Source organism: Rhodococcus sp. I2R (assembly GCF_020889545.1).
Taxonomy (GTDB): Bacteria; Actinomycetota; Actinomycetes; order Mycobacteriales; family Mycobacteriaceae; genus Rhodococcoides.
In genome coordinates, this window is sequence record NZ_JAHUTG010000002.1 from 54,922 (window position 1) to 280,732 (window position 225,811).

At 63.8% G+C, this 225,811-nt stretch carries 243 protein-coding genes and 4 tRNA genes (2 of these 247 running past the window's edge); 168 read left to right on the forward strand and 79 right to left on the reverse strand.

What is annotated here, in order from left to right:
- The 6 genes in view from mnhG to KVY23_RS01880 are tightly spaced (each overlapping or abutting the next) and all read right to left on the reverse strand, a layout consistent with a single transcriptional unit that may run on beyond the window.
- Nucleotides 1–252 carry the 5' portion of a monovalent cation/H(+) antiporter subunit G gene (gene mnhG, locus KVY23_RS01855; RefSeq protein ID WP_075838351.1) on the reverse strand. Its footprint begins 75 nt before the window's first position, so only the first 252 of its 327 coding nucleotides appear in the window; the start codon lies at nt 250–252; its stop codon lies beyond the left edge, outside the window.
- The gene (locus KVY23_RS01860; protein WP_075838350.1) at nt 249–506 is read right to left on the reverse strand and encodes a monovalent cation/H+ antiporter complex subunit F; all 258 of its coding nucleotides are present in this window, start codon (nt 504–506) and stop codon (nt 249–251) included. The genes mnhG and KVY23_RS01860 overlap by 4 nt, the downstream gene beginning before the upstream one ends.
- Nucleotides 503–1,219 carry a Na+/H+ antiporter subunit E gene (locus tag KVY23_RS01865; RefSeq protein ID WP_230555269.1) on the reverse strand — a complete coding sequence of 239 codons (717 nt, stop codon included), beginning with the start codon at nt 1,217–1,219 and terminating at the stop codon, nt 503–505. The genes KVY23_RS01860 and KVY23_RS01865 overlap by 4 nt, the downstream gene beginning before the upstream one ends.
- Entirely contained in the window at nt 1,219–2,844 is a 1,626-nt protein-coding gene (locus KVY23_RS01870; RefSeq protein WP_230555090.1) for a Na+/H+ antiporter subunit D, read from the reverse strand. Before KVY23_RS01870 ends, KVY23_RS01865 begins: the two co-directional genes overlap by 1 nt.
- Entirely contained in the window at nt 2,841–3,476 is a 636-nt protein-coding gene (locus tag KVY23_RS01875) for a Na(+)/H(+) antiporter subunit C (RefSeq protein WP_230555091.1), read from the reverse strand. The genes KVY23_RS01870 and KVY23_RS01875 overlap by 4 nt, the downstream gene beginning before the upstream one ends.
- The gene (locus KVY23_RS01880) at nt 3,473–6,316 is read right to left on the reverse strand and encodes a Na+/H+ antiporter subunit A (RefSeq protein ID WP_230555092.1); all 2,844 of its coding nucleotides are present in this window, start codon (nt 6,314–6,316) and stop codon (nt 3,473–3,475) included. Before KVY23_RS01880 ends, KVY23_RS01875 begins: the two co-directional genes overlap by 4 nt.
- Nucleotides 6,317–6,562: 246 nt before the next feature.
- On the opposite strand from KVY23_RS01880, the gene KVY23_RS01885 reads away from it, so the two are divergent.
- From KVY23_RS01885 to KVY23_RS01905, 5 genes are all read left to right on the forward strand, one after another.
- Complete coding sequence (locus KVY23_RS01885) at nt 6,563–6,904, forward strand: helix-turn-helix transcriptional regulator (protein ID WP_075838408.1); 342 nt, start codon at nt 6,563–6,565, stop codon at nt 6,902–6,904.
- The gene (locus tag KVY23_RS01890; protein ID WP_230555093.1) at nt 6,901–7,374 is read left to right on the forward strand and encodes an SRPBCC family protein; all 474 of its coding nucleotides are present in this window, start codon (nt 6,901–6,903) and stop codon (nt 7,372–7,374) included. The genes KVY23_RS01885 and KVY23_RS01890 overlap by 4 nt, the downstream gene beginning before the upstream one ends.
- Before the next feature lie 6 nt (nt 7,375–7,380).
- Nucleotides 7,381–7,785, forward strand: coding sequence for a VOC family protein (locus tag KVY23_RS01895; protein WP_230555094.1), 405 nt, complete (start codon nt 7,381–7,383; stop codon nt 7,783–7,785).
- Between the two features lie 47 nt (nt 7,786–7,832).
- The gene (locus KVY23_RS01900) at nt 7,833–8,186 is read left to right on the forward strand and encodes an NUDIX domain-containing protein (RefSeq protein WP_075838407.1); all 354 of its coding nucleotides are present in this window, start codon (nt 7,833–7,835) and stop codon (nt 8,184–8,186) included.
- Between the two features lie 72 nt (nt 8,187–8,258).
- The gene (locus KVY23_RS01905; protein ID WP_206509231.1) at nt 8,259–9,011 is read left to right on the forward strand and encodes an isocitrate lyase/phosphoenolpyruvate mutase family protein; all 753 of its coding nucleotides are present in this window, start codon (nt 8,259–8,261) and stop codon (nt 9,009–9,011) included.
- Between the two features lie 51 nt (nt 9,012–9,062).
- On the opposite strand, the gene KVY23_RS01910 is transcribed toward KVY23_RS01905, so the two are convergent.
- The 6 genes from KVY23_RS01910 to KVY23_RS01935 form a co-directional block, all read right to left on the reverse strand.
- Nucleotides 9,063–11,273, reverse strand: coding sequence for an AAA family ATPase (locus KVY23_RS01910; RefSeq protein ID WP_230555095.1), 2,211 nt, complete (start codon nt 11,271–11,273; stop codon nt 9,063–9,065).
- 30 nt (nt 11,274–11,303) lie between these two features.
- Nucleotides 11,304–12,164, reverse strand: coding sequence for a phosphatidylcholine/phosphatidylserine synthase (locus KVY23_RS01915; RefSeq protein WP_206509233.1), 861 nt, complete (start codon nt 12,162–12,164; stop codon nt 11,304–11,306).
- Between the two features lie 10 nt (nt 12,165–12,174).
- Entirely contained in the window at nt 12,175–12,891 is a 717-nt protein-coding gene (locus KVY23_RS01920; protein WP_075838406.1) for a phosphatidylserine decarboxylase, read from the reverse strand.
- Between the two features lie 126 nt (nt 12,892–13,017).
- On the reverse strand, nt 13,018–13,284 hold the full coding sequence (locus tag KVY23_RS01925; protein ID WP_075838346.1) for a GlsB/YeaQ/YmgE family stress response membrane protein: 267 nt from the start codon (nt 13,282–13,284) through the stop codon (nt 13,018–13,020).
- Between the two features lie 73 nt (nt 13,285–13,357).
- Nucleotides 13,358–13,819, reverse strand: a complete 462-nt coding sequence (locus tag KVY23_RS01930) for an SRPBCC family protein (RefSeq protein WP_075838405.1) — start codon at nt 13,817–13,819, stop codon at nt 13,358–13,360.
- 84 nt (nt 13,820–13,903) lie between these two features.
- Nucleotides 13,904–14,707, reverse strand: coding sequence for a DUF1206 domain-containing protein (locus KVY23_RS01935; protein ID WP_230555270.1), 804 nt, complete (start codon nt 14,705–14,707; stop codon nt 13,904–13,906).
- Nucleotides 14,708–15,082: 375 nt separating this feature from the next.
- Between KVY23_RS01935 and KVY23_RS01940 the strand changes: the two genes are divergently transcribed.
- The 5 genes from KVY23_RS01940 to KVY23_RS01960 are packed head-to-tail and all read left to right on the forward strand — an operon-like array spanning nt 15,083 to nt 19,572.
- The gene (locus tag KVY23_RS01940) at nt 15,083–16,738 is read left to right on the forward strand and encodes an FAD-dependent oxidoreductase (protein ID WP_230555096.1); all 1,656 of its coding nucleotides are present in this window, start codon (nt 15,083–15,085) and stop codon (nt 16,736–16,738) included.
- Nucleotides 16,735–18,168, forward strand: coding sequence for an ATP-binding protein (locus KVY23_RS01945; RefSeq protein WP_206509235.1), 1,434 nt, complete (start codon nt 16,735–16,737; stop codon nt 18,166–18,168). The genes KVY23_RS01940 and KVY23_RS01945 overlap by 4 nt, the downstream gene beginning before the upstream one ends.
- A complete protein-coding gene (locus KVY23_RS01950) occupies nt 18,165–18,515 on the forward strand; it encodes a UBP-type zinc finger domain-containing protein (protein WP_075838343.1) in 351 nt (116 codons plus the stop codon). The genes KVY23_RS01945 and KVY23_RS01950 overlap by 4 nt, the downstream gene beginning before the upstream one ends.
- Nucleotides 18,512–18,931, forward strand: coding sequence for a DUF1801 domain-containing protein (locus KVY23_RS01955; protein WP_230555097.1), 420 nt, complete (start codon nt 18,512–18,514; stop codon nt 18,929–18,931). The genes KVY23_RS01950 and KVY23_RS01955 overlap by 4 nt, the downstream gene beginning before the upstream one ends.
- Nucleotides 18,928–19,572 (forward strand): DJ-1/PfpI family protein, encoded by a 645-nt coding sequence (locus KVY23_RS01960; RefSeq protein WP_230555098.1) that lies wholly within the window; start codon nt 18,928–18,930, stop codon nt 19,570–19,572. The genes KVY23_RS01955 and KVY23_RS01960 overlap by 4 nt, the downstream gene beginning before the upstream one ends.
- Here KVY23_RS01960 and KVY23_RS01965 read toward each other — a convergent pair whose 3' ends face one another.
- Both KVY23_RS01965 and KVY23_RS01970 read right to left on the reverse strand, forming a co-directional pair.
- Entirely contained in the window at nt 19,573–21,363 is a 1,791-nt protein-coding gene (locus KVY23_RS01965; protein ID WP_230555271.1) for a BCCT family transporter, read from the reverse strand. It abuts the gene before it with no gap.
- A gap of 521 nt (nt 21,364–21,884) precedes the next feature.
- Nucleotides 21,885–22,103, reverse strand: coding sequence for a hypothetical protein (locus KVY23_RS01970; protein WP_230555099.1), 219 nt, complete (start codon nt 22,101–22,103; stop codon nt 21,885–21,887).
- Between KVY23_RS01970 and KVY23_RS01975 the strand changes: the two genes are divergently transcribed.
- The 18 genes from KVY23_RS01975 to KVY23_RS02060 all read left to right on the forward strand — a co-directional run bounded on the left by KVY23_RS01975 (nt 22,102) and on the right by KVY23_RS02060 (nt 41,804).
- On the forward strand, nt 22,102–22,275 hold the full coding sequence (locus KVY23_RS01975) for a hypothetical protein (protein ID WP_230555100.1): 174 nt from the start codon (nt 22,102–22,104) through the stop codon (nt 22,273–22,275). The two genes, KVY23_RS01970 and KVY23_RS01975, sit on opposite strands and share 2 nt — an antisense overlap.
- 233 nt (nt 22,276–22,508) lie before the next feature.
- On the forward strand, nt 22,509–24,134 hold the full coding sequence (gene groL / locus KVY23_RS01980) for a chaperonin GroEL (RefSeq protein WP_075838342.1): 1,626 nt from the start codon (nt 22,509–22,511) through the stop codon (nt 24,132–24,134).
- Nucleotides 24,135–24,373: 239 nt separating this feature from the next.
- Nucleotides 24,374–25,330 (forward strand): ACP S-malonyltransferase, encoded by a 957-nt coding sequence (fabD, locus tag KVY23_RS01985; protein WP_230555101.1) that lies wholly within the window; start codon nt 24,374–24,376, stop codon nt 25,328–25,330.
- Nucleotides 25,331–25,413: 83 nt separating this feature from the next.
- Entirely contained in the window at nt 25,414–26,940 is a 1,527-nt protein-coding gene (locus KVY23_RS01990; RefSeq protein ID WP_075838341.1) for an FAD-dependent monooxygenase, read from the forward strand.
- Nucleotides 26,941–26,949: 9 nt separating this feature from the next.
- On the forward strand, nt 26,950–27,279 hold the full coding sequence (locus tag KVY23_RS01995) for a TcmI family type II polyketide cyclase (RefSeq protein WP_230555102.1): 330 nt from the start codon (nt 26,950–26,952) through the stop codon (nt 27,277–27,279).
- On the forward strand, nt 27,276–28,547 hold the full coding sequence (locus KVY23_RS02000; RefSeq protein ID WP_230555103.1) for a beta-ketoacyl synthase: 1,272 nt from the start codon (nt 27,276–27,278) through the stop codon (nt 28,545–28,547). Before KVY23_RS01995 ends, KVY23_RS02000 begins: the two co-directional genes overlap by 4 nt.
- Complete coding sequence (locus tag KVY23_RS02005) at nt 28,544–29,755, forward strand: ketosynthase chain-length factor (RefSeq protein WP_230555104.1); 1,212 nt, start codon at nt 28,544–28,546, stop codon at nt 29,753–29,755. The genes KVY23_RS02000 and KVY23_RS02005 overlap by 4 nt, the downstream gene beginning before the upstream one ends.
- A gap of 31 nt (nt 29,756–29,786) precedes the next feature.
- A complete protein-coding gene (gene fabG, locus KVY23_RS02010; protein ID WP_230555105.1) occupies nt 29,787–30,863 on the forward strand; it encodes a 3-oxoacyl-ACP reductase FabG in 1,077 nt (358 codons plus the stop codon).
- Between the two features lie 25 nt (nt 30,864–30,888).
- Nucleotides 30,889–31,833: an aromatase/cyclase gene (locus KVY23_RS02015; RefSeq protein WP_230555106.1), complete on the forward strand. Its 945-nt coding sequence runs from the start codon at nt 30,889–30,891 to the stop codon at nt 31,831–31,833.
- Nucleotides 31,834–31,835: 2 nt separating this feature from the next.
- Nucleotides 31,836–33,245, forward strand: coding sequence for an FAD-dependent oxidoreductase (locus KVY23_RS02020; protein WP_230555107.1), 1,410 nt, complete (start codon nt 31,836–31,838; stop codon nt 33,243–33,245).
- Nucleotides 33,242–34,003, forward strand: coding sequence for an SDR family oxidoreductase (locus tag KVY23_RS02025; protein WP_187346709.1), 762 nt, complete (start codon nt 33,242–33,244; stop codon nt 34,001–34,003). Before KVY23_RS02020 ends, KVY23_RS02025 begins: the two co-directional genes overlap by 4 nt.
- Before the next feature lie 48 nt (nt 34,004–34,051).
- Nucleotides 34,052–35,485, forward strand: a complete 1,434-nt coding sequence (locus KVY23_RS02030; protein ID WP_230555108.1) for an MFS transporter — start codon at nt 34,052–34,054, stop codon at nt 35,483–35,485.
- On the forward strand, nt 35,482–36,063 hold the full coding sequence (locus tag KVY23_RS02035) for an NADPH-dependent FMN reductase (RefSeq protein WP_230555109.1): 582 nt from the start codon (nt 35,482–35,484) through the stop codon (nt 36,061–36,063). The genes KVY23_RS02030 and KVY23_RS02035 overlap by 4 nt, the downstream gene beginning before the upstream one ends.
- A gap of 3 nt (nt 36,064–36,066) precedes the next feature.
- Nucleotides 36,067–37,005, forward strand: coding sequence for an alpha/beta hydrolase (locus KVY23_RS02040; RefSeq protein ID WP_268994638.1), 939 nt, complete (start codon nt 36,067–36,069; stop codon nt 37,003–37,005).
- A gap of 196 nt (nt 37,006–37,201) precedes the next feature.
- Complete coding sequence (locus KVY23_RS02045; protein ID WP_230555111.1) at nt 37,202–38,527, forward strand: NDP-hexose 2,3-dehydratase family protein; 1,326 nt, start codon at nt 37,202–37,204, stop codon at nt 38,525–38,527.
- Nucleotides 38,524–39,507 (forward strand): NAD(P)-dependent oxidoreductase, encoded by a 984-nt coding sequence (locus tag KVY23_RS02050; protein WP_230555112.1) that lies wholly within the window; start codon nt 38,524–38,526, stop codon nt 39,505–39,507. Before KVY23_RS02045 ends, KVY23_RS02050 begins: the two co-directional genes overlap by 4 nt.
- A gap of 63 nt (nt 39,508–39,570) precedes the next feature.
- Nucleotides 39,571–40,716 (forward strand): glycosyltransferase, encoded by a 1,146-nt coding sequence (locus KVY23_RS02055; protein WP_075838331.1) that lies wholly within the window; start codon nt 39,571–39,573, stop codon nt 40,714–40,716.
- A 47-nt stretch (nt 40,717–40,763) separates the two neighbouring features.
- Nucleotides 40,764–41,804, forward strand: a complete 1,041-nt coding sequence (locus KVY23_RS02060; protein ID WP_230555113.1) for a glycosyltransferase — start codon at nt 40,764–40,766, stop codon at nt 41,802–41,804.
- 23 nt (nt 41,805–41,827) lie between these two features.
- On the opposite strand, the gene KVY23_RS02065 is transcribed toward KVY23_RS02060, so the two are convergent.
- A complete protein-coding gene (locus KVY23_RS02065) occupies nt 41,828–42,469 on the reverse strand; it encodes a TetR/AcrR family transcriptional regulator (protein WP_206509246.1) in 642 nt (213 codons plus the stop codon).
- A gap of 247 nt (nt 42,470–42,716) precedes the next feature.
- Here KVY23_RS02065 and KVY23_RS02070 point away from each other — a divergent pair, with 247 nt between their 5' ends.
- The 4 genes from KVY23_RS02070 (at nt 42,717) to KVY23_RS02085 (ending at nt 46,360) form a co-directional block, all read left to right on the forward strand.
- Entirely contained in the window at nt 42,717–43,478 is a 762-nt protein-coding gene (locus tag KVY23_RS02070; protein ID WP_230555114.1) for a response regulator transcription factor, read from the forward strand.
- A 205-nt stretch (nt 43,479–43,683) separates the two neighbouring features.
- Nucleotides 43,684–44,553, forward strand: a complete 870-nt coding sequence (gene rfbA / locus KVY23_RS02075; RefSeq protein WP_075838401.1) for a glucose-1-phosphate thymidylyltransferase RfbA — start codon at nt 43,684–43,686, stop codon at nt 44,551–44,553.
- Between the two features lie 65 nt (nt 44,554–44,618).
- Nucleotides 44,619–45,740, forward strand: coding sequence for a DegT/DnrJ/EryC1/StrS aminotransferase family protein (locus KVY23_RS02080; protein ID WP_230555115.1), 1,122 nt, complete (start codon nt 44,619–44,621; stop codon nt 45,738–45,740).
- Entirely contained in the window at nt 45,737–46,360 is a 624-nt protein-coding gene (locus KVY23_RS02085) for a dTDP-4-dehydrorhamnose 3,5-epimerase family protein (RefSeq protein ID WP_230555116.1), read from the forward strand. Before KVY23_RS02080 ends, KVY23_RS02085 begins: the two co-directional genes overlap by 4 nt.
- On the opposite strand, the gene KVY23_RS02090 is transcribed toward KVY23_RS02085, so the two are convergent.
- Nucleotides 46,357–46,923, reverse strand: coding sequence for a TetR/AcrR family transcriptional regulator (locus KVY23_RS02090; RefSeq protein ID WP_075838328.1), 567 nt, complete (start codon nt 46,921–46,923; stop codon nt 46,357–46,359). The genes KVY23_RS02085 and KVY23_RS02090 overlap by 4 nt on opposite strands.
- Nucleotides 46,924–47,029: 106 nt before the next feature.
- On the opposite strand from KVY23_RS02090, the gene KVY23_RS02095 reads away from it, so the two are divergent.
- Nucleotides 47,030–48,607 (forward strand): MFS transporter, encoded by a 1,578-nt coding sequence (locus KVY23_RS02095; protein WP_230555117.1) that lies wholly within the window; start codon nt 47,030–47,032, stop codon nt 48,605–48,607.
- The gene (locus KVY23_RS02100; RefSeq protein WP_230555118.1) at nt 48,604–49,071 is read left to right on the forward strand and encodes a hypothetical protein; all 468 of its coding nucleotides are present in this window, start codon (nt 48,604–48,606) and stop codon (nt 49,069–49,071) included. Before KVY23_RS02095 ends, KVY23_RS02100 begins: the two co-directional genes overlap by 4 nt.
- Nucleotides 49,072–49,168: 97 nt before the next feature.
- On the opposite strand, the gene KVY23_RS02105 is transcribed toward KVY23_RS02100, so the two are convergent.
- Nucleotides 49,169–49,987 (reverse strand): endonuclease domain-containing protein, encoded by an 819-nt coding sequence (locus KVY23_RS02105; RefSeq protein WP_230555119.1) that lies wholly within the window; start codon nt 49,985–49,987, stop codon nt 49,169–49,171.
- Between the two features lie 413 nt (nt 49,988–50,400).
- Between KVY23_RS02105 and KVY23_RS02110 the strand changes: the two genes are divergently transcribed.
- From KVY23_RS02110 to KVY23_RS02125, 4 genes are all read left to right on the forward strand, one after another.
- A complete protein-coding gene (locus KVY23_RS02110) occupies nt 50,401–51,348 on the forward strand; it encodes an ABC transporter ATP-binding protein (RefSeq protein WP_075838325.1) in 948 nt (315 codons plus the stop codon).
- A complete protein-coding gene (locus tag KVY23_RS02115) occupies nt 51,345–52,184 on the forward strand; it encodes an ABC transporter permease subunit (RefSeq protein WP_230555120.1) in 840 nt (279 codons plus the stop codon). Before KVY23_RS02110 ends, KVY23_RS02115 begins: the two co-directional genes overlap by 4 nt.
- Nucleotides 52,185–52,311: 127 nt before the next feature.
- On the forward strand, nt 52,312–52,527 hold the full coding sequence (locus KVY23_RS02120; RefSeq protein ID WP_230555121.1) for a hypothetical protein: 216 nt from the start codon (nt 52,312–52,314) through the stop codon (nt 52,525–52,527).
- Nucleotides 52,528–52,553: 26 nt separating this feature from the next.
- Nucleotides 52,554–53,066: a flavodoxin domain-containing protein gene (locus KVY23_RS02125; protein WP_230555122.1), complete on the forward strand. Its 513-nt coding sequence runs from the start codon at nt 52,554–52,556 to the stop codon at nt 53,064–53,066.
- Between the two features lie 3 nt (nt 53,067–53,069).
- Here the strand turns inward: KVY23_RS02125 and KVY23_RS02130 are convergent, their stop codons facing one another.
- On the reverse strand, nt 53,070–54,119 hold the full coding sequence (locus KVY23_RS02130) for an alpha/beta fold hydrolase (RefSeq protein WP_230555123.1): 1,050 nt from the start codon (nt 54,117–54,119) through the stop codon (nt 53,070–53,072).
- A gap of 109 nt (nt 54,120–54,228) precedes the next feature.
- On the opposite strand from KVY23_RS02130, the gene KVY23_RS02135 reads away from it, so the two are divergent.
- Both KVY23_RS02135 and ligD read left to right on the forward strand, forming a co-directional pair.
- Nucleotides 54,229–54,522, forward strand: coding sequence for a hypothetical protein (locus KVY23_RS02135; protein WP_230555124.1), 294 nt, complete (start codon nt 54,229–54,231; stop codon nt 54,520–54,522).
- Between the two features lie 58 nt (nt 54,523–54,580).
- Nucleotides 54,581–55,528, forward strand: coding sequence for a non-homologous end-joining DNA ligase (ligD, locus tag KVY23_RS02140; RefSeq protein ID WP_230555125.1), 948 nt, complete (start codon nt 54,581–54,583; stop codon nt 55,526–55,528).
- A gap of 74 nt (nt 55,529–55,602) precedes the next feature.
- On the opposite strand, the gene KVY23_RS02145 is transcribed toward ligD, so the two are convergent.
- Both KVY23_RS02145 and KVY23_RS02150 read right to left on the reverse strand, forming a co-directional pair.
- Entirely contained in the window at nt 55,603–56,010 is a 408-nt protein-coding gene (locus KVY23_RS02145; protein ID WP_230555126.1) for a nitroreductase/quinone reductase family protein, read from the reverse strand.
- 7 nt (nt 56,011–56,017) lie between these two features.
- Nucleotides 56,018–56,842, reverse strand: coding sequence for an SDR family oxidoreductase (locus KVY23_RS02150; RefSeq protein WP_075838318.1), 825 nt, complete (start codon nt 56,840–56,842; stop codon nt 56,018–56,020).
- Between the two features lie 179 nt (nt 56,843–57,021).
- Here KVY23_RS02150 and KVY23_RS02155 point away from each other — a divergent pair, with 179 nt between their 5' ends.
- Nucleotides 57,022–58,029: a diiron oxygenase gene (locus KVY23_RS02155; RefSeq protein ID WP_230555127.1), complete on the forward strand. Its 1,008-nt coding sequence runs from the start codon at nt 57,022–57,024 to the stop codon at nt 58,027–58,029.
- Nucleotides 58,030–58,037: 8 nt separating this feature from the next.
- Here KVY23_RS02155 and KVY23_RS02160 read toward each other — a convergent pair whose 3' ends face one another.
- Complete coding sequence (locus tag KVY23_RS02160; RefSeq protein ID WP_230555128.1) at nt 58,038–59,018, reverse strand: diiron oxygenase; 981 nt, start codon at nt 59,016–59,018, stop codon at nt 58,038–58,040.
- Nucleotides 59,015–59,365 carry a DUF4873 domain-containing protein gene (locus KVY23_RS02165; protein WP_230555129.1) on the reverse strand — a complete coding sequence of 117 codons (351 nt, stop codon included), beginning with the start codon at nt 59,363–59,365 and terminating at the stop codon, nt 59,015–59,017. Before KVY23_RS02165 ends, KVY23_RS02160 begins: the two co-directional genes overlap by 4 nt.
- A gap of 97 nt (nt 59,366–59,462) precedes the next feature.
- Here KVY23_RS02165 and KVY23_RS02170 point away from each other — a divergent pair, with 97 nt between their 5' ends.
- From KVY23_RS02170 to KVY23_RS02180, 3 genes are all read left to right on the forward strand, one after another.
- Nucleotides 59,463–60,533 (forward strand): ferredoxin--NADP reductase, encoded by a 1,071-nt coding sequence (locus tag KVY23_RS02170; RefSeq protein WP_230555130.1) that lies wholly within the window; start codon nt 59,463–59,465, stop codon nt 60,531–60,533.
- Between the two features lie 90 nt (nt 60,534–60,623).
- The gene (locus KVY23_RS02175) at nt 60,624–61,301 is read left to right on the forward strand and encodes a TetR/AcrR family transcriptional regulator (RefSeq protein WP_075838314.1); all 678 of its coding nucleotides are present in this window, start codon (nt 60,624–60,626) and stop codon (nt 61,299–61,301) included.
- 74 nt (nt 61,302–61,375) lie between these two features.
- On the forward strand, nt 61,376–61,945 hold the full coding sequence (locus KVY23_RS02180) for a hypothetical protein (RefSeq protein WP_230555131.1): 570 nt from the start codon (nt 61,376–61,378) through the stop codon (nt 61,943–61,945).
- 26 nt (nt 61,946–61,971) lie between these two features.
- Here the strand turns inward: KVY23_RS02180 and KVY23_RS02185 are convergent, their stop codons facing one another.
- Nucleotides 61,972–62,667, reverse strand: coding sequence for a FadR/GntR family transcriptional regulator (locus tag KVY23_RS02185; protein WP_230555132.1), 696 nt, complete (start codon nt 62,665–62,667; stop codon nt 61,972–61,974).
- A gap of 92 nt (nt 62,668–62,759) precedes the next feature.
- Here KVY23_RS02185 and aspA point away from each other — a divergent pair, with 92 nt between their 5' ends.
- Nucleotides 62,760–64,199: an aspartate ammonia-lyase gene (gene aspA, locus KVY23_RS02190; RefSeq protein WP_230555133.1), complete on the forward strand. Its 1,440-nt coding sequence runs from the start codon at nt 62,760–62,762 to the stop codon at nt 64,197–64,199.
- A 33-nt stretch (nt 64,200–64,232) separates the two neighbouring features.
- Complete coding sequence (locus tag KVY23_RS02195) at nt 64,233–65,090, forward strand: asparaginase (protein WP_230555134.1); 858 nt, start codon at nt 64,233–64,235, stop codon at nt 65,088–65,090.
- A gap of 72 nt (nt 65,091–65,162) precedes the next feature.
- Here KVY23_RS02195 and KVY23_RS02200 read toward each other — a convergent pair whose 3' ends face one another.
- Both KVY23_RS02200 and KVY23_RS02205 read right to left on the reverse strand, forming a co-directional pair.
- Nucleotides 65,163–65,702 (reverse strand): MOSC domain-containing protein, encoded by a 540-nt coding sequence (locus tag KVY23_RS02200; RefSeq protein WP_230555135.1) that lies wholly within the window; start codon nt 65,700–65,702, stop codon nt 65,163–65,165.
- Between the two features lie 2 nt (nt 65,703–65,704).
- Nucleotides 65,705–65,974: an MOSC N-terminal beta barrel domain-containing protein gene (locus KVY23_RS02205; protein ID WP_230555136.1), complete on the reverse strand. Its 270-nt coding sequence runs from the start codon at nt 65,972–65,974 to the stop codon at nt 65,705–65,707.
- 22 nt (nt 65,975–65,996) lie between these two features.
- Between KVY23_RS02205 and KVY23_RS02210 the strand changes: the two genes are divergently transcribed.
- Both KVY23_RS02210 and KVY23_RS02215 read left to right on the forward strand, forming a co-directional pair.
- Nucleotides 65,997–66,569: an isochorismatase family protein gene (locus tag KVY23_RS02210; RefSeq protein ID WP_230555137.1), complete on the forward strand. Its 573-nt coding sequence runs from the start codon at nt 65,997–65,999 to the stop codon at nt 66,567–66,569.
- A gap of 142 nt (nt 66,570–66,711) precedes the next feature.
- A complete protein-coding gene (locus tag KVY23_RS02215) occupies nt 66,712–68,106 on the forward strand; it encodes a glucose-6-phosphate dehydrogenase (NADP(+)) (protein WP_374108682.1) in 1,395 nt (464 codons plus the stop codon).
- 14 nt (nt 68,107–68,120) lie between these two features.
- On the opposite strand, the gene KVY23_RS02220 is transcribed toward KVY23_RS02215, so the two are convergent.
- Entirely contained in the window at nt 68,121–68,324 is a 204-nt protein-coding gene (locus KVY23_RS02220; RefSeq protein ID WP_075839150.1) for a PspC domain-containing protein, read from the reverse strand.
- Nucleotides 68,325–68,534: 210 nt separating this feature from the next.
- On the opposite strand from KVY23_RS02220, the gene KVY23_RS02225 reads away from it, so the two are divergent.
- From KVY23_RS02225 to KVY23_RS02235, 3 genes are all read left to right on the forward strand, one after another.
- Nucleotides 68,535–68,672, forward strand: a complete 138-nt coding sequence (locus tag KVY23_RS02225; RefSeq protein ID WP_230555139.1) for a hypothetical protein — start codon at nt 68,535–68,537, stop codon at nt 68,670–68,672.
- Nucleotides 68,673–68,800: 128 nt separating this feature from the next.
- Nucleotides 68,801–69,703, forward strand: a complete 903-nt coding sequence (gene ppk2, locus KVY23_RS02230) for a polyphosphate kinase 2 (RefSeq protein ID WP_230555140.1) — start codon at nt 68,801–68,803, stop codon at nt 69,701–69,703.
- Nucleotides 69,704–70,410: 707 nt separating this feature from the next.
- On the forward strand, nt 70,411–71,247 hold the full coding sequence (locus KVY23_RS02235; protein WP_230555141.1) for an alpha/beta fold hydrolase: 837 nt from the start codon (nt 70,411–70,413) through the stop codon (nt 71,245–71,247).
- On the opposite strand, the gene KVY23_RS02240 is transcribed toward KVY23_RS02235, so the two are convergent.
- Nucleotides 71,244–73,271, reverse strand: a complete 2,028-nt coding sequence (locus KVY23_RS02240) for a prolyl oligopeptidase family protein (RefSeq protein WP_230555142.1) — start codon at nt 73,269–73,271, stop codon at nt 71,244–71,246. The two genes, KVY23_RS02235 and KVY23_RS02240, sit on opposite strands and share 4 nt — an antisense overlap.
- Before the next feature lie 58 nt (nt 73,272–73,329).
- On the opposite strand from KVY23_RS02240, the gene KVY23_RS02245 reads away from it, so the two are divergent.
- The 13 genes from KVY23_RS02245 (at nt 73,330) to KVY23_RS02305 (ending at nt 85,148) form a co-directional block, all read left to right on the forward strand.
- Complete coding sequence (locus KVY23_RS02245) at nt 73,330–74,289, forward strand: dipeptidase (RefSeq protein WP_230555143.1); 960 nt, start codon at nt 73,330–73,332, stop codon at nt 74,287–74,289.
- Nucleotides 74,290–74,339: 50 nt separating this feature from the next.
- Nucleotides 74,340–75,743 (forward strand): dihydrolipoyl dehydrogenase, encoded by a 1,404-nt coding sequence (gene lpdA, locus KVY23_RS02250; protein ID WP_206509270.1) that lies wholly within the window; start codon nt 74,340–74,342, stop codon nt 75,741–75,743.
- A 118-nt stretch (nt 75,744–75,861) separates the two neighbouring features.
- Nucleotides 75,862–76,596, forward strand: a complete 735-nt coding sequence (locus tag KVY23_RS02255; RefSeq protein ID WP_230555144.1) for an HNH endonuclease signature motif containing protein — start codon at nt 75,862–75,864, stop codon at nt 76,594–76,596.
- A 153-nt stretch (nt 76,597–76,749) separates the two neighbouring features.
- The gene (locus KVY23_RS02260) at nt 76,750–77,565 is read left to right on the forward strand and encodes an ABC transporter permease (protein WP_206509959.1); all 816 of its coding nucleotides are present in this window, start codon (nt 76,750–76,752) and stop codon (nt 77,563–77,565) included.
- A gap of 6 nt (nt 77,566–77,571) precedes the next feature.
- On the forward strand, nt 77,572–78,444 hold the full coding sequence (locus KVY23_RS02265; protein WP_075839155.1) for an ABC transporter permease: 873 nt from the start codon (nt 77,572–77,574) through the stop codon (nt 78,442–78,444).
- 4 nt (nt 78,445–78,448) lie between these two features.
- Nucleotides 78,449–79,240 carry an MlaD family protein gene (locus tag KVY23_RS02270; RefSeq protein WP_230555145.1) on the forward strand — a complete coding sequence of 264 codons (792 nt, stop codon included), beginning with the start codon at nt 78,449–78,451 and terminating at the stop codon, nt 79,238–79,240.
- A 4-nt stretch (nt 79,241–79,244) separates the two neighbouring features.
- Nucleotides 79,245–79,493 (forward strand): hypothetical protein, encoded by a 249-nt coding sequence (locus KVY23_RS02275; RefSeq protein WP_230555146.1) that lies wholly within the window; start codon nt 79,245–79,247, stop codon nt 79,491–79,493.
- The gene (locus tag KVY23_RS02280; RefSeq protein ID WP_230555147.1) at nt 79,490–80,494 is read left to right on the forward strand and encodes an MlaD family protein; all 1,005 of its coding nucleotides are present in this window, start codon (nt 79,490–79,492) and stop codon (nt 80,492–80,494) included. The genes KVY23_RS02275 and KVY23_RS02280 overlap by 4 nt, the downstream gene beginning before the upstream one ends.
- On the forward strand, nt 80,491–81,504 hold the full coding sequence (locus KVY23_RS02285) for an MlaD family protein (protein ID WP_230555148.1): 1,014 nt from the start codon (nt 80,491–80,493) through the stop codon (nt 81,502–81,504). Before KVY23_RS02280 ends, KVY23_RS02285 begins: the two co-directional genes overlap by 4 nt.
- Nucleotides 81,504–82,610, forward strand: coding sequence for an MCE family protein (locus KVY23_RS02290; protein WP_230555149.1), 1,107 nt, complete (start codon nt 81,504–81,506; stop codon nt 82,608–82,610). Before KVY23_RS02285 ends, KVY23_RS02290 begins: the two co-directional genes overlap by 1 nt.
- Before the next feature lie 26 nt (nt 82,611–82,636).
- Nucleotides 82,637–83,659, forward strand: coding sequence for an MlaD family protein (locus tag KVY23_RS02295; RefSeq protein WP_230555150.1), 1,023 nt, complete (start codon nt 82,637–82,639; stop codon nt 83,657–83,659).
- Nucleotides 83,656–84,600, forward strand: coding sequence for an MlaD family protein (locus KVY23_RS02300; protein ID WP_230555151.1), 945 nt, complete (start codon nt 83,656–83,658; stop codon nt 84,598–84,600). The genes KVY23_RS02295 and KVY23_RS02300 overlap by 4 nt, the downstream gene beginning before the upstream one ends.
- A gap of 14 nt (nt 84,601–84,614) precedes the next feature.
- A complete protein-coding gene (locus tag KVY23_RS02305; protein WP_230555152.1) occupies nt 84,615–85,148 on the forward strand; it encodes a hypothetical protein in 534 nt (177 codons plus the stop codon).
- Here KVY23_RS02305 and KVY23_RS02310 read toward each other — a convergent pair.
- Nucleotides 85,130–86,281: a DUF4873 domain-containing protein gene (locus KVY23_RS02310; RefSeq protein WP_230555153.1), complete on the reverse strand. Its 1,152-nt coding sequence runs from the start codon at nt 86,279–86,281 to the stop codon at nt 85,130–85,132. The genes KVY23_RS02305 and KVY23_RS02310 overlap by 19 nt on opposite strands.
- Nucleotides 86,278–87,048: a TetR/AcrR family transcriptional regulator gene (locus tag KVY23_RS02315; RefSeq protein WP_230555154.1), complete on the reverse strand. Its 771-nt coding sequence runs from the start codon at nt 87,046–87,048 to the stop codon at nt 86,278–86,280. Before KVY23_RS02315 ends, KVY23_RS02310 begins: the two co-directional genes overlap by 4 nt.
- 147 nt (nt 87,049–87,195) lie before the next feature.
- Here KVY23_RS02315 and KVY23_RS02320 point away from each other — a divergent pair, with 147 nt between their 5' ends.
- The 4 genes from KVY23_RS02320 to KVY23_RS02335 are packed head-to-tail and all read left to right on the forward strand — an operon-like array spanning nt 87,196 to nt 91,404.
- On the forward strand, nt 87,196–88,158 hold the full coding sequence (locus KVY23_RS02320) for a diiron oxygenase (RefSeq protein ID WP_230555155.1): 963 nt from the start codon (nt 87,196–87,198) through the stop codon (nt 88,156–88,158).
- Nucleotides 88,155–89,018, forward strand: coding sequence for a diiron oxygenase (locus tag KVY23_RS02325; RefSeq protein ID WP_230555156.1), 864 nt, complete (start codon nt 88,155–88,157; stop codon nt 89,016–89,018). Before KVY23_RS02320 ends, KVY23_RS02325 begins: the two co-directional genes overlap by 4 nt.
- Nucleotides 89,015–90,556, forward strand: a complete 1,542-nt coding sequence (locus KVY23_RS02330; RefSeq protein ID WP_294635132.1) for an NAD(P)/FAD-dependent oxidoreductase — start codon at nt 89,015–89,017, stop codon at nt 90,554–90,556. The genes KVY23_RS02325 and KVY23_RS02330 overlap by 4 nt, the downstream gene beginning before the upstream one ends.
- Entirely contained in the window at nt 90,553–91,404 is an 852-nt protein-coding gene (locus tag KVY23_RS02335; RefSeq protein ID WP_230555157.1) for an SDR family oxidoreductase, read from the forward strand. Before KVY23_RS02330 ends, KVY23_RS02335 begins: the two co-directional genes overlap by 4 nt.
- 10 nt (nt 91,405–91,414) lie before the next feature.
- Here the strand turns inward: KVY23_RS02335 and KVY23_RS02340 are convergent, their stop codons facing one another.
- From KVY23_RS02340 to KVY23_RS02360, 5 genes are all read right to left on the reverse strand, one after another.
- Complete coding sequence (locus tag KVY23_RS02340) at nt 91,415–92,812, reverse strand: AarF/ABC1/UbiB kinase family protein (RefSeq protein WP_230555158.1); 1,398 nt, start codon at nt 92,810–92,812, stop codon at nt 91,415–91,417.
- A 35-nt stretch (nt 92,813–92,847) separates the two neighbouring features.
- Nucleotides 92,848–93,381: a carboxymuconolactone decarboxylase family protein gene (locus KVY23_RS02345; RefSeq protein WP_230555159.1), complete on the reverse strand. Its 534-nt coding sequence runs from the start codon at nt 93,379–93,381 to the stop codon at nt 92,848–92,850.
- A 68-nt stretch (nt 93,382–93,449) separates the two neighbouring features.
- The gene (locus KVY23_RS02350) at nt 93,450–94,274 is read right to left on the reverse strand and encodes an alpha/beta fold hydrolase (RefSeq protein WP_075839165.1); all 825 of its coding nucleotides are present in this window, start codon (nt 94,272–94,274) and stop codon (nt 93,450–93,452) included.
- A gap of 4 nt (nt 94,275–94,278) precedes the next feature.
- Nucleotides 94,279–94,884, reverse strand: coding sequence for a TetR/AcrR family transcriptional regulator (locus KVY23_RS02355; RefSeq protein WP_230555160.1), 606 nt, complete (start codon nt 94,882–94,884; stop codon nt 94,279–94,281).
- Nucleotides 94,881–96,668, reverse strand: a complete 1,788-nt coding sequence (locus KVY23_RS02360; RefSeq protein WP_230555161.1) for an amidohydrolase family protein — start codon at nt 96,666–96,668, stop codon at nt 94,881–94,883. The genes KVY23_RS02355 and KVY23_RS02360 overlap by 4 nt, the downstream gene beginning before the upstream one ends.
- A gap of 131 nt (nt 96,669–96,799) precedes the next feature.
- Here KVY23_RS02360 and KVY23_RS02365 point away from each other — a divergent pair, with 131 nt between their 5' ends.
- Nucleotides 96,800–97,756: an ABC transporter substrate-binding protein gene (locus tag KVY23_RS02365; protein ID WP_230555162.1), complete on the forward strand. Its 957-nt coding sequence runs from the start codon at nt 96,800–96,802 to the stop codon at nt 97,754–97,756.
- Here KVY23_RS02365 and KVY23_RS02370 read toward each other — a convergent pair.
- The 6 genes from KVY23_RS02370 to urtA form a co-directional block, all read right to left on the reverse strand.
- Entirely contained in the window at nt 97,753–98,427 is a 675-nt protein-coding gene (locus KVY23_RS02370; protein ID WP_230555163.1) for a GntR family transcriptional regulator, read from the reverse strand. The two genes, KVY23_RS02365 and KVY23_RS02370, sit on opposite strands and share 4 nt — an antisense overlap.
- Before the next feature lie 13 nt (nt 98,428–98,440).
- Complete coding sequence (urtE, locus tag KVY23_RS02375) at nt 98,441–99,133, reverse strand: urea ABC transporter ATP-binding subunit UrtE (protein ID WP_075839168.1); 693 nt, start codon at nt 99,131–99,133, stop codon at nt 98,441–98,443.
- Nucleotides 99,126–99,974, reverse strand: coding sequence for an urea ABC transporter ATP-binding protein UrtD (gene urtD, locus KVY23_RS02380; RefSeq protein WP_075839169.1), 849 nt, complete (start codon nt 99,972–99,974; stop codon nt 99,126–99,128). Before urtD ends, urtE begins: the two co-directional genes overlap by 8 nt.
- On the reverse strand, nt 99,971–101,062 hold the full coding sequence (gene urtC / locus KVY23_RS02385) for an urea ABC transporter permease subunit UrtC (RefSeq protein ID WP_206509287.1): 1,092 nt from the start codon (nt 101,060–101,062) through the stop codon (nt 99,971–99,973). Before urtC ends, urtD begins: the two co-directional genes overlap by 4 nt.
- A complete protein-coding gene (gene urtB, locus KVY23_RS02390) occupies nt 101,059–101,943 on the reverse strand; it encodes an urea ABC transporter permease subunit UrtB (protein ID WP_230555164.1) in 885 nt (294 codons plus the stop codon). The genes urtC and urtB overlap by 4 nt, the downstream gene beginning before the upstream one ends.
- Nucleotides 101,944–102,032: 89 nt before the next feature.
- Nucleotides 102,033–103,307, reverse strand: a complete 1,275-nt coding sequence (urtA, locus tag KVY23_RS02395) for an urea ABC transporter substrate-binding protein (RefSeq protein ID WP_230555165.1) — start codon at nt 103,305–103,307, stop codon at nt 102,033–102,035.
- A 220-nt stretch (nt 103,308–103,527) separates the two neighbouring features.
- Between urtA and KVY23_RS02400 the strand changes: the two genes are divergently transcribed.
- From KVY23_RS02400 to KVY23_RS02410, 3 genes are all read left to right on the forward strand, one after another.
- The gene (locus KVY23_RS02400) at nt 103,528–103,737 is read left to right on the forward strand and encodes a helix-turn-helix transcriptional regulator (protein WP_075839170.1); all 210 of its coding nucleotides are present in this window, start codon (nt 103,528–103,530) and stop codon (nt 103,735–103,737) included.
- 5 nt (nt 103,738–103,742) lie between these two features.
- Nucleotides 103,743–104,273 (forward strand): hypothetical protein, encoded by a 531-nt coding sequence (locus tag KVY23_RS02405; RefSeq protein ID WP_230555166.1) that lies wholly within the window; start codon nt 103,743–103,745, stop codon nt 104,271–104,273.
- A gap of 87 nt (nt 104,274–104,360) precedes the next feature.
- Nucleotides 104,361–105,407 (forward strand): MBL fold metallo-hydrolase, encoded by a 1,047-nt coding sequence (locus tag KVY23_RS02410; RefSeq protein WP_206509291.1) that lies wholly within the window; start codon nt 104,361–104,363, stop codon nt 105,405–105,407.
- On the opposite strand, the gene KVY23_RS02415 is transcribed toward KVY23_RS02410, so the two are convergent.
- Both KVY23_RS02415 and ramB read right to left on the reverse strand, forming a co-directional pair.
- Nucleotides 105,379–106,227 (reverse strand): hypothetical protein, encoded by an 849-nt coding sequence (locus tag KVY23_RS02415; protein ID WP_230555167.1) that lies wholly within the window; start codon nt 106,225–106,227, stop codon nt 105,379–105,381. The two genes, KVY23_RS02410 and KVY23_RS02415, sit on opposite strands and share 29 nt — an antisense overlap.
- Nucleotides 106,228–106,313: 86 nt before the next feature.
- On the reverse strand, nt 106,314–107,726 hold the full coding sequence (gene ramB, locus KVY23_RS02420; protein ID WP_230555168.1) for an acetate metabolism transcriptional regulator RamB: 1,413 nt from the start codon (nt 107,724–107,726) through the stop codon (nt 106,314–106,316).
- A 472-nt stretch (nt 107,727–108,198) separates the two neighbouring features.
- On the opposite strand from ramB, the gene aceA reads away from it, so the two are divergent.
- From aceA to KVY23_RS02440, 4 genes are all read left to right on the forward strand, one after another.
- Nucleotides 108,199–109,488 carry an isocitrate lyase gene (aceA, locus tag KVY23_RS02425; protein WP_206509294.1) on the forward strand — a complete coding sequence of 430 codons (1,290 nt, stop codon included), beginning with the start codon at nt 108,199–108,201 and terminating at the stop codon, nt 109,486–109,488.
- Nucleotides 109,489–109,654: 166 nt separating this feature from the next.
- The gene (locus KVY23_RS02430; protein ID WP_374108683.1) at nt 109,655–110,530 is read left to right on the forward strand and encodes a 3-hydroxybutyryl-CoA dehydrogenase; all 876 of its coding nucleotides are present in this window, start codon (nt 109,655–109,657) and stop codon (nt 110,528–110,530) included.
- Between the two features lie 122 nt (nt 110,531–110,652).
- Nucleotides 110,653–110,928, forward strand: a complete 276-nt coding sequence (locus KVY23_RS02435) for a hypothetical protein (protein WP_075839215.1) — start codon at nt 110,653–110,655, stop codon at nt 110,926–110,928.
- Between the two features lie 92 nt (nt 110,929–111,020).
- Nucleotides 111,021–112,061 (forward strand): NAD(P)-dependent alcohol dehydrogenase, encoded by a 1,041-nt coding sequence (locus KVY23_RS02440; RefSeq protein ID WP_206509296.1) that lies wholly within the window; start codon nt 111,021–111,023, stop codon nt 112,059–112,061.
- 34 nt (nt 112,062–112,095) lie between these two features.
- On the opposite strand, the gene KVY23_RS02445 is transcribed toward KVY23_RS02440, so the two are convergent.
- The 3 genes from KVY23_RS02445 to KVY23_RS02455 are packed head-to-tail and all read right to left on the reverse strand — an operon-like array spanning nt 112,096 to nt 115,255.
- Entirely contained in the window at nt 112,096–112,965 is an 870-nt protein-coding gene (locus tag KVY23_RS02445; RefSeq protein WP_206509297.1) for a polyphosphate kinase 2 family protein, read from the reverse strand.
- A 22-nt stretch (nt 112,966–112,987) separates the two neighbouring features.
- Nucleotides 112,988–114,211 carry a lipase family protein gene (locus tag KVY23_RS02450; protein WP_230555169.1) on the reverse strand — a complete coding sequence of 408 codons (1,224 nt, stop codon included), beginning with the start codon at nt 114,209–114,211 and terminating at the stop codon, nt 112,988–112,990.
- Nucleotides 114,212–114,268: 57 nt separating this feature from the next.
- Entirely contained in the window at nt 114,269–115,255 is a 987-nt protein-coding gene (locus KVY23_RS02455) for an iron-siderophore ABC transporter substrate-binding protein (protein WP_230555170.1), read from the reverse strand.
- Between the two features lie 82 nt (nt 115,256–115,337).
- Between KVY23_RS02455 and KVY23_RS02460 the strand changes: the two genes are divergently transcribed.
- Nucleotides 115,338–115,505, forward strand: a complete 168-nt coding sequence (locus KVY23_RS02460; RefSeq protein WP_158050636.1) for a hypothetical protein — start codon at nt 115,338–115,340, stop codon at nt 115,503–115,505.
- Here KVY23_RS02460 and KVY23_RS02465 read toward each other — a convergent pair.
- The gene (locus KVY23_RS02465) at nt 115,502–116,263 is read right to left on the reverse strand and encodes a TetR/AcrR family transcriptional regulator (RefSeq protein WP_230555171.1); all 762 of its coding nucleotides are present in this window, start codon (nt 116,261–116,263) and stop codon (nt 115,502–115,504) included. The genes KVY23_RS02460 and KVY23_RS02465 overlap by 4 nt on opposite strands.
- Before the next feature lie 128 nt (nt 116,264–116,391).
- Between KVY23_RS02465 and KVY23_RS02470 the strand changes: the two genes are divergently transcribed.
- The 5 genes from KVY23_RS02470 to KVY23_RS02490 all read left to right on the forward strand — a co-directional run bounded on the left by KVY23_RS02470 (nt 116,392) and on the right by KVY23_RS02490 (nt 120,473).
- A complete protein-coding gene (locus KVY23_RS02470; RefSeq protein ID WP_187346739.1) occupies nt 116,392–117,645 on the forward strand; it encodes a DUF445 domain-containing protein in 1,254 nt (417 codons plus the stop codon).
- Between the two features lie 106 nt (nt 117,646–117,751).
- Entirely contained in the window at nt 117,752–118,288 is a 537-nt protein-coding gene (locus tag KVY23_RS02475; protein ID WP_083667694.1) for a helix-turn-helix transcriptional regulator, read from the forward strand.
- Nucleotides 118,281–119,063 carry a heparin-binding hemagglutinin gene (locus KVY23_RS02480; RefSeq protein ID WP_230555172.1) on the forward strand — a complete coding sequence of 261 codons (783 nt, stop codon included), beginning with the start codon at nt 118,281–118,283 and terminating at the stop codon, nt 119,061–119,063. Before KVY23_RS02475 ends, KVY23_RS02480 begins: the two co-directional genes overlap by 8 nt.
- Before the next feature lie 88 nt (nt 119,064–119,151).
- Nucleotides 119,152–119,418, forward strand: a complete 267-nt coding sequence (locus tag KVY23_RS02485) for a DUF2516 family protein (protein WP_075839174.1) — start codon at nt 119,152–119,154, stop codon at nt 119,416–119,418.
- A 26-nt stretch (nt 119,419–119,444) separates the two neighbouring features.
- Nucleotides 119,445–120,473 (forward strand): alpha/beta fold hydrolase, encoded by a 1,029-nt coding sequence (locus KVY23_RS02490; RefSeq protein ID WP_075839175.1) that lies wholly within the window; start codon nt 119,445–119,447, stop codon nt 120,471–120,473.
- Between the two features lie 7 nt (nt 120,474–120,480).
- Here KVY23_RS02490 and purU read toward each other — a convergent pair whose 3' ends face one another.
- Both purU and KVY23_RS02500 read right to left on the reverse strand, forming a co-directional pair.
- Nucleotides 120,481–121,365 carry a formyltetrahydrofolate deformylase gene (gene purU / locus KVY23_RS02495; protein WP_230555173.1) on the reverse strand — a complete coding sequence of 295 codons (885 nt, stop codon included), beginning with the start codon at nt 121,363–121,365 and terminating at the stop codon, nt 120,481–120,483.
- 13 nt (nt 121,366–121,378) lie between these two features.
- Nucleotides 121,379–122,233, reverse strand: a complete 855-nt coding sequence (locus tag KVY23_RS02500; RefSeq protein ID WP_230555174.1) for a class I SAM-dependent methyltransferase — start codon at nt 122,231–122,233, stop codon at nt 121,379–121,381.
- Nucleotides 122,234–122,277: 44 nt separating this feature from the next.
- On the opposite strand from KVY23_RS02500, the gene deoC reads away from it, so the two are divergent.
- On the forward strand, nt 122,278–122,940 hold the full coding sequence (gene deoC, locus KVY23_RS02505; protein ID WP_206509303.1) for a deoxyribose-phosphate aldolase: 663 nt from the start codon (nt 122,278–122,280) through the stop codon (nt 122,938–122,940).
- Between the two features lie 103 nt (nt 122,941–123,043).
- Here deoC and KVY23_RS02510 read toward each other — a convergent pair whose 3' ends face one another.
- Complete coding sequence (locus tag KVY23_RS02510; protein ID WP_230555175.1) at nt 123,044–123,778, reverse strand: DUF2993 domain-containing protein; 735 nt, start codon at nt 123,776–123,778, stop codon at nt 123,044–123,046.
- A gap of 124 nt (nt 123,779–123,902) precedes the next feature.
- Here KVY23_RS02510 and KVY23_RS02515 point away from each other — a divergent pair, with 124 nt between their 5' ends.
- On the forward strand, nt 123,903–124,487 hold the full coding sequence (locus tag KVY23_RS02515) for a type IV toxin-antitoxin system AbiEi family antitoxin (protein ID WP_230555176.1): 585 nt from the start codon (nt 123,903–123,905) through the stop codon (nt 124,485–124,487).
- On the opposite strand, the gene KVY23_RS02520 is transcribed toward KVY23_RS02515, so the two are convergent.
- From KVY23_RS02520 to KVY23_RS02530, 3 genes are read right to left on the reverse strand one after another with little or no spacing between them, the layout of a single operon-like run.
- Complete coding sequence (locus KVY23_RS02520) at nt 124,484–125,290, reverse strand: class I SAM-dependent methyltransferase (RefSeq protein ID WP_374108685.1); 807 nt, start codon at nt 125,288–125,290, stop codon at nt 124,484–124,486. The two genes, KVY23_RS02515 and KVY23_RS02520, sit on opposite strands and share 4 nt — an antisense overlap.
- On the reverse strand, nt 125,265–125,768 hold the full coding sequence (locus KVY23_RS02525) for a DUF2505 domain-containing protein (RefSeq protein WP_075839179.1): 504 nt from the start codon (nt 125,766–125,768) through the stop codon (nt 125,265–125,267). The genes KVY23_RS02520 and KVY23_RS02525 overlap by 26 nt, the downstream gene beginning before the upstream one ends.
- Nucleotides 125,769–125,783: 15 nt before the next feature.
- Complete coding sequence (locus KVY23_RS02530; protein WP_206509304.1) at nt 125,784–126,290, reverse strand: DUF2505 domain-containing protein; 507 nt, start codon at nt 126,288–126,290, stop codon at nt 125,784–125,786.
- A gap of 56 nt (nt 126,291–126,346) precedes the next feature.
- Between KVY23_RS02530 and KVY23_RS02535 the strand changes: the two genes are divergently transcribed.
- From KVY23_RS02535 to KVY23_RS02545, 3 genes are all read left to right on the forward strand, one after another.
- Complete coding sequence (locus tag KVY23_RS02535) at nt 126,347–127,363, forward strand: UDP-N-acetylmuramate dehydrogenase (protein ID WP_230555177.1); 1,017 nt, start codon at nt 126,347–126,349, stop codon at nt 127,361–127,363.
- A gap of 92 nt (nt 127,364–127,455) precedes the next feature.
- Nucleotides 127,456–129,006, forward strand: a complete 1,551-nt coding sequence (locus KVY23_RS02540; RefSeq protein ID WP_230555178.1) for an MBL fold metallo-hydrolase — start codon at nt 127,456–127,458, stop codon at nt 129,004–129,006.
- A gap of 42 nt (nt 129,007–129,048) precedes the next feature.
- Nucleotides 129,049–130,251 (forward strand): Ig-like domain-containing protein, encoded by a 1,203-nt coding sequence (locus KVY23_RS02545; protein WP_230555179.1) that lies wholly within the window; start codon nt 129,049–129,051, stop codon nt 130,249–130,251.
- Nucleotides 130,252–130,353: 102 nt separating this feature from the next.
- Here the strand turns inward: KVY23_RS02545 and KVY23_RS02550 are convergent, their stop codons facing one another.
- Nucleotides 130,354–131,109, reverse strand: coding sequence for an SDR family NAD(P)-dependent oxidoreductase (locus KVY23_RS02550; RefSeq protein ID WP_230555180.1), 756 nt, complete (start codon nt 131,107–131,109; stop codon nt 130,354–130,356).
- 58 nt (nt 131,110–131,167) lie between these two features.
- Here KVY23_RS02550 and KVY23_RS02555 point away from each other — a divergent pair, with 58 nt between their 5' ends.
- From KVY23_RS02555 to KVY23_RS02595, 9 genes are all read left to right on the forward strand, one after another.
- On the forward strand, nt 131,168–131,692 hold the full coding sequence (locus tag KVY23_RS02555) for an alpha/beta fold hydrolase (protein WP_230555181.1): 525 nt from the start codon (nt 131,168–131,170) through the stop codon (nt 131,690–131,692).
- Entirely contained in the window at nt 131,635–132,006 is a 372-nt protein-coding gene (locus KVY23_RS02560; RefSeq protein WP_230555182.1) for an alpha/beta fold hydrolase, read from the forward strand. The genes KVY23_RS02555 and KVY23_RS02560 overlap by 58 nt, the downstream gene beginning before the upstream one ends.
- A 34-nt stretch (nt 132,007–132,040) precedes the next feature.
- A complete protein-coding gene (gene mshA, locus KVY23_RS02565; RefSeq protein ID WP_230555183.1) occupies nt 132,041–133,366 on the forward strand; it encodes a D-inositol-3-phosphate glycosyltransferase in 1,326 nt (441 codons plus the stop codon).
- Nucleotides 133,363–133,845, forward strand: a complete 483-nt coding sequence (locus KVY23_RS02570) for a YbjN domain-containing protein (protein WP_230555184.1) — start codon at nt 133,363–133,365, stop codon at nt 133,843–133,845. Before mshA ends, KVY23_RS02570 begins: the two co-directional genes overlap by 4 nt.
- Before the next feature lie 168 nt (nt 133,846–134,013).
- Nucleotides 134,014–135,123, forward strand: coding sequence for a BMP family protein (locus tag KVY23_RS02575; RefSeq protein ID WP_230555185.1), 1,110 nt, complete (start codon nt 134,014–134,016; stop codon nt 135,121–135,123).
- A 4-nt stretch (nt 135,124–135,127) separates the two neighbouring features.
- Nucleotides 135,128–136,627, forward strand: coding sequence for an ABC transporter ATP-binding protein (locus KVY23_RS02580; protein WP_230555186.1), 1,500 nt, complete (start codon nt 135,128–135,130; stop codon nt 136,625–136,627).
- Nucleotides 136,620–137,837 carry an ABC transporter permease gene (locus KVY23_RS02585; protein ID WP_230555187.1) on the forward strand — a complete coding sequence of 406 codons (1,218 nt, stop codon included), beginning with the start codon at nt 136,620–136,622 and terminating at the stop codon, nt 137,835–137,837. Before KVY23_RS02580 ends, KVY23_RS02585 begins: the two co-directional genes overlap by 8 nt.
- Nucleotides 137,834–139,123, forward strand: coding sequence for an ABC transporter permease (locus tag KVY23_RS02590; RefSeq protein ID WP_230555188.1), 1,290 nt, complete (start codon nt 137,834–137,836; stop codon nt 139,121–139,123). Before KVY23_RS02585 ends, KVY23_RS02590 begins: the two co-directional genes overlap by 4 nt.
- A 124-nt stretch (nt 139,124–139,247) precedes the next feature.
- Entirely contained in the window at nt 139,248–140,837 is a 1,590-nt protein-coding gene (locus KVY23_RS02595) for an AMP-binding protein (protein WP_230555189.1), read from the forward strand.
- 311 nt (nt 140,838–141,148) lie between these two features.
- Here the strand turns inward: KVY23_RS02595 and KVY23_RS02600 are convergent, their stop codons facing one another.
- Both KVY23_RS02600 and KVY23_RS02605 read right to left on the reverse strand, forming a co-directional pair.
- On the reverse strand, nt 141,149–141,535 hold the full coding sequence (locus tag KVY23_RS02600) for a type II toxin-antitoxin system VapC family toxin (RefSeq protein WP_075839185.1): 387 nt from the start codon (nt 141,533–141,535) through the stop codon (nt 141,149–141,151).
- Nucleotides 141,532–141,777: an AbrB/MazE/SpoVT family DNA-binding domain-containing protein gene (locus KVY23_RS02605; RefSeq protein ID WP_230555190.1), complete on the reverse strand. Its 246-nt coding sequence runs from the start codon at nt 141,775–141,777 to the stop codon at nt 141,532–141,534. Before KVY23_RS02605 ends, KVY23_RS02600 begins: the two co-directional genes overlap by 4 nt.
- A gap of 1,084 nt (nt 141,778–142,861) precedes the next feature.
- Between KVY23_RS02605 and KVY23_RS02610 the strand changes: the two genes are divergently transcribed.
- From KVY23_RS02610 to KVY23_RS02625, 4 genes are all read left to right on the forward strand, one after another.
- Nucleotides 142,862–144,010, forward strand: coding sequence for a low temperature requirement protein A (locus KVY23_RS02610; protein WP_230555276.1), 1,149 nt, complete (start codon nt 142,862–142,864; stop codon nt 144,008–144,010).
- Between the two features lie 37 nt (nt 144,011–144,047).
- Nucleotides 144,048–144,809, forward strand: a complete 762-nt coding sequence (locus KVY23_RS02615) for a phosphoglyceromutase (RefSeq protein WP_230555191.1) — start codon at nt 144,048–144,050, stop codon at nt 144,807–144,809.
- 117 nt (nt 144,810–144,926) lie between these two features.
- Entirely contained in the window at nt 144,927–146,102 is a 1,176-nt protein-coding gene (locus tag KVY23_RS02620) for a cell wall metabolism sensor histidine kinase WalK (protein WP_230555192.1), read from the forward strand.
- Between the two features lie 28 nt (nt 146,103–146,130).
- Nucleotides 146,131–146,820: a response regulator transcription factor gene (locus KVY23_RS02625; RefSeq protein ID WP_230555193.1), complete on the forward strand. Its 690-nt coding sequence runs from the start codon at nt 146,131–146,133 to the stop codon at nt 146,818–146,820.
- A gap of 19 nt (nt 146,821–146,839) precedes the next feature.
- Here KVY23_RS02625 and KVY23_RS02630 read toward each other — a convergent pair whose 3' ends face one another.
- Nucleotides 146,840–147,640: a hypothetical protein gene (locus KVY23_RS02630; protein ID WP_230555194.1), complete on the reverse strand. Its 801-nt coding sequence runs from the start codon at nt 147,638–147,640 to the stop codon at nt 146,840–146,842.
- A 33-nt stretch (nt 147,641–147,673) separates the two neighbouring features.
- On the opposite strand from KVY23_RS02630, the gene KVY23_RS02635 reads away from it, so the two are divergent.
- The 11 genes from KVY23_RS02635 to KVY23_RS02685 all read left to right on the forward strand — a co-directional run bounded on the left by KVY23_RS02635 (nt 147,674) and on the right by KVY23_RS02685 (nt 156,611).
- Complete coding sequence (locus KVY23_RS02635; RefSeq protein WP_230555195.1) at nt 147,674–148,627, forward strand: Ppx/GppA phosphatase family protein; 954 nt, start codon at nt 147,674–147,676, stop codon at nt 148,625–148,627.
- Complete coding sequence (locus KVY23_RS02640; protein ID WP_230555196.1) at nt 148,624–149,733, forward strand: hypothetical protein; 1,110 nt, start codon at nt 148,624–148,626, stop codon at nt 149,731–149,733. The genes KVY23_RS02635 and KVY23_RS02640 overlap by 4 nt, the downstream gene beginning before the upstream one ends.
- 4 nt (nt 149,734–149,737) lie before the next feature.
- Complete coding sequence (locus KVY23_RS02645) at nt 149,738–150,586, forward strand: sugar phosphate isomerase/epimerase (RefSeq protein WP_230555197.1); 849 nt, start codon at nt 149,738–149,740, stop codon at nt 150,584–150,586.
- Nucleotides 150,587–150,666: 80 nt separating this feature from the next.
- Complete coding sequence (locus KVY23_RS02650; protein ID WP_075839188.1) at nt 150,667–151,314, forward strand: MerR family transcriptional regulator; 648 nt, start codon at nt 150,667–150,669, stop codon at nt 151,312–151,314.
- Entirely contained in the window at nt 151,311–152,165 is an 855-nt protein-coding gene (locus KVY23_RS02655; protein ID WP_230555198.1) for a thioesterase family protein, read from the forward strand. Before KVY23_RS02650 ends, KVY23_RS02655 begins: the two co-directional genes overlap by 4 nt.
- 32 nt (nt 152,166–152,197) lie before the next feature.
- Complete coding sequence (proC, locus tag KVY23_RS02660; RefSeq protein WP_206509317.1) at nt 152,198–153,013, forward strand: pyrroline-5-carboxylate reductase; 816 nt, start codon at nt 152,198–152,200, stop codon at nt 153,011–153,013.
- Nucleotides 153,014–153,140: 127 nt separating this feature from the next.
- Nucleotides 153,141–153,377 (forward strand): helix-turn-helix domain-containing protein, encoded by a 237-nt coding sequence (locus KVY23_RS02665; RefSeq protein WP_075839221.1) that lies wholly within the window; start codon nt 153,141–153,143, stop codon nt 153,375–153,377.
- 211 nt (nt 153,378–153,588) lie between these two features.
- A complete protein-coding gene (locus KVY23_RS02670; RefSeq protein WP_003402602.1) occupies nt 153,589–153,690 on the forward strand; it encodes a 30S ribosomal protein bS22 in 102 nt (33 codons plus the stop codon).
- Nucleotides 153,691–153,931: 241 nt separating this feature from the next.
- Nucleotides 153,932–155,002, forward strand: a complete 1,071-nt coding sequence (locus KVY23_RS02675) for an NAD-dependent epimerase/dehydratase family protein (protein ID WP_230555277.1) — start codon at nt 153,932–153,934, stop codon at nt 155,000–155,002.
- Nucleotides 154,999–156,105, forward strand: coding sequence for a lysophospholipid acyltransferase family protein (locus tag KVY23_RS02680; protein ID WP_230555199.1), 1,107 nt, complete (start codon nt 154,999–155,001; stop codon nt 156,103–156,105). The genes KVY23_RS02675 and KVY23_RS02680 overlap by 4 nt, the downstream gene beginning before the upstream one ends.
- 17 nt (nt 156,106–156,122) lie before the next feature.
- On the forward strand, nt 156,123–156,611 hold the full coding sequence (locus tag KVY23_RS02685) for a GNAT family N-acetyltransferase (protein ID WP_230555200.1): 489 nt from the start codon (nt 156,123–156,125) through the stop codon (nt 156,609–156,611).
- Between the two features lie 20 nt (nt 156,612–156,631).
- On the opposite strand, the gene KVY23_RS02690 is transcribed toward KVY23_RS02685, so the two are convergent.
- Complete coding sequence (locus KVY23_RS02690; RefSeq protein WP_230555278.1) at nt 156,632–157,561, reverse strand: HAD family phosphatase; 930 nt, start codon at nt 157,559–157,561, stop codon at nt 156,632–156,634.
- Between the two features lie 257 nt (nt 157,562–157,818).
- On the opposite strand from KVY23_RS02690, the gene KVY23_RS02695 reads away from it, so the two are divergent.
- The 15 genes from KVY23_RS02695 to KVY23_RS02765 all read left to right on the forward strand — a co-directional run bounded on the left by KVY23_RS02695 (nt 157,819) and on the right by KVY23_RS02765 (nt 168,141).
- Nucleotides 157,819–158,100, forward strand: coding sequence for a glutaredoxin family protein (locus KVY23_RS02695; protein ID WP_230555201.1), 282 nt, complete (start codon nt 157,819–157,821; stop codon nt 158,098–158,100).
- Between the two features lie 154 nt (nt 158,101–158,254).
- Complete coding sequence (locus KVY23_RS02700) at nt 158,255–159,211, forward strand: redox-sensing transcriptional repressor Rex (protein WP_230555202.1); 957 nt, start codon at nt 158,255–158,257, stop codon at nt 159,209–159,211.
- The gene (locus tag KVY23_RS02705) at nt 159,208–160,590 is read left to right on the forward strand and encodes a glutamyl-tRNA reductase (RefSeq protein WP_230555203.1); all 1,383 of its coding nucleotides are present in this window, start codon (nt 159,208–159,210) and stop codon (nt 160,588–160,590) included. Before KVY23_RS02700 ends, KVY23_RS02705 begins: the two co-directional genes overlap by 4 nt.
- Nucleotides 160,587–161,591 (forward strand): hydroxymethylbilane synthase, encoded by a 1,005-nt coding sequence (gene hemC, locus KVY23_RS02710; protein ID WP_230555204.1) that lies wholly within the window; start codon nt 160,587–160,589, stop codon nt 161,589–161,591. The genes KVY23_RS02705 and hemC overlap by 4 nt, the downstream gene beginning before the upstream one ends.
- On the forward strand, nt 161,584–161,754 hold the full coding sequence (locus KVY23_RS02715; RefSeq protein WP_230555205.1) for a hypothetical protein: 171 nt from the start codon (nt 161,584–161,586) through the stop codon (nt 161,752–161,754). The genes hemC and KVY23_RS02715 overlap by 8 nt, the downstream gene beginning before the upstream one ends.
- Nucleotides 161,751–163,313: a bifunctional uroporphyrinogen-III C-methyltransferase/uroporphyrinogen-III synthase gene (locus tag KVY23_RS02720; protein WP_206509324.1), complete on the forward strand. Its 1,563-nt coding sequence runs from the start codon at nt 161,751–161,753 to the stop codon at nt 163,311–163,313. Before KVY23_RS02715 ends, KVY23_RS02720 begins: the two co-directional genes overlap by 4 nt.
- 73 nt (nt 163,314–163,386) lie before the next feature.
- Nucleotides 163,387–164,361, forward strand: coding sequence for a porphobilinogen synthase (gene hemB / locus KVY23_RS02725; protein WP_230555206.1), 975 nt, complete (start codon nt 163,387–163,389; stop codon nt 164,359–164,361).
- Nucleotides 164,358–164,960 (forward strand): hypothetical protein, encoded by a 603-nt coding sequence (locus KVY23_RS02730; RefSeq protein WP_230555207.1) that lies wholly within the window; start codon nt 164,358–164,360, stop codon nt 164,958–164,960. The genes hemB and KVY23_RS02730 overlap by 4 nt, the downstream gene beginning before the upstream one ends.
- A 108-nt stretch (nt 164,961–165,068) precedes the next feature.
- Nucleotides 165,069–165,245, forward strand: coding sequence for a hypothetical protein (locus KVY23_RS02735; protein ID WP_230555208.1), 177 nt, complete (start codon nt 165,069–165,071; stop codon nt 165,243–165,245).
- Nucleotides 165,246–165,321: 76 nt separating this feature from the next.
- Nucleotides 165,322–165,501 (forward strand): hypothetical protein, encoded by a 180-nt coding sequence (locus KVY23_RS02740; protein ID WP_230555209.1) that lies wholly within the window; start codon nt 165,322–165,324, stop codon nt 165,499–165,501.
- A gap of 190 nt (nt 165,502–165,691) precedes the next feature.
- Nucleotides 165,692–166,165, forward strand: coding sequence for a hypothetical protein (locus tag KVY23_RS02745; protein WP_230555210.1), 474 nt, complete (start codon nt 165,692–165,694; stop codon nt 166,163–166,165).
- Nucleotides 166,162–166,401 (forward strand): hypothetical protein, encoded by a 240-nt coding sequence (locus tag KVY23_RS02750; RefSeq protein WP_230555211.1) that lies wholly within the window; start codon nt 166,162–166,164, stop codon nt 166,399–166,401. The genes KVY23_RS02745 and KVY23_RS02750 overlap by 4 nt, the downstream gene beginning before the upstream one ends.
- 16 nt (nt 166,402–166,417) lie before the next feature.
- Entirely contained in the window at nt 166,418–166,699 is a 282-nt protein-coding gene (locus KVY23_RS02755; protein ID WP_075839222.1) for a metal-sensitive transcriptional regulator, read from the forward strand.
- Nucleotides 166,700–166,725: 26 nt separating this feature from the next.
- Nucleotides 166,726–166,938 carry a heavy-metal-associated domain-containing protein gene (locus KVY23_RS02760; protein ID WP_294636410.1) on the forward strand — a complete coding sequence of 71 codons (213 nt, stop codon included), beginning with the start codon at nt 166,726–166,728 and terminating at the stop codon, nt 166,936–166,938.
- 36 nt (nt 166,939–166,974) lie between these two features.
- Nucleotides 166,975–168,141: a sorbosone dehydrogenase family protein gene (locus tag KVY23_RS02765; protein WP_230555212.1), complete on the forward strand. Its 1,167-nt coding sequence runs from the start codon at nt 166,975–166,977 to the stop codon at nt 168,139–168,141.
- 11 nt (nt 168,142–168,152) lie between these two features.
- Here KVY23_RS02765 and KVY23_RS02770 read toward each other — a convergent pair whose 3' ends face one another.
- Nucleotides 168,153–170,117: an acyl-CoA dehydrogenase gene (locus KVY23_RS02770; RefSeq protein ID WP_230555213.1), complete on the reverse strand. Its 1,965-nt coding sequence runs from the start codon at nt 170,115–170,117 to the stop codon at nt 168,153–168,155.
- A 56-nt stretch (nt 170,118–170,173) separates the two neighbouring features.
- Nucleotides 170,174–170,380 (reverse strand): inositol 2-dehydrogenase, encoded by a 207-nt coding sequence (locus tag KVY23_RS02775; protein WP_075839198.1) that lies wholly within the window; start codon nt 170,378–170,380, stop codon nt 170,174–170,176.
- Between the two features lie 138 nt (nt 170,381–170,518).
- Between KVY23_RS02775 and KVY23_RS02780 the strand changes: the two genes are divergently transcribed.
- Nucleotides 170,519–170,986: a hypothetical protein gene (locus KVY23_RS02780; RefSeq protein ID WP_230555214.1), complete on the forward strand. Its 468-nt coding sequence runs from the start codon at nt 170,519–170,521 to the stop codon at nt 170,984–170,986.
- Nucleotides 170,987–171,126: 140 nt separating this feature from the next.
- Nucleotides 171,127–172,035 carry a potassium channel family protein gene (locus KVY23_RS02785; protein ID WP_230555215.1) on the forward strand — a complete coding sequence of 303 codons (909 nt, stop codon included), beginning with the start codon at nt 171,127–171,129 and terminating at the stop codon, nt 172,033–172,035.
- 6 nt (nt 172,036–172,041) lie between these two features.
- On the opposite strand, the gene nhaA is transcribed toward KVY23_RS02785, so the two are convergent.
- On the reverse strand, nt 172,042–173,361 hold the full coding sequence (gene nhaA, locus KVY23_RS02790) for a Na+/H+ antiporter NhaA (RefSeq protein WP_230555216.1): 1,320 nt from the start codon (nt 173,359–173,361) through the stop codon (nt 172,042–172,044).
- A 159-nt stretch (nt 173,362–173,520) separates the two neighbouring features.
- Nucleotides 173,521–174,579: a TrkA family potassium uptake protein gene (locus tag KVY23_RS02795; protein WP_230555217.1), complete on the reverse strand. Its 1,059-nt coding sequence runs from the start codon at nt 174,577–174,579 to the stop codon at nt 173,521–173,523.
- Nucleotides 174,580–174,829: 250 nt separating this feature from the next.
- On the opposite strand from KVY23_RS02795, the gene KVY23_RS02800 reads away from it, so the two are divergent.
- The 8 genes from KVY23_RS02800 (at nt 174,830) to KVY23_RS02835 (ending at nt 182,739) form a co-directional block, all read left to right on the forward strand.
- Nucleotides 174,830–175,285, forward strand: a complete 456-nt coding sequence (locus KVY23_RS02800) for a DUF1707 domain-containing protein (RefSeq protein WP_230555218.1) — start codon at nt 174,830–174,832, stop codon at nt 175,283–175,285.
- Nucleotides 175,286–175,337: 52 nt separating this feature from the next.
- Nucleotides 175,338–176,660: a glutamate-1-semialdehyde 2,1-aminomutase gene (hemL, locus tag KVY23_RS02805; RefSeq protein ID WP_230555219.1), complete on the forward strand. Its 1,323-nt coding sequence runs from the start codon at nt 175,338–175,340 to the stop codon at nt 176,658–176,660.
- Entirely contained in the window at nt 176,657–177,331 is a 675-nt protein-coding gene (locus tag KVY23_RS02810; protein ID WP_206509333.1) for a histidine phosphatase family protein, read from the forward strand. The genes hemL and KVY23_RS02810 overlap by 4 nt, the downstream gene beginning before the upstream one ends.
- Complete coding sequence (locus tag KVY23_RS02815; RefSeq protein WP_230555220.1) at nt 177,324–177,926, forward strand: TlpA disulfide reductase family protein; 603 nt, start codon at nt 177,324–177,326, stop codon at nt 177,924–177,926. Before KVY23_RS02810 ends, KVY23_RS02815 begins: the two co-directional genes overlap by 8 nt.
- A complete protein-coding gene (locus tag KVY23_RS02820; protein WP_206509335.1) occupies nt 177,923–178,759 on the forward strand; it encodes a cytochrome c biogenesis CcdA family protein in 837 nt (278 codons plus the stop codon). Before KVY23_RS02815 ends, KVY23_RS02820 begins: the two co-directional genes overlap by 4 nt.
- 13 nt (nt 178,760–178,772) lie before the next feature.
- A complete protein-coding gene (locus KVY23_RS02825; RefSeq protein WP_230555221.1) occupies nt 178,773–180,437 on the forward strand; it encodes a cytochrome c biogenesis protein ResB in 1,665 nt (554 codons plus the stop codon).
- Entirely contained in the window at nt 180,438–181,406 is a 969-nt protein-coding gene (gene ccsB / locus KVY23_RS02830; RefSeq protein ID WP_230555222.1) for a c-type cytochrome biogenesis protein CcsB, read from the forward strand.
- A gap of 70 nt (nt 181,407–181,476) precedes the next feature.
- Nucleotides 181,477–182,739 (forward strand): AAA family ATPase, encoded by a 1,263-nt coding sequence (locus KVY23_RS02835; RefSeq protein ID WP_230555223.1) that lies wholly within the window; start codon nt 181,477–181,479, stop codon nt 182,737–182,739.
- Between the two features lie 74 nt (nt 182,740–182,813).
- Here the strand turns inward: KVY23_RS02835 and KVY23_RS02840 are convergent, their stop codons facing one another.
- A complete protein-coding gene (locus tag KVY23_RS02840) occupies nt 182,814–183,014 on the reverse strand; it encodes a hypothetical protein (protein WP_230555224.1) in 201 nt (66 codons plus the stop codon).
- A 100-nt stretch (nt 183,015–183,114) separates the two neighbouring features.
- The gene (locus tag KVY23_RS02845) at nt 183,115–183,327 is read right to left on the reverse strand and encodes a BldC family transcriptional regulator (RefSeq protein ID WP_075839226.1); all 213 of its coding nucleotides are present in this window, start codon (nt 183,325–183,327) and stop codon (nt 183,115–183,117) included.
- A 252-nt stretch (nt 183,328–183,579) separates the two neighbouring features.
- Between KVY23_RS02845 and KVY23_RS02850 the strand changes: the two genes are divergently transcribed.
- Both KVY23_RS02850 and KVY23_RS02855 read left to right on the forward strand, forming a co-directional pair.
- On the forward strand, nt 183,580–183,900 hold the full coding sequence (locus KVY23_RS02850; protein WP_075839206.1) for a DUF4229 domain-containing protein: 321 nt from the start codon (nt 183,580–183,582) through the stop codon (nt 183,898–183,900).
- Nucleotides 183,900–184,997: a PLP-dependent cysteine synthase family protein gene (locus KVY23_RS02855; RefSeq protein WP_075839207.1), complete on the forward strand. Its 1,098-nt coding sequence runs from the start codon at nt 183,900–183,902 to the stop codon at nt 184,995–184,997. Before KVY23_RS02850 ends, KVY23_RS02855 begins: the two co-directional genes overlap by 1 nt.
- On the opposite strand, the gene KVY23_RS02860 is transcribed toward KVY23_RS02855, so the two are convergent.
- On the reverse strand, nt 184,994–185,314 hold the full coding sequence (locus KVY23_RS02860) for a hypothetical protein (protein WP_230555225.1): 321 nt from the start codon (nt 185,312–185,314) through the stop codon (nt 184,994–184,996). The genes KVY23_RS02855 and KVY23_RS02860 overlap by 4 nt on opposite strands.
- A 412-nt stretch (nt 185,315–185,726) precedes the next feature.
- Nucleotides 185,727–188,195 carry an aminopeptidase N gene (gene pepN / locus KVY23_RS02865; RefSeq protein WP_230555226.1) on the reverse strand — a complete coding sequence of 823 codons (2,469 nt, stop codon included), beginning with the start codon at nt 188,193–188,195 and terminating at the stop codon, nt 185,727–185,729.
- An 87-nt stretch (nt 188,196–188,282) separates the two neighbouring features.
- Here pepN and KVY23_RS02870 point away from each other — a divergent pair, with 87 nt between their 5' ends.
- From KVY23_RS02870 to KVY23_RS02880, 3 genes are read left to right on the forward strand one after another with little or no spacing between them, the layout of a single operon-like run.
- Nucleotides 188,283–188,492, forward strand: a complete 210-nt coding sequence (locus KVY23_RS02870) for a helix-turn-helix domain-containing protein (protein ID WP_075839209.1) — start codon at nt 188,283–188,285, stop codon at nt 188,490–188,492.
- A gap of 11 nt (nt 188,493–188,503) precedes the next feature.
- Nucleotides 188,504–189,043, forward strand: coding sequence for a Clp protease N-terminal domain-containing protein (locus tag KVY23_RS02875; RefSeq protein WP_075839210.1), 540 nt, complete (start codon nt 188,504–188,506; stop codon nt 189,041–189,043).
- 60 nt (nt 189,044–189,103) lie between these two features.
- A complete protein-coding gene (locus KVY23_RS02880; protein WP_075839211.1) occupies nt 189,104–189,484 on the forward strand; it encodes a phage holin family protein in 381 nt (126 codons plus the stop codon).
- On the opposite strand, the gene KVY23_RS02885 is transcribed toward KVY23_RS02880, so the two are convergent.
- The 4 genes from KVY23_RS02885 to menE all read right to left on the reverse strand — a co-directional run bounded on the left by KVY23_RS02885 (nt 189,481) and on the right by menE (nt 193,903).
- Nucleotides 189,481–190,350: a 1,4-dihydroxy-2-naphthoate polyprenyltransferase gene (locus tag KVY23_RS02885; protein ID WP_230555227.1), complete on the reverse strand. Its 870-nt coding sequence runs from the start codon at nt 190,348–190,350 to the stop codon at nt 189,481–189,483. The two genes, KVY23_RS02880 and KVY23_RS02885, sit on opposite strands and share 4 nt — an antisense overlap.
- A 49-nt stretch (nt 190,351–190,399) precedes the next feature.
- Nucleotides 190,400–191,731, reverse strand: coding sequence for a hypothetical protein (locus KVY23_RS02890; protein WP_230555228.1), 1,332 nt, complete (start codon nt 191,729–191,731; stop codon nt 190,400–190,402).
- A 183-nt stretch (nt 191,732–191,914) separates the two neighbouring features.
- A complete protein-coding gene (locus KVY23_RS02895) occupies nt 191,915–192,688 on the reverse strand; it encodes a PIG-L family deacetylase (RefSeq protein ID WP_230555229.1) in 774 nt (257 codons plus the stop codon).
- A gap of 48 nt (nt 192,689–192,736) precedes the next feature.
- A complete protein-coding gene (menE, locus tag KVY23_RS02900; RefSeq protein ID WP_230555230.1) occupies nt 192,737–193,903 on the reverse strand; it encodes an o-succinylbenzoate--CoA ligase in 1,167 nt (388 codons plus the stop codon).
- Nucleotides 193,904–193,942: 39 nt separating this feature from the next.
- Here menE and KVY23_RS02905 point away from each other — a divergent pair, with 39 nt between their 5' ends.
- Both KVY23_RS02905 and KVY23_RS02910 read left to right on the forward strand, forming a co-directional pair.
- Entirely contained in the window at nt 193,943–195,280 is a 1,338-nt protein-coding gene (locus tag KVY23_RS02905; protein WP_230555231.1) for a hypothetical protein, read from the forward strand.
- 106 nt (nt 195,281–195,386) lie between these two features.
- A complete protein-coding gene (locus tag KVY23_RS02910; RefSeq protein ID WP_230555232.1) occupies nt 195,387–196,703 on the forward strand; it encodes an EAL domain-containing protein in 1,317 nt (438 codons plus the stop codon).
- Nucleotides 196,704–196,708: 5 nt separating this feature from the next.
- Here KVY23_RS02910 and KVY23_RS02915 read toward each other — a convergent pair whose 3' ends face one another.
- The 3 genes from KVY23_RS02915 to KVY23_RS02925 form a co-directional block, all read right to left on the reverse strand.
- Nucleotides 196,709–197,095 (reverse strand): VOC family protein, encoded by a 387-nt coding sequence (locus KVY23_RS02915; RefSeq protein ID WP_075839263.1) that lies wholly within the window; start codon nt 197,093–197,095, stop codon nt 196,709–196,711.
- Between the two features lie 27 nt (nt 197,096–197,122).
- Entirely contained in the window at nt 197,123–198,157 is a 1,035-nt protein-coding gene (locus KVY23_RS02920; RefSeq protein WP_075839276.1) for a GGDEF domain-containing protein, read from the reverse strand.
- A 112-nt stretch (nt 198,158–198,269) separates the two neighbouring features.
- Complete coding sequence (locus KVY23_RS02925; RefSeq protein ID WP_230555233.1) at nt 198,270–199,187, reverse strand: 1,4-dihydroxy-2-naphthoyl-CoA synthase; 918 nt, start codon at nt 199,185–199,187, stop codon at nt 198,270–198,272.
- Between the two features lie 43 nt (nt 199,188–199,230).
- On the opposite strand from KVY23_RS02925, the gene KVY23_RS02930 reads away from it, so the two are divergent.
- Genes KVY23_RS02930 through KVY23_RS02940 form a run of 3 tightly spaced genes read left to right on the forward strand, consistent with a single transcriptional unit; the run spans nt 199,231 to nt 201,328 of the window.
- Nucleotides 199,231–199,860: a PaaI family thioesterase gene (locus tag KVY23_RS02930; protein ID WP_230555234.1), complete on the forward strand. Its 630-nt coding sequence runs from the start codon at nt 199,231–199,233 to the stop codon at nt 199,858–199,860.
- Nucleotides 199,857–200,828: an o-succinylbenzoate synthase gene (locus KVY23_RS02935; protein WP_294636429.1), complete on the forward strand. Its 972-nt coding sequence runs from the start codon at nt 199,857–199,859 to the stop codon at nt 200,826–200,828. Before KVY23_RS02930 ends, KVY23_RS02935 begins: the two co-directional genes overlap by 4 nt.
- Nucleotides 200,829–200,881: 53 nt before the next feature.
- Nucleotides 200,882–201,328, forward strand: a complete 447-nt coding sequence (locus KVY23_RS02940) for a hypothetical protein (RefSeq protein WP_206509348.1) — start codon at nt 200,882–200,884, stop codon at nt 201,326–201,328.
- Nucleotides 201,329–201,377: 49 nt separating this feature from the next.
- On the opposite strand, the gene KVY23_RS02945 is transcribed toward KVY23_RS02940, so the two are convergent.
- From KVY23_RS02945 to KVY23_RS02955, 3 genes are read right to left on the reverse strand one after another with little or no spacing between them, the layout of a single operon-like run.
- Complete coding sequence (locus KVY23_RS02945) at nt 201,378–202,796, reverse strand: DUF2252 domain-containing protein (RefSeq protein ID WP_075839262.1); 1,419 nt, start codon at nt 202,794–202,796, stop codon at nt 201,378–201,380.
- Nucleotides 202,797–202,831: 35 nt separating this feature from the next.
- A complete protein-coding gene (locus KVY23_RS02950) occupies nt 202,832–203,878 on the reverse strand; it encodes an AbrB family transcriptional regulator (RefSeq protein ID WP_230555235.1) in 1,047 nt (348 codons plus the stop codon).
- A complete protein-coding gene (locus KVY23_RS02955; RefSeq protein WP_075839261.1) occupies nt 203,875–204,471 on the reverse strand; it encodes a flavin reductase family protein in 597 nt (198 codons plus the stop codon). Before KVY23_RS02955 ends, KVY23_RS02950 begins: the two co-directional genes overlap by 4 nt.
- Before the next feature lie 89 nt (nt 204,472–204,560).
- Here KVY23_RS02955 and menD point away from each other — a divergent pair, with 89 nt between their 5' ends.
- Entirely contained in the window at nt 204,561–206,174 is a 1,614-nt protein-coding gene (menD, locus tag KVY23_RS02960; protein WP_230555236.1) for a 2-succinyl-5-enolpyruvyl-6-hydroxy-3-cyclohexene-1-carboxylic-acid synthase, read from the forward strand.
- Here menD and KVY23_RS02965 read toward each other — a convergent pair.
- Complete coding sequence (locus KVY23_RS02965) at nt 206,171–206,689, reverse strand: DUF2505 domain-containing protein (protein ID WP_075839260.1); 519 nt, start codon at nt 206,687–206,689, stop codon at nt 206,171–206,173. The genes menD and KVY23_RS02965 overlap by 4 nt on opposite strands.
- A 55-nt stretch (nt 206,690–206,744) precedes the next feature.
- Between KVY23_RS02965 and KVY23_RS02970 the strand changes: the two genes are divergently transcribed.
- The 3 genes from KVY23_RS02970 (at nt 206,745) to KVY23_RS02980 (ending at nt 209,148) form a co-directional block, all read left to right on the forward strand.
- Nucleotides 206,745–207,182, forward strand: coding sequence for a DUF3592 domain-containing protein (locus KVY23_RS02970; protein ID WP_374108684.1), 438 nt, complete (start codon nt 206,745–206,747; stop codon nt 207,180–207,182).
- A gap of 91 nt (nt 207,183–207,273) precedes the next feature.
- Nucleotides 207,274–208,422, forward strand: coding sequence for a glycosyltransferase family 1 protein (locus KVY23_RS02975; RefSeq protein ID WP_187346745.1), 1,149 nt, complete (start codon nt 207,274–207,276; stop codon nt 208,420–208,422).
- Nucleotides 208,423–208,458: 36 nt separating this feature from the next.
- Nucleotides 208,459–209,148, forward strand: a complete 690-nt coding sequence (locus KVY23_RS02980; protein ID WP_294636435.1) for a demethylmenaquinone methyltransferase — start codon at nt 208,459–208,461, stop codon at nt 209,146–209,148.
- 21 nt (nt 209,149–209,169) lie between these two features.
- Here the strand turns inward: KVY23_RS02980 and KVY23_RS02985 are convergent, their stop codons facing one another.
- Nucleotides 209,170–210,393, reverse strand: coding sequence for a geranylgeranyl reductase family protein (locus tag KVY23_RS02985; protein WP_075839258.1), 1,224 nt, complete (start codon nt 210,391–210,393; stop codon nt 209,170–209,172).
- Between the two features lie 152 nt (nt 210,394–210,545).
- On the opposite strand from KVY23_RS02985, the gene KVY23_RS02990 reads away from it, so the two are divergent.
- Nucleotides 210,546–211,565 (forward strand): polyprenyl synthetase family protein, encoded by a 1,020-nt coding sequence (locus KVY23_RS02990; RefSeq protein ID WP_230555237.1) that lies wholly within the window; start codon nt 210,546–210,548, stop codon nt 211,563–211,565.
- A gap of 92 nt (nt 211,566–211,657) precedes the next feature.
- Complete coding sequence (gene htpX, locus KVY23_RS02995) at nt 211,658–212,518, forward strand: zinc metalloprotease HtpX (protein ID WP_230555238.1); 861 nt, start codon at nt 211,658–211,660, stop codon at nt 212,516–212,518.
- Between the two features lie 68 nt (nt 212,519–212,586).
- Here htpX and KVY23_RS03000 read toward each other — a convergent pair whose 3' ends face one another.
- Complete coding sequence (locus tag KVY23_RS03000) at nt 212,587–213,087, reverse strand: YajQ family cyclic di-GMP-binding protein (RefSeq protein WP_075839257.1); 501 nt, start codon at nt 213,085–213,087, stop codon at nt 212,587–212,589.
- A gap of 154 nt (nt 213,088–213,241) precedes the next feature.
- Between KVY23_RS03000 and KVY23_RS03005 the strand changes: the two genes are divergently transcribed.
- The 11 genes from KVY23_RS03005 to rplA all read left to right on the forward strand — a co-directional run bounded on the left by KVY23_RS03005 (nt 213,242) and on the right by rplA (nt 218,044).
- Nucleotides 213,242–213,324: transfer RNA gene (locus KVY23_RS03005), tRNA-Tyr, on the forward strand.
- Nucleotides 213,325–213,477: 153 nt separating this feature from the next.
- Nucleotides 213,478–213,550 (forward strand) — tRNA-Thr (locus KVY23_RS03010).
- 63 nt (nt 213,551–213,613) lie between these two features.
- A tRNA-Met gene (locus KVY23_RS03015) sits at nt 213,614–213,686 on the forward strand.
- A gap of 60 nt (nt 213,687–213,746) precedes the next feature.
- Complete coding sequence (rpmG, locus tag KVY23_RS03020; protein ID WP_075839256.1) at nt 213,747–213,914, forward strand: 50S ribosomal protein L33; 168 nt, start codon at nt 213,747–213,749, stop codon at nt 213,912–213,914.
- 170 nt (nt 213,915–214,084) lie between these two features.
- A complete protein-coding gene (hadA, locus tag KVY23_RS03025) occupies nt 214,085–214,570 on the forward strand; it encodes a (3R)-hydroxyacyl-ACP dehydratase subunit HadA (RefSeq protein WP_187346746.1) in 486 nt (161 codons plus the stop codon).
- A complete protein-coding gene (gene hadB, locus KVY23_RS03030) occupies nt 214,557–214,982 on the forward strand; it encodes a (3R)-hydroxyacyl-ACP dehydratase subunit HadB (RefSeq protein ID WP_075839254.1) in 426 nt (141 codons plus the stop codon). Before hadA ends, hadB begins: the two co-directional genes overlap by 14 nt.
- 201 nt (nt 214,983–215,183) lie before the next feature.
- Nucleotides 215,184–215,256: transfer RNA gene (locus tag KVY23_RS03035), tRNA-Trp, on the forward strand.
- Nucleotides 215,257–215,324: 68 nt separating this feature from the next.
- Nucleotides 215,325–215,822: a preprotein translocase subunit SecE gene (gene secE / locus KVY23_RS03040; RefSeq protein WP_075839253.1), complete on the forward strand. Its 498-nt coding sequence runs from the start codon at nt 215,325–215,327 to the stop codon at nt 215,820–215,822.
- 66 nt (nt 215,823–215,888) lie between these two features.
- Nucleotides 215,889–216,716 carry a transcription termination/antitermination protein NusG gene (nusG, locus tag KVY23_RS03045; RefSeq protein WP_206509358.1) on the forward strand — a complete coding sequence of 276 codons (828 nt, stop codon included), beginning with the start codon at nt 215,889–215,891 and terminating at the stop codon, nt 216,714–216,716.
- A gap of 78 nt (nt 216,717–216,794) precedes the next feature.
- Nucleotides 216,795–217,229: a 50S ribosomal protein L11 gene (gene rplK / locus KVY23_RS03050; protein ID WP_075839252.1), complete on the forward strand. Its 435-nt coding sequence runs from the start codon at nt 216,795–216,797 to the stop codon at nt 217,227–217,229.
- A 92-nt stretch (nt 217,230–217,321) separates the two neighbouring features.
- The gene (gene rplA / locus KVY23_RS03055) at nt 217,322–218,044 is read left to right on the forward strand and encodes a 50S ribosomal protein L1 (protein ID WP_206509359.1); all 723 of its coding nucleotides are present in this window, start codon (nt 217,322–217,324) and stop codon (nt 218,042–218,044) included.
- A 57-nt stretch (nt 218,045–218,101) separates the two neighbouring features.
- On the opposite strand, the gene KVY23_RS03060 is transcribed toward rplA, so the two are convergent.
- Nucleotides 218,102–219,004 (reverse strand): alpha/beta fold hydrolase, encoded by a 903-nt coding sequence (locus KVY23_RS03060; RefSeq protein WP_230555239.1) that lies wholly within the window; start codon nt 219,002–219,004, stop codon nt 218,102–218,104.
- A 371-nt stretch (nt 219,005–219,375) separates the two neighbouring features.
- On the opposite strand from KVY23_RS03060, the gene KVY23_RS03065 reads away from it, so the two are divergent.
- The 5 genes from KVY23_RS03065 to rplJ form a co-directional block, all read left to right on the forward strand.
- Nucleotides 219,376–220,614 carry an SDR family oxidoreductase gene (locus KVY23_RS03065; protein ID WP_230555240.1) on the forward strand — a complete coding sequence of 413 codons (1,239 nt, stop codon included), beginning with the start codon at nt 219,376–219,378 and terminating at the stop codon, nt 220,612–220,614.
- 195 nt (nt 220,615–220,809) lie between these two features.
- On the forward strand, nt 220,810–221,553 hold the full coding sequence (locus KVY23_RS03070) for a phosphatidylserine decarboxylase (protein WP_230555241.1): 744 nt from the start codon (nt 220,810–220,812) through the stop codon (nt 221,551–221,553).
- A complete protein-coding gene (locus KVY23_RS03075; RefSeq protein WP_230555242.1) occupies nt 221,550–222,725 on the forward strand; it encodes a hypothetical protein in 1,176 nt (391 codons plus the stop codon). The genes KVY23_RS03070 and KVY23_RS03075 overlap by 4 nt, the downstream gene beginning before the upstream one ends.
- Nucleotides 222,722–224,980: an MMPL family transporter gene (locus KVY23_RS03080; protein ID WP_230555243.1), complete on the forward strand. Its 2,259-nt coding sequence runs from the start codon at nt 222,722–222,724 to the stop codon at nt 224,978–224,980. Before KVY23_RS03075 ends, KVY23_RS03080 begins: the two co-directional genes overlap by 4 nt.
- A gap of 353 nt (nt 224,981–225,333) precedes the next feature.
- Nucleotides 225,334–225,811, forward strand: partial view of a 50S ribosomal protein L10 gene (gene rplJ / locus KVY23_RS03085; protein ID WP_206509364.1) — the 5' portion only. 74 nt of this gene lie beyond the right edge of the window; 478 of the gene's 552 nt are visible here — the first part of the coding sequence; it begins with the start codon at nt 225,334–225,336; its stop codon lies beyond the right edge, outside the window.

A 225,811-nucleotide genomic window follows, 5' to 3' on the forward strand; every position in this document is an offset into this window, starting at 1 on the left:
GTGCGCGATGATGGGTGCGGTGGTCAGCGTGAATATGCCGACGAGTACCAACATCCAGATGTCGACGTTTCCGCGCAGCTGAATCACGGCGCCTGTCAGCACCAGGACCAGCCCGACTACCTGCGGTTTGGTAGCAGCGTGCATGCGCGAGAGTGTGTCGGCGAATCGAACGACCCCTACCGCTGCGGTGAAGGCGAAAACGGCACCCAGCAGTATGAACGTTCCTGAGATCACATCGAGAACTGTGTTCATTCGTCCTTCACTCTGAATCGCGCGACGCTGACAGAGCCGACGAAACTGATCAGCGACAGCGCAACGATGGCGGGCACGATGGTGGTGTCGAGGCTGTACACGGACCATACGGCCAGGCCGCACATCGCCACCGCCAGAATGGTGTCCATGGCGACGAGCCGATCCAGGGTGCCCGGACCGGCGAGCAGGCGGTAGGTGGTGATGACAGCGGCGGCGATCAGCAGTACCCCCGAGATTGCGAGTACGACAATCACGTCCAGTCTCCCTGTCGTTCGTCGTCGATCTTCTTGTCGTCGCGACGCTCCGGCGGTGCCTTCAGGTCTTCTCCGATCACCTCGGTGTCGATGATGGCATCGCCGACTGTGTCGTCGTCTGCTGTGTCATCGCTGTCCATTCCGTGGTGGCTTGCTTGGTCCTCGCCGTGACTGGAACTGGGGGCCCACTCGGCGTCACGTTCGAATGCGGCGATGAACAATCTTTCGAGGCGACGGACGGACCGGAAGAACGAATCGACGGCCTTCTGGCTTCCCATATCGAGCAAGTGGACGTAGATGAGCCTGCGGGTCTGGTCGATTTCCAGTACCAGTGTGCCGGGGAAGAGGTTGAGCCCGTCCACGAAGAGGGTGAGCACGAGATCGGACTTGATGGTGATGCGGAAACGAACCACGCCCGTGATCGGTGGCGCCTTGGGCCGGACCGCCAACCAGGCCACGTTGACGCTGGATTCGGCAGCCAGGTAGACGTAAAGCCCCACGAGCCGAACGAGCGACAACACATGGATTCGGCCCTGGACAGGCACCTTGGGCAGCGGCAGCAGCATCATGATCCCGAGCCCGATGACGATGCCGCCGAGAACGTTTGCCCAGCTCAGATTGCCCCACAGTAGGACCCAGACTGCCGTGAGCCAGATCAGTGTCCACAGTCTCAGCAGCAGGAAACGGTTGTTGAACACATCCTTGTTGAACATCACCGGCCCTCCGCAGCCTCGGAAGCGTCGCCGAGAAATCCGTCACCGCGGACGGCGTCGATGTACACCGACCGGTCACGCAGATCGGCTGCCGCGCGATCGCTGATGTCGATGATTCGGCCGGCGAACACGGTGAGGGACAAGCCGACGATCACCAGCCCGATCGTCGGGATGAGCATGAAGGCGGGCATTCGTCCGACGTCCTCGCGGTCGGCGAGCTGGATGTCGTTCGAATCGTCGAGCAGCGCCGACGGGGAGCTGTCGGCCAGGTCGCCCTCGGGGGCGTCGGCGCGTGCCCGCCAGAACGCCTTGGTCCACACGCGGGTGACGGCGTAGAGAGTCAACAGGCTGGTCACCGTACCGCCGGCGACGAGCATCCAGGCGAGCACGCTGCCGTCGGCGCTGCCGGCCTGCAGCAACGCAACTTTCCCGATGAAACCCGAGAACGGTGGGATACCGCCCAGATTCAGAGCCGGTACCAGGAACACGATGCCCAGGACCGGGCTGGCGGCGGCGAGTCCGCCGAGGCGCCGCAGCGAGGACGAGCCGGCTTGCCGTTCGATCAGTCCGACGACGAGGAAGAGGGTGGTCTGGACGATGATGTGGTGAGCGACGTAGTAGATGGCCCCGGACAGGCCCGCCTGCGTGGAGAGCGCGACACCGAACACCATGTAGCCGATGTGGCTGACGAGGGTGAACGAGAGCAGGCGCTTGATGTCGGTCTGCGCCAGCGAACCGAAGATGCCCACGAGCATCGTCAGCAGCCCGCACACCATCAGGACCTTGTCGAGGGAGCCGTCGGGGAACAGCAACGTGTGGGCCCGGATGATGGCGTAGACGCCGACTTTGGTCAGCAAGCCGGCGAACACCGCGGTGACGGGGGCGGGCGCGGTGGGGTAGGAGTCCGGCAACCACGTCGACAGTGGGAACACGGCCGCCTTGATGCCGAAGGCGACGAGTAGAACGGCGAAGATCGCAGTCCTGGTGCCCGTCGGAATGTCGTCGAGACGGGTGGCCAGGTGCGCAAGATTCAGTGTCCCCGTCGCACCGTAGATCAGACCGATGCCGGTGAGGAAGATGAGCGAGGACACCACCGAGACCATGACGTACGAGACGCCCGCCCGGACTCGGTCGGCGCTCGCCCCGAGTGTCAACAGCACGAACGACGCCACGAGCAGGACTTCGAATCCCACGTAGAGATTGAAGAGGTCACCTGCCAGGAACGCGTTGCTGACCCCTGCGGTCAATGCCAGGTACGTCGGCAGGAAGATCGATACGGGCTGGTTCTCGTTGCCGTCTCGAATGCCCTGACCGATCGAGTAGACCATGACGGCGAGCAGCACGATGGAGCTGACCACCAGCATCATGGCCGAGAGCCGGTCGACGACGAGCGAGATGCCGATCGGTGAATCCCAGCCGCCCACCTGGATGGCGGAGGCGCCGCCCCGGTCCGCGAGATACAGCAGCATCGAGGACACAGCGAGGACGGCGACGAGTGCCGTGATCGTGATGAGTCGCTGAGCGCGGGGTCGGCGGCCGAGGACGAGCGTCAATGCGGCGGCGAAGAGCGGAATCAGAACGGGTAGCGGCGTGAGGATGCTCAGGACGTCGGGGGAGACGGTCATGTTGTCTCTCCCCTCTTCTCTTCGCGATCGCTTTCGCGTTTCTCCCTGTCGGACATCTCCGCGTTGTCCAGGCCGTCGAGCCCGTGCAGTTCGTCCTCGTCGTCCTCGAAGTCACCGTCATGCAGATCCTCGTAGCATTCGAGGTCCTCGAGGTTCTTCAACTGCTCGATCGGGATGGGATTTCCTCGGGAGTCGAACGCATCTCCGCCGAAGCTGGGCTCACCGGTGACCGGGTCGTCGGAACGGTCTCGGTCGGGCGCCTCGGCCACGGAGCGTCGCCTGGAGACCTTGGTGTCCTCCGGGTCGTTCTCGATCGCGTCCTTGGTGTTGAGGGTGAACGAGCGGTAGGCGAGGGCGAGGACGAACGCCGCGATACCCATCGTGATGACGATCGCGGTGAGGATCACACCCTGCGCCAACGGGTCGGCCATCGTGTCGTGGATGGCGCTGTCCCGGCCGACGATCGGCGGGTTTCCTGGGGGACCACCGACCGTCATGATCAAGATGTTGACGCCGTTGCTGAACAACAACACTCCCAGCAACATCTTGGTGATCGAGCGTTCGAGCAGCAGGTAGACCCCGCACGCGACGAGCATGCCCGCCAAGGACAGCAGGCCGAGGTTCGCGGTCATCGGGACTTCACCTGAACATCCAACTCCGCCTGTGCGTCGAGACGAGCACCGAGGCTTCGGAGTACGTCGAGTACGAGACCGACCACGATGAGATACACACCGAAGTCGAAGAACAGGGCAGTGACCAGTTTGATGTCGCCGAGCAGCGGCAGCGTCACCTCGAGGGTGGCCGAGCTCAACACGGGCGCACCCAGGAACATCGAGGCCAGCGCTGTGCCGGAGGCGAAGACCAGTCCGATTCCGAGGATCTTGCCTGCATCGATGGGAACTGCCTCGCCGAGTTCGTAGCGACCGCCGGCCAGGTACCGCAGGACGAGCGCGAGACCGGCCGTCAACCCGCCTGCGAATCCGCCGCCCGGAGCGTTGTGCCCGGCGAAGAAGAAGTACACCGACAGCACCATGATCGTCGGGAACAGCAACCGAGTGGTGACTTCGAGGACGAGTGAGCGGTGTCGAGGATCGATGAGCTCGCCGCCGAGCAGCCACGTGGCGTCCGAGCTGCCGCCGTTGCCGGAGTCGGTGGCCGGGGCGTCGGACACACGCGGAGCGCTGCCGAACCGGCGGTTGCGGAATACCAGGCTCGCGACGCCGGTGGCGGCCACCAGCAGGACCGAGATTTCGCCGAGGGTGTCCCAGGCGCGGATGTCGACGAGTAGAACGTTGACGATGTTCTTGCCGTCGCCCAGTTCGTATGCGGCCTCGGGTAGGAGCAGCGATATCGGGTCGGTGTTGCGAACACTCATGGCGAAGACGCCGAGAACGGTGACGGTGACGCCGACCGCGATGGACAGCAGGGCTCGGGGTAGGCGGTAGCCCGCAGCTCCACGGTCGTCGACCTCGGCCGGCAATTTGCGTAGTACGAGAACGAAGATGACCAGGGTCAGTGTCTCGACCAACAACTGTGTGAGAGCCAGATCCGGGGCGCCGTGCAAGGCGAATATCACGCCACAGCCGTAGCCGGTCAACCCGACCAGAATCACGCTGGCGAGGCGGTTGCGCATCACCGTCGCGCCCAGCGCGCCGGCAATCATGATGCCCCCGACGATCAGTTGCAGCGGGGTCTCGAAGAAGACGAATTTCAGATCGGGCGCGCTGCTGGTGGCCAAGATCATCATCGGCAGCAGGACGAGTGTGGTGAGGATGATTCCCTGCGTCAGTGGCAGTGAGCCGCGCTGGGTGGTGCCGGTGATACGGATGGAGATGGTGTCCATGGCCTTGAGCACGGCGTCGTAGGCTCGGTCGGCGTTGCCGAGTGGTGGATGCTCGAAGTTGAGTCTGTTGACCACGCGATGCGCGATGAACAGCGCGACACCGCCGGTGACGACTACCGCCGACAGCGCGAGGGGCAGGTTGAAGCCGTGCCAGAGCGAGAGGTGGTACGGCGCCTGTCCGTAGGAGTCGACGGTGAACGTGTAGGGCTCGACGAGACGCCCCACCACCGGGGAGGCGACTCCGGCCACGGCGCCGAGAACGGCGAGGAACGCCGGGACGGCGAGAAACAGTGCGCCGGGGGCGTGCATCGAGGCCACGGCGGGACTCGGACGTTCGAGATGCTTGCGGCCGAAAGCGCCCCACACGAAACGAATGCTGTAGGTGACCGTCAGAATCGACCCGAGAACGAGGCCGGTGAGAACGAGGGCGCTGACCGCGGGAGCGAGGGCAGGGGTGTCGAGGACCGCAGAGAATGCGGTTTCCTTGCCGACGAACCCGAGGAACGGTGGCAGCCCGGCCATGCTCGCGGCGGCAAGGGCGGCGATGACCGCAAGGATCGGAGCCTTCTTTCCGAGGTGAGCGAGTTTGCGAATATCGCGGGTGCCCGTCGTGTGGTCGATGATGCCGACCACCATGAACAACGTCGCCTTGAACATCGCGTGCGCCAGCACCATCGTCAGGCCGGCCAGCATCGCTTTCTCGGTGCCGATGCCGACGAGAACCATCAGGAAGCCCAGCTGGCTGACCGTGCCGAAGGCGAGGACGAGTTTGAGGTCGAATGCGCGTAGGGCTCGCCAGCCGGCGATGATCATCGACAGCAGGCCGAGCGTGATGACGGTGGCGCGCCACGGTCCCGAGTCGGCAAAGCCCGGGGCCAGTCGGGCCACCAGATAGATGCCGGCCTTCACCATCGCCGCTGCATGGAGGTAGGCGCTGACCGGGGTCGGCGCGGCCATGGCGCCGGGGAGCCAGAAGTGCAGTGGCACGATCGCGGACTTGGACAGCGCGCCGATGAGGATGAGCACGATCGCCACACCGGGCAGCCAGCCGGAGGGCGCGTCGGCGATGACGTCGGAGAGGTTGTAGCTTCCCGCCGCCTGGCCCAGCACGATGATGCCGACAAGCATCGCCAGCCCGCCGGCGGTGGTGACCAGAAGTGCCTGTGTTGCCGCGCGGCGCGAGGAGGCGCGCTCGGCGTAATGGCCGACGAGGAGGAACGACAGGACTGTGGTGATCTCCCAGAAGATGTACAGCACCAGCATGTTGTCGCTGGTGATCAGGCCGAACATGGCGCCGGCGAACGCCACCATCTCGGCGGCGAACAGTCCGAGTCGGGGTTCGTCGTCCTCGAAGTAGCGCGCGCAGTAGAGGAGGATCAGGGCGCCGATGCCGAGGACCAGCAGGGACATGATGGCGGCGAGGGAGTCGAACCTCATGTCGATGTTCATCGACAGACCCGGGACCCACTCGATGCTCAGCGTCTGCTGGGTGTTCCAGTGCTCGACCACCCAGCCCAGGCTCACGAGCGGGACCAGAGCCAGCGCGAAGAAGGCGTTGCGGCCCCACCAGCGGACCAACATCGGCGCGCACAAAGCTGCCACCGTGTGCGCGATCAGGATGGCGAGCAAGGAAGGTACTCCGTCGTCTCTGTGATCGTGTCGTGCATGCGACACGGTGGTCGTCGGGGCGGCGTCGAGTGGGTGTAGGTGTGGGTGTGCTCGCGTGCCGGACACTCGGCCTTCGAGTGCAGGGTGAGTTCATCCTACTTCGGGTACATATTTCGTTGCGCACCGTGCGGTCGGAATCCATTGACCGGTGGGTGTGCCTGCTGCTACCGTTGTCAACACGTTGGTTGATAAAGGAGTTAGTTGATCATGAGCGACGAATCGAGCGTCGCTCGGCTGGATTCGGCGTTCATGGCTCTCGCCGACCCGGTCCGTCGGACAATCGTGGCGCGTTTGAGTCGTGGACCGCAGACCGTGAACGATCTGGCCGAGCCGTTCGAGATCAGCAAGCAAGCGGTCTCGCGGCATATCCAGGTGCTCGAGAAAGCAGGCCTGGTCACTCGCTCGCGTGACGCCCAGCGTCGACCCGTGCATCTCGACGCACGCCGGCTCGAGGAGCTGACCGCGTGGATCGACAAGTACCGAATCATCGCCGAACAGCAGTTCCGAAACCTCGACGAGCTGCTCACCACACAGGGAGAACAAAGATGAGTAATCCTGTCGACATCACAGCACCGGAGGGCCTCCCCTTCATCGACATGACGCGCGAGTTCGACGCGCCGGTCGACGCCGTCTTCCGGGCTCACCGGGACCCGGATCTGTTGAAGCAGTGGCTGGGCCCCAGCGGCTACGAAATGCGGATAGATATCTACGAGTTCCGCACGGGCGGTCGATACCGCTATGTGCACATCGACCCCGAGGGCTCCGAGTATGCGTTCAACGGGGTATTCCACGTGGTGCGCGAGAACGAGTTCGCGATCCAGACATTCGAGTTCGAAGGGTTCCCTGATTCTGTCAGCATCGAGTCGCTGACGTTCGTCGACCTGAACGGACGCACGCGTCTGGAAGCCCACAGTGTCTACCCCTCTGTCGAGGCGCGCGATGGAATGGTGCAGAGCGGGATGGAGCAGGGTGTGACCGAGGGATATCGAAGTCTCGACCGGATTCTCCAGGAGAGCTGACGGGCGATGGACTGGACTCTGGAAGTTGTCGTCGTTCCTGTGTCCGAACTCGATCGGGCAATCGAGTTCTACCGCGACAAGGTGGGCTTCGCGCTGGACCATCACACGGTGAACGAGCACATGAACTTTGCTCAGCTCACTCCGCGCGGATCGGGATGCTCCGTCGTGATCGGGACTTTGCCTGGGCAGCAGGAGATGGCGCCGGGGTCGCTTCGAGGTCTACAGCTCGTGGTGTCCGACGCCTATGCCGCCCGGGAGGAGTTGCTCGGCCGCGGCGTGGAGGCGAGCGAGATCGTCGTCGTAGATGAGCGTGATGGTGGCACCTTGTTCGGCTTCGCGGATCCGGACGGCAACACCTGGGCGGTTCAGCAGTTGAAGGTGCGGGCCGAGAAGCCACTGATCCCGAAGTGACCTCCGTGATTCGAACCGCAGGCCTGGCGTATGTGCGGGATCGTCGAATGATCCAGGCCAGGTCTGCGGGCAAGTCCGCGTTCTACATGGCCGGCGGCAAGATCGACCCCGGCGAGACTCCTGTCGACGCGCTGCACCGAGAGATTCGCGAGGAGCTCGACACCGGGGTGGTCGACGTCGAGCTGCTGGGCGTGTTCCGATGCCAAGCGTGGGGGCACGCCCCCGGCACTGCGCTCGAGCTTCATTGCTTTCGAGCGGAGATACTCTCCGAGCCCGCGCCGACCAGTGAGATTGCCGAGATTCGCTTCTTCACGCGGGATGAGTACGCGGCGATGCCGGACGTCGCCCCTGGCTCGTTGATGGTGTTCGACCGCATGAAAGAACTGGGCTTGATCGATTGACGTAGCGGCGGGCGCAGGTACGCTGGGGACTGCGAGAACGTACGTTCTCACAACCCGAGGTCAGGAGCACCTATGACGAGTTTGTCTCAGAAGGCCACCACCCTGCTCGAACTGCACAAGCCGGGCGCACCAGTCGTTCTGCCCACCGTGTGGGACGCATGGTCGGCAAATCTGGCGGTCTCGGCCGGATTCGCCGCACTCACCGTCGGGAGTCACCCCGTCTCGGACTCCATCGGCAAGCCCGACAACGAAGGCATCACCTTCGAGGAACTCCTCACGCGGATCTCCCAGATCAGTTCCGCCGTCGATGTACCACTTTCGGTCGACATCGAATCCGGCTACGGGCAGGAGCCGAGCCGGCTGATCGAGGGTTTGATCGCGGCTGGCGCCGTCGGTCTCAACATCGAGGACACCGTGCACAGTGAAGGTGGACGGCTCCGCGAGGCCCAGGAGCACGCGGACTTCGTCGGCGCACTGCGAACCGCCTCGGACGCGACCGACGTGCACGTGGTCGTCAACGCCCGCACGGACCTGTTCGTCAAGCAGGTCGGCGACGAGAGCGACCGTGTCGACCGTGCCATCGCCCGGCTGAAGCTTGCGGCGGAGGCAGGCGCCGACTCGCTGTACCCCGTGGGCTTCCACAGCGATGCGGACCACAAACGCCTGGCCGAGGAGCTTCCGCTGCCCATCAACGCCATCGCGGATCCGGCGAAGGGGGACCTGGCGCACTTCGCATCGTTGGGCGTGGGGCGCATCAGCTTCGGCCCGCTGCTGCAGGGCGCGCTCGCCAGCGAGGCCGACCGGCTGCTGGCCCGCTGGAAATAGGCGCCTCCGGCGCACGTGAGCGGAAATACATAGTGGGACACGTATTTCCGCTCACATGCGCGAAGCGCCCTCGCTGAACGCCTTCAGGTTCGCCACCTGCTCGGGATCGAGCGAGGGACGCACCGTGCGGCGCGCGGTCTCGACGTCCTCGGCGGTGACATCGGTGGCGTCCATCGACCTGCGCAGCGCCGTCAGTGCGGCCTCGCGGAGCAACGCGGCACAGTCCGCTGCCGAATAACCGTCGAGGTCGTCTGCCAGCGCATCCAGGTCGACATCCTCGGCCAGCGGAACGGACTTGCCCGACGCCTGGAGAATGGCCTTGCGTGCCTCGGCGTCCGGCGGTGGGACGAATACCAACCGCTCGAGACGACCGGGCCGCAGCAGCGCGGGATCGATCAGATCTGGCCTGTTGGTCGCGCCGAGCACGACGACATCGCGTAGCGGTTCGACGCCGTCCAATTCCGTCAGCAAGGACGCCACCACTCGGTCGCCGACGCCGGAGTCGGCACTCTGTCCACGCCGCGGCGCAAGCGCATCGACCTCGTCGAGAAAGATCAGTGACGGAGCGGAGTCTCGGGCGCGTTGGAACAATTCCCGCACGGCCTTCTCCGAGGAGCCGACCCACTTGTCCATCAGCTCAGCACCTTTGACGGCGTGCACGCTCAATTGACCGGAACTGGCGAGGGCGCGAACGAGGAACGTCTTGCCGCATCCGGGTGGTCCGTAGAGCAGCACCCCACGAGGCGGTTCGATACCCAAGCGCGCGAAGGAATCCGGGTGCCGTAGCGGCCACAGTACCGCCTCGGTGAGAGCCTGCTTAGTCTCGACCATGTCGCCCACATCGTCGAGCGTGATGCTTCCGATGGCGAGTTCCTCGCTACCCGAGCGTGAAAGCGGTCGAATCACGTCGAGGGCGCCCACTAGATCGTCCTGAATGATCTGTGGCTCCGATTTCCCGTTGCTCGCTCGCGTGGCGGCGCGCAGGGCAGATTCCCGAACGAGCGCGGCAAGGTCGGCCACCACGAAACCCGGTGTTCGCGAGGCGATCTCGCCGAGCGTGAGGTTGTCCGTCGGTGCTGTGCGAAGGAGATGTTCGAGGAACGCGGTGCGCCCTGCCCCGTCCGGTAGCGACAGCGTCAGCTCGCGGTCGCACAGATCCTGTGCGCGAAGTCTGGAGTCGGTCCCCTCCGGGTGGGCCGTGGTGGCCACGAAAGCGACCCCCGTGGTGTCGACGGCTCGCTGCAGCTGATCCAGCACCAGCGTCGACGCGGGTTCCGGGGTGACGGGCAGGAGGGCGTCGATGTCGGTGACCAGCAGGACGCCACCTCCGCTGAGGCGATCGACGGCCGAGGAGATGGCCTCCACACGTGCGGCGGCATCGAGCGCCCCGACCGAAGGCCCGTCGAGCTCGACGACCGACCTGCCTGCCAGCGCGGCGCGGGCCAGCGTCGACTTGCCGACTCCACCTGGACCGGTGACAAGCACACCGAGATGCGGTGAGGCGCCCAGTCTGGCCAGCAGCTCGGATTCGTCCAGAGCCAGACGTAGCCATTCGGAGAGTTTCTCCAGCTGCGCCGTCACCCCGACCAACTCGGTGGCGGGCACGGTCGGGGCAATCCGGCGTTCGACCGTCACACTGGGGACCCGCGCGCTGGGGGCTTTCGCACTGGGGGCTTTCGCACCGTGGTTGCCGTCGCCCCAGCCGACAGCCGAATTGGGCTGGACACTGACCGGACCGCCGGAGGGGTCGGTGGACGAGACCGTCAACAGTTCCGTCGTCCACGCCACACCGAACGTTCGCGAGAGTGCTTGAGTAGCGGCACTCGTGCTCGTTCCGGGGCCTAGGTCGCGGGGGAGCAGCGAGACCGTATCCCCGACGGTCAGTACCTTGCCGAGCAGGGCCTGCCGGAGGGTGGCGTCGGAGATGGACCCGGTGGCGAGCGCCGATCCCGCGATGGTGACAGTCCTCGCGCCCTGCACCGATACCGGCGTCACAGCGATCGAACCGTCCTCCTTGATACCGGCGTTGGACAGCGTCACGTCGTCGAGCAACGCTGTCCCGTGCGGTGTGTTCGCGGGAGCACGGCCTGCGACGGATGCGGTTCGCCGGCTGCCGACCAGCGCGATGGCATCCCATTCTCGAATGCCCAGTGCCGCCAGCACTTCGGGGTGTAGCCGCACGACACCCCGCCGGGCGTCGGCGGCGGAGGTGTTGAGTCGGGCGGTCAGTACCAGCTCCGGCCGGGAGGCGCTCTCGGTCATGATGGGCTCCGGGTCATGATGGGCTCCGGGTCATGATGGGCTCCGGGGACGACGGAGGCCGAGTCGGGCAGTGGACCGGCGCGGGCCGCGGGGTGCGCGGCGGATGGCGCGGCGTTCGGCCCGTCGCTCCGAGGGCTTGGCATCCCAGGTGTACGGGCGAGCGGCGACCCACCGCTGCGAGCGGACCGCGAACGGAATGTGCGCCAGGTAGACCGCTACCAGAACGATCAGAAGTATCAGCGGGTACGTGATCAGCGCAGCAGCCGTCAGCGCGACGAGAATGAGCAGGGCTGCTGCCATGCGCGGCGGTACCGACACCGTCTTGAGTGCCAGCGTCGGGATTCTGCTGACTGCAAGACCGGCCGCGAACAAGGTCCAGCCGGTCACCACGGGGAATGATGCCCACCAGCCGTCGCCCCACACCTGGAACGCGGCCATCGGGGTGAGGACGATCAGGGCACCTGCCGGCGCGGGTACTCCGGTGAAGAACTCGCTCGCGTACCCGGGGGAGTCGTCGACATCGAGCAGTGTGTTGAACCGGGCCAGCCGCAGGACGACCGCCACCGCGTACACGAGCGCGACGATCCAACCGAACTGTGATCCCTCCAGCAGTGTCACGTAGAGCACCAGGGCCGGCGCGACGCCGAAGGAGATCGCGTCGGCGAGCGAATCGAGTTCGGCACCGATCTTGCTGGTGGCGTCGAGCAGGCGAGCGATTCGGCCGTCGAGGGCATCGAGAATCGCTGCGGCTCCGATCATTGCCAGCGCGGTTCCCAGTTGGTCGTCGAGTGCGAATTTGACCGCGGAGAGGCCGGCGCACAGGGCGAGAATCGTCACCACCGACGGCAGTAGACGGACAGCCGCCGGTCGGCGTGATCGTCGCGTGATCATCGTGGCGCCTCTACCGAGGTAGTTCCGCGAGGACCGTCTCGGCGCCGATCGATCGTTGGCCACGCTCGACGAGCAGCGTGGTTCCGGCCGGAAAATACGTGTCGACGCGCGATCCGAAGCGGATGAGGCCGTATGTGTCACCGATGGAGAGGACGTCGCCGACCTTGGCATAGTTGATGATGCGACGTGCGATCAGACCGGCGATCTGGACGACCGCGACGTCGTGTCCCGTTGGAGTTCTGATGTGCATGCTGTTGCGCTCGTTGACCTCGCTGGCCTCGGCCAGGTCGGCGGACTTGAACTGACCCTTCCGATGCACTACCTCCACGACCTCACCGGCTACCGGTACGCGCTGGACGTGTACGTCCAGTACGGACAGAAAGATGCTGACGCGAGGGACCGCTTCGGTTCCTAGATCGAGTTCGGCCGGTGGGACGGCCGTGTCGACGAGTGTCACGAGTCCGTCCGCCGGTGCGACGACCACACCCGGGCGGTTGGGCGGTACGCGGTTGGGGTGCCTGAAGAACGTGGCGCATGCTCCTGCGGCGGTGAGTCCTGCGCGTCGAATCCACCGGTGCCGACGGCCGAGCAGGGCAACCGCCAGGGGTCCGGCGACGAAGGGCAGGCCTGCGGGGTGAAGCGGTGGAACGGCTTCCTTCACCAGTTCGGCGACGTGCGCGATGCCGGTGCGGGGAGGTTGACCGATCGGGGCTGGACGGCGTGCCACTGAGCTCCTCTTGTGAATCGCGGCGGACAGTATGGTCGAAAGAACAGCATGGTCCAACGAACACTGCCGGGGCTTCACACAGTACGTGAGAAGCCCCGGCAGTTGCCGAACGCGTGCGCCGGGAGATCAGACCTTCGATCGACCCATGACCATCTTCACGATCCACAGTAGAATGACAGCTCCTAGCAGGCAGGTCAGGAAGCTGAAGATGATTCCGCCGCCTTCGACGTCGAGGAAGGCGCTGAGCAGCCAACCACCGAGCAGGCCACCGACGATGCCGACGACGATGTTGAGGATGATGCCCATCTGAGCATCCGTTTTCATGATCTTGCTACCGATCCAACCGGCGAGGCCGCCGATGATGATCCAGCCGATGATTCCCAAGCCCAACATGTGGTGCCCCCTCTTATTGGTGTCGTTGATGACTCGAGGGGGATTGCCCGGAACTATCGAGGCGCAAACACCGTTATGCGTTTTCGCTTTCGGACTTGATGCGCTGGAGGGTCTTGTTCATGCCTTCCAGGAGCTCGACATCGAACTGCTCGGTTCCGCCGAGAACGTTCTTGACCAGGAATCCAGAGACCGCGCTGGTGCCGGTGGGCGCTTCGCGCTTTTCCACGACGGTGGTGCCGGTGCCGGTGGCGGACGGTGTGAGCGTGTAGGACCAGATCGTCTTGTTCTCGACGATCCGAAACGCAATGGCCTTGTTCGGCTGAAATTCCACGACCTTTGCAGTGGTCGGCCACACCAGCATGCCCTTGCGATTGATGTTCAGCGTGGTGGTGCCCTTGCGCACATCGCCGCCGAAGACCTTCATCTTCTTGCACTGAGGGCTCCACTCGCCCATGCGCTTGAGATCGGACACGACCTTCCACACCTGCTCCGGGGTGGCCTCGACATCGATGCTGGCTTCCAGGGTCTTGCTCACGTGCGCCTCCATTGGGGTTGTTTGCAACCGACCGTTACAGACATTTCGCCTGATCGTATAGGCATGCCCACAACCGATGCGGCACTACATCTGTGCGCGACGGGCCAGGACGAATGCGTACAGCCCGTACAGGCCGATCCCGACGCCGGCGAGAATCAGCAGAAACCGGCCGAACGGCTGGGCGCCGAGCGTCTTGATAGCGCCGTCGATGCCGGTGGCCTTACTGGGGTCGGAGGTGAACACAGCAGCGACGACGAGGCCCCCTGCGCCGATCAGCGCGATGCCCTTGGCGACGTATCCGGCGATGCCCAGCCGTTCCACCGATTTGCTCTGATGGCCTTCTAGGTCGTCGAGGAAGTTCTTGGAGACGCCCTTGTACACGTGGTAGCCGCCGACGCCGATGACAATGAGTCCGATGAGGACGAGCGCCGCCTTGCCGAAGCCGTTCTCCATGAGCCGTGCCGACATGCCGGCGTTCTGTTGCCCGCTGGACTCACCGGATCCGCTGGCGAACTGGAAGGTCGTCCACGTGAACGCGATGTACACCCCAGCGAGAGCCAGGGCCTTCAGTCGGTCCATCGCGCTGCCCGCATCTTGGTCCGTCTTCTTACCGATGACCGCTTCGATGATCCGCCACAGCGCGAGCGCTGCGAAAGCGACGACGGCGACCCACAGGGCGATCCTGCCTCCGGGTTGTGCGGCCAGGGTGCCGAGGGCACCGGATTGGTCTGCACTGCCGCTGTCGCCGAAGGCGAGACGGATCGCGATGTAGCCGATCAGGAGGTGCACGAGACCGGAGACGACATGCCCGCCTCGTGCGGCCTTCTCGAACAGGTCACTGTCTTGTGCGCGCTGGGCGGTATCGCCGGCCGATGAATTCACGTAGATCCCCGATGGTGGTGGTGTCCGGTATTCGTACCCGAATGCCTCGCCCGGGAAACACGTACCGCGCGCCTCCCCCCAAAGTGGTAACGGGAAGCGAACACTGGCGATAGTACGAACGAGGAACCAGACCACAACAAGTATGTGTTCGGAGTGATCGATCGTGAACATTCATTCGATCTTGCGTCGTCCCAGCTCGGAAGTGCCCCTGCTGGAAACCGCTCGAATGAGCGGCAGCCCTAGGAAGTGGCCCAGTGAGAAGCTCGAGCGACTCCTCACCCCCGGCGAAATCGAGATGATCAGGCGCGGGCAGGTCTGACACGCGCGGCTCGACTCCCGGAGTCATACTTGTGGGCAGGTAACGCTCGTCCGGGAGGGTCATTGAAGCCTGTCATTCTCAGTGTCGACGATGATCCGGGAGTATCCCGAGCCGTCGCCCGCGATCTTCGCCGTCACTATGGCGAGAACTACCGAATCATCCGTGCCGAATCGGGGCCGCAAGCCCTCGATGCCCTCAAGGAATTGAAGCTGCGCGGTCAGCCTGTGGCCGTGTTGCTGGCGGACTATCGCATGCCGCAGATGAACGGCATGGAGTTCCTCGAACAAGCGATGGACCTGTACCCCTATGCGCGAAGAGTGCTGCTGACCGCGTACGCCGACACCGACGCTGCAATCGACGCCATCAACGTCATCGACCTCGACTACTACCTGCTCAAGCCGTGGGATCCACCGGAGGAAAAGCTGTACCCGGTGTTGGACGCCCAGCTCGAGGCGTGGTGCTCCCAGGACCATCGTCCCGTCGAGGAAACCAGGATCATCGGCCACCGGTGGTCGGCGAGATCCTCGGAGGTGCGCGAGTTCCTGGCTCGCAACCAACTGCCCTATCGCTGGTACATGGCAGACGAACCGGAGGGCGCTCGGCTCCTCACCTCCGCCGGCGTCGAGGATTCCGCGTGTCCGGTGGTCGTCACCTCGGACGGCACCGCGCTCTGCGGCCCCACCGACGCGGAGCTGGCCCAGCGCCTGGGCCTGACCACGACGCCGTCGGACGAGTTCTACGATCTCGTCGTCATCGGCGGTGGCCCCGCCGGGCTCGGCGCTGCACTCTACGGCGCGTCGGAGGGCTTGCGCACGACGCTCATCGAGCGCACGGCGACTGGCGGGCAGGCCGGACAGAGTTCCCGGATCGAGAACTACCTCGGATTCCCCGACGGCGTCTCCGGGGCTCAGCTGGCCGAGCGGGCGCGTCGGCAAGCGCTCAAATTCGGCGCCGAGGTGGTGACGACCCAGGACGTGGTTGCGCTCGAGGCCAACGGATCGGCGAGGACGGTGCATTTCGCAGACGGTCGCACCATCGCCGCACACACGGTGATTCTCTCGACCGGTGTGGCGTACCGACAGCTGGCGACGCCGGGTATCGAGAACTTCACCGGCCGCGGCGTGTTCTACGGCTCGGCGATGACGGAGGCGGCTCGCTGCGCGGAGCAGGACGTCTACATAGTCGGCGGCGCCAACTCGGCCGGCCAGGCGGCGGTGTACCTGGCGCGCGGAGCGAAGTCGGTGACGATTCTGATTCGTGCACAGTCGCTCGAGGCGTCGATGTCGCACTACCTGATTCAGCAGATCGAGGAGCATCGAAAAATCACCGTGCGAACCTGCACCGAAGTGGTCGGGGTTGCGGGCGAGGATCACCTGGGGTCCATCACCGTCCGCGACAGGGCCACCGGCGCGGAGGAGACCATTGCCGCGCAGTACCTGTTCCTCTTCATCGGGGCCGCGCCGCGCACCGACTGGCTCGACGGCTTCCTCGTGCGCGACGAGCACGGGTTCGTCGTCACCGGACCCGATCTCGTCGTGGACGGCAAGGGGCCGGCCGGATGGGATCGTGACAGGCTGCCCCACCACCTCGAAACGAGCGTGCCCGGCGTGTTCGCTGCCGGTGACGTGCGCTCCGATTCGGCCAAGCGGGTGGCGTCGGCGGTGGGCGAGGGAGCGATGGCAGTGATGCTCGTGCACAGCTATCTGGCCAATCCATGAGTGCGCCGTGCAGTCCGGAAGAGTTGAGAACACTGTTCCTCTTCGAGAAACTCGACGACGAGCAGCTCGCGAGACTCTGCGCCGAGGGCAGTATCGAAACCATCGAGCCCGGGCCGGTGTACTCCGAGGGCGATCCGGCGAGGTGCTTCTACGTGTTGATCGAGGGCTCCCTGGTGTTGACGAAGCTCTCGGGCGGCGAGGACATCGTCATCAACCGAACCTCGCAGCGCGGCGTGTATGCGGGCGCGTGGCAGGCCTACCTACGTGATCGGGCGCCCCAGGTGTACCAGTCATCGATGCGCGTGAGCGCCACCTCGCGTTTCTTCGTGCTCGACGCCGACTGCTTCGCCTCGATCGTCTCCGAGTGGTTCCCGATGGCCCTGCATCTGCTGGACGGGTTGTTCTTCGGCAACCGCAACACCACGCAGCTCATCGATCAGCGAGAGCGACTGTTGGCTCTGGGATCCCTGTCCGCTGGTCTGACCCACGAGCTGAACAACCCCGCGGCTGCCGCGGTGCGGGCGACGTCGGCGCTGCGCGATCGTGTCGCACACATGCGCCACAAGCTGAAGATGATTGCGAACGGTTCGCTCGATCGGGCCTCGCTCACCTCCCTCGTCGGCCTGCAGGAAGAAGCCGTCGAACTCGTCGCGAAAGCTCCCAAGCTGACGCCGCTCGAGGCCTCGGACAGGGAGGACGAGCTCGGTGATTGGTTCGACGACCACGACATCGCAGGTGGATGGGATCTGGCTCCGACATTCGTGCAGGCGGGCCTGGATGTGGCATGGCTGAACAAGGTTGCCGCGACGGTCGACGAGTCGAGGACCCTCGAGGGCGCGGTTCGATGGCTCAGCTACACCGTCGAGACCGAGTTGTTGATGAACGAGATCGCCGATTCGACGACGCGGGTGTCGACCCTCGTCGGGGCGGCCAAACAGTATTCGCAGATGGATCGTGCGCCGTACCAAACCGTCGACCTGCGGGACCTGCTCGAGAGCACGCTGGTGATGTTGGCGCGCAAGATCGGCCCCGACGTCACCGTCGTCACCGAGTACGACCCGTCGCTGCCGCCGATCCCGGCATACGCGGCCGAGCTGAATCAGGTGTGGACCAATCTGATCGACAACGCGGTCCAGGCGATGGATGGTGCCGGCACGTTGACAGTGCGAACCTCGCTCGATCACGACACGGCCCAGGTGGACATCTGCGACACCGGACCCGGAGTGCCGGAGAGCATCCGAGGCCGAATCTTCGAACCGTTCTTCACCACGAAGCCCGTGGGCGAGGGAACCGGTCTGGGCCTGGACATCTCGTGGCGAATCGTCGTGACCAAACATCATGGTGAGCTGAACGTACGATCCGAGCCCGGTGACACCCGCTTCACTGTCAGACTGCCTATAGCGTCGGAATCAGCGCAGGAGGAATCATGAGCGAGGACATTCCCGGCATCGATGTCACCGCCGCGCCGTCGGGGCCCGGTTGCGCCGAATGCACAGCGACGAAGGGGTGGTGGTTTCACCTCCGCAGGTGCGCGCAGTGCGGGCACATAGGGTGCTGCGATTCCTCGCCGTCGCAACATGCCAGCCGACACGCCGAGAGCACGAGGCATCAGCTGATCAGAAGCTTCGAACCCGGTGAGAGCTGGTACTACAATTACGCGGACGAGCAGATGTACGACGGTCCCGAACTCGCACCGCCGCAGCATCATCCGCTCGACCAGCCGACGCCGGGGCCAGCTGGTCTCGTGCCCGCGAACTGGCAGCGTGAACTCAATTGAACGAGAACAAGACGCGTCCGACGGATGTCCCGGCCCAGGAGTTCCTCGCTGCCGTGGAGCATCCCGTTCGACGGGCCGACGGACTGGCCCTTGCCGAGATGATGGGTCGGGTCACCGGTGAACCCGCAGTGATGTGGGGCCCGACGATGGTTGGCTTCGGCACTTACCACTACCGGACCGGAAGCGGGCGGGAAGGCGACTACCTCGTCGTCGGATTCTCGCCGCGTAAATCGAATCTGTCGCTGTATGGGCTCACCTACGCACCGGAGTCGGAGGGGCTGCTCGAGCGGCTCGGAAAACACAAACGGGGAGCTGGATGCTTGTACGTCAACACCCTCGCTGACGTCGACTTCGGCGTTCTCGAAGAGCTGACCGCGGTGAACTACCCGCACATCGTCGAAAACATGAGCTCATGACACGGTCGGTGGGGATTCTGATGTTCGACGACGTCGAGGTGCTCGACGCGTGTGGGCCGTTCGAAGTTTTCTCGGTGGCCAACAGGGTGATTGTCAGGGACGGCGGGGAGCCCGCTTTCGACGTCGTCCTCGTCGGGATCGACGACAGTCCGGTCTGCGCTCGCGGTGGGATGCGAATCGAGGTCGATGGATCACTTGCGGACGGTAGGTACTTCGACATCGTGCTCGTTCCCGGGGGCGTCGTCGATGCTGTCACCGACAATGCCGCAGCCCTGGCGTGGATCGCACGACAGTCGAAGACGAGCGAGTTGACGGCGTCGGTGTGTACCGGCGCGTTCCTGCTCGCCGCCGCCGGTGTGCTGGATGAGCGGCCGGTGACCACGCACTGGGAGGATGTCGCCGAACTGCGTTCGCGCTGGCCCGAACTCGACGTCCGCGACGACGTCCGGTATCTCGATCAAGGCGATATTGCCACCTCGGCCGGCATCAGTGCCGGGCTCGATCTCGCGCTGCATCTGGTGCGGCGGTTCGTCGGGGCCGACGTTGCGACGCGCACCGCGCGCCAAATGGACTATCACTGGTCACCCGACCGACGAAAAAGGGCCCAGCCTGATCGGCCGGGCCCCTCCTCGTCGCTGTAGTTACTGCGAGTTGTTCTTCTGTGCTTGACCTTCTGCGGAGTCCGCGAACTCCGGGGTGTCGAAGGTCTCCCCGCCGAGCGGATCCACCGGAGCATTCTCGTGGGAGTACTCCACTTCCCCGGTCTTGGGGTCGACGGCCAGCGATTCGCTGGACACCTCGTGCACCGCCACCACCACGTGCTGACCATCCGGAGTCGCGAGACCGTCCGTCGAAGCGCTGAGTCCGGAGAACGTCGAAGAGATTCCGAATCGACGAGCCGGCTTGACGACCTCGTCGAGCGGAACGGGGGTTTCCCCGTTCGTGCTTTCGGTGTTCGGAGTGGTCGTCAAACGGATGTAGCGGGGTGTGGTGGCCACGTCGTAACGGAACGCCTTCAGTAGCGACACACACGCCAGCACCATGATGATCGAGAACGGCACTGCCGTGGCTATCGAGGCCGTCTGCAATGCCGTCAAAGATCCGGAACCGCCGACCAGCAGCAGGACTGCCGCCGCAGCGCCCTCCAGCGTGGTCCAGTAGATGCGAGTGATCTTCGGGGTTTCCAGATTTCCGCCGGACGCGAGAATGTCGATGACCAAGGACCCGGAGTCCGAGGAGGTGACGAAGAAGAACACCACGACCAGAATCGCGAGAACACTGGTGATAGTGGCCAGCGGCAAGCCGTCGAGCAGCTGGAAAAGACTCGTGTTGGTGCTCACTTCGCCGTCGACGAGCAGGTCCTGGTCGTCGCGCTGACGCAGGATGGCGGCGTCGCCGAAGATGGTGAACCACAGTGAACCGATGACGGTGGGAGCGAGCAGGACACCGAAGACGAATTCACGGATGGTGCGGCCACGTGAGATGCGGGCGATGAACATGCCGACGAAAGGTGCCCAGCTCATCCACCATCCCCAGTAGAAGATGGTCCACGCGCCTGCCCAACCGTCGTCGGCGAACGGTGCCGTGCGGAGCATGAGCTCGGGGAGCGCCTGAATGTAGCCGCCGAGGTTCTGCACCCACGACTGCATGAGGAACAGGGTGGGCCCGAGAATCAGCACGAACAGCGCGAGACTCGCCGCCATCGCCATGTTGATGTTGGACAGCCACTTCAGGCCCTTGGAGACACCGGTTACCACCGAGAATGTTGCCAACGCGGTGACGAACGCGATCAGAATGACCGTGACCCAGTTGTTGGTCTCGATCCAACCGAGGTATTCGAGGCCGGCAGAGATCTGTTGAACGCCGAATCCCAGCGAGGTCGCGACGCCGAAGAGGGTTCCGATGATGGCGACGGCGTCGATGGCGTGGCCGATGCCGCCCTCGATGCGCTTGCGCCCAAGTAGCGGTTCGAGAATCCACCGGACCGTCAGTGGCCGACCCTTGCGGTACGTCATGTACGCCATGCCGAGGCCGACGACGACATAGATGGCCCAAGCGTGCAGTCCCCAGTGGTACAGGGTGAGCTCCATGGCCTGATTCGCTGACGCGTCCGTGCTGCCCGCCACGCGACCGGCCTCGGGTGGATCGACGTAGTGCGAAAGCGGTTCGGCGACGCCGTAGAAGACGAGACCGATGCCCATACCCGCACTGAAAAGCATCGCGAACCAGGACAGGACCCCGAACTCGGGCTTCTCGTCGTCACGTCCGAGGCGGATGTTTCCGACCCGGCTGATGCCGCAGTAGAGCGCAAACGCGACGAAACCGGTCGCGCTGAGGATGTACCACCAGCCGACGCCATCGGTGATCGCGGAGTTCAGCGATTCGAATGCACCCTCGGCGGTACCGGCGAAGACGACGGCGAAACCGATCATGCCGAAAATGACGATCGACGCGGGAATGAACACGGGCTTTCTCAGCCCACCCCACGCCTTCTTCAATGCACTGGGTTCTGTGGAATTCACTGGCGCTTCCGTCCTCACAATTTTCGTATGCGAATTGTGGACGGCGGCCGATGCTGATCGCTACCGCGTCGGGCCGACCACATTCGGTTCTCGTGCTTCTTCTGTTTCTGGTCAAGTGCCGATAAGTACAGTAACCGAACTGCGCGCTACCGGTCGAACTGCTGGTTTCGACGCGAGTATTCGTACCGGGCTGCATTCGACGGATGTTCACTTGCGAGAATGCAATTCCGAATCGCCGGAGCAACACACACCCGATAAAATTCGTCTACGTATCGCAAACACTCGTCGTGGTGACCCTGGCTTTGGGTGCCCGCCGAGAACGTCGGGGTGGTCGGACCCATCACCTCGCTCGTCCGCAATCCTCGTAGTGGTCGGTGATCCGAAGCCGGGCGTCGAACGCGCCGAGGTTCGGCACTGGGCGGCCATCTGCATCATCGGTATGCCCCTTCACGCTCGCCTGCGTCCGCGCGGCCCAGCGCAGTGGTGGACCGCGGAAAGCGCTGCTGCTCGGTAGTGCGGCCGGCGCGCTGTTCGGCGTGGCGGCAGTGCTCACCAAGGGCGTGGTGCACCTGGTGTCGCGGGGCGTCGGTCCGCTGTTGACCTCCGTAGAGCTGTGCGCCTTGATCGTCGTTGCAGGCGTCGACAGTCATGGAACCCGTCGTCGCCTCGGCTCTCGGGTTCATGGTGCTGGGGGAGTACCTGGCCGCGGACCGTGACGCCACCGCCGTCTTGCTCGTCGCTCTGGTCGCGATGGTCGCGGCAACTGTGGCACTTGCGCGGTCCTCCGCTCGGAACGAGGCACCGGCGTCGATCGGCTCGTGACCGGCACCGCTTACCCGGTGAGTGTGCTCGACCTTGCACTCGGCATGGTCGAGTGCTAGAAATGCAGTTGGCACTCGCTTAGTGTGAGTGCCAGGTCGGGACGGTGAGGCTGGGAATCATCGACACCCCTGGTCGTCCGTCGCGGGCACCGAACTCGGCCGAGCAAGTGCAGATGAGCGACTGGAACACGGTCGCTCAAGCGTGTCACCCCCAATCCGGAGGATCACTTCGCAATGGCCAAGATCATCGCGTTCGACGAAGAGGCACGCCGTGGCCTCGAGCGAGGCCTCAATGCCCTCGCCGACGCAGTAAAGGTGACGTTGGGCCCCAAGGGTCGCAACGTCGTTCTCGAAAAGAAGTGGGGAGCTCCCACGATCACCAACGATGGTGTTTCCATCGCCAAGGAGATCGAGCTCGAAGATCCCTACGAGAAGATCGGTGCCGAGCTCGTCAAGGAGGTCGCCAAGAAGACCGACGACGTCGCAGGCGACGGCACCACCACCGCTACCGTTCTCGCTCAGGCACTGGTTCGTGAAGGCCTGCGCAACGTCGCGGCCGGCGCCAACCCGCTCGGCCTCAAGCGCGGCATCGAGCAGGCTGTTGCAGCTGTCACCGAGTCGCTGCTCAAGTCCGCCAAGGAGATCGACACCAAGGAGCAGATCGCTGCTACCGCTGGTATCTCCGCAGGCGACCCGTCCATCGGCGAGCTCATCGCCGAGGCAATGGACAAGGTCGGCAAAGAGGGCGTCATCACGGTCGAGGAGTCCAACACCTTCGGCCTGCAGCTCGAGCTCACCGAGGGCATGCGCTTCGACAAGGGCTACATCTCGGCGTACTTCGCCACCGATGCAGAGCGCCAGGAAGCCGTCCTCGAAGACGCCTACATCCTGCTCGTCAGCTCCAAGATCTCCACGGTCAAGGACCTGCTGCCGCTGCTCGAGAAGGTCATCCAGTCGGGCAAGCCGCTGCTGATCATCGCCGAGGACGTCGAGGGCGAAGCTCTCTCCACTCTCGTGGTGAACAAGATCCGCGGCACCTTCAAGTCCGTTGCCGTCAAGGCACCCGGATTCGGTGACCGTCGCAAGGCTCAGCTCGCCGACATCGCCATCCTCACCGGTGGCGAGGTCATCAGCGAAGAGGTCGGCCTCTCCTTGGAGACCGCCGGACTCGAACTGCTCGGCCAGGCACGCAAGGTCGTCATCACCAAGGACGAGACCACCATCGTCGAGGGCTCGGGCGACTCCGAGGCCATCGCCGGTCGCGTCAGCCAGATCCGCGCCGAGATCGAGAACTCCGATTCCGATTACGACCGCGAGAAGCTGCAGGAGCGCCTGGCCAAGCTGGCCGGTGGCGTTGCAGTCATCAAGGCCGGAGCAGCGACCGAGGTCGAGCTCAAGGAGCGCAAGCACCGCATCGAAGATGCAGTGCGTAACGCCAAGGCTGCCGTCGAAGAGGGCATCGTTGCCGGCGGTGGCGTCGCGCTGCTGCAGTCTGCGCCCGCACTCGACAACCTCAAGCTCGACGGTGACGAGGCAACCGGCGTGAACATCGTTCGCGTCGCGCTGTCCGCTCCGCTCAAGCAGATCGCATTCAACGCAGGCCTCGAGCCCGGCGTTGTTGCGGACAAGGTCTCCAACCTGCCCGCAGGTCACGGCCTCAACGCCGCGACCAACGAGTACGAGGACCTGCTCGCTGCAGGCATCAACGACCCGGTCAAGGTCACCCGCTCGGCGCTGCAGAACGCAGCGTCCATCGCGGCTCTGTTCCTCACCACCGAGGCCGTCGTCGCCGACAAGCCCGAGAAGGCCGGAGCGCCCGCAGGCGATCCGACCGGTGGCATGGGCGGCATGGACTTCTAGAGTCCATCTCTCTCGACAAGAGCCCGGTCCCTCTTCGGAGGGGCCGGGCTTTTTCGTGCGCACGTGTGAATTGCTCGAAAGTGTCTGGTAAAGCCTTGACACTCTCTTGCATTCCTTTGCATTCCTTTGAACATATCGCCGTTGACCGACCGTCCGTCACGTATGAAGCTTGGGTCCAAGCCCGACGGCAATGGTCGGAGTTGGTGACTCGTTCAAGCGCAATGCAAGAAGGACGCCGCATGAAATCAATAGCTTTTGTGTTCCCCGGTCAAGGATCGCAGCGTAGCGGAATGGGATCCGATCTTGTAGGAAATTTTGAAACCGCATCCAAGTGCTTCCGTTCTGCCGACGATATTTTGGGAATTCCGCTGTCTCGAATCTGCCTGAATGCAGACGCCGATGTTCTTCGTGACACTTCGATAACGCAACCTGCGGTGTTTGTCACGAGCATTGCGACGATGGCTGTGTTGCGAGAGCACGGGGTCGAGCCGTCGATCACGGCAGGTCATAGCCTGGGTGAGTTTGCAGCGTTGGTATGTGCAGGAACCATCTGCTGGACCGATGCCCTTCTGCTGGTGCGCCTTCGAGGTGAGCTTATGAGTCGGGTAGGTCGGCGCGAGCCGGGTGCCATGGCTGCGGTTGTCGGTCTCGGCATCGCGGATGTCGAGGCACTATGCGGCCAGATCCAAGCGGCAACATCGCAGGTTGTCGAGGTCGCAAACGATAACGCCCCTGGGCAAATCGTCGTTTCAGGACATATTGCAGCGGTAGAGAAGGTGTGCGAATCCGCGCTCGAATACGGAGCAGCAAAGACCATTCCGTTGAATGTCGGCGCTCCGTTTCACTGCTCGTTGATGGCAGATGTCGAGGAGGAATTCTCGGCAGCGTTGGATAGTGTCGATATGCACACACCGACTACGCAATTCGTATCGAGCGTTACCGCGCAAAGTGTATCCGACATCGTCGACGTCCGAAGAATTCTCACTAATCAATTGACCGCTCGAGTTCGTTGGACAGAGACTATGCGGACGCTCGAACGCCTCGGTGCAAGCTGTGCGCTCGAGGTCGGCCCGGGCCGTGTACTCAAGGGATTGAGCAAGAAAGCGACGCCGGAACTGCGTGTCGCGGCCACATCGACCTTGGGCGAACTGAACGACGTTCTGGCGAACGAACGGACCGACGCTGTCGTCGCCTGACTTGTTGTCTCGACTCTCATCCGTAGTAGAGCGCACCGATGTGACCTCTGCGAGTGCACTGCCATCGAAGCCAAGGAGGACGTATGGATGCTGAAGTAATCGTTGTCGGAGCTGGTCCGGCGGGTCTCATGCTTGCCGCCGAGTTGAGGCTTACCGGCGTGAATGTCATTCTATTGGAACGGCTTCCGAAAAGAACTGGAGAGTCGCGCGGACTGGGATTCACTGCGCGGACAATGGAAGTTTTCGATCAGCGTGGACTGCTACCGCGATTCGGAACCATCGAAGTGAGTACCCAAGGCCACTTCGGTGGAATCCCCTTGGATTTCGGCTTGCTCGAAGGGGCTCACCAAGCCGCGAAAACGGTGCCCCAGTCTGCAACTGAGACCGTCCTGGAGCAGTGGGCCGTTTCGCTGGGCGTGGACCTTCGACGAAATCACGAGGTGCTCGGTGTCTCTGACAAAGGTCTGTCGGTTCAGGTCGACGTCGCATCGCCGGACGGGGTCAAGACGCTGACAGCCGCATACTTGGTCGGATGCGATGGAGGGCGTAGCACCGTCCGGAAGGCGGCGGGATTCGATTTTCCCGGTACCGCATCGACGATGGAGATGTTCCTCGCCGACGTGACGGGACTCGACCTACAACCCCGCATGATCGGTGAAACCCTTCCCGGTGGAATGGTCATGGTTGGTTTGCTCCCCGAGGGTGTCACGCGGTTGATCGTGTGTGAGCGGGGTGCGCCGCCGCGCCGCCGCGAAACTCCGCCCAAGTATGACGAGGTGTCGTCAGCGTGGAAGCGTCTGACCGGTGATGACATCTCGCATGGAAATCCCGTGTGGGTCAGCTCGTTCGGCGATGCAACGAGGCAAGCCGCCGAGTACAGGCGGGGGCGAGTATTTCTGGCGGGTGACTCCGCACACATCCATCTGCCTGCAGGCGGTCAAGGAATGAACACGAGCATTCAAGACGCCGTGAACCTCGGATGGAAACTGGGTGCAGTAGCTTCGGGCCGTGCGCCGGAGCGACTACTCGACACCTATCACGACGAGCGCTGGCCGGTGGGAGAGCGACTCCTGAAAAACACTCGAGCACAGGGGACACTGTTTCTGAGCGGATCCGAGATGCAACCGCTGCGTGAGGTTCTCTCCGAACTCACCGCATACGACGATGTGACGCGTCACCTGGCCGGCATGGTCAGTGGGCTGGAGATCCGATACGACTCAGGTGGAGGGACCAACCCTCTGCTCGGGTACCGACTGCCTCCACTCGTCTTCGATGAGAGATCAGTGCCCGCGACGTCGACGGCCGCTTTGACAAGAGCACGCGGCGTGCTTTTCGACTTCGAGGACAACCCGGTACTCCAGAGGATCGCCCAGGGCTGGTCGGACCGCGTCGATGTCGTCACCGCAGCGATCGTCGAGCACCCCGCGTCATGGCCGACCAGCACGTCGGCCGTACTCGTCCGGCCCGACGGCTATGTGGCCTGGGCTGCGCCAGGAACGCATGCGGATCTGGCGATGTCCCTCGAACGGTGGTTCGGCCCGGCGCGTGAGCGCACTTCTCGCACCGATACCACGATCGACTCCAAGACCTCGGTCCTCACGAACAGATAGGAACCGCACATGCACAGCACTTTGATCGTCGCGCGTATGGACCCATCCGCGAATGTGGACGTCGCAAAGATCTTCGGCGAGTTCGACGAAGGGGATATGCCACACCTCATGGGAACCCGACGCCGTCAGCTATTCCACTACCGAGGGTTGTACTTCCACCTCCAGGACTTCGACGAGACGAACGGTCCGGAGCGGATAGAAACCGCCAAGTCCGATCCGAGATTCGTCACGATCAGCGAAGACCTGCGACCGCTGATCCAGGCGTATGACCCCTCATCGTGGAAGTCTCCTGCCGATGCAATGGCCACACGTTTCTACGACTGGGAGGCGAATCGGTGAGCCGACGGCGTGTAGTGATCACAGGCGTCGGGGTCATGGCGCCGGGTGGAATCGGTACCAAGAACTTCTGGCAACTGATCAGCGAAGGCAAGACCGCCACGCGTCCGATCGCATCTTTCGACGCATCGAACTTCCGGTCTCGTATCGCCGCTGAGATCGATTTCGAACCGAGCGAGCACGGACTCAGCAGCCGCGAGATCAGGCGAATGGACCGGGCCGCGCAGCTCGCTGTAGTTGCTACACGAGAAGCTATGGCAGACAGCGGTATCGAGCTCGACAAGCACGATCCCTACCGGGTCGGCGTATCCGTCGGAACCGCGGTCGGGGCGACGATGAGCCTCGAGGAGGAGTATCAGGTGGTCAGCGACTCGGGCCGTTTGGAGCTCGTGGACCATGACTACGCGGTACCGCATTTGTACGACTATCTGGTTCCCAGCTCGTTCGCGGCAGAAGTTGCCTGGTCCGTGCACGCGCAGGGGCCGACGACGGTGATCTCGACAGGATGCACTTCAGGGCTCGACTCGGTCGGCCATGCAGTCGACCTGCTGAGAGAGGGATCCGCGGACGTCATGATCGCCGGTGCGTGCGAGGCTCCTCTGTCTCCGATCACGCTCGCGTGTTTCGACGCTATCAAGGCCACAACCCCTCGAAACGACGACCCCGAACACGCGTCGCGTCCTTTCGACAACACTCGGAACGGCTTCGTGCTCGGTGAGGGAGCTGCCATGTTCGTTCTCGAAGAGTTGACCAGTGCTCAACGACGCGGCGCCAAGATCTACGCAGAGGTCGGTGGCTTCGGATCTCGTTGCAACGCTTTCCATATGACAGGTCTGCGACCCGACGGCGCCGAGATGGCCGCGGCCATCGGTGTTGCGCTGGACGAGGCCGGAACCGATGCCAGCGACATCGATTACATCAACGCTCACGGCTCGGGGACGAAACAGAACGATCGTCACGAGACGGCAGCATTCAAGCGTTCGCTCGGCGAACACGCCTACCGAACGCCGGTCAGTTCCATCAAGTCGATGATCGGGCACTCGCTCGGCGCGATCGGATCGATCGAGATCGCAGCATCGGTGTTGGCGATGGACAACAATGTCGTGCCTCCTACGGCCAACCTTCACACCGCCGATCCCGAATGTGATTTGGACTATGTCCCGATCACAGCCAGAGACTGGAAGACCGATTCCGTACTCACAGTCGGTAGCGGATTCGGCGGATTTCAGAGTGCGATGGTCCTCACCACTCCAGAAAGGGGTGTGGGATGAATAGCTCGACGGTAGTTACCGGTATCGGAGTGGCATCCCCCAACGGGCTTGGCACCCAACAGTACTGGGACGCTACTTGCAACGGTGCGAGTGGGATCGATCGGATCGCAAGCTTCGATGCGACCGGGTATCCTCTTCACCTCGCCGGTGAGGTCAGGCACTTCGAGGCCTCAGTGCATCTGCCGAGTCGGCTGCTTCCCCAGACCGACCGAATGACGCGGCTGGCGCTCACAGCGACCGATTGGGCGCTCCTTGACGCCGGAATCGAAGCAGACACATTCGACAGCTTGGACTTAGGAGTCGTGACGGCCGCGTCGGCGGGTGGTTTCGAATTCGGCCAGAACGAACTGAAGAAGCTTTGGAGCCAGGGGAATCAGCATGTCAGCGCCTATCAGTCGTTTGCTTGGTTCTACGCTGTCAACTCCGGTCAGATCTCCATCCGAAACAACATGCGGGGTCCGAGCGGCGTCGTCGTGAGTGATCAGTCAGGCGGGCTCGACGCTGTTGCCCACGCGCGGAGGCAAATTCGAAAAGGAACCAAGGCTGTCGTCACGGGTGGAATCGATGCGACGATCTGCCCTTGGGGCTGGGTAGCACTGCTTGCCAGCGGCAGACTCAGTACCAACCCCGACCCCGCAAGCGCGTACCTGCCATTCGACGCACGCGCCTGCGGCCACGTACCGGGAGAGGGCGGCGCCATCCTGGTCATCGAGGATGCACAGCAGGCGCGTGGCCGAGGTGCCCGAATATATGGCGAAATCGCTGGTTATGGAGCAACATTCGATGGAGTCGAACGGAAGGGTGGATCCGAGGGACTGATTCGCGCCATCGAGGTCGCACTTGCGGACGCGCACGTGTGCACCGACGACATCGATGTGGTGTTTGCCGACGCTGCCGGCGATCCGAGTCTTGATCGCAGTGAGGCAGACGCGTTGAAGCGACTGTTCGGTGAACGGGGAGTACCGGTTACGGCGCCCAAAACGATGACTGGGCGTCTGTACTCGGGCGGCGGGGCGCTGGACCTGGCAACCGCGTTGTTGTCCATATCCGAGGGCGTCGTGCCTCCTACGATCAATACCGAACTCGACTCGGAACTCGGACTCGACCTGGTGTCGGGATCAGCCAGAGCACAAGTTGTTCGACATGCACTCGTCCTTGCCCGCGGCCACCACGGCTTCAACTCCGCCGTCGTTGCCCGCGCAGCCTGATCATCCACACTCCACTAGGAAAGGCAGTTTCATGAGCACAGAGACCTTTACGCTCGACGATCTCAAGAGGATCCTTCTGGCCGGCGCGGGCGCCGACGAGACAGTGGATTTGGACAGTGAGATCCTCGACACCGAATTCGAACTCCTAGGGTACGAATCGCTTGCCTTGCTTGAAACTTGCGGCAGAATCGAACGCGAATACGGAATTTCGCTCGACGAGTCGCTCGTCGTGGAAGCTACGACCCCTCGCCTGCTCATCCAGGCAGTCAACGAACATCTCGACCGCGTCGGTCACAGTGCTGATCAGATCGCCTCGCCCAGGGCGTCGAGCGCGGCGTCACCGGTCGCCCTGGTATCGGGGGCGACGAGTGGAATCGGGCTCGCAATTGCGCGGTCACTCGCCGAGTCCGGGCATCGTGTCTTCATCGGGGCCAGATCGGCGGACAACGTCGCAGCGACGGTGAAGCAACTGAACGAGGATGGGCTCGATGTGGACGGAACCACTGTCGACGTCAGGTCTGGTCAGGACATCCACAACTTCGTTCAGGCAGCGGTCGACAGGTATGGATCCGTCGACGTGCTCGTCAACAATGCCGGCCGAAGTGGCGGCGGGGTCACTGCGGAAATCGACGACGAGTTGTGGGATGACGTCATCGACACCAATCTCAACAGCGTCTTCAGACTGACCAGGGAAGCGTTGAACACGGGCGGAATGCGTCACCGTGGGCGCGGACGGATCATCAACATCGCTTCGACGGCAGGCAAGCAGGGTGTCGTTCTAGGCGCACCGTACTCGGCGTCCAAGCATGGTGTGGTCGGGTTCACGAAGGCGCTCGGAAACGAGTTGGCACCTACCGGCATCACCGTTAATGCGGTGTGCCCCGGCTACGTGGAAACCCCGATGGCCGCTCGTGTCCGCCAAGGGTACGCAACCGCCTACGGCACCTCGGAGGCCGCCGTGATGGACAAGTTCACAGCCAAGATACCGCTGGGACGGTACTCGACTCCGGAAGAAGTCGCAGGCCTGGTCACTTACTTGAGCACCGACACAGCAGCTTCGATCACCGCACAGGCGATCAACGTGTGTGGCGGACTCGGCAACTTCTAGACCTCATTCTCCGAAAGGAACCACCATGGCACCGAACTCTGTGCACGAAGTAGAGCACACCATCGACATCGCGGCGCCGGCCGACGAGATCTACGGACTGATCGCCGACGTCGAGAACTGGCCTCGATTGTTCCCTCCGACGATCTTTGTCGAACTGCAGGATCAGTCGAACAGCGAACAGACCCTGCGAATCTGGGCATCTGCAAACGGCGAAGCCAAGACATGGAAGTCCCGGCGCACGTTGCACCCATCCGCCCGCCGGATCGCCTTCCGCCAGCTGGTCTCGACGCCACCTGTCGCCGCAATGGGCGGAGAATGGATCGTCGAGGCATCATCGGACACCACGTCGACGGTGCGACTGCTTCACGACTACCGAGCAGTCGACGACGATCCGGCGGGACTCGCGTGGATCTCTGAGGTCGTCGATCGGAACTCCCGATCGGAGCTTGCGGCGTTGAAGGCGAACTCGGAGTTGGTTGTGCACTCCGCTGATCTCGTGCTCGAATTCGAGGATTCGATCCAGATCGACGGTGCAGGCAAGGACGCTTTCGACTTCGTCAATGAAGCGCACCTCTGGGCCGAACGGCTGCCACACGTATCGAGCGTGCGCCTGGACGAACCGTCTGCTGGGCTCCAGACGTTGGAGATGGACACCACGGCTCAGGACGGCACGACTCACACAACCAAGTCGTTCAGGGTGTGCGTGCCATTCGAGCAAATCGTCTACAAACAAACCACATTGCCCGCGTTGATGAGTGTTCACACAGGCCGGTGGACCTTCGTAGAGAACGACGGCGGGGTGCGAGCAACCTCGCACCATACGGTCGTTCTTCGGGAGGAGAACTTCGCGCGGATCCTAGGTGCCGATGCCGGCGTCGAACAGGCACGAAAGTATGTACGAGATGCGTTGGGTGCCAACAGTCGGGCGACCCTCGGCCATGCGAAAGACTACGCCGAACGAGTTCGCTGAGTATGCGCACTACGCTCGAGGCTCGAGTCGTGATCGTCGGGGCCGGGCCTGTCGGACTCACATTGGCCGGCGAGCTTGGTCTGCGTGGGGTCGACGTCGTCGTACTCGAACGCCGTGAGGTACCGTCCACGGAATCCAGGGCATCGACGCTGCATGCACGCACCATGGAGCTTCTCGCCTTGCGCGGTCTCCTGGACGAGTTCGGCGAGCTTCCACACGAACCTCTCGGGCACTTTGGAGGTATCCCGCTCGATCTGAACCTGCCGAGTCCTTATGCAGGACAGTGGAAGGTTCCGCAAACTCGTACGACCGCAATTCTGCGATCGTGGGCCATCGATCTGGGTGCGGTTGTACTAGAGGGACATTCACTGTCCAAAGTGACCACGACGTCGTCGGGCATCGTGGTCCGGGTAGACAGCCGACACGGGTCGCGCAACCTACTGGCGTCGTATCTCGTCGGCTGCGACGGAGAGACCAGTACGACCGCACGACTGATGAACACCGAGTTCGCGGGCCGGTCCTCGGACCGGCAGCTGCATCGTGTGGATGTCACGGGAATCGACATTCGCAATCGAAAGTTCGAGCGTCTCACTTCGGGTTTGGCCATCGCAGCGAGGCGAGAAGACGTCACACGGGTGATGGTTCACGAGTTCGGATCCAACCCGGCCGACGGCCGCAGCGATTCCACGTTCGACGACATCGCTCGCATATGGAAGCGAGTGACCGGAGAGGATATCCGAAGCGCGAAGCCACAGTGGGTCAACAGCTTCGGCAACGCATCACAGCAGGCGAAGCAATACCGTTCTGGGCGGCTCTTCCTGGCAGGCGACGCCGCGCATCGGCAGATGCCGGTCGGTGGCCAGGCACTCAACCTCGGCATGCAGGATGCCTTCAATCTTGGGTGGAAGCTTGCGATGGCTGTGTGCGGCTCAGGTGACGAACGTCTGCTCGACAGCTACCACGACGAACGTCACGCTGTCGGAGCACGTGTGTTGGCAGGAATCGAGGCCCAGGCCTCGCTCTTGCTCGGCGGGCCCGAAATCGAACCCCTGCGTTCGATCTTCACTGCACTCCTCGAGACCGAATCAGTACAACAGCAGCTGGCCGCGACAATCAGCGGATTGGATATCGATTATCGCCGCGAGCGCAGTCCTGGGCAGTCCACAGTGTGCGGATCGCGAGTGCACCCCGACGTCGTTGCCTCCGATCCGAGAGCTGCGGACGATCTGCGCCAGGGCCGCGGCGCTGTCATCGACTTTCGACCCGATTGTTCTCCTCGATGGTGGCAGATCATCCGACCGGACGGTTACGAAGAGTGTGAAGGGATCGGATCTTCACCGTACTCGACATTCGAAGAATGGCACCGATTCACGCAGTTCGACAGAGAACCACAACGATTGGAGACTTCATGACTCGTCTACAGGGAAAGACCGCACTCGTCACCGGCGCAAGCCGCAATATCGGGCGGGCGATAGCGACTCGGCTCGCAGCCGACGGTGCGTTGGTCGCCGTCCACTGGTCGTCGGACGCCGATGCTGCTCTCGACACCGTCACGTCGATCGAAAAGAACGGTGGTCGAGCGTTCACAGTACGAGCAGACCTCGAAACGCCGGGCGCGATTCATCAACTTTTTTTCGAACTCGAACAGGGCCTGAAAGAGAGGACCGGATCCTCCAGCTTGGACATTCTCGTCAACAACGCCGGAGTGATGGGAGGTGTCTCGCCGGAGGACACCACTCCCGAACAATTCGACCGCCTCGTCGCCGTGAACGCCCGAGCCCCGTTCTTCATCCTGCAGCGGGCAACTACCAACCTCAACGACGGGGCGCGGGTGATCAACATCTCTTCAGGTTTGACTCGCGTCGCGAATCCGCAAGAAGTTGCGTATGCGATGACGAAGGGCGCCGTGGAGCAACTCACGATGCACATGGCCAAACATCTCGCGCCACGCGGTATCACTGTGAACAGTGTTGCGCCGGGGATCACGAGGAACGGAAATCCGGTATTCGGTATGCCCGAGGTCGTCGAACAGATGGCGTCGTTGTCTGCCTTCAATCGGGTCGGTGAGCCAGACGACATCGCTGATGCGGTGGCGTTCCTCGCTTCCGACGACGCTCGATGGATCACTGGCTCGACGCTGGACGCAAGTGGCGGGACCCTGCTGGGTTGATTCTCGAGCGACGACGCGAACCACTCCGAGCGACGACAAGGAGCGAGCGTGGACAGAACGATCGAAGTGTCGAAAGGTAGCTACAGCAGCGCAGTTCGACCTGCCGCCGCGTGGGGGTTGCTGGCGTTGCTTGCTGCGAACATGCTGATCGATGCGCTCGAAGTGTCCATCATGGTGGTCGCCATGCCGGTGATAGCCGAGGACCTCGGCTATCACCGTGTCACCGCTGTCTGGCTCGTCAGCGGGTTCGCGTGTGGGTTCGCCGGAGCATTGATGATCGGCGGTCGATTGGCCGAGAGGTTCGGTCGGCGACGGGTGTACCTACTTGCGCTCGTGCTGTTCGTCACGGTGTCGCTGGCGGGCAGCATCGTCGTAGATCCTGTGCTTCTGAGCGGTATTCGCGTGATCAAGGGAATGTGTGCTGCGCTCACTGCGCCTTTGGGTTCGGCCATCATCGCTACGACATTCGCGGACAAACGAGGACGTGACCGAGCACTGTCGATCTATGCATTCGCGGGCGGCTCCGGTTTCGCTGCCGGCTTGCTCGCGGCAGGCTTTCTGACTCTGCACGACTGGAGGCTGACGTTTCTGGTACCTGCGATCGTGGTGTCGGTGATTCTCGTCGCAGGGGCTCGGCTGATACCGAAGGACCCACGGCGCGGGCAGAATTCGATCAACCGATTTGCGCCCTTGGGTGCAGCAAGCGCCCTGTTCTTCGCACTCGCGGTGATTGCGGCAGTCTCAGCGATCAGTACAGCCGCGACCTACGGCTGGCGCGACCCTCGAACAGTGGTGTGTGTGGCCGTTGCAGTGCTTTTTGCGGGCGGGCTGGTTCGATCGGAGAGAAACAACGGGGAACCCCTGTATTTCTCACCGGCACTAGCCAACCGAACTCTGCTGAGCTCGATGGTCTGCGCGGCGGCGATGAACGGCACGAACCTTGCCTTGCTGGTGATCGTGACCATGCGGCTGCAATACGATCTCGGGTGGACTGCGCTACATGCAGCGCTTGCGGTGCTGCCTGCGAGTGTGCCACTGGTTCTGGCCGCACCCCTCTCGGGCATCCTGATCGCGAGGTTCGGAACCGCGCCACTGACGGCGGCCGGCATGATGTGCACTGGCAGCGCCGCACTGACATTCGCAGTTCCCGAAGCGCCGACCGACTACACAGTCGATGTACTTCCCGGGATGCTACTGCTCGGAGCTGGCTTCTCATTCGGATTTGCCGCGTTGAACTCTCGGGCGACAAGCACCGTCGACGACGCCCACAAGTCGGCGGCAGGAGGCCTGTATCAGACTGCAGTGCAATTGGCCGCTGCCTTCGTCCCGATGGCTGTTGCGCTGTGCTGGGTTGTCGACCAACAACTCGCTGCACGTGTAGCGATCGTCGTCGCACTCCTCGGAATCCTGTCCGCTTGTGTGGGCATCTGGATTTCGAGGGCCCCACTATCCGATGAAGACCGATCGAAGGAGCAACAATGACCGAGGGCACCATGCAATTGGCAGTCGTCTGCGCAAGTGTGCGGGACGGTCGGCTCGGACCGACGATCTCGGAGTGGTTCGTAGACCACGCGAAACAACGCGACGATCTCCAGGTTGACTACATCGACCTTGCCGACCATCCGTTGCCTTACCAAATTTCCGAGAATCCCTCGCCCGAGGATGCGCACGCACTCGAGCAGATCACCCCGAGGCTCGAGCGAGCAGACGCCTTTGTGCTGGTGACGCCAGAATACAACCATAGTTTCCCGGCGTCACTCAAGCACCTGATCGATTGGCATGGGACACAATGGCGCGCAAAGCCAGTCGGATTCGTCTCGTACGGCGGCATCGCGGGTGGTTTGCGTGCGGTGGAACAGCTGAGACCGGTGCTGGGCGAACTACACGCAGTAGCGCTGCGCGAAAGCGTCAGCTTTCCGATCGTCTGGAACAAGTTCGACGAGTCAGGGCAACCCGTTGACCCCACCGATGCCATCTCCGCGGCAGATAAGATGATCGAGCATCTTCTCTGGTGGGGACATGCATTACGCGAAGCTCGGCGAACCCCGCCGACGTGGTGAGAGATGATCGCGGGCGATAGCAAGCGGGGTGGTTCGCCGGACTACACGTCGACTCCTTCGGGGTGTGAATCGAATGACTCTCGTGTTCGAACGCTAGTGCTTGGCAATAGAATATCGGTCGGTGCAACGCTTCATGCGCCTGCCGGCGTCGTACCGCGCGCGGTGGTCGTCGCTGTCCACGGTGCAGGTATGACGGCGGACTATTTCGATGCTCGGTCCGAGCCTTCGTTGTCACTATGTGCGACAGCAACTCGGCTCGGGTACTCGGTACTGACGATCGACCGACCGGGATACGGTGCACACGCGGAACGTTATCCAGCGGGGCTATGCATGGACGACCAGGCGACCGCTATCGGCGAGGCCCTCGAGGACTTCGTGCGCAATCATCCGATCGGTGCAGGCTTGTTTCTACTCGCTCATTCCTACGGGGGAGCGGTTGCATTGACGATGGCGTCGAACGCTGGAGGCCCGTCCTTCATCGGTATCGACGTGTCCGGTATCGGCCACGAATTTGCAGTCGGCGCCGCACCTTTGGATCGTTCGCATGCAGATCTCGCGTGGCCGATGAACTGGGGGAAGCTGAGCTTCTATCCACCTCGAACCTTCACGTTCGCCGTCGGCATGGTAGCTGAGGTACCTGCGTGCGAGTTGGACGACATCGCCGGATGGCCTGAGCGCTTTTCGCTGGTTGCCGAGAGGATTGGCACGCCGGTGCGCTTCACGTTTGCCGAGTACGAACAGTGGTGGATTCACGACGACGATGCGCTTGATGTACTGCGTTCGCGTTTCGGTAGTTGTCGAGTATCGATCGACGTTCTACCGCAAACCGGCCACAACATCAGCCTGGGGTGGACCGCAGCGGCGTACCACCTCAAGGCGCTTGCATTTCTCGAGGAATGCCTCGGCGAACGTGCATCGAATTCGGGCTTGCGCACTGCTTGATGCAGGAATGAAAACTTCGCAGAATACTTGACACTTCTTGACATTGCGCTCTGTTGTGGTGGGCAAGAAGATGAATCAGACTCGACATAGCAGTCAACATGCAATTCGCTATCGGCGACGAGACCGCCACGCTGGATGTCCCTTCACAGTATCCGGATTCCGGCTGGTGGTCGGGCTCACAGACCGGAGGAGTTCAGTGTCAGAAAATCTTTCATCATTCTACGACTGGTTTTCCGAACGAAATATCAAGAATGACTATCACATCGATATTGCATCGCTGAGTGCGCTCGAAGGGTGGAAGGTCGATTCGGATGGTTCAGCCATTCGCCACCGGAGTGGCAAGTTCTTCTCGATCGAGGGACTGTCGGTCGAAACCCAGGAGATGGAGTCGCACTCCTGGTCTCAGCCCATCATCAACCAGCCCGAGATCGGAATTCTCGGGATCATCGTCACCAAAGTCGGCGATTCCTATCACTTCTTGATGCAGGCCAAAATGGAACCGGGAAACATCAATCTCATTCAGCTTTCACCGACGGTTCAAGCGACACGCAGCAACTACACGCGGGTGCACCGTGGGAGCGCAGTTCCTTTCCTTGAGCACTTCGTTGCCGCCCGTCCTGGCTCAGTCGTGTTCGATTCGTTGCAATCCGAACAGGGTTCCTGGTTTCTCGGAAAGCGGAACAGGAACATGATTGTCGAAGTTCCCGATCGGTTGCCCGCAGGTGAAGACTTCATTTGGTTGAGCTTCGAGCAGATAGCGGCTCTGCTCCGCGTGCCGAATCTGGTCAATATGGATTCACGTACAGTCCTGTCCGGGTTGCCGTTCCTCGCCATGGACGACAATTCCACCGACAGTTCAGCGGTCCACAGTCTCGGGGACCTGTTGAGCTGGTTCACCGAAGCCAAGTCGCGGCACCGCCTGGACCGGCGGACGGTACCACTGCACAGTCTCCCGGGGTGGGAATTCGACGGCGACAAGATCCTGCGTCCCGACGGGCGGCACTTCACCGTGATCGGCGTAGACGTTGCTGCCACCAATCGCGAGGTGGCACACTGGTCACAGCCCATGCTTCGACCGATAGGTCGCGGCGTGATCGCCTTCGTCGGAAGGTTGTTCCACGACGAGTTTCATATCCTGGTTCATGCTCGCACCGAGGCAGGGACAGCCGACGTGGTCGAGATGGGCCCGACTGTCGCGTGCATCCCCGCGAGCTACGAGAACCTTCCGAGGGCGGAGCGCCCACCGTTTCTGGACCTGGTGGAGCAGTCCGACACGGTGGATGTGTTGGTCGACGTCGTGCATTCCGAAGAGGGGGGACGCTTCTTCCACGCCGAGAGCCGCTATCTCGTCGTTGACGTGGGCGAGAGTATCGGACAACAGGTGCCCGAAAACTACTGCTGGATGACTGTCGAACAACTGACCGGCTTCGTTCGGTACAGCAACCACGTCAACGTCGCAGCGCGCTGCTTGTTGAGCTGCATGGCTGACGGAGTTGCCGAGCGAACCGCGGTGACGCGGTGACCGAACCTCAGGTAGGACGCGCAATAGTCCTCGGTGCGACCGGTTTTGTCGGCACCCACGTGTGCACCGCGCTTGTCGCATCGGGATACGAGGTCCTCGGAGTCGCGCGTGGAAGACCAGCTCGTGAATTTCCCTACACATTCCTCGAATTGGATGTCTCGGCAGCAGCTGCGAGCACCATCGGCGGAGTCGTGGATTCCTTCGAACCCGACCTGGTCGTCAATACAATCGGCAGCATCTGGGGGCGATCCGACGATCAGATGTGGTCTGCGGCCGCACAGCCGGTAGAGTCCCTGCTCGCCGGGCTGAGAAATGCCGATCACCGGCCATGGCTCGTCCACTTGGGTTCGGTACTCGAGTACGGGACGATCGGTGTGGGGGAGACGGCAAATGCACGTCGCGACGCAGCACGCCCGACGGGTGCATACGGCGAGGCAAAGCTTGCCGCGACGGAATCCATTCTCGATGCGGTTGTCGAAGGCCACATCGACGCAGTCGTTCTGCGAATCGCGAACGTATCCGGGCCGGGAGCGCCCAACATCAGTCTTCTCGGACAGGTCGCACGGCAACTTGCAGATGCAAAAGTCTCCGGCGTGCCTGCAACGATCACGCTTGATGCCCTTACGGCGCAACGTGATTACGTAGACGCGCGCGATGTCGCAGACGCGGTGGTCGCGGCGGCCCGGGTGCGCTTACCGGGTACGGTCCTCGACATCGGACGCGGCGAAGCAGTCGGCGTCAGGGAGATGGTCCGGATGCTCCTCGACATCAGCGGGGTCGACGCCGAACTTGCAGAGAGAGAACCCGCCACCTCTGGTGGAAGTCCGCGGTGGACACAAGTGGATATCGGCCCAGCGCGGGACCATCTGGGATGGGTCCCGACGAGGTCCATATACCGGTCGATCGAAGACTTCTGGTTGGACACCATCGCGAACATCGAGCGTCCGCATACCCACGCCGTCCATCCCACTCGAGCGTAACCGGAGGCGTGTGATCATCACCGAAACGTGCACACTCGAAGCGCTATCGAAGGGCGGGACTCCGTGAAGATTCTGTTCGCAGCACACTCCAGTCAAGCCAGTGCCTTCGCACTGGCACCACTTGCACGGGCAGCAAAAGACTCGGGACATCAAGTCGTCATGGCAGGTTCGATGCAGACGATCGATGCCATCACCTCGTCCGGACTGCCTGCATATCCCGTCACTGAACGTCCGCTGTCCGAGTTCATCCTTTTCGATCGTGATGGTGAACGTGTTCCGCCTGCATCGACCGACGTAGACATGGTATTCGGTGCCGGCCGGTTCTTCGGACGGTACGCGGCGACTGCATACCACTCGTTGAAGTCGCTTACGAAGACTTTCAGTCCTGATGTAGTGGTCGGGGGCAGCCTCTCCTTCGCAGCCCCCTTGATTGCAGCCCGGCTACAGGTGCCTTACGTTCGACAGACCTGGGACATGTACGAAATCGCGCCCTATATTCCAGGAGCGGAGGCTGAACTTGCGTCCGAAATGGCGGAACTCGAGCTTCGGAACCTCCCGGAACCGTCGACCACGTTGGATGTCTCTCCTGCCATGCTGCAAACACGGCATGACGATTCACCGCACAAGCCGTTGCGGTTCGTACCGTCGAATACGCAAACAGCGATCGAACCCTGGATGCTGACTGCTCCGGCGGGTCGAAAGCGTATCTGCGTCACGATGGGCAGCAGAGTAGAGACAACCGATACCTACGACACCAGTTTCAAGAAGCTCAGAGACCTCGTGAAAGCGTTGTCGCACTTGGACGCCGAACTTCTCGTCGCTGCACCTCGTGCGGTCGCCGATAGTGTTCGACACCTTATCCCACACGGTCACGCAGGATTCATACCTCTGGATTTCGTCGCTCCGTCCTGCGACGCGATCATTCATCATGCAGGCGGAGTCAGTACCTTGACTGCTCTCGACGCCGGAACCCCGCAGATTATGCTCCCAGATGCCGAGATCTGGCAACGTACCACCGATCGAATCGAGGCGTACGGCGCTGGCGTGTCGGTTCACCCTGGTCCCGACGTGGTGGATCGTGCGGTGGACGCGTGTGACCGGGTCTTGTCCGACAACTCGTATCGATCGGCGGCGCAGGAGTTTCAGGCACAGATTCGAGCGATGCCGACCCCTGCGGAACAGGTTGCCGAAATCGAGTTTCGACGATGAGGATTGCGTTAGCAGCGGTACCCGCTTACGGTCACGTCTACCCACTCATGCCTCTCGCTCTAGCATGCCGAGACTATGGGCACGACGTCGAGGTCGCCTGTGGACCTCCTTTCGCCGGTCGTCTACCCGTCCCGACCGTCGAGGGATTTCCGGACGAACTCACGCTGTCCGACGCCGAAAAATATGTCGCAGGGGTAGATCTCGATCCAGGGGATCCATTCGCGGCACCCCGGTGGATGTTCGGTGAGTACATCGGTTCGAGAACTCGTGCGGCTCTCCGGGAGATTTGGGCTAGGCGAAAACCTGATCTCGTGGTGTACGAAATGACCAACATCGGTGCCGGCGCTGCCGCGCAAGACCTGGGAATTCAAGCTATCCCCTTCGCTATCAGTCGTTGGGAAGGCTTTCCTGCACAATTGTTCGCCGACGCGAAAATCTCCCCCGAGGTCATGATCGATCCACTGCCACCTACCTGGCGCGGGGTGACTTCGGCGGGGTCACCCAGCCGACTGAATACTCGGACCGTTGCGTGGAGCGAACCCAATGGCGCCAGTCCATGGAGTCATTCCAGCGGCACTCGTCCAAGGGCCTACCTCACCATGGGGACAGTGTCGTTCGGCGCAGTCGATGCTCTACGCCAGGCGGTTCACGAGACCTCTGCTGCGGGCTTCGATGTTCTGGTGGCAGTGGGCCCCGGAGGCGATACCCGTGCACTCGATCCGGTTCCTGCATCGGTGCGCGTGCTGAAATTCGTAGATCAACCGAACGTTTTGGCAGGAGCGGATGTCGTAGTCCACCACGGTGGGACCGGAACGGTGCTCGGTGCATTGGCAGCGGCCATTCCGCAGGTTGTCATTCCACAGGCGGCCGATCAGTTCGCCAATGCAGCGCGAATAGATGAGCTCGGACTTGGCCGGTCGGTACCCGCCAAGTCACCCTCCGGTGCGATCGCCGCAGCTGTCGCCGATGTGCTCGCCGATACCCATGCCATTCGAAGGCTGGAGGAGATCGCGACCGAAATCGCGAATACCCACGGTCCCGAATCGACCTGTCACGAACTCGAGAAACTCGTAGACCGCAGCGAGTGAGACAAGACTTCACGCCATTGGAATCAGCGGGCTCCGCATCCGTGCAGGAACGTCCGGACCGCCGCTGCGACTGCGGCGGCGGTTTCCCCTTCCTCGTGCACGCTGCCGCAGTAGAAGGGCGGTATGGCCGCTGACGTCAACAGCGAGAAGTGCTGTGCAGCGGTATCGGAGTCGTCGATTTGCAGCAGGCCCTTGTCGTTCAAACGCTGGAAGTAGTGGGCGAGTTCCCGGCGAACCCTCATCGGCCCGGTTCGTAGCCACGCGTCGACCGTCGCTCGCGGAAGGTGTTTCGACTCAGCAGGCATCTGCAGGACAAGTGCGAAGTGGTCCTGGAATCGCGTCACCGTGGCGGACCACTCAGTGGCGAATGCCACGAACACCGCCTCGACGTCCGCGCCCGAGGCCAGACCACCGAGATGCCTGTCGATGAGCTCTACCTGAACGTCCGCGACTCGCGCGGCACTCTCGTGAATGGAGGCTCTGAACAACTCGGCCTTGTCCTCGAAGTGGTTGTAGATCGTGCGCGTCGACACCTTTGCTTCAGCAGAAATTGCGTCGAGTCCAGCTCTGCTGAAGCCTTCGCGGGCAAAGACGGCGAGTGCAGCGGTGAGGATCGCGTTTCGTTTGTCGATCAAGCCGCCTTTGGGGCGCGTGTTCGTGCTCATGCTGGTTTGATCCCTTCCACGGTTACTTCACCCGTGTTAGCCTACAACAACGGCCATGGCAAATAGCTGCATTTCATACTGTAATGCCTAGGCCGAGACCGAGCGGCGTTCCGCGCCGAGCGCCGCTCGCCGAGATTGCATCGGACCTTGGGCCGCCCGCTGCCGCGCGGCGCACGTGTATTTAGCGAGCAGTGACTTCCGGGACATTGAACTACTCAATCGAGGCGGGGAATAGATGCTGGACACGATGAGCGCCAAGGGAACATGGCACGGTAACGGTGTATCTGCGGCCGACATTCAGGTGTCGAACGTACTGATCGTCGAGAACGACCTCCCGCATACCGAGACGTTGGCGCGAGGTCTGGAACGGCACGGCCACAGGGTCACTTGCGTCGCCACGGGGGACGAGGCACTTCGTGCTCACGAGGATGCGTCCATTGTCCTGATGGACTTGGAACTACCGGATCTTGACGGGCTCGAGGTATGCCGAGGTATTCGATCTATCAGCGACGTTCCCCTTATCGCGCTCACCGCGCGTGAGACCGAGTTGGACTTGATTCTCGGTTTTCAAGCCGGCGTCGATGACTACTTGGTCAAGCCGTATCGCTTCCGTGAACTTCTCGCGAGAATGAACGCCGTCAGCCGCCGAGCCCAACATTCGTCACACCCGGCCGACCGTGTTATTACTCATGGGCCCCTTCATATTGAAGTACCCGCGCGTCAGGTATACCTCGATGGAAGACCGATCTCGATGACTCCCAAGGAATTCGATCTTCTTCATCTGCTCGCGTCGTCGCCCAGTTGCGTACTGGCGCGCAAGCAGATCATGCGTCGCGTCTGGGGTGACTGCTGGTCCCGGCGAACGCTCGACACACATGTCAGCAGTGTGCGCAGCAAGCTGGGGTCCGCCGATTGGATCATCACAGTTCGTGGCGTCGGCTTCCGGCTTGGCTACGACATCGCGAGTCGAAGCATGAACGATCGTAGTCTCGTTCGTGCTTCGACTTGAAAATAGTTGCATCACTGCATATCCACGGCTGTACGGACGATACCGAATCGGCGCGTTCTTGACGAAGTTTGACTTCGCCATGACACCGGCGGTCTTGTGTCGACACCGCAGCCCCGCGATGATTGTCGTGTGCGTCGGACTATCCCGAGGCACGAACACTTCGGTCATCGGAGTCGAATGGCGAAAAAGTGAGGACTCTGAAGTGATGAAAGGAATAATACTGGCGGGCGGAAGCGGAACACGGTTGCATCCGATAACCCTCTGCGTCTCCAAACAGCTTCTTCCCGTGTACGACAAACCGATGATCTACTATCCGCTGTCGGTGCTCATGCTTGCCGGTATCACCGATATTCAGATCATCACCACCCCTCGTGATCTACCGGCATTCGAAGGTTTGCTCGGCGACGGATCGCGCTACGGTCTCGCCATCTCCTATGTGGAGCAGGCCGAACCGAGGGGACTGGCTGACGCCTTTCTGCTGTCCGAACGCCATATCGGGCATGAATCCGTGATGCTAGTGTTGGGTGACAACATCTTTCACGGACCGGGGTTCAGTTCCACGCTGCAGAAGACGGCCAGCGGTGTCGATGGGTGCGTTCTGTTCGGATACCCCGTCCGTGACCCGCAGCGATACGGCGTGGCACAAGTCGACGACGTGGGAGCTCTGATCGATATCCAAGAAAAACCCACTGCGCCGCTGTCGAATATCGCAATCACCGGCCTCTACGCCTATGACAACGATGTAGTGGACATTGCGAAGACGCTGGAACCATCCGCTCGTGGGGAACTGGAAATTACCGACGTGAACCTCGCCTATCTGCGTGAAGGACGCGCGCAGCTGGTGGAGCTCGGCCGGGGATTCGTGTGGCTCGACACCGGAACGCATGAAAGCCTTATCGATGCAGGGCAATACGTCGAGACCCTCGAACGACGACAGGGGGTACGGATCGCATGTCTCGAGGAGATCGCGCTCCGAATGAACTTCATCGACAAGGACGAGTGCTATCGCCTGGGAGAGCAGCTCGCCAAGTCCCCCTACGGGCAATATGTCATGGACGTGGCTTCCGGACAGTGACGCCGGAGTTAGTCAGCTCTGAAGCACTACGAACTCGCCAACTCGAATTCAAGGAGTGAAGCCGAATGACAACGCGTGTATGGGATTATCTGCCCGAGTATGCCAAGGAACGAGACGATATCCTGGACGCTGTACATACCGTCTTCGAATCCGGTCGTTTGGTTCTTGGTGACAGCGTTAGCAGCTTCGAGGACGAATTTGCCCGATACCACGGCGCACCACACTGCACGGGAGTCGACAACGGCACCAACGCAGTGAAGCTCGCCCTGGAGGCAGTGGGTGTGGGTCCGGGTGACGAGGTGATCACGGTGTCCAACACCGCCGCACCGACGGTCGTGGCAGTCGTAGGCGCCGGTGCAGTCCCGGTGTTCGTCGACGTCCGCGAGCAGGACTTTCTGATGGACACCACTCAGGTCGAGGCTGCAATCACGCCAAAGACGAAAGCTATTCTGCCCGTGCATCTTTACGGTCAGTGCGTTGATATGGAATCGCTTCGAAGAATCGCCGACAAACACGATATCGCGATTGTGGAAGATTGTGCACAGGCGCATGGGGCGCGCTACAACGGAAGAATCGCCGGAACGATGTCGGCTGCGTCCGCGTTCTCCTTCTATCCGACCAAAGTCCTCGGCGCATACGGAGACGGCGGCGCCGTGGTCACCGCGGACTCCGAGGTCGACCGCGCACTGAAGCAACTCCGTTACTACGGGATGGAAAAGACCTACTACGTCGTTCGAAGCCCTGGGCACAATGCTCGACTCGACGAACTTCAAGCTGAGATACTGAGAAGAAAGCTCCATCGCCTCGACGACTACATCGCGGCGCGAAATTCGATCGCACGCCGCTACGCCGAAGAACTGGGTGACCTGGAAGGCCCGGGTGGACTACAGCTGCCGAAGACCAATGAGGGCAACAGTCACGTGTACTACGTATACGTCGCACGACACCCCCAGCGAGATGCCATACTCGACGCACTCGCAGACCGCGACATCTCACTCAACATCAGCTATCCGTGGCCGGTGCACACGATGAGCGGCTTTGCGCATCTCGGTTACGAATCCGGATCTCTACCCGTCACGGAAAAGCTCGCGACCGAAATCTTCTCGTTGCCGATGTATCCCTCGTTGTCCGAGTCCGAACAGGGAGGGGTCATCGCCGCCCTCAGGGAAGTGATCACAGGGCTGTGACCGCCGTCGGTCGGCGCCCTGTCCTCGGAACTCGGATCGACGGAGTCGAGGTGCTCCGAGCGGATGCCCACCACGACGAGCGAGGAAGCTTCGCCACCCAGTTCACTTCGACCGGCTTCGTCGAAAGAACAGGTCGCCCACTGTTTCCGGTCCGCGAGATAAGCCACAACGTGTCGATGCGTGGCGTACTGCGCGGGATTCACCACACCAGCGTGCTACCCGGCCGCGCAAAGTACGTCTATTGTCCGCGCGGCCACACCGAGCACTTTCTGGTCGATCTACGGACAGACTCGGCTACTTTCGGTGGCTGGCAGAGTGTGACGCTCACCGGAGCTGCAGCAGACGCGATCTACGTGCCGATTGGCGTCGGGCACGGCTTGCTCTCCTTGGAAGACAATTCTGTGGTCGGCTATCTGATGTCGGCGCCGTACAAGGTTGAGCAAGAGCAATCGGTGTCGGCACTCGATCCTCGCATCGGGCTACCGCTTCCCGTGAACAAAATGCAGTTCGCGCGGTCCGAACGCGACTGCGCCGCTCCGACGTTGGAGATGTCTCTCCAGAGTGGCCTTCTGCCGAACATGGAGCAGTGTCGCCGCGCGGAAAAGGGACTGTATGACTAATTCGCGATTCCCCGCATCAGGATTTCGAGACGGTAGTCCGCGCGAACTCCCTCGGGATCGTGGCCGTTCGCCCACGCGAGCGCGTTCGCGAGAACGAAAACGTCCTCGCCGACGACGTCGTCCCGTACGCGTCCTGTGGCGCGGACGCGCTTCAGTACGGCTTCGGTGAGATCCTCCAGTTCCCGACAGATCTCGCCGAGTGATCCGCCTCGCGAACTCGCAGCCAGCACACTGTCGGCCAGTCCGCCGTACGCACCCGAGTAGTCCGACAACAGCCGCACCCAGTCTCGGAGTACATCCGACGCGTCGTACGAGGGTGTGTTCAGGCGATCCACCGCACGTCGAAGCTCTTCGACGTGATCCTCGACGGCCGCGGCAATCAAGTCCGAACGCGTCGGGAAGTGGCGATAGAGCGTGCCGGGTCCGACGCCGGCTGATTTTGCAATGTCCTCGAGTGGGGCCTCCACTCCTCGATCGACGAACGCCCTCCGGGCCGCCTGAACGACGGCGTTTCGGTTGCGTACTGCGTCCGCTCTCAGCGGCCGGCCGGCCGGAGCGCTCATGAGTTTCTCCCTCAGCTGTTGACTTAAGCGGACGCTGCCTCCATATTATAAGCGGAGGGTGTCTCCGATTAATCCGGAGGAGGCATCCGCATAGAAGGAGTATGACATGAACGCACCTGCTTTCGGCACGAGCGAAAAGTCGGCAACCGGACATCCTGCGCGCTGGGCAGCGCTGGCGGTGCTGGTCGTGCCAGTCCTGCTCACCTCGATGGACTTTTCCGTGCTCTATCTCGCCATCCCGGTCATCACGGCTGACCTGGCCCCGACGAGTAGCCAAATGTTGTGGATACTCGATATCTATGGCTTCGTGCTCGCTGGCCTGCTGATCACGATGGGCAATCTCGGCGATAGGTTCGGTCGCCGAAAGATCCTGCTCATCGGCGCGGTGGTGTTCGGCGCGGCCTCGGTCTTGGCGGCATTCTCCACAAGCCCCGAGATGCTCATCGCTGCGCGCGCGCTGATGGGGCTCGGCGGTGCAACACTCATGCCGTCGACCCTGTCGTTGATCCGCAACATGTTCGAGGATCCGGGCGAGCGAGCAAAGGCGATCGGGGTCTGGACCGCAGCCTTCGCGGGCGGAGGGGCTCTCGGACCGGTCGCAGGCGGCGCGTTGCTGAACTTCTTCGACTGGGGTTCGGTGTTCCTGATCAACGTCCCGTTCCTGATCGGACTCCTTATTGCAGCCCCCATTCTCGTTCCCGAGTTCCGCAATCCGTCGTCTGCACGTTTCGACATCGCCGGAGCCACCTTGTCGATGGCTGCTGTTCTGCCAATCGTCTATGCAGCGAAACATGCCGCCGAAATCACGGGTTGGGACGTGAAGAGCTCGATCTCACTGGCGGCGGGGGCCGTATTCGCCGCGCTGTTCTTCGTACGCCAGAGATCGGCCACCGACCCACTCGTCGACACGACACTGTTCAAGAGCAGGCGCTTCGTCGGAGCCCTCGTGGCCGTGACACTCGGCATCATGGTGTTGCTCGGACCCAACATGTACCTCGCGCAGTACCTTCAGTTGGCACTCGGATTCAGCCCGCTCGGAGCCGCGCTGTGGATGATACCGATGACCATTGCAGCGATGGCCGGTTCGATGCTCGCACCGCAGCTGCGCGGATGGGTCGGCACCGCGTCGGCGATGAGCATCGGTTTCGTTGCGGCTGCCACCGGGCTGGGCGTAATCGCATTCACACCGGCGGCGGACGGCCTGTCCATCATCGTGGGCGGCGGCGTCGTGCTCGGCGCGGGAGTTACGACGGTCATGACCCTGGCAACCGACGCCATCGTCGCGGCCGCACCCCCGGATCGCGCAGGGGCGGCATCAGCGATCCAGGAGACCGGATCCGAATTCGGTGGCGCGTTGGGTATCGCGCTGATGGGCTCGATCGGAGCAACGGTGTACAAAACATCACTCGATCTGCCTGCAGATGTCCCCGCGATTGCTGAAGAGTCCTTCGCAAGTGCACGTGAGGTCTCGAGAAGTCTGCCCGAGGAGGTCGGAAATGCACTGTTCGAGAATGCTGCGGAAGCGTTCACATCCGGATTGTCGGTCGCCGCAACAGCAGGCTCCGTGGTGATGCTCGCACTCGCTGTCGTTGTACCGGTGTTGATGCGCGGCGAGGCGACTGACGCCGAATCCACGTCGGTTCGGGCCGACAGTAACTCGTACGCTAAGGAGTCCCACTCATGAGCAGCGATCAACCTCTCGGCTACTTGGTGAAGCAATTCGACAACGAATTGAACGACTATGTCGACACCGCTCTTCGAACAGAGCATGGGGTCGGCCGTGCACATTGGCAGGCGTTGCGGACCGCGTTCGGCGACCGCAAACTCCTGCTGTCCACGTTCACCAGCGAGGCGCGCACGTTCTACAGTGACGCGGAGTTGGCCGAGCTGCTGTCCTCGCTGACCGAGAACGGTTGGATCGATGTGGAGGGAGCAACGGACAGCGAGCGGATCATGGTCCTCACCGACCAGGGTGAAAAACTGCTGAATCGAATGATGCAGACACAGAATCGAACCATGCAAATTGCGACCGAGGGCGTCTCCGAAGCCGACTACGAGACCACCCGCACCACTCTGGATCGAATGGCGAGCAATCTGCACACTGCAAGCGCTGCGCTGTTGCGTCCCATGTCGGTAGAGATCGACTAGGCAGTCGGCGCTGATGTGCCTGTGGCCCGCGTGCCTGGGTGCACACAAGTCGGGTCCGCGGGGCCGGATGTGACGCTGCGGGGCAACTTGTGTGCACTCATGCACGGCGACTTCTCCGACGCTGTCGTACCACCGAAATTATCTCGTCCACGACTTCGTCCAAGTACGCCATCGCTGTCGCGGCCGAGTAGCGGAGGATGCGCCAACCGTCGGCGATCAACGCGTTCTGGCGTTTGCGATCGTTGTTGAACGGTTCGGGTTCGATGTGAAATTTGCGTCCGTCGATTTCGACGATCACCTTGGCGCGACGACACACCAGGTCCCCGTAGTATCGTCCGATCTTGGTGTTGATCTCGAGCCGGAAGTTGCGTGCTGTCAGTGCACGAGCGACGGCGCGCTCCGGTTCGGATCTGGTTTTCGGACAGCACGTGCGCAGTTGTTCGCGGACGGCGGCGATTCCGTGTCGACCGGAGGACTCCGCGCACATCTGTGCGACCGCGCGCCAGTTCACGCGTTGTCCGATTGCGGCGTCGAACAGCGCCTCGAGGTCTGGCCGCTTCATAGTTGTGGCGACCTCGATGAGGCAGTGCTCGATCGGGACCACCGGCAAGCCGTTCGTTCTCGCCTGCTTGGTCACTGTCCGTCGATGCAACCGAACCCATTGCGGGCCGCGGACCTGGGTACCCAGTGGCACTGTTGCTTCGACGAGTGCCGGTTCTTCGGTCAGACCCCACATCCAGGCGGCGCTCGCGTGACTGAGCACCGCAGTCGGCTTCCACAGCGTCAGCGCAGTGCAGCGGTCGAGATAGCTGGGCTCGGTGTCCGAATAGATCTGCGGAAGCACTCGATGAAACGAAGACAGAGCCCGACGGCTCAGGCCTGAATGCAGCAGCGACTCGCGTGTGTAGACCCCCATGCGAACACGATTGCAGGAAGTCGAGTTTCGGATCGAAATCTATCCACAGCCTGTGTACAACCGATCGGACTCGGTGGGTTTTGTGGTAGGGCGTGCGTGCGTGCGTGCACACAAATCGGGTCCGCGGGGCCGGATGTGACGCTACGAGGCGACTTGTGCGCACTCACGCACCCGCGAACAGACGACCAAGGTCCCTGATGGCGGTGCTTTTGTACCGCTGCGTCGAGCACGTCGCGGAAGGTCTGATGGTGGTCGGGCGAAACTCACGGCACCAGCAGCCGGGCAAAGGAAACGACGATGAGAGCTAGCGCAGGAAACGGAACTCGACCCACATTGGTAGGGAGATTCGAACTTTCGACGCTTTCCTGGTTCGAGCGAGTTGTCTACATCCTCATTCGAACCGCAGATTCGCGATGAACTATCCGATCGAGGTGCGCGCTCTGAGCAAGAGCTATGGGGACAAACTGGTGATCGACGACCTGTCGTTCGTCGTAGATCCAGGCGCCGTCACAGGATTTCTCGGACCCAACGGTTCGGGCAAGTCGACCACCATGCGACTGATCGTGGGGTTGGATCACCCCAGCGGTGGCAGCGCGAAAATCGGTGGCCTCGACTACGCGCATCTGAGTCGGCCACTGCTTACCGTCGGAACTCTGTTGGACTCCGAAGCCATCCATCCTGGCCGATCGGCATACAACCATCTCCTCTATCTTGCTCAGACACAGTCGATTGCGAACAAGCGCATCACGGAGGTTCTCGAGCTCGTCGGCCTGCGCGACGTCAGCGGCGAACGTACGGGTGGGTTCTCTCTCGGCATGCGGAAGCGACTGGGGATCGCCGCGGCACTACTCGGAGACCCGTCGGTGCTCATCTTGGACGAACCGATCAACGGGTTGGATCCGGAGGGCATCTACTGGATGCGCAATCTGATGAAGCACCTGGCGGGGGAGGGACGAACCGTGTTCGTCTCCAGCCACCTCATGGGCGAAATGGCGCAGACTGCAGATCATCTGGTCGTGATCGATCACGGCAGGTTGATCGCAGAATGCACCCCCAGTGAATTGATCGCCCGGAGTAGTCGGGCATCGGTGTTGGTGGCGTCCTCCGATTCGAAGAGACTTGCCGCGTCCATCGGGGCAGCCGGCGGACACTTCGAGGTTCGCGATCACGAGACGCTCACCGTGAGCGAACTTTCCGCACGCCGTATCGGCGAACTTGCCGCACAGCAGCAGATCGTGATCTATCAGCTGACGCCGCAGAAGGCATCGCTGGAGGAGGCCTTCATGTCACTCACACACTCCGATTCGGACGAGGACGACCAGCAGGTTGTCTCACACTCTCGCGGAGAGGCCATGGCATGAGCACCACCTCACCACCCGTCACAGCGACACCTGCCACGCACAGCCACCGTAGCGCCGATGTCGTCGGACTCTTGAAATCGGAATGGACGAAGCTGATATCGCTTCGCTCGACGATCGCGTCGCTGGTGTTGCTGGTAGTGCTCACCATAGGTTTCACGGTCCTGTTCACCTGGTTCACCGTGGCGTACTGGGACAACGTGGATCCCATCGCGCAAGCGCAGATCATTGCCGACCCGGCGCGGCAGATCCTCGGCGCTGGTTTTCTGCTGGGTCAATTAGCGGTCTGTGTGCTCGGTGTGCTGGTCGTGACCAGCGAATATGCCAGCGGAACGATCAGGGCCAGTCTCCTGGCGGTCCCCTCGCGCATACCGGTCCTCCTCGCAAAATCCGGCGTGTTCATGGTGGTCGTCTTCGTGGTCGGTCAGATCGCATCGTTTCCCACCTTCTTCTTCGGATCGGCGATCATGCGTTCTCGCGCGTCGGTGTCCCTGGGCGATCCAGGTGTCTTGCGCGCAGTGATCGGTGCGGGCTTGTATCTCGCATTGCTCGGGGTCATGGCTATCGCCGTCGGCGCAATCGTCCGGCACACGGCGGGAGCCATCACCGGCATTATCGGGTTCATTCTCGTGCTGGCCCCGTTGACGCAGCTGATCCCCGGCACCATCGGCAAGTACATTCAGGCATATCTACCCTCTCAGGCCGGGTCTCTCATCGCCTCTCCTCAACAGTCGCCCGATGACCTTCTGACCCCTTGGCAGGGTTTCGGGGTCGCGGCAATCTGGACGGTGCTGTTGCTTGCCCTCGCGGCGTGTCTGCTCCGACGCCGGGACGCGTGAGCAGGGACGGAGCGAGACCTTCGGCCGCCCGTATGGGCCACAAGTCCCTATCCCCCGGACGGTGGCGATCTGCAGACTGGACGCAACGGCAATTTCCCCGCACCTTTTCAGACAAGGACCATCCGGCATGGCACTCGTTCTCCCTCTCGTCATGTTCGCGGCGGTGTTCAGCTTCGGAGCACTCCGATTCGGCGCGCGTTCTGGAATCTGGGAACCGAGCGGCAGCATCGCCGGTCCCAGCACCTTGGAGGAGTTGTTCGCCGCGCGCTATGCCCGTGGGGACATCGATGACGTCCAGTACCGCAGAGCCGTGGACCGGCTGACGATGCAGCTCCACGGCTGAGAACTCCCATACGAGAGAAGAACATCATGCGAATCCTGATTGCCACAGCAAGCCGTCACGGTTCCACCCGCGAACTCGGGCACTGGTTGGGATCCGCGATAGCCGAAAGGCTGTACGGCGCAATGGATTCGGTGACGGTAGAGGTCCTCGACGCCGCTGACGTCGACGGCATCGCCGGATACGACGCCGTCATCATCGGAAGCGGAGTGTATATGGGCCGTTGGCTGCGGGAGGCGCGATCACTGGTCAAGCGAGAGCGCGTCGAACTCGAGAACAGGCCCGTGTGGTTGTTCTCCAGCGGGCCGATAGACGAGGAAACACCCTCAGCGACATCGTCGAAGTGGAATGAGGCTTCCTGGGCGATCGAGCATCGAGTATTCGGCGGGAAGCTCGATCGGTCGGAGCTGTCGAGGTTCGAGCGACTCGTGGTGAAGCTGATTCAAGCCGATGACGGAGACACCAGATCGCGCACCGACATCGACGAGTGGGCGGACGCGATCTGTGCCACCTTGTCAGCCTCGACCCCACAAGCGCGCTGAGCCTTACACGACACCGCCGAACTGGCGGAGTTCCTCGAGAATGGCCGGGACCTTCTGCATCAATGAAATGTGTCCCTCTCCGTCGACGAGGTGAGCTCGCGCCCCAGCGATGTTGGCGGCCAGCCACTCCACGTGTGCGAATGGCACCATGGTGTCCAGGCGGCCCTGCCACAGGGAGACTGGGACGCGGATCTCGCTCAGGTCGAACCCCCAAGGTCGGGTGTGGGTCAGGTCGTCGTCGCGCCACCCCACGATGCCCTGACGGCCGGCCGCATTGACCGAGGAGGCGAGGTACTCGGCGAGCTCCCCGGTCAGCGCGGCGCGGTCCACCGGCGGTGCCAGAGCACCCAATCCCTCCGCGACCTGCTCGGCGGTGACGGCGAAGAATCCCTTCCGGATATCCAGGAACGCCTCCAGCTCCTCGACACCAGCGAAGATCGCCGAGTATTCCGCGACGTTCTCCTCGGCCATGCCGTCACGGATGTCACCGTCGTACTCGGCGGCAGGAGCGATGCCGACGCAGCAGGCGGCCGCCAGGCACCGGTCCGGTAGCAGCGCTGCGCACGCGAGCGCGCGGGGTCCACCGCCGGACCAGCCGATCGTGAGAAAGTTGCCGACACCGAGGTGGTCGAGCACCGTCGCGGTGTCTGCGGCGTCGTCACCGACCTGCGCAGTGGTGGCGCCGTCGGAGCGCGGCGAGGACGCGCCGTACCCGGGGCGTGAGTAGGAGATGACCCGGAGCCCGTGCTCGGCCGCGGCGCGTTCCAGGGTCGGGAAAGGGACCGCGGCTTGCGGCGTGCCGTGATGGTAGACGAGTGGGAACCCGTCCTCCGGGCCCGCGTCGAGCACCTCGAGCGTGCGGTCGTTGCCGGCTTGAATGATGACCGTCCTGGCTCCGGGATCCCGCTTGCTCCGACGTCCGACAACTGAGTCACCGCCGGATGGAACGGCAGGTGCGCCGATACCGGGTGCGACAGCAGCTCTTGTCATGTGGTCCTCCGCAATTTCGATACCGATGCTCTCCCCGACGATCGAGCTATGTACGTCACTCATCCTCGACGCTGGCACCACCATGCATGTAGGGCCGAACGACATCGAAGTCGACAGCGGACGTGACTTTGGGCCCTATCGATGGGAGCGCGTTCGCGAACACGATGTAGCGATGGACGACGCACCTTCGGCGGGTGGGTTGCGCGTCACTGTTCGAGGAGAGGATGACATGGCCGGTTTCGATATCTCACGGTCGACGCCATTGGACGTTTTCGTCTCGCGCAGCACGATCGCCGACCTCCCAGCCGAGTGGTCCCGTCGAATGGAGTACGAACTAGCGTTGATGCGTAGCCCGCTGGCTGCGCAACTTCGCATCGTCGAACACCGAATTCAGTTGATGATGCGAGCGCAAGCGGTACGCAATCCACGAGATCTCGTCGCGACACCAGCGAAGCACCTCCGTTGAGGGAACCCCCAGCGCGGTCGAATGACCTTTTCGGACGCTTGCCCTAGGCTTTGCTGGCATGGCATCTCCGGCAGTCGAACTCGAGGTGGGCAAGCGCTCGGTGCGCATCTCCAACCCCGATCGGGTGTACTTCCCCGAGAGCGGGGCCACCAAGCTCGACCTGGTGAACTACTACCTCAGTGTCGGCGACGGAATCGTGCGCGCGCTGCGGGAACGCCCGTGCATGATGCACAGATTCCCCAAGGGGCTTGCCGGCGACAAGGTGCACCAGAAGCGCGTGCCGAACGGTGCGCCCCCGTGGCTCGAAACCGTGCGCGTCACGTTCCCGCGCTACAACCGCACCGCCGACGAACTGTGCGTCACCGAGTTGGCGCACGTTGCGTGGGCGGTGCAGATGTCGACCGTCGAGTTTCACCCGTGGAACTCGCGTCGCGCCGACGTCGAACGGCCCGACGAATGGCGCATCGACCTCGACCCCATGCCCGACTGCCCGTTCGACCGAGTGCGTCGCGTCGCGGGTGTGGTGAAAGAGGTGCTCGAGGATCTCGGCGCGGTCGGGTGGCCCAAGACGTCCGGCGGGCACGGACTGCACGTCTACGTACGCATCCGACCGGATCACGGCTTCAAGGACGTGCGCAGGGCAGCACTGGCTTTCGCGCGTGAAGTCGAGCGGCGGGCACCCGAGGACGTGACGACGACGTGGTGGCGCAAGGACCGTGACCCCACGAAATTGTTCGTCGACTACAACCAGAACGCCCGTGACCACACCATCGCCAGCGCCTACTCGGTGCGCGGAAACCATCAGGCCACCGTGTCCACCCCGATCTCCTGGGACGAGGTGGCGACTGTGGATCCGCACAAGTTCACGATCTTCACGGTGCCCAAGCGATTCGCCGAACTCGGCGACCTGCACGCGGGCATCGACGACGCCGTGTTCGCCCTGGACCAGCTGCTCGACTGGGCCGAGCGTGACGAGCGGGAAGGTCTCACGGAGCCGGAGGAGTGAGCGTCCAAGGTCCCTGACGTTTCGACTCCCGGCTGTTGGCGCTATCCCGATCAATCACTCTCTTTTCGCCGATGTCAACCGGTCGATCGCAATACGACCTGAATGCTCAGCAGATCGTCGCCCACGGCGCGGACCACGACCGACGCATTGCGTGAGATGGTCCGAAGCCGTCGCCGCGGGTCGTCGTCCGGTCGCAGTACCGCCCTACCGCTGCGCCAGACGTTCTTCACTCTGATGCGCACCTCGGGATTGGCCTGAATGTTCTTGACGTACTGACTGGCAGGGCCGTATTCGGACACGAACCAGTACTCGTCGCCGTCGAGGCGCCCGCTGACCGGAGTCGTGCGGGGTTCACCGCTCTTGCGGCCGACAGTTTCGATCAGGTGCGCCCTCGGAACGCGCCTGCTGATCGGATTGATCAGTGTCCGCTGAAGTGCAGTGATGACGCTTTTGCGGCTCACATTCCGTCTACCCGCCGACATGGAGTCGTCAACCCCTTCTGGTGGCGGCCGACAGAATCATGTCCGTGACCGCAGCCGGTGCGCAGGACGTCGCGAGCACCTGCGCACGGCTTGCGGCGTCGCAGCGGTAGCGTCGTCGCGGCCTACTCGAGGTCAGCGCGTGTTCGACGCTCTTGGCAACCTTGTCGGGATCCACCGCCAGCTTCTGCATGCGTGGCAATAGGCCACGCATGCGGGTCAATTGAGGCTCGTAGAGCTCACGGTGTTCGGCTGACATCGCGTCGGACACCGCGTCGAATTCTTCGACCACATTGGTCCACATATCGGTCCGCGTGGTGCCCGGCTGGATCAAGCTGACGTGAATCTTCCACGGTCGCAACTCGATACGCAGCGCATCGGTAAGCGCCTCGATGGCGAACTTCGAGGCGCAGTACGCCCCTGTCCCCGGTGTCGCCAGTAGCCCGCTGAGCGAGGAAATCATGACGATCCGTCCGCGGCTGGCGCGAATTCTCGGCAGCACCGCTTGCGTCAACCGCAGTGGGCCGGTGACATTGACGTCGAGCTGATCGGTGAAATCGTTCGGTGGCACCGTCTCCACCGGCCCCTGCAGCGCGATCCCCGCATTGTTGACCACTGCGTCGAGTCGGTCCGGAAGTACGTCGTCGAGGGCAGCGATGGAATCGGGTTCGGTGACATCGAGAAGAAGTGGATGAACACCGTCGATCTCGCCGAGCAGGTCCCGGTGCGACGCCGACCGCACTCCGGCATAGACGGTCGTTCCCGCTGCAGCAAGCCTGCGCGTGCAGGCGAGTCCGATTCCGCGCCCGGCCCCGCTGATCAGGACCGCGCTCATCCTGCGTACTCACTTCGGCAATGTGCGACGTTCATCGGGTTGGATTCCCTTTCGTCGATGGAACAGCGCACCCGCGATTGACAGATCGAACGCGCCGGTAGACGATTGCTACCGTCGGTATCAGATACCATTGGTTCCGACCTGTCAACCGCTGACGGACGCTCCCGGAGGGAGTCGGTATGACCACCCCGAACACGACAAACCAGCACGCACCGAGCCAGCACGCACTGAGCAGGGCCGGGGTTTCGACACTGACGCGAAAGTCCGTGGGAGACAGGGAGCAGACAGCTGAACGGCTTCTGCGCTCAACGGCCGATCGTGCGTACGACGGCGAGGTCGACATCGATTGGTCGGCGGACACCGTCCCCGGGGCGAAATGGGTGGCCGATCACAGGCACTCGCTCTACGGAACACGGCTATGGGACAGCTTGACCGAGGAGCAAAGACTGACGCTCGGTAAGCACGAGGCTGTGTCCGTGCTCAGTTACGGAATCATGGCCGAGCTGTTCTTGAGCATCATGCTCCTGCGTGGTGTGGTCGAGGGTGGGCGATTGACAACGGGGCACAGCCGGTACGCACTGGCCGAGGTGGCCGAGGAAACGCGTCACTCGACGATGTTCGGGCGCATCATCGACAAGACGGGATTACCTGCTGTGAAGCAACCGGCGGTGCTCGGCATCTTGTTGAACTTCGCTGGACTGCTGCCGCGGGGACCGTCGATCCGCGCGGGAACACTGCTCGTGGAGGAGGTTCTCGATCGAATGCAACGAGAGATGATGGACGACCCGCAAATCCAGCCACACCTTCGGCAGATGATGAAGATTCACGTTCTCGAGGAGGCGCGCCACATCACCTACGCGCGTGAAGAACTGGTTCGATCCATCGACGAACGGGGACCCCTGAGCAATGCCTTGCATCGTGTTCTCACTGCGATACAGGCAATCGTCGTGGTGCAGTCTCTCATCCACCCCTCGGTGTACCGCAGTGTCGGGATCTCACCCTTGCGAGGTTGGGCAACCGCGGTATCGAGCCCCCGATACCGCGATCGCGCCGTGTTCGCGTGCGAGCCGTTGATGCGTTACCTGCACGAAGTCGGAATGATCCGCGGCGTAGTCACAACGCGCCTGTACCGGCTTTCTCGTGCGCTACCTGCGGACCTCCTGGCGGAGGTCTCGGGACGCTCCTGATCGGGGAATCACCGCCCGCGCTCGCGCAGACCGCCGGCCCGAAGTACTAGCCCGGCGAGCTGCCCGTCGACAAGACCGTCCTCGTCGCAGATCGCAAGGTGCGGACCCAGGATCGTGGTGAGCCGACGCGCGCGCACCGCGCGCGCGGACGCAGCGGCTCGGGCGACTACCGGGTCCACACCTGCACTCACATAAGCCTCGTCGATGATCAACCGCCACCCGATCGAGACCACGAGTGATGCGTGCGCGGCCGAATGTGCCGTTCGCCGCGCCGAGCCGGTCCGTGAACGACCAGCAACCCCGGCATCGCCGAGTTCGGCGCGCGCGAAGCGCGTCACCCTGTCCGCGGAGCCCGCCTGAATTTCCAACAGGTATTTGCAGTGAGGTTGAACCTCGTCTCCGAAGGCCACGGCGGCGGACAGGCCGCCGAGCAACTGCGCGCTCAACAGCATCACCGACACCGCCAGAGTTCTACGTGGGAGCATCAACGAGTAGCGGGCAGGGAGGGTCGTTCGGCGACGACTCATCGCGGGTTCGACGCCGGTGGCGGCAATCACCCTGCTGTACATGGTGACGTTGCGTGCCAGGTCGTCGACTACGGTCAGGAGAAATCGGGCGCGATCGTCTGCGAGGACGCGATCTCGGGCAATCGTCTTGAACGCGATCATCGACGCAACCGAGTCCATTTGCATTGCCAGCGCGATCAATTCGACGAACTCGGCGGTGCGGAGAGTCCGCCGTTGGCCATCGGTCATCGCATCCCATACCGAGGTTCCGAACAGCGAGCAGAACTCGTCGGGCATCCATCGAAGGTCGGGGACGGGTGCACTGCCCCAATCGACGTCGAGGTCACCGTCGTACACGTCCTCGGCGGCCTCGAACAACAATCGCCTCGCCGCATCCTGCCGATCGGTGATACTGCGGCGCAAGCGAACAGCTCCACCGCCGACGACCTCCGGACGGCGAAAACCGTGGCTCGACTGGCTCATTGCTTCTCCTCGGCCGACAGGGCGGTGGGAACCTCGAACGGTGGCGTGCTCTTTCCCGTGACCCGCAATCGGTTCCATGGGTCGAGATCACCGAGCCAGGCATCTCGGGCGCTGTGAAGAGTTCGTATTCGCACGCGGATCCGCGGGGCGTCGCCCACCATCTCGATCAGAGCGGTGTTCTCCGATATCCGGCCGAACCAGCGGAACACGCCATCGATAGGTTCGCGGCGTCCTTTCAGTTCTACGTCCACCTCGATATCGCGCCCGTGAATGGTGACCACCGCTCGGCCGCGGTAGTGCGATCCGGCGTGATGGCTGCTGGGAAACATCTCGTGCGTCGACACCATCGACAACTCCTTCGCGTCGGCCCGCAACAGCGGGCGCGAACCGATGGTATGCGATACCGTGGGTTCGCAACAGTGGCGCACAGTAGACAGGGCGAACATGCACACATCCGTCCCCGGCGAGCCTGCCGGCGCTCCGCTACGACCCGACGTCCTGGAACTGACGGTGGTCGAGGTGGTGCAGGAGACCGAGGAGGCCGTGTCGATCGTGTTCGACGTGCCGGAGCGTTCCCTGGACACCTGCCGTTACCGACCAGGCCAATTCCTGACTCTGCGAGTGCCCAGCGAGCACGCGCCGGCGGCGCGGTGCTACTCACTGTCGAGTTCCCCGCACCTCGACGACCGTCTGGTGGTCACCGTGAAGCGCACAATCGGGGGCTACGCCTCGAATTGGCTGTGCAACAACGCCCGTCCCGGACTCACCCTTGCCTCCTTACCTCCTTCGGGTCGTTTCTCTCCCGGTTCGCTGGATGCGGATCTGCTGTTGATCGCGGCGGGCAGCGGAATCACCCCGCTCATGTCGATCCTCACCTCGGCCCTACTCGGCGGCTCCGCGACGGTGTACCTGTTCTTCGCGAACGCAGACCGCGGAACCGTCATTTTCGGTAGCGACCTCGACGACATGATGATCGAATTCCCGGACCGCCTGTTCGTCGACCATTGGCTCGAATCGGAGGACGGTCGTCCGACTGTCGACGCGCTGGTGCAGCGGCTCGGCGCCTATCACCGGTATGACGCGTTCGTCTGTGGGCCCGGCCCGTTCATGGACGTCGCGACTTCGGCGCTCGAACTGATCGGGACACCGCCGGGCCGCATTCATGTCGAGAGGTTTCGATCACTCTCGGGCGATCCGTTCGTCGACATCGATGCACGCTCCGACGCTGAAGCCACCGAACCCGCGGGACTGGAGATCGACCGGGGCGGCGAGAGAACAACCCTGCGTTGGCCGCGGAATCGGACATTGCTCGATGTCCTGCTGGGCCAAGGACTGAACGCACCGTACTCGTGCCGGGAGGGTGAGTGCAGCGCTTGCGCGGTCAGAGTGGTCGACGGCGAGGTCCGCATGATCCGCAACCAGACACTGGTGGATGCCGACATTCGGCTCGGACTGACGCTGGCGTGCCAAGCCCTCCCGGTTTCCGATCACGTCGGAATCGCGTTCGATCAGTGACGGTGCCGCCATTGGTATCGTCGACACCCCCGGAGTGACGAGCTTTGGGTGAACGCACAGTCTCGAATCGACAATTCAAGGAGCCGAGCAATGCCCGACGCTCGAACCGAACGCTGGGCCGAACACCGAGCGGCCGAACGCAGGCGCATCGTCGATGTTGCCAAGGATGCCATCGAGGACATCGGGCCGCAGCTGACGATGAACGAGATCGCTGCGCGGGCCTGCGTACCCAAGCCGGCGCTCTACCGATTCTTCGTCGACAAGTCCGAACTCATGCAGGCCGTGGCCGAGCGTGCGCGTGATGATGTGGTCGCCGAGCTCTTTCGACTGAGCGACACAACACCCGAAACATTGGGAGATCTTCTGGGCGCGGCCCTTTCTGGGTATGCGTCGCTGATCCAAACGTATCCCAATCTCAGCCGATACCTCTTCTTCGGCGTCGAGAATGCCGGGGCATACACGGCCGAGAACTCGCGGACGGTTGCTCATCTGATAGAGCCTCTTCTCACCGCCACCATTGCACCGGGCCAGCCCGATCACGATGTCGCGCTGCTTGCCTCCATGGTGGTCGGCGCTGTCACGGGCGCTGCCGCATGGTGGCTGGAGTCGTCGGATCCACGCATGGACACCGCCGCGTTCGTCGGAGAGATCATGCCGGTGATATCGGAGATGATCGTGTCCAGGGCGCGTCGGTCAGGATTGTCGATCGACCTCGACACACCGGTGCCGGACAGCTGGGACGCGCAGTTCCGGTCCGACGCCGTGTGATAGCGCCGATTCGGCACGCGGACTGCAGGTATGCGATACCCTCGGTTCCGGTTCGCTGATCCGGAGGGGGAGCAGTGGTTCGGTTCGACTGGATAGAGCGTATGGGCGTCCACTACGCCTACCATCAGAGTCTTCTCAATCGCGTGGTCCACTGGATATGCATCCCTATCGAACTCGGGGCCGTGCTGGGACTGCTGTCGGTTGTCGATGTGGGGCCCGTCGATGCGGGCCTCGTCGCCGTCGCGCTCATCGGCGCGCTGTACTGCACGGCGGAGCTGTTTCTCGGTCTGCTCTGGTCGGTGCAGCTCGTGGCCATCTGGTTCGTGGCCAGCACTTTGCTGGCCGACCTCGGTCTGTGGGCGATCGTCGCATCGAGCGCCGCGTTCGCCGTGACTTTCACGGTCCAGCTGGTACTCGGACATCGCATCGGCGAGAACGGCCGCGACGACACGGGCCGCAATCTGTCCTGCGCGAGCATGAGCAAGAACCCTGTACCGATCCTGCTCATCTTCTCCTATCACTTCGTCGAGGTTGCCCTCATTGCCGGATATCGGCCCACTGTTCGCGCTCGGGTCGACGATGCCACCCGCCGCGAGCTGGCTCGACTCGACGCTTCGAACGGTCACCCGAACTTCGCCTGCTGACCTTCTCGTTCAGGCTGGGGATGTCCTCAGCGCCGCAGGGATTCCACGGCCCCGCGGACGGCGTCGAGGTGGTCGGCCATTGCCCTCGCGGCGGCGTCGTAGTCGCCGGCGCGTATCTCGGCGACGATACGGTCGTGCTCGGCGTTGGATGCTCGTTGGCGTCGGGCGACGAGGTTGAGGGTTTCCGACTGACGGGTGAGCGCGCCGCGGATGTCGACGATGATGGCTTCGAAGACGCGGTTCTTGCTGGCCCGCGCGATTGCTGTGTGGAACTTTCCGTCGAGTAGTACCCAGGCGCGGTGGTCGTCCTCGATTCGCATCTGGTCGGCGAGGGATTCGAGCTCTTGGAGTTCGTCGTCGGTGCGTCGTTCGGCGGCCCAGCCGGCCGATGGGATCTCGACGTGGGGCCGGGCTTCGATGAGCTCGCGGGCGTCGTAGTTGCCGATGTCGAGGTCCGCGTTGATGCGGTCGCGGATCACGAATGTGCCTCTGCCCGTTTTTGTTTCGGTCAGGCCGAGGGCGGTGCACGAGCGTAGGGCCTCGCGGACGACGGATCGACTGACGCCGTGGCGGGTGGCCAGGGCGGCCTCGGCGGGAAGGCGTTCGCCGACTGCGATCCGACCGGAGACGATGGCGTCGCGGATGTCGGCGAAGACGGCTTCGGCGGCGCTCATTCTCGTTGCGGTCGGTTGACTGACCGCCCAGCTGTCCGACAGGTCCATGGCCTCATGGTGCCACGGGTTGACTCGCGACGGTGCATGGCTCACACTGAACCTGTCAGACAGCCGGACAGCTAGACAAACAGGAGCGCAACGTGGTCGATACCCGTGTCGAGATGGACCTTCTCGGCGAACGCGAGATCCCCAACGACGCGTACTGGGGTATTCACACCCTGCGCGCACTGGAGAACTTCCCGATCACCGGACGCCCCATCTCCACCAACGCCCACCTCGTCCGAGGTCTGGCCGCAGTCAAGTGGGCTGCAGCATCGGCGAACGAGGAACTCGGCATCCTCGACGCCACCCGCAGCGAGGCCATTCGTCGGGCATGCCAGGAGATCCTCGACGGACGCTGGCACGAACAATTCGTCGTCGACGTGGTGCAGGGCGGCGCAGGTACGTCCACCAACATGAACGCCAACGAGGTCATCGCCAACCGTGCGCTCGAGATCCTCGGCTACGAACACGGCGAGTACAGCCACCTGCACCCCAACGAGCACGTCAACGCCAGCCAGTCGACGAACGATGTCTACCCGACGGCCGTCAACATCGCGACGATCTACGCGGCGCACGAACTCATCGAATCGATGAAAATTCTGCGCGACGCCTTCCGCCGCAAGGCGAGGGAGTTCGCCACCGTCGTGAAGATGGGGCGCACGCAGCTGCAGGACGCGGTCCCGATGACGCTGGGCCAGGAGTTCGGCACCTACGCGATCATGATCGACGAGGATTGCTGCCGCCTCGACGAAGCAGCCCTGCTGGTACATGAAATCAACCTCGGCGCAACAGCTATCGGCACCGGGCTGAACGCCCCTGTCGGGTACACCGCGTCGGCGGTGGAACACCTGCGACGCAAGACCGGTCTGCCGCTCGTATCTGCCACCGACCTCATCGAGGCGACGCAGGACGTCGGGCAGTTCGTTCACCTCTCGGGTGTGCTCAAGCGTGTCGCAGTCAAGCTGTCCAAGATCTGCAACGATCTCCGGTTGCTGTCTTCCGGCCCACGCGCAGGGCTCAACGAAATCAACCTCCCAGCAGTGCAGGCCGGTTCCTCGATCATGCCGGGCAAGGTCAACCCCGTCATCCCCGAGGTACTCAACCAGGTCGCCTACGAGGTGATCGGCCACGACGTCACCATCACCATGGCGGCAGAAGCAGGGCAGCTGCAGCTCAACGCATTCGAGCCCATCATCGTCAAGTCGCTCTCGGACGGCATGGCCCACCTCGGTGCAGCCTGCCGCACCGTTGCGAGCCGGTGCGTGGACGGCATCACCGCCAACGTCGACCTACTCCGCGAGCGTGTCGAAAACTCGATCGGCCTCGTCACCGCGCTCAGCCCACACCTGGGGTATGTCGAGTCCACGGCGATAGCCAAGGAAGCACTGCTGACCGGGCGCAATGTCGTCGATCTGGTACTCGAGAAGGAGCTGCTCGGCCGCGTCGAACTCGACCGGTTGCTCAGCCCCGAGCATCTCGCCAACCTCAGGGTCGCTCCCACCGAGCATGCCGACGCCCCCGAAACCTCGACGCGGTAGCTCGACGATCCCGACAACGGCAGGGGAGATCACTTGTCCCACATCGTAATTCTGACCACAGGCGGAACCATCGCCAGTAGCCGCGACGCCCAAGGAATCAGTCGCCCAGGGAGCGGGCCGATGCCCCTGGAATTCGCCTCCGACATCGAGGTTCGGGAGGTGATGTCCAAGGACAGCTCGACATTCGATTTCGCGGACATGGACCGCATCGTCGACTCTGTGTCGAATGCGCTCGCAGACCCAGCGTGCTCGGGCGTCGTCGTCCTGCACGGCACCGACACGATGGAAGAGTCCGCTTTGCTCGTCGACCTTTTCCACGACGATCCGCGTCCCGTGGTGTTCACCGGAGCGCAGCGCACCTCTGATCACCCGGAGCCCGACGGGCCTGCGAACGTGAGCGCGGCGGTGGAAGCTGTCCGCGACGGAGGCAATCGCGGACGCGGTGTACTGGTGGCGTTCGGCGGAAGAATTCTGCAGGCCAGAGGCCTCGGCAAGGCGCACACCTCGAATCTGGATGCGTTCGTCAGTGCAGCCGAGCCTCGACGCGTCGTGCCGCGTGTGCGCATCGCCGGTGTCCGGGTCGATATCGTCGCGCTGTATCCGGGAGCGGACTCGGTGGCGATCGACGCGTACGTCACTGCGGGTGCGCAGGGAATCGTGCTCGAAGCAACAGGGTCCGGCAATACCAATGCCCAGGTCGTGGCAGCGGTGCGCGAGTGCAGTGTTCCCGTTGTCGTGACCACCCGGGTGCCGATGGGGCCGATTGGCCCCACCTATGGCGGCGGCGGAGGCGGAGCCGATCTCGTGCAGGCGGGTGCGGTGTTCTCGCCGTTGCTGAGGGCGGGCCAGGCGCGAATTGCGTTGGCGGTGCAGATCGCAGGGGGTGTCTGACGCTCCTCAACCTTTCGATTTTGACGGAATCCCGGAAGAATTCGAAGATTGTGGAGCGCCAGACACGGGTCCCTACAGTTCCGACGCGCCCCAGGTCTCCACATTGACCTCATCTCCGACCGAGAGCGTGCCTTCCTGGACAACTGAGAACTTGGCTCCGAAGGCGACACCTTTCTGTCGGGCTGTGCGGTATGTCGCCAGGATCTTCAAAGGTTCCGGCCCGTCGCGCTCACCTCGGCTCTGCTCGACGGTGGTCACCGGGCAGCAGATCGCGAGTTTGGTGTAGGCCAGCACGCTGTCGCCGACGGCGATCTCACGCACCAGATCCTCGGTGTGCGGTGACTCCCAGCCGGTGACGACGATGTTCGGCCGAAAGCGGTTCATCGGAAGTGCATGCCCCAGCCTGGAATTCAGTGCGTCCAATGTCGTGTCCGAGAGAATGTGCACCGCCGAGCTGTCTGCGAACCCTGCGGTTCCGGGCACGTGGCCGTCGGTGACGCGGTCGAACTCTGGGGGTACCGCCACCAGCCGAGAGTGCTCACCGATGAGCTTGCTCAACCACGCTGCGACGTCCTCGCCCTGATCGATCCCGCGCAGCGGTCGCCGGAACATCGTCACTCCTCGGCGTCGGAACGGAGGTCGATGTGCGCGGACACCATGCCGAACTCGGGATGCTCGAGCGTGATCTTGTCACCGTCGATGTTCGGGCGGATCAACGCCAAAACGGGGTCGCTCCGTTGGCTGCGGAAGCTCCGGTTCTCGTCGACGATCATGAAGGCACGATCGTGCTCGATTCCCCTCGAGGTCATCCGCGCCGTGCGCAGTGAACGCCCGGCGCATCCCTTGATCGGATAGCACACGAGTTCCGATACCGTCGCGCTCACAGAGGCGAGGATACTGGGACCCATGACACGTGCACTTCTGGTAGTCGATGTACAGAACGATTTCACCGAGGGCGGCGCGCTCGGGATAGAGGGCGGCGGCGAGGTCGCGCGCAAGGTCAGCGTGCTGCTGGCAAAGGAAGGCGACGAGTACGACCTCGTTGTTTCTTCACGTGACTGGCACGACGGTGACAACGACAACGGTGGCCACTTCGCCGTCGACGAGGCGCCCGACTTCGACACGACATGGCCGGTGCACTGCGTCGCCGGTACGAAGGGCGCCGAGTATCACCCGGACTACGTCACCGGCGCGGTAGACGTGCACGTCTACAAGGGGCAGGGAAAGCCGTCGTATTCGGCGTTTCAGGGCATCACCGACGAGGGGATCACTTTGCCGGAGGTGCTCCGTCGCAACGAGGTGACCGATATCGACCTCGTCGGGCTCGCGACGGACTTCTGCGTCAAGGCCTCGGGTCTCGACGCGTTGTCTCTGGGCCTGAACGTGCGGATCCTCACCGCCATGGTCGCGGGGGTGGCGGCGGAGTCCTCGGACGCGTCGCTGAGCGAGTTGCGGGCGGCCGGAGCCACGCTGATCTAGGCGTCGATCGTCGTGGTGATCGAGGTGACCGAGGGTGCGGTGGGGGTGCTGCCGATCCCGAATATCTCACCGTGGAACCGTCACCTTTCCATCACTCCGACTGTAGCCACGGGCAACGGCGGGGCGGTGCATGATGGATTTCATGGCGACTCTGCAACCCACGATCTTCGTTCTGTTCGGCGCTACCGGTGACCTCGCGAAGCGGATGGTCCTGCCGTCGTTCTATCAACTCTTCGTCGAAGGACTACTCCCGGAGAAGTGGCTGCTGATCGGCAACGGCCGACACCAGACCTCCGACGACGAGTTTCGTGATCACGTGCAGTCGTCGATCGAGGATTTCGGTTCCGATCTCGGTGACGAAAAGTGGGACGGGTTCGCAGAGCGACTCCGGTTCGCCGGAAACGGCTTCACTCCCGAGGACGCGGGTGATCTCCCCGGTGTGGTCGAGGCGGGTCGCAAGGAGATCGGCGACGCCCAGCTCGTGCACTATCTCGCGCTTCCGCCGAGCACCTTCGTCGAATACACCACAGCTCTCGGTGCGCACGGGCTCGCCGACGGTGCCCGGGTGGTGTACGAGAAGCCGTTCGGCACGTCGCAGAACGCGTTCGAGGAGCTCGACAGAGTGGTGCACGACGTGCTCGACGAGAAGCAGGTCTATCGCATCGACCACTTCCTCGGAAAGGAAGCGACACAGAACCTGCATGTGCTGCGTTTCGCGAACGGAATGATCAGCGGCATCTGGAACGCCGAGCACATCGAGCAGGTGCAGATCGATGTGCCCGAGACCCTCGACATCGACGACCGAGCCGAGTTCTACGACGCAACCGGTGCCGTGCTGGACATGCTCGTCACGCACCTTTTCCAGGTGGCCGCGGAGATAGCGATGGAAACGCCTGCCTCGCTGGGTGCCGATGATCTGCAGTCGGCGCGCGAAACGGTCATCGGGTGCTTCCGCCCCATCGATACCTCCGAGGTGGTTCTGGGCCAGTACGACGGCTACCGTGACGTGGACGGGGTGGCTGAAAACTCGATCGTCGATACCTTCGTCGCCGCCAAGCTGTGGGTCGACACCGACCGGTGGCGCGGCGTCCCTTTTCTGCTGCGCACCGGCAAGATGTTGGGCGTGGGCGCACAGCGCGTCTCGCTCGTGTTCCGCAAGCCTACGAGCAGCCCGCTCACCGATCTCCCGCATGACGGAACGGTGCTCTCGTTCGATCTGTCCGGGAACGGCGAGATCGACGTCGCGATGACGGTGAAGGAGCCTGGCCCGGCTTTCGACCTGTCGGTCGGTCACCTGTCCCTACCGCTGCGGTCCGTGCCCGACGCCGAGCCCCTGTCGCCGTATTCGAGACTGATTCTCGACGTGTTGAGCGGGGACCGTTCGCTTTTCACCAGGCCGGACGGGCTCGCGCGGGTGTGGGAGGTTGCCGCGCCGTTGCTGAACGACCCACCCGAGGTCCAGTCATACGAACCGGGATCGATGGGACCGCAGGGGGCCGACAAGCTCGCTGCCCCCTGCGGATGGTTGGTGCGCTGACCCGTGCACGGGTATCACCCACGCAGGGGCATCAGCATCCATGCTGCGAGGTAGACGAGGGCTACGGTTCCGAACGAGATGACGGCGCCGATCACGGTGAGAACGCGGACGAGGTTGACGTCGATGTCGAAGTAGTCTGCGACGCCACCGCATACACCGGCGACGATCTTCTCGGTATCGGAACGAACGAATTCTTTGGGCGAGTCTGTGAATGTCATGGAAGAGAGTGTGCTGGTCCGACACGGGTCGGCACATCGGGACAAACCCTGGTTTCTACCCTGATACGAAAAGTCGCGGCTGGCAGGTAAATCCGGTGGTAACAGTCGTATGGACTTTTTTGGTTGAATCGTGGATTGCCATGTCGCCGTGCCGATAACGTTCGGCCTGACAAATCGGCGTGACAACTGTAGTTGGAAGGGACACCCCCCATGTTTCTCGATCTCATTGGCGACATCATCACTGGAGACCTCCTCGGCGGCCTCTTCGACGGCCTCCTGGACGGCGTGCTGGACGGGCTGCTCGACTCGCTGTCCGCTGACAGCACCGGAAGCTTCGGCTCCAGCTAGAGCACGCACTCGAAGGCCCTCCCCAGCTCGGTTCACGCCGTGCCGCGGAGGGCCTTCGGCTGTGTCGGGGCATCCAGCGTTCACCGGATCGTCACCAACTGGTTCCCCCTCGGCGCTAACTTCGGTTCATGACGCACGAATCTGTTTTCCTGGGTACCTCTGTCGACCTCACGGACACGGCAGGCTTCGTCGTCGACGACAGTGACGACGATGATCCCATCCTGCTCAGGGCGTCGGATGGCCACATCGTCGACACCTGGCGCGAGGGCTACCCCTACCAGGAGCGGATGTCGCGCGAAGAGTACGAAATGCAGAAGCGCCTACTACAGATCGAACTCCTCAAGCTCCAGATGTGGACCAAGGAAACCGGTCGCCGTCACGTGGTCGTCTTCGAGGGCCGTGACGCTGCGGGTAAGGGTGGCACGATCAAAAGATTCACCGAGCACATGAATCCGCGAGGTGCACGTGTGGTTGCACTGGAGAAGCCGTCGGAGCGGGAATCGACTGAATGGTATTTTCAGCGTTATATCCAGCACCTGCCTGCCGCTGGGGAAATCGTGCTATTCGACCGCTCCTGGTACAACAGGGCGGGGGTGGAGCGGGTGATGGGGTTCTGCACCGACGAGCAGCACGCGCATTTCGTTCGACAGGCGCCCCTGTTCGAACAAATGCTTGTCGACGACGGAATCAGCCTCACCAAATTCTGGTTCTCGGTCTCGCAACTCGAGCAGAGAACCCGCTTTGCGATCCGTCAGGTCGATCCGGTGCGGCAGTGGAAGTTGTCGCCGATGGATCTGGCGTCCCTCGACAAGTGGGACGCCTACACCGCCGCCAAAGAAGAGAACTTTCGGGCCACCGATACCGAGGTAGCGCCGTGGACGATCGTCAAGAGCAACGACAAGAAGCGCGCCCGCATCAACGCGATGCGCTTTGTACTCAACAAATTCGATTACACCAACAAGGACCCCGAAATTGTGGGAGAAACCGACCCGTTGCTCGTGGGGCGGGCAATTGACGTGATCGGCGAGTAGTATCTCTTGATTGTCCGGCAATTGAACTGTTATTCCGAATTTTTCCCACACAATGTTTAACCTGCTATTCAACGGGCCGCACGTCATCTCGGTGACTCATGAGGTATGAACGAACGTGGGCCGTGTTCCGATCGGCTCACTTCCACAACTGAGGAGATTTCATGGGTTCTGCAGCCGAGTTGTTCAGTGACATCGTTTCCGGCGTTCTAGACGGCCTCGTCGACGCGATCGTCGACCAGATCGTCGGTGCATTCACCTCCGGCAGCGCTTCCTGATCCGACGATTCACCCGCGGCGTCGGGGGCCGCGGTGAATCGCTTGTTTTCTGAGGCACAAAGCAAGTTTCTTGTTTATTTGTTCGATAGGAGCAATCGGTCTTTTATTGGGCTAACTATAGCCAGGGCGTATTTCGGTTTGATATCAATGAAGCGGCAGTGATTGATCCACTCTTTTCACTGCAATTGCCAGTGGCAATCGACCGCAATCTCACAAGGAGTTACGCCCATGTTTTCTTCCAGTGAACTCGACACCAATATCCTCGCCCTCCTCGCGATGCTCTTTTCGGGAAGCGCGGACGCCCCGGAGGTATAAATACCACGTTGTCGACACCGGCCGCATCCGAACTTTTCGGTTGCGGCCGGTGCCGTCCGGGGAGGCGGCGGTGGGCCTGGTGCCCGGCGCCGCAGCAAACGTCCTAGTCTTTGCCTGGTGCAGACCGTTCCCATTCAGATGCCCGACGGGACCACCGTTCCGGTCTCGCTCTTCGAATCGGCGGAGCCGAGGTCGGACATTCCGGTGATCGTCGTGTTCCCCGGGCTAGGCATCCCCGCCGGCTACTACCAGTTGTTGGCGAAATCCCTCAATGAGCGCGGCTTCCACATCGCGATTGCCGAACTCCGCGGCCAGGGCGACAGCAGGCCCCGCCCCAGCAGTTCCAGCGCTTACGGCTACCAGGAACTGGTCTCGGTCGATTTTCCCGCAGTCTTCGAGGTGGTTCGCGAGAATTTTCCCGACGCGACGCCATACGCACTGGGTCACAGCATGGGCGGCCAGCTGGCCTCGCTCTATGCTTCGCGGATTCGTGGACGCCTGGGCGGACTGATTCTGGTGGCGTCCGGTTCGCCGTACCATCGTGGTTTCGGTGTCGCACGTGGCGCATCCCTGTTCGTCGGTGCGGCTGCGATGTCGTTGACCAGCAGCATCGCAGGATTCTGGCCCGGCGATCGCATCGATATCGGCGGTTTCGGACGGCAATCCAAGGTACTTATCGACGACTGGTCCCGGTTCGCTCGCTCGGGCAAGATCGAGCCGGTCGGTGCAGACATGGACTACGAGGAGCGCATCGCCAGACTGAAGCTACCGATACTGGCCATCACCCTCGCCGGCGACGATCTCGCGCCGAAGGCATCGATGCAGAATCTGCTGAAGAAGTTTCCCCGCGCCGACATCACCACCCGACATCTCGACGAGCCCCGAGGCCACAACGACTGGGTGCGGATGCCGAAAGCGGTCGTCGACGAGATCGAGACCTGGTTCAAACGCTAGCCGAGCTTCTGCCGAAGAAACTGGAAGGCCAGCGCTGACTTGAAGGCCAGCTGCGCATTGTCGGCCGCCCCGCCGTGCCCTCCCTCGATGTTCTCGAAGTAGCGGACGTCCTGACCGACTTCCTCGAGCCGCGCTGCCATCTTGCGTGCGTGGCCGGGATGGACTCGATCGTCCCGAGTGGAGGTCGTGATCAGGATCGGCGGATACCTCCGCTCCTCAGGGCCCACGATGTTCTGGTACGGCGAGTACTTCGCGATGAACTCCCATTCGTTCGGGTCGTCGGGGTCGCCGTACTCCGCCACCCACGAAGCTCCAGCCAGCAGCAGGTGATAGCGCCTCATGTCCAGCAACGGCACCTGGCAGACGAGCGCACCGAACAGTTCGGGGTACTTGGTGGCCATGATTCCCATGAGCAGGCCGCCGTTGCTGCCACCCTGAGCGCCCAACTGCTCGGCGGTGGTGATCCCGCGAGCGACGAGGTCACGAGCCACAGCCGCGAAATCCTCGTGCACCCTGTGCCGTCCGGCTCGGAGTACCTGTGTGTGCCACTCCGGCCCGTATTCTCCGCCGCCGCGGATGTTCGCGACGACGTAGGTTCCGCCGCGCTCGAGCCACGCGAGCCCGGTCGCCCCGCTGTACGACGGGGTCAGTGAGATCTCGAAGCCGCCGTAGCCGTACATCAGGGTGGGGCCGGGAGTGGAGTTCTCCTGGCTCACGACGAAGTAGGGGATCGCCGTGCCGTCGTCCGACGTAGCGAAATGCTGTGTGACGGTGAGCCCGTCGGTGTCGAAGAATGCGGGGGCCTGCTTGAGTGCCTCGACCTCGCCACCGACCGTGCCGAACAGGAGGGTCGCCGGAGTCAGGTAGCCGCTGGAGGAGAGGAAGTACTCGTCGCCGTTTTCCTCCGAGTCCGTTCCGACGATTTCGATGGAGGTGAGTTCGGGCAGGCCGGTGAGAGGCTGGTCGCTCCAGGCATCGGAACTCGGTGTGAGAACTCGGAGTTCGGTCTTGACATCGACGAGTGTGACGACGAGTAAGTGGTTCTCGGTCCACGCGAACTGATGTAGCGAGCGGTGTGCGTCGGGCTCGAACAACACCGTGATCTCCCGCTCACCTGCCATGAAACGATCGAAGTCGGTGGCGAGGAGCGCTCCTGCCGGATAGGTCTTCTCGCCGACGGCCCACTCCGTCATCGTCCGGACGAGCAGCCACTGCCGGTTGACCGATGTGGTCGCGTCGGTCGGGGTCTCGACCAGGGTGAGTGCGTCGCCGTCGAGGAAATACAACTCGGCGTTGTAGAAGTCGGTGGCGCGCTGGACGAAGTCGCGTTCGAACCCGGGGGTGCGGTCGTGCCACGCGGAGATCGAGATATCGCCGGTCTCCCCCTCGTAGACCACCGCCGCCTCCGACAGTGGGGTGCCGCGCTGCCACCGTTTGGCGATACGTGGGTAGCCGGAATCGGTGAGTGACCCTTCGCCGAAATCCGTTCCGATGTAGACGGCGTCCGGGCCTGCGTAACCGATGTCGGTCTTGGCCTCGGGGACGTGGAAGCCGCCGTCGGCAGGGGCGCGGAAGGTGCGCTTGGTGAGATCGAACTCGCGCACCACGGTGGCGTCGGCGCCGCCGCGGGAGAGCGTGACCAACGCAGTCTCCTGAGCCGGCCGCAATACCTGAGCGCCGCTCCACACCCAGTTCTCGCCCTCGGCCGCGGCGATCACGTCGAGGTCGAGGAGTACATCCCACTCCGGCGAGTCCTTGCGGTACTCGTCCATCGTGGTGCGGCGCCACAGGCCGCGAACGTGTGAGGCGTCGCGCCAGAAGTTGTAGAGATACTCACCGCGCCGACGGGCGTAGGGGATACGCGCGTCGGTGTCGAGTACCTCCCGGATGCGGGATTCGATGTCGTCGAACTCGTCGCCAGCCAGTTCCGCAGTGGTAGCAGCATTGCGGGTGCGGACCCAGTCGAGGGCACGGTCGTCGGTGACCTCTTCGAGCCACAGGTACGGATCGCCGGTATTACTCATGCACTATTTCTACCCTCGCGGGTACTGTGCCGAGATGACCGGATAGAGGGGGCGGGAAGTGAAGTTGTGGGAACAGCATTGCTGCCTGCCGTTGTTGCCGTCGGCGAACATCTCGGAGCTGGCTCGCTACCCGTCGGGTAGTCACGTGTCTGTCAATGTGGGCTACTCGCCGCATTCCAATGCGGAGGCCACCGCCATGTGTGCGGATTTCCGCCGAAAGGCGATTGCCGACGGGCGATTCAGGATGGTCGACGACAATCCGAACGACAATCCGAACGACGACTCGATCACGCTCGCTTTCGACCTGGAGGACTCGGGGCCGGTCGAGGGTGATCTGGCGAACGTCGAGTACTTCCACGGCTTGGGCGTGAGGTCGATGCTGCCCACCTACAACTTCGCGAACGCAGCCGGGTGCGGGTGCCTCGACACCGACGACACCGGGCTGACGGCCTATGGACGAGACCTCGTCGCGGAGATGAACCGCGTGGGAATGCTCGTCGACGGTTCGCACTGCTCGGTCCGTACGGGCCTCGATCTTGCATCGACGACGAAGGCGCCGATGATCTTCAGCCACTCCAACTTCGCTGCGCTATGGCAGCATCCGCGCAACATCACCGATGAGCAGGCTCGTGAATGCGCGCGCACGGGCGGCGTCGTAGGCGTCAACGGTGTGGGAATCTTTCTCGGTGTCAACGGCGCGACGGACGCCGACGCGCGGGTGCGGGCCATGGCCGACCACATCGAATACGGGGTCGAGTTGCTCGGAATCGAACATGTCGGTATCGGCTCGGACTATTCGTTCGATCATGAGGATTTCAACGCCGAACTCGCCGCGCACCCGGAGGCATTTTCGGAGGAATACACACGCTATGGCCCGCTGCAGTGGGTGCCGCCGGAAGATGTCGCTACGTTGCCGTCCGTGCTGTCCGATCGAGGGTTCGACGGCGATGCGATCGCGGCGATTCACGGCGGCAACTTTCGGCGGGTGAACCGGATCGCGGAGGCTACCGGCGGGTAAGACGGACCATCGCGAGACAGTGTCCGGGCACGCGACTACCCTGGGTCAACGTGACCTCACACTATGACGTCGTTGTCCTCGGAGCCGGTCCCGGTGGTTATGTCGCTGCTATCCGCGCGGCACAACTCGGGCTGAGCACCGCCATCATCGAGAAGAAGTATTGGGGTGGTGTGTGCCTGAACGTCGGCTGCATTCCCTCGAAGGCTCTCCTCCGCAATGCCGAGCTGGCGCACCTGTTCACCAAAGAGGCGAAGCTCTTCGGCATCTCGGGTGAGGCGTCCTTCGACTTCGGCGCAGCGTTCGATCGCAGCCGCAAGGTTGCCGACGGCCGCGTCAAGGGCATTCACTTCTTGATGAAGAAGAACAAGATCCCCGAGTACGACGGGACGGGCACGTTCACCGACGCCAACACCATCGAGGTCGAGCTCAGCAAGGGCGGCACCGAGACGCTCACCTTCGACAACGCGATCATCTCGACGGGTAGCACCACCAAGCTGCTTCCGGGCACCGAGCTGAGCAAGAACGTCGTCACCTACGAAGAGCAGATCATGACCCGGGAGCTACCCGGATCGATCCTCATCGTCGGTGCAGGCGCAATCGGCATGGAGTTCGGCTATGTCCTGAAGAACTACGGTGTCGACGTCACCATTGTCGAGTTCCTCGACCGCGCGCTTCCCAACGAGGACGCGGACATCTCGAAGGAAATCGAGAAGCAGTACAAGAAGCTCGGCGTCAAGGTCATGACCGGCGCCGCCGTACAGAGCATCGACGACGACGGCTCCAAGGTCACCGTCGCGATCAAGAACAACAAGTCGGGCGAGACCGAGACGGTCACCGTCGACAAGGTCATGCAGTCCGTCGGCTTCGCACCGCGTGTCGAAGGCTTCGGCCTCGAGACGACGGGCGTCGAGCTCACCGACCGCGGCGCCATCGGCATCACCAACACGATGCAGACCAACGTCCCGCACATCTACGCCGTCGGTGACGTTACGGCCAAGCTGCAGCTCGCGCACGTCGCCGAAGCAATGGGCGTCGTCGCCGCGGAGACCATCGCCGGTGCCGAGACCATGCCGATCGACGATTACCGCATGATGCCTCGTGCGACGTTCTGCCAGCCGCAGGTTGCGAGCTTCGGTCTGACCGAGCAGCAAGCCAAGGACGAGGGCCGCGATATCAAGGTGGCAACCTTCCCGTTCGCGGCCAACGGAAAGGCGCACGGTCTCGGCGACGCCACCGGGTTCGTCAAGCTGATCGCGGACGCCAAGTACGGCGAGCTCATCGGTGGCCATCTCATCGGACCCGATGTGTCGGAGCTGTTGCCCGAGCTCACCCTCGCGCAGAAGTGGGATCTCACCGTCAACGAGTTGGCCCGCAACGTGCACACGCACCCGACGCTGTCGGAGGCCTTGCAGGAAGCCATCCACGGCCTCGCAGGGCACATGATCAACTTCTGACGATCCTGCACCCGTTTCGGCGGCGGTGACCACCTCGGTGGTTGCCGCCGCTTTTTTTCGCTATCGACATCGAACTGGTGTTCGAGTTTTTGTCGGTGGGTCGGTTAGTGTTGACTGCATGCTTTCGGGGGATGGCGTTGCAGGAGTGACCGAGACGGCTGATGCAGTCTCGGGGCATGCGGCTGGGCTGACGATCGAGTCCGCGTTTCTGGAGCGGGTTGTGGCCGCGCTCGAGGAACAGGTGGAGGTGCTGGGGCGTATCCAGACGGTGGGCGCGTCGAATGCAGACCGGCGGGCGCTGTTGGTGCGGTGCGAGGCGGTGAGCCGGTCGCTGTTCGGTCTCTCGCATACCTGGATTGCAGATCTGTTGGCGCAGAACGGGTTGGAGGTGATCGAGGGACCGGCGAAGCAGTCGCTGGCCACGTTGCTGAATCTGTCGCCGACGCGGGCTGGTCAACGGTTGCGGCTATCGGAGCAATTCGGCGAACGTACCGCGGTGGCCGGTGAGCGCCTGGATCCGGTGTTGCCGCGGACTGCCGCCGCCGCTGACGACGGAGTCCTCGACGAGGAGCATCATCACCACATCGACGAGTGGGCCGACGGTGGTGGCACCGATATCGAAGCGTTGACCTTCGGGTGCGATGTGCATCATCGGTTGATCGGGCCGCGGGAGCGCGATTGGGCGACGACCAAGGCGGGTTCGGGTCATCGGTACGCGGGGCGCACTCTCTGGCATCCCCCGGTCACGCTCGATCCCGCTCGCCGCGGACGGGTCAACCATTTTCACCACCCGAACGAGTACATCTATCCGGCGGAAAACGGGCCAAATCCGACATCTGAAAAGGGACCTTGACCTGCGGAAACCGATGATCCCAACAGTGGATCGGATATCTGTGAGGATTCATAAGCCCTGATCGGGCGCGAACGTACAAATCGGTTCGTTCGAGCTGATAGCTTCCCCTACGCCGCACGAGGGGCGCGGCAGAAGGGGATGGTTGTGGCAGGCATGTCGATGCGGACCTCGGTCCCGGCGCGTATCAGCGGTGGTGTTCTCGGTGGTCTGCGTGTGTTCGGGCAGACGCTCGAACTCGGTGCGGCGGCGTTCCTGCATCTGTTCCGCGACATCGTGGCACTGCGGCACCCGTGGCGAGACACCGTCGATCAGGCGTGGTTCGTGGTCACCGTTACCGTCGTTCCCGCGGTACTCGTCTCCATTCCGTTCGGCGTCATCGTCTCTGTCCAGGTCGGCAGTCTCACCAACCAGATCGGCGCCACCTCCATCGCAGGCGCAGCCGGCGGTTTGGGCGTGATCCGCCAGGGCGCACCGATCGTCTCCGCACTTCTGCTGGGCGGTGCCGCCGGAGCAGCGATCGCGGCCGATCTCGGCGCGCGCACCATCCGCGACGAAATCGACGCCCTGCGCACGATGGGTATCGATCCGGTTCGTCGGCTCGTCGTACCGCGGTTGGCTGCGATCCTCATCGTCGCCCCCTTCCTGTGCATCCTCGTCATCTTCATGGGCCTGGCCTCGGGATATGCGATCAACGTCGCGTTCCAGGCGGGCACACCTGGCAGCTACATCAGTTCGTTCGCATCGTTCGCCTCGGTCGGTGACCTCGTCGTCGCGCTGGTCAAGACCCAGATATTCGGCGTCATCGTCGTCATCATCGCCTGCCACCGGGGGCTTGGCGCGACGCACGGCCCGCGCGGGGTGGCCAATGCCGTCAACGCGGCAGTCGTACTCGGCGTCGTCGCGGCGTTCACGGTCAACGTCGTCATCACGCAACTGGTCGCGATGTTCATGCCCCAGAAGCTGGGCTGACCGGCCATGGCGACTCCATCGACCTACACGTTGCCCGGCACGGCCAGGCTCACTCGCGGGGTGCGCCGGGTAGCACGTATCCCCGGTGACCTGCTCGAGATGCTCGGGCATCAACTGACATTCTGTCTGAAGGTTCTGGGCGCGATTCCGCACACCGTGCGGTCGTATCAGCGTCAGACGACGTTGATTCTCACCGACATGATCTGGGGCAACGGCCGGCTGATCGTCGGGGGCGGGACGGTGTCGGTACTCGTCGTACTGGGTGTGGCCGTCGGCGCCTCGATCGGTATCGAGGGCTACAACTCACTGGGCACGGTCGGGATGGAACCACTGACCGGATTCGTCTCCGCCTACGCGAGCACCCGCGAGTTGGCTCCGATGATCGCGGCCATCGGATTCGCCGCCCAGGCAGGCTGCAGAATGACCGCCGAGATCGGAGCCATGCGGATCTCGGAGGAGATCGACGCTCTCGAAGCGCAGGGGATACAACCGATCCCCTTCGTCGTCACCACGCGCGTCATTGCGGGATTGGTGACGATAGTTCCGCTGTACCTGCTGACGCTCATTCTCAGCTATGTCTCCTGCGCAGTCGTGGTGAGCGTGGTGAGTGGACAGTCGGCGGGAACGTACGACCACTATTTCAGCGCATTCCTTCAGCCCATCGACGTGCTGTATTCGCTGCTGAAGGCGGCGGTCTTCGTGGTGACGATCATCCTCGTCCACGGCTATCAGGGGTACTACGCCACCGGCGGTCCCGAAGGGGTCGGCCGGGCGTCGGGTCGGGCTATCCGCGCCAGTCTCATCGCCGTGGTGATCCTGGACATGATCTTGACGCTCGTTCTGTGGGGCTTCGATTCCGGCATCAGGATTTCGGGGTAGGGGAATGGCTGTCTTCGAGGATCTTTCCGGCCGCTCGGCCGGCCGCGCCACCCTGAGATCGAGGGGGATCGTCGTCGCGGCTCTGATCGTGGTGATCGCGGCCGTGCTCACCGCGTATGCGCGCGGAATATTCGATCCGACATTCGATCTCACGATCGACGCATCCGCCGTCGGCGACGGACTCACAGCGGGTGCCGACGTGAAGTTTCGGGGCGTCGCGATCGGCACAGTCTCCGAGATAGACACCGTCGGGTTCGACCGACAGAAGCTGGAGCTGAAGATCGATCCGCGCCAGGCCGGTGAACTGACCGACACGATGCAGGCCCAGTTCTCCTCCTCCAACGTGTTCGGTTCCACCGCGGTGGAATTGGTGTCCGACGGCACCGGCAGCCCGCTGGCCGACGGTGCCACGCTCACGATCGGCCCGGGTGCGCGCGGAGCCACAGTCACCGGAGTGTTCCGGCGGGTGGCCGAACTGACCGAGGTGCTCGACTCCGATCAGGTCCAGGATCTGCTGGATCGCCTGGCCGACACCTCCGTCGACACCAGCCGGAACCTCGAGCCCTACTTCGACACCATGCAGATGTTGGCGGACAACCAGATCGACACCACCGCCTGGAAGCTGCACCGGGGGGGCCGAAATGGGGGACGGACTCGACGATCTCGTCCCGCCGCTGCTCGATCTGATCACCGGTGTCGTCGACAAGAGCGCCTACTTCGAAGCCGAGGAGGATCGAACCCGGACGCTCCGGGCGATCGACGGACTCAGCAACCGCCTGCTCATACCGATCGGTGACCTGTTGAAAACCAGCAATGCCGATTTGACGACGCTGTTGTCCACGGTGCTGGATCTGCTGGTCCCCATCACTGCCTCGCTCGGTACGCTCGCGCCGAGCTACGAGCGCGTTCCCGACGTGATCGACGGAATCTCTGACGCGTTCCCGCTGGTCGACGGATCACCGCAACTTCAGCTCGACGTCATCGTGCGGACCATGCCGAACATGGCCGGGCCGGTGGCCGCATACGTCGCCGAAGGGCAGCGACGATGATCAAAGTCGCTGCGACACTGACCAAGTTGGCGGTGTTCTTCGTGGTCACGGGTCTGTGTGCGGTGGTGATCGTGACTGCTCTGCGCACGCCGGTGCCCGGCCCCACCTCGTCGTACGCGGCCGAGTTCGACGACGTGTCAGGGCTCTACGTCGGCGACGATGTCCGAATGTCCGGGGTGCAGATCGGCAAGGTCACGGGGGTGGATCTGGACGGGGCGATCGCACATGTGTCCTTCTCGATATCCGACGGTCGGCCGGTGTTCGCCACCACCCAGGCCGCTGTTCGGTACCAAAACCTGCTCGGGCAGCGGTACGTCGAGTTGGTTCAGACAACCGAACCGGGACCGACACTCTCTGCAGGGGAGACGATTGCGCGAGAGCAGACGATTCCGTCGTTCGACATCTCCGAGCTGTTCCGGGGCTTCCAACCGATCTTCGACACACTCGATACGGCGGAGGTCAATCTGTTCGCGGAGAACATACTCCGGATGGTCCAGGGCGACGGCAGTGGTCTTGCCCCTGTCGTGCGAGATATCGACCGCATCGCCGACTTCGCTGTCCAGCGCGAGGCGATCATCGGACTGCTCATCGACAATCTCGGTCAGATCTCGACGACGATCGGTGGAAAGTCGGCGGCCGTTGCCGATCTCATCGAGCAACTGACCAGTCTGGTATCGCGGCTCAGTACTCAGATGGAAGGGGTGCTCGGCGCGCTGGATCACGCCAACTACGGACTCGGGCCGCTGGTCGGGATCGCTGAGCAGCTGCGCGACGCCTACGACGAGGGGTACATGCCCATCGACGGACTGTTGCGGCGCTCGCTGCCACAGACCGAACAGGTCACCGAAATCCTCGCTCTGACACCTGGATTGCTGACCGGATTGAACAGCAGCATTCCCGAGCCGGGTGCACAGACGTACTCGTGCAGTCGCGGAAGTCAGGAGATTCCTGGAATCGGACAGATAGTGCTGGGCAATCAGAAGCTGGTGGTGTGCCGATGATCGGGCGTGTAGTGCGCAAGGGTGTCCGCGACGAACAGTCGGAGAACAAGGCGCACTTGTTCTGGGGCACGGTCGGGGTGGCCGTCACCCTCGTGTTCGTGCTGGTTGCGGGGGCGCTCTACGCGATGCCGTTCGGTGAACGCACCTACACCGCCGACTTCGCGTCCGCGGCGGGAATGCGACCCGGGGACGAGGTGCGCATCGCGGGTATCGGCGTCGGTTCGGTGCGCTCGGTAGAACTCGCTGCCGATCACGTCGATATCGAATTCGGTGTTCGCAGCGATGTTTTCGTCGGCGATGCATCCACGTTGACCGTGAAGTTGTTGACACCTATCGGCGGGCACTACATCATGCTCGATCCGGTGGGTGATTCCGAACTCGGCTCGGCGAACATCCCGCGCGAACGTACACGGGTTCCCTACGAGTTGTCCGAGGTGATCGAGACGGCAACGCCGCTGGTGCGCGATATCGACGGCGACACCTTGCGTCGAACCGTCGCGGAAGTCGACCTTGCGCTGAGTGCACAGCCCGAGTCGACGCGGGCGATCGTGGACGACCTCACCTCGCTGACCGACGTGATCGCGCAACGGTCGGACCAGCTCGAGCGTGGCCTGACGGTGTCCGACGAATACGTCGGGGCGCTGGCCGCAGACCGATTGATGCTCACCGAACTGGTACGTCAACTCGGGACGCTGACCGAGGGATTCGGCAACAAACGTGACGATGTGGTCCGGGCGTTCAACCTTCTGGGGCGACTGTTTCTGCTGTTCCACCGGCCGGTCATGGCATTCGAGGAAGGGCTGGAGCCGTCGATCGTGCAATTGGAAGAAATCACGCAGAAGCTCTTCGCCCGGCTCGGCGATTTCGATGGCGCGATCACCCTGATGAAAGAGAGTTCGGACCAGCTAGCTTCGCTGCTCGCCGGAGGTGAAGGCCCTGTGATCGACCAATCACAGAGCACTGTCACCGATCTAGGGATTTGTATCCCGGTGCCGGGAGGGCCGTGCTGATGAGACGAAGTATCGTCACCGCGCTGTCGGTGCTGACGATCGTGGCCGTAGCCGGGACGGCAGCCTCGGCGACCGGTGTGATGGACATACGCACACGCACGTCCAGCGTCTGCGCCGAATTCACGGACACTGTCGGTCTATACGAGGGCAATTCGGTGACGATGCTCGGCGTCGAGGTCGGCACGGTGACCCGGATCGAAAGCGCGGACACCTCGGTGGTGGTCACCATGGACGTCGACGACACCGTCACGTTGCCCGCCGATGTCGGGGCAGTGACGCTGTCGGGCTCGATCGTCACCGACCGGCGCGTCGAATTCACTCGGCCGTACACAGGTGGGCCGAGCTTCGACCGTGCGAGTTGCATCCCGCTGGAGCGGACGAGAACTCCGCTCGGAATCAGTGAAACGCTCGATGCAGTGGAGCAACTCGCCTCGGATCTGCTGGGGCCGCCCGATGAGGACGGACAGCACGCCGAGGTCCTCGGCGATACGCTACGCGCAGTGGATGGCTCCTTTCAGGGTTCGGGCGCCCAGCTGAATGCTGCGCTCGAGCAGCTGGCGGAGCTGGTGGGCGAGCCTGCAGACCGCGATACGACCGTACGGCGGCTGATCGACAACCTCGACGGGCTCATCGAGACGTTCGCGGTGAGCTGGCCCGCCGTCGCGAAGCTACTCGACAACCTTACGGCCGGGATGATCACACTCTCGGAGTTCACCCAGGAGTTCGCGAGCGCGGTGCTGCTGACCGTCGACTTCCTACCCCCGCTCACTCGCACCATCGAGAAGTACGACGAGAAGGTCTACGGCGCGCTCGATCAGCTGATGCCGATCGTCGAAGTCGCACTCGGGCGGGTCGGTGACATCAAGGACATTCTCGAACAGGTTCCGAGCGTCAGCGAAAACCTGATGACGATGTACGACAGTGATCTGCGAAGTGGCCGATTGATCTACCGTCCACCGCAATTCGAGATAGACACCAACTCGCCGAACGAGGTGTGTGCTCTCCTGAACATGTACTCGCCGACCTGCTCGGCGGACCAACAGCGAGGCGATGTCATCGATGTCGGACTCGTGCAGCTGATTCTCGGATCGGCAGGCTGGCGATGAGGCGCGTGGCAGCCGCGGTGTGCTGCGTGGCCGTGTGCTCCGTGGCGGTGCTCGCCGGATGCAGTGTCGAGGCGGTGGAGCTACCCGTCCCGGGCAGCTACGTCTCGGGTGAGAGTTATTCGATCGACATCGAATTCGCAAGTGTGCTGAACCTACCGAGCAAGGCCAAGGTAGTCGTCGGTGGCGTTGACGCGGGAATTCTGGACACGGTGGAGTTGGTGGGAACCACGGCGGTGGCGACGGTGGATCTCGCTGCCGCGGTGCGTCTGCCGAAGAACACCGTCGCTGAACTCAGGCAATCGACGATCCTCGGAGAAATCTACATATCGTTGCTGCCGCCCCCGGGTCCCGAAACAGGTTCTGACGCAGGTTCCGACAGCGACACCGATCTACTTCGGGACGGGGACGTCATTCCCCTCGCGCGAACGAAACCAGCCGACAACGTCGAGGACGTCCTGCGCGGTCTGTCCAACGTGGTGACCGGAGGCCACTACGTGCAACTACAGGAGGCGGTCGGCAACGTCAATGCCGCTGTGCCCTCCGATCCTCGAGACTTCGACACGGTCAACACGGCAGCGCGGGCGGCACTGACCGATATCGCCGACAACACCGCTGAGATCGACCGGATACTCGCTGCGGCAGAGGGAGTGTCCAACTCCATCGTCGAGCGTCAGGCCGGCGTCGATCGCATTCTCACCGTCGGGCCGCAGCGGGCAGGTGGACTGTCGGAGGTGCTCTTCAGCGTCGTCAACCTCATTTTCGCGCTCGGCTACATGTCCGAGAACATCGGCGACGTGCTGGGTCCACCGTACGAGGAGCTCAGCGATGCCATCGGTATCCTCGCGCCCGCCCTGGTCACCATCGGCAGCGCAGATTCGACCGTTCCGATGAACGTGGAGAAAGTCAACGCGCTGCTGCGCGATCGGCTCGTCCCGTACTTCCAATCGGTCCCGAATGTGGCCGTGCGTTCGGTGTCGGCGGATCAGGGCGCAGTCGCGCGAGCCGACGAGATGATCGGAATCCTCCGTGGGATAGGGATAGTCAAGTGAAGCCGTCGACAGCGCTTTCCCTCGTCGCGCTCGTGGTTCTGACCCTTGCCGGAGTCGGGTACCTGACCGTCGGGGTGCTCGACATGGATCCGCGGCGAACGACGCACCACGTGACCGTCCGCATGGATACCTCGGGTGGATTGATGGATTCCTCGGCGGTGACCTCACGCGGTATGCACGTCGGATCCGTCGAGCGAATCTCGGTCACGCCCGGAGGTTTGGAGGCTCGTATCGCCCTCGATGCCGGGCATCCCGTAGCGGTCGACTCCGATGTGTACATCGCCAACCTGTCTGCGGCAGGAGAGCAATACATCGATATTCGTCCACGGACCGCCGGCGGCCCGTATCTCACCGACGGCGACGTGATCGAATCGGATCGTGTCATCGCGGCAGCAACGGTGAGCGAGGCACTCGCGATGGGTGACGCACTCGCCGCGCAACTGGACGCGAACGCGCTGACCTCGCTCGCCGCGACCGCGACCGAGGCGGTCGAGGGTCGTGACAGCGATATCGATCGACTCGTCGAAACCTTCGGCTATCTGGCGGCCACGCTGCGCGACAAGAGCACCGAGATCGAGAACCTGTACGACAACGCCCAGCAGGTGGGGCGCGACGGATACGGCTACGGACCGGTGCTGACCGAATCCGCTCCCAAGGTCGGCGCAACGGGCGCCGGAGTGGCCGAACTGCTCGAGTCCTTCAACAAGTTCTCCTACGTGGCCTCGGATGTCTGGGTTTCCCCGCTCGGTCCTCTCGTCGAGAAGATCGACGGCTATCTCACCCCGGTCACCCCGGACATGGCGCTGATCGCCGCACTGCTGAAGCCGTACACCGAGCCCATCAAACCCCTACGCTTCGACGCAGGTTCGATCGTCGACGTGCTGAACACCGTGTTTCCGCCCGGAGGGCCGGCCAAGCTCTCGGTGGAGATACCGAACTGAACGGAGCACCCCTCATGACCGTCGAGACACCAACCGAAGCCACCCCCACCGCTCGCACGCGGCCGCCGCTGCTGCTGGGAATCATCGCGCTCGTCGCTGTGGTGCTGGCCGTCGTATTCGGATTTCTGTGGCGCGCCGCGGCGAGCGACCTCGCTTCGGCGCAGGCTCAGGAGCGAGATCGGCAGATCGCAATCAACACCGCTACCGATTACGCTGCGCGGTCGCTGACGTACGACTATCGCGATCTCGACGCCTTCTTCGAGGGTGTCGACGAAGGGGCCTCGCAGGGCTTGCGTGATCGGTACGACGGTGTGCGCGATGCGCTGACGACCATCATGACCGAATCGCAAGTGGTCGCGACCGGTGAAGTGCTTTCCGCCGCAGTCGATTCCGAAGGTGGAGGCGAATACAAAGTGACGGTGTTCGCGCAGCAGAGCACGCAGAACGTGCAGCAGCCCGATGCCGGTGCGGTTCCGAACCTGCTCACCGTGACGGTGACCGATCAGGACGGGTTGTGGACCGTCAGCGACTACGGACCGAAGGCCTGACCGGTCGCGGGTTCGGTTGCAGGTTCGGTTGCGGGTTTGGTTGCACTGACGAACTGCGCCAGCCCTCGGATCTCCTGTTCGATCTCTGCCATCCCGGCGCTCGCGAAGATGGACGGAAAGGTGTCTCTGTCGAACATCGCGACTCCGATCCGCCTCGAGCCGGCCCGCAGCAACCTCCGCACCGGCGCGGTTTCGCGGCCATAGCTCGTCATGATCGCGATTCGGCCTCCCGGACGTAGGACTCGCAGGAGTTCCTGTGTCACGGCGAAGGGTTCGGGGACCAGGTAGAGCGCGGCGTAGCAGCACACGGCGTCGAATGTGCCGTCGGCGAACGGGAGTGCTCGAGCATCTCCGCGGGCGTAAGCGGCGTGCGGGCCACGATTGTCGCGGACGGCACGCAGAATCATCGGCTCGGAGATGTCGAAACCGAGCGCGACGCCGTCTCCGGACAGATGGGTGGACAGATGCTTGGTGAAATTGCCCGGTCCGGAGGCTACATCGAGGACGGTCGTATCGCCGGACAGTCGCAGATCGGCGACGGCTTTGTCGCGCTCGGCCGTCATCGACAGCCCGCCGAGGCCCATCATCGCGACCCCGGCAGGGCGCCAGAGCTTTTCGTAGATGGAAGCCACGACGCGGTTGTTCATCGCTCGGCTCGCTGCGGTGGGAGACGGAGCCGGGGTGCCTCCGAGCAGCTCCGCGTAACCGCGGGACAGCTCGACAGATGCGCGGGCGTCGGGTTCCATCAGCGCAACTGCTCGGTCCAGGGCATCGGCTGCGTCCGAGACGGGAGCTGTTCCAGCGTCGGTCTCGCCGCTGTCGCCATCGACGGGGTAGGGCGGCATTCCGGCACCCTGAAGCCGGTACCGACCCCAGAAATCGACTTCGCTTACGGTGACAGCGCCCTCGCCGGACTCGGTTCGCAGAGTGCCCGAACGGTTGCGCCCGCCGCATTCCGCCATGAACGCATCCAACTCGTCGTGCGGTCGGATTCGCCCGTACCACCGGTAGCGTCCGTCGATGGGCTGTGAATGCCCCCGCAGATCGACTTCGACGTCGAACCGAGCCGGAGGCGTCGCGAAGGTCAGCCTCGCGTCGCCTCGAAAATCGGGCTTTCCCGACAGATCGCTCACAAGTGCTGCTCTCCTTCTGTTCGCGAGAACGCGGTGTGCATGGGTTGGTCAGTGTCCACGGTGACGCCTGCGAGTGCGCACGAGGAGTTCATCAGGCCACGTATCAACGAGGCGACATAGGCAGTGAAGGTGTCGATGGGCATTGCCGGTTCGGAGTGTGCCGAGTCGCCCAGCCACCAGTCGGTAGCCGAGGCGACGGCACCGAACGCGGAATAGGACACCATTTCGACTGCCGCGCCGTCCAATTCTCGTGCGCTGGTGGCATCTGCGAACAGATGCGCAAGCCGACTCGCGGCCAGGCGCGCGGACGCGAGCGTCGGGTCCGGTCTCGCATGCCTGTCGGTCGCGCGCTGGGTGAAATGACTGTGCACCAGAAATCGGAACAGGTTGGGGTGTTCGGCCACGATGACTGCGTACTCGCCCGTTCCCTGTTCGACGAGAGCTGATACCGAATCCTCGAAGAGGTTCACGCTGAGCAGTATTCGGTCCCACAGCATGTTCTGTACGTGATCGACGATGGCCGCGTACAGGTCGGTCTTGGCGGCGAAGTGTCGATAGAGTTTGGGCTTGGAGGCACCCGCAGATTTCGCGATATCGCCCATGCTGACATCTGGGCCGAACTGCTCGATGGCGGTGAGTGCGGCTTCGACAAAGCTCTGGCGCACCGCGAGTCGGTGTTCGCGCCATCTCTCGCTGCGGGCGTCGACCCGCGGTAGAGACGACTCGGCATGGTTGTTGGGGTTGACATGCTCGGTGACCTGAACCACACTTCGATAGTACCCATTACCGCTGGTACTGGCTACCGCGGGTTTCGGGTACCGGTCGGTGCGTTCTTCGGGCGTTGTCGGTAGTTTGTGGTTCGGGAATTGGGGGATTTCGGTGCAGCACATCGGCGATCACGAGGGGGATCTGTCATGAATCCGGTGGAGGCCGCACGGCCCGTTCTCACGACGCAGGACGCCGTCACCGTCAGGGCGCGAACGGTCGGCCCACGGGACAAGACGGCTCGGCGTCTGCTGAAGTCCACCGCGGACAAGTTCTACGACGCCGAGGTGGACATCGACTGGGACGCGTCAGTGGTGGAGGGCAAGAAGTGGCTTCCCGATCATCGAATCTCGCTCTACGAAACCTCGCTGTGGAACAAACTCGATGAGGAGCAGCGACGAGAACTCGGCCGACACGAGATCGTCAGCATCCTCTCGTTCGGGATCTATGCCGAGGGGTTCTTGAGCACGAGCCTGTTGCGAGTGTTCGGGATGGGATCGCTGTCGGACCACTCGCTGTATTCGATCGCCGAGGTGGGCGAGGAATCCCGGCACTCGATCATGTTCGGGAAGCTCATCGAAAAGGCGGGTATCGAGCCCTACCTACTGCCGAAGTTCTCGTTGACTCTGGTCAAGCTCGGGCAGTTCCTTCCGATCGGTCCGGCCACGTACGGCGCGACTTTGCTGATCGAAGAGGTGCTCGACCGCGCGCAGCGCGAAATCCAGAACGATCCGGAGATGCAACCGCACCTGCGCCAGCTGATGCGTATCCACGTGGTGGAGGAATCTCGGCACATCACCTACGCGCGCGAGGAACTCGTACGCGGCATGCGGTCGATGAATCGATTCAATCGGGCGCTACACCGGGTGATTCTTGCAGCGATCGCGAATGTCGCCTATCCCTCTCTCGTCAATCCCCGGGTCTATCGAGCAGTCGGCATCAACCCGATTCGAGGCAGCCTCACTGCGATGTTCAGCACCACGTACAAGAACAACGTGCAGTTCATGTCGGAACCGATGGTGAGGTTCTTCGCTGACGCCGGCATGTGCGAGGGCTTCGTGACCCGCAGATTGTGGCGGATGACCCGCGCGATGCCGGACGACCTCCTATGAGTTCACGTGCGGCACGAGTCCACTTCGATCCGCACGTCGATATCGACTGGGATGCACCCTGGCAATTCGAGATGTTCGCGTTGCCGCCCACGTCGGTGTCGTTGTACGGCACACGCAGGTGGAGGAAGCTGACGCCGGAGCAGCAGCGGACCCTCGCGCTGCACGAGGCCGTCAGTGGGTGGAGCACGCTCGCGTACCTCTCTGCGATTCTCACGAGCAACGAACTCCGGCGAGCGGCTGAAGAGGGGCTGAACAGCGCAGCATCGAGAAGTGCGCTGCTCGAGGTTGCGCGCGGATCTCGGGCGACAATCACCTTCGGTCGGCTCGTGCGGGCCACCGGGCTGGAGCCGTACAAACCGCCGCGCGGCACCGAGACGGCTGCCAAATTGTTGGCTTTTCTGCCGCTGGGCTCGGCGTCGTATGCCTCGACGCTGCTGGTGGAGGAGACGTTCATCCGTGGCATCGAGAGCGTCGTCGAGGACCCGGACATCGAACCGCACGTGCGTCAGGCGGTCAAGATATATCGATTCGAGTCCGAGGAGCGGTTGAGCTACGCACGATCGGAAGTCGCTGCCGCGCAGTCGAGATCGGGACGGATCGAGCGGGCCTGCAATAGAGTGCTGCTTGCCCTCCTCGCAAACGTCATACTTCGGTTGAACCTCTCGCCCGCGGTGTATCGCTCGGTTGGGTTCTCGCCCGTGCGGGGGCTGATCGCGTCGAGGCGAGTGCGCCGCAACCGCAGGATCGACACGGCCGCGCCGGTCGTCGAATTCCTCGATTCGGTGAATCTGCTCGACGGCATGATCACCTCGTCATTGTGGACGCTCACCGGCGTTGCGTCCGAAAGGAAGAGTTCGTGACGGTACATCGCACCGGGATCCTCGTCATCGGGGCAGGATTCTCCGGACTGGGCATGGCAATTCAGCTTCGCAAGCGAGGGCGCACCGACTTCCTCGTGCTCGAGCGGTCGCAGGCGCTCGGTGGTACGTGGCGCGAGAACACCTACCCAGGTTGCGCCTGCGACGTCCCGTCGCATATGTACTCGTTCTCCTTCGAACCCAATCCGGACTGGTCGCAGATGTGGGCGCAGCAACCTGAGATCAAGAGCTACCTCGACGGGTTGGGGGAGAAGTACCGGCTCGAGGAGAACATCAGGTTCGGTGTCGAATGCGTCGGTGGGTACTGGGACGAAGCGCAGTTGCAATGGCACATTCGTACCGCCGACGGCGATGAGTACATCGCGCAGTTTCTGGTCTCCGGCATCGGGGCCCTGCACATTCCGAATGTTCCGGAGTTGAACGGTATCGACTCGTTCGCCGGTGAGACCTTTCACTCGGCCCGCTGGAACCACGACGTCGATCTGACAGGCAAGAAGGTCGCCGTCATCGGAACCGGCGCCAGTGCAGTGCAGTTCGTTCCCCGCATCGTCGACACGGTCGGAGAACTGCAGCTCTATCAGCGCACACCCGCCTGGGTGCTGCCTCGCAGCAACTACTCCATACCGGGCCCGGTGCGGCGGATGTTTCGTCGGGTACCGCTTCTGCGCAGGGCATTCCGCACCTCGGTGTACCTGTCGGCCGAGTGGCTCGCTGTTGGCTTGAACGGTCACGTGAATCTGCTGCGTCCGATGGAATACGCCGCACGCAAGTACATCGAACGCGAAGTGAAGGACCCAGTTCTTCGACGCAAACTGCTGCCCGACTATCGAATCGGGTGCAAGCGAATCCTAGGTTCGGACTCCTACTATGCTGCGCTCGCTCGTTCCACTGCCGAGGTGATCACCGACGGGATCGAGGAGATTCGAACGGGATCGATCGTCGGGTCCGATGGAACCGAACGCGATGTCGATGTGATCGTCTACGCCACCGGCTTTCACGTGACGGACGGGTTCGAGTCGATGAATGTGGCCGGGATCGGAGGCCGTGAACTGGTCGCGCACTGGCAAGAGAACGGGATCGAGACGTATCTCGGTATCGCGACTGCCGGCTTCCCCAACGCCTTCTTCCTCCTCGGCCCCAACACCGCCCTGGGACACAACTCGGTGGTGTTCATGATCGAACAACAGATTCGGTACGTGTTGGAGGCGATCGAGTTCGTCGAGGCTGGGGCGGCCGGTGCACTGACCGTGCGTCCGCAGGTTCAGCGCCAGTTCACCTCCGACATCGCGCGCAAGCTGTCCAAGGGAGTGTGGTCCACCGGCGGCTGCACCAGCTGGTACCTCGATTCGCACGGGGTGAACCGAACCGTGTGGCCGGGCTTCACCTGGCAGTACTGGTTGCGAACCAGGCGTTTCGTCCCGTCGGAGTACGAGTTTCTGTTTCCCACACGCGTCGGGCGCCCGGTGGGCGACGCGCCGGACGCCGACTCACTCGTCGAATCGAAGGAAGTGTCCGCATGAAGAACTTCGACGACAAGGTGGCCGTGGTCACCGGCGCCGGGTCGGGAATCGGCCGCGCGCTGGCTCTGGATCTCGCGGGTCGGGGCGCGTATCTGGCCATCTCCGACGTTCATCCCGCCGGCCTTGCCGAGACGCATGCGCTCTGCGAGCAAGCCGGTGCCCGCACGGTGTCGTTCGAACTCGACGTATCCGATCGGGCTGCCGTTCACCGGCACGCCGATGCGGTGCTCGCCGAGTTCGGCCGAGTGAACCTGGTCATCAACAACGCGGGGGTCGCTCTCGGTGCCGACATCGTGGACATGACGTGGGACGACTTCGAGTGGGTCATGAACGTCGACTTCTGGGGCGTCGCCAACGGAACCAAAGCATTTCTCCCCGCGCTGATCGAATCCGGTGATGGTCACGTGGTGAACATCTCCAGCGTGTTCGGATTGATGGGGATCCCTGGCCAGAGCGCATACAACTCGGCGAAGTTCGCAGTGCGCGGCTTCACGGAGGCGTTGCGTCAAGAAATGAAGATCGCTCGTCATCGCGTCGGTGTCAGCTGCGTGCACCCCGGAGGTATCAAGACCAATATCGTCGCCAACGCACGCGGTATGCAGGACCTCGGCGATCGCGACGAGGTCACACGGCGTTTCGAACAGATCGCGATGACCACACCCGCCAAGGCGGCGCAGGTCATCCTCGCCGGTGTGGAGCGAAACAAAGCCAGGATTCTCATCGGCCCCGACGCGAGGGGATTCGATCTCCTGCCGCGCATCGTCGGCCCGCGGTATCAGGACCTACTGACACCGCTCTACCGGGCGGGGCGTTCGGCCCAAAGCAAGATGGGTGTGGGCGAGCGGTAGAGGGCTCGGCTCACCGATTCCGTGCGTGCGCGAGCCACGCTTGCTCGTCCGCGCCGATGGCGGTTGTCGGGGGGTCTCCGTAGATCCATTCGCGTGCGATGCGATGCCAGTTCGCGGTCGCTTTCAGTTGGCCGAGCACTCCGAAGGTCAAGAAGTCGGCGCGCCGCGAGAAGAGGTGCTCCGGCGGCAGGTACTGACTCTTCATACCGGCGAATCGACCACCCCGTGGATTCACTGCGAGCAGCAGTCCGCTGGTCGCGAGCGACGGTGTGACCGTGAGCATTCGGTCCACCAGGTTCCACTCCGACGCTGCAAAGGTGTACTCGAGGCACTCGTCGGCGGTGACACCGGCATCCGGATCGACGATGCCGCGGGCGATCATCGCCGCCAGCAGATCCTCGCCCCGCTCCTCGGCTGCAGCGCGCAGACAGTCGATCTCGAACTCGACGTGTTCGTGCAGCATTCGGTTGTACAGTCCGAAGTCGATGAAAGCCACTCGGCCGTCCTCGCAGAGAAGCACGTTGCCCGGGTGCGGGTCTCCGCAGAACTCGTCGAACCTGTACAGCGAACCCACATAGAAGCGGTAGATGATCTCACCGATCCGATCGCGTTCGCCGGCGTCGAGATCCCGGATCGAGTCGAAGCGGCGACCTTGGACGAATTCCGTCACGAGAACGCGTGGGGTGCACACGTCGAGGATGGCGTCGGGGACGAAAATGGACGGATGGCCGGCGAATCGCTGCGCCAAGATGCGTTGCGTACGAGCCTCTTCCGTGTAGTCGAGTTCTCGTTCGAAGTGAATGCGGAGTTCGTCGATGAGTGCGGGAGCGGAGAACGACGGCATGGATGACCGCCAGAACTTGAGGAACAGCGCGAGATTCTTCATATCGGATTCGATCGCGAGGTCCACGCCCGGGTACTGCACTTTCACCGCCACCTCGCGTCCATCGTGCAAGATCGCTCGATACACTTGGCCGATCGATGCAGCCGCGATCGGTGTCTCGTCGAACCGCGCGAAAAGCTGGTCGATCGAGCGGCCGAGATCTTTCTCCACGACCCACCTCATCGACTCGAAGTCGACGTCCGGTGCTCGGTCGCGCAGTGCGGCGAGTTTGTTCTGGAAACGCTCACGGTGCTGCTCGGGGACCAACGCCAAGTCGAGCACCGACAGCATCTGCCCGATCTTCATGGCGGCGCCCTTCATACCGCCGAGAACGTTGACGAGTTGATCCGCGGCCTGAATCGAGGACTTCTCGGCCAGCAGTGATCGCATTTCCTCGGAACGAGAGACCATCGACATCCGCGTCCCGGCGGTGCGAAGTGCCGCACTTGCAGCTGCTCGACCCAATCGGCTCCCGCGTGCGATGCGCGAGGTCGGAATGGGGCGACTGCGGGGGCGTTCGGGCACCTTCGGCTCCGCTTTCGTGGCAGGGTGGGGTGGGCCTAGAAGTCACGCTCGATGCGCAATGTTGCGATGGTGGTGGCCAGAGAGTCGTATTGGCCTACCAAGAGCAGGAATTCGATCAGTTGACGATCGTCGAACTCGCCCGCCAGCGCTGCCCAGGTCGCATCGGACAGGTTCTTGGTGTCCATCAGTTCGTCGGTCGCCGTCAGGATTTTGCGATGCCGCGGCGTCAGTCCGGGGGCCTGCGGGCCCTGCTTCACCTGCGCCAGGAGCTCCTCGGTGACACCGAAGCGGGCGCCGATCCTACGGTGATGGTCCATCTCGTATCCGCAATCGCGCAGGTAGGCAACGCGGTTGATGATCAGCTCCGTTTCCTTGCGAGAGATGCGTCCCCCCGGCATGAGTTTGCCGCTGTAGAACAGCCAGCCGCGGAACAGTCCTCGGGTCCGGCCCAGCGTGCTGAACAGATGTGCATCGGGGGTTCCGGCGACCTTCGACAGTATTCGGCACAGAACCCAATTGATCGGACCGAGTTGGCTGAACGAACCGGACGGGATACGTGGTGTGCTCATCCGAGCGACGCTACCTGCGTGCGCTCGCACACACCAGGACCCGCGCACATACCAGGAAGATGTGACGGTCAGGAGTACGAGAGCACGAGCGCGGCCGCATCGCCCGGGTGGGTGTACGGCCACCAGTGCTCGGCATCGACCCGAGTGACGCGCAGACGCGGAATCCAGCGATCCAAATCCTCCGCAAGATGTTCGGACAGAAAACGGTCACGGCGGGGAACGACGACGGTGGTGGGCACCTCGCACCTGGGGGCAGGGCCGGCAGTGAGGCGCCGCAGGATGTTCGCGCGGTACAGAGCGACACCGCGTTGCTGATCGGCCGGATCGGGTACCGGTGCGTCCTCGTTGCCGAGCGAGGAGAACAGGTGCGGGACGCGGCCACGCAGCACGGGAACGTGAAATCCCCAGATGTACCAGGAGCGTCCGAGTTGTGTTGCGAGCGAGGGCCATCGGGTGGGGCGTAGCAGCCAGGACCGGGACAGTTCGCGCATGTGATCGAGGCTCGGTCCGGACACCGACACGTACGAGGCGAATGCCTGTGCTGCCCGCGGCGAGGCCATCGCCTCCCACATCTGCACCGAACCCCAGTCGTGCGCGAGCACGTGGACCGGGCCGGCGCGGTCGGGAATCGAGTCCACCACGGCGAACGCGTCGGCCGCCAAACGCTCGATCGAGTAGTTCGACAGACCGTCGTCGACGACGGTCTCACCTCCGCCTCGTGTGTCGTAGGCGATGATGCGGGCTCGATCGCCGAACTCTGCGATCAAGGGGTCGAAGACGTGGTGGTCGTCGGGATACCCGTGCACCAGCAACACGGTCGCGTCGGCGCTGCGATTGCCGTATTCGAACACCGCGATTCTTGCGCCCGGGGCTTCTACGATCCAGTCAGCCATTGCTTTACACTGCCTCGATTCGAGTGTGGACGGTTCCGACGCGGAGCATGTGTGCAATCATCTCGAGCCGCATGTCCTCCTGTTCGGGCTGGGGATGGACGACGGCTGCGAGCGCCTCTCCGTCGAGCAGATGGACGACGGAGAAGATGACGGTATCGAGCTGGCGCGGATCGATGGCTGCGGCCACAGGCAACGTTCGGGCGAGTTCTGCTATCTGCGCGTGATATCGAACGGTGAACGGGATGAGTCGCTCTCGTAGCTCGGCGTCACTACGGGCGGCTATCAGCAACTCGTACCAGGCGCCGTTGATCGGAGCGCGACACGCGGCGCGGAGCAAGGTGAGGCACTGCTCGATCGACGCACCCCCGAAGGCGGTGATCCCGGCGCGAAACTCGGAGAACTGGCGCCTGCGGACCTCGTCGGCGGCCGCGACGAGGAGGTCGAGTCGGGTGGCGAAGTGGCGGAACAGTGCACCGGAGGACAGTCCAGCGCGGGAAACGACTTCACTGACCGTTGTTGCTGCATAACCTTTTTCGCACAACGAATCGATGGTGGCGTCGAGCAGCTTGCCGATTGTCTGCTCTCGGCGCTGCTGTTGGGTTCGGCTCACGCGCGAACCCGGCGCCGGGGAGTGCTCGGTACACCCGCGCGTAGGAAGCTGCCCGCGCGCTCCGAGACCCCGAACCACGGCGCGAACACACCGTCGCGGTAGACGATGCGACCGGCGACGAGCGTGGCCGTGACGGCGCGATCGTTGCGATTGACCATTCGGCTCAGGCCGCCGAACTCTGGCATGGTCTCCTCCCGGTAGGCGGTGACCTCGTCGGTCAGCCCGCTCGGGTCGACGACGACGATGTCTGCGCGATCACCGACCCGCAGGTGGCCCGCGTCCACGCCGTAGAAATCGGCGAGTTCGGCGCTGAGCTTGTGCACCGCCGTCGCCACGCTCATGAACGGTCGACGGTCGCACTCGGCCTCGTGCACGCGGTGCAGCAGCCTGATGCCGAAGTTGTAGAACGCCATGTTGCGCAGATGCGCGCCCGCGTCGGAGAAGCCGACGGTGACGCCGGGGGAGTTGATCAGCTTGTCCATCTTCCGCTTGCGGTGGTTGGCGATCGTGGTGTGCCAGCGAAACTTCCGGCCGTGCTCGACCACGAGGTCCAGGAAAGCGTCGACGACGTGGATGCCTCTTTCAGCGGCGACCTCGGCGACGTTCTTACCCACCACCGACGCGTCGGGACACTCGGTGATCTGGGCGTCGGCGAAATCCCGGTGCCAGACGCGGGAGCTGAACTTCTTCTCGAAATCGGCGCGGAACCACCGGCGATACGCCTCATCGGACAACAGTTCGTTGCGGCCGAGTTCCTCCCGCAGATGCAGGGCGGCTCGGCCGGAACCGAACTCCTCGAAGACGACGAGATCGATGCCGTCGGAGTACACATCGAACGTCGTGGGCAGGTGCTGCCAGCGGAACAATCCCCGACCGGGGCCGTTCACCAGTCGCGCGAGCGGCCCGAAAACATGGTGAATCCAGGGTGATGCCTTGGGGTCGGCCGCAGCGAGCAGTGAGACCTTGAGCGGGGATCGACCCAGTCCCGTCGTCGCGGCGAGGAAGAACGCCATGTCGTACTTGGTGTTGAGATTGGGGATGCTCTGCAGGAGGCGGCCGCGTCGGCGCAGGATCTTGTGCAGCGCACGAAACTCCGACCACCGCGCGTACGAGGACGGGAGCGAACGGGAGCGGTACCGATCGCCGTCGAGCTTGTCCCACGGATTGGTCATCGTGGACATGCCGAGCAGGCCGGCGTCGAGGGCCGAGTTCAGCGCGTCGGCCATCGCCTTCGATTCCTCGCGCGTCGGCTTCTGGCTCCGGTCGGTCGACCGGTCGAGGCCCATGACGTGGGCTCGCAGATCGGAATGCCCGACGAGCGCGGCGATATTGGGGCCCAGCGGTAGACGTTCGAGCGCGTCGATGTACTCGTCCGGACCCGACCATGTCTTGTGCGTGTCGACGGCTTTGAGGACGTGGTCGCGTGGCAATGCCTCGACGCGGCTGAACAGGTCGGCGATGTCCACGGGTGTCGAATACAACGTCGAGAGCGAGCAGTTGCCCAGGAGCACGGTGGTGACCCCGTGTCTGACGGATTCTTCGAGGCCGGGGCCGACCAGAACCTCGGCGTCGTAATGGGTGTGGACGTCGACGAAGCCGGGCATCACCCACCGCCCGGTCGCGTCGACAACCTCGGTCGAGGCCGAGATCTCGAGCGGGTCGGTGGACACGGCGCGCACGACGCCGTCGGCGATGCCGACATCGGCGCGGACTCCGGGACCCCCGCTCCCGTCGTAGACCGTCCCACCAGTCAGTACTACGTCGTAAGAACCGTCAGCGCGCATGTGACCTCCATCACCGTCTACGTCGAAGGCTAACTTAGAGAGTGGTTGCTCGCAATGTTCGACGCCCCAGAATCCGGTCGACTGTGGTTAGGCTAACCTCTTCATGTATCGGTCCTAGAAAGAGGTAAAACATGGTGAAGCCGAAAGAATGCACCTCCGTCCTGCTGCTGACCTGCGCGATCGCCGTGACTGCCTCGGCCTGCTCGACGGACACCGAACCGGTCTCGACCACTGCAGACGAGAGCACGCGCATCGTCGAGCACGCACGCGGTACCGCCGAGATATCCACGTCGCCGCTCCGAGTCGTCACCCTCGAGCCCGTCGAACTGGACACCAGCGTTGCGCTCGGAGTCATACCCGTCGGCACGGCCGTACTGAGCGAAGCCGCCGGAGTGCCGTCGTATCTGGGGAGCGAGGCGGCTGCCATCGAGACCGTCGGGACGGTGCCCGAGCCGCGTATCGAGTCGATCGCAGCGCTGCAACCGGACCTGATTCTGGGTACCGAAACGCGTCACGCGGACTACTACGAGCAGCTCGCCGCCATCGCTCCGACGGTGTTCATGGCCTCGCAGTCCGATCCGTGGCAGGACAACGTTCGCCTCGTGGGAAGCGCCCTCGGACGCGAGGATCGAGCCGAGGAATTGCTCGACGAATACGAGAACCGCTGCGATGAGATCGCCGAAAAATACGACACACAGGGCAAGACGGCGCAACTGATTCGCCCGCGCGCGGATGTCTTCACCCTGTACGGACCGCTCTCCTTCGCCGGCAGCACCCTCGAATGCGCAGGATTCGACACCCCGGCGCGCCCGGAATGGGATGAGGAGATCTCGGTCGACCTGTCACCCGAGCTCGTCGGCGAAGCGAGGGCCGACTTGGTTGTCGTAACGACGACCAATCCGGCTGACCCGTCGGCGATTCCGGCCTCGATCACCGCGAACGCGACCCTGCTGCCCAACCCGTACGCGGTGGACCAGTCTTTCTGGATCACCGGGGTCGGGCCCATGGGCGGGCAAACCGTGCTGGACGATATCGACCGCATCCTGGCAGGTGGCGCCCTGACAGAGAGCGAAGCCAGCACGGGCTAGGCGCGCACTGCGCCGGCCATGGAGGCGGCCTGCATCGCACGGGCAATGACCCGATCGCGCGAGGCGTCGATGTGCTCGAGCAAGGCGGCCAAGGCTTGCTCCAGGTTCCCCTCGATCAGCGACTCGCCGATCGCGATGTGCTCGTCGACGAGTGTGCGGATGGCCTCCTCGGTGGTCGGGCCGAGGACTCGCACCGGGCGGATCTTCGCGTTCACCGTTCGCAGTGCGTCGCAGAGCGCTGTGTTGCCCGAGGCTGCGAGGAGAGTTGTGTGAAACTGTTCGTCCATCTGAACTATCTCGCTCTCGTCCGGCAGCAACTCTCGTGCCCGGCGCCAAGTCTCCAGTTCGACGGTGATGGACGCGGTATCGTGGCGCAACGTCGAATCCTCGATGGCCCGGGCGATTCCGCGTAGTTCGAGAGTGCGACGCAGCTCGTACAGATCTGCTAGGTCGTCCACCCGTGGCCGGTACGGGTGCACACCGTCCTCGCCGCGCACGACGAGTCCGTCGGCTTCGAGTCGGGCGAGCGCCTCACGCACCGGAGTGCGTGAGACGCCGTACAGCTCGGCCAGTCGCTCTTCCCCGAGGCGTTCGGTGGCCGTGATGGCGCCGGAGATGATGTCTCGGCGCAACGATGTGTAGACCTTCTCGCGAAGGTCGGTGCGCGCCATGGGTTTCGGTCTATCAGATCGCCATGGCAGCGCGTACATCGGCCTCGGATTCGGAACCACCGGTTCCGCTGGAGGTGATCCGTCCGGCTTCGAGAATGTAGTAGTTCTGTGCCGATTCGAGCGCGAACCCGATGTGCTGCTCGACCAGCAGCACGCCGAGTCCGCCGCGCCGGGTCAGATCGAGAATGGTGCGTTCGATCTCGGCGACGACGGAGGGCTGAATGCCCTCGGTCGGCTCGTCGAGAATGAGCATCCTCGGTTCGGTGATGAGCGCCCGCGCGATCGCGAGCTGCTGGCGCTGACCACCGGAGAGCAGGCCGGCGCGTCGGGTCAGCAGTTCCTTCAACGCAGGAAAGAGGTCGAGTGCCTCGTCGATCAGCGCTTTTCCACGCTTGCGGCCGTCGGCGACGACCTGCAGGTTCTCAGCGGTGGTGAGCTGGCCGAAGGACTGCTGGCCCTGCGGGACATAGGCGAGCCCCCGAGAAACGCGGGCGCTCGGTCGCAGCGAGCTGACATCTTCACCGTCGAAGAGCACCTTGCCGGAGGTGACGGAGAGCAGTCCGACGGCAGCCCGCAGCAACGTGGTCTTGCCGGCGCCGTTGTGGCCCATCACAGCGGCTACCCCGTCGGCCGGGACGGTCAGTGACGCGCCGTGGATGACTTCGCTGCGGCCGTAACCGGTGCGTACGTCGACAAGTTCAAGCATTGCTCTCTCCTCGTGGTGTGGCGTCTCCCGCTTCGGCGACCTGATCGAGTTCTTCTCCTGCTGCGGCAGTTCCCAGGTACACCTCCTGGACCTTCGGATCCGCCTGCACTTCGGCGACGGTGCCCTCCGACAGGATGCGTCCACCGGCCAGAACCGTCACCGAGGTGGCGAAAGCCCGCATGAAATCCATGTCGTGTTCGACGACCACAACTGTTCGCTCCCCGCCGATTCGGCGCAGCAGCTCACCCGTCTCCTCGCGCTCCTCGTGGCTCATCCCGGCGACCGGCTCGTCGAGCAGGAGCACATCGGCGTTCTGCACGAGCAGCATTCCGATCTCGAGCCACTGCTTCTGACCGTGCGCGAGGATGCCTGCAGGCTTGTCGCGCTCGGCCGTCAAACCGATCGTCTCCAATGCCTCCTCGATCTCGGCACTGACCGTTTTCCTCTTGCGGAGCATCGTCATCACCGATCGACCGGCACCGGCGGCGATGTCGAGATTCTGGAGCACCGAGAGCTGCTCGAAAATGCTTGCGGTCTGGAAGGTTCGACCCACCCCGAGACGAGCGATCTTGTGAACCTTCTTGCCGAGCAACTCGACACCGGATTTGGTGACCGATCCGGTGGCGGGTACGAGGCCGGTGATGGCGTCGATCAGCGTCGTCTTGCCGGCACCGTTGGGGCCGATGAGAAACCGAAGGTCGCCCTGCATCAGCGTGAGGTTCACATCGGTGTTGGCTTTGAATCCGTCGAAGCTGACGGTGAGCCCGCGGACCTCGAGGTACTGACTCGACATTCCGGCGTTTCCACCGAAGGTGGGTTGGTGGCTGTCGGTGTGAATCATTTGACCAGCTCTTTCTCGTCGACATCGACCACGTCACCGGCATCGTCTGCCGATTTCTTGCGTCGCCGCAGCGCGAACAGACCGGCGACACCCGCCGGGAAGAATCCGACGACGACGATGAACAGCAGACCCTGCGCGTATGTCCACCCGGACGGGAACTGCTCGGACAAGGTGGTCTGCGCCCAGGCGACACCGAGTGCGCCGAGGACAGGGCCGAGCAGCGTGGTGCGCCCGCCGATGGCGACACCGATCAGGAAGGCGATCGAGGGGACGATGCCGACGTCGTTGGGGGAGACGATACCGACGATCGGCACGAACAGAGCCCCGGCGAGGCCGGCGAAGAACGCCGCGGTGACGTAGGCGACGACCTTGACGTTGGCGGGGTCGTAGCCGAGGAACCTGACGCGCTCCTCCTGATCTCGAACAGCCACCAGCAGTTCGCCGTAGCGCGAGTACATCAGCTGGCGGGTGATGGCGACGACGGCCAGCAGCACACCGGCGGCGATGAAGAACAGCATCTGCTTGTTGGCGGGGTCGTTGAGGTTGAATCCGAAGAAGGTGCGGAACCGGTTGAGTCCGTTGGATCCTCCGGTCGTCTGCTGGCCGATGAGCAGGATCGCGAAGGCAGCGGCGAGCGCCTGGCTGAGGATGGCGAAGTAGGCACCCTTGACGCGTCGCTTGAACACCCCGAGCCCCAGCACCAGCGCGACGAGGCCCGGCACGAACAGAATTCCGACGATGGTCACGAACGGAGAGGTGAACGGCACCCAGTACGAGGGCAACTCGCGGATACCGGCGATGGACATGAAATCCGGAACGTCGTCGCCCGCTATCTCTGCGTCGGCGATCTTGAGGTGCATCGCCATCATGTAGGCGCCTAGCCCGAAGAAGACACCCTGACCGAGCGTGAGCATTCCGCCTCGGCCCCAGGCCAGACCGATGCCGACCGCGACGATGGCGTAGCAGATGAATTTGCCTAGCAGGCTCAACCGGAAATCGCTGAGGACGGCGGGTGCGACGGCGAACAGGAGGATGGCGGCGACCGCGAACCCGAGCCACGCCCCATATTTCTGGACGACGGTACTCATACCAAACTCCTTGTCTTGACCGCGAACAGGCCTTGCGGGCGGGCTTGGAGGAAGATCACGATGAGGACGAACACGATGACCTTCGCGATCGATGCGGTCGTGCTGTACTCGATGAACGAGTTCAGGATGCCGAGTGCGAATGCGGCGATGACTGCGCCCTTGATCTGTCCGAGGCCGCCGACGACGACGACGAGGAAGGCGTCGATCAGGTAGCTCTGGCCGACGGTGGAACTGGTCGACCCGATGAGTGTCAGTGCGACTCCGGCGACTCCGGCGAGTCCGGAGCCGATGAAGAACGTCGAGATGTCGGTCCTGCGACTCGAGATGCCTGAGGTTTCGGCGAGATCGCGGTTCTGCACCACAGCGCGGATGCGTCGACCCATCGGACTCTTCTTGAGCGCGACCGACAGTGCGATGACGCAGATGATCGCGAGTACGAGGATGAAGATGCGGGTCTTGGGGACGACGGCACCGAGGATGTCGACGCCGCCCGTCAACCAAGCGGGGGAGACGACGTTGACCGCCGGCGCCCCGAAGATGTCTCGGGCCAGCTGTTGCAGTACGAGTCCGACGCCGAACGTGACGAGCAGAGTGTCCAGCGGTCGGTGGTACATCCGCTGGATGAGGGTGACCTCGAGCAGGACGCCCATGGCGCCGCCGACGAGGAATCCGACGATCAGCGAGATGAACAGTGAGGCTCCGCCGGTGGAGAGAACCTGCTGCACGACGTACGCGGTGTACGACCCGGCCATGATGAACTCACCGTGGGCCATGTTGACGACGCCCATCTGACCGAACGTCAGCGACAGGCCCAGAGCGGCGAGCAAGAGGATCGATCCGATACTCAGGCCGGTGAACAGCTGCCCGACTACGACATCCATATAAGGCTCCTTCTAGGCGGCTGCGCCACATGTGAGTGGAAATACATAGCGGGCTATGTATTTCCACTCACATGCGCGGAGCGCCTGGGTCAGTTGAGGTCGTCGGCCCAGTCGTAGGTTTCGAGGAACGGATCGGGCTCGATCGGTGCCGGCGACTCCCAGATGGTGTAGATCAGACCGTCGGGGCGGATCTCACCGATACGCGCGGTCTTGGTGATGTGGTGATTGTCGCCGTCGATGGTCACTTCGCCTTCCGGTGCTGCGAAGCTGACGCCGTCTGCGGCTGCCTGAATGTCACTGACTGCGAACGAGTCCGCCTTCTCGACGGTGTTCTTCCACAGGTAGACCGAGGTGTACGCGGCCTCCATCGGATCCGATGTGGGCTTGTTCTCGCCGTACTTCGCCTTGTAGGCGGCGACGAATGCGGCGTTCTCCGGAGTGTCGACGGTCTGGTAGTAGTTCCAGGAGGTGAGCTGGCCGGCGATGTTCTCCGCACCGATGCCTGCAACCTCTTCCTCGGCGATCGACACCGAGATCACCGGCATGTCCGCAGCATTGAGGCCGGCGTTGGTGTACTCGCGGAAGAACGCGACATTGGAATCGCCGTTGAGGGTGTTGAACACGGCGTCGGCGTCTGCTGCGCGCACCTTGTTGATGATGGTGGAGAAGTCGGTGGAGCCGAGTGGGGTGTAGTCCTCGCCGAGGATCTCGATGCCGTTGGCCTCGGCGTACGCCTTGATCTCGCGGTTGGCGGTCTGAGGGAAGACGTAGTCGCTACCGACCAGATACAGCGAGGTGACGCCCTGTTCCTTGAGGTAGTCCAGGGCGGGAATGATCTGCTGGTTGGTTGTCGCACCGGTGTAGAAGATGTTCTCCGATGCTTCGAGGCCCTCGTACTGCACGGGGTAGTACAGCAGCGCGTCGTTGTCCTCGAAAACCGGGAGCATCGCCTTGCGCGAGGAGGAAGTCCAGCCGCCGAACACCGCTGCGACACAGTCGCTGCTGATCAGCTTCTCCGCCTTCTCGGCGAATACGGTCGGCTCCGACGCGCCGTCCTCGGCGACGACCTCGATCTGCTTGCCGTTGACTCCGCCGGAGGCGTTGATCTCCTCGACGGCCAGTGCGATCGAATCACGCACTGTTACTTCGCTGATGGCCATCGTGCCGGAGAGGGAGTTGAGCGATCCGACCTTGATGGTGTCACCGGAGGTGTCTACGCAGGACTCGACGGCACTTGCGCCGTCACCGGTGTCGGTGTCACCGGCACGGCTACCGCACGCGGTGAGTGCCAAACCGACCATTGCCAGTGCAGCTGGGGCAACCAGCGCACGAGTAGCAAACTTGCTGGAGGGAAAAGCAGGCATCTTTGACGCCCTTTCGCTTGTATACGGACCTGTATTCGCGATTGCAGACATTAAGGGCCGGTTATTGCGTAAATGTGTTGTGCGGTGACAAGTTCGTTTCGAGGATTACCAGTGTGTAAACACCCCAGGTCGGCCCGGTTTGTCGGGTTCGTGCTGGAACGGTGCTGAAAGAATGACAACCCTGCTTGACTTTTGGTGGCAAGTCGGCTTGACTTTTCCCATGCGCGACGCACCGAGGACCAACAAGGTGCGCGACTACCGCAAAGCCGCGCGGCTCACACAGGCGGAACTGGGCAAGGCGTGCGGAGTCAGCAGGCAGAGCATCGTTTCGGTGGAGGGTGGCGACTATGCGCCGAGCGTCTACCTCGGCCTGAAACTTGCGAAAGCACTGGGCACCACTGTCGAAATACTGTTCGCAGGCGAGGAGTGACGAGCATGAGTACCTTCACCAAAGCAATGCGCTTCGTCGGAGATCTGGACGACGAGTTCTACCACGACGAGCGTCAGCGAGACGTCTGGAACGAGGCCTCGGCCATAGGGTTTCAGCTGTTCCTCTGGTGCTCTCTGATTGCCGGGGCGGTTCTTCCGTGGGTCGCCGGGGTCCCCGGAAGTTACACGGCCCTCGGAATACTCCTGGTCCTACTGACGATCAGCTGGATCGTCACGGCGTACACCAAGAGTCGCGGCGTGGACATGCAGACCTCGCAGAAACTGATACGGCCGAGACTGTTCCTGTACCTGGGGCTCTACTTCACCGCAGCTATCGGCATAGTGGTGACGCTGGTCTTCTCCGATGCAGATGGAAGCGTCCGGTCGCCGACGATCGTCGGCATGGTTTTCGGTGCAATTCTCGGGCTGGCGTGCGCCGCATACGGTATCGCCCGCAGCAAACGCCTCGCGCGCGAGGACGAGATCGAGGCCGAGAACCTCGAACGGAGCGAACTGCTCGAACGGAACGGGGAGTGAGTGGCACGAGTGCCCGCGCTGGTGGATGTCACTATTCCGCTCGAGAACGAGGAAATCTGACAGCCCAGTCCAGTACGGTCGCCTCTCATGGGGAGAGGCGCAAAGTACACAGAGACCGGACCGACGCAGATCGGTGACAACGTTTGGGCGTTCATGTGGGAGCCCGGAAGCTGGGGGGAGACCAACACCGGGGTGCTCGTGGACCCCGGCGCGGCCACGATGGTGCTCGACACCGTGTGGGATACGGTCCGGGCCGAGCAGATCGCCGCTGAGACCGCCGAGCTGGTGGGTGACGCACCGATCACCGAGGTGATCAACACTCACTCCGACGGAGATCACTGGTGGGGCAACGACACCGTTCCCGCCGACGCCCGAATCACGACGAGCGCTGCATCTCTGCATGCGATGAAGGAGGAGACGCCGCCCGCGGGTGTCGACGCGTTCGCCACGCTCGGTTCGTTGGTCAGGCGAGTACCGGGTCCGGTCGGTGCGATGGGTGGCTACATGAACAGGATTCGCGGTGGGGCCGCATTTCCGCGCACGCGTCCGCGACTGCCCGATCACACCTTCGAGTCGACCGAGACGATCACCGTCGGGCACCGGGACGTGCAGCTTCGATTCCTCGGCCCGGCCCACACCGAGGGCGATCTGATCGCCCACGTGCCCGATTGCGGCGTGGTATTCACCGGCGACCTGCTGTTCATCGAGTCGACGCCGGTATTGTGGTTCGGCCCGCTGGGCAACTGGATCGATGCCCTGAACCACCTGATATCGCTCGACGCGGCCGTGTATCTGCCCGGTCATGGTCCGCAGTGCGGGGTTGCCGAGATTCGGGAACTCCGCGAGTACTGGCTGTGGGTCGATGCCGCCGGCAGGGAACAGTACAAGGCGGGTGTCGGGTCGGCGACCGCGGCACGGAACATGCTGTCCTCGCCCGAGTTTCGACGCTTTGCGCACTGGGATTCGCCGGAACGGCTGGTACTGAGCATGTCCACGTTGTACCGCCTGTGGCACGGTGAACCGGCCGCACCACCCACACTCGCTCGAAGAGCAAAAGCGTTCGCCGACGCCGGTTCACTGCTGCGGGCGGGCGGACCGACAGGCGTCAGGTTGCGGCGTGGCTACGGGCGCTGACGCGTCGGACCACGGCGAAGGCGATCAGACCGGCCACCACAAGTGCGACGCCGAGCCACACCGGACCGGAATCGGTGATCAGTAGGGCCGCGCCGACGATTCCGACGAACGTGGGGAACCAGGCGAAGAGATCGATGAGCGGTAGCGGCGGGTCCGTCGGTATCCCCGCCGCCATCTCGGCCTTGTTCGGCGCCACATCGGGGTACCACTCGGTGAACGCGACGGCGAACAGCATCGCGCCGATCTGCAGAATCCAACCGGTCCAGAAGTTGTCCGAGGAGTGCAGGACGATGATGCCGAACAGGCCCACGGTCGCCGAGAACGAGAAAGCCAACGCCCACGCGAGCGTGATCCGGTAGTTGACTGTCAAGAAGAGCGGGTTGTCCCACATCTCCGGGTCGACCTGTTCCTTCGCATACTCCAGGGTGAACGGATTGCGCAGCAGTATCGAGCCGAACGCGAAGACCACCAGTGTGATGTTGGTCATCTCGCCGGACCACAACTCCATCCACGAGATGACCTCGGCAGATGCGAACAGGCCGATGGCGGCGATGATGGCGAAGTAGGCCACGTCGAACAGTTCCATCGCCTTGATCCTGGGGCGCCCGGTTCGATCGGTCGGCTTGCTTCGCTTCGCCCGCCGCTGGTGCCCGAGCACGAGGAACAGCAGCGCCATGCCCAGCGAGATGCTCGCCGCCTCTTCGAAGCGACCCGGGCCGACGATCAGCGACATCGCTATCCACGGCGCAAGCCCCGAGAGCGGAGATTCGACAAACGCATCGATCAGGCTGCGCCTGGGGGTGGCACTCTCGTCGGCCATGCAATCGATCCTGCATCCACGGAGGCGTCCGAGTAAACAACCCGACAGGGTGAAATCCGACAGGGTGAGATCTGCGGGTGCGGGGGTCAGCGGACCAGATACGGAGACACCGAACTGCGGTGCTCGTCGATGTCCAGATCCTTGCCGAGGGGCGGGAAGGCGCGCTGCGGACAGTTCGAACGCTCGCAGACGCGACAGCCCGCGCCGATGGGGGTGGCCACCGCGGCGCCGTGCACGTCCAAGCCGTCGGCATAGACGAGCCGGCCGGCATGCCGGATCTCGCAGCCCAGACCGATCGCGAACGTCTTGCCCGGCTGGCCGTAGCGCGCCGCGCGACGCTCGACGGTTCGGGCGATCCAGAGGTAGCTGCGTCCGTCGGGCATCTCGGCGATCTGGGTCATGATCTTGCCGGGATAGGCGAAGGTCTCGTAGACGTTCCACAGCGGACAGGTGCCGCCACTCGACGAGAAGTGGAACCCCGTCGCCGATTGCCGCTTCGACATGTTGCCGGCCCGATCGACACGGACGAAAGAGAACGGGACGCCTCGCAGTGCGGGGCGCTGGAGGGTCGAGAGTCGATGACAGATGGTTTCGTAGCTGACGGAGAAGAACGCGGATAGACGTTCGATGTCGTAGCGGTACTCCTCGGCCACATCGTGGAACTGGTGATACGGCAGCACCGTGGCAGCGGCGAAGTAGTTGGCGAAGCCGAGAACGGCGAGCTTTCTGGATGCTTCGCTCGTGAATGCGCCCTCCGCGACCATCGTGTCCAGGAGGTCTGCGCACTCCAGGTAGGCGAGTTCGGCTGCGAACCTGAACACCCGTTGTCCACCCGAGAGATGCGGCGAGATCTCCAACAGGCGCGTCTCGGGATCGAAGCGATGCAGCACGTTCTCACCGAGATCGATCCGGTGCACGATCTGCACCTCATGCACCGTCTGCAATCGCTTGGCGATCTCGCCGGCCACATCGGCGCGATGAAACCGGATGCGAGAGGTGAGCTCCTCCGCCGCTGTATCCAACTCGTGCAGGTAGTTCTGGCGCTGGTAGAAGTAGTCGCGGACTTCCTCGTGCGGCTTGGAAATCGAGCCACTTCCGCTGCCGTCGCTGAAGCGTTCCTCCGTCGCGGCGGCCAGCTGAGCGGTGGTGTTTCGGTAGCGGCGATGCATGTTGACCATCGCTCGCGCCAACTGCGGATGGGACGAGACCATCTGTGCGATCTCGTGTGCATCGGCGGCGATGCCCAAGTCCTGGTCGAGCGCGACCTCGCGGAGTTCGGCGACCAGGCGCGTGTCGTCCTCGGAGGAGAAGAAGGAGGTGTCGACGCCGAACACCTCGGAGATGCGCAGAAGCACCGGGACCGTCAGCGGGCGCACGTCGTGCTCGATCTGATTGAGATAGCTGGCCGAAATCTCGAGCCGTCCAGCGAGCGCAACCTGGCTCATCTTGCGTTCGGTGCGTAGCTGCCGCAACCGCGCACCGACGAAGGTCTTCGACATGCGCACAGGTTACGCCTGCGAAGAAGGGGCTTAACAGCGTTCGCGTCGGGCACCGCGGCGACTCTCCCGCTCGCAGTCGAGCGTCGGCAAATCAGGTGTGACCCGGGGCGCGAACCAAAGTGATTGCTGTCACAGCGCCTTGGCTATCTTGCTCGATTCAGACGTTTTTACAGGAAACTCGAGGGGGTCAAAAAGACCGTATGACCCGTTTACGAAATCCCCGTCACGAACTGCGGATTCACCCTACTGGCGAGTAGTGATGCTGTCCGATCCGAGAGGTTGCGGCCTCACAAAAATTAGCAACGTTAGCAAGGTGCGGTGAAAACCTAGCCGAGATTGGCACTAGCAACAGGTAGACGGGCCTTTTTCGTTGTGTCATTGTTTTGAAGAACACCCGCAGGGCCTGGCAACGGTGTGAAGAATTTCCGCAGCGAGCCGGCCGATCAGATCAGAAAAAGATACGGAGCTGACGATGTCGACCACCGGCACACCGAAGACCACCGAAGAGATCCAGAAGGATTGGGACACCAACCCCCGCTGGAACGGCGTGACACGCAACTACACCGCCGAGCAGGTTTCGAAGCTGCAGGGCACTGTCGTCGAAGAGGCAACACTTGCTCGTCGCGGCTCGGAGATCCTGTGGGATCTCGTCAACAACGAGGACTACATCAACTCGCTCGGAGCCCTCACCGGTAACCAGGCAGTTCAGCAGGTCCGCGCCGGTCTGCGCGCCATCTACCTCTCCGGCTGGCAGGTCGCCGGCGATGCCAACCTCTCGGGCCACACGTACCCGGACCAGAGCCTCTACCCGGCCAACTCGGTGCCGTCCGTCGTGCGCCGCATCAACAACGCGCTGCTGCGCGCCGACGAGATCGCCAAGGTCGAGGGCGACACGTCCGTGCAGAACTGGCTCGCTCCCGTCGTCGCCGACGCCGAGGCCGGCTTCGGTGGCGCTCTCAACGCATACGAGCTGCAGAAGGCCATGATCGCTGCCGGCGCTGCCGGCGTGCACTGGGAAGACCAGCTCGCGTCGGAGAAGAAGTGCGGCCACCTCGGCGGCAAGGTCCTCATCCCGACCCAGCAGCACATCCGTACCCTGACCTCGGCTCGCCTGGCGTCCGACGTCGCCGACGTTCCGTCGGTCATCATCGCCCGCACGGACGCCGAGGCCGCAACCCTCATCACCTCCGATGTCGACGACCGTGACAAGGAATTCCTCGACGGCACCCGCACGGCCGAGGGCTTCTTCGGCGTCAAGAACGGCATCGAGCCCTGCATCGCCCGCGCCAAGGCATACGCGCCGTACGCCGACCTCATCTGGATGGAGACCGGTGTTCCCGATCTCGAGGTCGCCAAGCGGTTCGCCGAGTCGGTTCGCAGCGAGTTCCCCGACCAGCTGCTCGCCTACAACTGCTCGCCTTCGTTCAACTGGAAGGCGCACCTGGACGACGCGACCATCGCGAAGTTCCAGAAGGAGCTCGGCGCCATGGGCTTCAAGTTCCAGTTCATCACCCTTGCCGGCTTCCACTCGCTCAACTACGGCATGTTCGACCTGGCACACGGCTACGCCCGCGAGGGCATGACCGCCTTCGTCGACCTGCAGGAGCGCGAGTTCAAGGCAGCCGAAGAGCGCGGCTTCACCGCCATCAAGCACCAGCGTGAGGTCGGTGCAGGCTACTTCGACCGCATCGCCACCACGGTCGACCCGAACACGTCGACGGCTGCTCTGAAGGGCTCCACCGAAGAGGGTCAGTTCCACTAAGCTGTTCCGCCTCCTTCGGATCTATCAGCGCACTAGTCAGGCGGCCCCAGCGTTTCGCTGCGGGCCGCCTGACTCGTATGACGCCGGCTCTGGGCGTTCCCCCGGCAGAGTCCCCCCATCTCACCTGAAGCTGTTGCCCAGCAACATGACTGAAAAGGAGTGTGCCGTGACGGTTGAGCGAGTAGGCGTCGTCGGCGCCGGGCAGATGGGCGCCGGCATAGCCGAGGTCTGCGCCCGCGCGCATGTCGACGTGCTGGTCTACGAGCAAACACGTGAGCTGACGACCGCAGGACGCGCACGCGTCCTTCGGTCGCTGGACCGCGGCGTGAGCAGCGGCAAGATCACCGAGCGCGAACGTGAGCAAGCCGCCTGGCGGTTGCGCTTCACCTGCGATCTCGGCGACTTCGCCGACCGTCAACTCGTGGTCGAGGCAGTGTCGGAGGACGAGAAGATCAAGGCCGAGATCTTCGCCGAGCTCGACACGGTGGTCACGGATCCGAACGCGGTGCTCGCCTCGAACACCTCCTCCATTCCGATCATGAAATTGGGAATCGCGACGACGGCGCCGGAGCGCGTCGTCGGACTGCATTTCTTCAATCCGGTGCCGGTGCTCCCACTCGTCGAGCTCGTCACCACACTCAAGACCAGTGACGCGGTATCCGCGCGCGCCGAGACGTTCGCCGGCGACGTGCTCGGAAAGCAGGTAGTTCGATCTGCGGACCGTTCGGGTTTCGTGGTCAATGCACTGCTCGTGCCGTATCTACTCTCCGCCATACGCATGGTCGAGTCCGGTTTCGCCACGAAGGAAGACGTCGACAAGGCAACGGTGCTCGGGCTTGCGCACCCCATGGGTCCGTTGGCGCTGGCAGACCTCGTCGGACTCGACACGGTCAAATCCATTGCGGACTCGATGTACGCCGAATTCAAGGAACCGCTGTTCTCGGCGCCGCCTCTGCTGCTGCGGATGGTCGAGGCCAATCTGGTCGGAAAGAAGTCCGGGGCGGGCTTCTACCAGTACGAGAACGGTCGCATCGCGAGATAGGGCGCAAGACAAGACAATGCGTGCATGTGGCGCGCGTCGGTACTGGCAACTCGAACCGTTACTGCGTAGCTTGGGTTCAGCGGCGCGACGGTGCGCCGACGAGCGGAACAGGGGACTCATCGGTGAGTACGTCGAAGAAGTCGGGTGGATTCCTCCCGAAGGCCTTTGGAATCGGTTTGGGAGTAACGGGCGCGGCGCACTTCGTCGTTCCGGAAGCGTTCGAGGGCATCACCAAGCTCCCGTTCCCCGAGGACACCAAGGACTGGATCAGCCGTAACGGCGCGACAGAGATCGCCGTGGGCGCGGCCATCGCCTACCCGAAGACTCGCAAGATCGGTCTCCTCGGGCTCGGTGCCTACCTCGGATGGTTGGGATTCAACGTCGCCCGCAACAGTTGAACTGTTGAATGAAACTCCTCTGAGATGGGAATAGGCAGCTCACGAGGATCCGGAGCTTGCCAGGCGAACAATGCGTGGGTAGCAATGTAGGCATGACTTCAGCTACCGCATACACAGCGACCGCACCGGACGCGCCGCTCGAGAAGGTCACCATCGAGCGGCGCGAGCTCGGTGCGAAGGACGTCCTCATCGAGGTCAAGTTCGCGGGCATCTGCCACTCCGACATCCACACCGCACGCAACGAGTGGGGCGGCACGACCTACCCCGTCGTTCCCGGCCACGAGATCGCCGGAATCGTCGCCGAGGTCGGCTCCGAGGTCACCAAGCACAAGGTCGGCGACCGCGTCGGTGTCGGCTGCTTCGTCGACTCCTGCGGTGAATGCGAAGCCTGCCTCGCCGGTGAGGAGCAGTACTGCTTCAAAGGTGTGACGCAGACGTACAACTCCAGGCTGGCGGACGGCACCACCACCCAGGGTGGGTATTCCACTCACATCGTCGTCACGGAGGGCTTCGTACTCTCGATTCCCGAGGGCATCGAGCTCGACGTAGCTGCTCCACTGCTGTGCGCTGGCATCACGCTGTACTCGCCGCTCAAGCACTGGGGCGCCGGACCCGGCAAGAAGGTCGCCATCATCGGCATGGGTGGACTCGGCCACGTCGGCGTCAGGATTGCACATGCACTCGGCGCCGAGGTGACCGTCCTCAGCCAGAGCCTCAGCAAGGAAGCGGACGGCAAGCGCCTCGGCGCGGATCACTACTACGCCACCTCCGATCGGGAGACGTTCAGGAAGCTCCGCGGCCGGTTCGACCTCATCATCAACACCGTCTCGGCCGAGATCGACATGGACAAGCACATGTCACTGCTCGCGATCAACGGCTCGCTCGTCATCCTCGGACTGCCGTCCGAACCCATCAAGGTGCGCGGCTTCAGCCTGGCGGCGAATCGCCGCAGTCTCGCCGGTTCCATGGTCGGCGGCATCGCGCAGACGCAGGAGATGCTCGACTTCTGCGCCGAGCACAAGATCGGCGCCGAGATCGAGACCATTGCGGCGGACCAGATCAACGAAGCCTACGAGCGTGTGCTGAAAAGCGATGTGCGCTACCGGTTCGTGATCGACGCGCAGACCTTCTAGACCCGCACGCCAGTGGCAGCGCCGCCCCGAGTGTCTAACTCTCGGCGAGTCGCTGCTTCTCCCGTTCGACGTCGAAACTCGCAGTCGGCCAATCCAGAGCCAACCGTTCGAGAGCCTCGATCAACAGCTCCGCGACCGCGAGCCTGCTATACCACTTGTTGTTGGCCGGGATGATGTGCCAGGGCGCGTAGTCGGTGCTGGTGCGGTCGATGACACGCTGATAAGCAGCCTTGTACTCGGCGAGGAACGCTCGCTCGGAGACATCGCTGGGATCGTACTTCCAGTGCTTCTCCGGGCGATTCAGGCGATCCTGTAGCCGCGACCGCTGCTCCTCGGCGGACACGAACAGGGCAACTTTGATGATGAGGGTGCCCTCGTCGACAAGTTCCTTCTCGAAGGCGTTGATCTCGTCGAAACGCTCCTCCCACACCGCGCGGGGGACCAGGTCGTGCACGGCAACGACCAGCACGTCCTCGTAGTGCGAGCGATCGAAAACACCGATTCGACCACCGCGAGGGAGTGCTTTGCGGATCCGCCACAGAAAGTGGTGCTGCTTTTCTTCCTTCGACGGCACACCGAAGGATGCGAGATCGACGCCCTGTGGATCGACCATGCCGATCACGTGGCGAACGATGCCGCCTTTGCCGGCGGTGTCCATTCCCTGCAGCACGAGCAGGATCGACCGAAGGTCCCCGGAACGCCCGTGCGCGTAGAGCATCTCCTGGAGGTCGGACAATCTGGCGCCGCGTTCGGCGAGCAGTTCCTCACCGTCGGTCTTGTCGCCTTCGAACCCGGGGGTGGCGGCGTAGTCGATATCGGTGACGCGGGTGTCGGCGGTTGCCCTCAGTACCTCCACCGCAGGTGAGGACCACAGCTTCTCGCTCTTTTTCGATGTGTCGGCCATGACTTCAGACCATAACCGCCGCTCAGCAGTTGTTCGGTGAAGGCGCACCCGCGAATCGGTCGGCGATCCAGTTCTCGAGCAGGGGGCCGGGGTCGACCGAGTGTCCTTGACCTTCGAGTTCGACTCGGAGGACGGTGTCGCCGAGTTCGCATGCGCGTCCGAGTGCGTCCTCGGTCCATGCCGGTCGCACGATGTCGTCAGCGTCTCCGTAGACGGCAAGGATCGGTGCCGACGAAGGGGCTTTGGGCAGTGCGTAGTCCTGCAACCGCATGGTGAGTTGGCCGGCTGCTTCGGTGTCCGTTGCAGTGGTGTCGCCGGCGTCGATTCGCCCGGCCACCGCTGAGCGAGCCGCAATCCCTTCGGGGCCGCAGGAGCCGAGTTCCGCGGAGCGCTCGCCGAGCAATCCGTGCAAATGTTCGGATGGTTCGATCGACGGATCGACGGCGGCCGCACCCTCGACGATGACCGGATACAGCGCCTGCTGCCCACCGGAAAGCGTCGAGGTCTGGGCCAGCGCGACGACGGGCGAGACGTCCAGCGCGGGCGCGAGAACTGCCGTTCCCAGAAGTTCGAGGCCATCGCCGTAGAGGTCGTTGTATTCGTTCGCGGCCCACGCTGCATGTCCGCCCTGAGACGTTCCGGCAGCAACCCATCGTGTGGACAGACTCGGGTCCAGGTTGCGGGCGCCGCGTATGGAATCGATGACGTTGAATCCAGCGGTCCGCGGCTCCAGGTAGGGATGCGGTGGGGAGTCGACGCTGCTGCTCAATCCCTGATAGTCGGTGTAGACCACGGCATATCCCTGCTGCAGCAGGAACGAGACCGCACCGGCGTCACCGGCCAGCTCGCTCGACTCCGTCGGTGCGCAGCCGGGGGTGATGCCGACGGTGCCGTGCGCGTAGGCGACGACGTGGTGACCCTCTGCGGGCGCGGGGTCACCGGGCACGAACAGGGCGCCGGTGACCTTCGTGGATTCACCGGTGACGCCGGATATCGAGTTGTAGACGAAAGTGGCGGCGACGGTGCCGTCGGGGAAGTCGTTCGGATCGAACTCGGTGTCGGTCGAGGTCGACACTATAGATCCGCGCGCCGCGACGGCCTCGTCGGTGGCCGTGGGTGGTGACGTCGAGTAGGCGGGTGCTGTCGTGTCGGTGGCGCAGGCACCGAGCGCGGCGCAGATGACGACCGATGCGCTCGCAACAGCCGTCGTAGTTCCTCGGGATCGTCCACGCGTAAGGGCTTGCACGTCGAGAATCAAAGCACGTCGAGAATCAAAGCACCTCGGGCCAAGCGCGACCGCTGGCTACTGCAGCGGCGTTGCGAACAGTGGAACAGCGTTCTCGATCGCGTACAGGGTCCCCGGAACCGAGGCACTGGAGAACGCGTTGCTGAGAACCTGATCGTCGAGGACCACCAGTCGGCCATCGAGCGCGCTGGGGAGATTCTGGATGGAGGGATCGCCTTCGATGACCTCGGCGGTGTCGCCGATCGGGAACATGACAGTCAGGTCGGCGTCGAGCACGGACGCATTCTCCGCCGACAGATTCACCGAGAATCGGCCTTCCTGCGCGAGTTCCTGGATCTCGGCGTCGTTGACGAATCCGAGTCGCTTCATGAAATCGACCCGTACGTCTCCGTCGACGTAGGCGCCGAGCTGGCCGCTGTACACGGTGCCGACGGCGACGGTCTTGTCGGCGAATTGTGGGTTGGCCTGCACCGCTGCATCGAAGGCCGCGTCGGTCTCGTCGATGAGCCGGCGGCCCTCGTCCACCTTGCCCAGTGCTTGGGCAACGAGCTCGGTCTGGCCGTCCCAGCTGGTGCCGTAGGCAATGTCGGTGCCCTCGGGTGCGGCGACGGTGGGAGCGATCTCGGAGAGCTCGTCGTAGATGTCCTGCTCGTTGCTACTGCGGGTCCACAGGATGAGATCGGGCGCGAGCGCCGCCACCGATTCCATCGAGATCTCGTTGGTGCCGATGATCGTCGGGGGTGTGTCGTAGGAATCCTCGACCCACGGGCCGAGGCCGTCGCCGCCGACACCGAGCCAGTCGCTCGCGCCGACCGGCTGCACGCCGAGCGCGAGCGCGGTTTCGGCGTCGGACCAACCGAGTGCGACGACTCGCTGCGGGTCCTCGGGCACGGTCACCTCGCCGAAGATCGTGCTGACGGTGGCACCCCCGGGCGATGCGGAGTCGGTATCGGAAGCCGAGTCCGAGCTGGTGCACGCGGACACGGTCAGTGCGGCGACGAGGGCCAGACCTGGGACGAGAATCGAGAGACGGGATTTGCGCATAGGTAAAGCTAACCTATGTCGGCGGTTTTGGGGAACCTGTGCGCTGCCTGCAGAGCGGGTTCTCGTGAGTAGGCTCGGATGTATGGCAGCCGACTACACAGAACCCAGCCCGGAAACATCGATCGAGGATCGGCTCGAGGCCACCCGCGAGGAGTCCGACGAACCGCTGTCGATTCCCACGGAAGCTGATCCCGCCGACGTCGTCGAACAGCACATCGAGGTCCCCATCGACCCCGAGGACGAGCGCTAGTCTGCCGTCCCCGGCTCTTGGCTTGCCCGTTCCTCGCGCGCCTGTTCGTCGACGAGCGGGTGGGGCTGAGAGTTGAACTTCGCGGGTGAGCCGTTTGCCATCGCCACGCCGTGGATTCCGCCCCAGGTCATCATGCTGAGGTAGTCGATGAGGTCCTCGGCCGACATCGACTTGTTCGATATCCACCAGTGCGTTGCCAGCTGGACGGCGCCGACGATCGCAAACGCCCACGGCACCGAACCACCCGAATCCATCTGACGGGCGCGCAGGCGCTCACCGAGCACGGTGGCGAGCAGTTCCGCGATCATGCGTTCGGATTCGGCGACGACGTCCCGGTTGCTGTTGGCGTTGTTCGACATCACGTAGAGGTAGACCTCGGGGTCGGTGGCGACCGTCTCGACGTATGCGGTGATGACCGCTCGGGTGAGGCTGTACTCGTCGAGCTGCTCCGAGATGGCGAGGTAGATCCGCGGCGCCAGGGTCGTCTCGACATACCGGCTCATCGTTGCGGTCGTCAGATCGCTCTTGTCGGTGAAGTAGCGGTAGAGAACCGTCTTGGAAATACCGATCTCCGACGCGATCTCGTCCATCCCGATGTCACGGCCGCGCAGCCGAATTGCTGCGAGGGTGCCGTCGACGAGTTCCTCGCGACGCGCGATCTTGTGCTCGCGCCAGCGCCGTTTCCGTCCGTCCGGCTTCTCCGTCTTGGCCTCCGACTTCGTGTCGCTCGTGCCCTCTGATGTTGCATTACTTGCCACGTGTGCCCGCCGTATCCCATCGTCGACTGCTCCGTGGATCAGCTTAGGCGTCCGCAGCCTCGCTCGCGCGCAGCGCGTCGGGCGGTGGAGGGGCTCGCGGGCGCAGGCACAATGGCGGTGTGCAACTGATGAATTTCGACGACGCCACCAAGCGGCGCGATCTCCGCAAGATGAAACTCGTCGCGACAGGGTTCCTCGCATTCGCAACGGCTGTCTATTTCTTCTGCCGTTGGCAGGAGTCGCAGGGCGCAGGCGAGTGGGTCAGTTACGTGCGCGCGTCCGCGGAGGCCGGGATGATCGGTGGACTCGCGGACTGGTTCGCGGTGACAGCTCTGTTCAAGCACCCCTTGGGCATTCCGATTCCGCACACCGCGATCATCAGAAAGAAGAAGGATCAGCTCGGGACGAGCCTCGGATCGTTCGTGGGCGACAACTTCCTCGCGCCCGACGTGGTGTCGGAGAAGGTGCAGTCGGCGCAGATTCCGCTGCGCTTGGGCACGTGGCTGGCCGAACCTCGCAATGCCGAACGCGTTGCCGCCGAATCGTCGACGCTGTTGCACGGAGTTGTCGGCGTGCTCAACGACGAGGACATCACGCAGGTGATCGACAACACCATCGTGCGCAGGCTCGCCGATCCGCAGTGGGGGCCGCCCATCGGACGGGTGCTCGACGAGTTGATCAAGGAGAACCGGCAGCTCCCGCTGATCGACATGCTCGCCGAACGCGCGCACCAGTGGGCGCTGAGCAGTCAGGACACCATCGACCGCGTCATCTCCCGTGACTCGCCGACGTGGTCGCCGAAGTTCGTCGACACACTCCTCGGCGAGAAGATCTACAAGGAGATCGTCGAATTCACGTGGAAGGTCCGCTCGAACCCGCAGCACGAACTGAGATTGGCCGCCAACAAGTTCCTCGTCGACTATGCCCACGATCTGCAGCACGATCCGGCAACCATCGAGAAGGCCGAATCGCTCAAGTCGCAGATCATGGGCCGCGAGGAGATCACCAGCCTCGCCGCCGCGACGTGGAAGGTAGCCAAGCGACTCATCACCGAATCGGTGGACGACCCGTCGAGCACCTTGCGGGTGAAGATCAAGGAGAACGTCGAGAGCTGGGGCGCGCGTATCCGTGACGATGACGTACTGCGCGACAAGGTCGACGGTTGGCTGCTCGGCGGCGCTCGGTACGTGGCGGCGAACTACGCCGACGAGATCACCACGATCATCACCGACACGGTCGCCCGCTGGGACGCCGAGGAAGCGAGCAGCAAGATCGAGCTGCAGGTGGGTCGGGATCTGCAGTTCATCCGTATCAACGGCACAGTCGTCGGCGCCCTGGCGGGTCTGACGATCTACACGGTGTCCGATCTGATCTTCGGGTAGCCGGAGACCAGCGCTAGCAGAGTGCTTGCTATAGCTAGCACCCTTCGGTATCGTCTTGCCCGTACGCCGGAACCGCAAGTTTCGAGATACGGATCGAGTGGTGAGCATGACCCCAAAAGACGATGATCAGATCGACAGTCAGGGGATAGTCGCCAAAGTGTCCGAGGCAACGGAGGTCGTAGCCGAGGCGAGTGATCTCGTCGCGAGTGTCGTGACCACTGCGGCGTCGGATATCGGCAGTTACATCCGCAGCCAACGCGAGGCTGCCCAGGTTTCGATGCGGCAACTCGCGACGAGGGCGGGGGTGAGCAACCCGTATTTGAGCCAGATAGAGCGCGGGTTGCGGAAGCCATCCGCAGAGGTGCTCACGCAGATCGCCAAGGGTCTGCGAATGTCCTCGGAAGCGTTGTACGTACGGGCCGGGTTCTTGGAAGAACGTCCGCACGGTCCAGTTCGAGATGCCTTGCTCGGCGACACAGAGATCACCGAACGACAGAAGCACGTGCTGATGGAGATCTACGACTCGTTCCGTCGTGAAAACGAGCAGACGCAGAACACGGCCGAGACCACACCGCCGGTGTCGGCACCGCAAGATGTCAGCAGCGAACCGCCAATCACTCATCAGGAGTTTTTCCATGACTGACCCCAAGAACTTCGACAACGTCCGGACACCCATCTACGCAGCCGTCGGCGCCGGTGACGCGGTCGTGCAGGCAGTGGCCGACGTCGTCGCGCAGGTGCGTTCGCGCGCCGAGACCCGCGGCGGTGAGGTGACCGAGCGTGTCGATACCGCTCGCGCTCGCATCGCCGACCTGTCCGAGGACGTCACCGAGGGTGTCGAATCCCTTCGCGAGCGGTTGACCGCTCTGCCCGCCGAGCTGCCCGACGAGATCGCCGACCTCCGTGAGCGTTTCACCCCCGAGGAACTGCGCAAGGTTGCCGAGGCATACCTGAAGGTCGCATCGGACCTGTACACCTCGCTCGCAGAGCGCGGCGAAGAAACAGTCGAGCGCATCCGGCGTACACCTGCCATCGAAGAAGGCCTCGAGCGCGCCAATGCGGCAGCAAACGACGTCGTCGATCTGACCGAGCAGGCACTGGGCACCGTGGCGTCGCAGACCCGCGCAGTCGGCGAGCGCGCCGCAGCACTTGCAGGCGTGGCGTCGGACAAGGTTCGCGAGTCCGCTGAAGAGTTCGCCGACGAGATCGACGAGGCCGGCGAGGACGCCAAGGAAGCAGCCACCTCGGCCTCGGACAAGGTCAGCGGCCAGGCGGGCAAGGTCGAGTCCAAGACCCGCGGCACCGACAGTTCGCCCATCAAGAAGGCCGCACCGGCCAAGAAGGCCACACCGGCACCGGCTGCGAAGAAGACCGCCGCTCCGGCCAAGAAAGCACCGGCGAAGAAGACCACTCGCTGAACGTGAGCTTCACGGCCCCTGCACCTCACAGTGCGGGGGCCGTTTTGCGTAGTATGGGGTCGTGCAAACCGTCTACAGCGCGCAGGCCATGGCTTTCTGGATACTGCAGCTCATCTCGCTTGTCGGCGCTGTCATAGCGTTGTTCCACGCTGTGCGTCAGCGTTCCGACGCGTTTCCCGCAGTCGGCAAACTCACCAAGCCGGCCTGGCTGGGAATCCTGGGCGTGGCCACACTACTTATGATCGTCGGACCAGGAATCATCTTCCTGTGGGTCATCGGCGTCGTCGCGGTATGTGTCTACCTGGTCGACGTACGACCTAAGGTCGACGCGATTCAACGCGGCCCACGCTGGTAAACCGACCCAACCAAGGAGAGATATACGTGGTCACACGGAGAGCAGCACGGGGAGCACTTCTCGGAATCGGAGGGCTGGCAGCCACGGCGGGAGTCGGGGCGTTCATGCTCCGCCGCCGGCAGCAGCGGTCCTTCACCAAGACCACCGAGGCCCCGCGCAACGCTCTGCTGTCTGCGCCCACGCACGACGCCCGCCTGGTACCGGTCGTCACCGACGACGGTGCCGAACTGCACGTGCGCGTGTACGGTGATCCCGAGGGGCAGCCGATCGTGTTCAGCCACGGTTGGACGTGTTCGGCCGACTACTGGATTCCGCAGATCAACGCGTTCGCCGAGAACTACCAGGTGATCGTCTACGACCAGCGCGGCCATGGTCGTAGCGACGTCGGGACACGGCCGTTGGGGCCGGACGTACTCGCCGACGACCTCGCCGACGTCCTCGCCGCCACGGTGCGCGAGAGCAACAAAGCCGTCCTCGTCGGACACAGCATGGGTGGCATGTCGATCATGGCCTGGGCGGGCCGCTACCCGGACCAGGTCGATCTCCTCGTCAGTGCCGTGCTGCTGGCGAGCACGGCGACGGACTCCTTGGTCAGGGAAACGACGGTGATCCCGCTACCGCAGCGCTTCCCGCGGGTGCCGGTGCCTGTAGGACGCCGGCTCCTGGGTTCTGCGGTGCCGCTGCGACCGTCATCGGTGACCCGTCAGGCAATCAAGTACGTGTCCATGGCTCCGGGTTCGACACAGGCCGAGGTCGCGTTCTGCGAGAAGATCGTGCTCGAGTGCAAACCGCAGACCCGCGGCATCTGGGGCGCGGCACTGACCGATCTCGACATCTACGAGGCCCTGGCGAACATGAGTGTGCCCACGTCGGTGCTCGTCGGGTCCGCCGACCGCCTAACGCCCCCCGTGCACGCCCGCAAGCTCGCGCAGGCGCTGGACGCGCACGATCACCTGAGCAAGCTCATCGAGATCCCCGGCATCGGGCACATGACCTCGGTCGAGGCCATCGACGAGTTCAACACCGAGGTTGCCCGGCTTCGCGGCTTGGGCTGAGGCCGCATCAGCTGAAGACGACGGTCTTGCTTCCGTGTACGAGGACTCGGTCTTCGAGGTGCCAGCGCAACCCGCGTGAGAGCACCAGCTTTTCGATGTCACGCCCCTGACGGACCATGTCGGCGACCTCGTCGGCGTGATCGACACGAATGACGTCCTGCTCGATGATGGGCCCGGCGTCCAGTTCGGCCGTGACGTAGTGGCACGTTGCGCCGATGAGTTTGACGCCGCGTGCGAACGCCTGGTGGTAGGGCCGCGCACCGACGAACGACGGCAGGAAGCTGTGGTGGATGTTCAGTGCGCGTCCGGACCAGTGTTTGCACAGCTCCTCGGGGAGGACCTGCATGAACCGTGCGAGGACAACCGCGTGCGGGTCGTAGGAATCGACGAGGGAGCGTACTTCGTCGAATGCCGGCGCGCGTTCGGCCGGATCCTTCGCGAATTCGACGTGGTGGAACTGGATTCCGTGCGCGGAGGCAACGGGTTCGAGCGACTTGTGGTTACCGATCACCGCCGAGATCTCCGCGGGCAGCTCCCCGCCTGCAGCCCGTCCCAGCAGGTCGTGGAGGCAGTGGGCCTCCTTGCTGACGAGCACCACCACACGCTTCTTCTCCCCTGAATCGTGCAGTGACCACTCGGTATCCGGGCCGATGTCCGCGGCGACGGGCTCGAACCTCGAACGCAACTCGTCGATGCTCATGCCCACGGATGAGGCGCGCACCGCTTGGCGGGTGAAGAACCAACCTGTGTCCGGGTCGGCGTGGTACGCCGCTTCGACGATCCAGCCACCGATATCGGCCAGAAATGTCGAGATCCTGGCCACGATGCCGGTGCGGTCGGGGCATCCCAGGGACAGAACGTAGCGGTGGTCGTCGGCGATACCTGAACTCATGACGCCGATTCTCTCAGGACGCCCGTTCGCCTGTTGCGACCAGTGTCGTGGCGTCGACGAAATCCACACCGCGGGCGGTCAGCAGTTCGAGGAACCGGACTCGGATCGACTCTCGGGTGGCGTCGTCGTACCCGCTGAGCCCGCCGCGGAAACCGCTGCCCAGGATGAGATTCCAGGCGAAGTCCGCGGTGACGGGAATGAAATTGGACAGCTCGCTCACCTGTACCGAGGTGCACCCGGCGTGCTCGAGCCAGGTACTCAGCCTGGCGGGTGTCTCCACGCGCCTGATGGGATGGCGCTGGTAGTCCTCCGCGGAGAGCGGGCCGTGATGAGCATGAGTTTCCGGACTGCGTGCGGATGCGAACTCTTCGACGACCTCGAAGAATGCCCGCCCGAATTCTTCGAGTGCGCCCTTGCGCCACACTGTCACCCCGACTCGGCCACCGGGCCGAACCAGGCCCACCAGGCGTGCGAAGTCCGCTTCCATATCGGGGAGGAAGAAAATGCCGTACGAGCAGGCCAACGCGTCGTACCCGTCGCCAATGGCGTCCGGCGCCTCCCATTCCGTTGCGTCGGCGCACACGAAGTCGATGTTGCGCAGCGCGGACGCCGCCGCCTTCGCGCGGCCCAGCTCGAGGAGATCGTCGGCGAGATCGATTGCATGCACGACGCCGCTGGGCCCGACGGCCCGCCCCGCAGGTAGCGCCGACGCACCCGACCCGGCACAGGCGTCGAGCACCGATTGCCCTGTGGTGAGACCAAGCGCGAATGTCAGGGCCTGCCCAGCAGGGCCCCACACGACTGGAGTGACAGCGTCGAAATACTCGCTCGTGGACTGGAATGTCTCGGCGATACGGGAATCGGACATAACCGCTGAGCTTAGCCGCGGCGGGCCTGTGATTGGGTGGTCACATGTCACTCACACGGGGCGCCCTGGCCCGCATGGTCGATCACACACTCCTCAAGCCGGAAGCGACACCGCAGGACGTCACCGCGCTCATCGAGGAGGGACTCGCTCTCGGTGTCCTCGCGGTCTGCGTCTCGCCGTCGATGTTGCCGGTGCGGGCCGGCGGACTCGTCGTCGCAGCGGTGGCGGGATTCCCGTCGGGCAAACATCATTCGCTTGTCAAGGGTGCCGAAGCGAGACTTGCAGTGGATCAGGGAGCCAACGAGGTCGACATGGTGATCGACGTCGGAGCTGCGGTCGCCGGTGACTACAACGCCGTGCTGTCCGACATCCTCACCGTGCGTGAGGCGATGGGCCCGACCGCCGTTCTGAAGGTCATCATCGAGTCGGCCGCGCTGACCGACGAGGCGATCGTCGAAACGTGTCTGGCTGCGGAGAAGGCGGGCGCCGACTTCGTCAAGACGTCCACGGGCTTCCACCCGGCGGGCGGGGCGAGCGTCGAGGCGGTCCGGCTCATGGCCGACACAGTCGGTGGCAGGCTCGGGGTCAAGGCCAGCGGCGGCATCCGCACCACGGATGCCGCCCTGGCGATGATCGAGGCGGGTGCTACCCGGTTGGGGCTGTCCGGCAGCCGAGCTGTGCTCGCGGGAGTGGAGCCTGCGGAATGACCCATTTGGTCGAGGGAGTGGAGCCTGCGGAATGACCCATTTGGTCGAGGGAGTGGAGCCTGCGGAATGACCCATTTCCAAGTGCTATCGGGCTAGATTTCGCTCAGGCGAGCAGACCGCAGCCCTCGGGTGCCTCCACCGTCTGATCGGCTTGTCGCGGCGGAATCACGTACGCGCCGCCTTCGAGTTGCAGCTCGATTCCGGTGTCGGTGACCGTGAGGGATGTCGGTGTCATGTCGAGTGGATACTGCTGCAGGCTGTCGGACAGGATTCCGACGATGCTGTCGACGAGGTCCGTCGGGATGCCGAGGCCGAGGATCGATGCATCGACTGTCCGGACGTCGACGCGATCTCCGGCGACCGTCGGTTCGACGGTGAGCTGCGCGAGGCCGCCGATCGCGAAGGAGAGCGTCCCCGTGGATGCGTCGGAGGTGACGTCGGAGACGAGGCCGCCGATGCCCTGTGATTGCAGCGTTGCCGCGATTCCTTCGGTGGACCATGCGATGTCGGCGTTCGAGCTGCCGATGGTGCCGCCGGACTCTGCCGATTGCTCGAGATCGACGTCCTCGACCTCCGCGCTGACCGTCATGTCGACGGCGGGGCCGAACCGCGCGTCGTTGCTGTCGAGGGTGACCGAGGAGACCTGCTTGTCGACGAGGGAGATCAGGATCGGTTTCCAGCCCAATCCGACCTCGACTTCGCTGCCCAGTTCGTTCTCGAGTTGGCCGGCGAGGCAGGACTTGATCTGTTGACGGACGTAGAGTTCTCCGCCCAGCAGTGCGGCGACGAGGACGAGAACCACCAGAACCGCGATCATGGGAGCTTTGCGACGAGTCATTCGTGGCAGTCTTCCCGATAAGTCTGAAAGAGCTCTGTGAATCTCGAATCGTCGGAGCGTCGCCGCCGAAACGACCTGCCCAATTATTGTGATGTGTAACACATTGTGTCGTATTCTGGTCTGCATGAGTTCGACACGGTCGACCGAGCAGTTGCACCGGCTGGCGACGAGCCAGGACGGCTACTTCACCACCGAACAGGCGGGGGAATTGGGCTTCGATCAGGCTGGTGTGCACGCCAGTCTGATCGCGGGTGATTGGACCCGGGTGGAGCGCAATCTGTATCGCCTCGCCGGGTGGCCGCACAGTGACCTCGAGAAGTTCGCGATGTGGTGTGCGTGGTTCGGCGGTGAGGCTGTGATTTCGCACCAGAGTGCGGCCGAACTCCATGGGTTCGGACATCTGCACCCGCAGTTCGTGCACGTGTCCGCCCACACGAATCTGCGCCTGACCGATACGCGACTGGCAGTGCATCGATTGCAGCTCAGTGCGCGCGACGTGGAGTCGACGGGGACCTTTCGAATCACAACTCCGGTTCGAACGGTCCTCGATCTTGCCGCCGGGGGAATTTCGCAGGTGACCCTCGACGAGGTGGTCGGTGACGCCGTAGCCATCGGGCGGGCCGACGCCGGGCTGCTCTACACCGAGGCGGTGAGCTGCCCCGAACGTGTCGCGGAACGGGTGGAGCTGGCTCTGTCTGCCTGTACCTAGCGCTCGGTGCGAGGTTGCACGACCGACCAGGGAACGGTGAGGACGTTGTCGCGTTGGGTTCGGCGCGGCACCACCGCGGGGGTACCGGTGGCCGCCAGCTGCTTCAGTGCGGCCCGCCATCGCAGTCGGGGGCCGAACGGTGCCAGCGGCGCAGCGTTGGACCAAGCGCGGTCCGCGGACTGCAGCAGAGCGTGAATGTTCTCGCCCGGGACGTTGCGGTGGATGAGTGCCTTGGGTAGGCGCTCCGCGATGTCCGACGGGGTATGCACGGTGAACGGGTCCCACGCCAGCGTCAGTGAGATCGGCCCGGAGGCGTCGAGCAGAATCCACGCGCACCGACGCCCGAGCTCGTCGCAGGTGCCGTCTACCAGCAGCCCGCCGGGGGCCAGCCCGGAAAGGATGCGCGACCAGGCGTCGGGGACTGCATCCTCGGGGTACTGCCGCAGGACGTTGAACGCGCGGACGAGATTCGGGCGCAGGCCGCCAAGTTCGAAACCGCCGCGGGCGAAAGTGACGTTCTCGGTGGACGGGACCACCCGTGCCGGATCGATCTCGAGGCCCGTGACACGCAGGTCCGGCCGGATCGTCCTGAGCCTGCGCGCCAGTTCCAGGGTGGTGTCGGGCCGGGCCCCGTAGCCGAGATCGACGACGTGGGGATCGTCGGCACGTGCGAGGGCCTGCCGAATCTGCGGGCTGTGCACGAGCCAGCGATCGCTGCGTCGCAGCCTGTTGATACCGGTGGTCCCGCGAGTGATAGTGCCGACCGGTCGCGAAAAGTCAGGCGTTCTTTTCAAGCCAATCAGCCGTCACTTCACCCTCGCCGCGCCAGAGGTCTCGAAGGTTGACGAGCATGAGCTGTTCGAGTTTTCCACCGATGAAGGGGAGAAACACCTTCGCCTCGGAGGAGGTGCGCAGCGTCGACCCGGTCGCGGTGGGGAAAAGCGAGGTGACGCCCTTGAGGCTGCCGGGCCCGGCAGGGATGGAGGCGTCGTAATGCCCGGTCGTTTCCTCGGAGTACGAGTCGATGTGGACGTTGCGAGTGATGATCATGTCCTTCTTCATCACCGTCTGCGCGATGTCCGGCAGTTCGGTCTTGGGAATGATGTGGTGCATCACGACGTCGATTCCCGACTCACCGACCTCGAAGCTGATGAGCTCGTTGTGGGAGTACTTCTTCATCTCCTCGATGCGAGCGTCCCAGTGATCGCGGCTGGACAACGCGGCGTACACCTGTTCGGTCGAGTAGGTGAACCGGGCTGAGTAGTTCATTCGGCGCGCCATAGTGAGCCAGGTTACCTACCCGAGGTTCTTCGCAATCCAGTTGCCCGTGAAGTCGTGCTCGGAGTCGATGAGCTCGAGAACCTGCTCGCTGATCATGGCCTCGATCTTCCCACCGAAAATGGGCACCTTGACCTCGGTGGTGCCGGAGAGCGACATCGTCGCCGACGCCTCGTTACCCACGAGCAGGGTGGTGCCGAAGATGACAGCAGGCGCACCCTCGACCGTTGCGCCGAACTTGCCTTCCGCGCGATTGCCGCCGAGCGGACCCCAGGACTCGGTGCGCTCGATGACCAGCGGACCCTTCTTGAACGCGGTGACCGCGGCGGGCAGTTCTTCCTCCGGGACCGATTGCGACATGACGATGCTGATGGTCCCGTTGAGCGCGGTCACGCTGAGCAGTTTGGCGTCCGGGCCGCCGATCTCGACGATGCGGTCTATCCAGTACTGCTCGGACACGAGCGCGGCGTGCACCTTGTGGACGGGTGCGGGAACGGGCGCGCTGTGCGCGATGGGACGAGGCATACGCGCAGGGTACCGGTGGCTCCGACCTACTCGGATCACCGGTAGGCTGGGCCCCCGTGCCCACCGCAATCTCCGAGCTCACCACGATGCGTGTAGGCGGCCCGGCCCGCGAGTTCGCCGTCGCGAAAACGTCCGACGAGTTGGTATCGCTCGTCCGCGCCGCCGACGCAGCGCACACGCCTGTGCTGTTGATCGGAGGCGGTTCCAATCTGGTCGTCGCCGACACCGGTTTCGACGGCCTGGTGATCAAGGTGGAGACCTCTGGCACACGGATCGACGGTGATTCGATGTGGGTGGCCGCCGGCGAACCGTGGGATCCCGTGGTCGCTGCCTCCCTCGACGAGGGGCTCGCCGGCCTCGAAGCGCTCTCCGGCATTCCCGGTCTGACCGGAGCGACGCCGGTGCAGAACGTCGGTGCCTACGGGACCGTCACCTCCGATGTGCTGCGTGAGCTCACCGTGTACGACCGTGAGAGCGGCCGCATCGAGGTGTGGGGGCCCGATCGATGTGGGTTCGGGCTGCATCGGCAGTCGGTGTTCAAGCATTCGATGCGCTACGTCATTCTCGACACGACGATGGCACTGCGCCGCTCGACGGTTTCGGACCCCGTTCGGTACGCGGGTCTGGCGGATCGCCTGGGGGTGACCATCGGGGACACCGTGCCGGCGAAAGATGTTCGCGAGGCAGTTCTCGACCTGCGTGGACAGAAGGGCATGGTCCTCGACGCGGCCGATCACGACACCTGGAGCGTCGGGTCGTTCTTTCTCAACCCGGTTCTCGCCGAGGTTCCGGAGAAGGCATCGCGAGCTCCGCAGTATCCGGACCCGTCGGGCATCAAGATCCACGCGGCCTGGCTCATCCAGAACGCCGGTTTCGCGCACGGTTTCGGAACCGAGTTCGGCAACGGCACGGTTGCGCTGTCGACCAAGCACGTGCTGGCCGTCACCAATCGGGGCGGAGCGAGCACGGCCGACGTCATGGCCCTGGCCTCGCACATCCGCGACGGTGTGCGGGCCGAGTTCGGAATCACCTTGGTTCCGGAATGCGATTTGGTCGGCTGCTCGCTGACCTGAGTCGGTCGGTGGGCCTACCATCGAAATTTATGTATGTGAGTGGAAATACATACAGGGCTATGTAAAACCACTCACAGATGAGGAGAAGTTCTGTGCAGGTAACAAGCGTCGGGCACGCTGGATTTCACATCGAGACCGCAGCGGGCAGCATTCTGTGCGACCCCTGGGTCAATCCGGCCTACTTCACCTCGTGGTTCCCGTTCCCCGACAACTCGCAGCTCGACTGGGACACCCTCGGCAACTGCGACTACCTGTACGTCTCGCACCTGCACAAAGATCATTTCGATCCGAAACACCTGGCCGAGTTCATCGACAAGGACACGACAGTGCTGTTGCCGGATTACCCGGTCCCGGATTTGAAGCGCGAACTCGAAAAGCTCGGGTTTCACAAGTTCTTCGAAACGACCGACTCGGTCAAGCACCGCCTATCGGGGCCCAAGGGCGATCTCGACATCATGATCATCGCGCTGCGAGCGCCCGCCGACGGCCCCATCGGAGACTCCGGTCTGGTTGTCTCCGACGGCAAGACCGTCGCCTTCAACATGAACGATGCGCGGCCGGTGGACCTGGACGTGCTCACCGAGCAATTCGGTCACGTCGACGTGCACATGCTGCAGTACTCGGGCGCTATCTGGTACCCGATGGTCTACGACATGGTCGAACGCGCGAAGAAGTCGTTCGGTGAGCAGAAGCGCCAGCGCGGGATGGACCGCGCACGGCAATACATCGATCAGATCGGTGCGACGTGGGTGATTCCGTCGGCCGGCCCGCCTTGCTTCCTCGACGACGAACTTCGGTTCCTCAACGACGTCTACGAGGACCCGGCGAACATCTTCCCGGATCAGATGGTCTTCCTCGACCAGATGCGTCGCAACGGTGATGACCGTGGACTGCTGATGATGCCCGGCACCACGTCGACCTTCGACGGTAGCGAGCTGCTCTCGCACGAGCACCCGCTGCCCGTCGCGGAGGTCGAGGCTATCTTCACCACCGGAAAAGCCGACTACATCGAGGCGTACGCGCAGCGCCAAGCCGACGTGATCGCGGCCGAGAAGGCAGCCTGGGCCCCTGCCGAGGGTGAGCCGCTGCTCGAGCCGCTGCGGGAGCTGTTCGAGCCGATCATGGCGCAGACCGATCAGATCTGCGACGGCATCGGCTATCCCGTCGCGCTGATGCTCGGCGCGGAGACCGTCGTGCTCGATTTCCCGAAGCGCATGGTGCGCGAACCCATCGCCAACGAACGGTTCCGATACAGCTTCACCATCGCCCCCGAACTGGTTCGCACCGTGGTGCGTGACGGAGAACCCGACTGGGTCAACACGATCTTCCTCTCGACGCGGTTCCGCGCTCGCCGTGTGGGCGGCTACAACGAGTTCCTCTACACGTTCTTCAAATGCTTGACCGACGAGCGCATCGCCTACGCGGACGGTTGGTTCGCCGAGGCACACGACGACACCGCGACCATCGTCAAGGACGGCTGGGAGATTCAGCGTCGCTGCCCGCACCTGAAGGCGGACCTGTCGAAGTTCGGGATCATCGAGGGCAACAAACTCACCTGCAACCTCCACGGTTGGGATTGGAACCTCGACACCGGACGGTGCCTGACCTCCAAGGGGCACGAACTGCGGTCGTCGAAGGTGTGAGAAATGTTCTCGATTGAGGCTCACTGATTCTCCGCAGGTACCTTGGAACACGTGTATGCGCAGGTAGAACGGACAAAGCGGACTCGTTGGTTGTTGCTGGCGGCGATCGCGGCGGTGGCAGCTCTGATCGCCGGGTGCACCATCGGCGATGGCGGCACGTCCCCGGGTGGCGCAGGCCCGAGCGCTGAGGCGTCTCCCGTGGCCGTGGTAACCCAGAACCCGGCAGCCGGAGCCGTCGACGTCGGCCCCGTCGCCCCGATCTCGGTGACGGTGACAGACGGAACATTGCGTGAGATCGCGCTCACCAATCCCGACGGCAAGCTCGTGCAGGGAGAGTTGGCACCGGAGCAGGCGTCGTACACCATCACCGAACCCCTCGGGTACGGCTCGATGTACACCTGGACCGGCACCGCCGTCGGCACCGACGGCAAGACCGTCCCGGTGGACGGCAGCTTCACCACGGTCACTCCTGAGAGCCGCAGCTCGGTGAGCACCAACATCGGCGACGGTCAGGAAGTGGGGATCGCGGCGCCGATCATCCTGAAGTTCGACTCCGCGATCGAGGACAAGGCTGCCGTCGAGCAGGCGTTGACGGTGACCACCAACCCGCCGACGCCCGGCGCGTGGGCCTGGCTCCCCGACGACGGCGGCTCGCGAGTGCACTGGCGGCCGACGAACTACTGGGCGCCGGGCACGACGGTGTCGGTGGTCGCGAAACTGTACGGCGTCGATTACGGCGGCGGGGTGTACGGCGCTGACGATGTGACGCTGGACTTCTCGATCGGCCGCAGTCAGGTAGTCATCGCCGACGCCACGAGTCATCGCATGCTGGTGGTCCGTGACGGTCAGACGATCTTGGACATCCCGGTCAGCTACGGCGAGGGCAACGAGGACCGCAACGTCACTCGGAGCGGCATTCACGTGGTGACCGAGAAGCACGAGGATTTTCTGATGTCGAACCCGCCGTACTACGAGAACGTGCGTGAACGCTGGGCCGTCCGTATCTCCAACAACGGCGAGTTCATTCACGCGAACCCGTTGACGACGGGGGTGCAGGGCGCCTCCAACGTCACCAACGGGTGCATCAATCTCTCCGACGCCGATGCCCAGGAGTATTTCCAGACTGCGCTGTACGGCGACCCGGTGGAAGTGTCCGGAACTCGGATCGACCTGTCCGCGGCCGACGGCGACCTCTACGACTGGGCCATCGACTGGCCGACGTGGGAGTCGATGTCGGCGTTGTAGGCGCTTCGCGCATGTGCGTGGAATTACACTGCGAACCTGGGTCACTACGCAGGCTGCGCTCCCGCCCTCTATGTATTTCCACGCACATGCGCCGCTAGGCGCCTACCCTCGGGCGAAGCGCCCCGGACCGGCCTGATCGCGCGGCTTGATGACGATCTGGTCCAGGTTGACGTGCGAGGGCCGGGAAGCGACGAAGCCGATGACCTCGGCGATATCGCTCGCCACGAGCGGGGTGATGCCCTGGTAGACCGCCCCGGCCTTGGACTCGTCCCCATCGAAGCGCACCAGTGAGAACTCGGTCTCCACGGCGCCAGGCGCAATTTCTGTCAGCCGAACGGGCTTGCCGAGCAGTTCGCCGCGCAGCGTCCGGTGCAGCACCGCCTGCGCGTGCTTGGCGGAGGTGTAGCCCGAGCCGTTGTCGTACGCCTCGAACGCGGCCACCGACGTCACCGTCACGATGAGTCCGTCACCGGAGTCGATGAGCTTGGGCAGCAGCGCCTTGGTCACGCGCAGCGTGCCGAGCACGTTGGTCTCCCACATCCAGCGCCAGTCGTCGAGATCTGCATCGATGACGGGAGCGAGACCCTTGGCGCCGCCGGCATTGTTGATCAAAACGTGCACCCGAGGAATGACGGAGGTGAAGGCTGCCACCGAATCCTCGTCGGTGACGTCGAGTTGCAGAGCGGTGCCGCCGATCTCGTCGGCAAGCTTTTCGAGCCGGTCGACGCGACGGGCACCGATGACGACGTGGTAGCCCTGCTCGGCAAGCTGGCGAGCGGTGGCCTCGCCGATGCCCGAGCTGGCTCCGGTGACGACGGCTATGCGGGCGTCGGGGGAGATTTGTTCTGACAATGCCATGTCGAAGATCTTAGTCCCGGCTGCAGATGCGCCGGGGTCACCGTCCATCATGAACGTCATGGCACAAACAGGACCGGTACGGCAGGCGCAGGGCATCGACGGGGCGAACGTCGTCTACCGAGTATCGGGCGATCCATCTCACCGGCCGCTGGTGCTGGTGCACGGATGGGCGCAGTCTTCGGCATGTTGGGGCGATGGACTCCTCGCCGAATTGGCGACGAGGTTCCGCGTGATTGCGGTGGATCTTCGTGGGCACGGCTACTCCGATGCGCCGGAAAGCGGATACGCGGACTCCGCGATCTGGGCCGGCGACGTGCATGCAGTGTTGACCGCGGAGGACATCACCGCCGACGCAGTACTGCTCGGCTGGTCCTACGGCGGCCTCGTCATCTGCGCGACTACCTCGCCGAGCACGGAACCGACGCGGTGGCGGGTCTGGTGTTGGTCGGTGCCATCACCAGCATCGGCCGCGGCGAGGCCGGGGGACGCGTCGGCACAGCCATGCGCGCGGCGATCCCCGGGGCGATGGCCGAGGAGCCGCGTACCGCGATCAAGGCGCTCGGCAGCTTCGGGCTCGCGCTGACCGGCCCGGTAGAGGGAAAGGGTGCGCAGGCACAGGCCCTGTTCGGCGCCACACTGTCCACGGCTCCCCGTGTTCGCGCAGCCTTGTTCGATCGCACGGCCTCGCACGACGACGTGTTGAGCGCGCTGGACGTGCCGACGCTCGTGCTGCACGGCACCGAGGACACCGTCGTCGACGTCGCTGCCGGACGGCACGCTGCCTCGCTGATCCCGCAGGTCACCGAGTCGTACTGGGAGGGCGTCGACCACGGTCCGTTCGTCGCCGACCCCGACCGCTTCGCGCGTGAGGTATCGGACTTCGTCGAGGGGCTGTGAACGTCCGTAGGGTGGGAGAGTGCAGACTGGAACGGTGAGTGATCGCCAGTTGAACCGGGTCGCGGTGCTGTCTTTGCATACCTCCCCGCTGGCCCAGCCCGGGATGGGGGATGCGGGCGGGATGAACGTCTACGTTCTCCAGAGCGCGAAAGAACTGGCCAGACGCGGTATCGAGGTGGAGATCTTCACCCGCGCCACGTCCTCGTCGGACGAGCCGGTGCGCGAGGCAGCCCCCGGCGTTCTGGTGCGCAATATCGTGGCCGGCCCCTTCGAGGGCCTCGAGAAACAGGATCTGCCGACGCAACTCTGTGCGTTCGCTGCGGGCGTTCTCCGCGAGGAAGCGCGCCATGCCACCGGTTACTACGACATCATCCATTCGCACTACTGGCTCTCGGGCCAGGTCGGTTGGTTGGCTCGCGATCGGTGGGGCGTGCCGCTGGTACACACGGCCCACACACTCGCAGCCGTGAAGAACGCGTCTCTCGCAGTAGGGGACGCCCCGGAACCGGCAGCACGGCAGATCGGTGAGCAGCAGGTCGTCGCCGAAGCGGACCGCCTCATCGCCAACACCGCCGAAGAGGCGAAGCAGCTCATCGAGATCTACGGCGCGTTGCCCGATGCCATCGACGTCGTCGCACCGGGCGCCGACCTGAGTCGGTACCGTCCCGGAGACAAGCTCGCTGCCCGCGCCGAATTCGGCATCGATCCGCGCGAGACCGTCGTGGCGTTCGTCGGCCGAATCCAACCGTTGAAGGCGCCCGACGTGCTGCTGCGCGCCGCCGCGGAACTGCTCGTGCGTGAGCCGGGCATACCGCTGCGTGTCCTTGTCGTCGGAGGACCGTCGGGAAGTGGTCTCGACCGGCCTGACAGTCTCATCGAACTCGCCGCCGAGCTGGGCATCACTGCGCGCGTGACGTTCTTGCCGCCGCAGCCGTCCGAGAAGCTGGTGCAGATCTACCGGGCCGCCGATGTGGTGGCTGTCCCCAGCTACAACGAGTCGTTCGGGCTTGTCGCCATCGAAGCCCAGGCGAGCGGTACCCCGGTGATCGCGGCCGATGTCGGCGGGCTCGGCGTGGCCGTACGGTCGCGCGAGACCGGGGTGCTGGTTCAGGGCCATCGAACCGAGGATTGGGCAACGGCATTGTCGGCGATGGTTCGCGACCGCGAAGCTTTGGCCCGGATGGCTTCCGCTGCAACCGAACACGCCGCGGACTTCTCCTGGGAGCACACCGCCGAGGGCCTTATCGGAAGCTACCGTGCCGCGAAATCCCATTTCGACCGGCATGAGGCGCCGAGTGAATTCTCGCCTCGGCGCACGCGCGGTCTTTCGAAGCTACGACGAAAAGGAGTCACTGCATGAGCGAGACTGTCACACTCATCGACTCGATTTTGAGCGAACGTGAGCTCGATTACCAACGTAAAGGCGAGAACTCGTTCGTAGTCGAATTGCCCGGCGAGCGCAAACTGAAGACGACGACGATGCTGACAGTCGGCCATCACGGAGTCCGCATCGAGGCGTTCGTGTGCCGCAAACCCGACGAGAACTTCGAGGGTGTCTACCGGTACCTGCTCCGACGCAATCGCAGGCTCTACGGCGTCCACTACACCATCGACAAGGTCGGCGACATCTATCTCGTCGGACGCCTGTCGCTGCATGCGGTGACAGGTGACGAAATCGACCGCATCCTCGGGCAGGTGCTCGAGGCCGCCGACGGCGACTTCAACATGCTGCTCGAACTCGGTTTCGCCGAGTCCATCAAACGGGAATGGGCCTGGCGCGTGTCCCGCGGTGAATCTCTGGCCAACCTCCAGGCATTCGAGCATCTCATTCCTTCGTGAGCTGAAAATATGCGGACATCCCGGGCTGGGGGTAGCGTCCGCACTCAGAGAAAACTGGTCGCGCACGAATACGGCTCGTTCACGAGGCGGGTAAACCCATCTGCACAACACCTGTCTGTACAACACCTGTTCTGTACAACACCTGTCTGTACAACACTGGAGGAACTCTTGACCGTCACCCGTCTACAGAGTCGGACGTTGTTCTCCCGGAAGGTGACGGTGAGCGGAATTGCCTCGCTCGGTGCACTCGCACTTGTCGCAAGCTGCGGTTCGGCACCCGAGGACAGTGAATCCGGAGCCGAGACCACGGCTTCCTCAGACTTCAAGCCGTGCATGGTCTCCGACGCCGGCGGGTTCGACGACAAATCCTTCAACCAGCTCAGCTTCGAAGGTCTGACCGAGGCCTCCGACGCATTGGGGGTCGAGCCGATCACGGTCGAGTCCGCTTCTCCGACGGACTACAACCCCAACATCTCCAACCTGATCGATCAGGGCTGCTCACTGATCCTTACGGTCGGTTTCGATCTCGCCGACGCGACGAAGGCTGCGGCAGAGGCCAACTCGGACATCGACTTCGCGATCATCGACGATGCCAGCATCGACCTTCCCAACGTCAAGCCGCTCACCTACGACGCCGCGCAGTCCGCGTTCCTCGTGGGTTATGCAGCGGCCAGCTACTCCGAGACCGGTGTGGTGGGAACGTTCGGTGGCGCCCAGCTCCCGACGGTCACCATCTTCATGGACGGATTCGCCGACGGCGTCGCTTACTTCAACGAGAGCAAGGGCGAGGACGTTCGCGTCATCGGTTGGGACGTCGCAGCCCAGAACGGTTCGTTCACCGGCGGATTCGAGGCCAACGCCGTCGCGAAGAACACAGCGCAGGCGCTCATCGATCAGAACGCCGACGTGGTGTTCCCGGTCGGCGGGCCTATCTATCAGAGTGCGGCGCAGGCGATTCGCGACTCCTCGCGTCCAGTCGCGCTGATCGGCGCGGACGCCGATGTCTTCGAATCCGACCCGTCGGTGGGCGACCTCGTGCTCACCTCGGCGATGAAGGGTCTGAAGGAGAGCGTCGACGAGGTGGTGACCACCTCGGGCAGCGACGAGTTCGACAACTCGCCCTACGTCGGCACACTCGAGAACGAAGGCGTCGGTATCGCCCCGTTCCACGATTTCGAGTCGAGGGTGGACCCGGCACTGCAGGACGAGCTGGACGAGATCGAAGCCGGCATCATCGACGGTTCCATCACCGTCGAGTCGCCCTCTTCACCCAGCTGAGTACATGAAGCTCGAACTGCGGGGCATCACCAAGCGGTTCGGATCTCTCGTCGCCAACGATTCGATCGATCTAGTGGTGGAATCGGGCGAGATCCACTGTTTGCTCGGTGAGAACGGTGCCGGCAAGTCGACGTTGATGAATGTTCTCAGCGGCCTCTATCGGGCCGAGGAGGGCGAGATTCTTCTCGACGGGGTGCAGCAGCATTTCGCCGGCCCGGGAGATGCGATGACCGCCGGAATCGGCATGGTGCATCAGCACTTCATGCTGATTCCGGTGTTCACGGTCGCGGAGAACATCATCCTCGGCCACGAGACGACCCGTGCAGGTGGCCGGCTCGATCTCGACGCGGCTCGAAAGTTGGTGCGGGAGATATCTGCCCGGTTCGGGTTCGAGCTCGATCCCGACGCCAAGGTCGAGGATCTCCCCGTCGGCGTGCAGCAGCGCGTCGAGATCATCAAGGCCATCGGACGCGACGCTGAAGTGCTGGTGTTCGACGAGCCCACCGCGGTACTCACCCCGCAGGAAACCGACGACCTCATGGCAATCATGCGTGAGCTGGCCGAGTCGGGCACCACCATCGTCTTCATCACGCACAAACTGCGTGAAGTGCGTGAGGTGGCCGATCGGATCACCGTGATCCGGCTCGGCAAGGTGGTCGGCGAAGCGGAACCGTCCGCGAGCAACGCCGAACTCGCGGCGCTGATGGTCGGACGCGACGTGCAGCTCACGGTGTCGAAGGAACCGGCGCAACCCGGCGGGACAGCACTCGAGGTCCGGAACCTGACGGTGTTCGACTCGAACGGGCACAAGGTGGTCGATGATGTCAGCTTCGACGTGCACGCCGGGGAAATTCTCGCCATCGCCGGTGTGCAGGGCAACGGCCAGAGCGAACTGGTCGAGGCCCTTCTCGGCGCTCGCAAACAGGTGACCGGTGACATCGTTCTCGACGGCAACTCGCTCGTCGGGTCCTCGGTGCACGAAGTGCTTCGGGCGGGCGTCGGCTTCGTCCCCGAGGACCGCAAGACCCAGGGCCTCGTCGGCGAATTCTCGATCGCCGAGAACCTGATGTTGGACAGATCGACAGGTGAGCCTTTCGTGCGGCACGGGGCTATCCAACGGGAGACCCTCGATACGTTCGCTGTGGAGAAGGTGCAGGAGTTCGACGTCCGCGCCCCCGGAATCGACACCGCGGTGGGTCGGCTGTCTGGTGGAAATCAGCAGAAGGTGGTACTCGCCCGCGAACTGAGCCGAGAGCTGAGGCTGTTCGTGGCCTCGCAACCGACCCGCGGAATCGACGTCGGATCGATCGAATTCGTACACAAGCGGATCGTCGCGACCCGGGACTCGGGTGTCCCGGTCATCGTGGTGTCCAGCGAACTCGACGAGGTCGCGGCCCTCGCCGACCGCATTGCCGTCATGTACCGGGGGACCATCGTCGGCATCGTGCCGGCTCAGACGTCCCGCGAGGTTCTCGGAATGATGATGGGTGGAGAACATGACTGAGCCTCAGCCGTCGCGAGCACACAAGGTTCTGAGGCAGATCGTCACCGGCAACGCCATCATCTCCGTGCTCGCGGTGCTGCTCGCGGTACTCGTCGGCGCCGTCCTCATCGCGGTTACCGACGAGCAGGTGCAGGAGAGCGCTGGCTACTTCTTCTCGCGACCGTCGGACATGCTTCTCGCCGTGTGGGATTCGGTATCGGGCGCCTATTCGTCCCTTTTCCAGGGGGCGGTGTACAACTTCCGCCGGCCAGGGTTCGAGAACGGCATCCGGCCGCTGATGGAGACGCTGACATTCGCGACGCCGCTGATCGTGGCCGGACTCGGTGTGGCACTGGCATTTCGGGTCGGCATGTTCAACATCGGCGGACGCGGGCAGATGCTCATCGCGGCAGCATGTGCGGGCTGGGTCGGATTCACCTTCCAACTGCCCGCCGGGCTGCACCTCGTCCTCGCGATCGCCGCGGGCGTCATCGGCGGCGCCGTGTGGGGCGGTATCGCCGGACTTCTCAAGGCGCGCACCGGCGCCCACGAGGTGATTGTGACGATCATGCTGAACTACATCGGCTTCTACCTCGTCGCCTACCTGCTGCGGACGCCGGGAGCCCTTCAAGCCCCTGGCCAGAACAATCCGAAGACCCCGGGGATGGAATCGACGGCGGTGTTTCCGAAGCTCTTCGGCGACCAGTACAACCTCCATCTCGGTTTCGTCCTCGTGATTTTCGCGACGGTGGGTGTGTGGTGGCTGCTGGAGCGATCAGCACTCGGCTTCCGCTTCCGCGCCGTCGGGGAGAACCCCGAGGCGTCGAAGATCGCCGGTATCGACGTCAACCGCATGTACTTGTACGCGATGGTGCTTTCGGGCGCGCTGGTCGGACTCGCCGGAGTTGCGCAGGTGCTCGGCACGGTAACGACGGGGTTCGGAGCCGACATCGACGCCGGAATCGGATTCGACGCCATCACCGTGGCACTGCTGGGCCGATCCAAGCCGTGGGGAGTGTTCTTCGCGGGCATCCTGTTCGGCGGGTTCAAGGCAGGCGGCTTCGCGATGCAGGCGGCCGAAGGCATCCCGATCGACATCGTGCTCGTGGTGCAGTCGGTCATCGTGCTCTTCATTGCTGCCCCGCCACTCGTTCGCGCGGTGTTTCGGTTGTCACCACCGGGCGCCGGCAGTGCCGGCCGGCCCGAGACCGCGAAGGTAGGCGCGCTGTGACCGCCGTCGACAATCACACCGAGAACCATCCTGCCGCGCACAGCGAGGCATCGGCCCCCGCTCGTAGCTGGAAGGTTCCCGGCGTCCTCGGCGTCGTGACGCTGTTGGCTCTGGTTCTGTTCGTGCTCCGCGCCGAGTCGGGTACCACCACCTTTGATCTCGCCACCGGCACCGACTTCGTGACATTGCCCGCGGTGGGTGTCCCGACGCGCGCGACGGGCATCGTGCTGGTGGTGCTGCTGGCGATCATCACCGTGTACGCGGGAGTGAACGTGTTTCGGCGTGTGTCCACACCCGTATGGCTGCTGGCCGTGTACGGCGTGCTGTTCGTGTTCGGGTTCCTCACCTGGGCCGCGGCGGGGGCCACTATCCCAGTGCCGGGACTGCTGATCGGAGCCGTCGCTCTGAGCACCCCGTTGATCTTCGGGGCGATGGGCGGGGTGATCTCCGAGCGCGTCGGAGTCATCAACATCGCCATCGAAGGGCAGCTGCTCTCCGGCGCCTTCGTCAGCGCCGTGGTGGCGTCGGTGACCGGATCCACCTACGTCGCACTGCTCGCCGCCCTGATCGCAGGAGCACTGACCGCCTTGCTGCTCGCGATGTTCTCCATCAAGTACTTCGTCAACCAGGTCATCGTCGGCGTCGTGCTCAACGTGCTGATCGTGGGATTGACGAGTTTCCTCTACTCGGTGGTGTTGACGAAGAATTCCGAGACCCTCAACTCTCCACCGCGATTCGGGCGCATCGACATCCCGGTCCTCTCGCAGATCCCCGTCATCGGACCAGTTCTGTTTCAGCAGACGTTGATCGTCTACCTGATGTACATCGCGGTCGCACTGGTGTGGTTCGGTCTCTTCCGCAGCAAGTGGGGATTGCGGCTGCGTGCCGTGGGTGAGCACCCGCAGGCAGCCGACACCGTCGGTATCAATGTGGTGCGCACCAGATTCTGGAACGTCTGCCTCGCCGGAGCGATCGCGGGGCTCGGCGGCGCGTACTTCACCCTCGGCTCGGTCGGATCCTTCGGCAAGGAAATGACAGCCGGTGCGGGCTACATCGCACTCGCCGCTGTCATCTTCGGACGCTGGGACCCGGTGCGAGCGACGTTGGCGGCCTTGCTGTTCGGGTTCGCGTCCAACCTGCAGAACGTGCTGGGCATCATCGGATCACCGGTGCCGAGCGAGTTCATGCTGATGCTTCCGTACGTGGTGACGATCTTCGCCGTCGCAGGCTTGGTGGGGCATGTGCGCGCCCCGGCAGCTGCGGGCAAACCCTACGTGAAATCGTAACTTCTGCCCTGGTTCGGCCGGGGGTGAAAGGGAACTGACCGGCAGGTAGGTAGGTGCCTGTCCGGTGTGATGGCTTTCACTGTAAGGTTTCACCATATTGCCGCTGCATGTTCGAAGGAGAGTAATGAGCTTCAACAGCCCCTTCCCCGATGTCGAGATTCCGAACCTGAGTATCTACGACTACCTGTTCGGGTCCATCGCAGATTCCGATCTTGCCAAGCCCGCACTGATCGACGGCACCTCGGGCGCGGTCACGACGTACGAGACTCTGATCGGGCAGATCAACGCAATCGCCGGCGCCCTCGCTGCCCGTGGGCTCGAGCTGGGCGACGTGGTGGGGCTGCATTCGCCGAACGTCCCGGCGTTCGCTTCGGTATTGCACGGCATTCTGCGTGCCGGCGGCACCGCGACGACCATCAACGCTCTCTACACGGCTGAGGACATCGCCAAGCAGCTCACCGGTTCGGGGGCGAAGTTCCTCTTCACCGTCTCACCGCTGTACCCGCAGGCCAAGGCCGCGGCAGAAAAGGCCGGCATTGCCGACGACCACGTCATCGTGCTCGACGGCGCCGAGGGACACCCCAATCTGCGTGATCTGCTCACCCAGGGTGCACCGGCACCGGAGGTGACATTCGACCCCGCAACCCAGATCGCCGTCCTCCCGTACTCCTCGGGAACCACCGGCGTCCCCAAGGGCGTCATCCTCACGCACCGCAACCTAGTCGCAAACATCGCGCAGATGGAACCGCGGGTCGGCATCGACTCCGACGACGCGGTTCTCGCGCTGCTGCCCTTCTTCCACATCTACGGCCTGACCGTGCTGCTCAACATCGCGCTCAAACTGCGTGCGCGTCTGGTGACCATGCCGAAGTTCGATCTGGCCGAATTCCTGCGCATCATCCAGGACCAGAAGCTCACCTACCTGTTCATCGCGCCGCCGGTCGCGCTTGCACTCGCAAAGCACCCGCTCATCGACCAGTACGACCTCTCCAGCGTCCACACCGTCTTCTCCGGTGCCGCGCCTCTCGACGAGGAACTGGGCAAAGCCGTCGCGACGCGGCTGAACACCCGGGTGCGTCAGGGCTACGGAATGAGCGAACTCAGCCCCGTCAGTCATGCCATCCCGTTCGACCGCGACGATATTCCCCTCAGTTCGGTCGGTCTGCCGTTGGCCAACACCGTCAACAAGCTCGTCGATCCGGCGACCGAGGCCGAGATCGACCTCCCCACCGAAGGCCTGTCCGAGCCGGGCGAGCTCTGGGTGAAGGGACCGAACGTCATGGCGGGCTACCTCAACAACCCCACCGCGACGGCAGAGACCCTCGACGACGACGGATTCCTGCACACCGGCGACATCGCCGTCGTGGACTCCGAGGGCGTCGTCTACATCGTCGACAGGCTCAAGGAACTCATCAAGTACAAGGGCTACCAGGTTCCGCCCGCGGAGCTCGAGGCGTTGCTGCTCACGCACCCCGACATCGCCGACGCTGCCGTGATCGGCGTCCATGACGAGGACGGTGAGGAAGTGCCCAAGGCGTTCGTCGTGCTGCAGGACAACGCCTCGCTCGATGAGGCGGCCGTGATGGCATTCGTCTCCGAGCGCGTCTCGCCGCACAAGAAGGTCCGCAAGGTCGAGTTCATCGCGACCGTGCCGAAGTCGGCCGCAGGCAAGATTCTTCGAAAGGATCTGCGCGCCGCAGAAGCCGGCAAGTAGATCTTTCTCGACGCGGCCCCCTTCCCGACAATCGGGAAGGGGGCCGTTGTCGTCGGATGGGCGCCTCGGTGACACCGATTCCGCGACAATTTTGATCGACTGGAACAGTGCCCGGTTCAAGGATAAGCCGCCGCACTGAGCGCGGGTGCGGGCGTAACCTTGGTTCCAAACCGACGCACAGGAGGGGCGATGAGGAACCCTGACACGCCAACTGTCCGAGTCTCCGACTACCCGCAGCTGCGCGCAATCTCGTGGCACGTGGGGGATGCAACCGAGATGCCCGAGTCTTATTGTCAGTCAGTGCTTCTGGGCTAGCGGATCAGCTTGACCTCGAGCGGAAGGTCGAGGTCCGCCCATGCGCGATCGGCCGTCAGTACGACTGGCGGCCGACTCCGAGCCGCCAAGGCAAGTGCGCATCGGTCTCCCAGTGACAGTGACTTGCCGCCATCGACGGCGCGGAGCGCCGCGACGACCGCCGCATCGGCTTCGTCCAACGGAACGATCTCGACCCCAGACGCGCGCAGAGCGCTTGTCACCGCCGACACGTCGCCGCCGACGTCGACGACCTTGCCCAAGACCTCGGCGAGATTCGCCGACGACATGGTCGTGCCGCCAGTCGACATGGCCTGTTCGACGACATCCGCCCCAGGTTCGTCGTTGAGAACAGCGAGCACCGCCGAGGCGTCCAGAATGGTCACCGATCGGCCTGGGCCTCACTGATTCGCTCGGCCAGCAATTCCTCGACCAGTGATCGCCCGTTCGAATGGTCCGCGAGCATTCCGCGCATCGAGCGTGCGGCATCGGATGGGCGCTCGACGATCAACCTCGTGCCCACTCGCTGAACCGACAGCACGTCGCCTTCGCTGAGACCCAACTCGGCCCGAAGATCGGCAGGTACGACGAACCTGCCTTGCTTTCCCAACGTCACCGTGACACTCATGAGAAAAGTATGCCATCATGTGCCGAAGTGTGCCATGCGCGTCGAGCAAAGTGCTTCGAGCGCGTCGGATGGATCGGCTACGATCGGTTCGATTTCACGGGGGTGGAAATGGGGCGACCGGGGGAGTCCGCGCGGACGTACCACGTACCAGCGGCGGGACGTGATGGGTCCGGCAACATCAGCGTCGAGCTCCGCGTTCTGGCGGACGGTCGGCTCGCGCTGCCGATTTACACATCGGAACAATGACATCCGAGTGGGCATCGGACTGGAGTTCGACAGATCTACCGCCTCGGCCCAATCCGGTGTCGGGTGAGCCTCGCCCCCCAGCAGCGCCCCGATCAGTATCTGTTTCGCGAAAGACACCGACCATCCCTCCTCGGAAGCCACACCCCGAACCGCCTGGGTACGGTCCGCTCGAAAAGGGAACTCTGAACCAGTGGTTCGCCGCCGGAGCGGAATGGTTGCAGGTGAAGGACGTCTGGGTTGAAATCTACGATTTGGTGCGGATTTCGGCCGGGACCAATGGCGCGGATCGCGCGATCGGGTTGGAAGATTCGGGTGGGCGATCGATTCATGCGGTCAGCCTGAAAAGAATTCAGGGCCATCCGGCGATGTGGGACCTGGTGTACAACGGCATATTGCATTCTGTGGCGTCGGGGAAGTGTGATATTCCGCCGGGGGCGCGGAAGTTGTTGCAGATTCCGCGTGGGGTGGGGCGGCAGGGCACGCCCGAGCGTGGGGCGCGTTTGGCGAGTGTGTTGTTCGGTGTTTTGGCTGTTGCTCTCGGTTGCTGTTCGTCTGGCATGTCGTCGAGAATGGGATGGGCCTGTTCTTCGTTCTGCTGGGGTTGTTCATCATCGGGGTTGGTGCGTTCATCGCGTACCGGCATGCCCAGATTTGGGATGAGGAGCGGCGGATTCGTCGGGAATCTGTATTTGACGTGTGACACTGGTGAACCGACTCGGAGTCGCTCCACCCGACTGGACCGACAAGATTCGCACAACACGCGACAACTGCGCCGAAGGTGTTTATCGTCTGCGTCGTGAACTCAACCACGTCGAACACGCGTTTTCGTCTGATACCGATGCGTCCGCGCGACCCCGAGGAGCAGGGGCGATCCGCGAGCCCGCTGGAGCTGTTCTTCGACCTCGTCATCGTGATCGCGGTCGCTACCGCCGCGGTCGAGCTGCACCATGCACTCACCGAAAACCACATAGTCGACGGCCTGCTGAGCTACATGTTGGTGTTCTTCGCCATCTGGTGGGCATGGATGAACTTCACGTGGTTCGCCACCTCGTTCGACACCGACGACTGGCTCTACCGCGTCCTGACGGTCGTTCAGATGGCGGGTGTGCTCGTCCTGGCCGCCGGTATCGGGCCGGCGTTCACCGATTCGAACTTCGTCATCGTGGTTGTCGGTTACGTCGTCATGCGTTTCGCGATGGTCACACAGTGGCTGCGCGCATCGAGATCGCCGGAGCACAAGAAGACTGCATTGACCTACGCGGCCGGCATTGCGGGCGTGCAGGTGCTGTGGTTGCTGTGGCTTCTGATTCCGGAAGGTCCGGCACAGATTCTGGGATTCGTCGTCCTCGCCCTCGTCGAACTCTCCGTTCCGGTCATCGCGGAGAGAAAGGGTACGACTCCCTGGCACGCGCATCACATCACCGAGCGGTACGGCCTGTTCACGATCATCCTTCTCGGTGAGAGCCTGCTCGCATCTGCGAATGTCATCATCGAAGCTCTGCGCGGCGATACGGCCCTCCTTCCTCTGATCACACTGGCGGTCCTTGCTCTAGTGGTGACAGCAGGTCTGTGGTGGATCTACTTCTGGCCACCGCATCACGCAGCGATCTCGGACCTGGGCAGTTCGCTCAAATACGGATACGCGCACTACTTCATATTCGCCGCAGCGGGCGCCTTCTCGGCCGGCGTCGAGGTGGAGATCGATGTACTCACCGATCACAGCCAGCTCGGGGACCTGGCGGCGTCGTTCACGGTGACCGTTCCGATCGCCATCTTCGTCCTCGGCGTCTGGTACATCGCCATCAAGGACAACGCGGACCGCGTCGTCAACACGGTCGTTCCTGTCGGCGCGGTCTTGGTACTCCTCGATCCGCTCATCCCGATTCCCTTCGCGCTGACAGCCATCGTCATCACACTCATCGTCGTCGTGCTCGTGGTTCGCCAGCCGACGACCGATGCGCACGCCGCTGCGACGCAGCCCGGCTGAGAAGGAAGACGACCCGGCCACGTGAGAAACTTTCCCCATGAGTATCGGAACTTTGATCCTGCTTCGTCACGGCGAGAGCGAATGGAATGCGTCCAACCAGTTCACCGGGTGGGTCGACGTCCGCCTCACCGAGAAGGGTGAGGCGGAGGGTAAGCGAGCCGGTGTGTTGCTCGCCGAGGCGGGTGTGCTGCCCGACGTGCTGTACACCTCGCTGCTGCGGCGTGCGATCAACACCGCGAACCTGGCACTCGACGCTGCTGACCGGCACTGGATCCCCGTCGTCCGGGACTGGCGTCTCAACGAGCGTCACTACGGTGCGCTGCAGGGTCTGAACAAGGCCGAGACCAAGGACAAGTTCGGCGACGAGCAGTTCATGCTGTGGCGTCGCAGTTACGACACCCCTCCGCCCACCATCGAGGCAGGCTCGGAGTACAGCCAGGACGCCGACCCGCGCTACGCGGATCTGCCCGCAGTCCCGCTCACCGAATGCCTGAAGGATGTCGTCGACCGCCTCATCCCGTATTTCGAGGATGCCATCGTCGCGGACTTGAAGGCGGGCAAGAACGTCATCGTCGCGGCCCACGGCAACTCGCTGCGTGCGCTGGTGAAGTACCTCGACGAGATCTCCGACGCCGATATCGCCGGCCTGAACATCCCGACGGGCATCCCGCTGCAGTACGACTTCACCGAGGGCGGCGCAGGCGGCAAGCTCGTCCCGTCGAACCCCGGCGGCACCTACCTCGACCCGGAGGCCGCAGCAGCCGGCGCGGCGGCGGTGGCGAACCAGGGCGCCAAGTAGGGGTTCCGCCCAACTTCAGGTGAACGCTCGAAGAACACTGCCGACGGGGACTATGACCACCAGGGAAATGCCTGCACCCTGCGTATGTGAGCTGTCCATCGAACGTACGATTCCGGTGTGAGTGTTGCATCGGCCGTACTACTGGCTATCGCCGCCGCCTTCGGGGGATACCTCGTCGGCAGTGTTCTTATCCCGTACCTCGCAACACGGCATTCCGAGCGGCGTCAGGCGTCCTCGGGTCTGACGATGTCGCAGGTCCTGGACCTGATCATCCTGGCTTCGGAAAGCGGGATCGCCGTTGTCGACCGGCACCACGACGTGGTGCTGTCCAACCCCCGCGCCGAGGAACTCGGTCTGGTGCACAACCGACTCATCGAGGATCGCGCCTGGGAGGCTGCGCAGAAGGTTCTCGCCGACGGGCATCCGGTCGAGGTGGACATCAGTTCGAGAGATGTACGTCTGACCACCAGCCGGGATCGGATGGCGGTGCGATGCGTGGCACGGATGCTGAGCAAACAGGACGAACGCTTCGTGGTGCTTTTCGCCGACGACGATTCGGAACAGGTCCGGATGGAAGCGACCCGTCGCGATTTCGTCGCCAACGTCAGCCACGAACTGAAGACGCCAGTAGGCGCGATGAGCCTGCTCGCCGAAGCGTTGCTCGAATCAGCCGAGGACCCGGTCTCCGTCAGACATTTCGGTGGAAAGGTCGTCGCCGAGTCCAAGCGCCTGGGCAACATGGTGACAGAACTGATCGCACTCTCGAGACTGCAAGGTGCCGAGAAGCTGCCCGATCTCGAAGTCGTCGATGTCGACACAGTCGTCAACGAGGCCCTCGATCGATCGAAACTCGCGGCCGAGAACGCCGGCATCACGGTCACTACCGACCATCCCAGCGGCCTGGAGGTGCTGGGGGACCAGGCGCTCCTGGTCACCGCGCTCGCCAACCTCATCCAGAATGCCATCGCGTATTCCTCGGATGGGTCTCCGGTTTCTGTCAGCCGCGCGCTCCGCGGGGAATTCGTCGCGTTCGCCGTCACCGACCGGGGCATCGGCATCGCCAAAGAGGACCAGGAGCGGGTCTTCGAACGATTCTTCCGGGTGGACAAAGCACGCTCGAGGGCCACGGGTGGCACCGGCCTAGGGCTCGCCATCGCGAAACACGTCGCAGCCAACCACAACGGGACCATCTCGCTGTGGAGCAAGCTCGGCACCGGATCCACTTTCACTCTGCAGATTCCTGCGTATTTCGAAGAAGACGACCTCGCGTCGTCAGAAGGAGAACAACAGTGACACGAACTTCGGCGACCGGAGAACTGCAGTGACCAACGTGTTGATCGTCGAAGACGAAGAGTCGTTGGCAGATCCCCTTGCCTTTCTGTTGCGAAAGGAGGGGTTCGAAGCCACCATCGTCGGCGACGGGCCGTCGGCGCTCGCCGAGTTCGATCGCGCCGGAGCGGATATCGTCCTCCTCGATCTGATGCTCCCCGGTATGAGCGGAACCGACGTCTGCAAGCAGCTACGTGCCCGCTCTGGCGTTCCTGTGATCATGGTGACCGCACGCGACAGCGAAATCGACAAGGTCGTCGGTCTCGAACTCGGCGCGGATGACTACGTCACCAAGCCGTACTCGGCGCGTGAACTCATCGCCCGTATCCGCGCAGTGCTGCGGCGGGGCAGCGACGCCGAACTCGATGGCGTGGCCGATTCCGGTGTGTTGGAAGCTGGACCGGTTCGGATGGACGTCGAACGGCATGTGGTGATGGTCGACTCCAAGCAGATCACTTTGCCGCTCAAGGAGTTCGACCTCCTCGAGTACCTGCTCCGGAACTCGGGTCGCGTGCTGACGCGTGGGCAGTTGATCGATCGAGTGTGGGGCGCCGATTACGTCGGCGACACCAAGACCCTCGACGTGCACGTCAAGCGGCTCCGCTCGAAGATCGAGTCCGACCCAGCGAAGCCGGAGCACCTCGTGACTGTCCGCGGGTTGGGCTACAAACTGGAGGGTTAGGCACATGCGGCGAAGCCGCTTACTTGGTGCGCTGGGCCTCGCGGGTAGCAGGGTGGACAGCGATGAGCCCGAGCCCGCGTCGACGCTTGCACAACGATGCCAACTCGTCGTAAGCCGCTCTGCCGAGTAGCTCCGTCAGCTCCGGCTTGTACGACTCGAACACCTGCTTGCTGCCGACATGGGCATCAGGGGAACCCGAGCAGTACCAGTCAAGATCGTGGCCGCCCTCGCCCCATCCTCGGCGGTCGTATTCGCCGATGGTGGTCTTGAGGATCTCCGTGCCGTCCGGCCGGGTCACCCAGTCCTGGGTTCGGCGGATCGGCAGCTGCCAGCACACGTCGGGCTTGACCTCGAGCGGCTCGATGCCCTTCCGCAGAGCCATCGAGTGCAGCGCGCAGCCGATTCCGCCGGCAAACCCGGGACGGTTCTGGAAGATGCACGCACCCTTGTAGCGACGTGTCCGGAGCGACTGCTCGTCGTCGAGATCGTCGTACTCGACGTATCCCTTCTTGCCCAGCCCCTTGGGCATCAGCTGCCAGTCCTCGGCGGTGAGCATCTTGACGGACGCGTCGAGTTTCTTCTTGTCGTCGTCGTCGGAGAGGAAGGCGCCGTGCGAGCAGCATCCGTCGTCGGGACGTCCCTCGACGGTGCCCTGGCAGGCAAGTGTGCCGAACACACACGTCCAATTCGACAGCAGCCATGTCAGGTCCGCCGAAATGATGTGCTCGGAGTTGTCCGGATCGGGGAACTCCACCCATTCTCGGGGGAAGTTCAGTTCTACCTCTGAAGCGAACGTCTGCGCTTTACCACCTGCTGTCACAAGAGACGACGCTAGACCCAGTACCGTGGACCTGTGCGATTAGGGGTGCTCGACGTCGGAAGCAACACAGTGCATCTGTTGGTGGTCGATGCCCACCGAGGTGGGCATCCCACACCCATGAGCTCTTCGAAGGCCACATTGCGGCTGTCGGAGAACACCGATGCTGCCGGCAACATCACCCGTGCAGGTGCAGACCGCCTGGTGGGCGAGGTCGGTGACTTCGCCACGATCGCCAGAAAGTCCGGTTGTGAAGAGCTGATGGCGTTCGCGACCTCGGCGGTACGTGACGCACACAACAGTGACGCAGTTTTGGAGCGCGTGGGAACCGAGACGGGGGTGACCCTGCAGACGTTGTCGGGCGTTGACGAGGCCCGTCTGACGTTCCTCGCAGTTCGGCGTTGGTATGGGTGGAGCGCCGGGCGCATTCTCAATCTCGACATCGGCGGCGGGTCTCTCGAACTCACCTCGGGCAGCGATGAGGACCCCGATGCCGCGTTTTCGCTTCAGCTCGGTGCAGGCCGCCTGACCAGGGACTGGCTCGACGCCGACCCGCCCGGCAAGCGACGCGTCGCGGTGCTGCGGGATTGGCTCGACGCCGAGCTCGCGACGCCGGCGAAGGAGATCTTGTCGGCGGGTGATCCGGATCGCGCTGTGGGCACGTCCAAGACATTCCGGTCGCTCGCGAGACTGACCGGTGCCGCCCCGTCGGCCGCCGGCCCGAGAGTGACCAGAACGCTGACGGCGGACGGTTTGCGGCAACTCATTGCGTTCATTTCGCGGATGACGGCCTCGGACCGTGCAGAATTGGAAGGAGTCAGCGCCGACCGCTCGCCGCAATTGGTGGCCGGGGCGCTGGTGGCGGAAGCGAGTATGCGAGCGCTGTCGATCGATACGATCGAGATCTGCCCGTGGGCGCTGAGGGAAGGTTTGATTTTGCGGAAGCTGGACACTGAATCGGACAGCGATCTGGTGGTGCGTTCGACATGACCGAGAACAACTCCAACCCGGAGGACTCCGGGCAGATTTCCGTTGCCGAGTTGTTGGCGCGTAACGGTCAGAAGACGACTGCCGCCAGTTCGGGTGGACGTCGCAGGCGTGGCGTCAAGGGTGGAATCTCGGTCGCCGAGTTGACCGGTGAAATCCCGGTGGTTCGAGCCGATCCAGCCTCGGACGAGGCGCCGGTGATCGCCGATCCCGCACCCAAGGCCGCACCCAAGGCCGCGCCGAAGGCTGGGCAGTCGCCCGTTACCGGGTCCACTGGATTCAGCGAGCCCGAGTTGTTGTCGGGCTCGACGACGGCGGCAGGTGACCTGCTGAATCAGTCGCACGATCAGACCGAGCAGCGTGCCGCGGCGCAGCGTCCCGTCCCCGCGGCCACGCGCCGTGGGCCGGACGAGAAGCCCGAGCGTTCACCCCGTAGTACGGGGTTCGTACCGCGGCCGCGTACTCAGCGGACCGATGTGAGCAAGGAAACGGAAGTTGGCCGGGCGCCCGATCAGGCGGAATCGGCTGGCCCCGAGTCGGTGAAGACCGAGTCGCCGAAGACCGAGTCGCCGAAGGCGGAGTCACCGAAGACCGAGAGCCTCGAGATCGAGAAGCCGGCGGTCGCGGTCTCGGCGGACGCCGACGATGCTGCCACCACAATCGCTCCTGCCGCCACGATCGCCCCCGCCCCCGCCCCCGCCCCCGCCCCCGCCGCCGAAAGCGACAGCGACAGCGAGGACAAGACCGCCGACGACGCCACTGCCGTTGTCGAAGCCGTCACGGATCCCGAACCCGAAGCCGAACCGGAAGCAGAGAAATCGGACGGTAGCCGGGCGGGCAGGAAGGATGCCGTCAAGCAGTGGCTCGCGCTGCTGGGCCAGGGTGTGATCGCGGTTGTCGTGGGCGCGCTGCTCTTCAAGGGTTTCGAGCGACTCTGGGACATGCTGCCTTGGGTCGCGTTGATTCTGGCCGTCCTGGTGATCGTCGGGCTGGTTGCAATGGTGCGAATTCTGCGTCGGACCGACGACATGTTCAGCATGGTGATTGCGATCGTCGTCGGCGTGTTCGTCACCCTGGGGCCGTTGGCGTTCCAGTTGAGCACAGGCTGATCGGGTGGCGAACAAGGATGGTCGCGTTGCGGTAGGGCTGTCCACGGCCTCGGTATATCCGCAGAACACCGAGGCCGCTTTTCGCTACGCCGCAGAACTCGGATACGACGGTGTCGAGTTGATGGTGTGGGCGGAGTCGGTCAGTCAGGATGTCGGCGCAGTCGCCGCGATGGCGCGCAAGTTCGGTGTTCCGGTCCAGGCCATCCATGCGCCCTGTCTGCTGATCTCGCAGCGAGTGTGGGGTGCCGATCCGGCCGCGAAGCTCGAACGGTCGGTGCAGGCGGCCGAGAAGCTCGGTGCGGGCACTGTCGTCATTCATCCACCGTTTCGGTGGCAGAAGAAGTACGCCGAAGGCTTCGGCGAGCAGGTAGCGGAGCTCGAGGACCGGTCGGATGTCGTCGTGGCCGTCGAGAACATGTTCCCCATGCGCGCCGACCGATTCTTCGGGCGAAAGGAGGGATCGGCGGCGAGGTTGCGCAAACGAGGCGGCCCGGGTGCGGCAGTGTCCGCTTTCGCGCCGTCCTACGACCCGACCGATTCCGGTCACGCCCACTACACGCTCGACCTCTCGCACACCGCAACCGCGGGTTCGGATGCGGTGGAGATGATGAACCGCATGGGCGACGGGTTGGCCCACCTGCATCTCGCGGACGGTAGGGGAGCGTCGGTGGACGAGCACCTCATACCCGGCCACGGCAATCAGCCGTGCGCCGAGGTGTGTACGGAGCTGAAGCGACGTGGATTCACCGGGCAAGCAGTGGTCGAGATCAACACTCAGAACGCGCGCACGCTCGCCGAGCGCGCGTCGATGCTCGGGCAGGCTCTGGCTTTTGCTCGGGAGTATTTGAACTGACGCTTGGCGGGGCACGTTCTTCGATGCGCTAAAGTCTTTCGGATACCTTCGCTATCCAATTTGGCCGTCAGGGGGCTTGCATGCGCGTATCCGAGCTCGTTGCCGAATCCGGCGTTCCTCTCGCGACCGTCAAGTACTACCTACGCGAGGGTCTGCTCATGCCCGGCGTAGCCACCAGCGCGACGCAGGCGAGCTACGGCGACGCGCACCTCGAACGACTGGCGCTGATCAAGGCACTCGCAGGAGCCGGTCTGCCGATCGACCGCATTCGAACCGTGCTCGCGCTGATCGAGCACCCCGAATGCTCGCTGTTCGAGTCTCTGGGCCGCGCCATCGCAGCGCTGCCGCCCTACCTCGACGAGGCGACGTCGGCGGAGTTCCCGCGGGCAGAAGCGGCGCTCGACAAGCTCGGTCAGGTGTTCGACCCGCGGTTCGTCGCGGTGGCACAACTCGAGCGAGCTCTCCGGGCGGCAGAGGATGTGGGTATCCCCATGACGGACGAGCGGCTCGAGGTGTACGGGCGACACATCCGCGGTATCGCCGAGTACGACCTCGCGCTGATGCCTGCGAGCGTCGAGGACGCCGTCCCGTACGCCGTCCTCGGCACGGCCATCTACGAGCCGATCATCACCGCGTTGCGACGCCTGGCCCACCAGGACATCGCATCTCCTTCCAATCACCCCCACGACCACCCTCATGACGAGGTCGACGAAAGGCACGAGCAATGACCAGCCCCTTCCGCGCCGCCACGACAGTGCAGACGGTCGAGCGAACCGAGCTGGAAGGCTCCTATTCAGCCGTCATCGGCTCCACCTGGACCATCGGATCCAAGGTGCACGGTGGGACCATGCTCGCCGTCTGCGCTGCAGCCGCGAAAGCACAACTCGGTGAAGGCGCCGACGACGCTGCATCAGACGCCGCAGTACAGCCTCTCGCAGTCAGCGTCACGTACCTCAATGCGCCCGACCCAGGTGAGGTGGCGCTGACCGCCATCGTCCGCAAGCGGGGCAAGCGGGTCTCGCACGTCGATGTCGAAATGACCCAGGGGGAGCGCGTCGCAGTCCGGGCCGTGGTCACACTCGGACGGCCGGATGTCGAGACCCCGCGGCACGAGGTTGCCTCCTCGCTTGCATCCATGCCCGCGGAACCGCCCGCCGACGCCCACGTGATCGGCGGCGACCATCCGATGGCGTCGGTTGTGCACGTCTCCCAGGGCTGCGACATGAGAATCGATCCATCGTCCGCGCACTTCCTGTCGGGCCGCCACGGCGAACTCGAGGTGCGGATGTGGGTGCGCCCGTACGCCGGGGATTCCGCCGATCCGGATACCGCCGTGTACTTCGCGCTGATGACCGGCGACATCTCGGCGCCGGTAACGATGAACCGCGGGATGTTCGGGTGGGCGCCGACGGTGCAGCTGACGACCTATCTACGCAAGCTGCCTGCTCCCGGCTGGCTTCGTGTCGCGGCCAGCAGCACGCTCATCGGCGACACCTGGTTCGAGGAGGACCATCTTGTTCTCGACTCGACCGGTGCGGTCGTCGTGCAGAGTCGACAGCTGGCGATGGTGCCGAGGTAGCGCCAGCCGGAGCCACATCTAGGCTTGGGCGCATGACGAGAATTGCTGTAATCGGAGGCGGACGAATCGGCGAGGCGCTCATCGCCGGACTGCTCGAATCGGGACATGCCGTGCGCGACCTGGTGGTGGCCGAGAAGTACCAGTCGCGCGCCGCCGAGTTGGCGTCGACCTTCGGAATTCTGACGGCGAGCATCGCGGATGCAGCAGAGAACGCCGATGTCATCGTCGTGGCAGTCAAGCCCAGCGACGTCGATTCCGTCGTCACCGAAATTGCCAAGATCGACCTGGACGGAGAGCAGGAGCAGCTGATCGTGTCCCTCGCCGCGGGTGTTCCGACATCGAAGTTCGAGCCGAAGCTGCCCGCGGGCTTCCCCGTGGTCCGGGTCATGCCGAACACCCCGATGCTCGTGGGCGAGGGCGTCAGCGTTCTTGCGCCCGGGAAGTACGCCAAGGCCGAACACATCGAACTCGTGCGGACGATTCTGTCCTCGGTCGGCAAGGTGGTGACGGTGAAGGAGCATCAGCTCGACGCGGTTACCGCGGTCTCGGGTTCAGGACCGGCCTATTTCTTCCTCGTCGCGGAGGCCATGATCGACGCCGGTGTTGCGCTCGGGCTCAGGCGCGATATCGCCTCGGCGCTCGTCGTGCAGACGATGATCGGCTCCGGCGTGATGATGGATCGCTCCGATGAGACTCCGACCGAGCTTCGGTATGCCGTGACGTCCCCGGGTGGGACCACCGCCGCTGCGGTCCGAAAACTGGAACAAAACGGGCTCCGAACAGCGTTTTTCGATGCTTTGGATGCCGCGAAGGCCCGGTCTACTGAGATGGGCGTCACAGCAGAATAAAAATTCAATTGCCTACACCCGTCGCAGTAACCCCATTGGTCCCGCTAAGCTCATAGGTAGCACGTGCGTGTCTGTTCGGCAGGAGGGGAAGCCTGCCGCGCGAGACGTGCCGGAGGTAAGTGGATTGATGGCGCCTGCAAACAAGTCGTCCAAGGGTTCGTCCCCGGACGGTCAGCCAGCGATAGCTGGAACGCAATTCCTCACAGTGGCCGAAGTGGCATCGCTGATGAGGGTGTCCAAGATGACTGTGTACCGCCTGGTGCACAGCGGAGAATTGCCCGCGGTACGAGTGGGTCGATCGTTTCGTGTACACGCCAAGGCTGTGCACGACTACCTCGAGACCTCGTACTTCGACGCGGGCTGAGTAGCGCACAGATAACGACGAGCGAAGTCGAGCCGGTTTCGTGGATCGCTGTCCGCCCCGGTAGGGTGGTACTTCGTCGTGCCGAACATCAGGCGTGCTCGAACCTCGTCGTCGTCGGCGTTCGAGTCGAGCGAAGTGCGAGGCTGCCAGGTAGGCGTACGCAACTTCGCGTGCGCGAAAACGCTAGAGAAGAACGTGAGGAACACCCGCTATGGGTTCAGTGATCAAGAAGCGTCGCAAGCGCATGTCGAAGAAGAAGCACCGCAAGCTGCTTCGTCGCACGAGGGTCCAGCGCAGGAAACTCGGCAAATAGAGCTACTCGGCCGGTAGGGCCGTTTCGGCCACCGTGCCATTTCGAAAAGTCCGTCACCCTTGGTGGTGACGGACTTTTCGTGTCTCTGCGACCAGATGTATCTGTGGTCTTGTATACGCACATATCCTTCCTGCACAGAGTGCCTTTTCGAGTCCGCTCGCATCTCGGTGGTATTCCAGTAAGCTGCAGTTTGCGGCCATCTACGGGGGTGTGAGTGAACTCGAACGAGCGGGGCGTGGCGGTGCCTCAAGTCGTCCTGGTGACGGGAGCCAGCCGCTTTTTGGGCGGCTACCTCGTTACCCGGTTGGCTCAGAACCCGGCCATCGAACGGGTCATCGCTGTGGACTCCGTTTCACCGAGCAAGGATCTCCTGCGCCGCATGGGCCGAGCAGAATTCGTTCGTGCAGACATCCGCAATCCCCTGATCGGCAAGGTCATCAGAAATGCAGGCGTCGACACGGTCGTGCACGCTGCCACCATCACCAAACCGCCGAGGTCCGGTGGCCGCGCCACGATGAAGGATCTCAACGTCATCGGTGCGATGCAGCTGTTCGCGGTGTGCCAGAAGGCGCCCACGGTGCGCAAGGTGGTCCTGCGGTCCTCGTCGTCGGTGTACGGATGCAGCGCCAAGGATCCGGCCAAGTTCACCGAGGAAATGAGTGCCCGACGCCCACCGTCGGGAGCTTTCGCACGCGACACCATCGACATCGAGGGCTATATCCGCGGCATGGGACGTCGTCGACCGGACATCGCTGTCTCGATTCTGCGCATGGCGCCCCTGATCGGGCCGCGGCTCAACGGGACGATTTCTCGCTATATGACGTCTCCGTTGATCCCCAGCATCGTGGGCCGCGACGCCCGCATGCAGTTGCTGCACGAGGAGGATGCGCTCGCCGCGCTCGAGCGGGCAACCGTCAGCGGGCCCGCGGGCACGTTCAACGTCGGCGCCGACGGCACCATCATGCTGTCCCAGGCCATCCGCAGAGCAGGACGTATCGAAGTACCGGTCCCGTTCGCCCTGTTCAAGAGCGTCGGCAGAGCCTTGATGGGCGGGATGATGCGCGAGTTCACCACCGAACAGTTGGACTACTTCCACTTCGGCTGCGGCCTGGACACCACTCGTATGAGATCGGATCTCGGGTTCGAACCCCGATGGACCACCGTTCAGGCCTTCGACGACTTCGTGCGCGGAGCTGCGCTTCGCCCGGTGCTGCGCACCGAGTGGATCGACTCGGTGGAGAGCCGCATGCTCTCGGCTGTCGACGCGACCGCAGGACTCGCATCCGCTGCGACATCAGGACGGAAGAGGTGAACGAGGTGGCGAAGGTGATTCCATTGCACGGCACCGGTTCCGGTCGCCCCCGTCCCGACCGCAAGGCTGCCGACCACAAGCGTTCCGACCAGAAGCGTTCCCACCAGAACGGTGACGACCGGAGCAACGCGGACGCGAGCCGAAGTAGGCATCCGTCCTCGTTCGCGGAGCCGACGCAGCTGATCCCGCCGACGGGGACGGCGTCGGACATCACTGCGTCGCCTGCATCGGCAGATCCCTCTCAGGTCGATGCGGTGAAGGCCAAGATCGTCGAGCAGATCGCCGGCACGGCGGAGTTTCTCCGACGCAGACTTGCCGGCGACTACACCGTCGACGAGTTCGGCTACGACCCGCACTTCGCCGATGCGGTGTGGCTGCCGCTGCTTCGCCCGCTGTTCGACACGTGGTTCAGGGTCGAAGTCAAAGGTGTCGAGAACATCCCGAACGACGGCGGCGCACTCGTCGTCGCCAATCATGCGGGAGTGATACCCGTCGACGCACTGATGACGTCCGTTGCTGTCCGCGATCACCATCCGGCGAATCGTCCACTTCGAATGTTGGCCGCCGACATGGCATTCGAGATGCCCGGCGTCGGTACCATCGCGCGCAAAGCCGGGCACACGCTGGCCTGCAACCCTGATGCCGAGCGTCTGCTTCGGATGGGCGAACTCGCTGCGGTATTCCCGGAGGGGTTCAAGGGGATCGGTAAACCGTTCAGTGAGAGATACAAGCTGCAGCGGTTCGGCCGTGGCGGCTTCGTGTCCGCGGCCTTGAAGACCGGCGCGCCCATCATTCCGTGTTCCATCGTCGGCTCCGAGGAGATCTACCCGAAGATCGGCGACATCACTCCGCTCGCCAGATTGATGGGGATGCCCTACTTCCCGGTGACACCGTTCTTCCCGCACCTCGGTCCGCTCGGACTGATCCCGCTCCCGTCGAAGTGGTACATCGAGTTCGGCAAACCCATCCATACCGACTCCTACGATGCGCAGGCATCCGAGGACCCGATGGTGCTGTTCGAGCTCACCGACCATGTGCGCGAAACCATCCAGCACACCCTGTACCGACTGTTGGCCAAGCGCCGCAACGTCTTCCTCGGCTGAGAGGTAACCTGGCGACGGTGCTGATTCGAGACACCGTCACCGAGGACCTGCCTGCGATCCTCGACATCCACAACGACGCCATCAGGAACACGACGGCGATCTGGGACGAGACCGAGGTCGGCCTCGACGAACGGATGGAGTGGCTGAACGGACGCCTACGTTCCGGTCATCCTGTGTTGACGGCAGTGGTCGACGGCCACGTCGCGGGATATGCCTCGTACGCGCAGTGGCGTCCGAAAAGCGGCTACCGGCTCACCGTCGAGCATTCGGTGTATGTCGCCCCGGGATTTCACCGACGTGGCATCGCCAGCGCGTTGCTGACGGAGTTGATCGAGCGTGCGAGGTCTGCGGGCATCCACGCGCTCGTCGGTGTCATCGAATCGCGCAACACCACGTCCATTGCGCTGCACGAGAAACTCGGATTCGTCACCGTCGGTCAGATGCCCGAGGTGGGTATCAAATTCGGCCGCTGGCTCGACCTGACGCTGATGCAGCGCACCCTCTGACTCGCGAGAAGCTCCGGTGGTCAGGAAGCCCGGCGCCGACCCAATACAGCTGCGAGCCCGCCGCCGACTGCCCCGAGAGCCAATGCCGTCGGTACGCCGATCTTGGCTGCCTTTCGGCCGGTGCGGAAGTCGCGGATTTCCCAGCCGCGGTTCTTGGCGAGTTCACGCAGATCCGCGTCGGGGTTGACGGCCACGGCCGTGCCCACCAGCGAGAGCATTGGCACGTCGTTGTGGCTGTCCGAGTAGGCGGTGCACCGCTTGAGGTTGAGACCTTCCCTGATGGCAAGCGTCCGGACGGCGTGTGCCTTGCCCAGGCCGTGCAGGATATCGCCGACGAGTAGTCCGGTGAAGACTCCGTCCTTGCTCTCGGCGACGGTACCGAGGGCTCCGGTGAGTCCGAGGCGGTCGGCGATGATCTGTGCCAGTTCCAGTGGAGTCGCCGTCACGAGCCACACCTGCTGTCCGGCGTCGAGATGCATCTGCGCCAAAGCCGCTGTGCCGGGCCAGATCTTGTCGGCGATCAATTCGTCGTAGATCTCTTCGCCGAGTGATCGGAGCTCCGCGGTCGGCCTGCCCTTGATGAAGGAGAGTGCTTTCTCGCGACCGCTGGCGACGTCCTCGCTGCTCTCCTTGCCGCTGACTCGGAACTTGACCTGTTGCCATGCGAATTGCGCGAGGTCGCCGCTGGTGAAGTACTTGCGGGCGGCCAGGCCGCGGGCGAAGTGGATGATGGACGCGCCCTGGACCATGGTGTTGTCCACGTCGAAGAATGCGGCGGCTGTCAGATCGAGCGGAACCGCGTTTCCGCTCTCGGCGTGGAGCGCGATGGCGGCGTCGGCACTGGCCTCGCCGGCGACGTTGGCGCGGACCTGCGCGTCGGTCGGCCCGAACGGGTTGCGCAGGCGACGCTTGCGCTGCTTGTCTGCGGTCGGGTCGACGGTGTCGACCATGTCCTCGTCGGGAACGTCCGAAATCGGCAGATCGACCGTCTTCGCGGACTCGTCGGATTCACCGACGACAGGTGTCTCGGAACCCCCGTCGCTCATCACGCGCACCTCCATGCTCGAGCACTTGCCCAACCCTAGTCCCTGGACGTTCGCCGCCCTTGCAGGTGGCGCGAAGGCAAGTTGCTCGCGACCAGGAGAGGGCTGGACCGCAACCCCGCCTGTGACCTTCGTCATATCTGCCGGGGTGCGACAGTGGGGTCATGGAAATTGCCGAACCCTCCGTGGTTCTTCTCACCCGCGCGGGCTGCCATACATGTGTCGTCGAGTTCGACCGGTTGAAGGGGGTGTGCGCGGAGTTCGGCCTGACACCGACGTCCGTCGATGTCGACGAGGCTGCCCGTACGACCCCTGACCTGCGCGCAGAGTACGGTGACCGCGTTCCGGTGGTGCTCGTGGACGGCCGCGAACACAGCTATTGGGAGGTCGACGAAGCTCGACTCCGGGTCGACCTGGCCGCCCGGAGGGGGCCGAAGAACGTGTGATTGCTCTCGCTGCGCAGGTGAGAGGCCCTCTAGCACGCGTGCAGTGACTTTGTTCATTCGTTCACAAGCAGTTACCGTGGTGGAACCAAAGCAGATATGACCAACCGACGGATCAGCGTGAAGACCGGCATCGCAGCCGCTCGGACGAGGAGCCATGAACGTGACCGAAGAGCGCCCGGCCGTGCCGGTTGGTGTCGAACGGTCACCTGGCATCGCCCGCGCAGCGGATTTCAGCCGCTCCGGCAGCCCCGAACGAGTTATTCCACAGGCTACGGTGACGCGTTTGGCGACTTACCTGCGGGTGCTCGGAATACTCGCCGACGACGGAGTTCTGATCGTCTCCAGTGAGGAACTGGCCAACGCGGCTGGTGTCGGTTCGGCCAAACTCCGCAAGGATCTGTCTTTCCTCGGACCCAATGGCGTGCGTGGTGTCGGATACGACGTGATGCGTCTGCGCGCGAAGATCGAGAGTGCTCTGGGACTGGACCGCGGGCACAAAGTAGTGCTCGTCGGCGTCGGCAACCTCGGTGAGGCGCTGGCTCGGTACGGCGGATTCGGGCGTCGCGGATTCTCGATGGTGGGGTTGTTCGACCGCAATCCGGACCGGGTGGGCCTCGACATCGACGGTCTCTTGGTCCAACACGTCGACACACTCGCGCTCGCCTGCCGCGAACTGGAAGCGACGATCGGCGTCATCGCCACCCCGGACGAAGCCGCACAAGCCGTAGCGGCCGAATTCGTTGCGGGCGGGGTCGAGTGCATCCTCAGCTTTTCCCCGGTGACTCTGGACGTGCCGGATCGGGTAGAGGTACGCCGCGTGGACCTAGCCGTCGAGATGCAGGTTCTCTCTTTCAACAGCTCGCGCAACGAAGCCAGCGGCCGTAGCGAAGCCAGCGGCCGTAGCGCAGCCGGTGGCGAGAGCGCACCACCCTCACCGCGAACCGGACCCGCTCGGTTGGGCCGCAGTCGAGGGCCGCGAGTGACGCCGGGGTCGATGCCCGGCACCGGAGTTGGTGCCGGAACCACCATCAGCCCGCCTATCAGTAGCTCGACTGCCGGTAGTTCGACCGTCGGTGGTTCGACCAGAAACGGATCGGTGATTGCACCGTGAGTGTCCTCCTCGTCGGGATTTCGCATCGTAGCGCTCCCGTCGCTGTCCTCGAACGTGTCGCGATCACCGACACCGATCGCCCCAAGCTGACCGACAAGCTGATGGCCAGCGGCAACATTTCCGAGGTCATGGTGGTCTCCACCTGCAACCGCGTCGAGGTGTACGCGGTGGTCGACGCATTCCACGGCGCACTCGCCTCCGTCGGCGAGATCCTGTCTGAGCATTCGGGTCTGCAGGTTCCAGAACTGACCAAGCACGCGTACGTGCGCTACAGCGAGGCCGCAGTCGAGCATCTGTTCGCCGTGGCCAGCGGTCTCGATTCGATGGTGATCGGTGAACAGCAGATCCTCGGGCAGATCCGAGCCGCCTACGCCGCGTCGGACACCCGGCAGGCGTCGGGGCGCGTTCTGCACGAGCTCGCGCAGCAGGCGCTGCGCGTCGGCAAGCGTGTTCACTCCGAGACGGGTATCGACTCCGCTGGCGCATCCGTGGTGTCCGTTGCCCTCGACCGTGCGGCTGCCCTGTTCGGCGGCAGTCTCGGTGGCCGAACTGCGGTCGTGCTCGGCGCTGGTGCGATGGGCGGACTGTCCGTCGCGCACCTCGGTCGCGCCGGTATCGGCCGCTTGATCGTTGTCAACCGCACTCGTGAGCGGGCGCAACACCTGGCGGAGACCGCGATGTCGGCGGGTGTCGATGCGACGGTGACCGATTTCGACGAGCTGGCCGTGGCCCTGTCCGACGCTGACGTCCTCGTCACCTGCACGGGCGCTGTCGGTGCCGTCGTGTCGCTGGCGGATGCTCACACCGCGCTCGCGCAGCGTGAGATGGGTCGGCCGCTCGCAATCTGCGATCTCGGTTTGCCCCGTGACGTCGAATCCGCTGTCGCCGGTCTGCCCGGTGTCAGTGTCTTCGACATGGAGTCGCTTCAGCGAGATCCGGCCGCGGGTGCGGCATCCTCGGATGCATCGGCGGCCCGCGAGATCGTGTCCGCGGAGTTGTCCGGCTACCTCGCCGGCCAGCGTCTCGCCGAGGTGACTCCGACCGTCACCGCCTTGCGTCAGCGCGCGGCGGAGGTCGTCGAGGGCGAGCTGATGCGTCTCGATTCTCGGCTGCCCGGGCTCGATTCACCGCAGCGCGACGAGGTCGCCCGAACGGTCCGCCGCGTGGTGGACAAGCTTCTGCATTCGCCCACAGTGCGCGTCAAGCAACTCGCGACCACCCCGGGTGGCGACTCCTACGCGGCTGCGCTGCGCGAGCTCTTCGAGCTCAGCCCCGGCACAGTCGAGGCGGTTGCAAGCCCGATCGAAATCAACGGAATGGAACTGGTGGACGACTTCACTGCAAGCCGAGTCGATGTCCGGAAAGGACAGGCGGAGTGAGCGAGACAGGTAAGAAGGTTGTCCGGATCGGGACACGCGGGTCGCTGTTGGCGACGACGCAGGCCGACACGGTTCGCCGTGGGTTGATCGCGGCCGGGCTCGAAGCCGAGCTCGTCATCGTCAAGACCGCAGGTGACCTGTCGGCCGCGCCGGTGCAGACCATCGGTGTCGGAGTGTTCACCGCAGCGCTGCGCGAGGCTCTGACCGACGGCAAGGTCGACGTCGCCGTCCACTCGTACAAGGACCTTCCGACGGCTCCCGACGCGCGGTTCGTCATCGCCGCTGTTCCCGAGCGAGAAGATCCGCGCGACGCACTCGTTGCGCGAGACGGTCTTGTACTCGGCGAGTTGCCTGCAGGCTCGCGAATCGGCACTTCCGCTCCCCGGCGTATAGCCCAGCTGCGCGCGCTCGGTCAAGGACTCGACGTGCTGCCGTTGCGCGGCAACCTCGACACTCGCATCGGCAAGGTCGCCTCAGGTGAACTCGACGCCGTGGTCGTGGCCCGCGCAGGTCTGGCGCGCATCGATCGGCTCGACGTCGTCACTGAATCGCTCGACCCAGTGCAGATGCTGCCCGCGCCGGCTCAGGGCGCTCTCGCGATCGAATGCCGCAGGGGCGACACCGATCTCATCGACGTGGTCCGCACGCTCGACGACGCCAACGCGCGAGCGGCTGTCGCCGCCGAACGTGGTTTGCTCGCCGAACTCGAGGCCGGTTGCACGGCCCCCGTAGGCGCGGTAGCCGATGTCGTCGAATCGATCGACGAGGACGGACGGATCTTCGACGAGATCTCGCTGCGCGGATGCGTGGCGGCCATCGACGGCAGCGACTCGATCCGCGCATCCATCGTCGGACCGCTCTCGGGCGCTGAGGAACTCGGCCGCGAGCTGGCCCGCGAGCTACTCGATCTCGGTGCTCGCGACCTCGTGGCGATCACCGAACCGGCGGTTTCCGCACCAGCTACCGATTCAGCGAACACCGGGAGAGCTACCCATGTCTAGGTCGATCACTGCGCCCACGCGCGGACGCGCCAAACACAAAGCCTCCCGGCCACCCGTGCAAGGCGGCAAGATCGCTACCTCGCGGTTGATCCCCAAACGAGGACCCGCGACCGAAATCGAACTGCATTACCCACACAAGACAGCACTGGAGAACAACCGATGAGCCCAGTCCGCAAGAACGCCAACGGACGGATCCTGTTCGTGGGATCCGGGCCAGGGGACCCGGCTCTGCTCACCGTTCGGGCGCGTGAGGTGCTCGGCACCGCCGAGTTGGCCTTCACCGATCCCGACGTCGACAAGGGTGTGGTGGCGCTCGTCGGCAACGACCTGCCTCGCGACCCGGAGACCGGGGAGAACGGAGTCGACGTCCGGCCAGCTCTCGGCGAGCCGGCCGAGGTGGCCAAGACGCTCCTCGCCGAAGCCAAGAACGGTCACGACGTCGTACGGCTCGTCTCCGGAGATCCGCTGACCGCCGATTCCGTTATCGCCGAGGTCAACGCCGTCGCCCGTACTCACGTGCAGTTCGAGGTCCTGCCGGGTCTGCCTTCGGGCTCGGCGGTGCCGAGCTACGCGGGCATGGCGCTCGGCTCGGGGCACACCGAGGCCGACGTGCGCGGCGAGGTCGATTGGGCTGCGCTTGCCGCCGCCCCCGGCCCGTTGGTGTTGCACGCGACCTCGGGGCACCTCGCAGAGACTGCCAGCGCACTCGTCGAGCATGGGTTGGCGCCGCAGACTCCTGCTGCTATCACCGTCCGCGGTACCACTCGTCAGCAGCGCACCGTCGAGGCAACTCTCGCGACACTGAACGACGCGGGAAGCGAGCTGGTCGGATCACTTGTCGTCACTGTCGGCAAGGTTGTTTCCGGACGAAACAAAATGTCGTGGTGGGAATCTCGTGCGCTCTACGGATGGACCGTTCTCGTGCCGCGCACGAAGGACCAGGCAGGCGAGATGAGCGACCGTCTCGTCACGCACGGCGCCATTCCCATCGAGGTGCCGACGATCGCCGTCGAGCCGCCCCGTAGTCCGGCGCAGATGGAACGTTCGGTGAAGGGCTTGGTGGACGGCCGCTACCAGTGGGTCGTCTTCACCTCCACCAACGCGGTGCGCGCAGTGTGGGAGAAGTTCGAGGAGTTCGGCTTGGACGCGCGTGCGTTCTCCGGCGTCAAGATCGCTTGCGTCGGCGAGGCTACTGCAGCCAAGGTGCGCTCGTTCGGCATCAACCCGGAGTTGCTGCCGTCGGGTGATCAGTCCTCGCTGGGTCTGCTCGAGGACTTCCCGCCGTACGACGAGGTGTTCGATCCGGTCAACCGGGTCCTGTTGCCGCGCGCGGATATCGCGACCGAAACGTTGGCCGAGGGTCTGCGTGAGCGCGGCTGGGAGATCGACGACGTCACCGCTTACCGGACGGTGCGTGCCGCACCGCCCGCTGCCGAGACCCGCGAGATGATCAAGACCGGCGGATTCGACGCGGTGTGCTTCACGTCGAGCTCGACTGTCCGCAATCTCGTCGGGATCGCAGGCAAGCCGCATGCGCGCACTCTCGTCGCGTGCATCGGTCCCAAGACCGCTGAGACTGCTGTCGAGTTCGGACTGCGGGTGGATGTGCAGCCGGAGACGGCGCAGGTGGGCCCGCTCATCGAAGCACTCGCCGAGCACGCCGCTCGGTTGCGCGCCGAGGGTGCTCTGCCTCCGCCGCGTAAGAAGTCCCGCAGGCGCTGACGCGCATGTGAGTGGAAATACATAGAGGGCTATGTATTTCCGCTCACATGCCGAACGAAGTGAGGCATTTGAGTTGTTCCCCGTAGACCGCCCGCGCAGACTTCGTCGAACCCCTGCGCTACGACGCCTGGTTGCGGAGACATCGCTGCAACCCCGCCATTTGGTGCTGCCGATGTTCGTCGCCGACGGTATCGACTCGCCCCGCGCGATCTCGTCCATGCCCGGCGTGGTTCAGCACACTCTCGATTCGCTGAGCAAGGCGGCGGAGGCGGCCGTGGTCGCGGGCGTGGGTGGACTGATGCTGTTCGGTGTACCGCGCCCGGAGGACAAGGATGCCGACGGCAGCTTGGCCTCGGACCCGGACGGGATCCTCAACAGAGGCCTGCGGCGGTTGAAGGCCGATCTCGGTGATTCGACCGTTCTGATGGCCGATACGTGTCTCGATGAGTTCACCGATCACGGGCACTGCGGGGTCGTGACGGATGCCGGTGTCGTGGACAACGATGCCACCCTTGCGCGGTACGTCGAGATGGCGCGCTCGCAGGCCGAGGCCGGCGCACACCTGCTCGGTCCCAGCGGGATGATGGACGGCCAGGTCGCGGCCATTCGCGACGGCCTGGATGCGGCCGGCCACACCGAGGTCGGCCAGCTCGCGTACTCCGCGAAGTACGCCTCGGCCTTCTACGGCCCGTTCCGTGAAGCGGTCGGTTCGTCGCTGCAGGGGGATCGGCGCACGTATCAGCAGGATTGCGCCAACCGGCGCGAGGCGGCGCACGAGGTCGAGCTCGATCTGGCCGAGGGCGCGGACATGGTGATGGTCAAGCCGGCAATGTCCTACCTCGACATCCTGCGTGACATAGCGGAGATCTCGTCGGTGCCCGTTGCGGCGTATCAGATTTCGGGTGAATACGCGATGATCACGGCCGCGGCACAGAATGGGTGGATCGATCGCGACGCGGCGATACTCGAATCTCTGACGAGCATCCGGCGTGCGGGCGCAGATGTGGTTCTGACTTATTGGGCGAGCGAAGCGGCAGGCTGGCTGTGAGCAATCCAGGACAACCCGGGAACGAACATCAGCCCGACTGGCAGCGGTGGGAAGCCGAGCACAGTGCGCATGCCTTCGGAAAGCCGGCCTTCGACGCGCCGCCGCCGCGACCGGCCCCTGTCGATGTCGAAACAGCGCGTCATCTGTGGTGGGGTGTCGCCGGGCTCGGAGTGATGTCGCTGGTGCTGACGCTGCTCGCGGTGAGTGGGGCGAGGTCGGTCTTCGCTCAGCAACTGATCGATGATGTGCGCGCCCAGGATGCGTCGTTGTCCTTGACGCTGGAGACGGCGGAAGGCTACCTGATCGGCGCGCTGGTGGTGATGTTCATCCTCGGGGTGGGATTCGCGGCGTTGTTCGTCTACTGGGTGGAGAAGATGCGGCACGGGCGCATGTGGGCGCGGACGGTGTTGACGATGATCGGCACCGTCACTGTGGTGATGGCATTGCCTCAGCTGTTCGCATTCGGTGTCGACGGTGGCGCGGTCTCGGTCTTGGCCGGTGTGGCGGCGATTTTGCAGGGTGTCCTGGCTGCCGGGGCCATCTACTTGATGCACCGCAAGGAATCGAACAAGTACTTCGTGGCGTCACGCACTCCCTGACCCGTTTCCGATGAGACGTACACATTCGCGCGTGTCACACCCGTCACTCCAGTAACATGTGACTAGTATCACTGTTGGTGGGGGCCTTCGAGTGGACGGATCGAGACCATGACTACTGGACCGGTGGCCGGACAACATTCGACGACGACGCCGCCGCAGCGCGTCGCGCGGCCCGTTGGCGCAGGCGAGGATGAGGCGGGTCGACCGGTGTGGGCTCTGCTGGGCTTGCTGGCCGCGGTGTCGGTAGCGCTGTTCATCATTGTCCTCGGCTTCAGTGCGGCGTGAGCGTCGCCTGCATTTGGGCCCGCTGCGCCCTCCGTGTAGCGTGACAGTCGTCACAGACGATTCGTTGAGGAGTCGCATGCAGTCGAGCGCACAATTCCGGGGCACTCCGCCGAAAGGCCGCCGTGATCGCGGCGAGGGCAGGACTGTGCATGTCAAACACGGCGTCACCCGAGAATTGCTGATGATCGGGCTCGTGGTTGCCATGGGTGTGCTTGCCGCTGCTGCCATTCTGCTGCCCGCAGTCGTCACCGCCTGACCGGTCCATTGCCGTTCCTACCCATTGCCGTTCCAACCCACTGCGCTGCCTTTGCTTGCGACCCGGCACTATGAACGAGTGAATTCCCCGATCCCGGCGAAGCGCCGACCGCGCGTCGTCGCCGCCGCGTACGTGCTGCTGGTGGCATGCGCGCTGGTGTATCGACCTTCGGTGCGGGAGTGGATCTCTCGTGGATGAGCCCAATACTCTGTTCTACGAACCCGGCGGACGCTGGCGCTCTCTTGCGTGGGGCCCGATTTTCTGCCTGGTGGCGTTGGTGATCGAGCTGTACACCGGCCCGGTGGTGCACTGGTTTGCACTGAGCCTGTTTGCGGTGCTGCTGATGGGATTCACGTACGTGCAGGTATCCGCAGCGCGGCGGCACGTCAGCGTCGAGCTCACGCCGACGCAACTGCGCCAGGGGACAGAGAGTGTCGACATCGTCGATATCGCCGAGGTGCTGCCCCCGGCGGACTATTCCGACGGTGACTACGAGCCGAAGCGGTGGGAGACCGCGCGCGTACTCGGTGAGCTCACCGGCGTCCCGCGGCGACGGTATGCCATCGGTCTGCGGCTCGTCGGCGGCGCTCTCGTGCAGGCGTGGGCCAGGGACGACGACGGTTTGCGCGAGGCGCTCGAGCAGGTCGTGGCGGAGAAGTCGTGAGGCGGCTCGGTGAGGTGCTCGGCGCTGTGGTTCTACTGGTGCTGGCGGTTGTGTGTTGGAATACCGGAGTCAGCGATACCGTGTTCGCGGCGAAGCCCGACGGTCCGCCCGAGTTCGTCTCCACCAAGTACTCGGGTTCGTGGATCGCGGTGGCCACTGCGCTGTTGCTCGTCGCGAGCCTGTTGACGGTCGATGCCGTTCGACTGACGGTGCTAGGGCGTTCCCCTACCGGGTAGGGGTATGATCGTGGCTATGAGTAGCTACACCAGCGAGCAGGACGACCTGCTGAAGCGATTGCGGCGTATCGAGGGGCAGGTAGCGGGCATCTCGCGCATGGTCGCCGAGGATCGCTACTGCATCGATGTCCTCACTCAAGTCTCGGCGGCAACCAAAGCGCTGCAGTCGGTCTCGCTCAAGTTGCTCGACGCGCACCTCGCCGGATGCGTCGTGGAGGCTGCCAGGCACGGTGGCCCCGAGGCGGATGCGAAGGTGAAAGAGGCGTCGGACGCCATTGCGAGACTCGTTCGATCCTGACCAACTCGGACAAGAAGGGTTCCATCGTGGACAAGACCTACATAGTCGAGGGAATGACCTGCCAGCACTGCGTCGCCTCGGTCACCGAGGAGATCTTGGAGATCGACGGCGTCGACAAAGTGGAGGTCGACTTGGGTACCGGAAGCGTCGTCGTCGGTAGCGCTGTTGCGTTGGATGAGGCCTCGGTGGAGGCAGCTGTCGCCGAGGCCGGATATCGGCTGGCGTCGACCGTCAGCTAGCGATGGCCTCACGTAGCCACGAACCCAGGAGTGATCGTGAACAGACTGTTGACCTGTACCGGCGTCCTCATCTCCTGCCTGTGCCTCACGATCGCCTGTTCTTCCGGGGTGGACGCTCTGCCGACTGCGCCCCCACCGGACTTCGAGGTCACGGTCGAGGCCGAAGGCCTCAGCAAGCCGTGGGATGTGGTGCAGGCGCCCGATGGCGCCATCCTGACCGGTGAACGCAGTGGCCGGTTCGTGGTGAAGAAGGCGGATGGCACCGTCGCAGAGGTCGAGGCCGACATGAGCGACCTGTATGCCCAGGGCGAGACCGGACTGATGGGACTCGAACTGGCGCATGACTTCGCGCAATCGCGTGCCCTGTACACCTGTCAGGGCGTGCTGGGCGGGGACACTAGCGGCGGTGAGCTGGGATCCGGGAGCGCTGGGGAGAGCGGCAACCGCATCGCCGTCTACCGGTGGACGGTGGACGAGGACTGGACGAGGTTGACGCGGACGCAGACCGTCATCGACGACATCCCGGTCGCGAGCAGCGGCCGCCACGGCGGGTGCCGCATCCTCGCCGCACCTGACGGCACCCTGTTCGTCGGAACAGGAGATACCGCGAACCCGTCGGTACCGCAGGATCCGGCGTCGTTGGGCGGCAAGGTGTTGCATGTCAACGCCGACGGTTCGGCGGCTGCCGACGCGCCGGGTCGAGTGTTCACCCTCGGTCACCGCAACGTCCAGGGGCTCGCGTTTGCACCCGGCACCGATCGCCTCTACGAGGTGGAGCAGGGTTCGACTCGCGACGACGAAATGAATCTGCTCGTTCCCGGTGGCAACTACGGCTGGCGGCCGGATCGCACGCCACTCATCTACGACGAGTCCGTGCCCATGACCGACCCCGAGCGTGTTCCGGGCGCCATCGAAGCCGTGTGGAGCTCGGGGTCGCCCACCATCGCCACACCAGGACTGACGTTCCTCGACGGCGATCAGTGGGGGGATTGGAACGGCGCTGCCGTCCTCTCCAGCCAACAGGCCGAGAAGCTGCTCTTGCTGAAGCTGTCCGACGAGGGCACAGCGGTGGTCGAGTCGGCGGAAGCGCTGACCGGTGCGTACGGCCGGCTACGGTCGCTGACCACCACCGACGATGGGTCCATCCTGCTCACGACGGACAACGGAAACGGCGCCGACCAGATCCTTCGCCTCACCCCATAGCGCGAGCAACTCTACGCTTTGCTCGGGTTCGAGGCCGACTCCTCGTTGGACCCGGCCTGCGGATGACCGAGCATCGCAGCACCGAGGAGTTCCTCCGGCACACCGAAGCCGTCGACCATCGTGCGGGCGTGCGGACGGAGAGTTCGGCACCGCTCGTTGATCCCACGGGTAACGGCCTTGGAGCGCTCGGTCGAGAGATAGCGATGTTCGATGAACCAGGCCTTGTCCTCCTCGATCACCGACAGCGCGTACAGGTCGCACACCTGCTCGAGAAGCTCTCTCGCCTCGTCGTTCTCGCACGAGGAAATACCCGCGACGAACGCCTCCAGGATGATGCGGTCGATGTGTGCGCTCGCGGCGTGCAGAACGTGATCCTGCACGGCGTTGAACGCGTCGAACTCGCTCGTCTCCTTCGACCTGCTCTGCAGTCGCCGAGCAACCGTGGCCAACAAGTAGTCCTCGCGGTCCTCGAACATCTTGACCTGGGTGCCGCGGTTGAAGAGTGATCCCTCTTCCTCGTTGTCCTGGCGGGTGTCGATGATGGTTTGCATGATCGTCTGTGCCGCAGTGCGTTTGATGACACGCTCGCCCGCGAACTCCGCCGCGAATCGGACCCACTCGACAGGGCTCATGCCCTTGATGTCGTCGGCGTAGGCGGTGAGAAGTTCCTTGGCCACCAGCTGCGTCAAGACGTGGTTGTCACCTTCGAATGTGGTGAACACGTCAGTGTCGGCTTTCAAGGAGATCAGCCTGTTCTCGGCGAGATACCCTGCGCCACCGCATGCTTCGCGGGCCTCCTGGATCGCTCGCGTGGCGTGCCAGGTGTTGGCGGCCTTGAGTCCGGCAGCACGCGATTCGAGTTCGCGCTGCTCCTCCGCGTCGGGATTGTCGGTTGTCTGCAGTTCGTGCAGTTTCGCGACGAGTTCGTTCTGCGCGAACTGGAGTGCGTAGGACTTCGCGATCAGCGGGAACAGTCGTCGCTGGTGCGCCAAGTAGTCCATGATGAGCACCTCTTCCTCGGACTTCGGCGCCGAGAACTGCCTACGCTGCAACGCATAGCGAGTGGCGATGTCGAGCGCGACCCGCGCCGCAGCGGCCGCGCTACCGCCAACCGTGACCCGCCCACGGATGAGGGTGCCGAGCATCGTGAAGAACCTGCGGCTCGGATTCTCGATCGGGGATGTGTAGGTGCCGTCCGGGGCCACATCGGCGTACTTGTTGAGCAGGTTCTCCCGGGGAATGCGGACCTGATCGAACATGATTCTGCCGTTGTCCACGCCGGGAAGGCCGCCCTTGTACTGGCAGTCCGAGGTGGTCACGCCTGGCAGGTCGTCACCGTTCTCGTCGCGCAGCGGCACGAACAGGCAGTGCACCCCATGGCCCTCGGGTTCCTCGCCCGCTCCCGCCGTGATGAGCTGTGCGAAGACAGCTGCCACGGTGGCCGTTTCGGCTGCGCCGCCGATGTAATCCTTGCGCGAGGACGGTGTCGGTGAGTGCACGACGAACTCGTCGGTCGCCGGATCGAACGTCGCCGTTGTCTCGAGTGCCTGGACGTCGCTGCCGTGGCCCGTCTCGGTCATCGCGAAGCATCCGAGCAGTTCCAAATCGATGAGCGGGCGAACGTAGGCGTCGTGGTGACGCTCGGTGCCGAGATTTTCGATGGCCCCGCCGAACAGACCCCATTGCACGCCTGCCTTGACCATCAACGACAGGTCCGACATGGCGAGCGTCTCGATCATCGTGACCGCAGCGCCGACATCGCCGGTACCGCCGTGTTCTTTCTTGAAGCCGTCTTGTGCTGCCCCGTGCTGAGCGAGAATCTTCATCTGCTCGAAGGCTTTGCTGCGGGCTATCGCGGTGTTGGGTGTGTAGTGCGGACGGAACTCCTCCCGCGCGAGTTGTGCGCGGGCTTCGTTCTTCACATCACGCCAGCGGCCATCCAAAGTGTTGCGGAGGTGATCCGTTGTGGTTGTCATACTCGACGGTAACCTGCCGCAGAATCTTGCGAGGTCACATGCGTCGATCGGTTCTTTCAGGCGGGCCAGAGGTATTCGCGACCGAAGTGTCGAAGCCGCGCCCAGAACGTACTTCGGCCGTAGGGGCCGTCGTGGAAGAGGGATGCGCCGTTGTCTTCGAGCGCGCGCGTGACGAGTGGACTGAAGCCGTCGAATTCGCGGATCAGGTGCTCCCGGAAGCCGTCGGGCCAGGAGTACCGTGCCGGTTCGTGTTGTGCCTCCATACAGCCAGTGTAATGCAGGGGTAACACGGTTGAAATATTTTCCAGCGGCCTTGTTCGTGGCGCAAACTCCAGCAGTTCGTTTGCGGAACCCGATGGCGGGTAACCGAGCTATTCGACTACAAAGGCTGGGGGCTCGAAATGGACACAGCAGTATGGATCGTTGTCGCGGTCGTGGTTGTTCTGCTCATCGTCGCCGTTGCGCTGGCGATCGCACGCAAGCGGCAGGCACACAAACGCGTCGAGGCGGCGCATATCCGCGAGAATGCGGCCGAACGCACACCGGAGGTCGAGGAGCGCCAAGCCCTGGCCGACGAGAGTGCTGCGCGAGCTCGCCGTGCGCAGGCAGACGCCGAGGCGAAGGCTGCCGAGGCTCGTAGGCTCAGCCTGCAAGCCGATACCCACATGGGCGACGCAGCCAGCTCGCGCGACGAGCTCGACGCTGAATACGAGCGTGCCAACAAGTTGGATCCGGACGTCAAGAAGCGCTCCGGCGCCGGTGACGTCGACAAGGCCGCAGCCGAGAAGATGGTTGCATCGGACGACGCACACGACAACCGACGCGGCACCGACTCCCACGGCCTGCCTGGTGATCACCGGGCGCCCTGACGCCTCGCGCGTTCGATCGGGGCCCGGACGCAAGCTGCTCACCGCGACCCCCACGATGACCGACGGGAGCTCGAGCGTCATTTCTTCCGAACAACTCGGCGATCAGTCCGCGCTGGCCGACATCCCTGCGCAGCGCTGACATGGCTTCGATCATGACGTGGATCTCGACGATCGCGGGTGCACTGCTGATCGCCTTGGGTCTGCGCGATATCTACGCAACCCTGTGGCATCCGCGGGGGCTGGGCACAGTGTCCAGGGCGATCTTTGCGACGGTGTGGCGCGTGGCCCGCGCGACGAGTCGGCGCGGTAATGCGCTGGGCTCGGTAGGGCCGGTGGGCATTGTGTTGACCGCGATGACGTGGGCCATGCTCCTCGTCGTCGGATGGGCACTCATCTACCTGCCCCACATAGTCGACGGGTTCTACTATTCGAGTTCGCTGACCCTGCAGGATTCGTCCAATCCCGTCAAGGCGTTGTACCTCTCGATCGTCACTGCCGCGACCCTCGGATTCGGTGACATCACACCGGCGTACTCCGCGCTCCGGATTGCGATCCCGCTTCAGGCGCTGATGGGGTTCATCCTGTTCACGGCGGCGATCTCCTGGGTGTTGCAGGTGTACCCCGCCTTGGTGAAACGCCGTGCCGCTGCTCGGCAGTTGTCACTGCTCTCCCGCACAGACGGCGAACGCACGGTGCGCGACGGGGAAGCGAGCATTGCCTACCAGGTGCTCGCCTCGGTAACTGCCGCGCTGACTCAGGCCGACATGGATCTTGCGCAGTACTCGGAAACCTACTATTTCCGGGACCCGCAGGCGGACATGTCGTTGGCGGCGACCGGGGCTTATGCACTGACGCTGGCAGCGGCCGGGTCGCAGTCGTCCTCTGCTGACGTGCGCAGCGCGGCGGACATGCTCTCCGCGCAGGCCGGGCACCTCGCGCGCGAGCTCGACGAGTTCTTGAACACTGGAGGTTCGCCCGAGGAGGTGTACCGCAGCTTCGCCGAGAACCATCGATACCCCGGCGGGGTGGGTCTCGCCGGGGATCAATGACGGTCGTCAGTCGTTCTTCTGCTGGTAGACGTCGGGAATGCCGTCGTGGTCGTCGTCACGCGTTTCTTCGATGTGAATCAAGCGGTACGCCTTGTTTCGACTCAGAAGGATCAGTGCGGCGAGCGTCGCCGCGATCAACGAGCCAGCCAGAACGCCTACCTTGACGTGGTCGTCGCGCTGAGTGCCTTCGCCGAAGGCCAGATCTCCGATGAGCAGGGATACCGTGAATCCGATACCGGCGAGCATCGAGACACCGGCCACGTCGAGCCACTTCAGCCCGGCGCCGAGTGTTGCCCGGGTGAACTTCGAGACCAGGTAGGTCGTGCCGAATATGCCGATGGTCTTGCCGATGACGAGGCCGGCGATGATGCCGATCGCAATCGGGTCGGTCAACGCACTGATCAGACCGGAGAATCCACCGACTGTGACACCGGCGGCGGCAAACGCGAACAACGGCACCGCGATCCCTGCCGATATCGGTCGCACCTTGTGCTCGAAGTGCTCGGCGAGGCCCGGTCCTGCGTCGGGACCGCCGGCAGCCTTGCTGCGCATGACCGGCACCGCGAATCCGAGGAGCACTCCGGCGACGGTGGCGTGGACGCCGGACTCGTGCATCAGAACCCACGTGATCACCGCGAGCGGGATGAGGATCCACCACGACCGGATGCGCTTCTGGACGGCCAGTGTGAACAGTCCAAGGGGGATGATGGTCAAGCCGAGCGCGACGAAGTTGATCTCGTCGGTGTAGAAGACGGCGATGATGGTGACGGCCAACAGATCGTCGACCACCGCCAGCGTCAGCAGAAACGTACGCAGGGACGCGGGAAGGTGGGTGCTGATCACCGCGAGAACGGCCACCGCGAACGCGATGTCGGTGGCGGTAGGGATGGCCCAACCCATCAGAGCACCGTCGCCGGTACGCAGGTTCACCAGCACGAAGATGAGCGCTGGGATGGCCATGCCGCCGACTGCCGCGGCGATCGGTAGGGCCGCTCGCGCGGGGTCGCGAAGATCGCCTGCGACGAACTCGCGTTTCAGTTCGAGCCCTACGACGAAGAAGAATATTGCCAGTAGACCGTCCGCAGCCCACGTCGACAGCGAGAGATCGAGGTGCAGTGCCGACGGTCCGACTGTCGTCGCCATCAGTGTGTTGTAGGACTCGAACCACGGTGAGTTGGCCCAGATCAAGGCAATCACGGTCGCGAGGAGCAGCAATGCTCCGCCGACTGTCTCCTTGCGAAGAATGGTTGCAATGCGGTCGGTTTCGGACCATGATCCGCGTGAAAACAGCGGAAGGCTGCGGCGCGGACTGGCAGGATCGGTCACGGATTGTGGCCTTTCTGAAATTGCGGTCGAGGTGCTACGCCAGGCCCTAGAGGACAATGCGCAGCGCGAAATTGTTGCCGACCAGACTTCCCGGCGCACCAGTGGATGATCATACCTACCATCATCGATTCGTTCTCCTCGCGCTGAGGGCGACGGTTGTTATCCCTGGTCGGAACGTAGGTACAGCAGACGGTCGCCCGGCGCGAGTCGGTCGTCGGTAGAGCGCCCGAGGCGGTGAAGTGCTCCCTCGCGCACCACGCCGAGCACGTGTTTTTCGCAATCGATCGGCGACCGGCCGTGCTCGTGCGCACTGATTGCTCGTTCGGTGATGAAGGCGCCGCGTTCGTGAGAGAGCAGGTGCTCGAAGGCCTCGACGACAGTCGGTGAACTCGTCGCCACCCCGAGCAGCCGCCCGGCGGTCTCCTGCGAGACGACGACGGTATCAGCGCCACACTGTTTCAAGATCTTGACGCTGGAAGACGAACGGACCGCGGCGACGATCCGCGCCGAGGGTGCCAGCTGCCGCGCTGTCAGGGTCACCAGCACACAGGCGTCGTCGCGGTCGACTGCAACGATGATCGATTCGGCTCGATCGACCGCCGCAGCCGCCAACACTCCCCGTTGAGAACCCGAACCTGCAATGGTCGTCAGCTCGCGCGCGGACGCCGCCTCGAGCGCAGGGGGATGCGAATCGACGACGGCCACCTTGGCCCTTCGGTTTGCGGCCAGCACCGCGTCGACGGCTGCTCGGCCCTTGGTGCCGTACCCGACGACGACCGTGTGGCCGGATGCCCGCCGTCGCCACCGTTTGATGCGGGTGATCTGACGCGATGTTTCCGTCAGTGCAGACAGGGTGGTGCCGACCAGCAGCACCAGGAACACCACGCGCAGCGGAGTGATGACCACGATATTGGTCAACCGTGCTCTCGGAGTGATCGGCGAGATGTCGCCGTAGCCCGTGGTCGACAACGAGACCGTGGCGTAGTAGAACGCGTCGACGAATGTCAGTTCCGTGCCATTGACATGGCGGTAGCCCGACCTGCCCAGGTACACCACGCCGGCCGCGAGGAACAGGGCCGCGACAGCCATGAGGATGCGTCGGGCGATCGCGCGGGCGGGGCCGAGAGCCGGGTCGGGAATGCGCAGCGTCGCCGACGCCACGAGCGCGGCTACATCCACGCGCTCGGTTTTCGTACGACGGGGGACGAACCGCTTCACGTGCTCACCCGGCTGCGCGTCGCCTCGACGATGGTGCGGTAGAGGCTACGGGGCACAGTGCGTCCTAGGCTCGCGTCGTTCGGGTCACGGTGGGGGCCACCGAACGAGCAGGTACCGGCCACACCGGATCGAACCCTACCGCGCACCACTGCGTACGGTTCCGCGACAACCCGTGACCGTCGGCAACCGCGGCGGTAATCTGGCTTTTCGAACAGGACGGACGGTACCGAAGACAAGGCAGGGCGGGAAGATGAGCGGCGACGGCGACATCGACAGGACCGGGAAGCTGCGCGTCGGCACAGCCGAACGCGAGGAGGTCGCAAGGGTGCTCGGCTCTGCAATGGCGGAGGGTCGGTTGACCCTGGCCGAGTACGAACAGCGTCTCGACGCAGTCTGGAGTTCTTCCACGCGAGGCGAACTGGCGGTGGTGACCGACGACCTTCCCGGTCTACCCGGCGCGAAGGCTCCGGTCGAATCGAAAACTGCGAAGAACTGGCGTGAGTACTTCGACGAGTGGCGCTGGTGGTTCGGCGGTTTCGTCGTCATGACCGGAATCTGGGGGTTCCAGTCCGTGTCCGACGGACAGGCGAACGAGTTCTGGCCGATGTGGCCACTCGGTATCTGGGCCTTGATTCTTGTGGCGATGATCTTCGTGCCCGACGACGAGGACGAGGGCAAGAAGGACAAGAAGGACGCAAAAGGCTGAAATATTACGCCCTGTAGTTGGCGACCCCGGTGAACCTGGAACACTGGAAGCTGTGACTGTTTCCACCGGCGACGAAGCCCCAATCTCGGCCCAGCTCTTCGAGCGCGCGAGCGCGGTCATTCCCGGCGGGGTGAACTCGCCCGTCCGCGCGTTCCACTCGGTCGGCGGAACTCCACGGTTCATCACCGAGGCCAGCGGATACACCATGATCGACGCCGACGGAAACAACTTCGTCGACCTCATTTGCTCGTGGGGTCCGATGATTCACGGGCACGCTCACCCGGTCGTGGTGGAGGCAGTGCAGAAGGCGGCGTCGACCGGCCTCTCGTTCGGCGCTCCCACCGAGCGTGAAATCGAGCTCGCGGAGGAAATCGTGGGTCGAGTCGGGCCGGTGGAGAAGGTCCGGCTTGTGAATTCAGGCACAGAGGCGACCATGAGCGCGGTCCGTTTGGCGCGCGGCTTCACCGGGCGCACCAAGATCGTCAAGTTCTCCGGCTGCTACCACGGTCACGTCGACGCGCTGCTCGCCGACGCCGGGTCCGGCCTCGCCACCTTCGGTCTCCCCACCTCACCGGGCGTCACCGGTGCGCAGGCCTCGGACACCATCGTGGTGCCGTACAACGATCTCGCTGCCGTCGAAGCGGCGTTCGCCGAGAATCCCGGACAGATCGCCTGCATCATCACCGAAGCAGCCGCAGGAAACATGGGTGCGATCGCACCGGTCAGCGGCTTCAACGCCGGTCTTCGGCGCCTGGCCACCGACAACGGCGCACTGTTGATCATGGACGAGGTGATGACGGGCTTTCGCGTCAGCGCTGCCGGCTGGTTCGGCATCGACGGCGTGGCCGGCGATCTATACACCTTCGGCAAGGTCATGAGTGGCGGTCTCCCGGCCGCAGCCTTCGGTGGTCGAGCCGACGTCATGGCCTATCTGGCACCGGCCGGGCCGGTCTATCAGGCAGGCACACTCTCCGGTAATCCCGTTGCGGTGGCAGCCGGTCTCGCCAGCCTTCAGCTCGCCGACGCCGCCGTCTACGAGAAGCTGCAGCGCAATTCCGAGCGGCTCGGGGGACTGCTCGCCGGCGCCCTGACCGAGGCCGGCGTGCAACACCACGTCCAGTACGCGGGCACTATGGTGAGCGTGTTTTTCTCCGACGGGCCGGTCACCGACTACGCGGGCGCCAAAGCCGCTGAGACCTGGCGATACCCAGCGTTCTTCCACGGTCTGCTCTCGCGCGGGGTGTACCCGCCGCCCAGCGCGTTCGAAGCGTGGTTCGTATCGGCCGCCCTCGATGACGACGCATTCTCGATCATCGCCGACGCCCTTCCCGACGCCGCGCGCGCCGCGGCCCGAGCAGAAGCAGGAACCTCGTGAGCACCCCTCCCGATTCGAACGCCGATACGCATCCGCACCAGAGCACGCGCACCATCGTCCACGTGCTCCGGCACGGCGAGGTGTACAACCCGAAGGGCATTCTGTACGGACGCCTGCCCGGGTTTCATCTCTCGGAAACCGGACAGGCGCAGGCCAGGACCGTCGCGGACTCGCTGGCCGGGCACGACATCACGCATGTCGTCGCCTCTCCGTTGCAGCGCGCGCAGGAAACTGCGGGACCCATTGCGGCCGCGCACGGTCTGAGCATCGCTGAGGACGACAAACTCATCGAAGCAGGTAACCAGTTCGAAGGATTGCGGGTTGCCGTCGGCGACGGAGCGCTCAGTCGGCCGCGGCACTGGTGGAAGCTTCGCGATCCGTTCACCCCGTCCTGGGGCGAGCCGTACCTGCAGATCGCGCACCGCATGCTGGCCGCGGTCAACTCGGCCCGCGTCGCCGCCGTCGGGCACGAAGCGGTCTGCGTCAGTCACCAGTTGCCCGTGTGGACCCTGCGTCGATTCCTGCAGGGCGACCGTCTCTGGCACGACCCCCGGCATCGTCAGTGCAGCCTGGCCTCGCTGACCTCACTGGTGTACGAGGGTGACACTCTCGTCGACATCGTGTACTCGGAGCCGGCCGGTGCGAGCGATCCGACGGTAGCCGGTGCGTAGGTTTCTCGTCTCCGCTGCTGCCGCCGCTTCGGCACTCGCGCTCGTCTCCGGATGTGCGACGGGTACCGACGCGGTGGCAACCGGGGGAACGTTCGACTTCGTCTCCCCGGGCGGTCAGACCGACATCTTCTACGATCCGCCTTCCGATCGCGGTGCCGTCGGCGAGCTGTCCGGTCCCGACCTGATGGATGAGGGCGCTACCACCTCGCTGTCGGACTTCGAGGGCGAGGCCGTGGTTCTCAACGTCTGGGGTCAGTGGTGCGGTCCGTGCCGCGGCGAGGCCGATGATCTCGAAGAGGTCTACGAGAACACGAAGGACTTGGGCGTTCAGTTCCTCGGTATCAACGTGCGCGACAACGCTCAGGACAAGGCGCAGGACTTCGTCATCGACAACAACGTGAGCTACCCATCGATCTACGACCCGCCGATGCGCACTCTGACCGCCCTCGGCGGTATCCCGACTTCAGTGGTCCCCACGACGGTCGTTCTCGACAGGCAGCACCGCGTCGCCGCAGTGTTCCTTCGGGAGCTTCTCGCCGAGGACTTGCAGCCCGTCGTCGAGCGGGTCGCGCGCGAGGAGCCTGAGCAGCAGTGAGCACGAACGATCTCGCCGATACTTCCTATCTCGCAGGTATAGGTGAGAGCTTCCAAACGACGGCGTCGACCGGCCCCCTCGTCCTAGCCATCGGAGTCTGCGTGCTCGCCGGGCTGGTGTCGTTCGCGTCACCGTGTGTGGTTCCGCTGGTACCGGGCTACCTCTCGTACCTCGCCGGCGTCGTCGGCGCCGACGAACCCGCGGTGACCGCTTCCGAGGCGACGAAAACGAAGGTTCGAGCGTCCAGTCGACTGAGGGTCGCGGGAGCGGCCGGATTGTTCGTACTCGGGTTCACCATCGTGTTCGTGCTCGCCACTGCAACTGTTTTCGGCGCCATCTCGGTGTTGCAGGTCAACCGCGAGTTGCTGATGCGGGTCGGCGGCGTTGTCACCATCGCAATGGGACTGGTGTTCATCGGTCTCGTTCCCGCGCTGCAGCGCGATGTGCGCTTCGAGCCGCGCCGCGTGGGCTCTCTCGCAGGGGCGCCACTGCTCGGCGGCGTATTCGCGCTCGGGTGGACGCCGTGCCTGGGCCCCACCCTCGCCGGCGTCATCTCGCTCGCCGCCGGAACCGAAGGCGCGACGGCCGCGCGCGGAGTGATCCTCATCATCGCGTATTGCCTCGGGCTCGGGTTGCCGTTCGTACTGCTCGCGTACGGCTCGGTGAGTGCGCTCCGCGGAGTCGGTTGGCTCCGCACACATGCACGACAGGTACAGGTCTTCGGCGGAATCATGTTGATAGCAGTGGGAATTGCGCTCGTCACGGGCGCGTGGGACGTGTTCGTGAGCTGGATTCGCGACGCGTTCGTCTCCGATGTGGTGCTGCCGATATGAGAAAGGTAGCTCTATGACGGCCTTGGACACGCGGCCCGAGCCTCGGCCGCCCCGTCAGTCGGCGGTGGGTCGGGTTGTCGCGCTGGGCCGCAACACGTGGCGGAGCCTGACGAGCATGCGTACGGCGTTGGTGCTGCTGTTCCTGCTGGCCTTGGCGGCGATACCCGGCGCGTTGGTTCCGCAGCGCAGCCTCAACCAGGGGAAGGTCGACGAGTACATCGCGGCGCGGCCGACGCTCGGGCCGCTCATGGACCGGGTCGAACTCTTCGATGTGTTCTCCAGCTTCTGGTTCACCGCCATCTACGCGCTGCTGTTCGTTTCTCTCATCGGTTGCATCGTTCCGCGCTGTATCGAACATGGCCGTGCGTTGCGCACCAAGCCGGTGCCCACCCCCCGCAACCTCTCGCGGTTGCCGCATCACCGTCGCTACACCGTCGACAACGGTGTCGAGGAATCGGCGAACGAGATCGAGAGCCAGCTGCGCGGATGGCGAGTGGCCCGCCGACCCTCAGGCGAGGAGGTGACGCTCTCGGCCGAGAAGGGCTATTTCCGCGAGTTCGGCAACCTTGTCTTCCACCTCTCGCTCGTCGGCCTGCTCGCCGCTATTGCGCTCGGGAAGGTGTTCGGTTACGAGGGCAACGTCATCGTCATCGCCAACGACGGTCCCGGTTTCTGCAGCACGACCCCGGCCATCTACGACGGGTTCCGCGCGGGCCAGCTGGTCGACGGCACCGGGCTCGAACCGCTGTGCATCCGCGTCAAGGATTTCAAGGCCGACTACCTCGAGAACGGCCAGGCCGAGATGTTCACCTCCAACATCGAATACCAGGCCGGCGAGGATCTGACGAACAACGTCTGGCGCGAGGAGGTACTGCAGGTCAACCATCCGCTTCGGGTCGCCGGCGACCGGGTCTACCTGCAGGGACACGGCTACGCGCCCACGTTCACGGTGACCTTCCCCAATGGTGAGACGCGGACCGAGACCATCCAGTGGCAGCCGACCGATGCCACGACCTTCCTCTCGAGCGGGGTGCTCCGCATCGACCCACCAGGCGGGTTGTACCCCGAGCCGGCCGATCGCCGCAGCAACCAGATCGCGATCGAGGGATTGTTCGCGCCGACGGCGTCCTTCCACGGCAACCTGATGTCTTCGAGCTTTCCGGCGATGACCGACCCGGCTGTCGCCGTGGACATCTATCGTGGCGACACCGGACTCGATACGGGCTACCCGCAATCGCTGTTCTCGCTGAATCAGGAAATGATCAACCAGGGCCGGTTGGTGAAGCAGGACCGCGTCAACCTGATGCCGGGCGAAAGCTCGACGCTGTCCGATGGAACCAACGTCCGGTTCGACGGTGCAGAAGAGTTCGTCAACCTGCAGGTCTCGCACGACCCAGCACAGACATGGGTTCTGCTGTTCTCGCTGACGATGATGGGCGGACTTCTTGTGTCGCTGGTGGTCAAGAGACGTCGAGTGTGGGTCCGACTCCACACCGAACCGGACACACGACGTACTGTAGTAGAACTTGGGGGACTGGCCCGAACCGATCAGGCGGGCTGGGGAGACGAGTTCGACAGGCTCTGCGAGCGACTGACGGCTGGAGCACATCCGACAGACGCCCCGAACACGAGCGACAAGAATGACACGAGCGTCGAGAAAGACCAGGAGAACCGATAGATGCCGATCAACGAGACACTCTCGCAGTACAGCGACTGGTCTTTCGAATCCGCCTTTGCGATCTATGTGCTCGCGTTCGTCCTGCTCATCGCGCAGTATGCGTCGGCGCGAGCTACGGCCGTGCAGGAGAAGGAACTGGTGGGCAGCGGCGGTCCCGTTGCGCGTGAGGGTGTTCCCGGCCGCGTGGTCGAGACACCGAAACGCCCGCTTTCGGAGCGTTTGTCCGGGATGGGCTTCGCGCTGCTCATTCTGGGCCTGGTTCTGCACATCGCGTCAGTCGTGCTGAGAGGCTTCGCCACCGAGCGGTTCCCCCTCGGCAACATGTACGAGTTCGTGGCCATGGCCACCGCTGCGGCCGCCCTGACCTCGATTCTGCTGCTCCGTAGGCGTTCGATGCGGCCGATGCTGGTGTTCGTGCTCGCGCCGATCATTGTGCTGATGTTCCTCGCGGCCACGATGCTCTACGCCGACGCGGCACCCGTCGTGCCCGCACTTCGCTCGTTCTGGCTGCCGATTCACGTCACGATCGTGAGCGTCGGCAGCGGCATCTTCCTGGTGTCGGGTGTCGCGAGCCTGTTGTTCCTGCTGCGCATCAAGCAGGAGGCGGGATCGGAGAGCGCGGGATTCTGGGGGCGCTTCGCCTCCAAGCTGCCCGACGCGCAGGCCCTGGACAGGCTCGCATACAAGACGACGATCATCGCGTTCCCGCTCTTCGGCGCGGGCGTCATCCTCGGAGCCATCTGGGCCGAGGCCGCGTGGGGACGTTTCTGGGGTTGGGACCCCAAAGAGACGATGTCCTTCATCACCTGGATCATCTACGCCGCGTACCTGCATGCGCGGGCAACGGCGGGGTGGCGGAACACCCGAGCAGCGTGGATCAACATCGCCGGCTTCACCGCGATGCTGTTCAACCTGTTCATCATCAACATGGTGGTCTCGGGACTACACTCCTACGCGGGTCTGAACTAACTGGCCAGAACTAGCAGGCCGTGGGGAGGCCGCAGCTTTTCGGCTCGGTCGTCGGCGATGGGGGAATGTCGTGGGGGAGTGGCAACAGAATTCGTGGCAGCCGGTACAGCCGGCAGAGCCCGAGCCGAAGAGTGCGCGCAAAGCCGACTCGGTCAAGTCCGACCCGGTGAAGTCTGGGCCGGCGAAGTCTGGGCCGGGTTCAGGGCAGCAGACGGCGTTGTCGGACAAGCCCGAGTCCGGTTCCGAGCCGGGCGGCATGTCGGCTGGTACCGGCTTACGGTCTGTTCCGGTGCCGATGCCGGTGGAAGGAACAGTGGCGCCGTTCCGTCAACACGAGCCCCCGCTGTACGAACCGCAGGTGTACGAGCCGCCGCCGTCCTCGCTGGCTGCGTCCGCTCTCGATCTGACCAACTCGTTGCTCGTCAAGCAGCAGGAGCCGCCGCCTGTGTCGGGATGGCGTAGGTGGCTCTACGCCGCGAGTGGACGGCGAGTGAACCTCGGAAACTCGACTCGCGACGAGCGGGAGCATCGGCTCTCCCAGCAGGTGGATCGGCATCTCGTGGGTTGCTACCGGATTTCGGTGCTGAGCCTCAAAGGCGGCGTCGGAAAGACGACGACCACGGCCGCCCTGGGCTCGATGTTCGCCGATATTCGCGGTGACCGCGTCATCGCCGTCGACGCCAACCCCGACCGGGGAACGCTGAGCCAGAAGGTTCCGCTGCAGACCCCGGCGACGGTGCGAAACATGCTGCGGGACATCGACGATCTGCACCGCTACAGCGATGTTCGCGGGTATACCTCACAGAACAGCTTCAGGCTGGAGGTTCTTGCTTCCGACACCGACCCAGCCGTATCCGAGGCATTCAGTGGCGAGGACTACGACCGAGCGGTGTCTTTGCTGGAGCGGTTCTACAGCATTGTGCTGACGGATTGCGGTACGGGCCTTATGCATTCGGCGATGACCAACATTCTCGACGGTTCGGACGCCCTCGTCGTGGTCAGCTCGAGTTCGGTCGACGGCGCTCGGAGCGCTTCGGCGACGTTGGACTGGCTCGATGCACACGGCCACCGCGAGTTGGTTCGATCCTCGGTCGCGGTGGTCAACGCGGTGCGCCCGCGCGCTGCGAAGGTAGACCTTGTGAAGGTGGTGGAGCATTTCGAGCAGCGCTGCCGGCAGGTGGTGGTGATTCCGTTCGACCCGCACCTCGAAGAGGGCGCGGAGGTGGACTTGAACCGGCTCAAGAGGGGTACGCGTGCAGCAGTGTTGGAGCTGGCCGCAGCCGTCGCATCTGGTTTTCCGAGTGCGCGGCCGGGTGGGCATCTCTATCGCTGATCGAGCGAACTCGCTGACCAGATGAGGGCAGCCCGTCTCTGACGAAACGGGCTGCTTGGCCGGTGGTGACTCGACTATTCGGTCGAATCGTGTTTTCCGGTGTCCTGACTTCCCGGACCGGACCGGCGGGAATCACGGTTCATTCGCCACAGGAACTCCGGATCGTCATCGGGTCCGACGACCCTTCCCGCGGGTGCCTGCGTTGTGGGTCCGAACGCCTTCCAAAACAAAACGATCACTGCCACCAAGCCGATCAACGCCAAAAGATAGATCACGACGCACCTCCTCTGATACCAGAGTAGCCGCGTGGGGATGCGGTGTGCACCCCACGCGGCCTCGCAGTTTCCTGAGAATTGGGCGCGCTCGGCCAGCGCTCTAGCGCTGGGCTGCCTCCGTGGTCAGCGAGGTGAGGAGTTGCATTACCTCGGCCTCGCGGAACCGGCGGTGTCCACCGGGTGTGCGCAATGATCCAAGTCGGCCTGCGTGTGCCCAGCGGGTCACCGTCTTCGGGTCGACATGGAAGAGCGCGGCTACCTGGCCAGGGGTGAGAAGTGAATCCTGAGCGGTGTGCAGAGTTGGTGCGCTCATCTTTGTCGTGTCCTCCTGCATGCTGTGTTCTGTGCAGTGGGGAGCTCGTCGAGAACGCTCACTGCCGAACAATGGATGTAGCAACTAAGTGATCGACACCCATGGTGGCACCCGAACCCCTAGGTACTCGACTGATCTTCTGTTGGTAAAGGGGAGGTAATGGACAAACCGGATAAGCGGGACTGTCCGAATCGGGCACTTTCGTCGGGACGGCAGGGGGGCGGCAACGGGCCGGGCGGTAGCCTGGAGCGCGTGAACGAACGCGAGACTCCCCCGGTGCCCACTGCCACGAAGGGACAGTTGTTCCGAGACGTGGCGCTCTACAGCGGCGCCAGATTGCTACTGGTCATCGTCATCTCTGCGGTGATCATCGGGGTCGGCCTGCTCGTCGGAGTCGAGGTCCCCGTTCTGGTCGCGGCAGTCTTCGGCGTACTGATCTCGCTGCCGCTCTCGCTCGTGTTGTTCAAGTCTCTCCGCATTCGCGTCAACGAATCGATCGCCGGTGTGGACGAGGAACGCCGACGCGCCCGCGCGGATCTGCAGGCGAAACTCCGCGGCGAGGACGAAAAGTAATGACTCGAATCGTCGACCGATCCGCCTCCCGTGAATGGGTCGACAACGCGGTCAGGCTCATCGAGGCCGACTCGCAGCGCTCTGCCGACACTCACCTGCTTCGCTACCCGCTGCCGTCGGCATGGAACGTACAGCTCTACCTCAAGGATGAGTCCACCCACATCACGGGCAGTCTCAAACACCGGCTTGCTCGGTCGCTGTTTCTCTACGCCATCTGCAACGGCTGGGTCACCGAGAACACCGTCGTCATCGAAGCCTCGTCCGGATCGACCGCCGTCAGCGAGGCCTACTTCGCTCGGTTGCTCGGTCTCCGTTTCGTTGCCGTGATGCCGCGCAACACCAGCCCGGCGAAGATCGCGTTGATCGAATCCCACGGCGGCCGTTGCCACTTCGTCGACGACCCCGCTGCCATGTACTCGGAAGCGCACCGCCTCGCCGCGGAACCCGACGCGCACTACATGGACCAGTTCACTCATGCCGAGCGCGCCACCGATTGGCGCGGCAACAACAACATTGCCGAGTCGATCTACGGCCAGCTCGCCTGTGAGGACTCGCCCATCCCCACCTGGGTGGTCGTCGGAGCGGGAACCGGTGGCACCAGCGCAACCATCGGGCGCTACATCAGATATCGGCGTCACGCCACACGGCTGGCGGTGGTCGACCCGGAGAATTCCGCGTTCCTGGGTGGATTCGAGAAGTGCGATTCCACAATCACAACCGGTGCATCCTCACGAATCGAAGGCATCGGCCGACCCATCGTCGAACCGTCGTTCGTGGGGCAAGTGATCGACCGAATGATCGGTGTGCCCGACGCGGCCTCGGTGGCAGCGGCACGCTATGTCTCCACCGTCCTGGGTCGGCGCGTGGGCGGGTCCACGGGAACCAATATCTGGGGTGCGTTCGTGTTGATCGCCGAGATGATCGCCGCCGGCCGCAGCGGTAGCGTCGTCACCGTGCTGTGTGACGGTGGCGAGCGGTACGCGGGGACGTACTTCGACGACGCCTGGGTGGCAGAGCAAGGCATGGAACTGGCCGGGCCGACCGAGGTGCTCGAGCAGTTCGCTCGGACCGGAGAGTTCGAGGTCCAGGGCGCCTAGTCGCGGCTGGTGAGTACGACCGACGCTGCTGCCGTCGCTCCCGCTGCCACGCACACAGCGGGCCAAGCGCCGATCTGCTTCGCCAGCGGGTGCGAGGCGCCGAACCCGAACAGGTAGGTGCCGAGCAGAGCGCCGGCCACCTTCGGGCCCGAGGACGCGTTCCACGAGGTCGTGCACGCAACCCCGACTGCGGCAAGCACGGCGCCGCCGAGCTGCCTGTTCCCGGTTTGGCGTGCCACGGCGAACCCGCCCAACAGGCCACCTGCCGCGAGCGCGGAAGTGGCGAGAGTCGACGTCGAGAACGCACTGTGTGCCATGCGTCCACAGCGTAGTCGTTCGGTAGGAGAACGGTGAGTCTGCTCGTTGTCCTCGGTCCACCACCGCCAATCCCACGTGTGAGTCAAATCATTGGACCGCGCAACGGTACTGGTCAGCCCCATAGTCGGGGACCAACCTCGAAGATTGGACAAAATACAGCTGCTACATTTCATGCGTTGTGGCCGAGCACAAACGGCCTCAACAGTTTTGGGTCCGCCGGTATCCCGTCGGGGGGTACTTCACACAAGGGAGTAACTATGGACTTGATCGCAAAGATCATCGCTGAGGTCATCATTCAGCTGATCAGCAGTGGCAGCGCCGAGAGCGCAACCACCGTCGCCAGTATGGTTCTCGGAGCCTGAATCCCCTGGCTGCGCCGGCCATTACGCCGGCGCAGCCAGTTCTGAGATGTCACAGAGATGTACGTGGCGGAAACGCTCGGCGTACGCGTAGCGACCGGGCCAGGTGATCTCGTTGCTCGATGACCAATCGGCGCAGTGCAGCGGGCGCCCACTCGTGTTCTTCCAACCATGCATCCGCGGCTGAGGTCGAGTCCTGTTGGGGGAACAGCCCGATGACGAGCCGACGCGCGATCTCGATGCTCCGACTCGACCACAATCGCGCAATCACCTCGTAGTACCGCCTGTCGTACGGCGCAAGGAGATCGCGCCGTCCTCCTGCTCGAAAGCCCTCGACGGTGGCGTCGACCGCGTCGTTGGACAACCCGTCGGAATCGATCAGGTCGGACCACGCCCGCGCTTTCGCTTCGGGTGTGGGTTGCGCAGCGATCGCCGCCCGATACGAGTTTCGTCCGGAGGCCGTTCCGTCCGTTTCGAGTTCACCGTCGAGTCTGCTCGTGGTGGCCCGTCCGTTCGCGCTCAGCGACTTCAGTAGCATCCACCGCTGCTCGGGATCGAGGTCGAGTCCTTCGAGCGGAAGGGTGCCGTCGAGTACGCGATCGATCTGGCCCGACCGTGCATCGGACACCTGCGCCGCCGCGGCCACCGCGCGAAGCCAGGTGATCTGCTCGTCGCTGCCGGGATCGGCCGTTTCGAGATGTCTCCAGCAGGTGGCCAGCCAATCCTGTGCCGGTTGATCGGGCTCGTCGAGATAGTGATCGAGTGCGTAGCGAGTATTGGTGACCGCAGCGCCGAGGAGTGCGACCTTGTTCTCCGCGGCGGCGAAGGTCGACGCGATCTCGATGAAGGTCCGCGGGTCGAGTTCGGCGTCGCGGGTGGCGTTCCACAGGGCCGACCAGATCAACCCGCGGGCAAGAGGGTCGGTGACGCGGTCGAGTGAGGATCGAATCGTCCGCAGCGAACGGTCGTCGAGACGAATCTTGGCGTAGGTGAGGTCGTCATCATTGAGTAGAACGAGTGCGGCGCTCGGCAATTCGATCGGCGTGCTTGCGGCGGTGATGTCGATCTCGCGGCGCTCGGTACGGACGAGATCGCCTTCGGAATCGAAGTCGTAGAGGCCGATAGCGAGGCGATGCGGACGCGGATCGCTCTGCTCGATCGACGGGCCCGTGTACGACAGTGTCGATACGCCGCTGGTCTGCAGCCACGCGGCGGCCCAATCGTCCAGGTTTCGTCCCGACGCGGCCGAGGCGTGCGTCAGGAAATCCGCGAGAGTGGTGTTGGAAAAGGCGAACTCGGCGAAGTATCGGCGTGACGCTTCGAAGAATGCATCCTCGCCGACGTATGCGGCGAGCTGCTTGAGGACGCTTGCGCCTTTGGCATAGGTGATGCCGTCGAAGTTCAGTTTGGCGGCTTCGAGGTCGGGGATGTCGGCGACGATCGGATGCGTGGTCGGGAGTTGGTCCTGCAGGTACGCCCACGCTTTGCGACGGTTGGCGAAGCTCACCCATGCATCGGTGAATCGCGTTGCATGCGCGCAGGTGTAGGCGCCCATGAAGTCCGCGAACGACTCTTTGAGCCAGAGATCGTCCCACCACTCCATGGTGACGAGATCGCCGAACCACATGTGTGCCATCTCGTGCAGGATGGTGTTGGCGCGTTGCTCGTACTGCGCTTGCGTTGCAGCAGAACGAAAGACGTACGACTCGGTGAAGGTGACGAGCCCTGGATTCTCCATCGCACCGAGGTTGTACTCGGGAACGAAGATCTGATCGTACTTTCCGAACGGGTAGGGAAAGCCGAATGTGTCGTGGTAGAAGTCCAGTCCTTGGGCCGTGATGTCGAAGATGTCATCGGCATCGAAGTGTTCTGCCAGCGAGGCGCGGCACAGAGCCGCGAGCGGGACGGTCAGATCGCCTCTCGTCCATGAGGACTCGGCGCGATGGTAGGGCCCTGCGGCGATGGCGGTGATGTACGTGGAGATGGGTAGCGTCGGGGCGAATGTGACAGTTTCACCCGACCGTGTGCCGGTCCGATTGGAGAGCACCTCCCATTCCGCAGGGGCGCTCACCTCGAATGTGAACGTGGCCTTGATGTCGGGCTGCTCGAACCCGGCGAACACGCGTCTGGCATCGGCGGGTTCGTACTGGGTGTAGAGGTACACGTTCTCGTCCACCGGATCGAAAAAACGATGCAGTCCCTCACCTGATCTGCTGTACCGAGCGAGGGCGTCGACGACGACGGTGTTGTGTGCACTCAGGCCGACGAGTTGAATGCGTGAGCCATCGTGATCCACCGGGGCGGACGCTTCGTTGACGGTAACCGCCGACACCTCGGGGCCGATGAAGTCCAACCATGTCGACGCGGTGGTGGCGTCGAACGTGACGGTGGTCCGCGTTGCGAAAGTGTCCGTCGCGGGATCGGCTGCGCCTCGCAGATCCAACTCGACGCGATAGGCGACATTGGTGATGTGGCGCGATCGGCGTCGTGTCTCGGTCCGGGTGAGGTTCGCGGTATTCACGAGTTCCAGGGTATGCGTCGTCACCGGTTCGTATCGGCACGTCAATCAAGGTTGACGAAACCCGGGTGTCAACGTAGGTTGACGCTCATGACCGAAGCAACAACACTCGCGGCCGCAGCCGGTAGCCCGGATCCGAAGGAGGGTCTACGGGCCGTCCTTGCGCTCCGTCGTCTACTCGAGCGACTGGAGGCAATTCAGGTACGCAACGCCCGACGACAGGGGTGGTCGTGGCAATCGATCGCCGACTCGCTCGAAGTGAGCAAGCAAGCCGTGCACAAGAAGCACAACGGAAACTAGGAGCGAGAAAAATGTTCGAGAAGTTCACGAGTGACGCGCGTGAGGCTGTCATCGCAGCCCAGCGGGAAGCGCGACACCTGAAGGCGACACGAATCGAACCCGTTCACGTTTTTCTGGGTGTCATCGCATCGGCAAAGCCTGGGCTCCGTGACGCGTTGGAAGGTGAGGGGTACACCTCCGAGTCGGTGAGATCGAGGTTGTCCGACGGAATCGCGCTGGGCGACGGTGATTCGAAGGCGCTGGAATCGATCGGTATCGATCTCGATGCGGTCCGCGCGAGCCTCGAAGCCACGTTCGGCGAAGGTGCGCTCGACCGACCCGCCGACGAGAAGCGGGGGTGGCTGCGTCGAAAGTCGGGGCACATCGCATTCGCGTCGGGCGCGAAGAAGGCACTGGAGCTGGCGTTGCGTGAGGCTATCGCGCACAAGGATTCGCAAATCCGCTGTGAGCACCTGCTGCTCGGCCTGCTTCGAGGCGCTGACGAAGGCTTCCTCGAGATCGTGCGCCAGCCTGATCGGCTGCGCGAGCGGATCGAATCCTTGGTCCCGTAGTGGCACCGTCCCGGCGGCCATCCATGGCTACCTCGGCCCTCACCAACTAGGGTCTCTGGCATGACATTTCTCGTACGGCTCGTCATCAACGCAGTCGCGATCTGGCTTGCGGCGCAGTGGGTCGACGGAATCGACCTCAGCAGCTCCGGGCGCGGTAACGGCTGGGATTTGATCGTCCTCGCGGGAATTGCGGCGGTGTTCACCATCGTGAACGCCTTCATCAAGCCGGTGGTGCAGTTGCTTTCGCTTCCGCTTCTGATTCTGACGCTCGGGTTGTTCACCCTCGTCATCAATGCCCTGATGTTGATGTTGACGGCGTGGATCTCGACGGCGACCGATTACGGACTGTTGATCACCGGCTTCGGAGCGGCTTTCTGGGGCGCACTGATCATCTCGATCGTGAACTTCCTGCTGGGGGCATTCGTTCCCGACAAGCGCTAGGCGAATGCCAGCGCAGCTCCAGTCGCGAGACCCCACACCAACATCGCGAGCCCGGAGTCGCGGAGGGCAGGAATGAGCGCCAACCCTGTCTCGCCGGTACGTACCGGCTTGTTCGCGCGTACTGCCAGCGGTAGCGCGAGCAGCGCCACCAACGCCCACGGCGTCCTCGCGACGAGTGCAACCGTCACCGCGAACGGGATGATCATCAGCGCGAGATGAACCATCCGCGTGCGGGCATCGCCCAACCGCACCGCGAGGGTGTGTTTGCCGGAGGCGGGATCGGTGTCGATGTCACGCAGATTGTTCGCCACCAGTACCGCGCTGGAATACGATCCGACGGCGATCGCAGCGACGAGACCCACCCAGTCGACTCGTTCTGCCTGCACGAATTGGGTTCCTAGCACTGCGACAAGACCGAAGAATACGAAGACCGCAACTTCGCCGAGCCCGCTGTACCCGTACGGCTTCTTCCCTCCGGTGTAGAACCACGCACCCGCGATGCACACGACGCCGACGAGGACGAGCCACCACGCCGTCGTCGCGGCGAGAACCAGACCAGCGACGCCGCCGACTGCGAGGCATCCAACGGCTGCGGCTTTGACCGATGCTGGAGTCGCTGCACCCGAGCCGACGAGCCGCATCGGCCCGACCCGGTCGTCATCGGTGCCGCGAATGCCGTCGGAGTAGTCGTTGGCGAAGTTGACGCCGATGATGAGCGCCAGCGAGACCGTCAGTGCCAGTAGCGCCTTCCACCACACCGCATCCCCGAGTGAGGCTGCCGCACCGGTTCCGACGAGGACGGGAGCAATGGCGTTGGGGAGAGTGCGCGGGCGTGCGCCTTCGATCCATTCAGCAGTGGTGGCCATGCGTTGATCCTTGCGTATCGGGAACAGGCGCTACGCAAGAGGTCCCGGCTCAGGAGAACGGTAGTCGAGGGGGCGGGGGTAGCTGAATGTGCGGCAGCTGGATCTGCGGTACGTCTATTCGAGGCAGGTTGAACGCAGGCGGTGGCGGTGGGGGAGGCGGTGGCGGCGCTGCGGGCGCGATATACCCCCGGGGCGAATAGCCTCCGGACGAATAGCCTCCGGAGGAATAGCCTCCGGAATCGCCTGCCACTTTGCCGTCGAGCGCCGGTGGCGGAGTGGGCGGCGGCGGAGCCGGCGGTGGTGTGTCGGCGGCAGGGGAGCTCGTGGACGACGTGGCGCGGGTGGTCGACGCGCTGGTCCCGACGGTTACCGCGTCCTCGACGGAGGTGTCGGGGGTTCCGGTGACCGAGTGATCCGGCGGAGGCGACGGCCACAGTATCCAGGACAGAAACCCGAGAGCGACTATCGACGGCAGCCCGAACCGCAGCAATGGCGTCAACATGGTTTTCGCGCTTCTGCGTGAGGTGGCGGGGGCAACCGGACGCGTTCCATCCACCCGGCTGGCATACAAAGCGGCGCCTTGCGCGGCAATGAACTCCGGATCGGGCGGTGCGAAAACCGGAATGCCGAGGTAACGCTGCAGTACCTCTTCGATGAGGGGGATGTGTGCTCCACCACCGATTGTCACGACCACCTCGGGAGGGATCTCACTCATCTCGGCGAGATCGCGCAGTGCAATCGCAGACCGCTCCGCGGAGCGGATGATCTGAAGCTCGAACATGCGCCGGTCCATCAGCCGGAACCGACCGTCCGAGGTCTGCGTCGCCTGGTGCGTGGAGAGGGCTTCCTTGATCTCGCGGCTGAAATCGAGGAGAGAGTTCTCTTCCTCCGACGTGCGCGGCACCGCGAGTATGTCGAGCGTCAACAGGTGGTCGCGGACAGTGTCGTCGATGTGGGCTCCGCTGAAGTCACGTAACCGAGTCGCCGCGTAGATGGTGCCGCTCTCGACGTCCGCGATCGTCATCTCGAGCCCGGATGCACCCAAGTCATAGATGGCGACAGTGCGATACGCGAAATCTGGATCTGTTCGCAGCTTCTCGATCGTCCCGGCTATCTCCGAAATGATGTGTACCTCGGAGACGTATTCCTCGACCAGCGCGGTCTTCAGTTTCGCGCTGTGATCGGGGTCGGGGAATGCGACACCGAGTGAATGCGGAGCATCGGGACGGTCGACGATCGTGCGGATGGCGTGCGCGACATCCTCTGCATCGGGTACCGGCCCCGCGAACGGGAACCATTCGACCGAGAACTCCTGCCCGTCGGAGGTTCGGACCGCGCGGATTCCGCTCGAGCCCATGGACATGCCGACCGACGACATCATGGCTGCTCGTGGCCTCCCATCCCCATTCGTGCGCGGCAACTAAGCGCATCTCCGCGTTGCATTCCGGCCCACCATACCGTCTCGCGGTCTGTTTTCCGATCCTTAACATGCTGAAAGGACGCAACGGTGCCTGCTACCGGTACGTCTGTGGGTGTTCGGGTGTCAGCGTGGAACCACCAAGGGCTACAGGGGCAATTGCGTCTCCGTGAGTCCGGGGCCGCCGCCGACTCGCCTGAACCACTCGCGGCCGAAGACGAGTTCGAGTGTCTCCGGTGGCATGGCCAAGAATGGCCCGAAGTCGCCGATCTGCGTTGCGTGCGCCTCCATGGCCTGCCGCTTGGGCCCCATGACGCTACTGACGTCGACGATGGTGGTGATCTCCGATGCGGGCAGCCCGAATGTCTCCACATCCTGGGGAGCATCCTCCTCCGACCAGGACGGATTCGCCGCGATCAACTGCTTCATGTGATCGCGGTTGGTCGTCGTCTCGTAGAGGTGTTCGGTACCTGCAAACTCTGCGGCGCGGAGGCCGACGAAGTGAACCTTGATGTGGTCGGGGTGGCCGTATCCTCCGTTGGGGTCATAGATGGTGAGGACGTCAGCGTTCTCCTCCCGCAGTACATCGGCGAGCTTGCGCGCCGCAGAGTCGACGTCGGCATTGCAGAACGCAGCGGGGTCGTCGTTCTCGGGCGTGCCCGCCATGCCGGAATCGGGGTAGCCGAGCAGGACGATGCGGTGCACTCCCAGCGCCTGAGCGGACCTCGTCAACTCGTTCTCCCGCCGCTCGGCCAGAGTCTCGCCCTCGGCGAGAATGTTCTCGGGGCTCTCACCGCGCGAGCCGTCGGTGGCAGTGACCAGCACGACGCGGTGGCCTGCATCCGCGGCCAGGCGCATGATCCCGCCAGTGGTGAAGACCTCGTCGTCGGGGTGGGCATGGAAGCAGACCAGTGTGCTCATGTACGCGATGCTTCCACGCCCGGGGCTTTCAGGTCACTCGGTGGTGATTCACACCGCGGGCCGGCGGGGCGCGAGCGCTGCCCGCAACGCCGACCGATCGATCTTTCCAGGCCCCTTGGTGGGCAGCGTTTCCACGATGTACAACTCCCGCGGCACAGCCGTGGCGTCGAGTGTGAGCGCCACATGTGCGCGCAGGTCCGCCAACGTCACTGCCGCCGAAGCGACGATCGCCACCGCGACTCGCTCGCCCAGGCGTTCGTCGGGCAAGCCGACCACCGCGCATTCGCGCACCGCAGGATGCGTTGCGACCGCGGCTTCGACGACCTGGGGCACGATTGTCAGCCCGCCGGTGGAGATGGCCTCGTCGAGCCTGCCGGTTATCGACAGCACACCGTCGGTCAGCACTCCGGCGTCGTCCGTGCGAAAACGCCCTGCGTCGGCGAAAGCCGGATGATTCGGCATCCCGCGGTAGCCGAGCGCGACTGTCGAGCCGCCGAGCACCACCCGGCCGTCGACGATCCAGATCTCCACCCCGCGGAGCGGCACACCGTCGTAGACACACCCGCCTGCGGTCTCGCTCATGCCGTAGGTACGCACCACGTTGATCCCGGCCGCCTCCGCGCGTTCTCGCAACGGCACCGGTGTAGCGGCCCCGCCGAGCAGCACCGCATCCAGCTCCGCCAACGCCTCCGCCGCCGCCGGGTCGCCGAGCGCCTTGACCAGCTGCGTCGGCACCAGGGACGTGTACCGACGCCCCGACATTCTCCCGACCGCCGCCGGCAACTGCGACGGGTCGAAACCGTCGGAGACGTCCAGTATCTCGGGCCGCGTCCCGGCCAGAACACTGCGCAGGAGCACCTGCAATCCCGCGATGTGATGAGCCGGCAGGGCCAACAACCAACTGCCCGGCCCGCCGAGCCGATCGTGTGTAGCGGTGCCGCTCGCTCGTAGTGCGTCGGCCGACAACATCGCACCCTTGGGGGTCCCGGTGGTACCGGACGTCGCGACGACGAGCGCGGCCTCGGGCTGGATCGGCGAACCGGGAGACAGCGCGCCGCGCAGACGTCCCGCTTCTCTGTCGTCACCGGCGGGCACCGGCAGCACCGCATCGCAGTTCGCGTCATCGGAGTTCCCGTCGAGAATCGATGAGAGTTGCGGCAGCAGTTCCGCCACAGCCGGGCCGGTGGGCACGGACATTTCACGGAGCATGCTCACTCGGACCAGCCTAGACGCGCGCTGTGGGACAGTTGAACCGTGGAGTTCGACGAGATCGGCGGGGGTCGCAGCAGCATCGACGAGGCGGTCGCTGCCGCGTTGTCGTCTCTGGACTCGATCGATCCGGCGACGGCGGCCGATGCCCAACTCGGGTGGGAGGGGCTGCGCGGCCTCTCGCCCCCGGCCGGACCGACGCAGAGCTCGGTGCAGACATTTCTCTGGCAACACCTCGTCGAGATCGCCGAGGACCGCGAGCGGGCCTGGGAGATCGCGCTGGCGCTCGCCGAGCTGCTGGACCGTCTGGGGCATGCGCGCTACGCGGACATCGCTCGCAGCCCACGCACCCGGGCACTCCTCGACAACACCGATGACGCAGGCAGGCAGTCGGAGATCGCCGACGCGGTCGCCGCGTCGGGAATAGGCCCGCCGGACACCGATCTCATCACCTGGCAGGACACTCCCGAGGATCCCGAACTGGCCGTCGTGAGTCTGATCGGTGAGACCCTCGAAGTGGCGACGATTGCGGGTGAGTTCGCGCCGAGCCGAGTCGGCGGACGGCCTCTTCGCGATGCCGCGGTCGCTGCCAAGCGTCGCCGCCTCACCGATTCGGTGCTGCGCTCCGAACGTGCGGGCGGCGTACTCATCGAGCAGCTACTCGATCACCGCATCATGTTGTGGACGCGATACAGCCCGCCGCGGATCGAGCTCTACCGCGATACAGCCGAAGTGCTGCACGAGGCCGTCGAACCGGCCTACTCCTGTGTGCGAAGACTCGAGGGCCTGCTCGCCCTCGTCGGCGACGGTATCGACCTGACCGAGCGCGGATATCTGCCCGGCGCCGTGGTCGAGCGAGCCCTCGGCACCCTGTGGACGCCGAGCGAGTGGCCGTTCCCGCCGGGAGAGGAGATCGACACCGTGCCCGTCCTGCGGGTGCGACGGCTGTTGCGCAGGCTCGGTCTGGTCCGTCGGCATCACGGCCGACTGCTGCCGACGGCCAGGGCACGCGGAATGAGCGCCGACCGCATGTGGACGACACTGATCGGCGGATTCGTCGGCACCGCCTACCACCCGGACACCATTGCCGCGGAAGTCGTGTTCGCCGATATCGCCCGCGGCGCACCTCCCGCGGGGGAGGCCGAGCTGCTCACCGAAATACTCACCGCCGAGGGGTGGACGCACCACGGTGGACCTGTCCCGAGCGAGAGTGTCGGGCCGCTCGCCGGGGACGTTCTCGCCGATCTCACCGCGCTCGGTGCGTTCACCTACGACGCCACCCGCCGGGGCAGCTCGACAACGGTCCCGTCGCCCGACGGAGTGCGACTCGGCGCCGCTCTGTTGCGGCACCGTTTGTTGCACACCCAAATGCCCAGCCTGTAAAGAAGACAACCTCGCTCGTCGACCCGAAGGCGGCGCCTCGCGGTTAAGCTCATTGCCGGACGAGGCACCGGACCGCCGCCGTGCAGCTGTCGGGGAGGGGGCATGCGTGGAACACGACGCGACGCTGCCGAATCGTCGTTCCCGCGCCCGTAGACAGAGCGATTCCGCCCGCCGCTACCTCGATATCGAGGCGACCACGCCGGCGCTGCGCACCACCGTCGAGCTGGCCGCACGCAGTGTCGGTTTCGCTATCGCGCAGCTCAATGTGCTCGACGAAACCATGCAGTACACGCTGGTCAACATAGGTGGGCCACCTGTGTCGACGGTAGAGCGTTCCACCACGCTCTGCGACGACGTGGTGCGCACCGCAAGACCGTCCGTGGTCGCACGCAATCGGGTGGAGGCCACCGTGCGTCAGCGCGGCATTCTCGATCAGAACGGCATCGCCGCGTATGCGTCGGTGCCCTTGCGTGGGCGTGAAGGTCTGGTCGTCGGGTCGCTGTGCCTGCTGGACCGGATGCCACGCGAGTTGAGCGATGGCCAGTTGCAGGAGCTCGAGCAGTACGGTTCCGTGCTCGAGGAACAGCTCGAGCTGCACCGCCGAATCGGTTCCACCCCGGCGAAGTTGGACAACGATCATGACCTTGCCGGCGGTTTGTATGCCGGGCAGATCGTGCCGTGGTTTCAGTCGGTGGTGGATATGCGCACCGAGACGGTCATCGGCTTCGAGGCCCTCGCGCGATGGCATCACCCCACGCGAGGACTCGTCTCGCCCGGGGATTTCGTACCGTTCGCCGAGTCCAGCGAACTGATCATCGACATCGATCTCGAGGTGTTGCGACTGGCGGTGAAGGAAGCCCAGCTGTGGCAACAGTTGCGCCCCGGTCTGCGTCTTTCCGTCAACCTGTCCGGACGGCATCTGGCGCATCCCGACGCGGTGGCGCAGCTGCAGAGTGCATTTGCGCTGTCCTCGATGGAGCCGCGTCTGATCTCACTCGAGCTCACCGAGACCTCCTCGGTCAACGACGGGCCACTCATCCGTCGACATATCGACGATGTGCACGCCCTCGGCTTCAGAGTTCTGCTCGACGACTTCGGGTCCGGCTGGTCCTCGCTCGAGCGACTCGTGACGCTGGAACCGGACGGAATCAAGATCGACGGCCACCTCACCGGATTCATCGACACGACCAGGGGCCGCGCTGTGCTCAAAGCGCTGTCCTCGATCGCGCAGGATCTGGGAATGTCGATGGTGATAGAGGGCATCGAGACGCGTAAGCAGGCCGATATCGCCTTGGAACTCGGCTGCACGTTCGCGCAGGGCTTCCTGTGGTCACGTCCCCAGTCCGCGGTCGCGGTGCGCCGGATGCTCGAGGCTCCACGCGACGAGACCCCAGGCGACGAGGCCCCAGGCGACGAGGGGTAGCGGCGTCAGGTCTTTCGCACGTCGCGGCGGAGCGGATGTTCGGCCGGTATCTCCACCAGCACGATGGGAACCCCGTCCGGGTCACGGAGCCAGAGTTCGACAAGTCCCCAGGGTTCCTGCTGCGCTTCCCGCTCGATCGGGATGCCTCGGGATTCGAGCTCGGCGACGGCGGAATCGATGTCGCGGACCTGCAGCCACAGTGCGCCGTCGAAGATCGTCGGCACTTCGGAACCGCCGTGCGCGGCGATCTCGATCAACGACTGCCCGGCGAAGAACACCGTGCCGGCGCGATACTCGCGGGCGATGGCGAGACCGAGACCGTCCCGATAGAAGGCGAGCGTTCGCTCGTAGTCGGCGGGGCGCAGGATCGTTCTACTGCTCAGAATCTCCACAGCGCCAGTATTGCAGCCGCGCATTCGTCAGATGAGCGTCGTGACGACCCTGTTGCCGCCCGCTGCTTTGGCCTGGTACATCGTCGAATCGGCAGCGCGGGTCGCGGTGCTGACGGTGTCCGAGTCCGTTGTCCACAGCGGGGATTCGGCGTAGAGAATTGCCGCGCCGACACTCACCGTCACGGGGACGGCGTCGTTCGAGTCGTGCAGGGCGCGTCGGATGCCGTGAATCAGGGCGTCGATGTGCAGCCGCGAGGTGATCACCACTGCCAGGTACTCCTCGCCTCCGGTGCGGCCGAGGACGCCGTACCGCGACAGGTGTCCGAACAATCGATCGGCTACTCGCCGAATGACTTTGTCGCCCTCGTCGTGGCCGTGCAGGTCGTTGACGGCTTTGAACTTGTCGATGTCGACGACGATGACGGCTGCGCACTGCCCCTCGAGTCGACCCTGTGGCCACAGTTCCGAGATCGCTGCATCGAGGCCGCGGCGGTTCAGTAGTCCGGTCAGCGGGTCGAGTGCGGAGCTTCGAGCGTCCGCGGACAGGGTGGTGAGGAAGATGTGGGACGTGACCGGAACGCTCATGATGCCGATCAGCACCACGTCGGTCTGGACCAGCAAGGTGATGGTGTCCATGTCGCCACGGAGATAGAGCAGGAACGCGAAGGTCGACACGACCGACGCCGCGAAGATCAGGTGTGCCACCACCCAGCGCGGGCTGACGAAGAAAGTCGCGAACGCGCCGATGACGGCGAACACGACGCACCCGAGCAGCGCGTTGCGTAGGTCGAGAACGGCCAGCGCGGCTGCCACCCCGATGTCTGCGTACACCGTGAACGCGATGACGCCGAGACGCCCGGGAAACGGCCGTAGCAGCCACAGAGCGGCGATCACCAGATTCGACGCACACAGCAGCAGTGTCAGCGTCGTCCCGAACGGGCCCGCGGGGCCGCCCTCCGCGAACAGGGACATCGCCGACATGCCGCTGATGTTGATCAGCGACAACGCCACGATGACGCGGATGATCTTCCCCGATGGGTGCGAGTTCTGGAACTCAGTCATCCACTCGTAGTCATGAGGCTGTACGAACCACTCGATGATCGCCGCACCGCCGCCTTCGGGCGTTCGGCGGCGGTGCGCTGGCGGGGTTCGGGCCGGGGACATGGACTCGCTTCTAGAAGTACCGCGGGAACGGTGACCAGTCGGGGGCGCGCTTCTCGAGGAAGGAGTCGCGGCCCTCGACGGCCTCGTCGGTCATATATGCGAGCCGGGTGGCCTCGCCCGCGAACAGCTGCTGGCCCACCAGACCGTCGTCCTGCAGGTTGAAGGCGTACTTGAGCATCCGTTGCGCCTGCGGGGATTTGCCGTTGATCTTCCTGCCCCACTCGATGGCAACGTTCTCGAGCTCGGCGTGATCGACGACGCGGTTGACGGCACCCATCGCGTGCATGTCCTCGGCCGTGTAGGTATCGCCGAGGAAGAATATCTCGCGCGCGAATTTCTGTCCCACCATCTTGGCTAGATACGCACTGCCGTAACCGCCGTCGAAGCTGCCGACATCGGCGTCGGTTTGCTTGAATCGGGCGTGCTCGCGGCTTGCGAGCGTCAGGTCGCACACGACGTGCAGGCTGTGCCCACCGCCCGCAGCCCATCCGTTGACCAGGCAGATGACCACTTTGGGCATGAATCGAATCAAACGCTGCACCTCCAGGATGTGTAGCCGTCCCGCGCGGGCCCTGTCGACCGTATCGGCGGTCTCTCCCGGTTGGCCCGTGCTCGCATCCTGCTCCGTGTACTGGTAGCCGCTACGGCCGCGAATACGCTGGTCGCCGCCCGAGCAGAACGACCACACGCCGTCCTTCGCGCTGGGCCCGTTTCCTGTCAACAGCACCGTGCCGACATCCGAGCTGACGCGGGCGTGCTCGAGGGTGCGGTAGAGCTCGTCGACCGTGTGGGGTCGAAACGCGTTGCGTACCTCGGGCCGATCGAACGCGATACGGACGGTGTCGTCCGTGACGTGCCGGTGGTACGTGATGTCGGTGAGGTCGTCGAAGCCGGAAACGGGTCGCCATAGCGCAGGAGTGAAGGTCACGCCCGCCACGATAGATTGCCGCGCCACGGGTTACGGTGCTGGCATGAGTGAAAAGGCAGGCCAGGACGAGTACGAGCATCATGGTGGATTCCCCAAGTACACCGCTGCCGACGTCGGGCCCGAATTCGGTCGACTCGTCGAGGCCCTTCGCAGACTGCAGGATCTGGCTGTCAGCGCCGCGCCGACGCCCGAGCTGACCGTCGAGGTAGCCGAGAAGGTGGAGGCGCTCAACGAGCTGCTGGCGCCGTTCCAGGTGCCGGAGGGGCAGGCCCCCGCCGGGCGTGTGATGTCTCTTCCCGGACGTGGCTCGTTGCTGATGCTGCCGTGGACGCTGGAGAAGTTCGATCCGGAGGGTGTGCGCAGCCGCGGAACGTTCCGTCGTTTCCATCTCGGCGGAAACGGCGCGGCGCACGGGGGCACGTTGCCACTGCTCTTCGACGACCTGTTCGGCATGATCCAGCACGCCTACGGGCGCCCCATCAGTCGCACAGCCTTCCTGCACATCAACTACCGCAAGGTCACTCCACTGGACACCGAGTTGGTCATCGAGGGCAGCGTCGATCGTGTCGAGGGGCGCAAGACGTTCATCAGCGCGGTACTGAAGGACACCGAAGGCAACGTCCTCGCGGACTGCGAGGCGCTGATGGTTCAGCTGCTGAAGGGCCAGCAGTGACAGACACCTCCGTCGAGGATGTGTTGGATGGGGCGCACGTGCTGGCGCTCCCGATGCGAACCAGGTTCCGCGGAATCAGCACCCGCGAGGTCGTGCTGTTCCAGGGTCCGGCCGGATGGGGTGAGTTCGCACCGTTCGTCGAATACGACGATCAGGAGTCCTCGGCGTGGCTACGGGCCGGCATCGAGGCAGCCTGGGAGGGCCCACCGAAGCCGTACCGCGAACGCGTCCGCGTCAATGCCACCGTCCCCGCGGTCTCGCCCGACGCGGTGGAGGGGATTCTGGAGCGCTACGCCGGCGTCGACACGGCGAAGGTGAAGGTTGCCGAAAAGGGGCAGACCCTCGCCGAGGACATCGCCCGAGTGCGGGCCGTACGGGCCCGCGTCCCACGGGTGCGCGTCGACGCCAACGGGGGCTGGTCCGTCGAGGAGGCAGTCACCGCGCTCACCGCGTTGCTCGAAGACGGCGAGCTCGAGTACGCCGAACAGCCGTGCGCGACGGTTCCCGAGTTGGTCGAGGTTCGCCGGCGTCTGCCGGGTGTGCGTATCGCGGCCGACGAGAGCATCCGGCGCGCCGAGGATCCGCTACGGGTCGTCCGAGCCGGGGGAGCGGACGTTGCCGTGCTGAAGGTCGCTCCGCTCGGGGGCATGCGCGCGCTGTTGGAATTGGCCGGAGAGCTCGGCGAATACGGTGTGCCGGTGGTTGTCTCCAGTGCTCTCGACTCGGCGGTCGGGATGGCTGCGGGCCTCGCCGCCGCCGCGGCGATCCCCAAGCTGGAATTCGCCTGCGGGCTCGGCACCGGAAGTCTGTTCACGCAGGACGTGTGCGAGCACGCCGAACTCGTCGACGGTACGTTGGCTGCTGCTGTCGCGGTGCCCGATCCGGAGCGGCTGCAGGCCCTGGCCGCATCGGAGGATCGGGTGGCGTGGTGGCACGATCGAGTCCGGCGGTGCTTCACCCTCCTGTAGTACTCTTCCCCGGTTCGCGTGGCCGAAAAAATACCATCCGAGAGGAAATCGAAGTGGTTGCTGCACTGAAGGAATCTTTGCTCGATGAGTCGAAGCGCGATGTGCTGATGCCGGACATTCTGGCACTGATCGACGCCGAGGTTGCGGACAAGAAGGGCGCCAGCGGCCTCGCCGTCAAGGGCGGATACGGGGCTGTCAAGAAGGTCGGACCCTCGTACATCGACCGGGCCGTGGAGGCGCTCTGGCCGGACTTCGTGGCCCAGCTCGAACCGTTCTGGCAGTCGTACAACGCCGCGCCCGCCGGGTCGTTCTCGGACTACCTTGTCGCCAACTCCGACCAGGTGTCCAACGCGTTGCTGTCGGTGACAGACTCGCGCATCGAGGAGACCGACAAGAGCGTCGTCAAGAAGTTCTACGGCAGCCTGCGCGGCTCGGCGCAGAAGAACGTCGTCGAGGCGCTTCCGCGTGTAGGCGCACTGGTCACCAAATACGCCGGATAGGAGCTACGCGCATGTGAGTGGAAATACATAGGGGGACACGTATTTCCACTCACATGCCGGCGAAGCGGCCGTTCTTGACCGCCTGCACCAACTGCGCGTGATCGGCCTCGGTCTGGTCGGCGTATAGCCGAGCGAATCGGCACAGTGCCGTGTCCAGAGCATCGGAACCCCCGGCATAGCCCGAGATCATCGACGCCCCACTCGTGCGGGCATGGCCCTTCGCCAACAGGCGCCCGACCACTCCCGCGTAGTCGACCAGCGCGGGCGCATCGATCGAACCGAGATCGATGGTGCCCTTCATGTTGCGGAACTGTCGTACGTAGTACTGCCGACCGTCTATCGTCGTCCACCCGAGCAGCGGATCGCTCACGGTCTGCAGGTCCTGCTGATATTCGACGACGCGTTGTCCCTGATGTGCGTGCCAGGCGTCCTCGCCGTGCACGTAGGGCGCCAGGACCGACCGTCTGGCCTGCTTGAGTTGCAGAAACACCACGTCGTCGGGACTGCTGCCCTCGAGCAGCGCCACGTACGCCCGCAGCCCGACGCTTCCCACACCCACGACTCGGTGCGCGACGTCGATCAGGGTGTAGCCGCCCAGTACCCGCCGCCAATGCGGCGAGAGGGTCTCGAGGTACTCGTCGAGGCCTTCGGCCAGCAGGTTCTCGTCGCGCTCGGGTATCCGCGTGGTGATCGGCGGTTCCTCGACCAGTCGCCGCGTCCCCTCGTGCTCCTCGGTGAACTGCGGCAGTACCCGGTCGCTGGTGCGTCGGCGGGCCTTCTTCGTCGCCCGTTTGATCTCTCTGCGGAGCGAGCCCTCGGTGGCGTCGGCCTGCAGTTTCTCGGCCGTCAACCGTTGAAACGAACGCGACATCAGCGGTTCGTCGGCCAGCCGCGAGACCTCGATGCGATATGCCCGAACGCAGGCGGCGACGGCATCCTCACACTGCGATTCGCTGTGGCCGTTCTGACGGCCCGCCACCCAGATGCTTGCGACGAGGCGTCGCAGATCCCACTCCCAGGCACCGGGGTGGGCCTCGTCGAAATCGTTGAGGTCGATCACCAGGTCGCGCTCGGGGGAGGCGTAGAAGCCGAAGTTGCCGAGGTGGGAGTCGCCGCTCACCACAGGATTGATGCCTGTCGACGGCAGCAGCGCAACGTCGCGCGCCATCACGATCGCGGTTCCGCGCAGGAAGCCGTACGGCGACTCCATCATGCGTTCGACGCGGACCGGGATGAGCCAATCGATGCGGCCCTCGTGGGAGAACTCGATCTGACGGATCGGATCCAGGCGATCGAGGGGCGGGTTCCACTCGCCCATGGACTCGCGAGAAACCTTCTCACGCAGGGATCTTCCCAGTTGGTACCGCTCTGCGCGCGGTGTTGTCCTGGCCCGCAGTGTGGCGTAGGACTTGCGATCGTCATCACCGACGGCGGGACCTACCGCGTGGCCGAAGCGAGTATCGGGCATAGCTGAACTCTAAGTCCTGCCACGGCCGCATCGAGTCAGGGCCGTCGATAGTGGCGCACGATCTTGGCGCCCACCGGGACCGCGAAGAGCATCATGAACACCCTGATCACTTGCGCGGCAACGACGAACGTGACATTGGCGCCGGTGGAGGCCGCAATTGCGAGGACGGCATACACACCGCCCGGGGTGGTGGCGAGATAGCCGTCGTACGCCGACATGGACGTCGTGGCGGCGAGCGCGAGTCCGAGGACTGCGCACCCGACGGTGATGCCGATGATCAACAGCAGGGCGGTCGGCAGTATCCGCGAGATCATGCGCAGACTATCCATCGTGAACTTCAGTCCCGCCTGCCAACCGATGCCGATGTACGCGGCGGTGAGCAGCAGCGCCGGCACATTGCCATCGATGGAGACTCCCAGCAAGTCGATGGCCGTCACCACGATCATCGGCCCGAGCAAGCCCGGGGCGGGCAACCTGATCAGACGGGCCAGCAAGTAACCGACGGCCGCGCAGATCGCCACGAAGGCAAGATCGAGCAACCACGGTGCGCCCGCGTCCGAGGTGTCGATGATGGCGTCACCGTTCCCGTGCGCGGAGAACACCACGATCGCGACGATCGGCATCGTCGTCGTCACCAGCACGACTCGCAGGTACTGCACCACGGCGACGATGCGTTCGTCGCCGCCGAGTTCCTGCGCGATCGCCACCAACCCCGACGCCCCGCCGGCGACGAGTGCCAGCGCGCCGGTCAGCGAATCCACGTCCCGACGCAGTCCGAGCAATGCTCCCGCGGCGATGGAGAGCAGCAGCGTCCCGACGCACGCCGCGACTACGGGCACCCAGGCGTCACCGAGAGTGGCCAGTGCATCGCGCTGGACCAGAGTGCCGATTTCGACGCCGAGCACTGCCTGTGCGGCGATTCCCCAGCGGCGCGGTACGCCCGATCTCGGTGCCCACCCGGCCAGCGCGAACACCAGCGCGACGAACAGTGCGACGAACAGGCCCGCGGACGGAACCGCGAGCCAAGAAGCCCCGGCCGTCGCTACGACGGTGATCAGGGCAAGGGTGAGCCAGCGGGTCAAGTAGGGACGCCGGGGCGATCGATCGTACGCACCTCCGGCGGCATGCCCCATTCGGTTCGGCCGAGACGGCTCAGCGGTGCAATGGCCTCGAACGACGGGAGGCCGTCCGCGGCGAGGAACTCGGGGCGCACGGCGATCGCGACGACGCGTCCCATCACCACGAAGGAATTGCCGACCTCGATGATTCGATGCAGCGTGGCCTCGATGGCAACGGGGGATTCGGCGACGCGAGGCGGGGCAACCTTCTCGCTCGGCTCACTCGCGATGCCGAGGGCTTCGAGTTCGCTGACGCCGTGTTCGTAACCGGCGGAGGACGCGTTGATCTGCTCGACCATGTGCGCCGTCGCGAGATTGATCACAAACTCGCCCGTTGCCTCGATGTTCCGCAGGCTGTCCTTGCGTCCCACTGAGGTGAATTGCACCACCGGCGGGTTGGGCGAGGAGACCGAGAAGAAGCTGTACGGAGCGAGATTGGCGACCCCCTCGGCGGACACGGTGGACACCCACGCGATGGGACGGGGCACGACCGAGGCGGTGAGCAGGGGATACAGGCCACCGGGCGGCATTGCTGACGGGTCGAAGACAGTGCGCACACCGTTATCGTGTCAAACATTCGTGCGGTGATCAGCACGGCCCGCGGGCCGAATAGGTCGACGCGACGAGAATCTGACAATCTGGAGAGGTGAATCCGTCCAGCGCACAGGCCGCAACTGTCGTCGACGAACTCGTTCGTGGTGGTGTTCGCGATGTCGTACTGTGCCCGGGTTCGCGCAATGCGCCGTTAGCGTTCGCGCTGCAGGACGCGGACACCTCGGGCCGGCTCCGGCTGCACATGCGGATCGACGAGCGCACCGCAGGCTTTCTGGCACTGGGGCTGATCATGGGCAGCGGTGGACGGCCCGTGCCGGTTGTGATGACCTCGGGGACCGCGGTGGCGAACCTCGGCCCGGCGGTGCTCGAAGCCAACTACGCCCGGATGCCGCTGGTGGTGCTCAGCGCGAACCGTCCGTACGAGATGCTCGGCACCGGCGCCAACCAGACCATCGAGCAGTTGGGGTTGTTCGGCAGCCAGGTCCGCGCGACCATCAGTCTCGGTCTAGCCGAGGACGGCGACGGTCAGAACAGTCAGTGGCGCAGTGCGGTCTGCCGAGTCCTCGCTGCTGCTCGTGGCACCCGCTCGGGCAATGCCGGCCCGGCGCACTTCGATATCCCGCTTCGTGAACCACTGGTTCCCGATCTCACCGACCTCACGCCTGCCCCGCAGGGCCGGGCCGGCGGCGCTCCCTGGACCACGACGCAGATGGCGACGCTGGACGTGCCTGTCGACGTCGACCTGAGTGTGGACACGATCGTGGTCTCCGGCCACGGGGCGGCCCTGCGTCCCGAGCTCGCCGGTCTGCCGACGGTGGCCGAGCCGACGGCTCCGCTGCACGGCGTTCCGCTGCACCCGCTCGCTCTGGCACAACTCGAACCCCGGCAGGCGATCATCACCGGTCGGCCGACGCTGCATCGAGAGGTGTCGTCCTTGCTGGCGAACCCGTCGGTTGAGGTCATCGCGCTCACCACCGGGCCGCGCTGGCCGGATGTCTCCGGAAACGTCCTCGCCACGGGAACCAGGGCGATCACCTCGGGCAGCCCCCGCGGCGGCTGGCTCGAGCGCTGCACGGAGTTGTCCGCGCGCGCCGACATGGCAGTGCGCGACGAACTCGCGGCGCACCCCAAGCCGACTGGCCTGCACGTCGCGGCGACGGTGATGTCCTCGCTCCGAGACGGCGATCAGCTCCTGCTGGGAGCGTCCAATCCGGTGCGCGATGCGGCCCTGGTGAGCTATCCGACGCACGGGGTGCGGGTGCTCTCGAACCGCGGCGTCGCGGGCATCGACGGGACCGTCTCGACGGCCGTCGGCGCGGCGCTCTCCGGTTCGGGTCGCACCATCGCGCTTCTCGGCGACCTGACATTCCTGCACGACGCGGCGGGGTTGCTGATCGGTACCGGTGAGCCGCGGCCGAGCGATCTGACCATCGTCGTGGCCAACGACGACGGCGGCGGAATCTTCGAACTTCTCGAGCAGGGCGATCCGCAGTACGCGGGGGCGTTCGAGCGGGTGTTCGGGACGCCGCACGGGATGGATCTCGCGGCCTTGTGTGCGGCATATCGGATCGAGCACCGCAGCGTCGACGTGTCGTCCCTGGCTGCGGCGCTGAGCGAGGGCACCGAGGAGATCCGTGTCCTCGAAGTGACCACCGAACGCTCGGGGCTGCGCGAACTCCACGCCGGGATTCGCACGCGCCTCTAGCTGTTGGGTGTCATTCCGTCCTGCTTGCGCGCCCACTCGACTGTTTCGCGCGTCTCCCGGTCGACCATGTCCTTGATCATGTCGTTGACGAGCGACTCGATCTTGCCGCCGATCAGCGGGATCTTCACCGTCGAGATACCGCTGACCGTCAGCACGGTTCCGGATCCGCCGGGACGCAGCGTCATCGTGCCCTGTACCCGGGCTGCGACCGCCGTCGCCCCGCCTTGCAAGGTCCCGTCGGCGCGGTCACCGTCGAGTGGGCCCCAGTAGTCGGTTCGAGTGATGAGCAGTTTGCCCCTGACCACCTTCTTGACGAACCCGGGCAGTTCCGAGGTACCGACCTCCTCGGACATCTCGACGGTCAACCCGCCGTTCCCGTGTGCCGTCAACGCGTAGCCGTCGACCTTCTCGGCCTTCGCGAAGCGCGCGAGCCACTGATCCGTGCTGGTGAGGGCCTCGTGCACATCGGCCGGCGTGTACTCGGAATTGATCGTGAACTCGAAGTCGCGAGACATGTCGAACAACGCTACCGGAGCGGTCGTCTACAGCGGCCCAGTAACGTCTGGGGGCGTGAGTACTCGCAGCGTGAACATCGACGAGCGCACCGCGAAGATTCGGCGGCGGGCGAGGGCCTCGGTGTTCGTGGTGGCAGTCGGTCTGTCGGTGCTGGCTTTCCTGCTCGTCGTCGCTGCGTGGCAGAACGATCGCACCATCACTTCCGACGAGGGGCGAGCGACGGCAGAAGTGCTCTCGGCCGGGAAATTGAGGTCGGCGATCAGCTTCGTCACCCCGGACGGCGTGACCCACAACCCCGAGTTGGGCGTTCTCTACCCCACCAATCTCATCGCCGGTCAGAACATCGACGTCGAGTACGCGCGATCCGAACCGGATCTCGTTCGAGTATCCGGACGCAACGCCTCCGTGGCCGTCGTCCCAGCGGCCTCCGTCGTGGTCGTGACATGGGCAATAGCCGACCCGCTCATGTTCCTGCTCAGACGCAAGCAGTGAGGTGAACGCGATCAGATGATTCGCGCGAACTTCGCCCACTCGTAACGTCCTCGCTCCCAAATGGCCGGAACGGCTGCCCACACTGGGGATCGTGCGAGTAGCCATCGTTGCGGAATCGTTCCTACCCAACATGAACGGCGTCACCAACTCGGTGCTCCGAGTCCTCGAGCATCTGGAGAGAACGGGCCATCAGGCGATGGTCGTCGCGCCGGACACCCCGGCCGGCAAGCCTCGTGCGGCAGTCGAACACGGGCGCACCCCGGTGCACCGGGTACCGGCCGTCATGGTGCCCAAGGTCAGTTCGCTGCCCGTCGGACTGCCCGGCCCCGGTCTGACGTCGACGCTGCGCGAGTTCGATCCCGACGTCGTTCACCTGGCATCGCCGTTTCTACTCGGCGCCGGCGGGCTCGCCGCAGCCAACCGCCTCGGCGTTCCGGCAGTGGCCGTCTACCAGACGGATGTCGCTGGATTCGCCGAGAGCTACGGCCTCGGACTTACATCCCGTGCCGCGTGGCGCTGGACCAGGCGAGTGCATCGCGGCGCCGCCCGAACCCTCGCCCCGTCCACGTCCGCGGTGGACGCACTCGAACAGCACAAAATCCCTCGCGTGCACCGATGGGCCAGGGGCGTCGACGCGATCCGATTCGCGCCGTCCGCTCGCCGCGAGTCCCTACGCAGGCAGTGGCTCGGTGACGGCAACGCACAGCTGATCGTCGGATTCGTCGGACGGCTGGCACCGGAGAAGCATGTGGAGCGGCTCGCCGCTATCGCAGACAACCCCGACATCCAAATCGTTGTGGTGGGCGACGGCCCCGACCGCGCCTCCCTGGAGCAGTTGATGCCGTCGGCGATATTCACCGGCCAGCTAGGCGGCGACGATCTCGCGCAGGCGTACGCGAGCTTCGATGTGTTCGTGCATCCCGGTGAGCACGAGACTTTCTGCCAGGCCGTGCAGGAAGCCCTCGCCAGCGGCATCCCGGTCATCGGGCCGGACGCGGGCGGGCCGCGCGACCTGATCTCGCACTGCCGCAACGGGTACCTGCTGCCCGTGGACCGTTTCACCGAACTGCTCCCCAGCGCGGTTACCGCGCTGGCCTCGTCGTCGATGAGAGCCCGGTTCGGTGAAGCCGCACGCAAGTCCGTCCTGCACCGCACCTGGCCGGCGATCTGCGACGAACTGCTCGGTCACTACAGCGAGGTACTCGGCTGGGAGTCTCGTCGGTCGCTTCGATCCGCCTGATTCTGAGCGGATGCGTGCTGACGTAAGCTCGAATTCGTGTCCACAACGCGTGCAACGCTCGACAAGGAACCACACGAGGTCGCGTCGATGTTCGACGGCGTCGCCCGTCGATACGACATCACCAACACAGTTCTGTCCTTTGGTCAGGATCGCAGCTGGCGCAAGCTCACCCGCGAGGCGTTGAACCCGAAACCGGGGGAGAAGGTGCTCGATCTCGCCGCCGGCACCGGCGTCTCGACCGTCGAGCTCGCCCGCAGCGGTGCGTGGTGCGTGGCAACGGACTTTTCGAAGGGCATGCTGCAGGCCGGTTCGGAGCGTCCGGTCCCCATGGTCGCCGGTGACGCGATGCATCTGCCGTACGCCGATGCGAGTTTCGACGCAGCGACCATCTCCTTCGGGTTGCGCAACGTCTCCGACTTCCGCGCCGGACTGGCCGAAATCGCTCGCGTCACCAAGCCGGGTGGACGCCTGGTCGTGTGTGAATTCTCGACGCCGGTGTTCGCACCGTTCCGGACGGTCTACATGGAGTACCTGATGAAGATGTTGCCTGCGGTCGCGCGCGCGGTCTCGTCCAACCCCGACGCGTACGTCTACCTCGCCGAGTCGATCCGTGCGTGGCCCACGCAGGAGCAGCTGGCTGCCACCATCGCCGAGAGCGGATGGTCCTCCGTACAGTGGCGCAACCTCACCGGCGGGATCGTCGCGCTGCACCGCGCCGTGCGTTAGCGCGGCATCATGTGAACTGCATCATGTGAACGGGGGCCGGGAGTCGATTCTCGACGACGCGCTGCCGGTCGCACGCCATGCCCGCGCGACGAGATCGGTATCGGCGTCGGTGACGAGGTTGCCCATGACACGAACTGCGACGGTCATCAGCGCGCGTGAGCGCATGCCGATGGGACCGGTCGCCGGGAGGAATCGGGGCACCGTCAGCAGACCTGCCAGGCGCCGAGCGATGGAGAACGCCTGCCCGTAGTGCTCGCGCAGCAGGTTCGGCCACGTCAGGGTCAGATCTCTCTCGTCGAGGAGATCGGCGATCATGCGGCCGCCTTCGAGGCCGTAGTCGATGCCCTCGCCGTTGAGCGGATTGACGCAGGCCGCCGCGTCGCCGATGATCGCCCAGTTCTCGCCCGCGACGTTCGACACGGCTCCGCCCATCGGCAGCAGCGCGGACGCCACCGCTCGTAGGTCGCCGGTGAGGGCCCAGTCGGCGCGTCGCTGATCGGTGTAGAGATCCAGTAGGGGCCGCAGTGACCCGTTCGCGGGCCGCTTCGCGGTCGCGAGGGTCCCGACGCCGATGTTCACCTCGCCGGTACCGAGGGGGAAGATCCACCCGTACCCGGGTTGCAGTGTGCCGTTGCCGTCCCTCAGTTCGAGGTGCGAGGAAATCCACTCCTCGTTGGACCGTTCCGAACCGATGTACGCTCGTGCAGCTACTCCGAAGACAGTGTCGCGGTGCCATTGTCGGCCGAGTTGCTTGCCGAGCGAGGAGCGGACCCCGTCGGCTACGACGAGCTTGTCGCAGCGGATCTCGTCACCGCCGTCGAACACGACCGAGGTGACTGCGTTGCCCCGGCGTTCGACGCCGACTGCCTTGGCGCCCTCCACCATCGCCGCGCCGGATTCGACTGCGACGCGCCGGATCCGGTCGTCGAGCTCGGCTCTGGGAACAGCACTCCCGACGACGGGCAGTGATCCACCCGGCCATTCGAGTTGCAGCTCCTGTCCGAATCCGGACAACCGAAGCCCGCGGTTCTCCGCGCGCCCCCGCGTCCACTCACCGAGCCCGAGTCGGTCGAGTTCGGCCATGGCACGCGGCGTCAGGCCGTCGCCGCACGTCTTGTCGCGGGGAAAGGTCGCCGAATCGGCGAGGATCACGCTTCGACCCGCTCGGGCGGCCCATGCCGCGGCGGCCGACCCGGCCGGACCGGCGCCGATGACGAGGACGTCGGTGGATCGGGGAGAAGTCACCCATCCAGTAAAGCAGCGCTGCCGGCGTGGGATCTGCAGTGGTCTGGGGCACCTTCCCTCTGCACGGCACACTAGGTTCATTACGGTAGTGCGGGGGTAAGTCGGGATCGCAGTGAAACCGTTGCAGGACGAACAGGACAGGACCAACAATCGTGAGCACAGACGACGCGGCCGGATCGACGGTCGTTGCCGGGGTGGATCTCGTCGATCCGGAGCTTGCACGAACCGTCGCCGCCGGACTGGAGAGCGTCGAGAAGTTGATGATCTCCGAGCTGTCCGACGGCGAGGACTTCCTCACCGAGGCAGCTCTTCATCTCGCGAAGGCGGGAGGAAAACGGTTCCGTCCGCTGTTCACCGTTCTGACCGGCCAGCTCGGACCGAAACCGACAGACGAATCCATCGTCACCGCTGCCACCGTCGTCGAACTGGTCCACCTGGCCACGCTCTACCACGACGATGTGATGGACGAGGCGACGATGCGCCGCGGGGCGGAGTCCGCCAACTCGCGCTGGGGCAACAGCGTCGCCATCCTGGCCGGCGACTACCTGTTTGCGCATGCCTCGCGTCTGGTCTCCACTCTCGGCCCCGAGGCGGTACGCATCATCGCCGAGACCTTTGCGGAGTTGGTCACCGGTCAGATGCGCGAGACGATCGGCGTCAAGCGGGACGAGGATCCCATCGCGCACTACCTCCGAGTGGTGTGGGAGAAGACCGGATCGCTGATCGCTGCCTGCGGTCGATTCGGTGGAACGTTCTCCGGTGGCGACGCCGATCACGTCGCCGCGCTCGAGCGTCTCGGCGACGCTGTCGGCACGGCGTTTCAGATTTCCGACGACATCATCGACATCTCGTCGGCGTCGGAGCAGTCGGGCAAGACTCCGGGCACCGATCTTCGGGAGGGCGTGCACACGCTGCCGGTTCTGTATGCGCTCGGCGAAGCGGGAGCCGACGGCGACCGGTTGCGTGAGCTGCTCGATGGCCCAGTCACCGACGAGGACGCACTGGCGGAGGCCCTGACGTTGCTGGACCGCTCACCCGGAATGACGAAGGCGAAGGCCACGCTCGGAGACTTCGCTGCGAAGGCCCGCGCCGAGCTCGACAAACTTCCCCAGGGTGCGCCGAACGACGCGCTTGGCCGGTTGGTGAACTACACGGTCGAGCGGGTCGGCTGAGCAGTTGCTCGGGAACCCGACAAGGTGCCGCGATCGTTGATATCTCGAGAGTTGTCCTCGAGATATCGAGGTAGTCCCGGGAAGAGGCGGCAATGAGCTACGCAAACGGTGTCAAGACCTTCGGTCTGTTGATCGGAATGTCGGCGCTCATCGTCTTCATCGGATCGCTGTTCAACAGTCCGACGATTCTGTTCCTGTCGGTTGCGCTTGCGGTGGGCATCAACGGCTACGTCTACTTCAACAGCGCCAAGCTGGCTCTGCGCTCGATGCACGCGCAACCGGTCACCGAGGTCGAGGCGCCCACGATGTACCGAATCGTGCGTGAGCTCGCGACCACCGCCCACCAGCCGATGCCTGCCCTCTACATCAGTCCGACCAACAGCCCCAACGCGTTCGCGACCGGTCGGAACCCGCGCAACGCTGCGGTGTGCTGCACCACCGGAATTCTGCAGATTCTCGACGAACGTGAGTTGCGTGCCGTGCTCGGCCATGAGCTCAGCCACGTCTACAACCGCGACATTCTCATCTCCTCGGTTGCCGGCGCGATGGCTGCTGTCATTTCCGGCCTCGCCAATTTCGCGCTGTTCGCTTCGATGTTCGGCGGTCGGGGTGGCAACGGCGCCAACCCCCTCGCGCTGCTGCTGGTGTCGATGCTTGGCCCGATTGCGGCGACCGTGGTGAAGTTGGCAGTGTCCCGCTCACGGGAGTATCAGGCGGATCAATCTGGCGCGGAGCTCACTGGGGACCCGTTGGCGTTGGCCTCGGCGCTGAGGAAGCTCGAGCGCGGCGTGCAGGCGGCCCCGCTGCCCCCTGAGCCGCGCATCGCAGCGGAGGCGCACCTGATGATCGCCAGCCCGTTCCGGGCGGGGGAGAAGGTCGGCAGGCTGTTCGCGACGCATCCGCCGATGGCCGACCGCATCGACCGTCTCGAGCGGATGGCGCGCGGCTTGTAGGCGGCTTCGCCGCATGTGAGCGAAAGTACATAGTCCGTCACGTATTTCCACTCACATGCGCGCAGCGCCTACCGGTAGTTGACGAACTGTAGGGCGAGGTCGAAGTCCTCGGACTTCAGTAGCTGCTGAACGGCCTGGAGGTCGTCGCGTTTCTTGCTGCTGATGCGCAACTCGTCGCCCTGGATCTGCGCCTTGACGCCCTTGGGCCCCTCGTCGCGGATCTTCTTGGTGAGCTTCTTGGCATTTTCCGTGGAGATGCCCTGGACGAGCTTGCCGGTCACCTTGTAGACCTTGCCCGAGGCTGCCGGATCGTTGGCCTCGAAGGCCTTGAGCGAGACGTCGCGGCGGATCAGCTTCTCCTTGAAGACGTCGAGTGCCGCCTTCACCTTCTCTTCGCTCTCGGAAGTAATGACGATCACCTCCGCATCGCCGCTGCCGGACCACTCGATGACGGTGCCCGACCCGCGGAAGTCATAGCGAGTCGCCAGCTCCTTCGCTGCCTGACCCAGAGCGTTGTCGACCTCCTGACGATCGACCTTGCTCACCACATCGAAGGAAGAATCTGCCACTGAGTACTCCTGTGTCGAATCGATTGCTTTTCGGACTTCGGCCCCGACGTTAGCCGGTCCGCACCCCCGCTATCCACCCGGTTTGCGTTCCCGGGGGCCGTTCGTTGTATTCTTCTCTCCGCGTCGAAGAGTGTGAATCTCTTCGGGTGCACACGGCAGATTGCCCGAGCGGCCAATGGGAGCGGACTGTAAATCCGTCGGCTTATGCCTACGTAGGTTCGAATCCTACATCTGCCACACAGGAACCCCAGCGAGATGACCTCCCGCTGGGGTTTCTACTTTCGAAGAGGACCGCAAGATGGCCGCTGAGCATGCAATTTGGCAGTCGGCGTTCGGAATGTGTAACCTCTTGAAGGCTTCGGCGCACAGCTTGTCCGTGCGCAGATGCACGCCCCCTTAGCTCAGTCGGTAGAGCGTTTCCATGGTAAGGAAAAGGTCAACGGTTCGATTCCGTTAGGGGGCTCGCTGGATTGGATAGTTCGCTTCGCGCCTTCTGCAGTGAGAGGGTGTAGGGGTGAGCACCTGAGGCGGTGTAGCTCAGTTGGTAGAGCAAACGACTCATAATCGTTGCGTCGCCGGTTCAAGTCCGGTCACCGCTACACAAGAAAACTGCACAGTCCTGATTAACCGGATCAGATTTACCCGAAAGTAGGCATCCAGTGGCCTCCTCCACCGATGTGCGGCCCAAGATCACCTTGGCCTGCGACGTTTGCAAGCACCGTAACTACATCACGAAGAAGAACCGTCGCAACGACCCCGACCGCCTCGAGCTGAAGAAGTTCTGCTCGAACTGCGGAACGCATCGTGCGCACCGCGAGTCTCGCTAGCTGCGACCCCCTCGGCTGCTGGTTCTCGTTCGGAGTCGACGCCACGCGTTAGGCCTGTTACTCCTGCCCTAACGCGTTTGCGTCCTGGGTAGATAAGGTTTTCTTTCGGCGTGAGTGAGTCAGAGCAGAATTCCGAGTCGCTGCAGGATCCGGCGGCGCATGCGGCCTCGATGGTCGGTCACCACTACAAGGTGGAGCACGTCTACGAGGTCGGCCGCGAGAAGGTTCGCGAGTATGCGCGTTCCGTCCAGGATTGGCATCCGGCGCACCACGACGAGGACGCGGCGCAGAGCCTCGGCTACGACGGACTGCTCGCCCCGTTGACGTTCATCTCGTTGGTCGGGATCATCGCGCAGAAGCGGATGTTCAAGGAGTTCATCACCGGCTACGACCCGAGCCAGATTCTTCAGACCGATCAGCGCTTGGAATTCCACAAGCCCATCTCGGTGGGCGACGAGCTTTCCTGCGAGGTCTTTCTCGATTCGTTCCGTCAGATGAGCGGCAGCGACATCATCACCACCAAGAACATCGTGACCGATCAGAACGGCGAGCTCGTGCAAACCACGTGGACCACTCTGGTGGCGCGGACCGGCGGCGAAGTCGACGAGAACATCGCCCACGCTGTCAAGGAAGTGATCATGCATGGCGCTTCGTAGATTCGCGGATGTATCCGTCGGCGAGGAACTGCCTGAACGCGTGGTGAAGCTGACTCGCGGCGATCTGGTCAACTATGCCGGTGTTTCCGGCGACCCCAATCCGATCCACTGGAGCGACGAGGTCGTCAAGCTCGCGGGTCTGGACAATGTCATCGCGCACGGCATGCTGACCATGGGACTCGGTGCTGGCTTCGTCACGTCGTGGCTGGGTGATCCTGGCGCAGTGACCGAGTACAACGTTCGTTTCACGAGTTCTGTCTACGTGCCCGCGGATTCGGCTGCGTCGGTCGAGTTCGCCGGCAAGGTCAAGTCCGTGGATCCGGACTCGAAGTCAGCGGTCATCGCCATCATCGCAAAGTCCGAGGGCAAGAAGATCTTCGGTCGCGCGACGGCCACCGTCCGTCTGGCCTGACTCGGACGACCGGGCCCGGACGCCGGCGGTCCGACGGGGATTTCGGGGTTCCCCAGCCTGTGCAGTACACTGAGATTTCTGTGGTCGTTCAGCGCTGCGCGCTGCCATAGCTCCATCGGGTTCGTCCCGAACATGGAGCTGACGGGTAGCGCGTATGTTGTGTGACCGCAGGACGGTCCTGTCCGTCTCGGACGGGTCCGAAGGGGCGTAGCTCAATTGGTAGAGCAACGGTCTCCAAAACCGTAGGTTGCAGGTTCAAGTCCTGTCGCCCCTGCCCAAGTCGCTCGCGCCTCGCCTTCACGGCGAGGGCGGCGATGGTGTCAGCTACTGAGAGGAACGACGGTGAGCGAGGAGCGCGGTAAGCGCGAAGACGGGTCCGAGGACTCGTCAGCGTCCGACTCGTCGGCGCCAGGTTCGCCGACGCCCGGCAACACCGAGGCCGGAGCTGCTCCCCAAACGGGGGCGTCTGCGTCCTCCGATGTCGGTGCGGTCAAGCCGACCGGTAAGCGGACCGCTCGTCGACGCGGGGCGTCGGACAGCGATCCGTCCGGAGCCAAGGTTTCCATCTCCAAGTCTTCCTCTGCTGCGGGCGCCTCGACTTCGCGCTCGGCTCTGAGCACGCGCGAGGTCTCTCGCGAGCCCAAGCGCATGAATATCTTCAAGCGCTTGCGCAAGTTCCTCCGTGAGGTCATCGCCGAGCTGCGGAAGGTGATCTGGCCGAACCGCAAGCAAATGGTCACGTACACGAGCGTCGTGCTCGTGTTCGTGGCGTTCATGGTCGCCTTCATCAGCGGGGCCGACATGGCGTTCATCCGCGGCATCGAATGGGTGTTCGGCTGACGAACGGCGTTCGATTTTCGCGATGATCTCCACAACTTGCTTCAAACGACAGAAAGGGTGCCTGCTGTGAGCACGCCGCACAACGACGCCACCGAAGTGGCCGCATTCGACGCCGATGTCGAGGCGACCAAACAGGGCCTCGAAGCGGAGCAGGCCGCTCAGGACCGCGAGACCGACGAGGCCATCGCCGCCGATGTGGCTGCTGCTGCAGGCGACGACGCAGTTCCCGCTGACGATGCAGTCTCCGCGGACGACGCCGATGTCTCGGCAGAGCCCGAGGATCCGGTTGCCGAGATGAAGGCCGCGCTGCGTCGCGCCCCCGGTGACTGGTACGTCATCCACTCGTACGCCGGTTACGAGAACAAGGTGAAGGCGAACCTCGAGACACGCGTGCAGAACCTCGATGTCGGCGACTACATCTTCCAGGTCGAGGTTCCGACCGAAGAGGTTACCGAGATCAAGAACGGGCAGCGCAAGCAGGTCAACCGCAAGGTCTTGCCCGGTTACATCCTGGTCCGCATGGAGCTGAACGACGAGTCCTGGGGCGCGGTGCGTAACACTCCAGGCGTCACTGGTTTCGTCGGTGCCACGTCCCGTCCGTCGCCGTTGACGATCAACGAGGTCGTCAAGTTCCTCATGCCGCAGGAAGGCACGAAGAAGGACGCGAAGGACTCCAAGTCCACCGGTGAGCAGGGCGAAGCGACGTCGAAGCCGACCATCGAGGTCGATTTCGAGGTCGGCGAGTCGGTCACCGTCATGGACGGTCCGTTCGCGACCTTGCCCGCCAGCATCAGCGAGGTCAACGCCGAGCAGCAGAAGCTCAAGGTGCTGGTGTCGATCTTCGGCCGTGAAACCCCGGTCGAACTCGGCTTCACGCAGGTCGCCAAGATTTAGCCGGCGCCACTTCAGCGAGAGCCGCACACACTTGCAGTAGGAACCGCAAGAAACCCGAGCGAATACAAGGAAAAAGAAATGCCCCCGAAGAAGAAGAAGCTAGCCGGGATCATCAAGCTTCAGATCCAGGCCGGAGCGGCCAACCCCGCTCCTCCCGTCGGCCCCGCATTGGGTCAGCACGGCGTCAACATCATGGAGTTCTGCAAGGCGTACAACGCCGCGACCGAGTCGCAGCGCGGAAACGTCGTGCCGGTCGAGATCTCGGTCTACGAGGACCGCACGTTCGACTTCAAGCTGAAGACCCCGCCCGCTGCCAAGCTGCTGCTCAAGGCAGCCGGTGTCGCCAAGGGTTCGGGCGAGCCGCACAAGACCAAGGTCGCCAAGGTGACCATGGATCAGGTGCGCGAGATCGCCAAGACCAAGGCCGAAGACCTCAACGCCAACGACATCGACCAGGCCGCGAAGATCATCGCCGGCACTGCTCGTTCGATGGGCATCACAGTCGAAGGCTGATTTACCCCTGCGGAGCGACCAGAAGACACAGAACGTGGGAGGGCCGGCCAGGCCCGTCAACCACACTGAACCGAATTTAAGGACAGTAAGACATGGCAAAGCGCAGCAAGGGCTACCTCGAGCAGGCAGCCAAGATCGACGCGGACAATCTGTACACCCCTCTCCAGGCAGCGAAGCTCGCCAAGGAAACAGCGTCGAGCAAGTTCGACGCGACCGTCGAGGTCGCCGTTCGTCTCGGCGTCGACCCTCGCAAGGCAGACCAGATGGTGCGCGGCACCGTCAACCTTCCCCACGGCACCGGCAAGACCGCTCGGGTCATCGTTTTCGCCGCTGGTGAGAAGGCTGCTGAAGCAGAGGCAGCAGGAGCCGACGTCGTCGGTGCAGAAGATCTGATCGAGCGCATCCAGGGCGGTTTCCTGGACTTCGACGCCGCGATCGCCACCCCTGACCAGATGGCCAAGGTCGGCCGCATCGCACGTGTCCTCGGACCGCGTGGCCTGATGCCGAACCCGAAGACGGGCACGGTCACCAACGATGTGACCAAGGCCGTTACCGACATCAAGGGCGGCAAGATCAACTTCCGCGTCGACAAGCAGTCCAACCTGCACTTCGTTATCGGCAAGGCATCGTTCGACGACACCAAGTTGGTGGAGAACTACGGTGCAGCGCTGGATGAGATCCTTCGCGCGAAGCCGTCCTCCGCCAAGGGCCGCTACGTCAAGAAGGTCACCGTGTCGACGACGACCGGACCAGGTGTCCCCGTCGACCCGAACCGCACGCGCAACCTCCTCGATGATGACGGTGCGGAAGCGTAATTCGCCTCGTACGAATCGAAAGAAGCCGGCCCCCACGGGGGCCGGCTTCTTTCGTGCTCAGACTCTCGCGAAGTTCGAGCCGAGTTCTCCGAGTATCTCGTCCCACAGTTGACGCGGCAGGTCGTGGCCCATGCCGTCGATGAGGTGCAGTGTGGAGCCGTTGATTGCACGTGCAACGGCGCGGCCCCCGCTGGGGCGCATGAGTCGGTCGGCGAGGCCGTGGATGACGACGGTCGGTGTCGAGATCTGCGCGGCGATACGACGAAGGCTGCCGGTGCCGGTGACGGCAGCCATATGACGCAGCGCCCCTGCGGGGTTGTAGTTGCGGTCGTACATCTCGCCCGCAGTGAGGAGGAGTTCGTCCATCGGCGTCGGGTACGCCGGGCTGCCGATGATGCGACGAGTGTTGGCCGAGTGGGCGACGATTTCATCGCGCGATGCATCCGGGCCGGGGCCTTTCATGAGCGGGAGCAGCGCCCGCGGATCCGGCGGCGGTAGAAACGCCTCGTTAGTACTCGAGAAGATGACGGCGCTGCTGAGAACGCGCTCGGGGTAGAGCCCGGCGAAGACCTGCGCGATCATCCCGCCCATCGATGCTCCGACGACGTGGACCTGTCGGATCTCGAGGTGGTCGAGTAGGCCCTTGGCGTCGAGGGCCATGTCTTTGAGCGTGTACGGAACCCTGCTGGACGCCCCGAGCTCGGTTCGCAGGAGCCGCAGCAGTGCGGACCCCTCGATGCGTTGACCGTTCATCTTCGTCGACAGTCCGATGTCGCGGTTGTCGAACCGGATCACTCGGAATCCCTGCTCGGCAATGCGCTCGCAGAACTGCCTCGGCCACAGCGTCATCTGGGCGCTCAGGCCCATGATCATCAGGACGACCGGGTCATCAGGATTGCCCATGTCCTCGTAGGCGAGTTCGATTCCGTTGGACGGCGCGAAGCCGGTGCACGACTGCATGTATCCCTCTTACCAGCTCGGGTCGCCGAGCAGGGGGACAACGAGAAAGCTGGGGTGATCGGTGTCGATGACTATGTCGTGCAAAAGGGGTGATGCATTAGGGTCTTCTATTCGACTGAACAGTCAGAGGCGCTGTTTGGCCGGCAAGGCAAGACTATCGACTCGGGTTGAGTCTGGTTATCCGCAGTAGCATCTGCGTTGTAGACCATCATCATTGCAACCGGTCTGCTTTGTTAAACGTCTTTACATACCCGAGGGTTTGCAGTGGGGGTTCTCAAAGATCCACAGTACTCGTCCAGATGCGGGAATTGCCGTTGTAATTTTGTGCCCGAACGTCGACCAATCGGACGAAGTGCAGCAGGGGGAACCGGATGAATGTAGAACAGATGTGGCGCGAAGGATCGTTGCGACCGCTGTGGCCGCACGCAGATGCGTTGATCACCAACGAATGTCCGGGTCTGCGTTTCAACGGAAAGTACGCCGATGTGGTGGCTCTGAGCACCGGCGACCCGACGGCACTGCGCCCGCAGATCGACGAGGAGACACGTCGGCGCGTGGCGGCGATGCCGCCGCCGCGGCTGGACACTGCATTGGTGCTCGGAGCCAACGGATTTCTGGGGGCCCACCTGATCGGTCGACTCACCTCGGATCCACTCGTGGAGACCGTGTGGGCGATGGTGCGACCTACGGAGGAAGAGACCGCGCAGGAGCGGCTGCAACGTACTTTCGACCGCTACGAGATCACGGTCGACTCGAGCAAGATCCGTATCGTCGAGGGCACACCCACCGCCTTCCGCTTCGGGCTGGACAAGGCTTCTTACTTCGAGTTGGCGGCGGGGGTGGGGCAGATCTTCAACTGCGCCAGTTCCACCGACTACACCGAGAGCTACGTCGATCTGCGTGAAGACTGGTTCGTCAGCGTTCTGCGAATTCTCGAGTTCAGCATCACCTCCACCCGCAAGCACCTCACCTATGTGGGCAGCATCGGGGGACACCTGTATCAGAAGCCGGAGGACTTCCGTCGTCCCGACTCGTGGTGGTATTCCGGCTACGCCCAGATGAAGTGGGTGAACGCGGCCCTGCTCGGATGGCTCTCGCATACGGACACCTACTCGGTGACCGTGTGCGAGGCTCCGTACATCCTCGGCCGGACCGACCTGGGCCTCGATCCCGGACGGGCGTACAGCTTCTGGCGAATCATCGAACTCGCGATCGCCGTGGAAGCGATCTGGGATGGCCCCGGTATGAACTATGTTCCGGTCGACGTGATCACCGAGGTGATGGCCAGTAACGCACTGCGCACTCACCCCATGACGCGTCTGCTCCCGAGCAACCCCACGGGCTACGGACATGATCTCTATGCCGACCTTCTCAGCCTCGACCTGGTGAGCTGGGAAGAATTCGTTCAGCGCGTGAGCGACCGCATTTCGCCGAAGTTCGCCAAGACCATGCTGTCGGAGAATATCGACAAGCTCATGCGACTCGTGCACAAGCCCGAAGCCATCTTCCCGCTGGATCACGACACCTCGTGGTGCGATCACCGTCGGCTGTTCGAGTTGTACTTCGACAAGGCCGAGCTGAAGGCTCTCACGCCTGTTTCGGTCGAGTGACGTGGTGCCCCCGCGAGAGCCGACCTCGGTGCGTCTGCGCGAGACTCCCATTCGAGCTGAACTCGTCAATGCCGTTCTCTCGCTGGGCTTCTATGTGGTGTGCCTGCTGATCGGGTTGTTTCCTCGTCGGATCCGAGATCGGCTGGCGAATGCTTTTGTCAGCTGGTCCGAGTCCGTCGACGAGAGGCGATATACGTGAATGTTCTGCTCCGGTGGGCCGTCGGCGTGGGGGCAGTGCTGGCGGGCTTGTTCGGGCTGTTCTTGTATTGGCGTCTTCGCTTCTTCTTCAGGGATCCGCACCGCGTGCCGCCGGCCGACACGAGGGCTGTTGTCGCGCCGGCCGACGGGTTCGTCACCTACGTCAAACGCGTGGAGCGGGGGGCGATTCCGCACGCCACCAAGAAGGGGCGTTCGATCCCTCTCGAGGAGTTCACCAGTATGAACTCCTCGGCGAGTGGGTACCTCATCGGAATCTACATGTCCGAGTATTCGGTGCATCGCAATCGAATTCCGGTGGCGGGTATCGTCAGCTTCCGGCAGCACCGATCCGCGGCGCCGTTCAATAAGTCCATGGCCCGGGTGGGAGCAAACCTGCTCACTCGCCACACCCCGTACGACGAGGGTTGCGATTACATCCTCACGAACGAGCGGCTGACCATCGCAATCACTCATCGGTCGGGGTCGGTCCTGACCGTGACGCAGATAGCCGATCTGTGGGTCGACCGCATCGTCGCCAACGTTGCAGTGGGCCAAGCAGTTTCGCGTGGCGAGCAGTACGGCATGATCCGCTTCGGTTCACAGTGCGATGTGTTCCTCCCCGACGACTTGGTCGAGGAGGTCACCGTGACACCCGGGCAATACGTGTTCGCAGGGCAATCGGTGGTGGCACGGTCGCCGATTTCAGTTGCTGAAGGCCCCTTACTCGAAGAGGAAGCATGAGAACAGTTCGACAGGTCGAGACAACTCGTGACTGGACCGATTTCAAGACCGTCGCACACCGGATCTACCGAGACGATCCGTTCGGACTACCCGACGAGACCATCGATCTCGATCGTGTCCTCATCGACCCGCCGTCCTCCATCGCAGCCACCCGACGAACGTGCGCGTTCGTCGCCTACTCCGACGACGAACCGGTCGGACGAATCGTCGCCATCCACGATCTGAATTTCACCGGTTACACCGCAGAACCGATTGGATTCTTCGGCTTCTACGAGGCGATCGACGATCAGGCGGTCGCCGACAGTCTGCTCGACGCTGCCGCGCAGTGGCTTTCCGGGCGCAAGCTCGCTTCCATGTCGGGTCCCTTCGGTCCCTCGATGTTCTACAGCGCCGGAATCGTCGTCGACGAGGTGCCGAAACTTCCCCTGATCGGAATGCCGCACAACCCGTCGTACTACGCGAACCACTTCGAGAAGTGGGGGCTGGTCGGCATCAAGGACTTCTACAGCTACCTGTTCGACGACCCGTGCATGATCTACAACCGCCCCGAGTACGCCCGGCACATGCAGATTTTCGAGAAGATTCGGGCTCGTTCGGAAATCACGTTTCGACCCATGAAATATCGGTCGCTGCGACGCGATGCGCGGATCGTGCAGGGCCTGTACAACAAGACGTTCACGAACTTCTGGGGATATTCACCGCTGTCGTACGTCGAGTTCCTCGAACTGCTGAAGATGATGCTGCCCATCCTCGATCGCAAGCTCACGCTGCTGGCCGAACTGCACGGCAAGCCCGTCGGATTCCTGATGGCGATACCGGATGCGAACGTGGCGGCGTCTCGGGCAGCTCGATTCTCGTCGAGATGGATGCGAGCGGCTGCCACGCTGTGGCACGTCAAACGTCGTGGCAAATCTCCAGTGATCGACGGTGTCCGGGTGGACATGCTGTTCGTCGATCCAGAATGCCCGGACAAGGCGGTGGCGTCGCTGTTGATCATGGAGCTGTCACAGCGGATGCGCGATCGTGGCTACACGCGGGTCGAGGCCGCCCCCGTCCTCGATGACAGTCCATGGATGAAGGGTTCGGTGCTCACTCGGGTAGAGCACACACCACATCGCACCTACCGGATCTACAACTGCGATCTGTCGACGATTCCCGGTGGTTCGTCGTGACCGCAACCGCGACGCCAGAGCGGACGGGCACAGACCGTGTGGGCGTCGGTGACCGATGGGGCCGGTTGATCGCACGACATCGTTGGATCGTGTTGGCGGTCTGGGCGGTGTTGGCCGTGGGATCAGCCCTGATGTACCCGTCTTTCCAGAACAGTCTCGTCGGTGTCAACTTCTCGGTTCCCGGTACGGATTCGAGCAAAGCGGACGAGCTGGTCGAACGCCATTTCAGCTCGTTCGGGTCCGAGCAACTCGTCGTCACGTTCACCTCGGATTCTGCGACCACCTCGGACGCGGTGTATCGGGAACGCGTTCGCGAGGTCGTGTCCTCGCTGAGGCAGTCTCCCGACGTCATTCGCGTGGTCGACCCGTACGAGACATTCGGGCTCATCCCGCAACTATCCGAGGACGGCACGTCGGCGGTGGCGCTCGTCGGCGTCGGTGGTGGCCCGAGCGAGCGGGTTGCTGTGGCCGAGCGCATTCAGGAATGGCTGTCGGGCACGTCGGGTGAGGGCATTGAGGTGGCACTCACCGGCTACTCACCGATGACGGTGGATTTGACCAGGGTGGAATCCGCCGATGCTCTTCGCGCAGAGAGCATCGGCCTGCCCATCGCATTCGCGGTGCTCGTCGTCGCGCTGGGAGCCGTGGTCGCTGGGATCGTTCCGCTCGTCTCCACCGGCATCGGCGTGCTCGCCGCCTTCGGGGTGTTCTCACTGCTGTCGAACGTGATGACGTTCGACGTGCTGGTCACCACGGTCGCGTCGATGATCGGGCTGGGGCTCGGAATCGACTACGCCTTGTTCATCGTCAGCCGTTTCCGTGAAGAAGTCGTGCGAAACTCGGTTGCCTCGCGGCAGGACCGAAAATCGATCGAGCGAGCGGTCGGGGTTGCGATGGGCACAGCCGGGCACACCATCGTCATCTCCGGACTCGTAGTACTCATCGCTCTCGGTGCCCTGACCATCGTGGAAGTTCCTGCAGTGCGCAGTATTTCGCTCGTGGTGGCACTGACCGTGTCGTGCGTCGTGCTGGTGGCGTGGACGCTTCTGCCGGCGATTCTCGCGATTCTCGGTCCTGCCGTCGGCAAGGTACCGATCCCGAAGCGATTTCAGCCACCGCTGGCGAGCGGCGAGGACACAGTGCCCACCTGGTGGTCGCGGTGGGCTCGACACGTGATGAAGCGTGCTTGGCGCTACACCGCTCTGACCACCCTGATATTGCTCGCCTGCATGGTTCCGATCGGCTCGATCCAGTACGGCGTCGACCTCGGTGGCGGTGCACTGAGCGCCGAACCCAGTGGGCGCGCCAACGCAGTGCTGACCGACAAGTTCGCAGCCGGGACGATCTCGCCCATCACAGTGGTGTTCACCGGGGCCGACGACGGACCGCTGAACTCCGAACAAGCCGATACTGTCGCGAGCCTGTCGGACGCCGTTCGCTCCGACGACCGGGTCGCCTACGCGCTGGCGCAGCAGGAAGACGGACGCTCCATGCTCGTGGTGGTGCCGTCGGTGCCGATCGACTCGAACGCAGCCTCCGAACTAGTGGTGGACATACGGGATCAGGCCGATGCCCTCCGCGGTATCGACGGCACGAACGCGTCCGTCGGCGGCACGACGGCGCTCGTCGTCGATGCCTCCGACGAGATCGCAGGCAAGCTTCTGTGGGTGATCGCGGCGGTGCTGGCGTTCTCGTTCGTCTATCTGGCGTTCGTCTTCCGCAGCCTGGTGATTCCGATCAAGGCGGTGGCGATGAACGTTCTCGTCACCGGTGCGGCACTGGGCTTGACCGTGGCAGTGTTCCAGTGGGGTTGGGGCTCTGACCTTCTCGGCTTCGAGAGTTCCGGGTACATCCAGGTTTATCTACCCGTCACCGTGTTCGCGGTGGTGTTCGGTCTGTCGATGGACTACGAGGTCTTCCTCATCGGACGGATGCGAGAAGTGTTCGTCAGGGGACGGGACAACGAGGCCGCGATCGTGGACGGGATCGAACACACTGCGAGGCCGATCACCGCCGCCGCGGCGATCATGATCGCGGTGTTCGGCAGCTTCTTGACCGCCGATGTACTCGAACTGCAGCAGTTCGGCTTCGCGTTGGCCGTTGCCGTGCTTTTCGACGCCATACTGGTGCGGATGATGCTGGTGCCCGCGATGATGCAGCTGTTCGGGGCCCGCAACTGGTGGCCGGGGTCGCGCAGCGTTCCTGCATCGGAACCGGAATCCGAACCGAACGCGGCACTGGCGGGAGGTCGGTAGTTCGGGCCGTGCAAGCGTCGTTTTGGAGTTGGTGTTGTACCTGTTGTAGTCTGGTCGACGGTTCGGAATGAGTTGCTCGTGTGAACGAGCTTCGAAGTTCGGTACCGCCCAATCAAGTTCTACCCAAGACCGTTGGTCACCGCCTTCTCGATGGATTCTCCTGACGGATACGCGGTTGAAGGTTCGGATTCGCTCCGGACGGCCCACGCAGGAGAACGAGGTAGGGAACTTGCTGTGCAGCTGGCTTTGCAGCTGCGTACTCGTTCACGCCCCGTGTGCTTCTGCACCGGGGCGTTCGTCGTTTCTCCGGCCCTATCGCGACCGACACGACTACATACGAGAGGAGGCGAAGTATGGCAAAGCCCGAAAAGGTTTCGGCAGTTTCCGAGATCACCGAGCAGTTCAAGGGTTCGACGGCTGCTGTCGTCACGGAATACCGCGGACTGTCGGTATCCGGCCTGACACAGCTGCGGCGTGCGCTCGGCGAGAGTGCCACGTACTCCGTCGCCAAGAACACCCTGGTCAAGCGCGCTGCTGCCGACGCCGGCATCACCGGCTTGGATGAGTTGTTCGTCGGACCGACCGCAATTGCCTTCATCAAGGGCGAGCCGGTCGACGCAGCGAAGGCCATCAAGGCGTTCGCCAAGGACAACAAGGCCTTGGTCGTCAAGGGCGGCTACATGGACGGCGTCACGCTGTCCGTGGACGAGATCAACAAGATCGCCGATCTCGAGTCCCGCGAAATCCTGTTGGCCAAGCTCGCAGGTGCCATGAAGGGCAACCTGTCCAAGGCTGCAGGCTTGTTCAATGCTCCCGCATCGCAGGTTGCAC

Excerpts from the sequence above, each read along its gene's own strand:
- KVY23_RS01865 (WP_230555269.1), bottom strand. The coding sequence starts at position 1,219 with ATGTTCAACAAGGATGTGTTCAACAACCGTTTCCTGCTGCTGAGACTG.
- KVY23_RS01870 (WP_230555090.1), bottom strand. The coding sequence starts at position 2,844 with ATGACCGTCTCCCCCGACGTCCTGAGCATCCTCACGCCGCTACCCGTT.
- KVY23_RS01875 (WP_230555091.1), bottom strand. The coding sequence starts at position 3,476 with ATGACCGCGAACCTCGGCCTGCTGTCCTTGGCGGGCATGCTCGTCGCG.
- KVY23_RS01885 (WP_075838408.1), top strand. The coding sequence starts at position 6,563 with ATGAGCGACGAATCGAGCGTCGCTCGGCTGGATTCGGCGTTCATGGCT.
- KVY23_RS01890 (WP_230555093.1), top strand. The coding sequence starts at position 6,901 with ATGAGTAATCCTGTCGACATCACAGCACCGGAGGGCCTCCCCTTCATC.
- KVY23_RS01895 (WP_230555094.1), top strand. The coding sequence starts at position 7,381 with ATGGACTGGACTCTGGAAGTTGTCGTCGTTCCTGTGTCCGAACTCGAT.
- KVY23_RS01900 (WP_075838407.1), top strand. The coding sequence starts at position 7,833 with ATGATCCAGGCCAGGTCTGCGGGCAAGTCCGCGTTCTACATGGCCGGC.
- KVY23_RS01905 (WP_206509231.1), top strand. The coding sequence starts at position 8,259 with ATGACGAGTTTGTCTCAGAAGGCCACCACCCTGCTCGAACTGCACAAG.
- KVY23_RS01910 (WP_230555095.1), bottom strand. The coding sequence starts at position 11,273 with ATGACCGAGAGCGCCTCCCGGCCGGAGCTGGTACTGACCGCCCGACTC.
- KVY23_RS01915 (WP_206509233.1), bottom strand. The coding sequence starts at position 12,164 with ATGATCACGCGACGATCACGCCGACCGGCGGCTGTCCGTCTACTGCCG.
- KVY23_RS01925 (WP_075838346.1), bottom strand. The coding sequence starts at position 13,284 with ATGTTGGGCTTGGGAATCATCGGCTGGATCATCATCGGCGGCCTCGCC.
- KVY23_RS01945 (WP_206509235.1), top strand. The coding sequence starts at position 16,735 with ATGAGTGCGCCGTGCAGTCCGGAAGAGTTGAGAACACTGTTCCTCTTC.
- KVY23_RS01950 (WP_075838343.1), top strand. The coding sequence starts at position 18,165 with ATGAGCGAGGACATTCCCGGCATCGATGTCACCGCCGCGCCGTCGGGG.
- KVY23_RS01960 (WP_230555098.1), top strand. The coding sequence starts at position 18,928 with ATGACACGGTCGGTGGGGATTCTGATGTTCGACGACGTCGAGGTGCTC.
- KVY23_RS01965 (WP_230555271.1), bottom strand. The coding sequence starts at position 21,363 with ATGATCGGTTTCGCCGTCGTCTTCGCCGGTACCGCCGAGGGTGCATTC.
- KVY23_RS01975 (WP_230555100.1), top strand. The coding sequence starts at position 22,102 with ATGGAACCCGTCGTCGCCTCGGCTCTCGGGTTCATGGTGCTGGGGGAG.
- KVY23_RS01970 (WP_230555099.1), bottom strand. The coding sequence starts at position 22,103 with ATGACTGTCGACGCCTGCAACGACGATCAAGGCGCACAGCTCTACGGA.
- groL (WP_075838342.1), top strand. The coding sequence starts at position 22,509 with ATGGCCAAGATCATCGCGTTCGACGAAGAGGCACGCCGTGGCCTCGAG.
- fabD (WP_230555101.1), top strand. The coding sequence starts at position 24,374 with ATGAAATCAATAGCTTTTGTGTTCCCCGGTCAAGGATCGCAGCGTAGC.
- KVY23_RS01990 (WP_075838341.1), top strand. The coding sequence starts at position 25,414 with ATGGATGCTGAAGTAATCGTTGTCGGAGCTGGTCCGGCGGGTCTCATG.
- KVY23_RS01995 (WP_230555102.1), top strand. The coding sequence starts at position 26,950 with ATGCACAGCACTTTGATCGTCGCGCGTATGGACCCATCCGCGAATGTG.
- KVY23_RS02005 (WP_230555104.1), top strand. The coding sequence starts at position 28,544 with ATGAATAGCTCGACGGTAGTTACCGGTATCGGAGTGGCATCCCCCAAC.
- fabG (WP_230555105.1), top strand. The coding sequence starts at position 29,787 with ATGAGCACAGAGACCTTTACGCTCGACGATCTCAAGAGGATCCTTCTG.
- KVY23_RS02015 (WP_230555106.1), top strand. The coding sequence starts at position 30,889 with ATGGCACCGAACTCTGTGCACGAAGTAGAGCACACCATCGACATCGCG.
- KVY23_RS02020 (WP_230555107.1), top strand. The coding sequence starts at position 31,836 with ATGCGCACTACGCTCGAGGCTCGAGTCGTGATCGTCGGGGCCGGGCCT.
- KVY23_RS02025 (WP_187346709.1), top strand. The coding sequence starts at position 33,242 with ATGACTCGTCTACAGGGAAAGACCGCACTCGTCACCGGCGCAAGCCGC.
- KVY23_RS02035 (WP_230555109.1), top strand. The coding sequence starts at position 35,482 with ATGACCGAGGGCACCATGCAATTGGCAGTCGTCTGCGCAAGTGTGCGG.
- KVY23_RS02040 (WP_268994638.1), top strand. The coding sequence starts at position 36,067 with ATGATCGCGGGCGATAGCAAGCGGGGTGGTTCGCCGGACTACACGTCG.
- KVY23_RS02060 (WP_230555113.1), top strand. The coding sequence starts at position 40,764 with ATGCCTCTCGCTCTAGCATGCCGAGACTATGGGCACGACGTCGAGGTC.
- KVY23_RS02065 (WP_206509246.1), bottom strand. The coding sequence starts at position 42,469 with ATGAGCACGAACACGCGCCCCAAAGGCGGCTTGATCGACAAACGAAAC.
- KVY23_RS02070 (WP_230555114.1), top strand. The coding sequence starts at position 42,717 with ATGAGCGCCAAGGGAACATGGCACGGTAACGGTGTATCTGCGGCCGAC.
- rfbA (WP_075838401.1), top strand. The coding sequence starts at position 43,684 with ATGAAAGGAATAATACTGGCGGGCGGAAGCGGAACACGGTTGCATCCG.
- KVY23_RS02080 (WP_230555115.1), top strand. The coding sequence starts at position 44,619 with ATGACAACGCGTGTATGGGATTATCTGCCCGAGTATGCCAAGGAACGA.
- KVY23_RS02090 (WP_075838328.1), bottom strand. The coding sequence starts at position 46,923 with ATGAGCGCTCCGGCCGGCCGGCCGCTGAGAGCGGACGCAGTACGCAAC.
- KVY23_RS02095 (WP_230555117.1), top strand. The coding sequence starts at position 47,030 with ATGAACGCACCTGCTTTCGGCACGAGCGAAAAGTCGGCAACCGGACAT.
- KVY23_RS02100 (WP_230555118.1), top strand. The coding sequence starts at position 48,604 with ATGAGCAGCGATCAACCTCTCGGCTACTTGGTGAAGCAATTCGACAAC.
- KVY23_RS02105 (WP_230555119.1), bottom strand. The coding sequence starts at position 49,987 with ATGGGGGTCTACACACGCGAGTCGCTGCTGCATTCAGGCCTGAGCCGT.
- KVY23_RS02110 (WP_075838325.1), top strand. The coding sequence starts at position 50,401 with ATGAACTATCCGATCGAGGTGCGCGCTCTGAGCAAGAGCTATGGGGAC.
- KVY23_RS02115 (WP_230555120.1), top strand. The coding sequence starts at position 51,345 with ATGAGCACCACCTCACCACCCGTCACAGCGACACCTGCCACGCACAGC.
- KVY23_RS02120 (WP_230555121.1), top strand. The coding sequence starts at position 52,312 with ATGGCACTCGTTCTCCCTCTCGTCATGTTCGCGGCGGTGTTCAGCTTC.
- KVY23_RS02125 (WP_230555122.1), top strand. The coding sequence starts at position 52,554 with ATGCGAATCCTGATTGCCACAGCAAGCCGTCACGGTTCCACCCGCGAA.
- KVY23_RS02130 (WP_230555123.1), bottom strand. The coding sequence starts at position 54,119 with ATGAGTGACGTACATAGCTCGATCGTCGGGGAGAGCATCGGTATCGAA.
- KVY23_RS02135 (WP_230555124.1), top strand. The coding sequence starts at position 54,229 with ATGGACGACGCACCTTCGGCGGGTGGGTTGCGCGTCACTGTTCGAGGA.
- ligD (WP_230555125.1), top strand. The coding sequence starts at position 54,581 with ATGGCATCTCCGGCAGTCGAACTCGAGGTGGGCAAGCGCTCGGTGCGC.
- KVY23_RS02145 (WP_230555126.1), bottom strand. The coding sequence starts at position 56,010 with ATGTCGGCGGGTAGACGGAATGTGAGCCGCAAAAGCGTCATCACTGCA.
- KVY23_RS02150 (WP_075838318.1), bottom strand. The coding sequence starts at position 56,842 with ATGAGCGCGGTCCTGATCAGCGGGGCCGGGCGCGGAATCGGACTCGCC.
- KVY23_RS02155 (WP_230555127.1), top strand. The coding sequence starts at position 57,022 with ATGACCACCCCGAACACGACAAACCAGCACGCACCGAGCCAGCACGCA.
- KVY23_RS02160 (WP_230555128.1), bottom strand. The coding sequence starts at position 59,018 with ATGAGCCAGTCGAGCCACGGTTTTCGCCGTCCGGAGGTCGTCGGCGGT.
- KVY23_RS02165 (WP_230555129.1), bottom strand. The coding sequence starts at position 59,365 with ATGGTGTCGACGCACGAGATGTTTCCCAGCAGCCATCACGCCGGATCG.
- KVY23_RS02170 (WP_230555130.1), top strand. The coding sequence starts at position 59,463 with ATGCACACATCCGTCCCCGGCGAGCCTGCCGGCGCTCCGCTACGACCC.
- KVY23_RS02175 (WP_075838314.1), top strand. The coding sequence starts at position 60,624 with ATGCCCGACGCTCGAACCGAACGCTGGGCCGAACACCGAGCGGCCGAA.
- KVY23_RS02185 (WP_230555132.1), bottom strand. The coding sequence starts at position 62,667 with ATGGACCTGTCGGACAGCTGGGCGGTCAGTCAACCGACCGCAACGAGA.
- KVY23_RS02200 (WP_230555135.1), bottom strand. The coding sequence starts at position 65,702 with ATGTTCCGGCGACCGCTGCGCGGGATCGATCAGGGCGAGGACGTCGCA.
- KVY23_RS02210 (WP_230555137.1), top strand. The coding sequence starts at position 65,997 with ATGACACGTGCACTTCTGGTAGTCGATGTACAGAACGATTTCACCGAG.
- KVY23_RS02215 (WP_374108682.1), top strand. The coding sequence starts at position 66,712 with ATGGCGACTCTGCAACCCACGATCTTCGTTCTGTTCGGCGCTACCGGT.
- KVY23_RS02220 (WP_075839150.1), bottom strand. The coding sequence starts at position 68,324 with ATGACATTCACAGACTCGCCCAAAGAATTCGTTCGTTCCGATACCGAG.
- KVY23_RS02225 (WP_230555139.1), top strand. The coding sequence starts at position 68,535 with ATGTTTCTCGATCTCATTGGCGACATCATCACTGGAGACCTCCTCGGC.
- ppk2 (WP_230555140.1), top strand. The coding sequence starts at position 68,801 with ATGACGCACGAATCTGTTTTCCTGGGTACCTCTGTCGACCTCACGGAC.
- KVY23_RS02240 (WP_230555142.1), bottom strand. The coding sequence starts at position 73,271 with ATGAGTAATACCGGCGATCCGTACCTGTGGCTCGAAGAGGTCACCGAC.
- KVY23_RS02255 (WP_230555144.1), top strand. The coding sequence starts at position 75,862 with ATGCTTTCGGGGGATGGCGTTGCAGGAGTGACCGAGACGGCTGATGCA.
- KVY23_RS02260 (WP_206509959.1), top strand. The coding sequence starts at position 76,750 with ATGTCGATGCGGACCTCGGTCCCGGCGCGTATCAGCGGTGGTGTTCTC.
- KVY23_RS02265 (WP_075839155.1), top strand. The coding sequence starts at position 77,572 with ATGGCGACTCCATCGACCTACACGTTGCCCGGCACGGCCAGGCTCACT.
- KVY23_RS02270 (WP_230555145.1), top strand. The coding sequence starts at position 78,449 with ATGGCTGTCTTCGAGGATCTTTCCGGCCGCTCGGCCGGCCGCGCCACC.
- KVY23_RS02280 (WP_230555147.1), top strand. The coding sequence starts at position 79,490 with ATGATCAAAGTCGCTGCGACACTGACCAAGTTGGCGGTGTTCTTCGTG.
- KVY23_RS02285 (WP_230555148.1), top strand. The coding sequence starts at position 80,491 with ATGATCGGGCGTGTAGTGCGCAAGGGTGTCCGCGACGAACAGTCGGAG.
- KVY23_RS02290 (WP_230555149.1), top strand. The coding sequence starts at position 81,504 with ATGAGACGAAGTATCGTCACCGCGCTGTCGGTGCTGACGATCGTGGCC.
- KVY23_RS02305 (WP_230555152.1), top strand. The coding sequence starts at position 84,615 with ATGACCGTCGAGACACCAACCGAAGCCACCCCCACCGCTCGCACGCGG.
- KVY23_RS02320 (WP_230555155.1), top strand. The coding sequence starts at position 87,196 with ATGAATCCGGTGGAGGCCGCACGGCCCGTTCTCACGACGCAGGACGCC.
- KVY23_RS02325 (WP_230555156.1), top strand. The coding sequence starts at position 88,155 with ATGAGTTCACGTGCGGCACGAGTCCACTTCGATCCGCACGTCGATATC.
- KVY23_RS02335 (WP_230555157.1), top strand. The coding sequence starts at position 90,553 with ATGAAGAACTTCGACGACAAGGTGGCCGTGGTCACCGGCGCCGGGTCG.
- KVY23_RS02345 (WP_230555159.1), bottom strand. The coding sequence starts at position 93,381 with ATGAGCACACCACGTATCCCGTCCGGTTCGTTCAGCCAACTCGGTCCG.
- KVY23_RS02350 (WP_075839165.1), bottom strand. The coding sequence starts at position 94,274 with ATGGCTGACTGGATCGTAGAAGCCCCGGGCGCAAGAATCGCGGTGTTC.
- KVY23_RS02360 (WP_230555161.1), bottom strand. The coding sequence starts at position 96,668 with ATGCGCGCTGACGGTTCTTACGACGTAGTACTGACTGGTGGGACGGTC.
- KVY23_RS02365 (WP_230555162.1), top strand. The coding sequence starts at position 96,800 with ATGGTGAAGCCGAAAGAATGCACCTCCGTCCTGCTGCTGACCTGCGCG.
- KVY23_RS02370 (WP_230555163.1), bottom strand. The coding sequence starts at position 98,427 with ATGGCGCGCACCGACCTTCGCGAGAAGGTCTACACATCGTTGCGCCGA.
- urtE (WP_075839168.1), bottom strand. The coding sequence starts at position 99,133 with ATGCTTGAACTTGTCGACGTACGCACCGGTTACGGCCGCAGCGAAGTC.
- urtD (WP_075839169.1), bottom strand. The coding sequence starts at position 99,974 with ATGATTCACACCGACAGCCACCAACCCACCTTCGGTGGAAACGCCGGA.
- urtC (WP_206509287.1), bottom strand. The coding sequence starts at position 101,062 with ATGAGTACCGTCGTCCAGAAATATGGGGCGTGGCTCGGGTTCGCGGTC.
- urtB (WP_230555164.1), bottom strand. The coding sequence starts at position 101,943 with ATGGATGTCGTAGTCGGGCAGCTGTTCACCGGCCTGAGTATCGGATCG.
- urtA (WP_230555165.1), bottom strand. The coding sequence starts at position 103,307 with ATGCCTGCTTTTCCCTCCAGCAAGTTTGCTACTCGTGCGCTGGTTGCC.
- KVY23_RS02400 (WP_075839170.1), top strand. The coding sequence starts at position 103,528 with ATGCGCGACGCACCGAGGACCAACAAGGTGCGCGACTACCGCAAAGCC.
- KVY23_RS02405 (WP_230555166.1), top strand. The coding sequence starts at position 103,743 with ATGAGTACCTTCACCAAAGCAATGCGCTTCGTCGGAGATCTGGACGAC.
- KVY23_RS02410 (WP_206509291.1), top strand. The coding sequence starts at position 104,361 with ATGGGGAGAGGCGCAAAGTACACAGAGACCGGACCGACGCAGATCGGT.
- KVY23_RS02415 (WP_230555167.1), bottom strand. The coding sequence starts at position 106,227 with ATGGCCGACGAGAGTGCCACCCCCAGGCGCAGCCTGATCGATGCGTTT.
- ramB (WP_230555168.1), bottom strand. The coding sequence starts at position 107,726 with ATGTCGAAGACCTTCGTCGGTGCGCGGTTGCGGCAGCTACGCACCGAA.
- aceA (WP_206509294.1), top strand. The coding sequence starts at position 108,199 with ATGTCGACCACCGGCACACCGAAGACCACCGAAGAGATCCAGAAGGAT.
- KVY23_RS02440 (WP_206509296.1), top strand. The coding sequence starts at position 111,021 with ATGACTTCAGCTACCGCATACACAGCGACCGCACCGGACGCGCCGCTC.
- KVY23_RS02445 (WP_206509297.1), bottom strand. The coding sequence starts at position 112,965 with ATGGCCGACACATCGAAAAAGAGCGAGAAGCTGTGGTCCTCACCTGCG.
- KVY23_RS02455 (WP_230555170.1), bottom strand. The coding sequence starts at position 115,255 with ATGCGCAAATCCCGTCTCTCGATTCTCGTCCCAGGTCTGGCCCTCGTC.
- KVY23_RS02460 (WP_158050636.1), top strand. The coding sequence starts at position 115,338 with ATGGCAGCCGACTACACAGAACCCAGCCCGGAAACATCGATCGAGGAT.
- KVY23_RS02470 (WP_187346739.1), top strand. The coding sequence starts at position 116,392 with ATGAATTTCGACGACGCCACCAAGCGGCGCGATCTCCGCAAGATGAAA.
- KVY23_RS02475 (WP_083667694.1), top strand. The coding sequence starts at position 117,752 with ATGACCCCAAAAGACGATGATCAGATCGACAGTCAGGGGATAGTCGCC.
- KVY23_RS02480 (WP_230555172.1), top strand. The coding sequence starts at position 118,281 with ATGACTGACCCCAAGAACTTCGACAACGTCCGGACACCCATCTACGCA.
- KVY23_RS02485 (WP_075839174.1), top strand. The coding sequence starts at position 119,152 with ATGGCTTTCTGGATACTGCAGCTCATCTCGCTTGTCGGCGCTGTCATA.
- purU (WP_230555173.1), bottom strand. The coding sequence starts at position 121,365 with ATGAGTTCAGGTATCGCCGACGACCACCGCTACGTTCTGTCCCTGGGA.
- KVY23_RS02500 (WP_230555174.1), bottom strand. The coding sequence starts at position 122,233 with ATGTCCGATTCCCGTATCGCCGAGACATTCCAGTCCACGAGCGAGTAT.
- deoC (WP_206509303.1), top strand. The coding sequence starts at position 122,278 with ATGTCACTCACACGGGGCGCCCTGGCCCGCATGGTCGATCACACACTC.
- KVY23_RS02510 (WP_230555175.1), bottom strand. The coding sequence starts at position 123,778 with ATGACTCGTCGCAAAGCTCCCATGATCGCGGTTCTGGTGGTTCTCGTC.
- KVY23_RS02515 (WP_230555176.1), top strand. The coding sequence starts at position 123,903 with ATGAGTTCGACACGGTCGACCGAGCAGTTGCACCGGCTGGCGACGAGC.
- KVY23_RS02525 (WP_075839179.1), bottom strand. The coding sequence starts at position 125,768 with ATGGCGCGCCGAATGAACTACTCAGCCCGGTTCACCTACTCGACCGAA.
- KVY23_RS02530 (WP_206509304.1), bottom strand. The coding sequence starts at position 126,290 with ATGCCTCGTCCCATCGCGCACAGCGCGCCCGTTCCCGCACCCGTCCAC.
- KVY23_RS02550 (WP_230555180.1), bottom strand. The coding sequence starts at position 131,109 with ATGGCATTGTCAGAACAAATCTCCCCCGACGCCCGCATAGCCGTCGTC.
- KVY23_RS02555 (WP_230555181.1), top strand. The coding sequence starts at position 131,168 with ATGGCACAAACAGGACCGGTACGGCAGGCGCAGGGCATCGACGGGGCG.
- KVY23_RS02560 (WP_230555182.1), top strand. The coding sequence starts at position 131,635 with ATGGCCGAGGAGCCGCGTACCGCGATCAAGGCGCTCGGCAGCTTCGGG.
- KVY23_RS02570 (WP_230555184.1), top strand. The coding sequence starts at position 133,363 with ATGAGCGAGACTGTCACACTCATCGACTCGATTTTGAGCGAACGTGAG.
- KVY23_RS02580 (WP_230555186.1), top strand. The coding sequence starts at position 135,128 with ATGAAGCTCGAACTGCGGGGCATCACCAAGCGGTTCGGATCTCTCGTC.
- KVY23_RS02585 (WP_230555187.1), top strand. The coding sequence starts at position 136,620 with ATGACTGAGCCTCAGCCGTCGCGAGCACACAAGGTTCTGAGGCAGATC.
- KVY23_RS02595 (WP_230555189.1), top strand. The coding sequence starts at position 139,248 with ATGAGCTTCAACAGCCCCTTCCCCGATGTCGAGATTCCGAACCTGAGT.
- KVY23_RS02605 (WP_230555190.1), bottom strand. The coding sequence starts at position 141,777 with ATGAGTGTCACGGTGACGTTGGGAAAGCAAGGCAGGTTCGTCGTACCT.
- KVY23_RS02610 (WP_230555276.1), top strand. The coding sequence starts at position 142,862 with ATGCGTCCGCGCGACCCCGAGGAGCAGGGGCGATCCGCGAGCCCGCTG.
- KVY23_RS02615 (WP_230555191.1), top strand. The coding sequence starts at position 144,048 with ATGAGTATCGGAACTTTGATCCTGCTTCGTCACGGCGAGAGCGAATGG.
- KVY23_RS02640 (WP_230555196.1), top strand. The coding sequence starts at position 148,624 with ATGACCGAGAACAACTCCAACCCGGAGGACTCCGGGCAGATTTCCGTT.
- KVY23_RS02650 (WP_075839188.1), top strand. The coding sequence starts at position 150,667 with ATGCGCGTATCCGAGCTCGTTGCCGAATCCGGCGTTCCTCTCGCGACC.
- KVY23_RS02655 (WP_230555198.1), top strand. The coding sequence starts at position 151,311 with ATGACCAGCCCCTTCCGCGCCGCCACGACAGTGCAGACGGTCGAGCGA.
- proC (WP_206509317.1), top strand. The coding sequence starts at position 152,198 with ATGACGAGAATTGCTGTAATCGGAGGCGGACGAATCGGCGAGGCGCTC.
- KVY23_RS02665 (WP_075839221.1), top strand. The coding sequence starts at position 153,141 with ATGGCGCCTGCAAACAAGTCGTCCAAGGGTTCGTCCCCGGACGGTCAG.
- KVY23_RS02670 (WP_003402602.1), top strand. The coding sequence starts at position 153,589 with ATGGGTTCAGTGATCAAGAAGCGTCGCAAGCGCATGTCGAAGAAGAAG.
- KVY23_RS02690 (WP_230555278.1), bottom strand. The coding sequence starts at position 157,561 with ATGGTCGACACCGTCGACCCGACCGCAGACAAGCAGCGCAAGCGTCGC.
- KVY23_RS02695 (WP_230555201.1), top strand. The coding sequence starts at position 157,819 with ATGGAAATTGCCGAACCCTCCGTGGTTCTTCTCACCCGCGCGGGCTGC.
- KVY23_RS02700 (WP_230555202.1), top strand. The coding sequence starts at position 158,255 with ATGAACGTGACCGAAGAGCGCCCGGCCGTGCCGGTTGGTGTCGAACGG.
- KVY23_RS02715 (WP_230555205.1), top strand. The coding sequence starts at position 161,584 with ATGTCTAGGTCGATCACTGCGCCCACGCGCGGACGCGCCAAACACAAA.
- KVY23_RS02720 (WP_206509324.1), top strand. The coding sequence starts at position 161,751 with ATGAGCCCAGTCCGCAAGAACGCCAACGGACGGATCCTGTTCGTGGGA.
- KVY23_RS02735 (WP_230555208.1), top strand. The coding sequence starts at position 165,069 with ATGACTACTGGACCGGTGGCCGGACAACATTCGACGACGACGCCGCCG.
- KVY23_RS02740 (WP_230555209.1), top strand. The coding sequence starts at position 165,322 with ATGCAGTCGAGCGCACAATTCCGGGGCACTCCGCCGAAAGGCCGCCGT.
- KVY23_RS02755 (WP_075839222.1), top strand. The coding sequence starts at position 166,418 with ATGAGTAGCTACACCAGCGAGCAGGACGACCTGCTGAAGCGATTGCGG.
- KVY23_RS02770 (WP_230555213.1), bottom strand. The coding sequence starts at position 170,117 with ATGACAACCACAACGGATCACCTCCGCAACACTTTGGATGGCCGCTGG.
- KVY23_RS02775 (WP_075839198.1), bottom strand. The coding sequence starts at position 170,380 with ATGGAGGCACAACACGAACCGGCACGGTACTCCTGGCCCGACGGCTTC.
- KVY23_RS02780 (WP_230555214.1), top strand. The coding sequence starts at position 170,519 with ATGGACACAGCAGTATGGATCGTTGTCGCGGTCGTGGTTGTTCTGCTC.
- KVY23_RS02785 (WP_230555215.1), top strand. The coding sequence starts at position 171,127 with ATGGCTTCGATCATGACGTGGATCTCGACGATCGCGGGTGCACTGCTG.
- KVY23_RS02800 (WP_230555218.1), top strand. The coding sequence starts at position 174,830 with ATGAGCGGCGACGGCGACATCGACAGGACCGGGAAGCTGCGCGTCGGC.
- KVY23_RS02825 (WP_230555221.1), top strand. The coding sequence starts at position 178,773 with ATGACGGCCTTGGACACGCGGCCCGAGCCTCGGCCGCCCCGTCAGTCG.
- ccsB (WP_230555222.1), top strand. The coding sequence starts at position 180,438 with ATGCCGATCAACGAGACACTCTCGCAGTACAGCGACTGGTCTTTCGAA.
- KVY23_RS02845 (WP_075839226.1), bottom strand. The coding sequence starts at position 183,327 with ATGAGCGCACCAACTCTGCACACCGCTCAGGATTCACTTCTCACCCCT.
- KVY23_RS02855 (WP_075839207.1), top strand. The coding sequence starts at position 183,900 with ATGACTCGAATCGTCGACCGATCCGCCTCCCGTGAATGGGTCGACAAC.
- KVY23_RS02860 (WP_230555225.1), bottom strand. The coding sequence starts at position 185,314 with ATGGCACACAGTGCGTTCTCGACGTCGACTCTCGCCACTTCCGCGCTC.
- KVY23_RS02870 (WP_075839209.1), top strand. The coding sequence starts at position 188,283 with ATGACCGAAGCAACAACACTCGCGGCCGCAGCCGGTAGCCCGGATCCG.
- KVY23_RS02875 (WP_075839210.1), top strand. The coding sequence starts at position 188,504 with ATGTTCGAGAAGTTCACGAGTGACGCGCGTGAGGCTGTCATCGCAGCC.
- KVY23_RS02880 (WP_075839211.1), top strand. The coding sequence starts at position 189,104 with ATGACATTTCTCGTACGGCTCGTCATCAACGCAGTCGCGATCTGGCTT.
- KVY23_RS02885 (WP_230555227.1), bottom strand. The coding sequence starts at position 190,350 with ATGGCCACCACTGCTGAATGGATCGAAGGCGCACGCCCGCGCACTCTC.
- KVY23_RS02890 (WP_230555228.1), bottom strand. The coding sequence starts at position 191,731 with ATGATGTCGTCGGTCGGCATGTCCATGGGCTCGAGCGGAATCCGCGCG.
- KVY23_RS02895 (WP_230555229.1), bottom strand. The coding sequence starts at position 192,688 with ATGAGCACACTGGTCTGCTTCCATGCCCACCCCGACGACGAGGTCTTC.
- KVY23_RS02920 (WP_075839276.1), bottom strand. The coding sequence starts at position 198,157 with ATGACTGAGTTCCAGAACTCGCACCCATCGGGGAAGATCATCCGCGTC.
- KVY23_RS02930 (WP_230555234.1), top strand. The coding sequence starts at position 199,231 with ATGAGTGAAAAGGCAGGCCAGGACGAGTACGAGCATCATGGTGGATTC.
- KVY23_RS02945 (WP_075839262.1), bottom strand. The coding sequence starts at position 202,796 with ATGCCCGATACTCGCTTCGGCCACGCGGTAGGTCCCGCCGTCGGTGAT.
- KVY23_RS02965 (WP_075839260.1), bottom strand. The coding sequence starts at position 206,689 with ATGTCTCGCGACTTCGAGTTCACGATCAATTCCGAGTACACGCCGGCC.
- htpX (WP_230555238.1), top strand. The coding sequence starts at position 211,658 with ATGAGCTACGCAAACGGTGTCAAGACCTTCGGTCTGTTGATCGGAATG.
- hadA (WP_187346746.1), top strand. The coding sequence starts at position 214,085 with ATGGTCGGTCACCACTACAAGGTGGAGCACGTCTACGAGGTCGGCCGC.
- hadB (WP_075839254.1), top strand. The coding sequence starts at position 214,557 with ATGGCGCTTCGTAGATTCGCGGATGTATCCGTCGGCGAGGAACTGCCT.
- rplK (WP_075839252.1), top strand. The coding sequence starts at position 216,795 with ATGCCCCCGAAGAAGAAGAAGCTAGCCGGGATCATCAAGCTTCAGATC.
- rplA (WP_206509359.1), top strand. The coding sequence starts at position 217,322 with ATGGCAAAGCGCAGCAAGGGCTACCTCGAGCAGGCAGCCAAGATCGAC.
- KVY23_RS03060 (WP_230555239.1), bottom strand. The coding sequence starts at position 219,004 with ATGCAGTCGTGCACCGGCTTCGCGCCGTCCAACGGAATCGAACTCGCC.
- KVY23_RS03065 (WP_230555240.1), top strand. The coding sequence starts at position 219,376 with ATGAATGTAGAACAGATGTGGCGCGAAGGATCGTTGCGACCGCTGTGG.
- KVY23_RS03075 (WP_230555242.1), top strand. The coding sequence starts at position 221,550 with ATGAGAACAGTTCGACAGGTCGAGACAACTCGTGACTGGACCGATTTC.